The organism is Scleromatobacter humisilvae (assembly GCF_023231945.1).
Lineage (GTDB): Bacteria > Pseudomonadota > Gammaproteobacteria > Burkholderiales > Burkholderiaceae_C > Scleromatobacter > Scleromatobacter humisilvae.
On sequence record NZ_JAJLJH010000007.1, the window covers coordinates 56,241 to 260,248 of the forward strand.

Consider the following 204,008-nt stretch of genomic DNA (forward strand, 5'->3'; position numbering starts at 1 on the left):
CAGGCCGACCTGGCGCGCGGAGGCGCCGATGTCGGCGCCCAGCTCGCCCAGCATCGGCTGGCTGTAGTAGAGCGCCGCGACCGACAGGCCGGCGCCGGCCGCCAGCAGTCCGACCAGCGGCAGGGTCAGCGGGTGGCTCGCCGGAGTGTCTTGCATATGCGCGGTATGAATGGTGGACATGAGGAAGGTGTTCGTCGAATCGGGGAATGCCTGGATTCTGGCGACGCATCGCCCACGCGGGTAGACGCGCAAGGGGAACAATTGATATACGCTCGACGCATGACCAAGCCCAGCGCCACCGCCGACCGCTTCGAGCTGATGGAGACCTTCGTGCGCATCGTCGATGCCGGCAACCTGTCGGCCGCCGCCACGCAGCTGGGCACCACGCAGCCCACCGTCAGCCGCCGCCTGCAGGCGCTCGAGCGCTCGCTGGGCGTGCGCCTGCTGCGCCGGTCGACCCACTCGATGACGCTCACCGAGGATGGCCAGCGCTGCCTCGAGCGCGCTCGCGAGCTGATCGCCAACTGGCACGCGTTCGAGGCCGACCTGCGCGGCGCCGGCGACGAGCCCGAGGGCACGCTGCGTGTCATCGCGCCGCACGCGTTCGGCCAGCAGCAGCTGGTGGGGCCGCTGGCCGACTATCTCGCGCGCCATCCGCGCGTCAATGTCGAGTGGCTGCTGCACGACCGCCGGCCCGACTTCATCGCCGAAGGCATCGACTGCGCGATCCAGGTCGGCGACATCGACGACCAGTCCGTCGTGGCCATCCGTCTCGCCGAGGTGCCGCGCATCGTCGTCGCCGCGCCCGCGCTGGCCGCACGATTGCCCGCGACGCAGGCGCCGGACGACCTCGCCCGGCTGCCGTGGCTGGCGATGCGGCCGTACTACCGCACCGAGGTCGCGCTGTCGGCCATCGACGGCGGCGCGCAGGCGCGCTTCCCGATCGCGCCGCGCATGAGCACCGACAGCCTCTACGCGCTGCGCACGGCGGCCGTGACTGGCGTGGGCGTGGCAATCGCCTCGGCGTGGCTCGTCGCCGACGACATCGCGCAGGGCCGGCTGGTGCACCTCGCGCCGCAGTGGCGCGCCGCGCCGCTGCCGGTGTATCTCGTCTATCCGCAGGCGCGCTTCTATCCGGCGCGGCTGCGGCGCTTCCTGGACGTGATACGCGCCGGTGCCGTCGCCGCGTTCACGCCGCAGATGCGGGTGGGCTGACGGTTCGTCGCCCGGATTTGCAGTTGGCGCCGTGGTCGGCGCGACTCGTCGCAACCTGGTTTGCGAGGCGTTGGTGGACTCCTAAAGTTCATTCATCGGATCACGAAAACGCATCCGAGCCAGCGCAACCAGACAACTCAGGAGCCCATCATGACCAAGACCACCCCCCAAGCCGCCGCCCTCGTCCTTTCCGTCCTCATGGCCCTGGCGACCGTCGCCGGCATGAACGGCATCGCGACCAAGCAATATGCGGCCGCGGACAGTCTGGCGATGGCACCCTACGGCCTGACGCACGTTGCCGTGCAGCACGTGACGATCGTCGGGCATCGCGCGAACGCGTAACCCTCCAGCGCGCGGACAGCGCGCCTCCTGCTCCTTCGAAGCCTCGCCTTGTGCGGGGCTTTTTTTGTTCTCCGATCTGGCTTGTGTCTCGTCGCTGTTGGATGCCTGCGGCGCTGTGGCCAGCCGCTTGGCGCGGCTGGCGTTCCTTGGGGGGCGTGTCGCGGGCGGCAGGGCGGGCAGGGGCGGGGCTCGCGGCCACATGCGACGCTGAATCCGCGCCTGGACGGCGGGATTCGGCGGGCGTGCGCCAAAAATTGCCCTTGTAGGACGCCAGGGAGGTTCACTCGGAGCGCGCCACGCAACGCGCACATGCCCGCCACGCCGTGCAACGGGCCGCGCGCCCCGCCCCTGCCCACCCCGCCGCTGCTGCTTTGTTTTTTTGGGAACGATAAGCATGCCTCGGCCCATCGAGGGCCTCGGCAGCCCCGGCGCCACTCGAACGCTGCGGATTCGACGCTCACTTGCCAGCACGCGGCCGCTGCGCGTCCGCGAAGGCAACCACCGCCACGCGCGAAGCGCTGTTCGCGCGCCAAGCTGCACTTCGCAGAGTTCGGCCGGCACGAGGTGGTCGAGCCCCTCGATGGGGCGAGACCCGCTTTCTCCCCCCATCCGCCCTGCCGCCAGCGACGATGCCCCCACCCGCCGGCCGCGCAGCGGACGGCAAGCGCCGCAGGCAAACACAGCATCCGCTCCAACGATGCAAGTCGAACCCACCAACGGTCCATCGCGCAAATTTGCGTTCCGCACCGCCATCGTCGCGCCCCATTGCAACCCGCTTTGAAGCGAAGACACAAGCTCCGATAGTGAACACATCGGAACACGAACCGCGCTTCCGAAAAGATCAACCACCAGACACCTCCAGGAGCCCATCATGACCAAGACCACGACCCAAGCCGCCGCCCTCGCCCTCGCCGCCTTCATGACCCTGGCCACCGTCGCCGGCATGAACGGCATCGCGACGAAGCAGTACGCGGCCGCGGACAGTCTGGCGATGGCGCCCTACGGCCTGACGCACGTTGCCGTGCAGCACGTGACCATCGTCGGCCATCGCGCCAACGCCTGAACGCCGGCGCGCCACCAGCGCGCCCTCCGCTCCTTCGAAGCTCCGCCCCGGCGGGGCTTTTTTTGTTTCCGGACGACATGCCACCGGGGGCGAAAGGTCGACGCCAGGACGCGTCCGCACCGACGCTGGCATCATGGCGGCATGAAGAAAATCCTGCTGTCCCTCGCCCTCTCGCTGTCCGCCGGCCTGGCCGTCGCGGCCGATCGTCCGTACGACGAGCAAGCCGACGCCAAGGCCCAGATCGCGACCGCGCTGCACGACGCCGCGGCCGCCAAGGAGCCGGTGCTGCTGATCTTCGGCGCGAACTGGTGCCCCGACTGCCGCGCCCTCGACCACTCGCTCAAGACCGGCCGCAACGCCGAGCTGATGGGCAAGTTCAAGGTCGTGAAGGTGGACGTCGGCCACTTCGACCACAACGTCGACGTGAGCACGGCCTACGGCAACGCGACGAAGAAGGGCATCCCGTCGGCGGTGATCGTGTCGCCCGACAACAAGATCCTGTTCATGACCAAGGCCGGCGAACTCGCCGACGCGCGCAGCATGAGCGACGACGGGATCTACGAGTTCTTCACCAAGGCCGAGGCCGCGTCGCGGCAGCAGTGAGACCTACCCGGCCTTCCAGCGCCGCAGCGTCAACGCATTCGCAACGACGCTGACGCTGCTGAACGCCATTGCCGCGCCCGCGACCATCGGGCTCAGCAGCCCCGCGGCGGCCAGGCCGATGCCCGCGACGTTGTACGCGAAGGCCCAGAACAGGTTCTGGCGGATCTTGGCGACGCAGCGGCGCGAGATGTCGAGCGCGTCGGCCACCAAGCGCGGGTCGCTGCGCATCAGCGTGATGCCGGCGGCCTCCATCGCGACGTCGGTGCCCGACGCCATCGCGATGCCCACGTCGGCCGCGGCGAGGGCGGGCGCATCGTTGAGGCCGTCGCCGACCATCGCGACGCGCACGGCCCGCTTCCTCGCACGCGGGCCATCGGCCGACGACAGCGAACGCAGCGACGCCAGCAGCGAGGCCTTCTCGCCCGGCAGCACCTCGGCGTGCACCTCGGCGATGCCCAGCAGGTGCGCGACGCCTTCGGCACTGGCGCGGCCGTCGCCGCTGATCATCACCGTGCGCACGCCTTCGGCGCGCAGGCGCTGCACGGCGTCGATCGCGCCGTCGCGCAGGCGATCGCCGAACGCGACCAGGCCCAGCAGCTCGGGCGTGGCGTGGGTGACGTCGGCCAGCCACGACACCGTCCGACCCAGCGCCTGCAGCTCGGCGGCGCGCGCGGCCAGCGGCTCGAGGTCGACGCCCAGCTCCACCATCCAGCGGGCGCTGCCCAGGCGCAGCTCGCGCTCCTGCGCGGCGAGGTCGGTCTCGTGCTCGGCGTCGAGCGCAAAGCCCGTGCCGGGCGACAGCCCCGCGCTTTGGCGCGCGCTCATGATCGCGCTGGCAGCGATCGCCTCGGCCAGGCGCGCCTCGGCGGTCGAGCGCGGATCGGCGGTCGAGCGCGGATCGGCGGGCACGCGCACGAGCGCCGACACGCCCTTGCCCGGCACCGCGCGATGCGCGCTCGCCGCGGGCACGCGCGCGTTGGTGCCGTGCGCCATGTCGAGCACGGCCCGCGCGAGCGGGTGGTTGCTGCCGCCCTGCACCGCCGCGGTCAGCGCCAGCAGGCGCGCGGCATCGCCGTCCGCGGCCACGCAGGCGACCAGCATCGGCCGGCCTTCGGTGAGGGTGCCGGTCTTGTCGAACGCGACCACCGAGACGTCGTGCGCGATCTCCAGCGCCTCGGCGTCCTTGATCAGGATGCCGTGGCGCGCGGCGACGCCGGTGCCGGCCATCAACGCGGTCGGCGTGGCCAGGCCGAGCGCGCAGGGGCAGGCGATGACGAGCACGGCGACGGCGTCGAGCAGCGCGCGCTGCCAGTCGCCGCTGCCCAGGCCCCAGCCGAGCAGCGTCAACAACGCGACGCCGCACACGACCGGCACGAACACCGCGCTGACCCGATCGACCAGCCGCTGGATCGGCGCCTTCTTCTCCTGGGCGGATTCGACGAGCCGCACGATGCGCGCGAGCGTCGACTCCGCGCCAACGGCCGTGACCCGCACCAGCAGCAGCCCTTCGCCGTTGATCGCGCCACCGGTGACGCGCTCGCCCGGCCCGCGCGCGACGGGCAGGCTCTCGCCGGTGACCAGCGACTCGTCGACGTGGCTGTCGCCCTCCACGACCAGGCCATCGGCGGCGAAGCGCTCGCCGGGGCGCACCACCAGCAGGTCGCCGGCGCGCAGCTGGGCGACCGCGATGTCGCTGTCGACGCCGTCGCGGCGCACGCGCGCGGTGGGCGGCTGCAACGCCTGCAGCGCGCGCAGCGCCTGGGTCGTCTGGCGCTTGGCGCGCGACTCGAGCTGCTTGCCCAGCAGCACCAGCGTGATGACGACCGCGCCGGCTTCGAAATAGAGGTGGCCGGTGGCCATGCCGGGCATGCGGGCCGCCGCCCACCATTCGTAGAGGCTCAGGCCGTAGGCGGCCGAGGTGCCGAGTGCGACCAGCACGTCCATGTTGGCGCCGCCGCCGCGCAGCGCGCGCCACGCGCCGGCGTAGAAGCGCGCGCCGAACCAGAACTGCACCGGCGTCGCGAGCAGGAACTGCAGCCACGCCGGCCAGGCCCAGTCCAGCCCGACGAGCGCGCCGGCCATCGGCAACAGCAAGGGCACGGACAACGCGGCGGCGACGATCACCGGCCGCCACGCCTGCGCCTCGGAGGGCGGCGGCGGCGCGGGCTGCTCGGGCGCGCGCGCCGCGTAGCCTGCCTTGCGCACGGCCGCCTCGAGGCCGTCGAACGCCAGCGGCGCCTCGGCACGCACGCTGGCGATCTCGGTGGCCATGTTGACGCTGGCCTCGGCGACGCCCGGCACCGCGCGCAACGCCCGCTCCACGCGGCCGGCGCAGGCCGCGCAACTCATCCCGTCGACCGGAAAGGACCAGTCGCTGCGGGCGGCAAGGGCGGGCGAGGCGGGCAGGCGGGACATCAGCAAGGATTGAATCCGAAGAAGCAGGCAGTGTCGACGGTCTGCCTGTAACGATCTGCGCGGATTGAAAAAGCCCCACGCAAATGGGCATATGCGGGCGGATCCAGGTTCTGCAAACCCGCACGCGACCTGGGGCCGCGGGCGCTCGCTTCGCCGCACCGGCGCCAGCCGCGCGACACTGTGGCTTCACCCGTTTCCAGGAGAACACCATGACCGAATTCCTCGTCGAAGGCATGAGCTGCGGACACTGCGTCAACATGGTCACCGAGGCGATCCATACGCTCGATCCGGCTGCCACCGTCGACGTGAATCTGGGCACCAAGCTCGTGCGCGTGGTCTCCGACGTCGACCGCTTCCTGCTGTCGCAAGCCCTGATCGACGCCGGCTACGACCCCGTGCCGGTCGGCCTGCAACTGCCCGACCACATCTGACGGAGTGCCCACATGCCCCTGGTGACGCTCACCGTCCGGCGCGGCAAGGATGCCGCCTTCAAGTCGGCCGTGCTCAACGCCGTGCACAACGCGCTGGTCGCTTCCGGCGTGCCGCAGGCCGACCGCTTCCACCGCGTGCTCGAACTCTCGCCCGACGACTTCCGCTTCGACGCCAGCTATCCCGATCTCGCCAACCCGCGCACCGAAGACTTCGTGCTGATCGAGGTGCTGCTGTCGACCGGCCGCAGCGTGAAGGTCAAGCGCAAGATCGTCGCCGACCTAATCGACGCGCTGCGCCAGTCGCCCGGGCTCGACCCGGACAACGTGATGCTGGTCTTCAAGGAGACCTTGTGGGAGAACTGGTCGTTCGCGGGCGGCCGCTTCATCCACGTGTAACCGCACGAACGACAGCGCCCGGACATGCACTGGATGTCCGGGCGCTGGCGTCCGTCTTCAGAGTTGATGCGACCGACGAATCGATCGCGAGAACCGGGCTGGCGAAGTCGCGCCGCACTGGGGCGCGGGCTCCGATGGAGCGTGCCGACCGCCTGGGTCAGCGATCGATCGCCTTCTTGATCGCGTTGCCGACGTTGTTCTTCACGTCGCCGACCGTCGACTGCACCTTGCCCGCGGCCTGGTCGGCCTGGCCTTCGGCGGTCAGGCGCTCGTTGCCGACGAGCTTGCCCGCAGCCTCCTTGACGTTGCCCTTGACGGTTTCGGCGCGGCCGTTGACTTGGTCCTTGTTCATGGTCGTTCTCCGTTGAGTGATGGGGGCTGAACGCCGTCGGATGTTGTTCGAGTTCTGCGTCCGATGGCGTTCGGCATGGAGAAACTATCCCACCGCCGCGGGCCGCGCCGTGTCGGAGCGCGGTCGCAAGTCGTGTAGGACAAGCGACGTCCCGCATGACGGCGCCGTCTGGCCTTTCAGCGTTCCTTCGCGATGCCCCGGTAGAGCAGGAAGGTCGCGACAAGGCCGCAGGCCGCGGCCCCGCTCATCCACCAGCCCGGCGCCGCGTGGTCGCCCGTCGCCTTGATGAGCCACGTCGACACCAGCGGCGTGAAGCCGCCGAAGATGGCCGTCGCGAGCGCGTACGCGAGCGAGAAGCCGACCGTGCGCACGTGCGGCGGCATCACCTCGGTGAGCGCGACCACCGCCGCGCCGTTGTAGCTCGCGTAGAGCACCGACAGCCACAGCTCGGTCACCAGCATGTGGCTGAACGACGGCGCCGCCACCAGCCAGGCCAGCACCGGGTAGGCGGTCAGCAGCGTCAGCACCGTGAACGTCACCAGCAGCGGCCAGCGGCCGACGCGGTCGGACAGCGCGCCCATCACCGGCAGCAGGATGAAGTTTGACAGGCCGACGCAGAACGTGACGATGAGCGCATCGGTGGCGTCGAGCTTGAGCACCGACTTGCCGAAGGTCGGCGTGTAGACGGTGATCAGGTAGAACGACACCGTCGTCATCACCACCATCATCATCCCGGCGCCGATCAGCGGCCAGTTGCGCGCGATCGCGTGCAGGCTCTCGCGGAAGGTCGGCCGCACCTTGCGTGCGAGGAATTCCTCGGTCTCGAGCAGCGAGCGCCGGATGTAGAACACGAACGGCAGGATCATGCAGCCGACGAAGAACGGGATGCGCCAGCCCCAGTCGTCCACCACCGAGGGCGCGAGCCACGCGTTGACCGCATAGCCCAGCGCCGCGGCCATCATGATCGCGGCCTGCTGGCTGGCGGACTGCCAGCTGACATAGAAGCCCTTGTGGCCCGGCGTCGACATCTCGGCCAGGTAGACCGACACGCCGCCCAGCTCGACGCCCGCCGAGAAGCCCTGGATCAGCCGGCCGATGACGACGAGCACCGGCGCCAGCAGCCCGATCGTCGCGTAGCTCGGCACGCAGGCGATCAGCACCGTGCCGCAGGCCATCAGCCCGAGCGTGAGGATCAGCCCGCGCCGGCGGCCGATGCGGTCGATGTAGGCGCCCAGCACGATCGCGCCCAGCGGCCGCATCAGGAAGCCGGCGCCGAACGTGAGGAAGGTCAGCAGCAGCGACACGTAGCCGCTCTTGACCGGGAAGAACGCCTTCGAGATGTCGCTGGCGTAGATGCCGTACAGGAAGAAGTCGAACATCTCCAGGAAGTTGCCGCTGGTCACGCGCAGCACCGTGGCGATCTTCGAGGGTGCGGTGCTGGCGTGGCTCATCGGGATTCCTGGTTCAGAGGAACAGCACGTTGCTGCCCGGCTCGGGATCGGCGGCCTTGTCGGCGAAGCCGTTGAAGAAGAACACGATGTCGTCGCCCTCGTCGCCCGTCAGCCGGCCGACGACCTTGCTCCAGGTCATCAGCGCGACGTGGGCCGCCGGCTCGCCGACCACGAGGATGGGCTGCTCGCCCTCCTCGTGCCAGAAGTACTCGCCGCCGAACGCGCGCCGCCCGACCTCCAGCACGTAGCAACCGAGCTGCTGCACGAGTCCGGTGACGACGGCCTCGTCGAGATCGGCGACATAGGCCGACACCTCCACCAGCATCTCGTCGACGGCCGCGAGGCTGGCGACGGAGAAGTCCAGCCGGCCTCCGGCGCGCGACTGCAGCGAGGCGACGGCGCGCCCGGCGGCGGAGGTGACTTCGTCGAGGATGGCGTTCATGGCGCCCTGCCGGTTCATGCGAGCACCGGCCCGGCCGCGTCCGCGGTGCAGCCGCGCATGAGGGTCGCGTTGCGCACACGCAGGGAAATGAATTTCATGGGGTCTCGGGCAAGTGATGCGGGCATTCTGCAACGTCGACGCGGTGCGGGTGGTTCAAGGGGTTTGAGACGACTGGCAGACCAGTTGCTCGTTCAGCTCGCAATTCAGGTCCACATGCGGCGGCGCGGGCCGCCAATAGCCTCGGTACCAGACCCGTTCCCCTCCGCCCGCCTGCACGCCGAGAATCTCGTAGGTCGCCGAATCCATGATCAGGAAAAGGCTGACGCGGCCATGGCGCTCGAAATGGAAGCGCCCCTGGGCGTCCGTCGTCGTCGACGCGACCTGGTCGCAGCGGCGCGGCGAGAACGCGCGGCCGTATTCCGGCAGTCCCTGGCACGCCGTGATCATCACGCCCGCGCGAGGAGTGCCTGCCGTGGCGAGGACACCATCGACCTCCGGCTGCGTGAGTTCGTAATGCGGGAAAGGCACGCAGCCCGCAAGACCTGCGGCCAGCATCAGCAGCAGAAAAGTTGCGGCGCGCATCCATCACTCCAGGATGAAGCGCCGCAGCTCGGCGAACGCCGCATCGGCATCGTCGCGCCACGCGCCGTGGCCCACGTTCGGGAACGCGCGGTACTGCATCCACTGCGGCGGCAGCGCGGCGGCGATGTCGCGCGCGTCGGCCACCGGGCACACGGGGTCGGCCTCGCCCACCATCACCAGCACCGGGCAGCGCGCGTTGGCGAGGCCGGGCAGCAGGTTCATCGTGCGCTGCTCGCCGGAGGCCGACGCGAACAGGATGTCGAAGTTGTGGATCGTGCGCGCGGCGCCGTGCGGATCCTGCGGCGTCGTGTTGTAGAGATGGCGGCAGTGCACGCCGTAGTCGTCCCAGGTCTCGGCATTCGGATCGCTCCAGAAGCGCTTGCTGGACTCGCCCGCCGCCGGGCCGCCGAGCTGCGCGAACATCGCGTCCTTGCGCTCGCGCATCATGTGCGGCGAGGTGCTGGACAGGATCACCTTGGACGGATGATCGGGATGCCGCGCGAGGTAGCGCTGCGCCACGAAGCCGCCGAAGGACTGGCCGAGCACGATGGGCTTGACGATGCCCAGCGCGTCGCACAGGCGCACGACGTCGTCGGCGAAGGTGTCCAGCGTCCACTCCTCGGGTGGCCGGCGGTCGCTGCGGCCGTGGCCGCGGTGGTCGTAGTAGATGACCTGCGCGAGGTCGGCGAGGCGGCCGAAGAACGGGCGGAACGCGGAGTGGTCGAAGCCGGGGCCGCCGTGCAGCAGCAGCAGCGTCGGCTTCTCGCGCAGCGCCGGGCCGTCGGGCACGAACTGGGTGCCCTCGACGTCGAAGTAGAGGCGGACACCCGGTTCGATCTCGACGCGCATGCTGCGATTCCTTTGGCGAATCTGCAAGCATAGCCCGCCGAGGCCGCGCTACCGTTCAGGCATTCGCCTCGAGCCAGTCGCACGCGATGTGCGCCAGCGAGCGCACGCCCAGCACGAGGGCCCGCTCGTCGGCGAAGAAGCGCGGCGAGTGGTTCGAGTACGCGTCCTTCGGGTCGACCTCCGGCGGCGTGACGCCGACGAAGTAGAACAGGCCCGGGATGAGGCGCTGGAAGAACGAGAAGTCCTCCGCGCCCGTCACCTTCGGGATGAGCTCCAGCCGGCCCGCGCCGGCGACGCGCGCGAGCGTCGGCGCCATCGCCTCGGTCAGCGCCGGGTCGTTGATGGTCACCGGGTAGTTCTTGTTGATGCACACCGTGCAGCCCGCGCGCGAGCCACGCGACACCGCCTCGGCCAGCGTCGTGACGCGCTCGTGGATCTCGTCGCGCATCTCCTCGTCGAACGCGCGGATCGTGCCGCGCATCTCGACGCTGTCCGGGATGATGTTCTCGCGCACGCCGCCGCGGATCATGCCGATGGTGACGACCGCGGGCTCGCGCGCGATGTCGGTGCCGCGGCTGATCACCGTCTGCAGGCCCAGCACCACCTGAGCGGCCGTCACGATCGGGTCGACGCCCAGCCAGGGCGCGGCGCCGTGCGTCTGCTTGCCGTGCACGCTGATCTTCAACTTGTCCGAGCTCGCCATCGTCGGGCCGGGCCGGTAGCCGATCGTGCCGAGCGCCAGGCGCGAGGTCACGTGCAGCCCGAAGATCGCGCGCGGCACCGGGTTCTCGAGCGCGCCCTCGGCGATCATCAGCTCGGCGCCGCCCTGCTCGCCTTCGGGCGGCATCTCCTCGGCCGGCTGGAAGATGAACTTGACACTGCCGCGCAGCGTCGAGCGCAGTCCCGCCAGCACCGTGGCGACGCCCAGCAGGATCGCGACGTGGCAGTCGTGGCCGCAGGCGTGCATCACGCCGACTTCGTCGCCGTTCCACGTCGCGCGCACCTTCGACGCGAACGGGACGTCGACCTCCTCGGTCACCGGCAAGGCGTCCATGTCGGCGCGCAGCGCGACGACCGGCCCGGGCAGCGCGCCCTTCAGCAGCCCGACGACGCCCGTGTGGGCCACGCCCGCGCGCACTGCGTCGAAGCCGAGCGACTCGAGATGCGCCGCCACGAGGCCCGCCGTGCGGAACTCGCGGTTGCCCAGCTCGGGATTCGCGTGCAGGTCGCGCCGCCAGGCGATGACCTGCGACTCGACGGCCGCGGCCGCGCGGTCGATCTCGGCGGCAAGCGAACTGGAACTGACCTGGGCATCCGGCATCTGCGTCTCCATGCGGTGGGTGCCGCGATCGTAAGGCTAGTCGTCGCCGTCCATGTCGCCGTGGCCGTGGCCGTGCGTGGTCACGGGCATCGCGCCGCCGTCGACGCCGTCGAAGAAGAACGGCGCGCGCGGACGGTTGCGCGGCGCGATCTCGTCCATCCGCGGCAGCGAGTACAGGCGGCCGTTCTGCATCACGTCGACGATGCGGTCGGACTGGCGGATGTCGGTGGTCGGGTCGCCGTCGATGACGACGAGGTCGGCCAGCTTGCCCACCTCCAGCGAGCCGATGTCCTTGTCCATGCCGAGATAGTGCGCGCCGTTGATCGTCGAATTGCGCAGCGCCTCCATCGGCGTCATGCCACCCTTGACCTGCATCCACATGTCCCAGTGCGCGCCGAGGCCCTCGCGCTGGCCGTGCGCGCCCAGGTTCTCGCGCACGCCGGCGTGCAGCAGCTCGGTGGCGGTCTTCGCGACGCGGATGACGTTGTAGTCCTCCTCGGGCGCGATCTCGCGGCGCACCGAACGCTCCTCGAGCACCGTGCGCGGCACGAAGTTCCTGAGGATCGGATGCTTCCAGACCTCGGTCATCGCGTAGTAGTAGTGCTCGCCGTCGAGGCCGCCGTAGGCCACGTTGTAGGTCGGCGTGTAGCCCACCTCGGTCTGGCCCCAGAGCTGCTTGACGTCGTCGTACGCGTTCTCGACCGGGATCGCGTGCTCGACGCCGGTGTGGCCGTCGACCACCATCGTCATGTTCAGCTCGAACAGCGAACCGCCCTCGGGCACCACCATCATGCCCGTCTCGCGCGCGGCCTCGAGCACTTCCTGGCGCTGGTCGCGGCGCGGCTGGTTGTAGCTCTTGACGCTGATCGCGCCCAGCGCCTTCTGGCGCTTGAGCGCGTTGAGCGCGTCGGCCAGGCTGTCGATGGGCTGAGTGATCGGCGCCTTCGCGCCGTACAGGATCGTGCCGGTCGAGAAGATGCGCGGGCCGGTGACGATGCCCGCGCGCTGCATCTCGGACGCGCTGAAGACCTCGGCCGAATCGTTGGACGGGTCGTGCAGCGTCGTCACGCCGAAGGCCAGCGAGCCGTAGTTGATCCAGCTGGTCTGCGGGATGATGCCGTCGACGCCCATGCCGCCGTGCCAGTGCACGTCGACGATGCCGGGGATGATGGTCTTGCCGTGCGCATCGATGTGCTTCGCCCCCGCGGGCACCAGCACGCTCGCGCTGGGGCCGACCGCCGCGATGCGGTTGCCGTCGACGACGATGGTGCCGTCGGCGATGACCTCGTCGCCCTTCATCGTGACGATGCGCGCGCCGCTGATCGCGATGATGCCCGACGGGGTATCCGACGGCTCGCTGAAGCCGACGCGCACGCCGTCGGCATCGGCCTTGGGCAGCTCCTTGGGCGCGCCGGGCACGAACGCGAACGCGTTGCGCAGCTCGCTGGTGAACAGGCGGTCGCCGAGGCCGAAGTGAATCTTGGAGCTGTCGCCCGACCAGCTCAGGTACAGGCCGGCGTCGACATCGAGCTGGCGCACCGGCAGCGCATCCATCTTCGCGCCGACGGCGATCGGCTTCGACGCCATCGGCATCGGCGTGACGTAGGCGTGGTTGCGCTCCTGGAACGCGAGCCAGTGGCCGTCCGGCGAGATGGCGTAGCCGCTGACGAACTCGCTGGTGGCGACCTCGGTCTCCTTGCGCGTGTCGAGATCGATGCGCACCAGCTTGCTGAACCAGTCGACTTCCTTGGCCACGTTGGCGCGCGTGACATAGACGGCGTCGCCGGTCGCGCCGAACTGCGGCGCCGCGCCGTCCTTGGCCAGGCGCTCGGGCTTGCCCTTGCCGTCGGCCGCGACGCGGTAGACGCCGGTCTCGATGCCGTGCCACGGCGAGGTCAGGTAGCCGCCGCGGCCCTTGACGTAGACCACGGTGCGGCCATCGGGCGAGAACTGCGGCTCGGTGTATTGGCCGGGCTCGGGCGTCAGCGTGGTCTCGGCGCCGCCGGTGGCCGCGATGCGGCGCACCGAGCCGAGGTCCTTGTCGCTCCAGGTCGTGAAGACGATCTCGCGGCCGTCGCGCGAGAAGCGCGGATAGAACTCGAAGTGCTGCGTCTGCGACGTCAGGCGATGCGGCTTGCCGTCGGGCAGGTCCTTCACGTAGAGATAGCCGAGCGCCGAGTAGACGACGCGATCGCCCTTGGGCGACACGTTCATCCAGCGCAGCTGCTTCACGTCGAACGAGGCCGGCGCGACGGCCGTGGGCACGCGCTGCGCGGTGCGGATCTCGCGCGTGTCCTTCACATGGAACGGGATCTCCACTGCGTCGCGCCTGGCCGGATCGACGCGCCACAGCTTGCCCTGCGCCCACACGACGATGGACTTGCTGTCCGGCGTCCACGCGAAGCCCGGATAGACGCCCTGCACCGACCACGACTCCTGCATGTCGCGCTCGAGATGGCCCCACACGGGCGTCTCGACGCCGGTGGCCAGGTCCTTCAGGAACAGCGTGCTCTGGTTGCGCACGCGGCGCACGAAGGCCAGTTGCCTGCCGTCGGGCGACGGCTGCGGCCGCACCGCGCCGCCCTGGCCGGTGACGAAGGGCTCGATGCTGCCGTCATGCAGGTCGATGCGCTGGATGTCGAAGATCTCCTTGTTGGAGTCCTTGTTGTATTCGAACGAGCTGCCGCGCGTGGTGTCCTGCGAGAAGTAGACGTAGCGGCCGTCGGGCGAGAATGCCGGCTCGCCGAGGTCCTTCTGCCAGTTCGGCTTCTCGTTGAGCTGCACGCCCTTGCCGGCGCCGCTCGCGTGGTACAGCCAGATCTCGCCGGCACCGAGCGAGCGCGTGCCGGTGAAGTGCTTGCGCGCCGCGATGTACTGGCCGTCGGGCGACCAGGTCGGCGTGTACAGCAGGCGGAAGTCTTCCCGGGTGACGGCCTTGGCGTCGCTGCCGTCGGCGTTCATCACCCAGACGTTGTCGCCGCCGCCCGCGTCGCTGATGTAGGCGATGCGCTTGCCGTCCGGCGACCAGCGCGCCTGCATCTCCCACGCGATCGAGTGCGTCAGTGGCGTCGCCTCGCCGCCGGCGATCGGCAGCGTGTAGAGGTCGCCCAGCAGGTCGAACACGAGGCGCTGGCCGTCGGGGCTGACGTCCACCGACATCCACGTGCCGGTGCGGGTGTCGATGCTGACCGTGGCCGGCGTGCCGGGCGGATGGTTGACGTCCCACTTGGGCTTGGGCGGCGCCGAGGCGGCGTCCGCCGGGGCGTCGGCCGCAGCCGCGTTGAGGGAAACGAGGGCGGCGGCGGCCAGCAGCGACAGGCTGCGGCGCGAAACGGGAGAGTGCATCGGATGAGCGGCGGGGTTCGGGTGCCCGCGAGCATAGCCGGGCTGCCAAACCCCAGGACGTCGGTCAATCCCTTTGAACCGTCGCTCGTCGCATCCGGTTCAGTGCTTGAACCGGCACGGACGGTTCCAGAGCTGCTCGCAGTGGTGCGTGCGGCAGAAGACGCTGTGCGTGATCGCGCCGCGTGCGCAGCCGGGCCTGCGACAGGGCACCTCGTCCCGTTCTGCGCCCAGCGAATCGTAGAAGGCTCGCTCGGAGCGCTCCGTGGCCGCGTCGGCCTCGGCCGCGCGGGCAGCAACGATCTCGGGCGGAAACGCGCCCGCGGCCCAGGACTGGTTCGCCACCCCGTCCCGTCCCTCGGCGGCGAACGCGAGCCACAGCGCCAGGCCCTGCTCCCGCGTCACGCCCGGCAAATGGAACACGTTCTCGAACTCGGGATCGCTGAGGCGCGCGAAGCCGTCCTCGTCGAGCGCCAGCGTCCAGCCCGAGGCCTCGTGCGTCATCCAGGCGTCCGGGTGCTCCGCGTCCCGCTCGTCCAGCTCCGCGATGATCTCGCGCAGGCGGTCGACCGTCGGCTCGACGTCGTCGCCGCCCCAGCGCGTCACGACGACGCAGCCAAGCACGCGCGGCGCCTCCTCCGTCCGGCCAAGCAGGCGGCCCATGAAGCGGCCGAACGCGCCGTCGCTCATGGCCGGCCTCAGGCCGTCAGCAGATTGCCCTGCCGCAACGCCTCGCGCCCAGCCACGCGCAGCACGCTGGTGCCCGCGGGCACGAAGCGGCGCGTCTCGCGGGCGTAGAACACGCCGTCGACCGGGCTCAGCAGCGGCGTGACCTGGCCCGTCATCGGCTCGACGAGATCGGCCAGCCGCTCGCCCGCCGCCACGCTCGCGCCGACGTCGCGCAGGTAGACGACCACCCCGCCGTGCGGCGCGCTCACCGGCATCGAGCCGGCCAGCGGCGTCGCCGCGCAGCGCGCCGGCGGCAGTTCGGCCGGGGCGCCGGCGATCACGCCCTGCCAGGCGAGGTAGTCGATCAGGGCCTGGGCGTCGCGCCCGGCGGACTCGTGCGAGACGTCCGCCTCGCCGCGCAGTTCGACGGTGACGGCCACGCAGGCGCTCGGGATCGGCGTGTCGCTGCCGAAGCGCGCGGCCAGGCGCGGCCAGATCGTCGAGCAGGCCTCGTCGAACGGATGGTCGCCCGACACCTCGGCCAGCAGCGCCGTCTCGCAGCCGAGGAAGCGCGCCAGCGGCTCGACCTGCGGCCACACCGACGTCTCGGTGTACAGGTGCATCACGGCCTCGCTGTCGCAGTGCAGGTCGAGGACGATGTCGGCGTCGATGCTGAGCGACAGCAGCGTGCGGCGCAGGCTCTCCAGCGCGCTGCGTTCTGGCAGCGCGGCGGCGGCCTCGCGCAGCGCATCGCGGATCAGCGCGACGTTGTGCGTGGCGTCGAACGTGAGCTGGCCGTCGACCTGCTTGACGACCGCGTCGAACAGGTCGGCGTAGTGGCGGTTGAAGTTCTCGCCGCTGGCCAGGTCGAAGCGGCCCTCGACCGCCTGCAGCAGGCGCTGCGTCAGGCCGATCGGGTTGGCCACCGGCACCAGCACGACCTCGCCGAGGATGCGGCCCTCGGCCTCCAGCGCGGCCAGCCGCGCGCGCAGGTGGTGCGCGACCAGCAGGCCGGGGATCTCGTCGGCGTGCAGCGCGGCCTGCAGCGTGGCCTTCGGGCCCTTGCCCGGCGTGCCGAAATGCAGGCTCTGCAGCTCGATCGAGACGCCGGGCGTGTTGCGCGTCAGCGCGTGGTGGACGGTCTTCATGATGCTCGCCGGTTCGTTCGTTCCGGCGAGGTTACCTCACGCCCGCACCGGCTCGGTCTGGTTGACCAGGCGCAGCAGCGTGATCTCCGACGGCGCGAAGAAGCGCTTGGGCGGCCCCCAGTAGCCGGTGCCGCGGCTGACGTAGACCAGCATGTCCTTGACGCGGTGAAGGCCGTGCGTGAACGGCTGCTGGAAGCGCACGAAGAAGTTCCAGGGCAGGAACTGGCCGCCGTGGGTGTGGCCGGAGATCTGCAGGTCGAAGCCCGCGGACACCGCCGCCGTCGCGCTGCGCGGCTGGTGCGCGAGCAGCACCTTGACGGCCGCGCGCGGCGCGCCGGTGACGGCCAATGCGACGTCGCTGCGGTGGCTGGTGTCGTAGCTGGCCGCGGAGAAGTCGGTGACGCCGGCCAGCACGATGGGCGCGTGGCGATGCAGCAGGATCACGTGCTCGTTGATCAGCACGCGCACGCCCAGCGTGGGCAGGTATTTGAGCCAGGGCTGGACGCCCGAGTAGTACTCGTGGTTGCCGGTGACGAAGAAGGTGCCGTGGCGCGAACGCAGGCCCGCCAGCGGCGCGACGTGACGCGACAGCTCGTAGACGTTGCCGTCGACCAGGTCGCCGGTGATGGCGACGACGTCGACGTCGAGCTTGTTGATCGTGGCGACCACGTACTTCATCGCCGGACGCTTGATGGTCGGGCCGATGTGCATGTCCGAGATCTGCGCGATCTTGAAGCCGTGCAGCGCGGCGGGCAGGTCCTTCAGGGGCACGTCCACCGTCTTGACCCGCGGCGGCTTGCGCGCGTTGTAGAGGCCGACCAGCGTGAGCAGCGAGGCCAGCGCCAGCACGCCCACGGCGCTCAGATCCAGCCAGTGCCCGGGCACCCGCGGCAGGCCGACGAGGCCGGCCAGCAGCAGCGCCAGCTCGACCGCGTCGCGCATCACGGTCAGCACGAACAGGGACGAGAACAGCCCCATCGTCGTCAGGCTGGCCCAGGCGAGCAGGTCGCTGCGGCGCACTTCCTGCGGCGTGCGCTTGCCCTTGCGGCGGCGCAGCCCCAGCGGCACCAGGCCGGCCGACACCGCCAGCAGCACGCCGAGAAGCCACGCCGACGGCGCGCCGGCCGACGCCACGACGCCCGGAAGCAGGCGCAGCGCCACGTAGGCGTGCACCACGACCGACAGTACCCACAACCCGTTCATCAATCCCTCGACAGCACCCGCGGCGCCGGAAAGCCAATCGTCCCACATCGGGACGACGGTTCCGTTCGCAAGCCGCATGCCCGACGGTAACGAGTCTTTACCTGGGCATGTCGACCGCGGTCAGGTTGTCGTCGGAGTTGCGGTCGATGCGCTTGTTGTAGGGATCGACGCCGGCCCACATCGGCCGCGAGTCGACCTCGACCGTGATCGGCGTGCCGGGCGCGCGCGTCGCGAGGTGGTCGCTCCAGAACGGCGAGATCCAGCGGTGCGTGCCCGCGTCCACGGCCTGGCCCGCCTCCGCGGGCAGCACGCCGTGCCGGATCGGCACCTGGATCAGCCGCAGCTCGTTGGACGCATCGAAGCCCCGGCTGCCCGGCTTGGCCGAGAACACGCCGATCTCGACGTTCTCGTCCATCGGCACCTCGCTCTCCTTGCCGACGCCGTCGACCTGGAACTTGCGCGCCTCGACGTTGAACTTCAGCTCGTACTTGCCGCTGGGCAGCTTCGTGGCCGTGGCGTCGCTGGCCTTGAGGTCTAGCAGCGTGATCTTCTCGAACAGGTCGCCGATGGTCTGCTCGCCGGCCGGGCCGGCCTCGGCGCGCAGCACGCGCAGGAAGTCGGTGGTGTTCGGGTACGGCGCGCCCTTGAACGCGACCTGCGCCAGCAGCTTGCGCATCGCGCGGTTGACGACGTCCTCGCCGAGCGCCTCCTTGGCCCAGTACATCGCCACCGAGCCCTTGCGGTAGTAGATGTAGTCCTGGTCCTCGACGCGGTCCAGCGGCAGCTCCTCGATCGGCTGGCCGCCGCGCGAGCGCAGGTAGCGATCGAGCTCGTACTTCAGGAAGCGGCGCACCTGCTCCTTGCCGTAGTGCTGCTCCATCACGAGCAGCGCGGAGTACTGCGCGAAGGTCTCCGACAGCATCGCGGCGCCTTGCTGGTTGGCCGGCAGCAGCTGGTGGCCCCACCACTGGTGGCCGATCTCGTGCGCGGTGACGTAGGTGGCGACGTCGATCCGGGTCGGATCCGTCCAGTGCTGGATGAAGCCGATGTCCTCGGAGAACGGGATCGTGTTGGCGAACGATTCGGCGAACGCCGCGTAGGCCGGGAACTCGATGATGCGCGCCTGCCGGAACTGGTACGGCGAGAACTGCTGGCTGAACAGCGCCAGCGACTCGCTCATCGCCTTGAGCATGCGGTCGACGTTGAACTCGTGGCCCGGCGCGTAGTACACGGCCAGCGCGACGTCGTGCGCGGGCTGGCCGGCCTGCGCCGGCGCGCGCCAGGTGGCCGACTTGACGGCATAGCGGCCCGACTGGATCGAGAACAGCTGGTTGATCGGCGCATCGCTCCTGAAGCGCACCGTCCGGCGCGCGTGCGGATCGGCGACGAGGCCGGTGTCGCTGATCGTCTGGCCCGGCGCGATCGGGGTCTGGTCGCCGTCGGTGGTGATCGTGATGTCGGAGTTGACCCAGTCGCTGTCGTGCGCGATCACGTTGAACTGCCGCGCCGAGTCGTCCTCCAGCTTGGGCGGGCGCAGCTCGGGCGGCAGGCCGTAGTTGCGGCGCTTGGCGCGATCCTGCAGCAGGCCCACGCGCACGAAGCCGATGGCCGGCGCGATCTCGAGGTTGCTGACGAACGTGCCGTTGGGCACCACCGACGTCAGCGGCCGGCCGTTGGTGAAGCCGCGCTGCTCCAGCGTGGTCGTGAAGCCGAGGGTGCGCGTCTCGCCGGGCTGCAGCGGCGTGGCGAGCTTGTAGATGCGGTAGTGCAGGCGCGGGTAGTCCGTCTGCACCGTGGCGCCGGGCATGTCGATCGAGTCCAGCCGCAGGTTCTGCGCCCACTGCAGGTGCAGCACGGGGACCGCCTGCGGGCTGCGGTTGACCAGCGTGTAGGTGCCGTGCGTGACGGCGCGCGCCTCGCGCGGGAACAGGTCGACGGCGAGCGTCACGTCGGCCACGCGCGGCTGCACCACGTTCTCGAACGGCAGCAGCGTCTTCTCGACGTCGGCCGCCAGCTTGTCCTGCTCGGGCTGGGTGACGTACTCGTTGAGGACGTTGGTGTTGTAGAAGATCCAGGCGCCGGAGCCGATCCAGACCGCCGCCGCGCCCGCGAGCGTGACGCCCGCGCGCCCGCGCAGGTGGTGGCGCGCCTGGCGCAGGCGCGGACGCAGCGCCACCGTCACGCCACGGCGCCACAGCGCGTGGGCGATCACCAGCAGCATCGCGGCGAACGCGGCCCAGTAGACCTGCAGCCACGCCTGGCCGATCCAGAACCGGCCCATGCCGTTCATGTCGGACAGCGGCACCGGCGGCGTGCCGGCGTACGAGTACAGGTTGTGCTCGAAGCCGAACGTGGACAGCACGCTGGCGGCCACGATGTAGACCAGCATCACCCCCCAGCCGATGTACTTGTGCGGCACCAGCACCTGGATGAAGACGGCCAGCACCGCCAGCATCACCGCGACGACCGACGCCGGCCACACGAACCACGCCAGGTAGCCGCCGATCTCGAAGCGGAAATAGCCGTGCAGCGCCTGGAACACGATGGCCGCCAGCGTGGCGATCAGCACGCTCGACACCAGCACCGCCACGATGGCCACGATCTTGGGCAGCAGGTGCGTCCAGTCGGGCGCGGCGGTGGCGTCGATGATCTCGTGCATGCGGCGGTCGCGGTCGCGCCAGACCAGCTCGCCCGCGTAGAAGATCGCCAGGATGATGGGCAGCAGCGAGAACGTGTTGAGCAGCGTCTGGGCCATCAGCCGCGTGACGGGATACGACGGGCTGCCCAGGATCTCGCCGCCGAAGAACAGGTTGATGCCGGTCAGCAGCAGGCCGATCGCGATCAGCACGTAGTAGGCCGGGCTGCGGAAGACGAAGGCCATGTCCACCCTGGCCAGCTCCAGCAGCTGCGTGCAGGCGGTGGCGCGCGTGGCCGCCGGGATCTCCGGCAACGCGGCGGCGCTCTTGCGGCTGGCGGCCGCGAGCAGCTCGCGCACGCCCGCCGGGTTGTTCTCGCCGAGCGCGGCCAGTTCGTCCTGGTGCCTCAGCGCGGCCCGCTGCGCGCGCGACAGCTTCGCCGGCCTGGCGGGCTGGGCCGCGTCGGCGACGTCGGCGGCGGGCTGCTCGAAGCGCGTCTCGAAGCCGAAGCGGCGGTAGGCGACGGCGAACACGACGGCCGCCAGCGTGGCCCACAGCAGCCGGTTCGTCAGCAGCACGCCGGCGAGCGGCGGCAGGAAAGTGTTGCGCTCGTAGGTGTTCCAGTACTTGGTCGCGTACAGCAGCGTGGTGTAGCCGAACGGATCGAGGATGGCCGCCACGTGTTCCCAGACCGGGTCGTTGCGCCCCGCGCCGCGCACCGCGAAGAACAGCCCGCACAGCGCCACCGCGCAGACGCTGCTCCACAACATCGAGCGCGTCGCCGTGGCGATCGCGAAGAAGATGGCCGCCGTGATCAGCAGCATCGGCAACTGCACGGCGAACAGCGAATAGAGATAGTCGCCGGGATGCACCGGCCCGAACTTCTCGAAGTCGACCCAGGGCGCGAGCGATCCCAGCAACGCGCCCAGCGGCATCATCGCGATCACCAGGAACGCCGCGCCGCACGCGCCGGCGAAGCGGCCGACAAGGTAGTCCGCCTTGCTGACGGAGGTCGAGCGGATGATGGGCGCGAAGCCCGTCTCGTCGTCGCGCACGACCACGTTGGCCACGATCGCCACCGTCGCGAAGACCGAGAACGCGCCCATGAACGCCAGCAGGTGCAGCACGGCGAACGGCGCGTTCTTGTGCACGTTGCCGATGCTGCCGAACTGCACGCTGTCGCTGGCCACGGCACAGAACGCCAGCAGGAACAGGATCACCGAAGCCACCCAGAAGACCGGGCTCCTGACCTGGTAGCGCCATTCGAAGGCGGCGATTTTTCCGAACATGGGCAGCGGGTCTACGAGTCGTTCAGTGCGCGGCGACGTCGCGCGACGCCTCGTTGGTGGATTGGCCGCCGGCCTTGCGGCGCGCGTGCAGCGTCGCGAAATAGACCTCCGCGAGGCCGGCGCTCACCGGCTCGAAGCGCGGGTCGGGCGCCGCGTCCGACAGCACGTGGATCACCGTGCGGCCGCCGCGCAGGCGCGTCGCGATCAGCGCGAACTGCTTGCGCAGGCCGGGCAGCTCGTCGGGCTCGACGGCGCGCGTCCAGACCTTGCCCTTCAGCCCGTCGATCAGCGCGCCCGGCGTGCCGGCGCTGACGATGCGGCCGTCCACGAGGATAGCCATGCGCGAGCACAGGTCGGCGACGTCCTCGACGATGTGCGTCGACAGGATCACGACCTTGGTCTCGCCGACCTCGGCCAGCAGGTTGTTGAAGCGGTTGCGCTCCTCGGGGTCGAGGCCGGCGGTGGGCTCGTCGACGATCATCAGCGTCGGGTTGCCGATCATGGCCTGCGCGATGCCGAAGCGCTGGCGCATGCCGCCCGAGAAGCCGGCGATGGCCTTCTTGCGCACGTCCCACAGGTTGACCTGGTTGAGCAGCGCCTCCACCGTCTCGCGGCGCGGCCCGGCGGCGACCAGTCCCTTGAGCACGGCGAGGTGGTCGAGCATCTCGTAGGCCGACACCCGCGGGTAGACGCCGAAGTCCTGCGGCAGGTAGCCCAGCTTCGCGCGCAGCCGCTGCGGCTCGGCCAGCACGTCGATGTCGGCGAAGCGGATCGCCCCCGAGGTCGGCACCTGCAGCGTCGCCAGGCAGCGCATCAGCGTCGACTTGCCGGCGCCGTTGGGCCCGAGCAGGCCGTAGAGCCCCGGCGGGATCTCCAGCGACACGCCGTCGAGCGCGCGGGTGCCGTTCGGGTAGACGTGGGTGAGCGAGGCGATCGACAGCATGACGGGGGCTCCGTGCGGAATTCGGCAGTATCCAGGCTTGCACTCTAACGGCAGGCCGTCGCCGGCCCCAGCGCCGTGCGACGAACCGGCGCTTCGCGGGGACAGGCCGTCAGGACCGGCGTCAGCGCGACGGAGCCAGCAGCGCGGCGATCTCGCCGTTGCCGCCCGCCTGCGCGGCCGCGCGCGGGGTCAGGCCGGCCGAATCGGCGTGTGCGGGATCGGCGCCGGCGGCGACCAGGATCCGGACGGCGCCGACCTGCTGCGCCAGCACCGCGTGCAGCAGCGCGGTGCGGCCGGAGGCGTCGGGCGCGTCGACGCGCGCGGCCGGTTCCGCCAGCAGCGCCTTCAACGCGTCGACGTCGCCGCGGTCGGCGGCCGCGTGCAAGGTCGACGCCGACGGCGCCATGACGCGCTTCATCGTCGAGCCGACGATCTCCGCGCGCTGCGCGCCTGCGTCCGCCGCGGCGACGCGCGCCTCGTCCACGGGCGCCGCCTTGGCGAGCGATCCCACCGGGACGCGGCGCGGCACCACCGACGGCGGCATCGGCGGCATCGTGGCCAGCGGCGGCGGCGCGGCGGCGGCGGTGATCGTCACGGTCGACGGGGCCTTCGTGGGAGGCGCCTCGGGCGCCGTCGCCACCGGCGCGGCCGGTGCCGCGTTCGGCGCGACGTCCCGCGGCGGCGAGACGGCGGCAGGGGCCGGCGTCCGGCGCGCGTCGGCACGGGCCTCGGGGGCCGGCGCCTCTCGCGACGATCGATAGGACGGGGCCGCCTGCGCGACGACCAGGTCACGATCCCTCTCGCGCGCCGCCGGCTTCGCGCTCGCGGCCTGCGCGACCCGCGTCGCGTCGACGGGGTCTTCGACGACCGGTGGCGGCATGTACGGCACCGACGCGGCGGCCAGCGCCGGCACAGGGAGCTCCCTGGGCGGCGTCGAGGTTGGCGGCGCCGCGAGTTCGAGCGCGGCGGTCGCGACCTGCACCCCACCGTCGACGTGGCGGTTGGCGTCGAAGCGCCACACGCCCAGCACCACGAGCAGCGCGGCGCAGACGGCCGCGCCGGAGCGGATGCGCCACGACGACAGGTTGACGGCCATCGCGCGCCCGCGGGCGACCGCGGCCACGGGCGGCGCGACCGGCGTCAGCGCGACCTCGTCGATGGCGGTGCGCGTCCGCGCCTGCGCCGCCACTTCGCGCGCGGCCGCCAGCACGTTGGCGCGCACCGACGCCGACGGGCCGCGGCCGTCGTTGGCGAGCGCGTGCGCCCGCGCGTAGGCCGCGTCGAGGTCGTCGTCCATGTCGGGGCGGTCCGGAATGTCGGCGCTCATGTCGGCCTCCAGCCGGCCAGCAGCGTGCGCAGCTTCGCCTTGGCATAGCGCAGCCGCGTCTTGGCCGTCTCGGCGCCGACGCCGGTGGCGCTCGCCACTTCGTCGACGCTCAGTCCGCCCTCGGCCTGCAGCACGAAGGCCTCGCGCTGCGGCTCGGGCAGCTGGGCCAGCGCGTCGAGGAAGGCCTGGGCCTGCTCGCGCGACTCGATGCGCGCCAGCGGCCCGTCGGACGCGTCGGCCGCGACGCGGTCGACCCAGCGTTCGCCGTCGTCCTCGGCCTCGGTACCGGCCAGCGGCGCGTCGATCGACAGCATCGCGTTGGACTGCGCGCGCAGGTGGTCGATGACGCGGCTGCGGGCCACGGTGAACAGCCAGGTGGTGAAGCGCGCGGTGGCGACGTAGCGCGGCGCAGCGCGCGCGACGCTGATCCAGGTCTCCTGCAGCACGTCGTCGGCCGCCCCCTCGTGCTGCGCGCCGAGGCGATGGCGGATGAAGCGCCAGGTGGCCCGCTCGTGGCGGTCGTAAAGGCGGGTGAAGGCGGCGGCGTCGCCGCCGGCGAAGGCATGCATCAGGAATTCGTCGCTGTCGGCGGCCGGCAAGACGGCATCGGCCGGCACCCGCTCGTCGCCCGCCTCGCGTGCGAACGCGAGGGTAGTGTCGGGATGGGGTTGGGCCTGCACGGGCCACGATGCTAACCCGTGTGTGTCGATGCCAGGCCAGCGGATCGGCGCCAGCTCCAAGAGCGTCAGCGCCGCGGCGGATCCGGCACGTAGCCGGGCGACGGATCGGCCGGGAACGGGCGCGGCGACGTCGTGGCCACGTGCGGCGGCGGCACGATGCCGGCGGCCACGAGGTTGTCGAGGCTGTCGTAGCGGATCGCCACGGTCTGCTCGGGCTGCGCGGTCGCGCGATCGAAGGTGGTCGTGCGCGCCACCGAGGTCTCGCGCTCGCCGTGACCCGTGCCCAGCCGCTCCGAGGGCTGCGGCGCCGCGCGCATGGCGGGCGCGGCCGAGCGGGCGACCTCGCCGGCCGCGTCGCGCGCGTCGCCCGGCTCCTGCGCGGCCTTGGCCATGCCGTCGATGCGCGGCCGCGGCATGACCGGCGGCGCCGCCGACAGCGCGACCTGCGGCGCCTCGCGGAACACGGCCACGCCGATCACGCCGACGTCGTTCGGGCGGCCGGTGCGGGCGGCGTAGGAGTCCGGCAGCGCCGTGAACTCGAAGGCCGCGACCTCGCTGTCGCTCTTGCGCCAGCCGGTGATCTCGGCGCGTTGCCACGGCTCCAGCACGTAGCCGCGCTGGCCGACGCCGGCGGTCTCGCCGGAGATCACGTTGACGCCGTCGATCGCCACCACCGCCAGCACGCGCTGGCCGGTGGTGTTGGCCAGGCGCACCGCGTAGCGCGCGCCGGGCCGGCCGGCGACGACCGGGCGGCCATGGTCGCGCCAGACGTGCAGCACCTGGCCATCGTCGCGATCGACGACGTCGACCTGCACGAGACGCGAGTCGGCGCAGGCCGGCAGGCCCACCGTGGCGAGCAGGGCGGCGAGCGCACCGCTGGCCAGCAGGCCGCGGCGCCGGAGGGGAAGGTTCGTGGTCGAGTTCATCGCCGGTTCCTTTTCGAGGAGGATGGCGGTTGAACGGACGCAGCGCGAAAACGGGGTGAGTCTCCTTCAGCGCCGACGACGGGGCGCGGGCGGATCCGGCAGCTGGAGCAGGCCCGCGACCATGCGCCGCACCAGCGCGCCGGCGTCCAGGCGGGCGAGCCGGCGGGCGTCCGCGGCCGGGACCGGCAGGCCGCCGAACGCACCGTCGATCGCGAGGTTGGCCGCGCCGTGCGACAGGCTCCAGCCGGCCAGCGCGAGCTCGAGCCCGCGCTCGGGCGCGTGGCGCGTGGCGGCGTCCAGCAGCACCGTGAACGCCCGCTCGGCCGCGCGCTGCAGCCCGGGATGCGCGGCCTTGCGCGCAAGCATCGGCCCGAACATCAGGCGGAACTGGGCCGGATGGGCGAGCGCCTCGCGGACGTAGGCCTCGCCGATGTCCAGCAGCGCCCGTGCAGCGTCCCGGCCGCCGCCGGCGGCGGCGAGCGCGTCGCCGAGGCGGTCGAAGGCGAGCTCGGCGACGCCGGCCATCAGCTCGTCGCGATTGGCGAAGTGGTGGTACGGCGCCGCGTGCGAGACGTCCGCCGCGCGCGCGAGCTCGCGCAGCGTCAGCGTCTCGGCGCCCTGCTCGTCCAGCCAGCGCGCGGCGGCCGCGAGCAGCGAGGCGCGCAGGTCGCCGTGGTGGTACGGCTTCGGTTCGGGCTTGCGGGAACGCGGCTTGGCGATGGCGGGCATGGCACATCTTGACACGAGCAGGATCGAGTCGCACGATGCGTCAATCTTGACACTGTCAAGTTAAAGTCCCGGGAGCCCGTCATGTACCACGCCATCGTCCGCCGCAAGCTGCGCCGCGCCTTCGCCGACATCAACGCCGGCCGCTACGACGGCATCGTCGCGCAGTTCGCGCCGCAGCATCGCCACGCGATGCCGGGCCGGCACGCGCTGGCCGGCGAGCGGCACGGCGTGGCGTCGACCGCGCTCTGGTACGCGCGGCTGCAGCGGCTGCTGCCCGGCCTCGCGTTCGACGTGCGCAGCATCGTCGTCGGCGGCATGCCGTGGCGGACGACGGCGGCGGTCGCCTGGGACGACCGCTTCGCGCTGCCGGACGGCACGACCGGCTCCAACACCGGCGTGCACGAGTTCGAGCTGCGCTGGGGCCGCGTCCATTCGCTGGTGATCCACTGCGACTCGCAGCGCCTGCAGCACTATTGCGACCGTCTCGTCGAGTGCGGCGTGGCCGAGGCCGGCGCCGAGCCCATCACCGACGTGCGCTAGCGCGCGAAGGCTTGCTGCCTAGGCGCGAAGGGTCACTGTCCGAGGGTTTCCATGTGGTTACGGAACGCTGGCAAGATTCCTTCCCCCGGCAGATCGCCGGGCCGAAGGAGACTCCATGGAAAAGAACACCGCCGCCCTGTCGCCCGCCGAAGAGGCGCTGCGCGACGCCGCCCTCGAGTACCACCGCAGCCCGGTGCGCGGCAAGATCGCGGTCACGCCGACCAAGCCCCTGTCCAACCAGCGCGACCTGTCGCTGGCCTACTCGCCCGGCGTCGCCTATGCCTGCCTGGCCATCGAGCAGGATCCGGCGCTGGCGCACGACTTCACCGCGCGCGGCAACCTGGTCGGCGTGGTCACCAACGGAACGGCCGTCCTGGGCCTGGGCGACATCGGCCCGCTGGCCGGCAAGCCGGTGATGGAGGGCAAGGGCTGCCTGTTCCAGAAGTTCGCCGGCATCGACGTGTTCGACATCGAGCTGGCCGAGCGCGACCCCGACAAGCTGGTCGACATCATCGCCGCGCTGGAGCCGACGCTGGGCGGCGTGAACCTCGAGGACATCAAGGCGCCCGAGTGCTTCTACATCGAGAAGAAGCTGCGCGAGCGCATGAACATCCCCGTCTTCCACGACGACCAGCACGGCACGGCCATCATCTCGACCTCGGCGCTGATCAACGGCCTGGAGCTGGTGGGCAAGAAGATCGGCGAGGTCAAGATCGCGGTGTCGGGCGCCGGCGCCGCGGCCATCGCCTGCCTGGACCTGATGGTGCAGCTGGGCGTCACCGCTGCCAACATCACCGTCTGCGACTCCAAGGGCGTGATCCACGACCGCCGCGAGGACAAGCTCGACGAGTCGAAGAAGCGCTACCAGAAGGTCACCGCGATGCGCACGCTGGCCGACGCCATGGAAGGCGCGGACGTCGTGCTCGGGTGCTCGGCGGCCGGCGCGATCAGTGCCGACATGGTCAAGTCGATGGCGGCCAGGCCCATCATCCTGGCGCTGGCCAACCCCGAGCCGGAGATCCGGCCCGAGCTCGCGAAGTCGGTGCGGCCGGACTGCATCATCGCCACCGGACGCTCGGACTATCCGAACCAGGTCAACAACGTCCTGTGCTTCCCGTACATCTTCCGCGGCGCGCTGGATTGCGGCGCCACGCGCATCACGGAGGCGATGAAGGTCGCCTGCGTGCAGGAGATCGCCGACCTCGCGAAGGCCGAGATCTCGGGCGAGGTCGCCGCCGCATATCCGGGCCGCGAGCTGCGCTTCGGGCCCGACTACCTGATCCCGACGCCGTTCGACTCGCGGCTGATCCTGCGCATCGCGCCGGCGGTGGCGAAGGCCGCCGAGGCCTCCGGCGTCGCGACGCGCCCGATCAAGGACATCGACGCCTACGTGCAGTCGCTGGACCGCTTCGTCTCGCACACCGGCATGCTGATGCGGCCGCTGTTCAGCGCGGCCCGCCAGGCGCCCAAGCGCGTCGTCTACGCCGAGGGCGAGGACGAGCGCGTGCTGCGCGCGGTGCAGATCGCGCTCGACGAGCGGCTCGTCAAGCCCATCCTCGTCGGCCGCCCGGCGGTCATCGCGAGCCGCATCGAGCGCGCCGGCCTGCGCCTGCAGGCGGGCCGGGACTTCGAGATCGTCAACCCCGAGGACGACACGCGCTTCCGCCAGTACTGGGAGACCTATCACCGCCTCAACGCGCGCGACGGCGTCACGCCCGACATGGCCAAGGCGACCGTGCGGCGCTCCAACACGACGATCGCGGCGCTGATGGTGCACCTGGGCGACGCCGATTCCATGCTGTGCGGCCTGGTCGGGCGCTTCGACCGCCACTTCGGGCACCTGCGCGAGGTCGTCAGCCAGCGCCCGGGCACGCACTGCTTCGCCACCGTCAACGCGCTGCTGCTGGACAAGCACACGCTGTTCATCGCCGACACCTCCGTCAACGACGACCCGAGCGCGGAGCAGCTCGCCGACATCGCGGCGATGACGGTCGAACAGGTGCGCAGCTTCGGCCTCGTGCCGCAGGTGGCCTTCCTGTCGCACTCGATGTTCGGCAGCAGCACGCGGCCGTCGGCGAAGAAGATGCGCGCCGCGCGCGACCTGTTCGTGGCGCGCATGCCGGACGTGTCGGCCGACGGCGAGCTGCAGGGCGACGCGGCCTTCAGCGAGGAGCTGCGCGAGGCGCTGCTGCCCGACTCCACGCTCAAGGGCGCGGCCAACGTGCTGATCTGCCCGAACCTGGACGCCGCGAACATCCTGTTCAACGTGCTGAAGATGACCGGCGGCCACGGCGTCACGATCGGCCCGATCCTGCTCGGCGCCGACGCGCCGGTGCACGTGCTGACGCCATCGTCGACGGTCCGCCGCATCGTCAACATGACGGCGCTGGCGGTGGCCCACGCGGGCGATCGCGCGGGCACCGCCAACGCCTGACATTCTATTTCCGCGATATACCCTGAACAGGGTATTGCGGCACCTTCAATACCCCGAATTGGGTATGTGCGCGGCCTCCGGGCCGCGTTTTTCGTTGTACCGCTCCAGGTTATTTGCTTATTTGGATTCGGGAACCTCGTCTAATCCCGGACAGGGCTTTCCCGAACCCCATTACTGAATTGATTTAATGCTGAAGCAATTGCGGAGCAGGGCTCGAATTAATCGAATGTTAATCGCCCTGGTAACAATTCGCGAGCTCTGGAAACAAGTCCGCCGCACGACCCAGCCACGAGGAAGAGTACGCGCCAACTTCCCATTGGCGCACGGTCGAGGTGCGGGATATGCACCGTTTTCCCCCTCGGGGTTCCCCCCGATACCGCCGATATTGCGCGGGAACAGAATCAGCGCCTGCATCGACGACCTCCCCCCGAACTGGATAACCCCAATCGGTGATCGCGATGCTTCCACGAGCGTCACCGACAAAATCGTATTGCCGCTCACATAGCAAAAATTCACGTCAACGAATTGCGTGAACTGACCCATCGATTAGGAGAAGAGTTCCATGAAGAATCAAGGACAAGCTTCGAGTCGGCAGGCGCCTCCGGGCGGAGCCGACAAGATGAAGGTGCTTTCGGCCCTGATGGCCAGCGTCTTCGCCCTCTCGGCTCACGCCGCGACGTCCGAAGCGTGGGTCGCCACGAGCACCAAGGCCCACGATCCCCGCGCCGCCGTGCACGTCGCCCCGCTGCGCGCCGGCGAGCAAGTCCCCGTCGTCGTTTCCCTGAAGCTGCGCAACAAGGCCGACCTGGACGCTTTCACCGCCAAGCTGATGGCCGGCGCCCCCGGCGTCCGCCCGCTGACCTCGGCCGAGTTCATGGCCAAGTACGCCCCGACCGCCGCGCAAGCGCAAGCCGTCGTCGCCTACCTGCGTGCCCAGGGCTTCAGCAACATCGAAGTCGCCCCGAACAACCTGCTGGTCAGCGCCACCGCCACGGCCGGCGCGCTCCGCACGGCGTTCAAGGCCGACCTGCACGAGTACAACGTCAATGGCCGTCGCGCCTACGCCAACGTCACCGACGCGCTGGTTCCGGAAAGCCTGTCGAGCACGGTCAACGCCGTGGTCGGCCTGCAGACCGTGCACACGATGCACACGCACGCCCAGCGCAAGCTGTCGACGGACGCCGTGACCCCGCAAGCCGTCAGCGGCGTCAGCATCCCGAACTTCGCGTCCATCTACGGCGCGTCGTCGCTGCCGAGCGCCACCACCGGCACCATCGGCATCATCACCGCCGGCTCGCTGACGCAGACCATCACCGACCTGAAGAGCTTCGCGTCCAGCGCCGGCTACCCGGTTCCCAACGTCACGAAGACGGTCGTCGGCACCGCCGGCACCAGCACGTCGGGCACCGACGAATGGAACATGGACTCGCAGAGCTCGCTCGCCGCCGCCGGCGGCACGATCTCGTCGATGATCCTGTACAACGTCACCGACCTGAACGACTCCAGCCTGACCAACGGCTACAACAAGGCCGTCACGGACAACAAGGCCCGCGCGATCAACGTCTCGCTGGGCGGTTGCGAGAACGACGAAGGCTCGGTCGAGTCGACGCAGGACGCGATCTTCCAGTCCGCCGTGGCCCAGGGCCAGATGTTCTCGGTCTCGTCCGGCGACTCCGGCGCCTACGAATGCGGCGCGACCGGCGGCAAGGCACAGAGCTACCCCGCCGTCTCGCCGTATGTCATGGCCATCGGCGGCACCACGCTGTCGAGCTCGGGCGGCACCTGGCAAAGCGAAACGGTGTGGTCCTGCACCAGCGCCTCCAGCTGCCAGCAGTCGTCCTCCGGCGGCGCCGGCGGCGGCCCCTCGCTGACGGAAAAGGCGCCCAGCTGGCAGACCGCCGCTGGCGTGCTCGGCACCTCCACGATGCGCGGCGTGCCCGACATCTCGTTCGACGCCTCGCCCAACTCCGGCGCGCTGGTGCTGATCAACGGCTCGCAGACCCAGATCGGCGGCACCTCGCTGGCCGCTCCGCTGTGGGCCGGCTTCTGGACGCGCATCCAGGCCGCGCACGGCAACACGCTGCCCTTCCCGGCGCAGACGCTGTACCAGGGCGCCGCGACGCATCCGACCTGGTTCCACGACGTGACCTCGGGCAACCAGGGCTACGCCGCCGCCACGGGCTGGGACTACGCGTCGGGCTACGGCTCGGTGCAGATCGCCAACTTCTCGAGCGCCTTCAGCACGACGCCGCCCCCGCCCCCGCCGCCGCCGCCGAGCGGCCCGGCCGCCAACTTCACCGACACGGTCTCCGGCCTGACGGTGTCGTTCGTGGACACGTCGACCGACAGCAGCGGCACGATCACGTCGCGCAGCTGGAACTTCGGTGACGGCTCGACGTCGACCGCACAGAACCCGTCGCACACGTACGCGTCCGCCAACTCGTACACCGTGACCGAAACCGTGACGGACAGCAACAGCCAGTCGAACGCGCACTCGGCGACGGTCACCGTCACGACGACGCCCCCGCCCCCGCCGCCGCCGCCGCCGAGCGTCGTCGTCAACGGCGGCTTCGAAGGCTCCGCGTCCCCGTGGACGGTGAGCTCGGGTGTCTGGTGCACGAACTCCACGTGCTCCGGCGAGACGGCGCACGCCGGCACGGGCTTCCTGTGGCTGGACGGCTACGGCTCGACCCACACCGACACCGCGTCGCAGTCGATCACGATCCCTGCCGGCAAGACGTCCGCCACGCTGACGTTCTACCTGCACATCGACACGGCCGAGACGACCAAGACGACGGCGTACGACACGCTGACCGTTGGCGTGACCAGCGGCAGCACGACGACGACGGTGGGGACGTACTCGAACCTCAACGCCGCCACCGGCTACGTGCAGAAGACGATCAGCCTGAATGCCTACATCGGCAAGACGGTGACGCTGAAGTTCACGGGCAAGGAAGACAGCTCGGCGCAGACCTCGTTCGTCATCGACGACGTGGCCGTGACGACGAACTGACCACTCCGGAAAGCCGGACGCGATCTTCGGGGTCGCATCCGGCACGCCACAGGGCCGATCGGGCAACCGATCGGCCCTTTTTGCTTGTCGCGCCTCGTCGGAAGAGGCGCGTTCGCGGCGATCCGCGCGACTTGGCTAGACAAGGCTAGGCACCGCGACCGGCTTGCCTAGACAGGCCTGGCCCGCATCGGCACTGTTTCGGCGGCTCGAGACGCGCCGCAGTCGCGCAAGACCCTCGGCCGATCCCGGGTTCATGGACGACATTGGTGCGCATCGGTCACGCTGCGTTGGCTGCGTGGGTCGCACGCGACACCGTTCGCGCGACATGGGCACGCCGATGCGTTGGCAGGCGCTCACTCCATGCGCGCCGGAAAGCCACGGTCGACGGGATTACCCGGCGGGACGTCCGTCAATCCGCATGCCCGCCGCCACGCCGCGGGATCGCGTCTGTAACAGGCCGGCCGTCAGCCGGCGCGCCGCACGTTGGACGCGATGCCTTGCGAGATGCGGGCCAGCAGCGGCTGCGGCAGGTCGTGGCCCATGCCTTCGATGAAGTCGCCCAGCGCGCCGGGGATGCGCCGCACCAGGTCGTGGCCGTTCTCCACCGGCACCAGCGGGTCGAGGATCCCGTGGATCACCTGGGTCGGCGCCTGGATGCGGCCCAGCATGGGCGTGCGGTCGCCGTCGGCGGCGATAGCCAGCAACTGGCGCGCGGAGCCCTGCGGACGCTGCGCGCGGGCGATGCTGGCGGCGACGCGCTCGCGCATGTCCGCCGGCGAGAGCCGGTAGTCGGGGCTGCCGATCGCGGTGAAGACCTTGATCGAATGCGCGATCAGCGTCTCGTGCTCGCGATTGGCCGGCTGCGACAGCAGCGCGCGGCGCGCCGCGCCCGTCGGGCCGGGCAGGCGGCGCGACCCGCTGGTGGTCATGATCAGCGCGACGCTGGCGACGCGCCCGGGCCAGGCCGCCGCGATGTGCTGGCAGATCATGCCGCCCAGCGACGCGCCGACGATGTGGGCGCGCGCGACACCGAGTGCGTCCAGCACGCCGACGGCATCGGCGGCCATGTCCTTGAGCGCGTACGGCGAGCGCACCGGCAGGCGCAGGAAGTGGCGCAGCGCGTTCAGCGGGATGCTGGGCACGCCGACGTGGTCGAAGCCTTCGCTCAGGCCGGCGTCGCGGTTGTCGAAGCGCACGACGCGAAAGCCTTGCGCCAGCAGCAGCGCGACGAGCTCGTCGGGCCAGCCCGTGAGCTGCATGCCGAGCCCCATCACCAGCAGCACCACCGGCGCGTCGCGCGGACCTTGGTCGTCCACCTCGATCATCAGGCCGTTGGCGCGGACCTTCATGTCTTCAGCAGCCGGTCTTGAAGAAGAAGCGACGCAGGCCGCTCGTGTCGAACGGGCGCCAACGCTTCGGGTCCTGCGCGAGGCGGTCGGCGATGGCCATCATCGAGAGCGGGTTCAGGCCCAGGCCGATGTGGCTGGCATGCACCTCGATGTTCTCCGCCAGCGCGCCCGGCGGGTTCAGGCTGCATTGCCAGGCGACGATGCCGTCGGTACGGGAGTAGATCGACGTCGTGGGCACGGGCGGCGCCAGGCGCAGCGCGGCCTGCATCGCGGCGTCAGGCTCGGGATGGCCGCTCACTTTCTCGAACAGCCACCACGCGTTGGTGGCCTGCGGCGGCCCCGCGAACGGCGAGCCGAGCGTGATCACGCAGCGGACCATCTCGGGCATCTCCTTGGCGAGCTCGCGCGCATAGACGCCGCCGAGGCTCCAGCCGACCAGGCTGATCTTCTTGCCATCGAGCTCGAACAGCGAGCGCACGCGCGCGCGCAACGCGTCGAGCACGCCCGCGCGCGGCCCCAGGTTGAGGCCCTGCTCCCACGGCGACGCCTGGTAGCCGCGATCCTTCAGGAAGGTGCGCATCGGCAGCGTGGTGAGGTCGTTGGCGGCCAGGCCCGGCAGCACCAGCACGCGATGGCCGTCGCCGGCCGGCAGCTTGCGCAGCCACGGCGTGCCCAGGATGCTGGCGGCGAATTCCCAGGGCGCGCGGCCTTCGAGCGCGAGCAGCAGCGCGCCCGGCGCGGAGATCCCGGCGGACACGCTGTCGGCCGGCGGCTTGACCTCGGGCATGTCGACGTCGATCACGACATCGGAACGGGAACGGCGGGACGCGGAACGCGGAGGCATGTGGGAAGTCGTCGAGATCATCGGTAGCGTCAATGGTAGCGGGGCAAGGTCAGGCGGCGTGCCACCAGTCGATCACGCCCTGGCCGGCGGCGCGCCCGGTGGCCAGGCAGGCGGTGAGCAGGTAGCCGCCCGTGGGCGCCTCCCAGTCGAGCATCTCGCCGGCAACAAACAGGCCCGGCTGCGCGCGGACCATCAGGCGCGCATCCAGCGCCTCGAAGCGGACGCCGCCGGCGCTGGAGATGGCCTCGTCGATCGGACGCGGCGCGGCGAGCAGCAGCGGTAGCGCCTTGATGAAGCCGGCCAGCACGTCGGGGTCGTTCAGCTGCGCGGGCGACAGCAGTTCGTGCAGCAGGCCCATCTTCACGCCCTGCAGGTGCAGCCGGCTCTTCAGGTGCGTCGACAGGCTGCGCGTGCCGCGCGGGCGCCGCGTCTCGGCGCGCACCTGGTCAAGCGTGTGCTGCGGCAGCAGGTCCAGCGTCAACGTCGCGTGGCCCTGCGCGGCGATGGCGTCGCGCAGGCCGGCCGAGAACGCGTAGACCAGGCTGCCCTCGATGCCGGTCTGCGTGACGACGAACTCGCCCTGCTGCCGATGCACCACGCCTTGCGAATCGGCCGCCGTGATCGCGACCGGCTTGACCGGCTCGCCGGCGAAGCGCTCGCGCAGGTGCGCGCTCCAGCCGGCGCGATCCGGGCCGGTGGGCGCGACATCGAAGCCGCAGTTGCTCGCGCGCAGCGGCGCGATGTCGACGCCGCGCGCCGCGAGCAGCGGCACCCAGGCGCCGTCGGAGCCGAGGCGCGACCAGCTCGCGCCGCCGAGCGCGAGCACCGTGGCGTCCGCTGCAAACGCCAGTTCGCCGTCGGCGTGCTCGAAGCGCAGCGTCGTGCCGTCGCCGGCCCAGCCCAGCCAGCGGTGGCGCATGTGGAACTGCACCGGCGGCCGGCCATCGGCGCCAACGCGCAGGCGATGCAGCCAGGCGCGCAGCAGCGGCGCGGCCTTCATGTCGGTGGGGAACACGCGGCCCGAGGTGCCGACGAACGTCTTGATGCCGAGCGCAAGCGCCCATGCCCGCACGGCGTCGGGGCCGAAGGCGTCGAGGTGCGGCGCCAGCGCGGGCGCGCGCTGCGCGTAGCGCGCGAGGAAGCCGGGCATCGCCTCGGAGTGCGTCAGGTTCAGGCCACCGATGCCGGCCAGCAGGAACTTGCGGCCCACCGACGGCATCGCGTCGAACACCTGCACCTGCGCGCCGTGCGACTGCAGCACGTCGGCCGCCATCAGGCCGGCCGGGCCCGCGCCGATCACCGCGACCGTCCTCGTCATGCCTGCGCCACCAGGAAGCGCCGTTCCCACGCGCCGATCTCGGCGAGCCAGCTCTCGTGCTCGACATCCTTGACCGCCGCATAGGCGCGCACGAAACGCTCGCCGAACAACCTGCGCGCGACATCGTCCCCCGTGAAGGCTTGCAGCGCGGCGGGCAAGGTCCTCGGCAACGTGTGCGCGGACTCGTACGCGCTGTCGTTCATCGCATCGGTGGGCGGCAGCGCGCGCTCGATGCCGTCGAGGCCGGCGGCCAGCGTCGCGGCGATCACGAGATACGGATTGGCGTCGGCGCCGGCCACGCGGTTCTCGACGCGGCGCGCGGCCGCGCCGCTGCGCGGAATGCGCAGGCCCGCGGTGCGGTTGTCGTAGCCCCAGTGGAAGTTGACCGGCGCCTGGCTGCCCTTGACGAAGCGCCGATAGGAATTCACGAACGGCGCGAACAGCAGCATCAGGCTCGGCAGGTTGGCCTGCAGGCCCGCGATGTACTGGCGGAACAGGGCGCTCTCGCCGCCGTCGGCGTTGCTGAACACGTTGCGGCCGTCGGCGTCGACCAGGCTCTGGTGCAGGTGCATCGAGCTGCCCGGCTGGTGCGCGATGGGCTTGGCCATGAAGACGGCGTTCATGCCGTGCTTCAACGCGATCTCCTTGGCCGCGACCTTGAAGAGGAAGGCCTGGTCGGCGACGACCAGCGGGTCGTCGTGCAGCAGGTTGATCTCGAACTGCGTCAGGCCGACCTCGTGGATCCACGTGTCGGCGCGGATGCCGAGGGCCTGCAGCGCGGCGCGGAACTCGTCCCAGAACGCGGCATGCTCGTTGAGGGTGTCGAGGCTGAAGGCCGACTGGCCGGCCTCGACGCGGCCGCCGCGCATCGGCGGCGCGCGCAGCGGCTGCGAAGGATCGTCGCAAGGCGCGGTCAGGTAGAACTCGATCTCGGGCGCGACGACAGGGCGCAGCCCGTGGCGCTCGTAGCGCGCCATCACGTCGCGCAGGATGGTGCGCGGCGCGAACTGGCACAACTCGCCGGTGAGCTCGTGGCAGTCGTGGATGGCCAGCGCGCGCGGCACGCTGGCCCAGGGCACGGCCCGGACCGTGGCGTAGTCGGGCACCAGCAGGACGTCCGGGTCCTGGTCGGGAAAGATCGGGTCGTACGAGTAGTCGCCCGTCACGCACTGCATCGGGATCGCCTGCGCGATGCGCAGTTCGGCGCCGCGCGCGAACGCGTCGGCGGGCATCAGCTTGCCGCGCGGGTGGCCGGACACGTCGGGGAAGACGCATTCGACGTCCGAGACGCCCTGGGCGGCGAAATCGGCCGCCAGGTGCGCGGGAGGGGTGTGGCTCATGCCGCCATTAGATCAGGCCCGACCCGCGAATGCCCGCCTTCAGCGCGCCGCAACACGAACCCGATAAGCTGCGGGATCCGACACGCGCTGGAGTGCCATGCCGCTGACCCGTCCCCCGTTCGACACCATCGCCCTCGTGCTGCAAGGCGGCGGCGCGCTCGGCGCCTACCAGGCCGGCGTGATGGAGGGCCTGGCCACGGCCGGCATCGAGCCCGACTGGGTGGCCGGCATCTCGATCGGCGCGATCAACGCGGCGATCATCGCCGGCAACGAGCCCGCGGACCGCGTCGCGAAGCTGCGCGATTTCTGGAACACGGTGTCGCGTCCGGCCGCCTATCCGGACGCGATGGCCTTCATGGACGCGCTCGTGGAGCCAGTGGACGACTGGCGGCGCGAGATCTGGAACAGCTGGAACGCGTGGCGCGCGCTCACGGAGGGCCAGCGCGGCTTCTTCACGCCGCGCCCCACGACCGCGTTCCTCGGGCCGCAGCCGCCGAACGCCGCCAGCTTCTACGACACCGCCCCGCTGAAGGCGACGCTGGAGCGCCTGGTCGACTTCGACCGCATCAACGCGGGCGTCACGCGGCTGACGGTGTCGGCGGTCAACGTCGAGACCGGCAACTTCGAGGCGTTCGACAACCAGCACGGCCGCTGGCGCAAGCGCATCCGCGCCGAGCACATCATGGCCTCGGGCGCGCTGCCGCCCGGCTTTCCCGCGGTCGCCATCGAGGAGCCGGGGCCGATCGAGGCCTCGCGCGCAAGCGGCGCGCCGCGCCCCGTGCATTACTACTGGGACGGCGGGCTGGTCTCCAACACGCCGCTCACGCAGGTGCTGGACGACCATCCTCGGCGCGACACGCTGGCCTTCCAGATCGACCTGTGGAGCGCGCGCGGCAAGGTGCCCACCAACGTGATCGACGCGCAGGAGCGCGTCAAGGACATCCAGTTCTCGAGCCGCACGCGCGCCATCACCAACATGCAGGCGCAGGAACAGCGCCAGCGCCGCATGCTGCGCGAGCTGCTCGAGCAGATCCCGCAGGAAGTCCGCGAGAAGAGCCCGGCCTGCCGCGCCGCCGCGCACCAGGCCACGGCGCGCAGCGTCAGCGTGATCCAGCTGATCTACCAGGACAAGGAGTGGGACGGCCTGTCCAAGGACTACGAATTCGGCGCCGTCACGATGCGCAGCCACTGGGAAAGCGGCCTGACGGACATCAACGCCACGCTCGAACATCCGCACTGGCTCGAGCGGCCGGAGGGCGACGACCCGTTCGTCACGCACGACATCCACCGCCAGCGCCGCCGCCAGGACTAACATCGGCGCCATCTTGTTGAAGGAGTGACCCGCATGAGCTCGATCAAGATCCTCGTCGCGCAAGGCGGCGGCCCGACCGCCGTCATCAACCAGTCGCTGGTGGGCGTGGTGCTCGAGGCGCGGCGCTTCGCGCAGGTCGAGCGCGTCTACGGCGCGTTGCACGGCGTGCGCGGCATCGTCGACGAGGAACTGGTCGACCTGACGCAGGAGACGCTGCACAACCTCGAGCAGGTGGCGCGCACGCCCGCGTCCGCGCTCGGCTCGACGCGCGACAAGCCCGACCTCGCGTACTGCCAGCGCATCCTGGCCGTGCTGCAGGCGCACGGGATCGGCCATTTCTTCTACATCGGCGGCAACGACTCGTCGGACACCGTGCGCATCGTCGCCGACGAGGCGCGCAAGGCCGGCCATCCGCTGCGCTGCGTGCACATCCCCAAGACGATCGACAACGACCTCGTCGGCAACGACCACACCCCCGGCTACCCGTCGGCCGCGCGCTTCGTCGCGCAGGCCTTCGCGGGCGCCAACCTCGACAACGCCGCGCTGCCGGGCGTCTACCTCGGCGTGGTGATGGGCCGCCACGCCGGCTTCCTCACCGCGGCCGCCGCGCTGGCGCGCCGCTTTCCGGGCGACGGCCCGCATCTCGTCTACCTGCCCGAGCGCACGTTCTCGATCGAGCGCTTCCTCGCCGACGTCAAGGCGACGTACGAGAAGCACGGCCGCTGCGTGATCGCCGTCTCCGAAGGCATCCACGACGAGAGCGGCGCGACCATCGCCGAGAAGCTCGCGAAGAGCGTCGAGCGCGACGCGCATGGCAACGTGCAGCTCTCGGGCACCGGCGCGCTGGCCGACCTGCTGTGCGACGAGATCAAGGACAAGCTCAAGATCAAACGCGTGCGCGGCGACACCTTCGGCTACCTGCAGCGCTCGTTCCTCGGCTGCGTCTCCGGCGTCGACCAGCACGAGGCGCGCGAGGTCGGCGAGAAGGCCGTGCAATACGCGATGTGGGGCGACGTCGACGGCTCCGTCGCGATCCGCCGCAGCGGCGACTACGCGATCGACATCGTGCTGCAGCCGCTCGAGGCCGTCGCCGGAAAGACGCGCACGATGGAAGATGAGCTGATCGCGCCCGCCGGCAACGACGTCACGCCGGCGTTCTTCGACTACCTGCGCCCGCTGCTGGGCACCGACATGCCCGAGGCCGGACGCCTGCGCGCGCCGGCGGTGGCCAAGGTGCTCAAGCGTTGACAGTCAGCGACGAGCGGATCGTCGCGACGATCTTCGAGCTGCTGGACCGGCGCGCGGCCGGCGCCACGATCTGCCCGTCCGACGCGGCGCGCGCGCTCGCGAGCGACGAATCGCAGTGGCGCGCGCTGATGCCCGAGGTGCGCCGCGTGGCAGCGTCGCTCGTCGCCGCCGGGTCGCTGCGTGTCAGCGCGCATGGCGAGGACGTGGACGCGCTTCAGGCGCGCGGGCCGATCCGCCTCGGCAGGCCTCTCAGTCGAGGTTGAACCGCATGAACGCGCTCGGCGGCCCCTCGGCGCCGGGCAGGTAGGCCCACAGCGCGCGCAGCAGGTCGCCCTCGCCCGCCGGCTTGGAGACGAAGCCGTTCATGCCCGCCGCGTGCGCCTGCGCGCGCTCGGCGTCGAGCACCGCGGCCGTCAGCGCGATGATGGGCAGGTGGGCCGTGTGCGGCTGCGCGCGCAGCTGGCGTGTCGCCTCGATGCCGTCGACCTCGGGCATGTGCAGGTCCATCAGGATCGCGTGCACGCTCGTGGACTCGCGCGACGCGTGCTCGATGGCCTCGCTGCCGTTGGTGGCCTCGATGACCTCGGCGCCGAGCCGCGTGAGCATCGCGCCGACGATGAGCCGGTTGACCGGATTGTCCTCGGCCAGCAGCACGCGCATGCCGTGCAGCGGCTGCTGCGGCGTGTCGTCCAGCGGGCTCGCGATGGTGCTGAAGTCCTCCTCGTCGGCGGTGATCAGCGGCAGCTCGACCCAGGCGCAGCTGCCGGTGCGGCCGTCGCTGTCGAGGCCGACGTTGCCGCCCATCAGCGTGGCGAGCTCGCGGCAGATCGACAGGCCCAGGCCGCTGCCGCCGAAGCGCCGCGTGGTGGAGCTGTCGGCCTGCGTGAACGGCTGGAACAGCGTGGCGCGCAGCTCGGGGCTGACGCCGATGCCGGTGTCGCTGATCTCGATGCGCGCGATCTCCGGCGTGCGCCGGAACAGGTGCACGTGGATGCGGCCGCGGTCGGTGAACTTCAGCGCGTTGGACAGGTAGTTCGACAGGATCTGCCGCACCCGCACCGGGTCGCCCATCACCTCGCGCGGCGTGTCGAGCGCCACGTGGCAGCTCATCTCGAGCCCGCGCTCCTGGCCGATCGGCGAGAACGTGCGGAACGCGCTCCAGACGACCGCGTGCAGGTCGTACGGGATCTGCTCGACCTGCAGGTGGCCGGCCTCGATCTTGGACAGGTCCAGCACGTCCGAGACGATGCCGTTGAGCAGCTCCGCCGCGTCAACCAGGTGGGCGAGGTAGGCGTTGCGGCGCGGCGTCGGCAGCGACGCGTCCTGCAGCAGCCGCGCCAGGCCCAGCACGCCGCTGAGCGGCGTGCGGATCTCGTGGCTCATCGTCGCGAGGAAGCTGCTCTTGGCGCGGCTGGCGGCCTCGGCGTCGCGCTGCGCGTCGGCCAGCTCCAGCTCCGCGCGGCGGCGGTCGGTGATGTCCTCGACGACCCAGATGGTGCCGGTCTCCTGGCGCCGCTTCGGATCGACCGCGCGGCCGCGCATGCGCAGCAGCAGCTTGGTGCCGTCGGCGCGCGGGACGCGGCGCTCGATGTCGATCGTGTCGCCGGCCACCTGCGAGGATTCGTACGTGGCCACGAACTCCTTGAACTTGTCGCGGTCGCGGAACAGCACTTCGGTGGGCTTGCCCACCAGCGAGCCCAGCGGCAGGCCCAGCATGCGCTCGAGCTGCGGGTTGACGCGCTCGAGTCGGTGGTTGCGCACCAGGCACACGCCGACGACCGCGTTGTCGAGGATGGCGTCGCCCTCCTGCTTCGCGCGCTCGGTCTCGGTGACGTCGCGCGTGGTCATCACGGTCACCGGCTCGCCGTCCCAGTCGAACGTGGCCGCGGTGATCAGCACGAAATGCTGCGCGCCGTCGGCCGACCAGGCCACCGAGCGGAAATCGCGCACCCAGCCCTGCGCCGCGAGTGCGCGCCCGAGTGCCAGCATCGGCTCCTCGTCGCGCCAGAAGCCCAGCTCGTAGCCGTTGCGGCCCATGACCTTTGCTTCGTCGAGGCCGACGAACGCCAGGAACGCCGGATTGGCGAGCAGCACGCGGCCGTCGCGCATGCTGGCCACGCAGACGGCGTCGGGGCTGAGGCGGAACAGGCGATCGAGCATCGTCTGCGAGCGCTGCAGCTCGCGCTGCGCGAGCACCTCGGCCGTCGCGTTGCGGCTGACGCCCCACCAGCCCAGGTGGCGGCCGGTGGGGTCGAAGATCGGCTCGCCGCTGCCGCTGATGAACAGCTCCTTGCCGTCGGCGGTGACGAAATGGATGACGCGGTCGCGATAGGGCCGGCGTGCCTTCAGGTCCGCCAGCAGCAGCTCGGACTGCGCATCCTTGACGAAGGTCGGGCCACCGGGCTTGGCCAGCTGCATGAACTCCGCGACCTTGTGCGGCGTGTGCATCTCGAAGGACGGCGACAGGTAGGTCATGTGGCCGCGGTGGTCCATCTCCCACGTGAAGTCGCTGCCCAGGCCCAGCAGCCGGCTCATGCGGCGCTCCTGGTCGCGCGCGCGCAGCACGGTGGCCAGGAGCTGGCGCCGCACGATCCACGCGGTGACCAGCGCGGCCACGATCAGCACCGCGAACGACAGCGCGCGCGACTCCTGGTGCAGCTGCGCGTCGGCCGCGGCCGCGGAAATGAGGCCGCGGTTCTCGGCGATCTCGAGACCGGCGATCAGCAACGCGGTGGCCACGCCCATCGCGGCGGCCGTCGCCATGTTGACGAGGATGCCGGCGATCGCCACCAGCAGCACGGCGCCGCCCAGCACGATGGCATGCGTGCCGAGCCCGGAATACCATGCGTGGAACATGAGCGCCGCGAGCGCCAGGGCCAGCGACAGCGTGGCGGAGGCCCGGTTCCAGCCTGCGCGCGACAACGCCAGGGCGCCGAGGCCGCTGGCGACCAGGCCGCTTCCGAGCAAGGCCCGCGACGTCCCGAGCAGGCCCAACGGCCCATAGAGGCGCAGCACCAGCACCTGCGACAGCAACAGGACACCCGCAAGCAGGATCAGGATGCTCAACGCCCGCACCGACAGTGCGGCGTGCGGATCCTCCTGCTGGCGCCCGACGGCCAGCGACTCCTCGTGAACGCGCGCGGGCGATAGCGCCGGCGCGGCCGCCTGGGCAGGTGGCGTGGCGCCAGATGTCCCCAGCTTCATCTTCTTCTCGTTTCCCCTCGGATCGAAGACAGAGGATTGCAGCGAGGCGGGGGCGTGTCAATGCCGCGCCGATCGGATCTGGCTATTTTAGGCGGCGCGGTCTCGTAACAGAGCCGAAACCGGCGCGTGAAGCGCGCTCAGGTCGCGGCGGGAACGCTCTCGGGCAGGTCCGCAGACGCCGGTTCGCCCGGCGCACCAAGAACAAGCGGCGGATTCGCGGCGCGCGCGGCGACGGCCCAGGCGTGGAAGTCGTCGGCGCCCAGCGGACGGCTGAACAGGTAGCCCTGCGCGCCGTCGCAGCCCAGGGTCTTGAGCTGGGCTGCCACCGATTCCGTCTCGACGCCCTCGGCGACCACCTTCAGGCCCATGTGGTGGGCCATGCCGATCGTCGAACGAACGATGTTGAGGTCGTTGTCGTCGAGATCGAGGTTCATCACGAACGAGCGGTCGATCTTGAGCTCCTGCACCGGCAGCTTCTTCAGGTAGGCCAGCGACGAATAGCCGGTGCCGAAGTCGTCGATCGACAGCTGCACGCCCATCTCGTGCAGCGCGTTCAGCGACGCCAGCGCATGCGCCGGATCTTCCATGATCGCGCTCTCGGTGACCTCGAGGCACAGGTGGCGCGCGGCCACGCCTTCTGCGAGCAGTTGCGCGCGCACGAGGGCGGGGAGATCCTGCTGCACGAGGTCGCGCGTCGACACGTTGATGTTGAGCGACATCTCCAGCCCGGCGGCGCGCCACGCCGCGAGCTGCGCCAGCCCGCGCGCGAGCACCCAGCGCGTGATGGACTTGATGCAGCCAGTCTGTTCCGCGAACGGGATGAACTGGTCGGGCGGCACGAAGCCGCGCGTCGGATGGCGCCAGCGGATCAGCACCTCGGCCGACAGGCAGCTGCGGTCGGCGAGCGAGATCTTGGGCTGGTACTGCAGGTAGAACTGGTTCTCGTCGACGGCGCGGCGCAGGTCGGACAGCAGGCTCAGGCCGTGCTCGGTGGTGCGCACCATCTTCTGCGTGAAGGCCGCATAGCCGGAGCTGGTCTGCTTGGCGACGTACATCGCCGAGTCGGCATGCGCCATCAGCTCGGTCGGGTTGGCGCCGTCGTCCGGGAAGGTGGCGATGCCGATCGAGCCGCTGACGTCCACCGTCTGGCCTTCGATCGTCACCGGCGTGTCGAGCGCCGTCAGCAGCTGGCGCGCGAGCAGCGCGGCGCCTTCGCGGCCCTGGGCCGGCAGCAGGACGGCGAATTCGTCGCCGCCGATGCGGGCGACGGTGTCGGTGGTGCGGCGCAGCTCGCGCGTCAGGCGGCCGGCGACCTGGTTCAGCAGCTCGTCGCCCACCGGGTGGCCCAGCACGTCGTTGACGTTCTTGAAGCGGTCGAGGTCGATCAGCAGCACGGACATCGCATGCCCCGTGCGGGTCGCCGTGCCGACGGCCTGGTCGAGGCGGTCGTTGAACAGCGTGCGGTTGGCCAGGCCCGTCAGCGGATCGCGGAAGGCGAGGTCGACGATGCGCGCCTCGCGTTGCGCCAGGCTGTTGCGCATCTCGCCGAGCGCGGTGATCAGGCGCCCGACCTCGTCGCGGCCGGCCGCGGGCATCGGGCTGTCGAGCTTGCCGTCCGCGATCTCGCGCGCCAGCGCCACGGTCAGCGCGAGCGGCCGGGTGATCGAGCGCGTGATCATCACCGCGCACATCAGCGCAACGACGACCGCCAGGCCCGACAGCTCCAGCACGTATTCGCGGCTGCGCGCCTGCTGCATGCGGATGCTGGAGATCGTGGCGTTGGCCTGCGCCGACTTGACGGCCACCAGCGCGTCGAGCGCGTTGAGCATGTCGTTGAGCGCGGGCAGCGTCTCCTTGATCATGATCGGGCGCGCGGCGCCCATGTCGAGCTCGACTTCCTCGACGGTGTGCTGGAACGCGGCCTCGAAGCGGCCGCGCGTGGAGATCAGGCGCTCGACGACGACGGCGTCCTCGACCGCGTGCGCATCGGCCAGCAGTTGCGACAGCGCGTTCTTCTGCTCGGCGAATTCGGTGTCGATCAGCGCGTAGACCGGGACGCGGTCGGAGCGGGCGTCCAGCAGGAACAGCGTGTGCAGGTGCTGCGCGCCGGCCTGCGCGGCCTTCTCGGCCTGGCGCGCCAGCAGCACCTGGCGCAGGCTGGATTCGGCCACGACGCGGCTGGATTCGCCCACCAGCTCCGCCTGCTTGAGCACCAGCGCCACCACCCCCGCCAGCAGCGCGAGCAGCAGGCCGAACGCGAGCGCGAGCCGCACCGCGATCGGAGCGCTGCGGGCGATCCGGTTCGGCGTGTTCGACAGGTCGTCGGCAATGGCCATGGAGGTGGAAGTGACTGGTTGTCAGGGAGGCGTCAGGAGGTTATCGACCGCCGGGCCCGCGAAATTGAGGCATGGCCGAGCTTCCCGACCGCGACACTTCTCACGATCCGCGGACTTCAGGTGGCCGGCCCGCACGCCGATAGACCCCGGATGGACGCCCAGCTCGATCTCCTGCACGCCGGCGCCGCCAACGACACGGGCGACGGCACGCCGTCCGGATTCGGTGGGAGCCGCCTCGCGCCCGCCCCGCGCGCGCCCGCGCCGTCCGCGGCCGGCGGTCCGCGCCTGGGCGAGCTGCTCGGTTCGCTGAGCCACGCCCTCGACCTGACGGAGGGCCAGCCCGCCGGACACTGCATGCGCAGCTGCTGGATCGGCCAGCAGCTCGGCCGCGCGATCGGCCTGAACACCGTCCAGATGCGCGAGCTCTACTATGCGACGCTCTTGAAGGATTCCGGCTGCAGCAGCAACGCCGCACGCCTGTGCCAGCTGTTCCTCACCGATGACCTGTCGTTCAAACGCGATCGCAAGACGGCCGGCCTGGGCCTGCCCGGCCTGATGAACTTCGTCATCCGGCACACCGGCGTCAAGGCCGGCCTCGCCGAACGCTTGCGCGCCATCGCCCACGCGGTGCAGAACGGCGGCGACATCGAACGAGAACTCGTCGAGACGCGCTGCTCTCGCGGCGCGCAGATCGCCCGCCAGCTTCGCTTCAGCGAGGACGTGGCCGACGCCATCCAGGGCCTGGACGAGCACTGGGAGGGCAGCGGCCAGCCGCAGGGGCTGCAGGGCGAGGAGATCCCGCTGTACTCGCGCATCGCGCTGCTGGCGCAGGTGGTGGACGTGTTCCACGCCAGCGTGGGCCCGCAGCGCACGCGCGAGCAGGTGGCGCGCCGCAGCGGCCGCTGGTTCGACCCGCGCATCGCCGACGCCTTCGCCGTGCTCGCGCGCGACCCGGCGTTCTGGCGCCAGCTGGCCTCCGACGACCTCGAGCAGCGCGTGCTCGAGATGGAGCCGGCGCAGGAGCCGCAGCCGGTGGGCGACGACTATCTCGACGACATCGCATTGGCCTTCGGCCAGATCGTCGACGCCAAGAGCCCGTTCACGGCCGGCCACAGCGCGCGCGTCGCGCTGATCACCAACCAGCTCGCCGAGCAGCTCGGATTCGGCGCGCCCGAACGCCGCTGGCTGCGCCGCGGGGCGCTGCTGCACGACGTCGGCAAGCTGGGCGTGAGCAACCAGATCCTCGACAAGCCTGGCCAGCTCGATCCCCGGGAGTGGGCCGCGGTGCAGCGCCACGCGGTCCACACCGAGCAGATCCTCGGGCGCATCGGCGCGTTCGGCGTGCTCGCGCGCGTCGCGGGCGCGCACCACGAGAAGCTGGACGGCAGCGGCTACCCGCGCGGCCTCGACGCGCGCCACATCCGCCTCGAGACGCGCATCATCACGGCGGCCGACATCTTCGACGCCCTCACCGCCGACCGCCCGTACCGCCCCGCGATGGCCACCGCGCAGGCGCTGCAGGTGATGCGCGACGGCATCGGCACCTCCATCGACGCCGACTGCTTCGCGGCGCTCGAGCGCTCGCTCGCCACGTTGGGCGAGTTCAGCGCGTTCGATGGCCTCTGAGGCCCAGCAACGCTAGCGGCCGACGGTCCCGACTTGCGGCACGGCGTCGGTGCCGCTCCTGCGCGCCGGCTGCAGCGTGTCGAACCGATCCGCCTGGCTGCCTTGCATCAGGCGGGCCGCCTCGTCGACCTGGCCGGCCGCGAGGCCGCGGTCGGCGTCCATCGGCACGGCGTCTGTTGCGGTGGCTGCGAGCGTCGGTGCCATCGGCAGCGACGCCCGCGCCGCCGGCACGCCCTCCTCGTGCGCGGCGGCCCTGACGACCGCCGCCGAACCCCCGCCCGACTGGCCCAGCAACCAGCCCGTGGCGCCGAACGCCACGGCAGTCGTGGCCGTCCAGATCCACTGTCGAATCGTCGTCTTGCCCATGCGCGCACCCCTCATCCATCCGTTGGGATGAAGGTTACGCAGCGGATCGCGCCGTTCCATCCCCCAAAGGGACGGAGCTCCCACATTTCAAACGACCGCTGACTTTCTAACAGTCGCTTGAGTCGGACACCGGCGAATGCGAGCCCGCGGCGCACCGCCCCAGGCCCGGGAATGCGAGTCGCGAAGCAAGGCGCCGTCGACTAGAGTGCGGCATTCCTTCATCGAAGCACCTCGCATGCCATCCCTCTTCCGCACCGTCCTCGCCGCCACCGCCCTTGTCGCCCTGCTTGCCGGCTGCGACAGCATGGGCCCGTCGCTCAAGGACAGCGCCTACGCGATGGAACGCTCGCGCGCGGGCCTGGTGCGCAAGGAGATCTCGCTGCCTGACGGCACGCACGTCGTCTACCTCGAGGGCGGCAGCGGCGCGCCGCTGGTGCTGGTGCACGGCTTCGGCGCCGACAAGGACAACTTCACGCGCGTCGCGCGCTACCTGACGCCGCACTACCGCGTGATCGTGCCGGACCTCGTCGGCTTCGGCGAGTCGTCGCACCGTACCGACATCGACTACCACTACGCCGCGCAGGCCCAGCGCCTGCACGACTTCACGCAGGCGCTCGGCTTGTCGCGCTTCGACCTCGGCGGCAACTCGATGGGCGGCGGCATCTCGATGAGCCTGGCCGCGCAGCATCCGCAGGAGGTGGCCAGCCTGTGGCTGCTCGATTGCGCCGGCATCGCCGCGGCGCCGCCCAGCGAGCTCGCGAAGATCGTCACGACGACCGACACCAACCCGCTGTTCATCACCAGGGAGAGCGATTTCCCCGCGTTCCTGAAGTTCGTCATGAGCGATCCTCCGTACATCCCCGGCTCGGTGATGAACGTGATGGCGCGCGAGCGCATGGCCAACCAGCCGCTCGAGCGCCAGGTGTTCGCGCAGATCGCCACCGACTCGGTCGACGCGTCCGTCAAGGGCCTGGCCACGCCCACGCTGATCGTGTGGGGCGACGAGGATCGCGCGCTGTCGGTCGGAACGGTGCCCGTGCTGAAGACGCTGCTGCCGAACGCGCAGGCCGTCGTCATGCCGCACGTCGGCCACGCGCCGATGATCGAGCGGCCGCAGCTGGCCGCGGAAGACTACCTGCACTTCCGCGGCCAGCTCGCCACCCGCTAGGGTCTGTTCACAGGTGGCGCGTCGCGTCGAGCGCCGCGGCGAGCTTCCAGGCCTCCATCAGGCGCTCGCGTTCGCCCAGGTGCGGCGGGGCACCGATGTCCTTCAGCGTCGCCTCGTCGAGGTGGCCCAGCCCGGTGTCGATCCAGGCCTGGTCGACCAGCTCGCGCGTGACCACGGAGCGGCTGAAGAAGCGGACGAATGCCTCCAGGAAACGGCTCGCGGCCGGGGTGCTGACGGTCGGGGTGATGGTGCAGGTGGTCATGGTTCTTCTCCTTGTCGACTTCGGTGTTGGTCAGAATAGGAGCACTCCGCTTGCTCGTCCATCGACTATTCCTGGCGAATTTGGTAAGCTAATCTGACCATGTCGCGCATCCCGCTCAACTTCCTGCCGACCTTCGTCGCCGTCGCCAGGCTGCCGACGCTGCGCGCCGCCGCCGAGTCGCTGCACCTGACGCACAGCGCGGTCAGCCAGCAACTCGGCGAACTGGAGAGCCGCCTGGGCTTTCCGCTGTTCGACCGCCGCGGCCGCCGCGTGCACCTGAACGCCGCGGGCCAGGCGCTGCTGCGCCAGGTCGAGCCGGCGCTCGCGCAGGTCGACGACGGCGTCCAGGCGGCCGCGGCCGCGGCCAAGGGCGCCGCGCAGGGAGTCCGCTTGACGATGCTGCCGTCGTTCGCGCAGCGCTGGTTCCTGCCGCGACTGGGGCTGTGGCGCGAGCGCCATCCCGGCATCCCGCTCGAGATCGAGGCCTCCGCCAACATCATCGACTTGCAGCGCGACGGCTTCCATGCGGCGATCCGCACCGGTCCCGGGCCATGGCCGGGACTGGTCGTCGAGCGCCTGTACGAGACGCCGACGCCGTTCATCGCGGTCGCGGCCATGCAGGTCGCGCTCCGTCTGCGCGCGGGCAAGCCGGCGGATCTGGCGCGCGAGCCGCTGCTGGGCGACAGCGAGGTGTGGGAGAAGTGGTTCGCCGGCGCGGGCGTGCGCACGCGCGTGACGCCCGTGGCGTCGTTCAACGACGTCGGCCTGATGCTGCAGGCCACCGAGCAGGGCCTGGGCCTGGCCGTGGTGCGCGAGCTGCTGGCCGCCGACGCGCTGCGCGACGGCCGCCTGGCGCGGCTGTTCGATGTGTCGGTGGTGCTGGAGGGCGTGCAGCCCTACAGCCTCGTCTACCCGACGGCGCTGGCGGACTGGCCGCCGCTGATCGCGCTACGCGACTGGGTGCGCCACGAGTTCGACCACTCGCTGGCGCTGCTGCGCACTATCGAGCGCTGACGTTGACGCGCCGCGTGGCGACGGTGGTGTCGGGCTTGGGTTCGGCGAACATCGCCTGCACCGGACCGTCTTCCGGCAGCACGTAGACGGTGCCGCGGACGTTGCCGAGCGTCGGCAGCACGACCGACCAGAAGAAGGTCTCCGGCACGACCACGCAGCCCAGTGACAGCCGCTTGTTGTTCGGATCCTCGGTAGCAAGGCTGGCATCGCGCTTCTCCTGCGAGATGCCGGGACGCACGCGGTGGATCGCGATGCCGGTGTCGTAGTCGACCCAGACCACCGGTTCGCCGTGCAGGTTCCTGCCGGGGACCGATTCGAAGCGGCCGGCCGGCGTCTTGCGCTCGTCCGGCAGCAGGCGCGACGGATCCTTCGCGCCGGCACCGGGCACCGGGATGTCACCGCGCGACTGGCCGAGGAGGGTGGACGATGCGCCCAGGAGCTTGCCGCCGGCGCCGAACACGAAGATGCGCGCCGCCTTCTTGTCAACGATCACGAAAGGGCGTCCGTGGTCGTCCCCCTTCTCGTGGATCCAGTGCTCGACGTAGCGCGCGTCGTCGGACGCCTCGACCGTCTGCAGCGCGGACAGGGACTCGCCTTGGCGAGTGGTCGGGTCGGTGAGCGCGAATGCCGTGGAGGAGATCCACGCGACCGATGCGGCGACTGCCAGCTTGCCCCAGAAATTCATCGTGACGTTCCCGATTCTCACTTTGACGGACACAGCGAAAAGTGCTGCGCTCGGGCACGATTTCGAGCCCTTGTCCTACATTCTGAGGGCGAATCTTAAGGGCAATATGAAGGGTTTGCGGCAACAAAGACCGGCATTTACACGGATCTACTCGGCCGCAAATGACCGGATCTCGCAGCAATTCGACGGCAACTTCCCGCCGCCGTCGAGCAGCAAAGGCGCATGGACGCGCGCTTTCAGAGCTCCGTGCGGAGCGCCCAGACTTCCGGAAACAGCACCGTGTCGAGCATCTTGCGCAGGTAGCTGACGCCACCCGTGCCGCCGGTGCCGCGCTTGAAGCCGATGATGCGTTGCACCGTCGTCACGTGGCGGAACCGCCAGAGGCGGAAGGTGTCCTCCAGGTCGGTCAGCTCCTCGCCGAGCTGGTAAAGATCCCAGTGATGGTTCGGATCGCGGTAGACGACCAGCCAGGCATCGCGCACGGCGTCGCTCTCGGCGTAGGGCTGCGTCCAGTCGCGCTCCAGGTGCGACGCCGGGATGGGGATGCCGCGGCGCGCCAGCAGGCGCAGGCTCTCGTCATACAGCGAGGGCGCTCGCCAGGCCTGCTCCACCTGGGCGAGCAGGTCGGGCCGGTGCGCGTGCGGCTTGAGCATCGCCGCGTTCTTGTTGCCCATCGTGAACTCGATGCAACGGTACTGGTAGCTCTGGAAGCCGCTGCTGGCCGACAGGTACGGGCGGATCGCCGAGTACTCGGGCGGCGTCATCGTGGCCAGCACGTCCCACGCGTGCACCAGCTGCTCCATGATGCGGCTGACTCGGGCCAGCATCTTGAACGCGCTGCCCAGCTCGTCGCCGGCGATGGCCGCGACGGCCGCGCGCAGTTCGTGCAGCATCAGCTTCATCCACAGCTCGGATGTCTGGTGCTGCACGATGAACAGCATCTCGTTGTGGTCGGGCGACAGCGGATGCTGCGCGGTGAGCACCTGGTCGAGATGGAGGTAGTCGCCGTAGCTCATGTCCGACTTGAAGTCGAGCTGCGCGCCCTCCTCGGCGACGACGCGTTCGCCGCGCGCCTCGGGTTGCGCGGGCGCGGCGGCGGCGCCGTGGCCCATCGGGCAGCCGCCCGCGGCGGTGTCTTCGTTCTGGCTCATGGCTCGATTGTCCGACGTCAGGTCACGGCGGAACGCTTGTTGAAGCGGGCCTCGCGATATTCCTCGCGCTGCATCACCTGCACCAGGTGGTCGACGGCGTCGAAGACGTCGACGAAGCGCAGGTACAGCGGCGTGAAGCCGAAGCGCAGGATGTCGGGCAGCGCCGGGCCGTGGGCGTCGGCGGCGGTGCCGGCGCGGAAGTCGCCGATCACGCCGCGCGCGATCAGCGCCTGCATGATCGCGTAGCCGTGGCTTGCGCCGTCGGCGCTCGCGTGGGTCAGGCTGACCTGGCTCCCGCGCACGCGCGCGTCACGCGGGCTCGCGCAGGCAAAGCCGATCGGCGCGCAGCGTTCGTCGACCAGCGCGACGAACAACTCCGTCAACGCGATCGACTTGTCGCGGATCGCCGCCATGCCGCCGAGCGCGTCGGCGGCGCGCAGCGTGTCGACGCCGCATTCGAGCGCCGTCAGCGACAGCACCGCCGGCGTGCCGCACAGGAAGCGGGCGATGCCGGCCGCCGGCTCGTAGTGCGGCCGGAACGTGAACGGCGCGGCATGGCCCATCCAGCCGGACAGCGGTTGCCAGAATCGGCCGGCGTGCCGCGGATGCGCCCACACGAAGGCCGGCGCGCCGGGGCCGCCGTTGAGGAACTTGTAGCCGCAGCCGATCGCGAAGTCGGCGCCCGCGCCATTCAGGTCGACCGGCAAGGCGCCGGCGCTGTGCGCGAGATCCCACACCGTCAACGCGCCCGCGGCGTGCGCCAGCGCGGTCATCGAGGCCATGTCGTGCAGCGCGCCGGTGCGGTAGTTGACCTGGGTCAGCATCATGATCGCGACGTCGCCGCCGCGTCCGCCGGACAACCGCTCGATGAGAGCCGGCGGCTCCAGCAGCTCCAGCGTCCAGCCGAGATCGCGGCACAGGCCCTCGGCGATGTAGAGGTCGGTTGGGAAGTTCTGGCGCTCGCTGACGATGACCCGTCGCGCGGACGAATCCGCCTTGACGATGCGCGAGGCCGCGCTGAGCACCTTGAACAGGTTGACCGAGGTCGAATCCGCCGCGACGCACTCGCCCGGCTTCGCGCCGACCAACGCGCCGATGCGGTCGCCGACGCGCTGCGGCAGCGTGATCCAGCCGGCGTCGTTCCAGCTGCGGATCAGGCCGTCGCCCCACTCCTGACGCACCGCGTCGGCCACGCGCGCGGGCGTCGCGCGGGGCAGCGCGCCCAGCGAGTTGCCGTCGACATAGATCACGCCTTCTGGCAGCATGAACTGGTCGCGCAGCGGCGCCAGCGCGTCCGCGGCGTCGCGCCGCGCGCAGTCGTCTCTCGAGATCATGGGGTCACTCCTGAAGGCGCGTCTTGCGGCATGGGAAGCAATTAGTTTAGTATTAAACTATTTACACCTCAAGCAATTTCCGCCACACTGCGCGGAACGCATTCCAGGATAGCCGAGGACAGCATGCGCATCGTCTGCATCGGCGGCGGCCCCGCCGGCCTCACGTTCGCCCTCCTGATGAAGAAGCTCGATCCGGGCCACGACATCACGGTGGTCGAGCGCAACCGCCCGTACGACACCTTCGGCTGGGGCGTCGTGTTCTCCGACGCCACGATGGCGCACCTGCGCCGCTGGGACGAGGAGACGGCCGGCGCGATCGAGGCCGCGTTCGCGCACTGGGACGACATCGTCCTCGAGTTCAAGGGCCGATCCATCCGCTCCGGCGGACACGGCTTCGTCGGCATCGGCCGCAAGCGGCTGCTCAACATCCTGCAGTCGCGCTGCGAGTCGCTGGGCGTCAAGCTGGAGTTCGACCGCGAGGTGCGCGACGACGCGGAGTTCCCCGACGCCGACCTGGTCGTCGCCAGCGACGGCATCAACTCGGTGGTGCGCCAGAAATACGCGGACGTCTTCAAGCCCGACATCGTGACCCGCCCGAACCGTTTCATCTGGCTCGGCACGAAGAAGCTCTACGACGCGTTCACCTTCGTCTTCGAACGCACGGAACACGGCTGGTTCCAGGCACACGTCTACAAGTTCGACGCGGAGACCTCGACCTTCATCGTCGAGTGCCCGGAGCACGTGTGGCTCGCGCACGGCCTGGACAAGCTCGACGCCGACGCCTCGGTCGCTTTCTGCGAGCAGGTGTTCGCGCGCCACCTGCAGGGCGCCAGGCTGATGACGAACGCGCGCCACCTGCGCGGCTCGGCCTGGCTCAACTTCCAGCGCATCAAGTGCGAACAGTGGTGGGTCGGCGCCGACCAACGCGAGAGCGGCCACGCGCCGATCGTGCTGATGGGCGACGCCGTGCACACCGCGCACTTCGCGATCGGCTCCGGCACCAAGCTCGCGCTCGAGGACGCGATCGAGCTCGCAAACCAGTTCAGGCTGGCCGGCGATACGTCGCCGTCGGCGCTGCCCGCGCTGCTGGATCGCTATCAGGCCATCCGCGCCGTCGAGGTGCTGCGGCTCCAGAACGCGGCGTGGAACGCGATGGAATGGTTCGAAGTCTGCGGCACGCGCTACTGCGATCCGCTGCCGCCCGAGCAGTTCATGTATTCGTTGCTGACGCGCAGCCAGCGCATCAGCCACGAGAACCTGCGCCTGCGCGACGCCGGCTGGCTGGAGGGCTACGAGCGCTGGTTCGCCAGGCACGACGCGGCCACACCGCCGATGTTCACGCCCTACACGCTGCGCTCCATCACGCTGAAGAATCGGGTGATCGTCTCGCCGATGGCGCAGTACTCGGCCATCGACGGCGTCGTCGGCGACTACCACCTGGTGCACCTGGGCGCCCGCGCGATGGGCGGCGCGGCGCTGGTGATGGCCGAGATGACCTGCGTCAGCGCCGATGCCCGCATCACCAAGGGCTGCCCAGGCCTCTACACCGACGCGCAGGGCGACGCGTGGGCGCGCATCGTCGACTGGGTGCACACGCACAGCGACGCGCACATCGGCATGCAGTTGGGGCACGCCGGCGCGAAAGGCGCGACGCACCTCGGCTGGGAGGGCATCGACCAGCCGCTGGACTCCGGCGGCTGGCCGCTGGTCTCGGCGTCGGCGCAGCAATACCTGCCCGGCGTCAGCGACTGGTCGCGCGCGATGACGCGCGCCGACATGGATCGCACGCTGCACGACTTCGTCGCCTGCACGCGCCGCGCGGCCAACGCAGGGTTCGATTGGTTGGAGCTGCACTGCGCGCACGGCTACCTGCTGTCGTCGTTCATCTCGCCACTCACGAACCATCGCGAGGACGCCTACGGGGGCTCGCTGGAGAACCGGTTGCGCTATCCGCTCGAGGTCTTTGCGGCGGTGCGCGCGGCCTGGCCGTCGCAGCTGCCGATGTCGGTGCGCATCTCGACGCACGACTGGGTCGAGGGCGGCATCACGCCGGCCGACGCGGTGGAGATCGCGCGTGCGTTCAAGGCTGCGGGCGCCGACATGATCGATTGCTCGTCCGGCCAGGTCAGCAAGGACGAGAAGCCGATCTACGGCCGCATGTTCCAGACGCCGTTCGCCGACCGCGTGCGCAACGAGGCCGGCATCGCGACGATCGCCGTCGGCGCGATCAGCGAGGCCGACCACGTCAACAGCATCATCGCGGCCGGCCGCGCCGACCTGTGCGCCGTCGCGCGACCGCATCTCGCGAACCCGGCATGGACGCTGACCGAGGCCGCGCGCATCGGCTGGAAGCAGGTCGACTGGCCGGCACCTTACCGCTCGGCCAAGCCACAGCTCGAGGCGGCGTTCGATCGCGCACGGGCGACGGGGAGCAACGCATGAGCAACGAGATCCGCAATGGCGACCAGAGCGAGGCCGTCGCCGCGATCGGCGCCATCGAGCTGCCGGCCAAGGCCGTCGAACTCGGCCCCGGCCCGCTGCCCAATGCCTCGGTGCCGCTCTCGCTGCGCCCGACGCCGCGCCGCGTGCTGGTGACCGGCGCGACGCGCGGCATCGGCGCGGCCATCGCGCAGGCCCTCGCGGGCGCGGGCTGGCACGTCACGCTCGCGGGACGCGCGCGCGCGGCACTCGAGGAAGTGCGCGTGACCTTGCCGATCGCCGAGGGCGTCACGCACGACTGCGTCGAGCTCGACGTCACCGACGCCGCCAGCGTCACGCGCGCGTTCGCCGAGGTGCACGCGAAGGGCGGCGCGCTGCAGGCGCTGGTCAACAACGCCGGCGCGGTCGAGACGGGCCCGCTGTCGCGCCTGCCGTTCGATACCTGGAACCGCATGCTGTCGGTCAACCTCACCGGCGTGTTCCTGTGCACGCAGGCCGCGCTGGCGCCGATGATCGCGGCGCGCGCAGGCCGCATCGTCAACATCGCGAGCACCGCCGGCCAGAAGGGCTACGCCTACTGCACGGCGTATGCCGCGGCCAAGCATGGCGTGCTCGGTCTGACGCGCTCGCTGGCACTCGAGGTCGCGCCGCAGGGCATCGCCGTCAACGCCGTGTGCCCGGGCTACACCGACACCGCCATCGTGCGCGACGGCGTCGCCCGCATCGTGGCGGCCACCGGCCGCGACGAGGCCGACGCGATGGCGACGTTCTCGAACGCGAGTCCGCTGCAGCGGCTGGTCGAGCCCGCCGAGGTCGCCGCCACCGTGCTGTGGCTGTGCGCCGATGCGCCGGCCGCGCTCACCGGCCAGGCGATGTCGGTCAGCGGCGGCGAGGTGATGAATTGAAAGGCAAGTCCATGAAGGCGGACACCCGCGACCCGCGCAGCACCAACCGGCTCGACGAGCTGCTGGGCGACTCCGAGATCGGCCACGAGGGCCGCGCCGCGACGACCAACCACGCCGCCGTCAAGACCTGGCTGCGGCTGCTGTCGTGCACCACGCAGATCGAGACCGAGATCCGCCGCCGGCTGCGCACGCACTTCGACATGACGCTGCCGCGCTTCGACTACCTCGCGCAACTGCACCGCTTCCACAAGGAGCAGCCCGAGGGCCTGCGCATGAACGCGCTGTCGCGCTACCTGATGGTGACCGGCGGCAACGTCACGAGCCTGACCGACGAGCTCGAGAAGAGCGGCTACGTCACGCGCCAGGTCGATGCGGAAGACCGGCGCTCGTTCCGCATCGCGCTGACGCTGCGCGGCCGGCGCGCCTTCGAGCGCGTCGCGGAGGAACACGAGCGCTGGGTCATCGAGCTGCTCGAAGGCCTGGACACCGACGAAGGCGCGCAGCTGCACGCGCTGCTGGGGCACCTGCGGCTGTCGCTGACGCGGCGGCTGCAGGACGACAAGACCCGCTGAAGGAACGAGACATGGCACCCGACACCACTCCCACGATCAACGCCGCGCTGATGGCCGGCAACCGCCGCCCGTTGGCCGGCTACCGCGCGACGCATTTCCTGTGGGCGTGCAGCGACGGCGTCGCGCGCATCACGCTAAACCGGCCCGAGCGCAAGAATCCGCTGAGCTTCGAGAGCTACGCCGAGCTGCGCGACCTGTTCGTCGCGCTGCGCCACGCGCACGACGTGCGCGCCATCGTCATCGCCGGCGCGGGCGGCAACTTCTGCTCCGGCGGCGACGTGCACGAGATCATCGGCCCGCTGATCGCCCTGCCGGCGCCCGAGCTGCTGATGTTCACGCGCATGACGGGCGACCTCGTCAAGGCGATGCGCCATTGCCCGCAGCCCATCGTCGCGGCGGTCGACGGCGTGTGCGCCGGCGCCGGCGCGATCCTCGCGATGGCCAGCGACCTGCGCTACGGCACCGCGCGCTCGAAGACGGCTTTCCTGTTTGCGCGCGTCGGCCTGGCCGGCTGCGACATGGGCGCCTGCGCGATGCTGCCGCGCATCGTCGGCCAGGGCCGCGCCGCCGAGTGGATCTACTCGGGCCGCTCGGTCGAGGGCGCCGAGGCCGAGCGCTGGGGTTTCTTCAACCGCCTCGTCGAGCCCGACGCGCTGGTTGCCGAGGCCACCGCGTTCGCGCGCCAGCTCGCCGACGGGCCGGCCTTCGCGCACTCGCTGACGAAATCGATGCTGCATCAGGAGTGGGCGATGGACATCGACACCGCGATCGAGGCCGAAGCCCAGGCGCAGGCGCTGTGCATGCTCACCGAGGACTTCGGCCACGCGTACCGCGCGTTCGCGGCGAAGACGAAGCCGGTGTTCGAGGGCCGCTGACATGAGCGCCATCGCCGAAGCCCTGGAGTGGCCGTTCTTCGATGACGGCCACCGCGACCTGCACGCGCGACTGGCCGCGGACCTCGCCGCCGGCGGCTTCCCGCACGAGCTGTCGCCGCAGGCGTCGCGCGACGAGGTCGATGCCCACTGCCGCGCCTGGGTTCGCGCGCTGGGCGAACGCGGGTGGCTCAGGCTCGCGGTCGGCGGCACGGCCCATGGCGGCGCGAGCGACGCGCTGGACACGCGCACGCTGTGCATCCTGCGCGAGACGCTCGCCGCGCACGACGGCCTGGCCGACTTCGCGTTCGCGATGCAGGGCCTGGGCAGCGGCGCGATCACGCTGGACGGCACGCCCGAACTGAAGCAGCACTACCTGCCGAGCGTGGCCCGCGGCGAGGCGATCGCGGCCTTCGCGCTGTCGGAGCCCGAGGCCGGCTCGGACGTCGCGGCGATGTCGACCACCGCGCGCCGCGATGGCGCCCACTGGGTGCTGGACGGCGAGAAGACGTGGATCTCGAACGGCGGCATCGCCGACTTCTACGTCGTGTTCGCGCGCCAGGTCGAGCCTGGCTCGGTGCCCGAGGCGCGCGGCACGAAGTCCATCGCCGCGTTCGTCGTCGACGCCGACGCGCCGGGCCTGCGCATCGCCGAGCGCCTCGACGTGATGGCGCCGCACCCGCTGGCACGCCTCGCGTTCGAGGGCTGCCGCATCCCCGCGTCGCACTGCCTGGCCGAGGCCGGCGCCGGCTTCAAGCTGGCGATGCGCACGCTGGACGTGTTCCGCACCTCGGTGGCCGCCGCCGCGCTCGGCTTCGCGCGCCGCGCCCTGGCCGAAGGCCTCGCGCGCGCGACGACGCGCTCGATGTTCGGCCAGAAGCTCGTCGACCTGCAACTGACGCAGGCGAAGCTGGCGGACATGGCGCTGACCGTCGACGCCGCCGCGCTGCTCACCTACCGCGCCGCCTGGCGCCGCGACCAGGGCCACGTCGTCACGCGCGAGGCCGCGATGGCCAAGCTCGCGGCCACCGAGGGCGCGCAGCGCGTCATCGACGCCGCGCTTCAGCTGTGGGGCGGCGCGGGCGTGCAGAGCGGCCAGGTCGTCGAGCGCCTGTACCGCGACATCCGCGCGCTGCGCATCTACGAAGGCGCGAGCGAGGTGCAACAACTCATCATCGCCCGGGAGCTGCTGAAGTGACCATCCCTTCGCGCGGCCGCACGGCCCATGTCGACACCTTCACGCGCGACCACCTGCCGCCGCTCGCGCAGCAGCCGGTCTACCTGTTCGACCTCCCCGAGCTGCAGTTCCCGCCGCAGCTCAACTGCGCGGTCGAACTGCTGGACAAGGCGATCGACCGCGGCTGGGGCGAGCGTCCCTGCATCCTCGGCCCGGACCTGCGCTGGACTTACGCCGAGCTGCAGCGCAAGGCCGACGCGATCGCGCACGTGCTGGCCGACGAGATGGGCGTGCGGCCCGGCCAGCGCGTGCTGCTGCGCGCGCCCAACAACGCGATGCTGGCGGCATGCTGGTTCGGCGTGATGAAGACCGGCGCGGTGGCCGTGGCGACGATGCCGCTGCTGCGCGCGAAGGAGTTGAAGCAGGTCGTGGCGAAGGCGCAGGTCACGCACGCGCTGTGCGACCTGTCGCTCGCCGAGGAACTGCAGCTGGCGCAGCCGCACTGTCCGACGCTGACGCAGGTTCGCCTGTTCAACGACGCGTCGCCGGACGGCCTCGAGGCCGCGATGGCGCGTCACACGCGGCCATTCATGGCGGTCGACACCGCGGCCGACGACACCTGCCTGCTCGCCTTCACGTCCGGCACCACCGGCGAGCCGAAGGCGACGATGCACTTCCACCAGGACGTGATGGCGATCTGCCTGTGCTGGCCGAAGCACGTGCTGCGCGCCAACGCCGACGACGTCTTCATCGGCAGCCCGCCGCTGGGCTTCACGTTCGGGCTCGGCGGGCTGCTGCTGTTTCCGCTGTCCATCGGCGCGAGCACGGTGCTGCTGGAGAAGGCGACGCCGCCGGTGCTGCTCGAGGCAATCCCGCAATACCGGGCCACCGTCCTGTTCACGGCGCCCACGACGTACCGCGCGATCGCCGAGCAGGCGCGCGAGCGCAGGCTGTCGGTCGCGCTCGGCGGCACGCTGCGCAAGTGCGTGTCGGCCGGCGAGGCGCTGCCCGCGGCCACGCGCGTGCAATGGAAGGACGCGACGGGCATCGAGGCGATCGACGGCATCGGCTCCACCGAGATGCTGCACATCTTCATCTCGGCCGACGAGACGCACGCGCGCGCCGGCGCCACCGGCACGCCGGTGCCCGGCTACCAGGCCTGCATCCTCGACCCCGACGGCCACCCGCTGCCGCGCGGCGCCGTCGGGCGGCTGGCGGTGCGCGGCCCGACCGGCTGCCGCTACCTCGACGACCCGCGCCAGGCGCAGTACGTGCACGACGGCTGGAACGTCACGGGCGATGCCTATTGCGTCGACGAGGACGGCTACTACCGCTACCAGGCGCGCACCGACGACATGATCATCTCGGCCGGCTACAACATCGCCGCGCCCGAAGTCGAGACCGTGCTGCTGGAACACGCGGCCGTCGCCGAGTGCGCGGTCATCGGCGTGCCCGACGACGAGCGCGGCCAGATCGTCAAGGCCTTCGTCGTGCTGCGCGCCGGCCACGCGCCCGACGCGGCCACCGTCAATCTGCTGCAGGACTACGTCAAGCGCGCGGTGGCGCCGTACAAGTACCCGCGGGCGATCGAGTTCGTCGCCGACCTGCCGCGCACGGCCACCGGCAAGCTGCAGCGCTTCCGCCTGAAGACGGCGCCATGATGGCCGACAACGAAACAGGGAGCCCGCAATGAAGTCCGTCCTCCAACCCGAAGGCTGGCCGCGCCCGCGCGGCTACGCGAATGGCGTTTCCGCCCAGGGCCGCCAGGTGTTCGTGGCCGGCATGGTCGGCTGGAACGCCGCGTCCGAGTTCGACAGCGACGACCTGGTCGACCAGGTGCGCCAGGCGCTGGCCAACGTCAAGGCCGTGCTGGCCGAGGCGGGCGCGCGACCCGAGCACATGGTGCGCATGACCTGGTACGTCGTCGACCGCGCCGACTACCTCGCGCGCGGCCGCGACATCGGCGCCGCCTACCGCGAGGTGATGGGCCAGCACTACGACGTCGCGATGAGCGCGGTCGAGGTCAGCGCGCTGATGGAGGCGCGCGCGAAGGTCGAGATCGAGGTGACGGCGGTGGTGCCGCAGGCGCTTTGACGCGCCGTCGACATCGCGGGCGGTAGGCGGCACGAGCTGGAAAGTCCCCCTGGGAGCGCTCCCAGGTAGGAATCGACCCAGGATGCCACGGCGCGCGCCGAGTGGCATCGTCGCAGCTGGCAACCACCACACAGGGAGTCCAGCATGACGCTCACCGTCGACCAGGCCGCCGGCAAGATCCACCAGCTCGTCGGCGACGAGGGCTTCCTCGGCACGAGCCGCAACGACAACATGCAGTCAGTGCGCAAGCTGCTCGGGCAGTTCGGCCCCGCCGACGAGGACAAGATCGTCGCCAAGCTGAGCGACGCCGACCTGAAGAAGCTCGCCGGCAACGTCAACCACGGCGGCATCTTCGGCGCCCAGGGCCTGGATGGCGGCGAGAAGAAGGATCTGTTCAACGGCCTCGCACGAGGTCTCGACGGCAAGCAGCTGGGTCGCGTCGCGGCAGCGTTCTCCGACCGCTCGGACGTCACGGCCCTCGGCGACTCCGTCGCCAGCTTCGCATCGTCGCAGGCCAAGATCGATTTTGTGAAGTCGCTGGCACCGGCCGCCACCAGCGGCGACACGAAGTTCGACACGAGCTGGGGCACGTCCTCGATCCAGACCGGCGACAAGGAGGCCATCGCGATCTCCCACGTGCTGTCCAGCATGAAGAACGACCCGGCCGGCTTCGCGACCGCGGTGAAGTCGCTCGACGCCGATCAGTTGCAGGCCGTCGTCAAGGCGGGCGAGGGGCAGACTGTCATCACCACGTCCTCGATGACGGACGGCGGCCTCGGCGCGGCCAGCGCGACGACGACGTCCACCTTCGACACCGCGGGCCTGCAGTCGCTCCTCGGCGCGGCGTCGGCGTGCAACGACCCGATCGCCAAGGCGCGCGTGTTCGAAGCGGGCACGAAGGCGCTCGACGACATCCACGGCGCCGACACCCTGCTCACGCCCAGCCCCGGCGCGAAGGACTCAGCGAAGGCGGTCGCGGGCGGCCTCACGAAGCTGATGAACTCCGACACGCGCGGCATCGTGAACCGCCTGGACACCGACGACCCGTTCGGCCATGCGCTCACGACCTACCTGAAGCAGCAACTCGGCGACGACCCCAAGGCGAGCAACCCGGCGATCGGGCGGCAGGTCGCGATGCTGCAGGGCGCAGGCACCGGCAAGACCGCCGACCAGTTCTACAACACGGCCGAAGTCGGCTCCAACGGCGACCACTTCTACCGCAACGCGCAGAACCTCGGCTACTATGCCGGCGCCATGCAAGCTGCGATCGGAAAGCTCAAGGCCGATGCGAAGACCCAGGGGGACATCCTCTCGAACGTCTTCAGCACCGCCATTTCCGTGGGCACCGCTGCGATGCCGGGGCTGTCGGTGGCCGCCAAGGTCGGCGCGCAGGCCTTCAGCGGACTGACCAAGGAAGCGGTGCGCGAGATCGTCGGTGGCGTCTCCGCCGACGACGGCAGCCTGTCGAACGCGCTGATGGACCTGGCCGTGCCGCACGCGCCCGGCCAGCTCGACCGCACGCGCGGCCCGGCCGATCCGTTCTTCCTGAGCGCATCCAACGCGGTGTCGGGAGCCAACCCCTGATGCGTCGCGCGGCGGCGTGCTCGTTCCTGCTGCTCGCGCTCGCGGCGTGCGCGCGCGGCGACACGCCCGCGCTGCGCGGCATCGCCCCCGCGGGCGCCGAGCGCCTCGAGGAGCGCGGCAGCTGGGACGTCGCCGTCTCCCAGATCAGCATCGGGCTGGTCGCCGACCTGCGCCGCCAGCCGCACGACGACATCGACAGCCAGCGCTGGAAGATGCCGGCGAGCGTCGGCTTCGATCAGGCCTGCGCCGACCTGCAGCGCGCGCTGGGTGCCAGCTGGCGGCCGCTCGAGCCGGCGAGGCTGCCGCAGCGCGGCGTCGACGCACGCCGCTGCGGCTGGCGCGAGCCGGCGCTGTTCGGACACGACCGCGTCTTCGTGCTGGCCTGGGACGAAGTCCCGGTGCGACTCGCGGCGAACGCCGATCCGGTGCGCCTGGCGGTGACCGTCTTCACGCGCGGCGACTGACCGGCTGGTCGTCCGCCGGCGACTCCTGCGCTCAGGACGCCGGCGCGTACTGCGCGTACTGCGCCGCGTAGGGCACGCGCTCCTGCTTGCCGATCGTCGCGGTGCCGCAACCCGTCTCGGGCGCCACGCCGCCCACCGTCGCCACGCGCTGGATCGCGGTGACCTTGGCGAACAGGCCCGGCGTGCCGGTGCTGTGCGTCTCCAGCATCAGCCACGGGATGGCGTGCGGGTTGGGCGCGTCGGCCTTGGCCTTGACCGCGCCAACCACCTTGCTGCCGTCGTTCGCCTCCCAGGTGGGGCCGGCGTAGTGATGGCCCAGCAGCGTGCCGTTCGAGTCCTTCAGCGTGGCCTCCGGCGCGACGAACACCCACGCCGGGAAGCTCGCGTCGGCCGTCTTGCGGCATTCGTAGATCTGGACGCCGTCGGCCCACAGCGTGCGCACCAGCACCTGCTTGCCGGGCACGTCCAGGCTGCCGGGAATCACCACCGTGGGCGGCGTCGGCTTCGGGGCGGAAGCGGCACAGGCGGCCAGCAGCGCGGCGGCGGCGAACGGGGCGAGGCGGAAGGCGCGGGTCATCATCATGCGGGGCTCTTTCGGGAAGGGATCAGAACGAGATCTCGTAGCGCTGGCCACGGAAGTTCAGGACGGCGGACTTGAGGCGGATCTGCTCGAGCACGGTGTCGGCCGCGGGCTTGTCGCCCTCGTGGAAGACCTGGCCGTTGAGGATCACCATGCGCGCGGACGGCGTCTCGGAGTAGATCGCGCCGCCGACCGCCAGGTGCGGCAACTGCGCGCGAACGTCGGGCGGCAGCGTGTTGATGTTGGCGACCGCTGTGTTCTTCGCGGCGGCCGGCGCGGGGTCGACGGCGGCGCCGTAGTGCTCCACCGGCGGCTGAGTGGGCATCGGCGAAGTCGTTGGCGCGACGGCCGACTGGCGCTGGTCGGCGCGCGGCTGCAGTGTGGCGACGCGGCCGGCGGCGGCGCGCTCGGCCAGTGTGTCGCGCGCGTCACGCGTCTGCGCGCGCGCCGTGGCCGGCGGCGGATAGGCCGCGGGCGGTCGCACGTCGGCCGCGGGCGGCGCGGGATTGCCTCGGCCCAACGGCGGCTCGATCGGACGCGCGCCCGGATCGATCGCGCCCGGCTGCGCCGGCGCGAGTTCGCCTTGTGCCGGCTGCACGGGCGCGTTGTCGCGCGACGCCAGCGCCATCTCGGGCGCCGGCATCAGGCGCGCATCGGGCGCCGGCTTCGCGTTCCAGGGCGCCCACAGCAGCACCGCCACGCCGCCTGCCAGCAGCACGCCGGCGATGCCCGCGGCCCAGGCCAGCGGCGCGTAGTTGCGCGCGGCCGGTTCGGCGTCGGCGGGCACGCCCTGCGCGTGCAGGCCCGGCACCACGCCGCGGGAGCGCTCGGCATCGGCTCGTCGAAGCGCATCGAGGATGTAGGACATGCGCGATTACTTTCGTTGGGCAAGGGCAGGCGACGAGGCCGCTGACACCGCGGGCGGCGTGCCGGCGAGCCAGGGTTCGGCGACGCCGCTGGCGCGGTTGATCTGCATCAGCGTCGTCGGGCCGGCGACGCCGTCGGGCGTCAGGCCCTGCGCCTGCTGGAACGCGGCGACGCGTGCGCGCAGCGCGTTGTCGAAGACGTGGTCGGGCGCCGGCGCCGAGGCGCCCTGCTGTTCGGCAAGCTGCGCGCCCACGGCGTCGACGAGCGCGCCCTGCGAGCCCATCGACAGCGGCACCGAATAGCCGGGCGGCACGCGCCAGAACGTGATGAAGTCGCCGCGCCACGCGGTGGTCAGCAGCGACAGCGGCACCTGCAGCGGCGCCTTGCCCACCACCAGCGTGGCGTCGTCGTGGCCCAGGCCGGCCAGGACGACGTAGACCTGGCGATCCTGGCCGTCGCGCAGCGCGAGCACGCTGGGACGCGCCAGCAGGCGCAGCAGCGCGAGGCCGCCGTGCGCGCGGAAGCAGCGCACCTCCTGCTCCGCGGCGAGCGCGCACGGGTCGCCGTCGCCCAGCTGCAGCGCCCACTCGGGCGCGAGCGTGCGCAGCGCGTCGTGCTCGTCGTGCGGCGCGCGCGCGAGCAGCGCCTCGAGGTCCTCGATGGAGCGCAGGCGCGGCGTCACCGCGGCGGCGGCGGAGGCCGTCGGCAACGTCGAGGCCACGGCCGTCGGCGGCTTCGGATGCGCGGCGGATGCGGCGCTGGCCGCCGACGCCGCCACGCGTGCCGGGGCCTTGTCGTGGCTGCCCCACTGCACCGCGGCCATCGCCGCCGCGGCGCCCACCAGCACGCCGCCGGCCACGGCCAGCGGCCACCAGCGCGCCCGCGTGGATTTCGGCTTCTCGCCGCCGGGGCCGAACACTTCCAGCGCGGCCTTGTCGACGATCGCACGGTCGACGCGCGCCTTGCCCGACGCGTACGCGCCCAGCAGCGTGCGGTCGCACAGCAGGTTGATGCGACGCGGCACGCCGCGCGTGAGCTGGTGGATGCGGCGCAACGCGGCGCCGTCGAACGGCAGCGCCGCCTTCAGGCCGGCCACCGCGAGGCGGTGCGCGATGTACTGCGCAGTCTCCTTCTCGGACAGCGCATCGAGGTGGTAGCGCGCGATCACCCGCTGCGCGAGCTGCTCGAGCTCGGGGCGCGCCAGCATGCCGCGCAGCTCCGGCTGGCCGATCAGCACGATCTGCAGCAGCTTGCGCTCGCTGGTCTCGAGGTTGGTCAGCAGCCGCAACTGCTCCAGCACGTCGGACGACAGGTTCTGCGCCTCGTCGATGATCAGCACGTTGTTCTGGCCGACCGCGTGCGTGCGAAGCAGGTATTCGTTCAGGCCGTCGACGTAGTCCTTGACCGTCGGCGGCGTGCCGGCCGCCGTCAACGCCGGAAACTTGATGCCGAACTCGTGGCACACGGTGGTCAGCAACTCCAGCGCCGACAGCTTCGGATTGAAGATGTAGGCAACGTTGCAGCGTGCCGGGATCTGTTCGAGGAAGCAGCGGCAAACGGTCGTCTTGCCCGCGCCGATCTCGCCCGTGAGCAGCACGAAGCCGCCGCCGCCCTGCACGCCGTACAACAGATGCGCCAGCGCCTCCCGATGGCGCTCGCTCATGAAGAGGTAGCGCGGATCGGGCGCGATCGAGAAGGGCTTCTGCTTGAGGCCGAAGAAGGGCACGTACATGGGGCGCAAGCATACTTCGGCGCGGTGAAGCTGCCGCGCAGGCGCGGTGCAGGCTTTCCCCACGGGGGCTCAGGGACCGATCGAGGCGCGCCATCCCGGCGCGGCGGTGGCTCAGCGGTGGCCTGGCTCCGCCTCGGACAGCGCCGGCTCGGCGACCGCCGACGGCGCACCGACATCAAGCGCGGCGATCCGGCGTTCGATCTCGGCGAACCAGGCCTCGTCCATGTCGCGGTCGCCGTAGACGCTCGCCAGCAAGCGATCCGCCAGCCGCACGCGGTCGTCGCGCGACAGCTTCATCGCTTCGGCTTCGAGGTCGGTCAGGGGCAGGGACATGGCAGGCATCCGGGCAGTCGGTCCCACAAGACTAGCGCCGGAGCGGGCGCAGCGCGAAACGCCGATGCCCGCATTCCGGCAGGAATTGGCACGCCGCGTGAATCAGTTCGAGGTGCGGAACCGACCGACCGCCTCGACCAGCCGCGACGACTGGTCGCTCAGCGACGTCGCCGCCGCCGAGGCCTCTTCCACCAGCGCCGCGTTCTGCGACGTCATCTGGTCGATCTGGTTGACGGCGTTGTTGACCTCGCCGATGCCGCCGGTCTGCTGTTGCGTGGCCTCGACGATGCGCGCCATCAGCGAGCTCACCGAGCGCACCGACTCGACGACCTGCGAGATCGTGCGGCCGGCGTCGTCGACGCGGTGGGCGCCGGTCTCGACGTCCTCGGTGGACTTCTGGATCAGCTGGCGGATGTCGCGCGCGGCCTCGCTGCTGCGCTGCGCCAGCGTGCGTACCTCGCTCGCCACCACCGCGAAGCCGCGGCCCTGCTCGCCCGCGCGGGCGGCCTCGACCGCCGCGTTCAGCGCGAGGATGTTGGTCTGGAACGCAATCGAGTCGATCACGCCGATGATCTCGCCGATGCGCTTGCTCGAGGCCGTGATGCCGCCCATGGTCTCGATGACCTCGTGCACCTTGTTGCCGCCCTCGGCGGCCAGCGCGGCCGCCTCCTGGGCGATGCGGTTGGCCTCGCGCGCCGATTCGGCGTTGGCCATCGTCGACGAATGCAGCTGCTGGATCGAGCTGGCCGATTGCTGGATCGAGCTGGCCTGGCTCTCGGTGCGCGACGACAGGTCGGCATTGCCGGTGGCGATCTCCTGCGCGGCCGTCTTGACTTCCGAGCTGGCCTGCTTGACCTCCTGGATGATGCCGCGCAGCGACTCGGTGAAGTCGTTGAACGCGCGGGCGATCTGGCCGACCTCGTCGTTGTGGGCAACCGCGATGCGCGTGGTCAGGTCGCCGCTGCCGCTGGCCACGCTGACCATCGCGTTGCGCACCTTGCGCAGCGGCTCGAACCAGCTGCGCAGCACGGTCGTGAAGATCAGGCCGGCCACGATCACGATCAACAGCGCCGCGCCGCCGATCGACGTCATCAGCGTGCCGAGGCCCGCCATCGCGGCCGACTTGTCGTACGCGACGGCGAGGCGCCAGTCGGTGCCGGGGATCGCCTCGGCGCGCACCAGCATGTCGCGCGTGCCGTCGTTGGCCTCGACGATCGCGTTGTCGGGCGCGGATGCCACCGCCGCCATGCCCGGCTGGGCCTCGCCCAGCGTCTTCAGCGAAAGATCGGCGTTGGGGTGGATCAGCACGCGGCCCTGCTTGTCGAGCACGAACGTGTACGAGTTCTCGCTGGGCTTGACGGCGTTGACCATCCTGGCGACTTCGTCCAGCGGCTTGTTGGCGCCGATCACGCCCAGCAGCTTGCCGTCGACATTGACGGGGATCGCGAAGGTGACGGTCATCTCGTTGGACGACGCGTTGCGATAGGGCTCCGTGACGACGGGCTTGCCGCTCGCGGCCGCGGCCTTGTACCAGGGACGGCTGGTCGGATCGTAGCCATCGGGCATCTTCTGCTGCGGCACCTGCACGAAGCGCTTGTCGGCGTCGTAGCCCATGTAGACGGTGCGGAAGCCACCGCTGGCCAGCGCTTGCGCGAGCGCGGTGCGCAGGGCCTGGTCGTCGGCCGCGGGCGCCGGCGCGGAGGCCGCGTCGGACGGCGCCGGGGCGGCTTCGGCGGCGGGCGCGGGTGCGGGCGTCGGCGTGGGCGCGGCCTTCGCAACGGCCTCGACCTTGGCGGGTGCCGGCGCGGCCGGCTTCTTGTTGATGGCGGCCATCGCGGCGGCGGCCGCAGCGGCGGCGCCCCCGTTGGCGGCCGGGGCAGGCGCGGCGGCGGGCGCCGGTGCCGGCGCGGGCGCCGCGTGGGTCAGGGCAGCCATCGCGGCCATCGCCGCGGCGGCGGCGGCGTCGGGCTTGGGATCGTCCTTGGCGGGGCCGGCGCGGGTGGGTGTCTTCATCGCGAGGCTGATGACGTCGGCGCCACGCGTCGCCGGCGTCGCGGCCGGGAAGCGACGCTTCTTGGCGAAGCCCGCGTGCGTGGCCTCGCCCATCGCCTTGGTGATTGCATCGGGTGCGGCCGCCGCGGTCACGCTGGCGCCGGTGCGCAGATTGGCGGCCACCCATTCGCCGATGCGCATCGAGGCGGCGTCGCCGACGACGGCCAGCTTCTCCTGCGCCTGCGCCTGCAGCGACTGGCGCGCGAGCAGCGTCGCGACCGTGCCGAGCACGCCCGCGCTGACGAGGACGGCCACGACGCCGGTGACGGCGAGGCGGTTGACGAGGCTGACGGGCGGGGTCTGCGGAGAATGCATGGGGCGGACTTTCGGCGTGATGGACGAGCGTGCGCGGACGGGCACGTCGAGTCGGGATATCTTGATTCCCAGTTCCGCCGGCCAAGCGCGGAAAAGAGCCCGATTTCCCGCGATTCCTGGCTCAGCCGCGCGAAACGGCCCGAAATGGGCCGATGTGGCGCGCCCGCCGCCACGACGGCCGGGCTTGGTGTCAAATCGCCGCTTTGGTTCCCGCCCCACGCGCACCGCCCATGGACCTCGATCCCCTCGAAATGGTCGCCGAGCCCTCCGGCTTCGGCGACGACGACCCCACGCCGCCGGCGGAGCACAGGAAGCGCGCCCGCCTGAACGCCGCGGTCGCGATCACCGTCGCCCTGCTGGCCACGTTCATGGGCATCTGCAAGATCAAGGACGACAACATCTGCCAGGCGATGCAGCAGGCCCAGGCCGACAAGATCGACCACTGGGGCTACTACCAGGCTCGCAACCTGCGTCAGGAAGTCGCCGAGGCCCAGGCCACGCAGCTGCGGCTGCAGCAACCCTCGGCGCCCACCGCGGCGCAGGAGGGCTATGCGCAGGCCATCGCGAAGTACGACGCGATGGCCAAGGATCAGGCGCAGAAGAAGCAGGACGTGATGGCGCAGGCCAACGCCGACCAGAAGAACTACGACGCGCTGAACTACCGCGACGACCAGTTCGACCTGTCGGACGCGCTGCTGGCGATCGCGATCTCGATGCTGGCCGTCTCGTCGCTGACGCAGCTGCTGTGGCTGTACCTGCTGAGCCTGGTGCCGGCCGGATTCGGCGTGCTGATGGGCGTGGCGGGGCTGGTCGGACTGCACATCCATCCGGACAGGCTGTCGGCGCTGCTGAGCTGATGGACAAGACCGCGAGGCCTGCGGGCAAAGCTTGCGATGGCATCATCGTCGCAAGCTCCAAAGGACTCGCATGAAACTGTTTCGCTACGGCCCGCGGGGCCACGAACGGCCCGGACTGGTCGACCCCGACGGCGCGCTGCGGGACCTGAGCGCGCAGATCGGCGACATCTGCGCCGCCGATCTCGCGCCGTCGCGGCTGGATCGCCTGCGCTCGATCGAGATCGACACGCTGCCCGTCATCGCGCCGGGCACGCGGCTGTCCGTGCCCTGGCATGGCATGTCCAAGTTCGTCTGCGTCGGCCTCAACTACAAGGATCATGCGGCCGAAGCGAAGATGGCGCTGCCCACGGAGCCCATCCTGTTCATGAAGACGGCCAACGCCCTGACCGGGCCGAACGACCCGGTCGTGCTGCCGCGGGATTCCGTCAAGGGCGACTGGGAGGTCGAGCTGGGCGTCGTGATCGGCACCCGCGCGCGCTACGTGTCGGAGGCCGACGCGCTGTCGCACGTGGCGGGCTACTGCGTCGTCAACGACGTCTCCGAGCGCGCCTTCCAGCTGGAGCGCGGCGGCACCTGGGACAAGGGCAAGTGCTGCGACACCTTCGGCCCGGTCGGCCCGTGGCTGGTCACGGCCGACGAGGTGCCCGACCCGCAGAAGCTGGGGCTGTGGCTCGAGGTCGGTGGCGAGCGCATGCAGGACGGCAGGACATCCGACATGGTGTTCGGCGTCGCGCAGCTGGTGAGCTACGTCAGCCGCTTCATGACGCTGGAGCCGGGCGACCTCATCGCCACCGGCACGCCGGCGGGCGTCGGCATGGGCCGCGGCCGCTTCCTCAAGCCGGGCGACACGATGCGGCTGGGCATCACGGGGCTGGGCGAGCAGTCGACCACGGTGCACGCGTGGGACGCGGCGTTGATCGACCACGCCCACGGTGCCCACGCGGCGCATTGATAGACTGGCGCCATGCGACGTTTCCTGCGGCTGTTGACGCTCTGGCTGATCGCGCTGGCGCTGCCCATCCAGGGCGCGGCGGCGGCGGCCGCCATGCCGGGCCACGCAAACGCGCCGCACACGATGACGATGCCCGATGGCACGACGATGGACGCGGCCGACATGCCGTGCCACGCCCACGCCATCGACAAGGCCGGCTGCGGCGCGTGCTGCGGGCCGATCGTCACGCAGCAGGCGATGCTCGCGGTCGCGCCCGTCGCCACGCGCTGGGCCGTCGTCCATCGCGACGCGGCCGACGCCGCCTCGCCGCTGTTCCTCACCGGCGGCACCGAGCGGCCGCCCCGATTCTTCCTCGCCTGACCGACGCGACCGCGTCGCGCGCCCGCGCGTGACGCGAGCGCCCGCGCCTTCGCGCGCGGGCCGCTTCCAGGACGAGGATCCCATGACATCGACAAGACCCATTGCCCGCGTGGCGCTGGCCACCGCCGCGCTCGCGCTCGCCGGCTGTGCCGCGACGAAGATCGACGACAACATCGCCGCAGCACATGCCGAAGTGACCGCCCGCGGCGGCCCCGACTTCGCGTGGCTCACGACCGACGCCGCACAAGCCCAGGCCCGCGACGACGTCGCCCACGCGTTGACCCGGCCGCTGTCCGAAGACGCCGCCGTGCGCATCGCGCTGTCGCACAGCCCCGCGCTGCAGGCGCTGCTGTTCGACCGCGCCGCGGCATCGGCCGACGCCACGCAGTCGGCGCGGCTGCCCAACCCGGTGTTCGCGTTCGAGCGCCTTGCCAGCGGCGGCTCGCCGAACCAGATCGAGCTGACGCGCGCGCTGAGCGTGTCCTTGCTCGACGTGCTGCTGCTGCCGGCGCGCGCCGCCCGGGCCGACGATGCGCAGCGGCGCCTGCGGCTGCAGCTGGCCGTCGACGTGCTGCGCGCGGCCGACGCGGCGCGCCGGGCCTGGGTCGACGCCGTCGCCGCGGACGAGGCCATGCGCTACGCCGAACAGGTGGGCGACACCGCGCAGGCCGCGGGCGAGCTCGCGCGCCGAATGGAGTCGGCGGGCAACTTCAGCGCGCTGCAACGCGCCCGCGAAGAGGCCTTCCTCGGGAGCGCGCTGGTCGATCTCGCGCAGGCCCGGCGCGCGCAACGCGGCGCGCGCGAGACGCTCGTGCGCGCGCTGGGGCTGGATTCGAACGAGGCCGCCGCGCTCAGGCTGCCCGAGCACCTGCCGGATCTGCCGGCGGCGCTGCCGTCCGGCGACGCGGCGGATCAAGCGGCGCTCAATGGCCGCCTCGACCTGCGCCTCGCGCGAGCGCGTCTCGACGAACTCGCCCATGCGCAAGGCCTGGCCCGCGTCGCCGGCACGGTCAACGGCCTGGACGTCGGCGCCGAGCGCCGCGAGCGGACCGGCCTGCCGCGCGAGCACGGCCTCACGCTGTCGGTGCCGCTGCCGCTGTTCGACACCGGCGACGCGGGCCGCGCCGCCGCGAACGCACGCTACGACGCGGCGCTCGCGCGCGCGTCGGCGCTCGCCGTCGCCGCGGCCTCGCAACTGCGCGCGGCCGACGCCGAGCGGCGCGACGCCCACGCGCTCGCGCTGCAGTTCCGCGACCGCCTCGTGCCGCTGCAAGCCACCATCGTCGGCGAGAACCTGCTGCGCTACAACGGCATGCTCGCGAGCACCTTCGACCTGCTCGCCGACGCGCGCGAGCAGGCCCGCGTCGTGCAGCAGGCGATCGCCGCGCAGCGCGACTTCTGGCTGGCCGACGCCGCGTTCCAGGCCGCGGCGCTGGGCCTGTCCGACACCCCCATCGACATCGCGGAGGCGCGATGACTGCCGCCAACCGCCGCGGCTTCCTGCTGCGCTCCGCCGGCGTCACGCTGGCCGCCACCGCCGTCTCGCGCGCCGCGCTCGCCGGCCTGCCCGAGCTCGCGTCGCACGACTCCGCCGACACCGCCCCGCCGCTCGCGCCGGCCAGCGGACCGCACTACAACCCGGTCGTCACGCTCAACGGCTGGACGCTGCCCTGGCGCATGAACGGCGGCGTGAAGGAATTCCACCTCGTCGCCGAGCCCGTCGTGCGCGAGATGGCGCCCGGCTTCACCGCGCACCTGTGGGGCTACAACGGCCAGTCGCCGGGGCCGACGATCGAGGTCGTCGAAGGCGACAAGGTGCGCCTGTTCGTCACGAACCGGCTGCCCGAGCGCACCGGCATGCACTGGCACGGCCAGCGCCTGCCCAATGGCATGGACGGGGTCACCGGCCTCACGCAGGCCGCCATCGAGCCGGGCAAAACCTTCGTCTACGAGTTCGTCGCGCGCCGGCCCGGCACGTTCATGTACCACCCGCATGCCGACGAGATGGTGCAGATGGCCATGGGCATGATGGGCTTCTGGGTGACGCATCCCCGTCTTCACGATTCCTCGCCGCATCCGGCCATCGCGCAAGTCGATCGCGACTACGTCTTCCTGCTCAACTCGTACGACGTCACGCCCGGCGCCAGCGTGCCCAAGACGTCGACGATGACCGACTTCAACCTGTGGTCGTGGAACAGCCGCATCTTCCCGGGCATCGCGCCGCTGGTCGCGCGCCAGCACGAGCGCGTGCGCATCCGCGTGGGCAATCTCTCGATGACCAACCACCCGATCCACCTGCATGGCCACGAGATGCAGGTCACCGGCACCGACGGCGGCCCGACGCCGCCGGCCTCGCGCTGGCCCGAGGTGACGGTGGACATCGCGGTCGGCCAGATGCGGCAGATGGAGTTCGTCGCCGATGCCGAGGGCGACTGGTCGTTGCACTGCCACAAGGCGCACCACACGATGAACGCGATGGGCCACGACCTGCCCAACATGATCGGCGTCGACCAGCGCGACGTCGTCGACCGCATCCGCGCGCTGGTGCCCGGCTACATGGCCATGGGCGGCAACGGCATGGGCGACATGTCCGGCATGGCGATGATGCCGCGTCCGCCCAACACCGCGCCGATGATGGGCGGCGACGGCCCGTTCGGGTCGCTCGAGATGGGCGGCATGTTCAGCGTCGTCAAGGTGCGGCGCGACCAGCCGGCCGGCGACTACCGCGACCCGGGCTGGTTCCAGCATCCGCCGGGCACGTCGGCCTACGAGTGGACGGGCGAACCGCCGCCTGCCGCGTCGCATGCCGCCCACAATCCCGTGAATGATGTCGAGGTGCATGCGAAGAAGCCGGACATGGGCGGCATGCCCATGGAACACTGATGCCGGATCGACAACGACTGCTTCCAGGAGCCTTCATGAACACCCCGCTGCGCCTCGCGCTCGCGACCCTCGCCGCCACGCTCAGCCCGCTCGCCTCCGCGCACGCCACGATGGTCGACTCGTTTCCCGCCAAGGGCCAGGTGCTGACGGCCTCGCCGTCGGAGATCCACATCACGTTCAACGAGCACGTCGAGGCGCGCTACTGCCGCATCAAGCTGCGCAGCGGCGACGGCAAGAACTTCGATGCCGATCGCCCCGCCGCGGACAAGACCAACCCGAACGCGATCATCGCGGCGGTGCCGGTGCTCAAGCCCGGCACCTACCGCACCGTGTGGACGGCCGTGGGCAGCGACGGCCACAAGACGCACGGCGACTTCTCGTTCACGATCTCCAGATAGGCGCCGCGCATGGATGACGCGACGCTCGCCGCGCTGCGCACGGCCGCGAGCGCGCTTTTCGACATCGGCTTCGCCGCGATGGCCGGTGCGCTGGCGACGCCCGCGCTGCTGCGCGACGCGTCGTCGGCCTGGGCCACGCGCTGCTCGTGGCGTTGCCGCACGCTGTTCGCCGCGGGCGGCACGGTGGCCCTGGCGGCCAGCCTGGCCTGGATGTGGGTCGAGGCGATCTCGATGGCCGAGTCGCCGCCGCTGGCGGCCCTGATGGACATCGGCGGCATCGTAGCCGGCACCGGCTTCGGCCGCGCCTGGGCCGTCGCCACGGTCGGACTGGCGGCCAGCCTCGCGTTGACAAGCGCGTGTCGCTTGCGGGCGATGCCGTTGCGCACGCTGGCGCTGGTGCTGGTCGTCGTGGCCGTGGCGCATGCGAGCGCGGGGCACGCCGGCGCCAACGGCATCGGCTGGCTCGTGCCGGCGACGACGGTGCACCTGCTGGCCACCGGCCTGTGGGCCGGCAGCGTCTTCGCCGCGGCGCTGGTGGTGCTGCGCGGGCGGCCCGACGCGATCGACGTGGTTCGCCACGCCCGGGGCCTGTCGTCGACGGCCACCGCGGCGCTCGCGGGCGTCGCGGCCACTGGCGTCGCCATCGCCTGGCACGGCCTCGACGGCTCGGCCGCCGCGCTGGCGCCGGCGAGCGGGTCGTCCTGGGGCTTCGCGCTCGACGTGAAGCTCGCGCTCGTCGCAATCGCCGCGGCGCTCGGCGCCTTCAATCGATTCGCGGTGATGCCGGCGCTGCCCGCGTCGTGGCCGCGCTTCGCGCACGTTCTGCGCGTCGAGGCCGGGGTGCTGCTGGCCGCGCTCGTGGCGGCCGCGGTGCTGGCCAACGGCGAGCCGCCGGTGGTCTGATCAGGCCGCGTCGTCGCCCGCCGGCTGCGTCACGGCGCGCTTGAGTTCGTCGACGGTATAGCCCTGCTTCAGCAAGGCGTCGCGCAGCCAGGCCGGGTGTTCGCCCTGGCCGTCCCAGGTCTCGCCGCTGACCGGATGGCGATAGCGGATCGGCAGCGCGCCGGGCGCCGGCGCCGGCGGGGCCGGCGGCAGCGGGCCGCGCAGTTCCTGCGGGCTGATGTTCCAGAATTCGACGAGCTTGCGCACGGTGCGCAGCGCCGCGAGCTTCTCGGGGGGATAGTCGTCGTCGTCGAGTTTCATCGGCCGGAGGCTGCAAGCCCTGGAATGCGGCGACCCGGCTTCGCGCGCAGCGCGGCCGGTCGCCGAGAGGCAATGGTAGCGCCCCTGCGTGACGACGACCCCGACGCAACGGCGCCGGCCCATGCCGATCGTGAAATAGACTGCGGGGTCGCACTCTCGCGGCGCCTCGCCGCCGTCCCGCATGAGACAAGCCGCCGTCCGCTCCTCGATCGCGCTGGCCGCCATGGCGACGGCCAGCCTCGTCGCCCTGGCCGCGACGCCCGCGCCGCCCCGCGCCGCGACATCGGCTGCGCCCGCTGCGTCGGCCGCTTCGGCGGCCGCCGTGGCGCCGCTGGCGGACGCCTGCCCCGCGCAGCTGGCGGTCAAGCAGACGGTGTCGGACGCGATCGCCGGCTGGACGCCGCTGAACCAGCAGGCCAGCTATCCGTTCGTGCGCGTGGCGTTCTACCCCGGGCCGCCCGCCGACAGCACGCTCATCGTGCCGACGCAGGAATACAAGGGCCAGGCCGGCCTGCACGACAGCTGGGACCTGCCGCACCGCGCCGGCGGCTACTGGATGACCTGCTCGTACGGCAACACCACGGCCAGCGTGGCGCGCAAGCTGCCGGACGACACCGACTACTGCCGCGCCGACTACGACGGCCGCTTCATCACGCTGGTCGTCAAGCACTGGGCGTGCGGCGTCAAGCGCACGATGGCGCCGCCCGCGTGGGTGCGGCCGCCGGTTCGCAGCAATGCGAAGCCGGCGCCGAAGCCGGCGATCAAACGCGTCGAGTGAACGCCAGCGCCAGGGCCTGGTCGCGGCCGATGGGTGCGAGCTCGGGCAGCGGCACGCGGCCGACCTCGCCCAGCATCTCCTTGAGCTCGGCGCCCTGCAGCACCTCGCAGGTGAGCAGCGCCTGCGCCATCGCGTCGAGGCGGGCGCGCTGCGCCGTCAGCAGCGTGCGGCACGTCGCCTGCGCCTGTTCGAGCAGCACGCGCGCCTCGCGCAGCACGGCGGCCTGGATGTCCGGCCCGAGCAGTTCCTTCGGGATGCCGCCGACGCTGAGCAGGCCGAAGGTCTCCGAGAAGCCGAGCGAGCCCACCATCTCGATGGCCAGCTCGGACGCGCGCTTCAGGTCGTCGGAGGCGCCGCTGGAAACGCTGTCGAGCACCAGCAGCTCGGCCTCGCGGCCGCCCAGCATCATCGCGAGCCGGCTCACCAGCTCGTTCTGCTTGTAGAGCGGATCCTCGGTGTCGCGCGTCATGTAGGTGACGCCCAGCGCCTGGCCGCGCGGCTCGATGGTGACGCGCTCGACCAGGCCCGCGCCGGTCCAGTGGCCAATCATCGCGTGGCCGGCCTCGTGGTAGGCGAGGCGCACGCGCGTGCCTTCGGTCAGCAGGTCCTTGACCGGCGAGATCTCGCCGCCCAGCAGCTGCGTCTCGATGGCGCGCAGCACGTGATCGGAGGTGACCGTCGCGGCGCCCTTCTCGGCGGCGCTGGAGGCGGCCTTGTTGACGATGTTGGCGATGTCGGCCGGGGTCAGTCCGGGCGTCATGCGCGCGAGCGCGGCGGTGTCGGCCGAGCCGTCGGAGGTCACCTTGTTCAGGTAGAGGTCGAACAGCTTCGCGCGCTCGGGCAGCGTGGGCTTGGCCAGGCGCACCAGCATGTCGAAGCGGCCGGGGCGGCGCATCGCCTCGTCGATGTTGTTCTCGTGGTTGGTGGCGGCGACGACGACGACGTTGTCCATCGCCTCGAAGCCGTCCATCTCCACCAGCACGCGGTTGATGATGCGGTTCATCTCGGACTCGGCGCCGCCGCCCTCGTTGCCGCGCGAGCGCTTGCCGATGCCGTCGACCTCGTCGATGAACAGCACGCAGGGCGCGTTCTTGCGCGCCAGCTTGAACAGCGCCTTGACCTTGGCGACGCCCGCGCCGTAGAACGTGGCGGTGAAGTACGAGCCGTCGACGGCGATGAAGTTGGCCTTGCTCTCGCCGGCCAGCGCCTTGGCGAGCAGCGTCTTGCCGGTGCCCGGCGGGCCCACGAGCAGCACGCCGCGCGGCGCCGCGGCGCCCAGCTTCACATACGACGACGGGTCGGTCATGAAGGCCTTGACGCGGTTGAGCGCGGCCTTGGCCTCGTCGTTGCCGATGGCGTCGTCGAACTTGATCTCGGGTCGCTCCGACAGCGTCGACGCCGAGCCGCCCGCGCCGGTCTGCAGGCGCATCAGCACGAAGAAGCCGATGCCCATGGTGGCGATGATGATCAGCGGCGAGACGATGGTGCCCAGCAGGTCCAGCAGGTGCTGGCTCTTGGTGCGCGGGTCGACGTCCACGCCCACCAGCGCGAAGCCCTGCGCGGCGCCGCGTTCGGCGAGCTTGTCCAGCGCGGTACCGGCGCAGCCAAGCACGGTGCAGCCCGGCACCGCGACGCTGGCCTTCGCGCCGTTCTTGAGCGTGTAGAGCACCAGGCCGGGATGGCCGTTGGCCAGCGCGACGGTGGCGACCTGGCCGGCGTCGACCGACTTGATGAGCTCGGACACGTTGCGCTGGTTCGATAGCCAGGCGTCGGGCTCCTTCTCGAACTGCAGCATCTCGGGGCTCTTGCGCGCATCGGTCTCGCGCGCCGCCTCCTGCGCCAGCAGCGTGAAGCCGACGGCGACCAGGATCACCGAGAGCACGGCGACGGGGACTCGGGAGTTGGCGCGCAGGCGCTTGAACAGTTTCTTCAGGGCGGTCATGTGGCAGGCCTTGCGGCAAAAGCGATCCGCGACATCGTCGATGCCGTGCCTCCATTGGAGCGCGGGTCGCTTCAAAGTTCCAGTGAAAAAGCGCCTGCACGACCCCTCAGATCGATGTGGAAAACCACGCGTGGAAGTTTCTACTGGACAACGCCTGCGCCAACGTTTCGCCGGTTTGCCGGGTTGATGGACGGGGTGCGACGAAAAGTCACACGCAACCGGCCCGTCGGGACTACATTCGTCGGCAACGTCCACGCAGGACGCCCCACACACGACACAGGAGAGCGCCATGGGATTGCTGGATTCAATCGTCGGACAGGTCTCGGGCGCGCTGGAAGGCAGCGTCCCGGGCGGGCAGGTGCATCCGGGGCTGATGGACGTCGTGTCCCAGCTGATGACGCAGGGCGGCGGCATGCAGGGGCTCGTCAACCAGTTCGAGCAGCAGGGCCTCGGCCATGTCGTCGCGTCGTGGATCGGCAATGGCGAGAACCTGGCGATCACGCCGGACCAGGTGCAGTCGGTGCTCGGCGAGCCGCACATCGCGGCCGTCGCCGCCAAGCTGGGCCTGTCGCCCGCGGACGTCACCAACCAGCTCGCCGGCCTGCTGCCGCACGCGGTGGACTCGGTGACGCCGGCCGGCGCGGTGCCGCAGGGCAACCTGCTCAGCGAAGCGCTCGACGCGTTCACCGCGCTGCGCCGCTAGCCTCGCGTCAGCCGAACTTCGCCGCGAGGTCGACGCTGTCGCGCCGGCCCACGGCGTCGGCATGGCGCGCGAGCCAGCGGGTCGCGGCCTCGCGCCCGAGCAGGTGCAGCGTCTCGAAGAACTTGGCGCTGACGGCCAGCCGCGTCTCGCCGGCCAGGTTTTCGAGCGCCGGCCCCGCCTCGACCAGGTGGAAGCGGTGCTCGGGCGGATCGCCGCCCAGGGTCCGCGGCAGCCAGCGGTGCCAGGCACGATGCACGCGCGGCACGCGTTCCGCGCGCTCGTGCGCGAGGGCCTGCATCTCGCGCCGGAAGGCCGCGGTGAACGCGATCTCGGCGACGCGCGCATGCAGCGCGCGCGCGGTGTCGGTGGGCTGCGCCGGCGGCCATTCGAGCGGCGACAGCAGCACCAGCAGCGTGTCGGCCGCGCGGCCGCCGCGCAGCAACGGGAACACGGCGGGATTGCCGGCGTAGCCGCCGTCCCAGTAGGTCTGGCCGTCGATGCGCGGCGCGTGGAACACGGTGGGCAGGCAGCCCGAGGCCAGCAGCGCGTCGATGCTCAGCTCGCGGGCATCGAACATCCGCAGGCGCCCCGAATCGGCGTGCGTCGCGGCGACGAACAGGCGGAACGGGCAGCCGCGGCGCAGGCGCTCGAAGTCGACCTGCTCGGCCAGCAGCGTGCGCAGCGGATTGACGTCCAGCGGATTGAACTGCGCCGGCGTGACGTAGTGCGCCCAGGCCATCCACATCTTGACCATCGGCGTCAGGTGCACGCCACCGTCGACGTCCTGGCGCGTGACACCGGGCGGCATCGTGTCGCCGAGCGCCGTCCAGAACCGGCGCAGCGCGGCTCGCGCGCCGTCGCGGCCGCCGTCCATCCAGCCTTGCGCCATCACCACGGCGTTCATCGCGCCGGCGCTGGTGCCGCTGAGGCCGTCGAAGGCGAAGCGGCCGTCCTCCAGCAACGCATCGAGCACGCCCCAGGTGAAGGCGCCGTGCGCGCCGCCGCCTTGCAGCGCGAGATTCAGGCGCGGTGCGGACATCGTCGGCGATCTTGTTTGTGCATTGCAGCATCTTCGTCGAACGCCGCGTGCCCGCGGTTTTGTTCGGGTATTTGCGTGACTTGTGCCGCGAACGCCGCGTTGCGCAACACTTCGCTGGAGAACCCTGAATGGAAAACCCTTATAACTGAGCCCGATTCTTGCTGGGGTCTTACATCTGATACGCTGCGCCCCGCGTTGGTGCAATCAAAACAATGGGAACGTCGATGTTCGTCTCCTTCGTCCGGAACGCTCTTGGTCCGGCGATCGTCACCAGTCTGGCCGCGGCCAGCGTGCATGCTCAACCCGGCGGAGCGCCCGCAACCCAGGTGATGGGATGGGTGCCGGCCTACGGCATCGACGCCTCGATCAAGGCGATCACCGCGACGCCCGCCATCGGCCAGGCGATGACGCGCATCGGCCTGCAGTTCTGGAATCCGAGCGCGGACGGCCGCAGCGTCGTCCTCGCGCCGGTCGACGCCACCGGCAAGCCGGTCAACGCCGCCAGCGTGCACCAGCTCACGCACTGGGCGCGCAGCCACGGCGTGCAGCCGCTGCTGACGGTCTACAACAACTCGCAGGTGATCAACCGCTGGGACTGGCAGTGGGCGCATCGCGCGTTCGCGGAGCATCCCGAGGAATTCACCGCGGCGCTCGTCGCGGCTGTCGACAAGTGGGAGCTCGATGGCGTCGACCTCGACCTCGAAGGCGAAGGCGACCTCGCCGCCGACCGCGCCGCCTACGCGGCCTTCGTGCACCAGCTGTCCGCGGCGCTCAGGGCCAAGGGCAAGCTGCTGACCGTCGACAGCTTCCACAGCCCGTGCGACAACGCGCCCAACATGCGCTGGTGGAGCGACTGGGTGGGCGACGTCGCCACCATCCACAGCATGGGCTACGCGGACCTGTACGAAGGCAGCAAGGCGACCTTCACGCCCGAGGGGCGACCGGTCTGCGAGAACGGCGCCGCGTTGTTCCGCTACAGCTGGCAGCTCGATTACGGCATCAAGGCCGGCTACCGGCGCGACCAGATCGTTCTGGGCATGCCCACCTGGGTCGACGGCTGGGGCTCGGGCGGCTTCGGCCCGGGCGTCGTCGACCACCTGCGCGAGGTGCGCGCGCTGGGCGGCGGCGTCGGGCTGTGGGACATGCAACTCGCCGCGGCCGCCTGGGCGCGGCCGGCCACGTGGGACGCGGTGCAGGCCCTGCGCCGGCCCGGCACCGCGCTGGCGCATCGCCTGCCCGTCGGCGAGCGCGGCGCGCCGCGGTCGATGGGCTCGGCCACGATGACCGTGTCCGAACGCGGCGAGACGCGCTTCCGCACGACGCCTGCGCTGGCGCGCTGAGCCCGCGCCGAAAACGACGACGGCGCCCCGCGAGGCGCCGTCTTCGTTTCAGCCGGAAGCCGGATCAGCGACGATCGTGGTCGTGGCCGTGGTCGTCGTGGCGATCGTCATGACGGTCGTCGTGGCGGTCGTCGTGGCGGTCGTCGTGGCGGTCGTCATGACGCTCGTCGCGGCGCTCCTCATGGCGCTCCATGTGGCGGTCGTAGTCATGCTCATGGCCACGCTCCCAGCCGCCGTGCTCGCGATCCCAGTGGTCGAAGCGGTGGTCGTGGGGGTAGTGCTGCACGTAGCGGTCGTGCACCCATTGCTCCTTGACGAAGTACACCGGCTGGCCGCAGGCGCCGTAGGCACCGCAGTGATGGCGCCAGTCGCGCTGGTAGGCCTCGGGCACGTACAGGTAGATCGGGCGCTGCTGGACGGCGTACGCCGACGGCGCGATCACCACGGGCTGCTCGTAGACCACCGGGGGCGGCACGAAGGCCGGGCCCGGGGCGCCGATGTCGACGCGGCCGTAGACGCCCGGCACGTTGATGTTGAGGCCGACGCCCACGGAAACCTGGGCCTGGGCGGCGCCGGCGGCGATGGCCACCAGGGCGGCAACGGCGATGTGGATCTTCTTCATGATTTGTCTTCCTGTGTCGGCTCGGGAGTGAGGATCAACTGCTGCAGCCACCTGAACGGGCGCTGAAGCGCGAGCTTGCCACTAGAACGGCATGCGCGGCCGGGCCGTTGACGGTGACAAGGTAATCGATCTTTACAAAGCGCTCGCGACGAACGGCGCAGCCAGAGGACGAGCGCGTCGCCGGCGCCCTGGAAACGGACGTATTTGGCGGGCGCTCCAAGGCCGGAGTTGGTCATTTCGCGGGTTTGTGGGAGAATGCCGGGTTCGACCCCTCACAGCTTTAAAGACCGGATCCAATCATGGGCAACAAGATCGTTACCGAAGCCGACCGCAAGGCCACCCCGCGTCCGGCGCTGCCGATCGGCGTGACCGCCACCACCGGCAAGGGCCAGAAGCGCAGCCTCGAGCGCGGCGCCCACACCCGCAGCAAGAAGAATCCGGGCAAGCGCGCCCGCCAAGGCTGATCGGTCGCCGGCTTCGTGCCGGCTGCCATTCGGCATTCGCGCCCTGCGCGCGTGCCCGCCCCACTTCGCCGCACCGGCGTGACCAGGAGCCTTCGGGCTCCTTTGTTCGTTCCGCCGCACCATGCTTCGCATCACTGAACTGCGCCTGCCGCTCGATCATCGCGAGGACGCCTTGCATCCGGCGATCCTCGCGCGCCTGGGCCTGCGTGATGCGGAGCTGGCGTCGTTCAGCATCTTCAAGCGCAGCTACGACGCGCGCAAGAAGACGGCCATCGTGCTGATCTACACCGTCGACTGCGAACTCGCGGTCGACGAATCGGCCGTGCTCGCGCGCTTCGCGGGCGACGCACACGTGCGCGCGACGCCGGACACCAACTACAAGTTCGTCGGCCGTGCCGCCGACGGCTTCTTCGAAGGCGCGAGCGCGCGCCAGCGCCCGGTCGTCGTCGGCTTCGGGCCCTGCGGCATCTTCGCGGCGCTGATCCTCGCGCAGATGGGCCTGCGTCCCATCGTGCTCGAACGCGGCAAGCCCGTGCGCGAACGCACCAAGGACACCTGGGGCCTGTGGCGCCAGGGCAAGCTCGATCCGGAGTCGAACGTGCAGTTCGGCGAGGGCGGCGCCGGCACCTTCTCGGACGGCAAGCTGTGGAGCCAGATCAGCGACCCGCGCCACCTCACGCGCAAGGTGCTGGCGGAGTTCGTCAAGGCCGGCGCGCCCGACGAAATCCTCTACGTCGCCAAGCCGCACATCGGCACCTTCCGCCTGGTCAGCATGGTGGAGAAGATGCGGGCGGACATCGTGGCCCTCGGCGGCGAGATCCGCTTCGAGCAACGCGTCGTCGACGTGCTCATCGACGGCAAGGGCGACCAGAAGCAGGTCCGCGGCCTGACGCTCGCGTCCGGCGAGCAACTGCGCAGCGACCACGTCGTGCTTGCGCTCGGCCACAGCGCGCGCGACACCTTCGCGATGCTGCACGAGCGCGGCGTGCGCATGGACGCCAAGCCCTTCTCGATCGGCTACCGCATCGAGCACCCGCAGGGCCTGATCGACCGCGCGCGCTTCGGCCCCAACGCAGGCAACGAGATCCTGGGCGCGGCCGACTACAAGCTGGTGCACCACGCGAGCAACGGCCGCTCGGTCTACAGCTTCTGCATGTGCCCGGGCGGCACCGTCGTCGCCGCGACGTCGGAAGAGAACCGCGTCGTCACCAACGGCATGAGCCAGTACTCGCGAAACGAGCGCAACGCCAACGCCGGCATCGTCGTGGGCATCGACCCGCAGGACTATCGCCAGGACGGCAAGCGCGACGGCATCGTCAACCCGCTGGACGGCATCGCGTTCCAGCGCTTCTGGGAATCGCGCGCCTACGAGCTGGGCGGCGGCGGCTACCTGGCGCCCGGCGCGCTGGTGGGCGACTTCGTCAAGCGCCAGCGCTCGAGCGCCTTCGGCGACGTGCAGCCCTCGTACAAGCCCGGCGTGCACCTGACCGACCTGCAGGAAAAGGGCCGCGGCAGCCTGCCCGAATACGCGCTGGATGCGATCCGGGAAGCGCTGCCGGCCTTCGAGCGCCAGATCAAGGGCTTCTCGCTGCCCGACGCGGTGCTCACCGGCGTCGAGACGCGCACGTCGTCGCCGCTGCGCATCCCGCGCGGCAAGGACTACCAGAGCCTCAACGTGCGCGGCCTGTACCCGGCCGGCGAAGGCGCGGGCTACGCCGGCGGCATCATGTCGGCCGGCGTCGACGGCATCGAAGTGGCCGAGGCGCTGGGCGCCGCAATCCTGGCGTCCTGACCCGGCTGCGTCGGTCACCACGACGGTGACCTTCAGCGAACACGTGCCCTTCACGGCGCCGGCCCAGGCCAGCGCGCCCGTCCTGCCCGGCGTCATGCCGCCCGGCTGGCCCCACATCGCACCGCCACCGCGCTCGGCCCATGGCCTTCCTGCGCGACCGCGCGAACCCGCACGCTACGTCGGCGCCGCGCAAACGGATGCATGCCAGCGCCCGTCGAACGGTTAACGACGCGTCTGCATCCGGAAGCATTTCGCGCCACGTAACGACTCCTGCCAGCACGCGCTTTCGAGATCGCATCCGCCGACTCGACCACGGTGCTCAGCAACACGGTCTTCATCACAAGCACCAGGAGAGACGACATGCGATCTGTTAGCCCCCATCTGCCGCGCGCCACGCCCATCGTGGCCGCCGCCCTGCTCGCCATCGCCGGCAGCGCGTTCGCGTCGAGCCACCGCGAGGCGCCGTTCATCTCGACGTCGCCCAAGGTCGACGCGTCCGACTTCTACATGTTCAACAGCTACGAGACGGGCCGCAGCGGCTTCGTCACGCTGGTGGCGAACTACCAGCCGATGCAGGACGGCTTCGACGGCCCGAACTACCACGCGATGGACGCGAACGCGCTGTACGAGATCCACATCGACAACGTCGGCGACGCCAAGGAACACCTGACGTTCCAGTTCCGCTTCCAGAACAACTTCACCGCGCTGAACCAGACCGTCGGCGGCACCGCCGTCGACCAGGCGCCGCTGCAGAACGGCGCGGTCAGCGTCCCGCACGACCCGCACCTGCAGGTCAACGAGACCTACACGCTGACGATGGTCACCGGCGACCGCCGCACCGGCACCGTCGCCGCGATCAAGAACGCGGACACCAACGCGACGACCTTCGACAAGCCGGTCGACAACATCGGCGAGAAGACGATCGCCGACTACGCGGCCTACGCCGCGGCGCACGTCTACAACATCGCGATCCCGGGCTGCGCGACGAACGGCAAGGTCTTCGTCGGCGCGCGCCAGGATCCGTTCGCGGTCAACCTCGGCGTGATCTTCGACATGGTCGACGCGCCCGTCGCGGTGCTGACCAACGCCGCCGACTACAACGCGACCCCGCGCGGCTCGCTGTACTACAAGAACGTCACGGCCCTCGAGCTCGAGATCCCCGCGACCTGCCTCGGCGCGACGACCGCGGCGCCGGTGATCGGCGGCTGGACGACGGCCTCGCTGCGCCAGACGCGCGTGCTCGACCCGAACCCGAAGGCCGGCTACCAGACGACCGACCGCAACGGCGGCGCGTGGACGCAGGTGTCGCGCCTGGGCATGCCGCTCGTCAACGAGCTGATCGTCGGCTTGAAGGACAAGGATGCCTGGAACAGCTCGAAGCCGAGCGGCGACGCGTACTTCCTGAACTACGTCACCAACCCGTCCTATCCGAAGCTGCTCGAGAGCTACCTCGGCGCGCCGGGCATCTCGCCGACCAACATCCCGCGCAACGACCTGGTCACGACCTTCCTGACCGGCATCCAGGGCGTCAACCAGCTCGCCACGGTCACGCCGTCGGAGATGCTGCGCCTGAACACGGCCATCGCGGCCGTGCCGTTCGCGTCGCAGAACCGCCTGGGCATCGTCGGCAACATCCTGGCCGGCGGCAGCGACAACGCGGGCTACCCGAACGGCCGCCGCCCGAAGGACGACGTCGTCGACATCACGCTGGTCGCGGCGATGGGCGGACTGTGCGTGGCCAACGGCACCGGCGACACGTACCACTTCGGCAGCGCCTGCAACCCGTCGGCGGTCCCGCTCGGCTCGACGGTGTTCAACCTCAACGACACCGTCGACCAGGCCGCGCAACCCTTCCTGCCGGGCTTTCCGTACCTCAACACGCCGATCCCGGGCACGGGCGCGCGCGCCGAAGCCATCCCGGCGCCGACCGCCGCCGCGGCCGCCGCCAGGCACGGCGACGGCTCGAAGTAAGCAACGAGGCAAACGACATGACCATCTCCACTTGCCCACCGCCGGAAGGCGGTTCGTCGGCGGGCCGCACGGCCACGCTGATCGGCGTCAGCGCGCTGGCCAGCCTGTTCCTCGCCGCTTGCGGCGGCGACGACAACAGCCCGCCCCCGCCGCCACCGCCGCCGCCCGCGGCGATCACCCAGGTGCCGGCCTCGGCCGCGGCCAACGACGCGGCGCTCGAGTCGTTCGCGTTCAACCTGCCGCAGACCGACAACACCGAGCCGCTGACGCTGGACCTCGTGCCGACGCTGCCGACCAGCGAGACCGAGTCCCCCATCGCGACCCCGTGATGACCCGCGCCACCGCCCCGCTGCTCGCCCTGGCGTTGTCGCTGGGCGCGGTGGCGCCCTCCTTCGCGGCCGAGGAATCGGCCCTCCAATTCCCGATGCAGGACGGCGCCATCGTCGAACACCTGCCGACCCACGTGGGCGACGCGGCGCAGCGCCGCGCCGCGATCGCCGCCGAGCGCGCGCAGCGCGCCCAGCTTCAGGAACATCCCAACGAACTGGGCCTCGCGCTGAAGGCCGCCGACGACGCCCTGGCGCGCGGCCGCCTGCACGGCGACCCGCGCGAGCTGGGCGTGGCCCAGGCCGCGCTGGCGCCGTGGTGGGGCCGTGCCGACGCGCCGCCGCAGGTGCGGCTCGTCCAGGCCACCGTCCTGCAGAGCCAGCACTTCTTCAAGGACGCGCTGGTCGAACTCGACGCCGTCCTCGCGACACCCGGCGTCTCGCTGCCCGTGCGTGCCCAGGCCGAACTGACGCGCGCCGGCGTGCACCAGGTGCTGGGCCACTTTGCCGAGGCCGAGGCCGGCTGCCGCCGCCTGGCCGGCGCCGACTACTTCGCACTCGGCTCGGGCATCCGCCTCAACGCGCTCGCATGCATCGCCGAGCTCTCGAGCCTGCAGGGGCACGCGGACGCCGCCGCCGCGACGCTCGCGCGCCTCGCGGGCGCGCCCGACCCCGGCAGCGCCTCCACCGTCGCGGGCGATCCCGCGCCCGGATGGCTGAACCTGATGCGCGCCGAGCTCGCGCAGCGGCGCGGCGATCCGGCGGCCGGCCCGCTGTTCGCGGCGGCGCTCAAGGCCAATCCCGATGTCTACACGCAGTGCGCCTACGCCGACTGGCTGCTCGACCAGCATCGCCCGGCCGAGGTCGTCGCACTGCTGAAGGACAACACGGCCGCCGACCCGGTGCTGCTGCGCATCGCGCTCGCCTACAAGCAGCTGCACGGCAAGAACAGTCCGCTGGCGCGCGACGCCGCCGCCCTGCTGGGCGAGCGCTACGACGCGGCCCTGCTGCGCGGCGACAAGAGCCACGGCCGCGAACAGTCGCGCTACGAGCTCGAGCTGCGCGGCGACACGCGGGCCGCGCTAGTCTTCGCGAAGTCCAACTGGATGGTGCAGCACGAGCCGGCCGACGAGGTCGTGCTCGCCCGCGCCGCCCATGCCTCGCATCGCGACGATGCCGCGGCGCCGCTGTGGCAGTTCCTGCGCGACACCGGCGGGCGCGACGCGCGCCTCGCGGCCGGCGGCCCCGCCGCCGCGCCCTTCCTGCCGGCGACGACCCAGACCGTGTCCCGGAGCGACCAATGAAAAGCGCCTGCCTCGCCGCACTGCTCGTCGCCCTCGCGCCGTTCGCGCAGGCCCACAAGGCCAGCGATGCCTACGTCACGCTGCACGTGGACGGCGCGACCGTCGCCGCCCGCATCGACATCGCGCTGCGCGACCTCGACCGCGACCTCGACCTCGACACCAACGCCGACGACCAGCTCAGCTGGAAGGAGGTGCGCACCCGCTGGGCCGACATCGCCGCGCTGGCGCGCAACGACATCCGCCTGAGCGCCGACGGCGCGCGCTGCACGCCCGACGCGGCGTCGACACCCGTCACCGACGCCAACACGCCCGCGCTGACCGAGCACAGCGACGGCACCTACGCCGTGCTGCGCACGCAGTGGCATTGCGCGGCGCCGGTGCAGGCGCTGAGCGTCGAGTACGAGCTGTTCGCGAAGACGGACCCGACGCATCGCGGGATCGCGCGCGTGTCGCGCGCGGACGCGGACGCAGGGACGCCGCAGCTGGCGGTGCTGAGCCCGGGCAACGGCTGGCATCGCTTCAAGCTGCCGCCGCTGCCCACGGCGCCGGCCGCGTCCGGCACCAGCGCCGATTTCGTCGAGACACCCGCGCCCGTGCCTGTGCCGGCCGCCGCGCCGAAGGCACAGCCGGACGCCAACGCCGACACGGCATCCGCCGACGATGCGCCCGCCTCGTCGTTCTTCGGCTTCGTCCGCGAGGGCGTCCACCACATCCTGATCGGCTACGACCACATCCTGTTCCTGCTGTCGCTGCTGCTGCCGGCGGTGTGGATCCGCAGCGCGGTGACCGACCCGCGCACGGGCGTGACGCGCACGCGCTGGGTGCCGTCCGCCAACCTGCGGCTGGCGCTGGCCAATGTGCTCAAGGTCGTCACCGCGTTCACGGTGGCGCACTCGATCACGCTCGCGCTGTCGGTGCTCGATGTCGTCGATCCGCCATCGCGCTGGGTCGAATCCATCATCGCCGCGAGCGTCGTGCTGGCCGCGCTGAACAACATCTGGCCGCTGATCAGCGAGGCGCGCTGGAAGCTGACCTTCGTGTTCGGCCTCGTGCATGGCTTCGGCTTCGCATCCGCGCTGAAGGACGCCGGCCTCGCCAAGGGCGCGCTCGCCGGGCCGCTGGTCGGCTTCAACGTGGGCGTCGAGATCGGCCAGCTGTGCATCGTGGCGCTCGTGCTGCCGGTCGCGTGGTCGCTGCGCGGCACGCGCACCTACCGCGGCGCGTTCGCGGGCGGCTCGCTCCTGATCGCCGGCGTCGCGGGCCTGTGGCTGGTGCAGCGCGCGTTCGACCTGAGCCTCATCGCGGGATAGGATCGCGGCTCCGTCTGGCACATCGCGCCCGCGAGCGCGACAGGAGCTTCGCATGTATACCTTGTTCGGATTCAAGGGCTCGGGATCGGCCGCGGTCGAGTGCGCACTCGAGATGACCGGCGCGGACTACCGCATCGTCGAGGCCGCGTCGTGGGAGCACAACGACGCCCTCGCCGAGCTGGAGCGCGTCAACCCGCTCAAGCAGATCCCGACGCTGCTGCTGGAGGATGGCACGGTGCTGACCGAAAGCGCCGCGATCCTGATGCACCTGGGCTTCGCGTTCCCGCAATCGGGCCTGCTCAGCGAGACGCCGGGCGAGCGCGACCTCGTGCTGCGCGGGCTCGTCTACATCGCGGCGAACTGCTACTCGTGCATCAGCGTGATCGACTACCCGGAGCGCTATACGAGCGCGACCGACGACGCCGCGCGCCAGGCCGTCAAGGCCGGCGCGACCGATCGCCTGCACCAGCACTGGGACATCTTCGCCGACCTCTACCCGGTGGCCGACGAGCGCTTCATCGCCGGCGAGCAGCCCGGCGCGCTGGACCTGCTGGCGGCGGTCGTGTCGAAGTGGTCGGGCACGCGCAAGCACGTGAAGACCTCGCGGCCGGCCTTCTCGGCGCTGCTGGAGCGCATCGAGTCGCACCCGGCGGTGGCGCTGGTCTTCGGGCGGCACTGGCAGACGCTGGCGCAGATGCCCACGGGCGCCTGACATCCCATTGCAGCGGAATGCGGCGAGAATGCCGCATCGCCACTCGGACATGCCGGCCTCATGAGATTTCTCCTCGCACTGGGCCTGATGCTGGCCTGTCCGCTCGCCAGCCTCGCGGCGGCCAACGCCGCTACCGACCCGTCGACGCCGGTGCGCCGCCTCCAGGCCTTGATGGGCCTCGACGCCACCGGCTGGACGCTGACCCAGGAGACCCCGACGGCGCTCGCGTGGGCGACGCCCGACCACCTGATCGTGCAGCTGGGCGCCAGCGATCGCGACCTGGTGCGCGATGCCTACTTCACCGAGCAAGTCGCGGCGCAGGATCACTACCGGAGCTGGATCGCGAAGCACCATGGCGGCCTGGTGGAGATGCAGCTCCACAACGAAAGCGCCACGCCGTACGACATCGCGACGATCAAGTACAAGGTGGGCGACGCCGATCCGCATACCGCGGGCATCGCCAACATCTACATGATCCACACGTCGGTGCTGCTGCCGAAGAACGTCGGCTTGCTCGCCATCGCCGCGCGCGAGAGCGAGCCGGTCGGGACGCGCGAGGCCGCCGTCGCCGGCGCCCTCGCGAAGGAAGGCCGAGGCCAGCCCCAGCCGATGGGGCTGCACGATCCGTACGATGCCCGCTTCGACGCGACCGCGACCTACCTCGATTCGGATGCCCGCCGCTGGGACAGCCTCGCACCCACGCACGTGCTGTCGCGAGAACGCGCGCTGATGACGCAGTTGCTGGCGAAGTCGAAGCTGCCGGGGATCTCGCTATCGGTCGCCGCCGACCTGCCGGCGGCCAACGCGATCGCCGCGGCGCACTGAGCTCGACGTCCGGCAGGCACCGGACAGCGCAATCAGGCCAGCAGGCCCATCTCGACGCCCGGCGCCAGGTGCAGGCGGCTGGCAAGGCCAGCGCGCAGCTCGAGCACGGTGCGGGCCTCGGGACAGCTCGACATGCGCCAGGGCTTCATGCCGGCGACGATCTTGGTGACGACGCCGTCGGCGCTGAGGAACACGACGTCGACCGGCTGGTCGAAGCCGAAGGTGTTGACCGAGCTGCAGCGCTTGACCCACACGCCGCACGACTTCTTCAGTTCGCGCGCGCCCGCCAGGCCGAGGAACCGGCTGCGCCACTGACCCGTCGTGCGCACGGGAACGCGGGACCGCGTGCCGGGTACCTTGAGGTCGATGGTTTCTGACATGGCTGCTGCTTCCTCTGCGACTTTCTTATGCGGGACCGGCTTCGCGGCGTGAACCGGACCCGTCCTTGAAAGCCGTAGCTTACCTGTCGAGCGTGGAAAAAATCACGTCGCCTGGGGTAAACGACGAGACCGGAGACACACCGTTACGTGTGCGCAGTGACAAGGTGCATCGGCGTTTGACAACAGGTAATCTTTGAGCGGATTCGGTGCATGAACGCCCCCTTGGCAACACCAGGAACCCCGGCATGGCCCTGCAGCTCTTCTTCCACCCGTTCTCGTCGTATTCGCAGAAGGCGCTGATCGCGCTGCACGAGAACGGCACCGCGTTCGCGCCGCGCGTGTTGTCGCCGGACGATCCCGCGACGGGCGCCGACTTCGCAGCGCGCTCGCCGTTCGGGCGCTTTCCGATCCTGGTCGACGGCGAGCGCACGATCCTCGAGGCGACGGCGATCATCGAGTACCTGGAGGCGATGCATCCGGGCGCGGTGCGGCTGATCCCGTCCGATCCGCTGGCGGCGATCGACGTCCGGATGATGGATCGCATGTTCGACAACTACGTGTCGACGCCCCAGCAGCGCGTGGTCTACGACGCGCTGCGCGCACCCGAGGCGCGCGACGCGCAAGGCGTGGCCGAAGCGCGCGGGATGCTGGAGACGGCCTACGCGTGGCTCGACAAGCGGATGGCCGATCGCGAATGGGCCGCGGCCGACACCTTCAGCCTGGCCGACTGCGCCGCCGCGCCGTCGCTGTTCTACGCCGACTGGACGCATCCGATCGATGCGCGCTTCGAGAACCTGACCGCGTATCGCCGGCGCCTGCTGGCGCGGCCATCGTTCGCGCGCGCGGTCGACGCGGCACGGCCGTTCAGGCCGTATTTCCCGCTCGGCGCGCCCGACAAGGACTAGCCGATCCCGGGGCCGCGACAAGGCCCCGCCTGCCGCACTTCCAGTGTATCGCGGCCCCGGGGGCTTGCGGCAAGCCCCGTCCCTCGCCGTAGCATCGCGGCCGCCGTCGAGGTCGATGGCGAGATCGGGAGAACGACAGGATGGAACATGCGGTGGTGATCGCCGGCGCCGGTCCAACGGGACTGATGCTGGCCGGCGAGCTGGCGTTGGCGGGCGTCGACGTCGCGGTCGTCGAGCGGCGCGTCGACCAGCAACTGGCGGGCACGCGCGCCCGCGGCCTGCATGCGCGCAGCATCGAGCTGCTGGACCAGCGCGGCCTTGCCGAACGCTTCATCGCGCAGGGCCGCATGGCGCCGCGCGCGCAGTTCGGCGGCATGCCGCTGCACATCGGCGACCTGCCGACCCGCCATGCCTGCGTGCTGGCGCTGGAGCAGCAGCACGTCGAGCGCCTCCTCGCCGACTGGATCGCCGGGCTGGGCGTGCCCGTTCTCCGCGGCCGCGAGGTGACGGGATTCGCGCAGGACGATGACGGCGTCGACATCCACCTGGCGGCAGGCGGCCCGCTGCGGGCCCGCTATCTCGTCGGCTGCGACGGCGGCCGCAGCCGGGTCCGCAAGGCCGCCGGCATCGAGTTTCCGGGATGGGACGCGACGACCAGCAGCCTGATCGCCGAAGCGGCGATGGCCGGCGAGCCGCCCTGGGGCATCCGCCGCGACGCGATCGGCCTGCACGCCATCAGCCGGATCGAGGGCAGCGGACGGGTGCAGGTCATGGTGGCCGAACAGTGCGCCGACGCCACCGGCGAGCCCACGCTGCGCGAGCTCGCCGACGCGCTCGTGGCCGCCTACGGCACCGACTTCGGCATCCACGCGCCGTCCTCGATCTCGCGCTTCGGCGACACGACCCGTCAGGCCGCGACCTATCGCGACCGCCGCGTGCTGCTGGCCGGCGACGCCGCGCACGTGCATGCGCCCGACGGCGGCCAGGGCCTCGACCTCGGGTTGCAGGACGCGGTCAACCTGGGCTGGAAACTGGCGCAGGTCGTCCTCGGAACATCGCCGGAAAGCCTGCTCGACACCTACCACGCCGAGCGCCATCCGGCCGGCGCGCGCATGCTGCGCAAGACGATGGCGCTGGTCGCGCTGCGCCGGCCCGACGATCGCAGCGCCGCGCTGCGCGAGGCCTTCGCCGAACTGCTGGCCAACGACGACGCGCGCCGCGGATTCGCGGCCTCGATGTGCGGGCTCGACATCCGCCACGACCTCGGCGACGGCCATCCGCTGCTCGGCCGCCGCATGCCGGATCGCGACCTCGTCACGGCCGACGGCCCCACCCGCGTGTTCCAGCTGCTGCACGCCGCTCGCCCCGTGTTGCTGAACTTCGGGCCACCCGGCAGCCTGCCCATCGCCGGCCAGAGCGACCGCGTGCGTCGTGTCGACGCGACTTCGGCAGGCCCCTGGGAACTGCCGTCGATCGGAACGGTGGACGCGCCCGGCGGGGTGCTGATCCGGCCCGACGGCCACGCGGCCTGGGTCGGCGGCGCGGATCTTCGCGGACTCGACGACGCGCTGGCGACGTGGTGCGGCGCGCGCTAGTCGCGCTCGCGTTCCCAGAACACGCCGTCCTCGGTGATCATCGCGTCCAGCGGCATGTCGTGCGGCTCGGCCTCCAGCCACGGCACATACCCGTGGCTGTATCCGATGCCCACCGTGTACGGACGCGGCGTCAGCGCCGCCAGCGTGCGGTCGTAGAAGCCGCCGCCGTAGCCCAGACGCACGCCGTCGTCGCCGAAGCCCACGCAGGGCACCAACAGCAGCTCGGGCTCGAACTTGTCGGTGCCCTTGGGCTTGGGGATGCCGTAGGCGTCGTCCTCCATCGGGCAGCCGGGGTACCAGACGTGGAAGTCGAGCTGCTTGGTGTCGCGGTCGATCACGGGCAGGCCGATCAGCCGATAGGGCTCGCCCTCGGTCCAGCGGAACAGCGCGGGCATGGCGTCGAACTCGCCCTTGATCGGCCAGTACGCGCCGATGGACGTCTCCGGCCGCGTGACCAGCCACACGCGCAGCACCTCCTGCATGTGCACCGAGCGCTGGTGGCGGTCGGTCATCGCGAGCCGCTCGGCCTTCAACTGGCGGCGCAGCGTGGGCTTGTCGCGGGCGGGCTCGAGCGAGAACTTCCAGGGCGGCGTTGTCATGGGTCGATTGTGGAGGCCGGCGTGGCATCGTGCAAATCCGCCCCTTAAACTGCGGCCCATGAACGATTCGGGATTCGTCAGCCACTGCCTGGAGCTGCTGTCGCCGCTGGGGCGCACGTCGTCGCGCCGCATGTTCGGCGGCCATGCGCTCTACATCGACGACCTGTGCATGGCGTTGATCATCCAGGACACGCTCTACCTGAAGACGGACGACGCGAGCCGCCCGCTGTTCGAGCGCGCCGGCTGCCGGCCGTTCACCTACGCGGGCAAGCGCGACGAGGTGCACGTGATGAGCTACTACACGGCGCCGGAGGAGGCGATGGAGTCGCCGGCCGAGATGACGCCGTGGGCGCGCCGCGCGCTGGGCGCCGCGGTGGCGGCGCGCGCGAAGGCGCCGAAGAAGAAGGCCGCGGCCGCGAAGGCGCCCGCCAGCAAGGTCGCGGCGAAGAAGGTCGTCGCCAGGAAGGCGCCGGCCAGGAAGGCCGTGGCCAGCAAGCCGGCGGCGAAGAAGACTGCCAAGCCATGAACCTCGGCCGCCAGCGCCCGCTGGTCCTCGACCACCTGCGCAGCTTCGAGGCGGTGGCGCGGCGCGCCGGCTTCGGCGCCGCGGCCGAGGAGCTGCACGTCACGCAGTCGGCCGTCAGCCGCCAGATCAAGAGCCTGGAGGACGAGCTCGGCGCGCCGCTGTTCACGCGCGGCACGCGCCGCGTCGAGCTGACGCAGGCCGGCCAGCTGCTGCTGCGCGCGATCACGCCCGCGCTCGGCCGCATCGACAGCGCCGTGCGCCAGATCCGCCAGCTGCGCGGCCGCGCGCAGGTGAGCCTGTCGACGTTCCCGTCGTTCGCGTCGCTGTGGCTGCTGCCGCGCCTGCCCACCTTCGAGAAGGGCCAGCCCGCCATCGACATCCGCATCTCCGCCACCGACCGCCTGCTCGAGCTGGACGACCCCGACCACGACCTGGTGCTGCGCCAGATCCGCCCCGAGGACGCCCCGCCCGGCGCGATCCGCCTGTTCGGGGAAGTCTGCACGCCGGTGATCGGCGCCAGCCTGGCCGACGCGATCGCGCGCGGGGCCGCGCCCCCGCTGAAGTCGCCGAAGGATCTCGTCGACTGCACGCTGATCGAGATGGACGACGACCGCGCCAGCTCGGACGTGCTGGGCTGGCCGTTCTGGCTGCAGCAGCGCGGCCTGTCGCAGCTGGAACCGCGGCGCTGGATCAGCGTCAACTTCACGCACCAGCAGGTGCAGACGGCCCTCGCCGGCCAGGGCGTCGCCCTCGCCCGCCTGCCCCTGATCCACGAGGCGCTCGAACGCGGCGACCTGATCGAGCCCTTCGGCCGCGAGGGCCGCATGACCTCGCCATGGGCCTACTGGCAGATCAGCCTCAACAGCGCGCGGCCGCGGCCGGAGCTCGAGAGCTTCGTCGCGTGGCTGCACGAGGCGGCGCATGAGACGCGGGTGGCGATCGGGGAAGAAGGCTGAGCCTTTCGGGTGCGCGCTGCGCGCTTGCCCGTTCGCGATCCGTCGAAGCCTTCGAGATCGTCGGCCGAGGCCTTCGAAGCACGCCAATTGCGCGGCGAACCGGCGACAACGGGTCGCCGAAAGGGCAATTCCCCGATCGTCCAGGCGACGCCGAGTCGCCAAGAGGCTTCGATGCCTCGCGAACAGGCAATCTTCCCGTCCGGACACGGAATTTTCTCCCTCGCCGCAGCAATGGGGTCTGCGAGTGCGGGATCGATGCCGCTTCGGGCGGCAACTTGCCTGCTCCGGGGAGGAATTGGGCGTCCCGCAGTGTCAACTTCGGGGCGCAGGACGGCGCGCGGGAGCGCCAGCCAGGCAACACCGCGTCACGACCGCGCATCCCGTCGCATCGGCGAGGGGCTGATGGGCGGATGTCGACCCATCTGTGACATTCGAAGTGCGAATCTCGACGCCCGAAGGCGGTCGCTCAACCGCCGCTGAACCGCTTCTCGTACGCAGCGAGGTGCGCCGGAAATAGTTCGCTGTACACCAGGTAGGGTATGCCCAGTACCGTTGCCTCGACGTAGGGCTCATCACCCGGGTCTGCGTGATCTGAGTCGTCCAAGACACCGACCCCGGCGCAAGGTATCCACTCGCCGGCCGGAGTCTTCACCTTCAAAGCGAGCGCCGACTGGTCCGCGTGATTCGTCCGACACTCATGCCGGATCAGTTGATAGCCTTCGGTCGGGATGAACTTGCCAAACGCGACGCCCATGGGTGGATCGCCGAGTTCTAGTTCGGAATGCCCGACAAGGGTGTCGCCTGCGAAAACCGCAAAACTCATAACCACCTCGAACATGGGAAGCATTCAGCTAGGTATCCCGTCCGGCTGGAAGCTGTCGTTCCCCAAGGCCCGCTCATGGCCGATCTCGGTCCATCACGACGCCGCGCGCGAGTCGCTCTATTTCGACAAGACGACGTGCATCGCCCGCGCCGACGCGACATGCTCCGTGCACTTGAAGCCCAGCGCCGTCAGGTCGATGCCCGCCAGCAAGGCCTCGCCCTGTCCGAGCAGCGTGGGCGACAGCGCGAGGTGCAGTTCGTCGACCAGCCCGGCCTGCAGGTATTGACGCACGGTCTGCACGCCGCCGCCGATGCGGACGTCGCGGTCGCCGGCAGCCTTCTTCGCGGCGTCCAGCGCGGCATGGATGCCCTCGGTGACGAAGTGGAAGGTCGTGCCGCCCTGCATCTCGATGGGGCCACGCGCGTGGTGCGTCAGCACGAAGGTTGGCACGCGGTACGGCGGCTCGTCGCCCCACCAGCCCTTCCACGAGTCGTCGGGCCAGGGGCCGCGGACGGGGCCGAACATGTTGCGTCCGAGGATCCACGCGCCGACGTTGGCGAAGCTCCGCACCGCGAAGTCGTCGTCGATGCCGGTCTCCCCGTCGCCGCCGCCGTGCATCTGCTGGAAGGTGCGCGTCGGGAAGAACCAGTTCATCAGCGACGGGCCGCCGACGCCCAGCGGGTCGTCGATGCTTTGCCGCGGGCCGGCGCTGAAGCCGTCGATGGACAGGCCCAGGCAGGCCACCTTGACTTTGGACATGAGGCGTCTCCGTTCAGGTCGAGTCGGGATGATGCCTCGTGATGCGGCATCCCGCATCGGAACCGTCACCGACGGTTCGCGCCGAGCTCAGGTGAGCAGGCCCAACGCCATCTCGATCTGCTCGGTCGGGCTGCGCTTGAAGCCCGAGCGCGTGAAGCGCTGCAGGCGGCCGACGGCCAGCGCGGTCAGCGCGGAGGCGCGGCCGTTGGCGTCGACGGTGGGCGTCTGCGAGCCCGCGTGCTCGGCGGCGGCGCGCAGGCACTGGCGCAGCTGCGACTCGATCTTGTCGAAGAACTGGTTCATGCGCGCGGACAGGCGCTCGTTCTCGAACACCAGCGCGTCGCCGACCATCACGCGCGCCATGCCGGGGTTCTTCTCGCCGAACTGCAGCAGCATGAAGACGATGCGGCGGGCCTGCAGCGCCGGATCGGCGTCGCGTTCGGTGATCTGGTTGATCAGCGTGAAGATGCTCTGCTCGATGAACTCGATGAGCCCCTCGAACATCTGCGCCTTGCTGGCGAAATGGCGGTACAGCGCGGCCTCGCTGACCGACAGCTTGGCGGCCAGCGCGGCGGTGGTGATGCGGTCGGCGCCCGGCTCTTCGAGCATGGCGGCCAGCGTCTGCAGGATCTGCACGCGGCGTTCGCCGGGCTTCGGGCGCTTGCGCGCGGGCGCGGCGCCGTCAGGGGCGTTGGCGGATTCGGAGGCCGCGTCGGCACGGGCCTCGGGGGCCTCGTCCTCGTCGTTGACGTCCCGACCTGCTTGCGGTGATTGCATCGTGATCTCGGGCGCCGAGGCGCCGGAACCGGCAACGGCAGAAAAGGCGGTGGGAAGGTCTGGCATTGCTGTCAGCTGCCGAAGTGAGCAGGTCTGAACCTATTTTTGCACAGCACTGCCGCGCTGCCGCGTGCAGGTAAACACCAAGCAAAGTTTCCGTGAAGACCGCACACGGCGACGCCCGGATCGCCCGTGACAGGCGTGTGTCATTCGGGTTTGCACCAAGCCCGGCGGCCGGGCTCCCGGTGCGGCTCAGCCCAGGCTGCGCAAGGACTGGACGATGCGCACGCCGCTCGGATGCACGCTCCAGCGCCGCACCCGCGGACCGGCGTGCGCGCCGCGGCGGGCGAAGCGCTGCATCCACACCGGCTGCATGCCGACGCGGCGGGCGGCCAGCACGTTGTCCAGCGAGTCCTCCACCAGCACGCAGCGCGACGGATGCACGCCCAGACGCGCGGCGACCTGGCGCAGCATGCGGCGGTCGGGCTTGGGGCGCCAGTGGCCGAACATGCGCATGTCCTCGATGGACAGCACCTCGTCGAACAGCTGCACGATGCCGAGTGCACCCAGCACGCGCATCGCGTAGGCGCGCGGGGCGTTGGTGAGCACGATGCGGCGCCCGCGCAGGCGCGCGATCGCGGCCAGGTCGTGGCGGTGGCCGGTCACGCGCTGCTCCAGGCCGGGGAAGCGGTGCGTCTCGTGCAGGAAGTGCGCGGGGCTGACGTCGTGGTGGCGCACCAGGCCCAGCATCGTCGAGCCGTAGCGGCGCCAGTAGCGGTCCCGCAGCAGGTCGGCCTCGGCGGGCGTGACGCCCAGCGTGTCGACGACGTAGCTGCGCATCGTGTCGTTCATCTGCGCGAAGACCCAGGCGCCGGCGTCGTGCAGCGTGTTGTCGAGGTCGAACAGCCAGACGCGTCGAGTCACGAGGCTGCCCTCCGCCGGACGGCGGCGGTCCGGGCTGCCTTCGGAGCGGCCGGGCGTCCGCTCACGACGCCTCCCCTTTCGACAGGCCCCAGATGCCGCCCATCAACAGCAGCGCGCCCAGCCATTGCGCGGCGTGCAGGTGCTCGCCGAGGAAGGCCGCGGCGAGCAGCACCGCCGTCAACGGCTCGACCAGCGTGGCCACCGTCAGCGCCGTCGGGCTCAGCCGCGCGGCGCCCCAGCTGAAGGCGAGCAAGGCCAGCGCCGCGGTCACCATGCCGAGATACAGCAGCCAGGCCTCGGGCGTGGCCTCGTGCGGCAGCTGCAGCGGCCAGACCAGTCCGGACAGGCCCATCACCGCGGTGGCCGCGAGCGTCAGTGCGGTCGTCGCGGTGCCCGCGCCCCACTTCCGCGAGATCGCGGGACTCACCAGCGTGAAGCCCGCATACAGCAGCGCCGATCCGACCGACGCCGCGACGCCCCAGACCCAGTCGTCGACCGTCGCCCCCGGCCGCGCGCCGCCTTCCGCGCCGCCCCCGACGATCAGCAGCACCGTGCCCGCCAACGAGGCCGCGAGGATCGCCAGCAACGCGAGGCTCGCGCGCTGGCGCCCGCGCGCGAGCGCCCAGGCCGTCACGAACACCGGCGGCAGGCACAGCGCGATCAGCGTCGGGATGGCCGCGCCGATGTGGGCGATGCCGATGAACCACAGCAGCACGTATGACGCCATCACCGCGCCGGCGCCCAGCAGCGGCGCGCCCTCGCGCGCCAGCCGGCGCCACGGCATCGAACGACCGAACACGAGCAGCAGCGAGGCCGCGCCCAGCACGAAGCGCCAGAACGAGATGCTTTGCGGGTGGTAGCCGTGGCGCGCGACGAGCAGGTTCACGACCAGCGAGCCGGTGCCCCACAGGAACGCCGCGCCGCAAGCGGCGCCGAGACGCGCCCTTGTTGCTGTGTTGATCGAAGTGACCACGCGGGCCGTGCGACGGGCCGCTCCCTAGGAGGCCCGCGCTCCCCTCGGGGGAGTGGACGGCGTAGCCGCCGGACGAGGGGCCGTCATCTCGCGCGGATCATCGTCCCGTAGGCTTGATCCGTCAGGATTTCAAGCAGCATCGCGTGCGGCACGCGGCCGTCGATGATGTGCACGGCGTTGACGCCCGAGCGCGCGGCGTCGAGTGCGGACGCGATCTTGGGCAGCATGCCGCCGGAGATCGTGCCGTCGGCGAACAGATCGTCGATCTGGCGCGCGCTGAGGTCGGTCAGCAGCTTGCCCTGCTTGTCCAGCACGCCGGGCGTGTTGGTGAGCAGCACCAGCTTCTCGGCACCCAGCACCTCGGCCAGCTTGCCGGCGACGACGTCGGCGTTGATGTTGTAGCTGACGTTGCCCTCGCCGAAGCCGATGGGGCTGACGACCGGGATGAACTGGTCGTCCTGCAGCGCCTTGACCACCGCCGGGTCGATCGAGACGATGTCGCCCACCTGGCCGACGTCGTGCTCGATCTCGGGGTTGTCCTTGTCCTGCATCTTGAGCTTGCGCGCGCGGATCATGCCGCCGTCGAAGCCGGTGAGGCCGACGGCCTTGCCGCCGGCGGAGTTGATCAGGCCCACGATGTCCTGCTGCACCTCGCCGCCCAGCACCCACTCGACGACGTCCATCGTCTCCTGGTCGGTGACGCGCATGCCCTGGATGAACGTGCCCTTCTTGCCGAGCTTGGACAGCGCCGAGTCGATCTGCGGGCCGCCGCCGTGCACCACCACCGGGTTCAGGCCGACCAGCTTGAGCAGCACGACGTCTTCCGCGAAGTCCTGCTGCAGCGCCGGCTCGGTCATCGCGTTGCCGCCGTACTTGATGATGATCGTCTTGCCGTGGAACTTGCGGATGTAGGGCAGCGCCTGCGACAGGATCTCGGCCTTGTCGCGCGGCGCGATGTGCGAGAGATCGACCGGCGCGTGCGTCGGGTCGGCGGAGCTGGAGGCGGTGGGCGTGGTCATGGCCCGATTCTAGGGACCTTGCGCGACGGATGCATGTCGCCGAATGGTCGATTTTCGGCGGGTCCGCCGCGTGCCCGACAGCAAGGCGCTGTATTCCGGCAACCCGGCCTGCGCGTTATAGGGATACCAAGGACAATCGCCATCATGAAACGCCTCCTCGCCACCGTCGCCCTGCTCGCCGTCTCGCTCGCCGCTTCCGCCCAGGCCCTGGTGGCGGGCGAAGTCAAGAAGATCGACAAGCCGGCCGGCCGCATCACGCTCAAGCACGCCGAGATCAAGGTCTACGACATGCCCGGCATGACCGGCGCGTACAAGGTGCAGGATCCCGCCATGCTGGACAAGGTGCAGGTGGGCGATCGGGTGCAGTTCAGCCTCGATCGCATCAACTCGGTCTACACCATCACGAAAATAGAGCCCCTCGGTCGCTAGCGCTCCCTGCCCCCGAGGGGTCGTCCGCGAGCGGCCCGGCAGAGCCGGATCCGCCGCTCCCTTGACCTTCGGGCCACCGCTCGAGCGGCAGCGCCGGGAACGTTCGGCGCCGATCAATCAGAAGTGGATGCCCTTCATCATCTGCTGCATCGCCACCGCCTCGGCCGACAGCTTGGGCTTGCCGCCCTTGTCGCCGGACGCGGCCGACGAGTCGGGGAACATGCGGAATGTCGTGTTGCTGACGATCTGCGCGACGCGCGGCACGAACGCGTGCAGCACCTCGCCGAACACCCCCAGGCGCGTGGCGATGCGCACCGGCTTCTCGACGCAGGCCGACGCGATCATGTCGGCGGCCTCCTCGGGCGACAGCGTGGGCACGTTGTTGTAGATCTTGGTCGGCGCGATCATCGGCGTGCGCACCAGCGGCATGTTGATCGTCGTGAACGTGATGCCCACGTCGGCGAACTCACTCGACGCGCAGCGCGTCCACGCGTCCAGCGCGGCCTTGCTGGCGACGTAGGCCGAGAAGCGCGGCGCGTTGGTGAGCACGCCGATCGAGCTGATGTTGACGACGTGGCCCTTCTTCTTGGCCACCATGCCGGGCAGCAGGCCCATCGTCACGCGGATGCAGCCGAAGTAGTTCAGCTGCATCGTGCGCTCGAAGTCGTGGAAGCGGTCGTAGCTGGCCTCGATGGCGCGGCGGATCGAGCGGCCGGCATTGTTGATCAGGAAGTCGACGCCGCCCAGCGTCTCGTTGAGCCAGCCGATGAAGGCCTGCGTGGGCGCGTCGTCGGCGATGTCGACGGCGTAGGTGTGCACCTGCGCGTCGGCGCGGCCGCCGTTCTTCGCGAACTCGAGGATCTCCTTCTTCGCCTCGGCGAGCTTGTCCTCGTCGCGCGCGCAGATCACCGTGATCGCGCCCGCTTCGGCGAACTTGCACGCCGCGGCCAGGCCGATGCCCGATGAGCCGCCGGTGACCAGCACCACCTTGCCGGCGACCGTGCCCTTGAGGCTGTGGTCGATCTTGAGCGCCGGGTCGAGGTGGCGTTCCCAGTAGTCCCACAGCCGCCACGCGTAGTCCTTCAGCGGCGGGCAGGCGATGCCCGAGCCCTTGAGCGCCTTCTGCGCGTCGCGGTCGTCGAAGCGCGTCGGGTAGTTGACGAAGGTGAGCATGTCCTCGGGCAGGCCGAGATCCTTCATCACCGCGTTGCGAACGCGGCGCACGGGGGCGAGCGCCATCATGCTCTTCTTCACGCCGCGCGGGATGAAGCCCAGCAGCGCCGCGTTGACGAACACGTTCATCTTCGGCGCGTGCGCGGCCTTGGAGAAGATGGCCAGCACGTCGCCCACGCGCAGGCCTTCCGGGTCGACCAGGTGGAAGCACTGGCCGCTGCCCTCGAGCCTGGAGTGGCTGATGTGGTCGAGCGCGGCGACGACGAAGTCGACCGGCACGATGTTGATGCGTCCGCCCTCCAGCCCGATGGACGGCATCCACGGCGGCAGGATCTGGCGCATGCGCTGGATCAGCTTGAAGAAGTAGTACGGGCCATCGATCTTGTCCATCTCGCCGGTGGTCGAATCGCCGACGACCATCGCCGGGCGGTAGACCGTCCACGGCACCTTGCACTCGGTGCGCACGATCTTCTCCGACTCGTGCTTGGTGGCGAAGTACGGATGGTCGAGGTTCTCTGCCTCGTCGAACATGTCCTCGCGGAACACGCCTTCGTACAGGCCGGCGGCGGCGATCGACGACACGTGGTTGAAGCGCCCGGCGTCGATCGCCTTGGCGAATTCGACGGCGTTGCGCGTGCCCTCGACGTTGACCGCGACCTGCGATTCCTCGTCGGCCGACAGGTCGTAGACCGCGGCCAGGTGGTACATCTGGTCGATGGTGCCCTTGAGCGCCTTGACCTGGTCGGCCGCGACGCCCAGCTTCTTGCCGGTGAGGTCGCCCATCACCGGAATCGCGCGGCCCTTGGGCGCGCCCCAGTACGCGAGCAGGTCGGGCACCTTGGACTCGGAGCCGGGCCGCAGCAGGAAGTACACCGTCGAACCGCGGCGGGCCAGCAGGGCCTTGACGAGTCGCTTGCCGATGAAGCCGGTGGCCCCGGTCACGAAATACTGCATTCGGTGTCTCCTCTGATTTGGAACGGCTTCCAGCCGATTGGACGGCGTCTCGCGCCGATTGTGGGACATGGCCGAGCAGCGGCGCACGCGTGTTTGTCCGATGCAACGGCCGGCTCGGGCCGGGGCTTGACGCGGATAGAGCGGCTACCCTACGCAATTAGGTTTCGCGCTCCAGCGGCTGTCTCTATATTCCAGTCTCGACCACGTGGTGGTCATCTGCACGAACCTCCATTCAGGCAACAACAAGGATCACGTCATGGTCAAGAAGCTCTCCAAGATCGCCGCCAAGAAGGCCGCCTCCCCCGCCGGCCTGCTGGACAGCCAGCTCGCCAACTCCGTCAAGGATTCCGCCCAGCAGATCTGGCTGGCCGGCATGGGCGCGTTCGCCAAGGCCCAGGCCGAAGGCGGCAAGGTGTTCGACGCGCTGGTCAAGGAAGGCGTCAGCCTGCAGCGCAAGACGCAGGCCGTGGCCGAAGAGAAGCTGGGCGACGTCACCGGCAAGATGAGCTCGATGGCCTCCGAAGTCACCAGCAAGGCCGGCGCCTCGTGGGACAAGCTCGAGAACATCTTCGAGGAACGCACCGCCAAGGCCCTCGGCAAGCTGGGCGTGCCCACCGCCAAGGACGTGGCCGAGCTGCAGCGCCAGGTCGCCGAGCTGAGCGCCGCCGTCGCCAAGCTGGCGAAGTCGCCCAAGGCCGCGCCGGTCAAGGCCGCCGCCAAGGTGCCGGCCAGGAAGGCCGCTGCCAAGCCGGCCGCCAAGGCCCCGGCGAAGAAGGCCGCCGCCAAGCGCGCCCCGGCCAGGAAGGCCGCAGCGGACGCCACGACCACGGCCTGAGCGCCCGCCATCGCCGGCCGCGGCTCGTCCGCGGCCTCTGCGTCTTCTCGAAGGCGCCAGCGTCGCCGCTGGCGCCTTTGTCATTTGTGCAGCGACTTCGCCGGCGTTAACATCCCGCCGCAAGACGGGAGGGGACGGCGATGAACATCCTGCTGTGGGGGCTGCAGGCGCTCGGTGCGTTGATGTACGGCGCGTCGGGCTTGATGAAGGTCTTCATGTTCGACAAGGTCAGCGCGGACGTCCGATCCTTCGGCGCGCTGCCGCGCGACGTCTGGATGGCGCTGGGCGTGCTCGAACTGTTCTGCACGATCGGCCTGATCGTGCCGGGCGCGCTGCACTGGCAGCCCGCGCTCACGATCGTCGCCGCCGCGGCCCTGGCGCTCGAGAGCCTCGTGTTCATCTGGGTGCACCAGCAGTATCGCGAGGTCGGGCCGACCATCATGAGCAGCGCGCTGGGCGTCGTGATGGGGTTCGTCGCGGCCGGACGGGTGGCGCTGGAGCCGATCGTCTGAGCGGATCGGCGCCAGGCCAGCACCTGCGCCCTGGCCTTCAGCCCAGGTAGCGCTTCTCGAGGTGCGCCTTGAAGTGCGCCGGATTCAGCGTCTCGCCCGACGCCCGCACGGCGAGCTCGTCGGTCGTCCAGCGGCTGCCCTGCAGCCAGATGTTCTCGCGCAGCCAGTCGAAGACCGGCGCGAGGTTGCCGGCGGAGATCTGCGCATCGAGATCGGGCATCTGGCGGCGCATCGTGGCGAACCACTGCGCCGCGTACATCGCGCCCAGCGAATAGCACGCGAAGTAGCCGAACAGGCCCTCGGGCCAGTGGACGTCCTGCATCGGGCCGTCGCGGAAGTTGCCGCGCGTGTCGACGCCCAGCAGCGTCATCATCTGCTCGTCCCACAGCGCGGGGATGTCGTCGACCTCGTAGCGGCCCTCGATCAGGCCGCGCTCGATCTCGTAGCGCATGATGACGTGCGCCGGATAGGTGACCTCGTCGGCGTCGACGCGGATGAAGCCGGGCTGCACGCGCGTGAGCAGGCGCTGCAGGTTGGCGGTGGCCAGCGCCGGCTGGTCGCCGAAGGCGTCGCGGATCAGCGGCGCGATGTTGCCCAGGAAGCCGGGGTGGCAGCCCACCTGCATCTCGAACGCCAGGCTCTGGCTCTCGTGAAGGGCCATCGAGCGCGCCTCGGCCACCGGCTGGCCCAGCAGCTCGCGCGGCAGGTTCTGCTCGTAGCGACCGTGGCCCGTCTCGTGGATGGTGCCCATCAGGCTCTGCACGAACTCGTCGTCGCGGAAGCGCGTGGTCAGGCGCACGTCCTCGGGCACGCCGCCCGAGAACGGGTGCGAGCTGACGTCCAGCCGGCCGCCGTCGAAGTCGAACTGCAGCACGCGCATCACGCGCTCGCACAGCGCGCGCTGCGCGGCGCGGTCGAACGGGCCCTGGGGCGCGAGCGTGGTCTCGCTCGCCTGCCTGGCCGTGATGCGCGAGATCATTCCCGGCAGCCACTGCTTGACCTCGCCGAAGATGCGGTCGATCGTCGCGCCGCGCATGCCGGGCTCGAAGCGGTCGATCAGCGCGTCGTACGGCGACAGGCCGCTCCTGTCGGCGAGATGGCGCGCCTCCTCGCGGCCGACCTCCAGCACCGACTTCAGGTTGGCCGCGAAGCCGGCCCAGTCGTTGGCCTTGCGCTGCGTGCGCCACGCGTACTCGCAGCGCGATGTGGCGAGCGCGCGGCGCTCCACCAGTTCGGCGGGCAGCGCGTTGGCGGCGAACCAGTTGCGCTCGATCTCGCGCAGGTTGGCGCGCTGCGCGTCGCTGAGCGCCTCGTCCTTCGCGCGCGCCAGGTGATCCTTCAGCGCCGGATCGGTGCGCATGCCGTGCGTCAGCATCGCGATCTCGGCGAGCGCCTGGCCGCGCGCGGTGTTGCCCTTGGGCGGCATGTTGGCGGCCTGGTCCCAGCTCGCCATGCTTTGCAGGTGCCCGAGGCGATAAAGGCGCAGCCAGGTGGCGGTGAGCGCGTCGTAGGACGGCGTGGCGGTCGTTGTCATTCTCGTTCCCTGAGGTCGAAAGCCGATGCTTGCTGCGGACATTCTCGCCGCGGTCAGGATGCTCGCCGCCTCCCCATTTGCCCGGTATCCCCCTCACGGGTGACGGCTCAGGCGGGGACGTGGATGCCGTGCCGTTCGAGCCACGGCCGCAGCACCGGCGCGAACCACAGCAGCGCGGTCGTGTAGACCAGGTAGCGCAGGAACTTGCCGATCGCCATGTAGCCGACGCAGGGCCAGAACGGCAGTTGCAGCCAGCCGGCGACGGCGCACAGCGGATCGCCGACCACCGGCAGCCAGCTGAGCAGGCAGGCGCGCGTGCCGTAGCGCTCGAGCAGCGAGCGCGCGCGCCGGCTGGCCGGGCCGGGTGGTTTTCTGTGGGCGAGGCCCTCGTAGGCGCGCTCGGCGCCGTAACCGGTGGCCCAGCTGATCGCGCCGCCGATGGTGTTGCCGATGGTCGCGACGAGGATGGCCCACCACATCAGCGACGGATTGAGCAGCACCAGCCCGGCCAGCGCGGGCTCGGAGCCGAGCGGCAGCAGCGTGGCCGACACCAGCGACACGACGAACAGCGTCAGCAGTCCGTACTGCGGCAGCGAGAGCCAGGCGATGACGCCGGCGAACCATTGATCCATGCGATCGCATTGTGCGCGAGCGCCGTCCGCCGGCCGCCCGGGCGTGCGGATTCGCACGCGCCCGGCGTGTCCACGCGACGGACGCGCGGGCGCGATCCCGGTATACTTCTGCCTCGTTTTGCAGCACCCGTGCCGTGCCCGACGCCGCTCGACAGCAGGCCCGCTGCCCCACCGCTTCCCCCGACACCCACCCCATGCACATTGGCGCGATCGAGCTGCCGAATGCCTTGTTCGTCGCCCCCATGGCCGGGGTGACGGATCGGCCATTCCGCATGTTGTGCAAGCGGCTGGGCGCGGGCTACGCAGTCAGCGAGATGGTGACGTCGCGCAAGGATCTCTGGCACACGCTCAAGACGTCGCGCCGCGCCAACCACGACGGCGAGACGGCGCCGATCTCGGTGCAGATCGCCGGCACCGACGCGCAGATGATGGCCGACGCCGCGCGCTACAACATCGACCGCGGCGCCCAGATCATCGACATCAACATGGGCTGCCCGGCCAAGAAGGTCTGCAACAAGTGGGCCGGCTCGGCGCTGATGCAGGACGAGCCGCTGGCGCTCGAGATCGTCGAGGCCGTGGTCGCCGCGTGCGCGCCGGCCGACGTGCCCGTCACGCTGAAGATGCGCACCGGCTGGTGCGACACCGAGCGCAACGCGCTGCGCATCGCGCGCGCGGCCGAGAGCGCCGGCGTCGCGATGGTCACCGTGCACGGCCGCACGCGCGAGCAGGGCTACAAGGGCTTCGCCGAGTACGACACCATCGCCGCCGTCAAGGCCGCGCTGCGCATCCCGGTCGTGGCCAACGGGGACATCGACTCGCCCGCCAAGGCCGCCGCGGTGCTGGCGCACACCAGGGCCGATGCGCTGATGGTCGGACGCGCGGCGCAGGGTCGTCCGTGGATCTTCCGCGAGATCGATCACTATCTGGCGACGGGCGAGCTGCTCGCGCCGCCGGCCACGCGCGACGTCGCGCGCTGGCTCACCGAACATCTGCACGACCACTACGGCCTCTACGGCGAGGAGCTGGGCGTGCGGACGGCCCGCAAGCACATTGGCTGGGCCGTCCACGCGCTACCGGGGGGTTCCGAGTTCCGCGCGGTGATGAACACGCATGCCGACTGCAGGACGCAGATGGCCGGCGTGATGGACTACTTCGACCAGTTGGCCGATCGCTACAAGCTGTGGCCCGCTGCGAACGAAGAGCTGCTTGAACAAGAAGCGTAGAAAAAGACTGCCAAGAGCATGAGCAAAAAACAGATCGAAGCCTGCGTCCGGGAGACGCTGGAACAGTATTTCAAGGACCTGCACGGCGTCGAGCCCCACTCGATGCACGAGATGTTCCTCAGCACGGTGGAAAAGCCGTTGCTCGACGTCGTGCTTCGTCACGCCGACGGCAACCAGAGCAAGGCCGCCGAGTGGCTGGGCATCAACCGCAACACCTTGCGCCGCAAGCTGCTCGAGCACAAGCTCGTCGACCAGTGACCGCGCGCTGACGCCCGCCGCCCCTCAAGAATTTATTTTTCCAAGAACGCACCATGTCCCTCACCGCCCTGCTCTCCGTGTCCGACAAGACCGGCATCGTCGACTTCGCACGCACGCTGCATGAAAGCGGCGTCAAGCTGCTGTCCACCGGCGGCACGGCCAAGCTGCTGGCCGAGAATGGGCTGCCCGTGACCGAGGTCTCGGAGATCACCGGCTTTCCCGAGATGCTCGACGGCCGCGTGAAGACGCTGCACCCGCGCGTGCACGGCGGCCTGCTGGCGCGCCGCGACGTGCCCGAGCACATGGCCGCGCTCAAGGAACACGGCATCGGCACGATCGACCTGCTGATCATCAACCTGTACCCGTTCGCCAAGGCCACCGCGAATCCGAATTGCACGCTGGAGGACGCGATCGAGAACATCGACATCGGCGGCCCCGCGATGCTGCGCGCCGCGGCCAAGAACTGGCAGGACGTCGCCGTCGTCATCGATCCGTCCGACTACCCGCAGGTCATCGCCGAACTGAAGTCTGCAGACGGCCTGCAGAAGAAGACCAAGTTCGCGCTCGCCAAGAAGGTGTTCGCGCACACGGCTGCCTACGACGGCATGATCACCAACTACCTGACGGCGCTGGAAGACGGCGCCGAGGGCCACGGCCACGCCGTGCCCAGGCGCGGCGACTGGCCCGCCACCTTCACGCTCCAGCTCACCAAGGTGCAGGACATGCGCTACGGCGAGAACCCGCACCAGGGCGCCGCGTTCTACCGCGACGCGCAGCCCGCGCCGGGCACGCTGGCCGGCTGGCACCAGCTGCAGGGCAAGGAGCTGTCGTTCAACAACATCGCCGACTCCGACGCCGCGTGGGAGTGCGTCAAGACCTTCGACGTGCCGGCCTGCGTGATCGTCAAGCACGCCAACCCGTGCGGCGTGGCGATCGGCGCGACCGTCGCCGAGGCCTACGGCAAGGCCTTCAAGACCGACCCGACCTCGGCCTTCGGCGGCATCATCGCCTTCAACCGCACGCTGGACGGCGCGGCCGCCGAGGCCGTCGTGCGCCAGTTCGTCGAGGTCGTGATCGCGCCGTCGGTCACGCCCGAGGCGCGCACCATCTTCGCGGCCAAGCAGAACGTGCGGGTGCTCGAGGTCGCGCTGCCGGAAGGCGCGCACGCGATGAACGCGGTCGACATGAAGCGCGTCGGCGGCGGCGTGCTGCTGCAGTCCTCGGACGCGCGCAACGTCGCGCCGTCGGAGCTGAAGATCGTCACCAAGGTGCAGCCGACGGCGCAGCAGATGACCGACCTGATGTTCGCGTGGAAGGTCGCCAAGTTCGTCAAGAGCAACGCCATCGTGTTCTGCGCCAACGGCATGACGATGGGCGTGGGCGCGGGCCAGATGAGCCGCATCGACTCGGCGCGCATCGCCGGCATCAAGGCGGGCAACGCCGGTCTCACGCTCAAGGGCACGGCCGTCGCCAGCGACGCCTTCTTCCCGTTCCGCGACGGCCTGGACGTCGTCTGCGACGCCGGCGCCACCTGCGTCATCCAGCCGGGCGGCTCCATGCGCGACGAGGAAGTGATCCACGCCGCCGACGAACGCGGCATCGCGATGGTGCTGACGGGCACGCGCCACTTCCGCCACTGATCGCGACCGACCCGCGACGACAGGCCCGCCACGCGCGGGCCTTTTTCATGGCGGCTACTGGAACGTCTTGAAGAAGTCGCGCGCAGCGACGCCACAGGCCGCCTGCGCCAGGAAGTGGTAGTTGTCGGTGCTCGACGGATCGCCGCCGGCGGCGATCACGGCGTTGCGCGCCGAGACGAAGGCTGCCTTGGCGGCCGTCCACGGGTCGCCCGCGGTGGCTGCGCTGTCGACGTCCAGCGGCGCGAGCAGGCTCGAGCCCGCGCCGTGGTTCTGGAAGTAGGCGTAGGTGAGGGTCGTGTTCGCGAAATCCACTTCGGTGTCGCCGTGGCCGCCGCACATCAGCAGCGGCACGGTGGGGGCGAAGGTGCGCAGGTCGTTCCTGTGCCAGGCCTTGCGCACCGGGTTGGCCGGCGTGCAGGCCAGCGGTTCGGTGGTCGACGTGGCCGGGCAGGGATTGGCGGCGGCGTCGGCGATCGCCGCCTGCAGGAACGAGGTCTTGATCAGGCTCTGGTCCGGCGCCCCGAACAAGGCCTGCCGGGCCGGGCTCAGCGCCGCGACGCCGGGCTCGTCGTTGGCCAGCAGGAAGGCCGGCAACCTGCCTTGCGCGACCAGCGTCGCGGCGGGCGTGTCGTTGGGCCCGATGGTCTCCATGGTCGGTGCGTAGCCGGCCGGATAGATCTCCGTCGGCGATTGGTAGAGATCGCCGTCGGCCTTCTGCCAGGCGGTGAACTGCATCGCGTACTTGAGGATGTCGTCGGGGACGACGTCGCTGATGCTCAGGAGTGCGCCCGGCGTGCCGACCAGGGCCTCGTAGCCCATGCTCTCGGCGTAGTTGCCGCTGCTCGGCGCCGCCGCCGTCACCGCGATGCCGGCCTGCTGCATCGCGCGCAGCGTGGCCATCGTGACGTAGCCGCCCTCGGAATGTCCCGTGAGGAACAGCTTGCCGTTGTCCGTCACCGGATGCTGCAGCTTGGCGAACGACTTGCGGGCCGCGGCCAGCGCGTCGATCATGTCCTTGGACTCCTGGTCGGCGATGTGGTGCGAGTGGTAGTTCAGCGTGGAGGTGTCGTAGCCGGCGTAGTTCGGCGCGATCACGATCCAGCCCTGCGCCACGAACAGCGCCGCGATCTCGATGCTCGTGACGCCGTAGGGCGCCTGCGGCGTGAGGGCGGTCATGTCGACGCCGTGGACCTCCGAGCTGCCGTGCGCGTACATCATGAGCGGCCGGCTGCCGGTGCACGCGGGGTCGCTGCCCGTGGGCACCATCAGCGCGCCCGACGCGGTCGTCTTCTCGCCCGCGGCGCCCACCGTCGCGTACTCGAAGTGGTGCACGTCGATGCCGCACCTGGGCGCGCCGGCGACACCGGCCAGCTGCGTGCCGAGGACGCCGAACGTCGCCACCTGGGCGGTCACGCCGGACGTGTCGAGCGAGAGCACGCGCGGTGGCGGGTTGACGATCAGCGAGCCGCGCACGCCGGAGTTGTCCGTCACCGGCGGCGCGGCCGAGGCGGTGGACGACGAGTCGCCGCCGCATCCACTCAGGTTGGTGGTCAGGAGCGCCGCGACGATCGCGGTCAGGGCACGTGTCAGGGTCATGGTCTTCCAGCGGGTCAGGGTCGCGCCAATCGCGACGTCGGCCGATTCTGGAAGTCGGCCCTGCTGGCCGCATGTGCCGAAAGATAGACGGCTATTCGTACAGCGTGCCGATCGCCATCGGCGGCGTGCGCGGGATCAGCTGGCCCTTCGCGGGCAGGTCGGCGAAGCGATAGACGACGACGCTGTAGAGACCCATCGAGCCGTCCTCGAACGGCGTGAGCTCGGCCGGCAGCAGCGCGCGGGTCGAACCATCGGCGCCATGGAAGTCGACCGCCGCCGCCGCGTCGCCGCGCGGATAGACGAACTTCACGCCGGCGCACTTCTTGAAGAACAGGCGCGCGCGATAGCCCGAGGCGCGCTGCGCGTCGATCAGCTGCTCGCAGGCCTCGCGCAAGGTCGCGGCCTCGTAGACGCCATCGGCGCGCGGCTTGATCGTGTAGCGGCCGGCGAAGTAATAAAGTCCCTTGGGACGGTTCAGGCGGATCACCGCGTCCTCGTCGTAGGCCTCCTTGAGCTGCGGGATGTCGGCCAGGCCCATCGCGTCGACGGGGATCTCCAGCCGCGTCTTCGCGCCGGAGATGCTGAGCCGCAGCCCCGACAGCGGCGCATCGGGCGCGACCGGGCGCACCTGCATCTGCGCCTGGATCAGCGGACGCGTGCGCGTGAAGCGCTCGAAGAACGCGGCGGCACCGTACGCGCGGCGATAGCTGCCCCACTCGGGATCGAGCGCGCCCTGGACCTGCACCTCCTGCGACGCCGCGGCCTCGGGCGCCGGGGCAGCCGCCTGCAACGGCGGCAGTCCGGCCAGCGCCAGCGCGGCACCCGCCATCAGCTTCCCGACTGTGTTCGATCCCATGCCTGGCGCGTGTCCCGTTCGATTGGCGTGGCGGCGATTCTAGGGACGGCCCGGAAGCGCGCCAGCGGCTTTGTACCCATGACTTCCGGCACATCCGTCACGCAAGACCGCGCCCCTACAATCGCCTGCCCGCAACGGGATCCACCAGCAACGAGGCGCATGCCGAACCGGTTCCGCAACAATCCCATCGCCTCGATCGGTCTCGCCTGCTGCGCGGTGCTGAGCGTGTTCACGATCCTGGTGCTCTGGATGAACGGGCCCACCGGCGACGAGATGAACGCGCCGATCGGCGTGGCGATCGCGGCCGTCGCGCGGCATTTCACCGCGGCGCCGTCGTTCCAGAACGCCGGCTCGGATCGCGCGGATCTCGTCGCCACGCTGCACCTCGCCGTCGACATCCCGCTGCTGCTCGCGTTCGTCGCGCTGTTCTGGCGCGCCACCTTCAGCCCGGCGCGGCTCTCGCGCCCCGCGCTCGCGGCGCTGCTGCTCGCGCAGCTCGCGATCGGCGTCCTCGTCGATTCGACCTTCCTGTTCCTGCTGGCCGCCGAACTCGCGCTCGTCGTGCCGCTGCGCAGCGCGTTGAAATGGCTCGCGCTGCAGATCGCGCTGACGCTGCTGGTGCGCCTGTTCACCGGCTGGTTCGAGGGCGAGCACGACTCCGAGATCGTGCGCCGCATGCTGGGCCTGGGCGTGGAGATCGGCTTCTACTTCCTGGCCTTCGGCATGGCCTGCATCGCCGTGCTCGAGCAGCGCGCGCGCACGCGGCTGTCAGCCGCCAACGCCGAATTGAACGCGATGCAGGCCATGCTCGGCGACACGGTGCGCGCCTCGGAGCGCCTGCGCATCGCGCGCGACCTGCACGACCACGTCGGCCATCACCTGACCGCGCTCAACCTGCACCTCGACCTCGCGCAGCGCCAGGCCGACGGCCGCGTGCGCGAGCTGGTGGACATCTCGCGCGAGTTGTCGCAGGCGCTGCTGGCCGAAGTGCGGCGCGTGGTCGTGCACGAGCGCGACGACCGCCCCATCGCGCTGGCACAGGCGCTCGCCACGCTGTGCGCGGGCGTGCCGCGCCCGGCGGTGCGGCTGACGCTCGAGGAGCCGCTGGCCATCGCGTCGCCGTCGACCGCGCACACGATCTTCCGCTGCGTGCAGGAGGGCCTGAGCAACGCGATCCGGCACGCCGATGCGACGCTGGTCGAGGTCTCGGTGCAATGCGGTGTCGACGAGATCGTGGTGCGCGTCAGCGACGACGGCAGCGGCCTGCGCGGCCGGCCCGAGGGCAGCGGACTGCGCGGCATGCGCGAGCGGCTCGCGTCGGCCAACGGCACGCTCGTCGCGGCCGACCGCTCGCCGCGCGGCTTCGCGCTCGAGGCGCGGCTGCCATCGGCCGGAGCGGCGCGATGATCCGCGTCGTGCTGGTCGACGACCAGACCCTCGTGCGCAGCGGCATCCGCGGACTGCTCGACCTGACGCCCGACATCCGCGTCGTCGCCGAGGCCGCCGACGGCGTCGAGGCCGTGGCCGCGATCGCGCAGTCGCAACCCGACGCCGTGCTGCTGGACGTGCGCATGCCCACCTGCTCGGGCGTCGACCTGCTGCGCCGCCACGGCGCCACGCTGCCGCCCACGATCATGCTGACGACCTTCGACGACGACGAGGCCCTGTTCGACTGCATGCGGCTCGGCGCGCGCGGCTTCCTGCTGAAGGACATCTCGCTGGAGCGCCTGGCCGACGGCCTCCGCCGCGTCGTCGCGGGCCAGACGCTGTTCCGCCCCGGGCTCACGGAGCGCACGCGCTCGTCGTTCGAACACGCCGCGCCCGCCGACCGCGCGCCCGACGCGCACGAGCTGCTGACGGCACGCGAGACCGAGGTGCTCGCGCTCATCGCGGGCGGCTTCAACAACGCCGAGATCGCGCTCGCGCTGGGCCCCAGCGAAGGCACGATCAAGAACCACGTCTCCAGCATCCTGTCCAAGCTGGGGGTACGCGACCGCGTCAAGGCGGTGCTGCGCGGGCTCGAGCTGGGGTGCATCTGACGATGCGTTTCCGCGCCGCGCCGGTCGCCCTCGCGTTGCTCGTCGCGGCCGCGTCCGTGCGGGCCCAGAGCACCATGATGATGATGCCCGAAGGGTCGAAGGACCTCTACGTCGGCGTCGTGCTGGCCGATGTCGCGGCCAGCGAGGGCAGCAGCGCGCGCCGCCTGGTCGCGGTGCCGACCGCGTCGGGCCTGTGGAGCAACGGCGTGTTCGCGCGCATCGGCGCGGTCGGCTGGGACGCCACCGACGACCCGACGATGGACTACGGCCCGATCGTCACCTACGGCATCCGCTCGAAGCGTTCGGACGATGCCGGGCACGAGAGCAGCCTGGACATCGAGGGCGGCGGGTTCTGGAACTTCATGTTCACGCGTGAAGTCCAGTTCGGCTCGCAGCTGCTGTACGGCGGCGGCGCCGACGGCCAGGGGCTGCAGCTCAGGCTGGGCGCCGACGTCTCGTACCGGCTGGGCTCGCACGACTCGCTGACGCTGAGCCCCGGCGTCACGCTGGCCGACGGCAGCTTCATGCGCTCGACCTACGGCATCACCGCGGCGCAGGCGAAGCTCGACGGCGTGCCGGCCTACGACGCGAAGGCCGGCGTGCGCAACGTGCACCTGGACATCGACTGGAACTCCGAGCTGAGCACCAAGTTCACGCTCGACACCGGCGTCTCGCTCAGCCGGCTGGCGGGTAGTGCGGCGCACAGCCCGCTCATCGCGCGGCGCGACGACGCCACGCTGTTCCTCGCGCTGACCTACCACCTCTGAGCGCGGGAATGCACCGGATTGCACGCGACGTGCATCCGCGTGACGATGCGCCCCATGACGTCCCTTCGCCTCGTGCTGTGTGCCGCGCTCGCGTGGCCGGCGATCCTGCCCGCGGCCGACGCCGACTGGCACGCGCTCAACCACCAGGCCGCGCTGCAGGCCAAGGCGCATGACTACGCCGGCCTGCACGACACGTTGACCCAGCTCGCGCCGGCGATGCCCGGCAGCCCGACCGTCGTCTACAACCTGGCGGCCAGCGCCGCCAGGCTGGGCCAGGCCGACGAGTCGCTCGCGGCTCTGGCGCGGCTGGCCGATGCGGGGCTGTCGTACGACGTCGCGGCCGACGACGACTTCGCGGCACTCGCCGACCGCGCCGAATTCGGCGCGCTGCGCGAGCGCTTCGCGCACAACCGGCAGGCGATCGGCACATCCACGCGGCTGCTGGCGCTGGCCGGCGCCGACACGCTGCCCGAGTCGCTCGCGTGGGACGCGCGGACGAAGCGTCTGTTCGTCAGCGACGTGCGGCATTGCGAGATCCGCGTCGTCGGCGATCCGGCGCACGCGCCGTCGCCAGATCGCCGCTTCGCGCGGCTGCCGGCCTCGGTGTTCGCGCTGGGCATCGACGCGAAGCGCCAGCGCCTGTGGGCCAGCATCGCGACGGTGGCGCAGGCCGCCGGCTGCGGCGAAGGCTCGCCCGCCGCGGAGCGCACCGCGCTTCTGGCGCTGGACCTGCGCACGGGCCGCATGCTGCAACGCGTCGAGGCCGGCCTGCCCGGCGTGCTGGGCGACATGCTGGTGGCCGACGACGGCACGGTCTACATCACCGAGAGCGTGCACGGCGCCGTGCTGCGGCTGAGCCCCGGCGCGCGCGCGTTCGAGCGCCTGGACGTGCCCGGCGACTTCGTCTCGCCGCAGACGCCCGCGCTGTCCGCCGACGGCCGCACGCTGCTCGTGCCCGACTACGCGCGCGGCCTCGCGACGCTCGCGCTCGACGGCTGCCCGTGCGCGGCGCGCTGGCCCGCGAACGGCGCGGGCGTGTTCACGGCGGGCATCGACGGCCTGGTGCGCGACGGCACGACGCTCATCGCGGTGCAGAACGGCACGCTGCCGCCGCGCATCGTCCGCCTCTCCGACGACCTGCAGCGCCAGCAAGTGCTCGAGTCGGGCACGCCCGGGTTCGGCGAGCCGACGCACGCCCTCGTCGTCGGACGCTCGCTGTGGTTCATCGCCGACGTCGGCTGGGATCGCTTCGAGGAGTCCGGCAAGCGCAAGGCGGACGCGCCGCCGTCGCATGCCGAGCTGCGCGCGATCGCGCTGCCCTGATTGCCGACGTCAATTGCGTTCAAGACCGCCGCCGGGCGCCGCGCTACGCTGAGGACTTCGCATGAACGACCCCGCCGCCATCCACCTGCGCACCGTCGCGCCCGGCCTCGAACGCCTGGAGCGCGCGGGCTGGCTGCCGCGCCATCGCCATCGCGACGCCTATGCGCTGATCGCGGTCGACGGCGTCTTCGAGCAGGTGAGCTACGCGGGCCGCGTGCTCGCGCGACCCGGCGACCTGCTGGTGCAACCGACGCTCGACTGCCACGCGAACCGCAGCCTGAGCGCGCACGTGCGCGTGCTGCGCCTGCCCTGGCGCTTCGAGCCGGGCACGGGCGGCGTGCATGCGTTGCGCGACCTCGACGCCGTGGTGCGCGCGGCGCAGCGCGGTCCGGACGAGGCGCTCGCCTTGATCGAACGCGAGCTTGCAGGCCGGGCACCGCGTGCCGCGCGCCACGACGATTGGGAAGACGAGCTCGCCCGACAGATCGTCGACGGCCGCGTCAGCGAGTTGCGCGATTGGGCGCGGGCGAACGCGCTCGCGCCGGAGACCGTGTCGCGCGGCTTCGGCCGCCGCTTCGGCGTGACGCCATCGCGCTTCCGCCTCGAATGGCGCACGCGCGCCGCCTGCCTGCGCCTCGCGTCACGCGCGGGCGCGCTGCGCGACATCGCCGCCGAGACCGGCTTCGCCGACCAGGCGCACATGTCGCGCTGCGTGCTGGAGATGACCGGCGCGACGCCCGGCCGCTGGCGCGCCGCCTCGCGAGGACATCCATGATCCGACCCATCGCGCTGGCCTTGCTGGCCTGCCTGTCGACGCCCGTCGCCGCCGCGGAAAGCGCCGCCGAGACCGAGCAGGCGCTCAAGGCCGCCACGCAGCAACTGCTGGACGCGATCGCGCCCGGCGAGGTCGCGGTGTGGGATCGCTGGCTCGATCCGGCCGTGCTGCAGGTCGACGAGAACGACGTCGTGCGCGGCAAGGCCGAGATCCTGAAGGAGCTGCAGCCGCTGCCCAAGGGCCTTGTCGGCCACCTGAAGATCGCCGAGTTCCGCCTGGCGCTGGCCGGCGATGTGGCCGTCGTCACGCACGAGGACGCCGAGGACCTGGACTACTTCGGCCAGATGCTGCTCAGCCGCTTCCGCATGACCGATACCTGGCACCGTACCTCGCAAGGCTGGCGCCTGCTCGGCTCGCAGGTGTTGGCGGTGCACCAGGATCCGCCGGCGGCGCCGCTGGACGCCGCGACGCTGTGCGGCTACGCCGGACGCTACGTGCTGACGCCGGAGATCTCGGTGGCCGCGCGCTGCGAAGGCGACCATCTCGTGTTCGTGCGCGCGGGCCGCCCCGATCGCGTCTTCCGCCCGGAGTTGAAGGACCAGTTCTTCGAGCCGGGCCAGCCGCGCACGCGCCGCCTGTTCCAGCGCGACGCCGGCGGCGCGATCACGGGCTTTGTCGATCGGCGAGAAGAGCGCGATATCCGCTGGACGCGGGCGCCCTGACCGGCGTCGCCGCCTTCGGCGCGAGGCCGAACAGCGGCCGCATCCAGCCCACGCGGCGCACGATCTCGAAGCTCGCGAAGCAGATCGCCACCGTCGCGGCGACCAGCAGCGGGCCTTCGACCAGCGGACGCAACCCGAGCGGCTTCATGAAGTGCGCGAGCAGCACGATGGCCGTCTGGTGCACGATGTAGAACGGAAAGATCGCCTCGGTCAGGTAGCGCCGCGCGCGCGAGTCGGCCGGGTTCCACTGGCGCGCGAAGCCGAGCGCGGCCACGATGGCGCACCACTGGTCGAGCGAATAGAAGACGCGCTGGGCCTGGCGCAGCCAGTCCAGCGACTGGAGTTCGTCGTAGCGGACGTTCCAGGTCTCGACGACGGCATAGCCGGCCAGCGCCAGCGCGAGCGCGATCCAGCGCTGGCGGCGGATCTCCTCCCACACGCCGGTCTCGCGCGCCAGCAGCAGGCCCAGCGCGAAGACGCTGAAGTACTGGGCGTGCATGTACCAGTCGTCGACCAGCATGTGGGTGTCGGGGAAGCGCGCCACCAGCGCGATGCGCAGGGCCGCGAGCCACGCCACCGGCAGCGCGATCAGCCAGGGCCCGCGCAGGCGCTTCGCGACGGCCGCGCCCAGGCGGTCGATGTGGCGCTGCGGGATCGCCCACCAGGCGAGGGCCGCCGCCATCGTGTAGCACCACAGGTAGGCGACGAACCACAGGTGGTTGTACGTCGGGATGCGCAGGCAGTCCTCGCGGCAGAAGCCGCCGTAGCCGCTCGCGTACAGCGACATGAAGTGCAGATACCCGTCGTGGTACCCGACCGCCTCGGTCACCTCGGCCCAGGATTGCGGCGGCACGATCAGCCACACGCCGACCGCCAGCGGGATCAGCAGGCGTTGGGTGCGCGAGCGAACGAAGCCGGTCGACGACTTCGCGTGCAGGAACGCGGTCGCACAGCCGGAGACGAAGAACAGCAGGCTCAGCCGCCATGGCGAGCTGAGCATCATCAGCGGCTCGATCGTGTGCGAGGCGAACGGCGACTTCACGTGCCAGCCCCAGGTTACGTAGTACATGCCCACGTGGAAGAAGATCAGAACGCCGAAGGCGAGGATGCGCACCCAGTCGAGGTCGATGCGGCGGTCGGAGGAAGCCATGATGCGCGTCGCGAAGTGGAGATGCGGCCATCGTGTCCGCGGCCGGCGCGGCGCGCGAGCGGTTTGGGGCGAGCCGCACCTCGCGCGGGGCGAGCGGCGCGCTTCAGCGCTTCAGCGCCGCGAGCCACTCGTCGCGATAGCGGCGCGACAGCCGGATCGTCCGTCCCGACGCGAGCCGCAGCTGCGCGTCGCCGCTGCCCAACGGCTCCAGCGCGAGCACGCGCGCAGGCTGGACGGCGCACGAGCGATGCACGCGCACGAAGCGGCGGGCCGCGGGGTGCGCGAGGAAGGCCGCGAGCGTGGTGCGATCGAGCCAGGTGGCCGTCGCGGACTGCAGCTCGATGTAGTTGTCGGCCGCGCTGACGCATTCGATGTCGGCCAGCGGCACCCGCCGCATCTCGCCGCGGTCGGCGACAAGCCAGTGGTCGGCGACCGGCTGCAGCGTGTGCAGGGCGGTCGTCAGGCGCTGGCGTTGTTGCGCGCGCTCGGGCGGCGCGAGGCGCTCGCGCAGGCGTGCGACGCACGCGGCCAGGCGCTCGCGCGTGAACGGCTTGAGGAGATAGTCGACGGCGTTCAGCTCGAAAGCCTGCACGGCGTACTCGTCGTAGGCGGTCGTGAATGCGACGAGCACGTGCGGCGGCAGCGCGGCGGCGACCTCCAGGCCGCTGCGTCCGGGCATCTGGATGTCCAGCAGCACCGCGTCGACGGCCTCGGGCTGCGCCTGCACGACCGCCAGCGCCGCGGCGCCGTCGGCGGCCTCGGCGACGATGCGCACGCCGGCATCGTCGGCCAGGAAGCGGCGCAGCTTGGAGAGCGCCGGGGCCTCGTCGTCGACCAGCAGCAGGTTCATGCGGGCGCCCTCGCGCGCGCGGGCAGCGTGACGCGCACGCGCGTGCGGCCGTCCTCGCGTTGCAGCGCGATACCCGCGGCGTCGCCGTGCAGCGTCGCGAGGCGGGCGCGGGCGTTGGCCAGGCCGGTGCCGCCGGATTGCTCGGTCAGCGGAGCGTCGCCGGTGTCGACGATGTCGATGCGCAACTGGCCGTCGACCACGTCGGCCGAGACCGCCACGTCCGCACCCGCCGTGCTGCGCGCCACGCCGTGCTTGACGGCGTTCTCGACCGGCGCCATCAGCAGCAGCGTCGGGACGATGCAGCGCGCGGCGGCCTCGGAGATCTCGATGCGCGAGCGCAGCCGCTCGCCGAAGCGCTGCCGCATGATCGACAGGAACGGTTCGACCCAGCGCATCTCCTGCGCCAGCGTGTGCTCGGCGACGTTGGCCGCGCTGATGGACTGGCGCAGCAGGTCGGCCAGCTCGGCGAGGATGCGGTCGGCGCGCTCGACGTCCTCGTGCATCACCGACGAGATCAGGTTGAGCGTGTTGAACAGGAAGTGCGGCTGGATCTGCTCCTGCAGCCGCGCGAGCCGCGCCTCCGCCAGGTGCGCGTTGAGGCGCTCGACCTCCGCGGCCTGGCGCTGCTCGCGCCGGAACGATCGCCAGCCCATCGACAGGCCCAGCACCAGCGTGTACGTGACGACGTCCTTGGCGCTCTCGTAGCCGAGCACCGAATCGAGGCTGCCGGGGTCGTAGTGGAGGCCGGCCAGCGCATAGACCGCATACCGGATGCCGTACATGAGCGCCGAGTGCGCCGCCGAGAACACCACCAACCCGGCGAGGTAGGCCGCGATGCGTGCGGCCATGCCCACGTGCCGCGAGAGCAGGGCGTCGTTGAGGCGGTAGACCGCGAGCGCGAGGATGCCGGCGGTCACGCTGCCCGATATCTCCCAGAGGAAGGGCTCCCACGGATACGGGCCGCCGCCGCGCACGTAGTGCTGCCACTCCGCGAGCGAGAAGAACAGGCCGACGCCCAGCCAGAAGGCGGCGTAGGCCAGCCAGGGCAGCAGGCGCGAGGCGGATCTCATGCCCGTATTTGACGACGGAATCGGCCCGCGCAGTCCATCTACACTGGCGCCCATGAACAAAGCCGACGCAATGGGCTTCGTGCTGGCGGCCGTCGCGCGGCTGATCACCGGCGCGCAAGGCCACTGGAAGGGCGTCCCGCCGAAGGCGGAACAGCGCATCTATTTCGCCAACCACCAGAGCCATCTCGACTGGGTGCTCGTCTGGGCCACGCTTCCCGCCGACCTGCGCGCGCAGACCCGCCCGATCGCCGCCGCCGACTACTGGACGAAGACGCCCCTGAAGCACTGGATCACGCGCGAGGTGTTCCGCGCGGTGTACGTGGATCGCGAGCGCAAGGAGGGCGGCGGCGATCCGCTCGCGCCGCTGATCGCCGCGCTCGAACAGGGCGACTCGCTGGTGATCTTCCCGGAAGGCACGCGCGGCAACACCGGGATGCCGCAGGACTTCAAGAGCGGCATCTTCCGGCTCGCGCGGCAGTTCCCCGGCGTGCAGCTGATCCCGTGCTGGATCGACAACGTGCAGCGCGTGATGCCCAAGGGCGAAGTGGTGCCGGTGCCCATCCTGTGCACCGTCACGTTCGGCGCGCCGTGCAACCTCGCGGCCGACGAACCGAAGGCCACGTTCCTGAAGCGCGCGCGCGACGCCGTGATCGCGCTGAAGCCGGGCGGTGCCGCATGAGCGACGCACGGCCGCCCGAAGGCGATCGCCCCGCAGCCGCAAGGCGGAGGGCATTCCGATGAAGTACCTGCAATCGCTCACCGCGACTCAGCAGATCGGCCTGCTGTTCCTGATCCTGTTCGGCGGGCTGCTGCTGGTGTCCGCCGGCGCGGTCTTCGTCGCGATGCGCGACAAGTCCGAGCAGAACGACCACGGCCTGACGAAGTTCGCCGCCGACCTGCGCGCCACGTGGGTCGGCGCGCTCGTGTTCTGGCTCGCATGGGTGTCGGGCGCGGCCGGCGCGACGATCCTGTTCGCGCTGTTCTCGTTCCTGGCACTGCGCGAATTCGTCACGCTCATGCAGACACGACGCGCCGACCACCGCAGCCTGCTGCTGGCGTTCTTCGTCGTGCTGCCGGTGCAGTACGTGCTCGCGGGCAGCCGCAGTTTCGACCTGTTCACGGTGTTCATCCCGGTCTACGTGTTCCTCGCGATTCCCGTGCTGAGCGCGCTCGGCGGCGATCCGCTGCGCTTCCTGGAGCGCAACGCGAAGATCCAGTGGGGCGTGATGGTGTGCGTGTTCGGCCTGTCGCACGCGCCGGCGCTGCTGCTGCTGGACTTCCCGCGCGCGCACGACCGCGGCGCGTTCCTCGTGTTCTTCCTGGTCGTCGTCACGGTGGCTGCGCAGATGCTGGAGCGCTTCATCAGCGAACACATGCGGCGGCGTCCGGTGGCGAGGCACATCGACCGCGACTTCGGCCTGCGCGCCTGGGCGCTCGCGTGCCTGGGCGCGGCCGTCGTCGGCGGGCTGCTGTTCTGGATCACGCCGTTCAAGCTGCCCCAGGCGATGGTGATGGCGCTGATCGCCGCCGCCGCGGGCACGCTGGGCGAGTTCGTGATGACGGCCCTCAAGCGCGACGCGGGCGTCAACTACTGGGGCAACTCGGGCCAGGTGACGGGCGCGGTCGGGCTGCTCGACCGCGTCGCGCCGCTGTGCTTCGCGGCGCCCGTCTTCTTCCATTCGGTGCGCTGGTACTTCCAGCTCAGGTCATGATCCGCATCCTTGGCATCGACCCCGGACTGCGCACGACGGGCTTCGGCGTGATCGAGTGCGACGGCCCGAAGCTGCACTACGTCGCCAGCGGCACGATCAGCACGACGAAGCACGAGCTCGGCGACCTGCCGGGCCGCATCAAGGTGCTGTTCGAGGGCGTGCGCGAGGTCGTGCAGCGCTACGCGCCGCAGCAGGCCGCGATGGAGATCGTGTTCGTCAACGTCAACCCGCAGAGCACGCTGCTGCTGGGCCAGGCGCGCGGCGCGGCGATGGCGGCGCTCGTGTCGGCCGACCTGCCCGTGTCGGAATACACCGCCGTGCAGATGAAGAAGGGCGTCGTCGGCCACGGCCAGGCGAAGAAGGAACAGGTGCAGGAGATGGTTGCGCGCCTGCTCGCGCTGCCGGGCCTGCCGGGCAAGGACGCCGCCGACGCGCTCGGGCTGGCGATCATGCACGCCCACGCGGGCCACACCATGGCCGCGCTGGCCGCCGCCACCCCCCTGTCTCGCAGGCAGCACGCGCAATACCGCGGCGGTCGTACATACTGACGCCCGGACCCCTTTTTCCCCGAGACCCCATGGCCGACGCAACTCCCTACTTCGGAATCGCCCCCTTCGTGCTGGGCATGAGCCGCGACCTCGTGCGCGCCGCCGCCGGCAAGCCCGACTCGGTCGAGACGTCCAGCGACGACGACGGCGGCGCCGTCGAGACCTGGTTCTACCAGGGCGGTGAGATCGAGCTCGAGTTCGAGGCCGTCCCCGACTCCAAGCTCGAGTCGATCACCGCCTGGTCGGCCGACACCACCGTCAACGGCGTGGCCATCATCGGCTGCGAACTCGCCGACCTCCCGCGCCTGGCGCGAGAGGCCGACATCCACGACCTCGAGTTCACCGACGACTTCGCCGAGTCCGGCCAGTGCTTCCAGAGCGAGCAGCACGGGCTCATGTTCTGGGTCGCCAAGGGCAAGGTCGTCAACCTGACGATCTTCCCGCGCTTCGACGACAGCGGCGAGGAGCCGCAGTGGCCCGCGGGCGACGAATGAGGGCGCTCGCGCTGGCCGCGGCCATCGGCGCGGCGCTCGCCGGATGCACCTTGTGGCCGGTCGCGCCGCCGCAGCTGCCCGCGCCGGTGGCCGTGCACGTCAGCCAGCGAGGCAGCACCGCGGAGCGCGACTTCGCAGCCGACAGCGAAGAGGCACGCCGCCTGAAGGCCTGGGTCGACGCCAATCACGACGGCTGGATGCCGCTGCTGTACACGCCGATGATGGGTGACGCGCTGCATGTCGACGCGGGCAGCCTCCATCTGGAGTTCTACGGCAACACCGTGCTGCTGTCGTTGCCTGAAGGCGGCTTCAACACGAAGTCGGTCGCGCCGTCGGACTACGCGTTCCTGCGCCCCTAGGTGCGTTCCTGCAAGCGCGATCGCGGCCGCATGCATTAAGCTCGCCCGCGATGTCGCATCCACCCGCCCGCACCGATCTCGCCTGCCGCAACTGCGGCGCGCAGGCCCCGTCGAAGTTCTGCCCCGACTGCGGGCAGGAGACGACGCTGCATCCGCCCACGCTGGGCGAGTTCCTGCACGAGTTCGTCGGCCACTACGTGGCGCTCGAGGGCGAGCTGTGGCGCACGCTATGGGTGCTGCTGCGCCGGCCGGGCCGGCTCACGCGCGAATACCTCGACGGCCGCCGCCGCCGCTACGTGCTGCCGCTGCGGCTGTATCTGACGGCCAGCTTCCTGTTCTTCCTCGTCCTCAAGCTGACGGCCGGCAGCCTCGCGCCCGATACGCACGTGCTGGTCGGCCAGCGCCAGGTGACGCTGGCGCAGTTCAAGGCGGAGGCCGCGGCCGAGGCGGCAGCCAAGGCCTCCGGCGCCACGCCGGCCACCCACCATGGTCCGATGGAGCGCGCGCATCCGAACTGCGGCGGCGCCAGCCAGCCGGCCTGCGGCCGCATCGTCGGCATCCTCGATCGCGGCCTCGCGGAATTGCAGGAGCATCCGCAGGAGTCGATGGAGCACATGCGCACCCACTTCCTCGGCTGGGCGCCGTACGCGATCTTCGTGCTGCTGCCGGCCTTCGCGGGCCTCATGCAGCTGGCCTATCTCGGCCGCCGCATGACCTATGGCGAGCACTTCGTGTTCAGCCTGCACCTGCACGCGTTCTGGTTCCTCGCGTTGCTGGTGATCGCGCTGCTGCCCGACAGCGTGTCCGGGATCGTGTGGCTCGCCGTGCCGGCCTACGGCACCTGGGCGATGCGGGAGACCTACGGCGGGCGCTGGCTGCCCACCGTGCTGCGGGCCGTGCTGGTCAGCGTGATCTACGGCGTCGTCCTGGGCGTTGCGCTGCTGGCGCTGGGCACGGCACTGCTCGCGTCCGCCTGAGCCTTCCCTCGGCAATCGCGCATCGGCGCTGATACGTCTTGCTTTCGTTTCACCTGTCAGATATTATTGACACGTGAAATCGAAGAACGCGATTCCTGACGGCGACCGGCTGCTGGCGATGCTGGCGGCGCTCTCCAGTCCGCACCGCCTGCGCATCGTCGCGGCGCTGCAGGCGGGCGGGCGCAACTACGTGAGCCAGATGGCGCGCGAGCTGGGCATCAGCCGGCCGCTGCTGCACCTGCACCTGCAGAAGCTGGAGGACGCCGGCCTCGTCACCAGCCAGCTGGAACTCTCGGCGGACGGCAAGGCGCTCAACTACTTCGAGGTCGTCGATTTCACGATCGAACTCTCGCCGGCCGCCATCGCGCAGGCCGCCGCGTCCCTGACGAACCCCACCGACAACTAGAGGTGTGCCCATGTCCGAAAGCGTCTACTTCCTCACCCTCTGCCTGCCGCTGGGCACGATCCTGATCGTCTTCGGCATGCGCTACTTCGCGCTCGTGCAGCAGGCGCGCGCGCAGGCCGCCGGCAACGTCGACGGCAACGCGGCGCTGCAGACGATCTCCGCGTCGCTGGCCGACATCCAGGCGCGCCTGTCCGCCATCGAGAAGATCCTGAAGGCGGTGGAATGATGCGCGCCGCAACGCCCCTGGCGCCGCACGACGTGCCGACCTGGCGCCTGCACGCGCTGCGCGCGATGTATCTGCTGATCGTCGTCGGGCTGGGCTGCGTCGTCTGGCCCGGCTTCTTCAACCGCACGCATCCGTGGGTGCTGATGAACGGCGTCGTCTCGTGCATGCTGGTGGCGTTCTCGCTGCTGGCGCTGGTGGGCCTGCGACATCCGTTGCGCATGCTGCCGATCCTGCTGTGGGAGCTGACGTGGAAGACCGTGTGGCTGGCCGTCATCGCCGCGCCGCTGGCGCTGCAGGGCCGGATGGACGAGGCGACGATGGGGACGGTCGTCGAGTGTTCGCTGGTGGTGCTGGTCGCGCTGGTCATCCCCTGGCGCCACGTCTTCGAGCACTACGTGCGCGGGCGCGGCGAGCGCTGGAACGGCGCGCGATGAGCGACAACAAGCGCCAGGCGCGCATCGCCGGCCTGCTGTACCTGCTCGTGGCGGTCACCGCGCCCGTCGGGCTGATGGTCGTGCCGGCAAAGCTGGTCATTGCCGGCGACGCCGCGGCCACCGCCGCGCTGATCCACGGCCACGACGCGCTGCTGCGCCTGGGCATGGCCAGCGAGCTGTTCCACCAGGCCGTCGAGGTCTTCATGGTGCTGGTGCTCTACAACCTGTTCAAGCCCGTCAGCAAGGTGCTGGCGCAGCAGATGCTGGTGCTCGGGCTGATCCCGATCCCGATGGTGTTCCTCAACGTGCTGGGCGACGTCGCGGCCGCCACGTTCGCGAGCCCGCCCGCGTACCTCGCGGTGCTGGGCAAGCCGCAGCTCGACGCGCTGGCGCTGCTGCTCATGCACCTGCACGCGCAGGGGCTGCAGCTGGCCGCCGTCTTCTGGGGCCTGTGGCTGCTGCCGTTCGGCCTGCTGGCGATCCGCTGCGGCTTCATCCCGAAGGTGTTCGGCGGGCTGGTGATCGCCTCCGGCCTGGGCTACCTGCTGGGCTCCTTCACCGCACTGATCGCGCCGCAGCTCGCCGACAGCCTGGCCACGCCCGTCTTCGTGCTCGAGCTCGGCGAGCCGATGATGATCCTGTGGCTCGCGCTGGCCGGGGCCACGCGCGGGCAGGCGCCCGCGCGCGCGGGGACGCCGGCGCGCGCGGCGGCGTGACCGCGGCTGTGCCGCCCTGACGGCACGAGCCCCCCAATTCGAAGTCCCCTGCGCGCCGAAATATCGCGCTGTCGCGTTGAACCAAGTCCGCCGCACGCCCACATTCACATGCGGACGGACCCGGCCAGGAACCTCCTTGCGCGGTCGTATCCCGACGGGCCACAGCGTGCGTCCACGCGTATTCCAAACAGGAGATTCCATGAGAACCAATCCAGTCTCGCTCAGTGCCATCGTCCTCGCGATGGGGATGGCCGGGGCCGCCATGCCGGGCCATGCGGTGGAAGTGTCGGTCCGCAACCTGGTGACGGACGACCAGGCCGCCAATCCCGCCCAGATCACCGACCCCGGCCTGGTCAACGCCTGGGGCATCTCGTATTCGTCGACCAGCCCGTTCTGGGTCTCGTCGAACGGCGGCGGCACGTCGACGCTCTACAGGGTCGACCCGGCGACCCAGGCCACCACGAAGGTCGCGCTGACGGTGACGATCCCCGGCGCCGGCAACGTCACCGGCCAGGTCTTCAACGGCGGCGGCGCCAGCCAGTTCAACGGCGACAACTTCCTGTTCGTCAGCGAGGACGGCACCGTCTCCGGCTGGCGCGGCAGTCTCGGCACGACCGCCGAGACGCTCGCCACCACGGCCGGCATCCTGAAGGGCGCGGCGATCGCGTCCGTGGGCGGCAACAACTACCTCTACGCCGCCGACTTCGGAAGGGGTTCGATCGACGTCATCCGGGGCAACGCCGGCGCGGCGCCCCTGACGGGCTCGTTCACCGATGCCGCGCTGCCGTCGGGCTACTCGCCGTTCAACATCCAGGCGCTCGGCGGTTCGCTGTTCGTGACGTATGCAGAGCGTGTGGGCAGCGACACCGACGAGACCGCCGGCGCCGGGCTCGGCGTGGTCGACCGCTACGATCTCCAGGGCAACCTGATCGGACGCGTCGCCACCGGCGGCGCGCTGAACGCGCCGTGGGGCCTGGCGATCGCGCCCAGCTCGTTCGGCGCGCTGGCGGGTTCGCTGCTGGTCGGCAACTTCGGCGACGGCCGCATCAGCGCGTACAACCTGACGACCGATTCGTTCATGGGCCAGCTGGACGGCAGCGACGGCAATCCGCTGTCCATCGACGGGCTCTGGGGCCTGAGCGTGGGCAACGACGGCGGCGCCGGCAGCAGCCAGTCGCTGTATTTCACGGCCGGGCCCAGCGACGAATCGCACGGCCTGTTCGGCGTGATGCAGGCCGTGCCCGAGCCCGGCAGCCTCGCGATGCTCGTCAGCGGCCTGCTGCTGCTGGGACGGGGCTTGACGAGGCGCGCGGGTCGGGCCTGACAGGCCGGCGCGGCGGTCAGGACGCGGGCGCCGCCGCCTCCGTCCAGCCGCCGCCGAGTGCGCGGTAGACGGCGATGCGGTTCTGCAGCAACGCCAGCTTGGCCTGCACCAGCAGCTGCTGCGACGTGAACAGCGAGCGCTGCGCGTCGAGCAGGTCCAGCGAGCTGGCCACGCCGTTGGTGTAGAGCAGGTTGGACAGCTTGAAGCGCTCGGCCTCGGCGTCGGTCTCGGCCTGCTGCGCGGCGAGCTGGTCGACCAGCGTGGCGCGGCCGGCGAGCGCGTCGGCGACGTCGCGGAATGCCGACTGCACGGCCTTCTCGTACTGCGCCGTCGCGATGTCGCGCTGCGCCTCGCTCACGCGCAGGTTGTTGCGGTTGCGGCCGGCGTCGAAGATCGGCAGCGTGACCTGCGGGATGAACGTCCACGCCGAGTGGTCGAACAGGCCGCTCAGCTTCGTGCTGGCCGTGCCGTAGCTGCCGGTGAGCGTGATCGTCGGGAAGAACGCGGCGCGCGCGGCGCCGATGTCGGCATTGGCGGCGATCAGCTGCTGCTCGGCCTGCAGCACGTCGGGCCGCTTGAGCAGCACGTCGGACGACAGGTCGGTGGGCACGTCGGGCAGCGCCATCTTGTCCCACGCCGGCGCGGCCGGCAGCTGCGCCGGCAAGGGCTGGCCGATCAGCAGCACCAGCGCGTCCTCGTCGAGCGCGCGCTGGCGCTTCGCGCTGACATACGCGACGCGGGCCGTCTCGACCAGCGACTTGTTCAGCTGCAGGTCGATGCTGGAGGCGACGCCGTTGTCGAAGCGCAGCTGGTAGAGCTTGAGCGTGTCGGTGCGCGTCCTGAGCGTCTGCTCCGCCACCTCCAGCAGCGCCTGGTCGCCGGCCATCGCGTAGTAGGCGTTGGCCACCGAGGCGATCAGCGAGATCTGCGCCGCCTTGCGCGCCTCGGTCGTGGCCGACAGCTGCGCCAGCGCGGCGTCGGTCAGCGAGCGCACGCGGCCCCACAGGTCGAGCTCGTAGCCGGCGACGGCCAGGCCGACGGTGTCGATGGTCTGGATGCCGGTCTCGCGCGTGTGCGTGCCCTGCACGTTGACGGTGGGGAACTCGCTCGCGCGCGTCAGGCCCACCTGGGCGCGCGCGACCTCGATGTTGAGGACGGAGACGCGCAGGTCGCGGTTGTTGGCCAGCGCGGTCGCGATCAGCTGCGCCAGTCGCGCGTCCTGGAAGTAGGCCTGCCACGGCTGCGCCGCGGGCGCGACGCCGGTGGTGGGCGCCGCCGCCGAGGCGGCCGCGGACGGGAAAGACGCCGCCACGGGCGCGGCGGGGCGCTCGTAGTGCGGGGCCATGGTGCTGCAGGCCGCCAGCAGGCAGGCCGCCGCGGCGATGGCGATCGGTTTGAGCAGGAGAGTCTTCATCGCATCAATGCTTGAACGAGCGCGAGTGCGCGACGTCGAAGTCGTGCTGCCGCTTGCTGCCCTTGAAGAAGCTGCGTACGAGCACGAAGAACAGCGGCACGAACACCACGCCGACGATGGTGGCCGTGGCCATGCCGCCCATCACGCCGGTACCGATCGCGCGCTGGCTGGCCGAGCCGGCGCCGGTCGAGATCGCCAGCGGCAGCACACCCAGCATGAAGGCGAGCGAGGTCATGATGATGGGGCGGAAGCGCAACCGGATCGCCTCGAGCGCCGCCTCAACGACCGGCTTGCCGGTGGCCTGCAGGTCCTTGGCGAACTCGATGATCAGCACCGCGTTCTTCGCCGACAGGCCGATGATGGTGATCAGGCCGACCTTGAAGTAGACGTCGTTGGCGAAGCCGCGCGACCACGCGCCCAGCAGCGCGCCCAGCACGCCGATGGGCACGACCAGCAGCACGGCCATCGGGATCGACCAGCTCTCGTACAGCGCGGCCAGGCACAGGAACACGGCCAGCAGCGAGAATGCGAGCAGGATCGGCGCAGTCGAGCCCGAGAGCTTCTCCTCGCGCGACTGGCCCGTCCACTCGTAGCCGATGCCCGCAGGCAGCTGCGCGGCGAGCTTCTCCATCTCGTCCATCGCCTCGCCGGTGCTGTGGCCGGGCGAGGCGTCGCCGGCGATCCGCATCGCGGGATAGCCGTTGTAGCGGATGCTCTGCACCGGCCCGGTGACCCAGCGCACGCTGGCGAAGGCCGACATCGGCACCGCCTGGCCGTTGGTGTTGATCACGTTGACGCGCAGCAGCTCTTCCGGCTGCATGCGCGATTCCTGGTCGGCCTGCACCACCACGCGCTGCAGGCGGCCGGCGTTGGGGAAGTCGTTGACGTAGTTGGAGCCGAAGCCGGTCGAGATCGCCGAGTTGATGGCGGCGAAGCTCACGCCCTGGCTGGCGGCCTTCTCGCGGTCGATGCTCAGCTCGAGCTGCGACGCGTCCTCGAGGCCGTCGGGCCGGATGCCCGCCAGCAGCGGATCCTTGGACGCCATGCCCAGCAGCTGGTTGCGCGCGGCCAGCAGCGCGTCGTGGCCCAGGCCACCGCGATCCTGCAGGCGGAAGCTGAAGCCGGACGCCGTGCCAAGCTCGGGAATCGGCGGCGGACTGAGCGGGAAGATGAACGCGTCGCGCACCTTGGAGAGCGCGCCGAACGCGCGGCCCGCCAGGGCCTGCGCCGAATGCTGGGCGCCCTTGCGGTCGTCCCAGGGCTTGAGCGGCACGAAGGCCAGCGCCGCGTTCTGCCCCGAGCCCGAGAAGCTGAAGCCCAGCACGGTGACCATGTCCTGCACTTCCGGCTGCGCGAGCATGTAGCCTTCGACCTGCTTCATGACCTCGAGCGTGCGGTTGCGCGTCGCGCCCGGCGGCAGCTGGATGTTGACGATCAGGTAGCCCTGGTCCTCGCCCGGCAGGAACGACGCCGGCAGCTTGAAGAAGAACAGCACCACCGCGCCGACGATGGCCGCGAACGCCACCAGCATCACGCGGCGCCCGACGCGGCTCAGCGCGCGCGTGACCATGTTCTCGTAGCCGTGCGAGACCTTGTCGAAGTTGCGGTTGAACAGGCCGAAGAAGCCGCCCTTGGCGTGATGGTGGCCGGCCTCGACGGGCCTGAGCAGCATGCCGCACAGCGCCGGCGTCAGCGACAGCGCCATGAAGGCCGAGAAGCCGATCGACGCGACCATCACCGACGAGAACTGGCGATAGATGTTGCCCACCGAGCCGGCGAAGAACGCGAGCGGCACGAAGACGGACACCAGCACCACCGTCACGCCGACGATCGCGCCCTGGATCTGGCTCATCGCCTTGCGCGTGGCCTCCAGCGGCGGCAGGCCCTCGGTGCTCATGATGCGCTCGACGTTCTCGACGACCACGATCGCGTCGTCCACCACGATGCCGATCACCAGCACCATGCCGAACATCGTCAGCACGTTGATCGAGTAGCCGAGCGCCAGCAGCACCGCGAACGTGCCCAGCAGCGCGACGGGCACGACGATGGTCGGGATCAGCGTGTAGCGCCAGTCCTGCAGGAACACGAACATCACGATGAACACGAGCACCACGGCCTCGACCAGCGTCTCGACGACCTGGCGGATCGAGATCTTGATGAAGCGCGAGCTGTCGTACGGGATGCTGTACTTCATGCCCTCGGGGAAGTACTTCGACAGCTGCCCCATCCGCACCTTGATCGCCTCGGCCGTGGCCAGCGCATTGCCGGTGGGCGACAGCTGCACGCCGATGCCGGTCGACGGATGGCCGTTCAGGCGCGCCGAGGTCGCATAGGTCTGCGCGCCGAGCTCGAGGCGCGCGACGTCGCGCAGCCGCACCGACGAGCCGTCCGGATTGGCGCGCAGCACGATCGCGCCGAACTGCTCGATGGACGTCAGCTGGCCCTGCACGACCACCGTGGCGGTGATGCCCTGCTGCAGCACGTTGGGGATGTCGCCGAGCGAACCCGCCGAGACCTGGGCGTTCTGCTGCGCGATGGCCGTGTTGACCGTGTCCATCGACATCTTGTAGCCGACCAGCTTGGCCGGATCGACCCACACGCGCATCGCGCGTTCGGTGCCGAACAGCTGCGCCTGGCCGACGCCCGGGATGCGCTGGATTTCCGGCAGCACGTTGCGCGACGCGTAGTCGCCGAGCGCGATCGGGTCGTAGGCCGGGTTGTCGGAGGACAGGATCGTGAACAGCAGGAAGTTCGAGCGCGCCTTGTCGACGCGCACGCCCTGCTGCGTCACCGCCGACGGCAGCCGCGGCGCGGCGCGCGACAGGCGGTTCTGCACGTCGACCTGCGCGAGGTCGGGGCTCGTGCCCGGCTCGAAGCTGATCGTGATGGTGCCGGTGCCGTTGGACTGGCTGACCGACTCCATGTAGATCATGCCCGGCGAGCCGTTCATTTCCTGCTCGATGACGCTGATGACCGCCTCGTCCATCGTCTTGGCCGACGCGCCCGGGTAGGTGGCGGTCAGGACGATGGTGGGCGGGGCGACCGGCGGGTACTGCGCGATCGGCAGCTGCGTGATCGCCACCGCGCCGAAGACGAGGAAGAACAGCGCGAGGACGATCGCGAAGATCGGACGTTCGATGAAGAACTTGGCCATGGAATGCGTCCGGTCAGCGGCTGGCCGCCGAAGCGGCGACCGGCGCGGCCGTCGTCGGCGCGCTCGGGGTCCACGGCACCGGCTTGACGCTGCCGCCCGGGCGGATCTTCTGGAAGCCGTCGACCACCACCAGTTCGCCCGGCTTCAGGCCGTCCAGCACGATCCAGTTGCCGTTCTCGGTGCCGCCGAGCTTGACGACGCGCACGGACGGCTTGCCGTCGGCGCCGACCACCAGCACGGTGTCGTTCTGCGTCGTGCGCTGCACGGCCTGCTGCGGCAGCAGCACGGCCGACGAGACCTGCTGCTGCGCGATGCGGCCGCGCACGTACATGCCGGGCATCAGCGCGCCGTCGGGATTGGGCACCTTGGCGCGCACGTTGACCTGGCCCGAGGTCTGGTCGACGCTGAGGTCGGAGAACAGCAGCTTGCCGGCCTGCGGCATCTCGGTGCCGTCGTCGAGCGCGATGCGCACGGGAATCGTCACGCCGAGCGCCTTGGCCGAGCCGCTGGCAAACGCCTTGCGCAGCTTGACGATGTCCGAGACCGGCTGCGCGAAGTTCACGTAGACCTGGTCGACCTGCTGGATCAGCGCCATCTGCGTGGCCTCGGTGGACGTGACCAGCGCGCCCTCGGTGACCAGCGCCTGGCCGATGCGGCCGCTGATGGGCGCGGTGACGGTGGCGTAGTCGAGGTTCAGCTGCGCCGTCTGCACCGCGGCCTTGGCGGAGGCGACGTCGGCCGAGGCCTGCGCGGCCGACGACGTCGCGTTGACGAAGTCCTGCTGGCTGATGGCGTTGGCCTCGCGCAGCGGCTTGTAGCGATTGAGCAGGCCGGTGGCCTGCAGCTCGTTGGCCTGGGCCTTGGCGAGCGCGGCCCTGGCGCTGTCGATGGCGGCCTTGTAGGGCGCCGGGTCGATCTGGAACAGCACCTGGCCTTCCTTGACGTCGGTGCCCTCGACGAACAGGCGCTTCTGCACGATGCCGGTCACGCGCGCGCGCACCTGCGCGACGCGCAGGGCCTCGACGCGGCCGGGCAGCTCGGTGGGCACGTCCAGCGTCTTTGGCGCCACGGTGACGACGCCCACTTCCGGCGCCGGCGGCGGGCCGGACGGCGGCGCCTTGTCGCCGCACGCCGCCAGCGTGAGCGCGGCGGCGAGGACGGCGGCGGCGTGAGGCAGGCGCGAGGCGCGGTGGGCCAGGAAATGAGGCATGCGGCTTTTCTCTTCGAAGCGTTGGGCGGCGGGAGCCCGCCAGTGAATGCGGATGGCGCGGAGGCCGCGGCGCACGCGAGGCGTGGTGCGGGCAGGTCGGCGCGCGAGTGGCGGCGCGACTCGGGCAGGCGGCATCCGGGCGCACGGGTGCCGCTCGCGATCCCGAGCGGCAAAATGATAAGCTAGTTTACGTTATCCCGCGGCGTGCTCGGGATTGCGCGCGGTTCAGAAGCGCTTGAACGCGCGCAGCGCCGTTCGGTACAGCGCGAAGTGCCAGCCCCGCAGCCAGGCGTCCAGCCTCGCCCGCATCGGCGCCTCGACACGCTCGCTGGCCTCGAGCACCTCGTGCCAGCGCCCCGCGCGCCGCAGCTCGACCGCGCGCTTCGGCCCGGGGATCGCGGCGCGGCCGGCCACGCCGATGCGCTCGGCACAGATGGCGCGCAGCACGCCCGACAGCGTCGCGAAGCCGGTGGTGTGGCACGGCGCGGCGGCGCTGTCGCCGGTGCGCGGGAAGTGGATCAGCGCGAAAGCCCGGCGGTCGACGACCAGGTAGCCGGCGTCCAGCCGCACCGCCGGCTCGACGTGCGCGCGCGCATCGACCACCAGCGGCAGGTTCACCACGCGCAGGCCGGTGGCCTTCAGGCAGGACTGCAGACAGCGGCGGACGATGAAGGAGCGCAGGGACATGGCGCCGGGCGGCGTGGCGACGGAAGCCCGATTCTCGCCTGCGGCCGGCCGCGGCCGGTCTCCGCTTGTTACCAGGCCGGCGCGAGCTCCGCGAAACCGGCCGGCGCCTTGCGCTCGTCGTCGAAGGTGACCGTCTCGTAGGCGGTCGGATCGGCCAGCAGCGTGCGCAGCAGCTGGTTGTTCAACGCGTGGCCGCTCTTGTAGGCGGTGTAGCTCGCCAGCAGCGGGTGGCCGACGACGAACAGGTCGCCGATGGCGTCGAGGATCTTGTGCTTGACGAACTCGTCGTCGTAGCGCAGCCCGTCGGCGTTGAGCACGCGCGAGTCGTCGACGACGATCGCGTTGTCCATGCTGCCGCCCATCGTCAGGCCGCGCGAGCGCATCAGGTCGAGGTCCTTCGTGAAGCCGAAGGTGCGGGCACGCGCGATGTCGCTCTTGTACTTGCCGCTGCCCATCTCGAAGCTCACCTGCTGGCCGGTCGCGTCGACCGCCGGGTGGTTGAACTCGATCTCGAAGGTGAGCTTGTAGCCGTGGTACGGCTCCAGCCGCGCCCACGCCAGCGAGGCGCCCTCGCCGCGGCGCACCTCGACGGGCTTGAGCACCTTCAGGAAGCGCTTGGGCGCGTCCTGCAGCACGATGCCCGCGCTCTGCAGCAGGAACACGAAGCTGGCCGACGAGCCGTCGAGGATGGGCACCTCGTCGGCGGTCATGTCGATGACGAGGTTGTCGATGCCCAGGCCGGCGCAGGCCGACATCAGGTGCTCGATCGTCTGCACCTTCGGGCCGCCCGGGTCGCCGCCGGACGAGATGGTCGAGTTCATCCGCGTGTCGGACACCGAGCCCGCGTTGGCGGGGATGTCCACCGGCTGCGGCAGGTCGACGCGGCGGAACACGATGCCGGTGTCGGGCGCCGCGGGACGCAGCGTCATCTCCACCTTCTGGCCGCTGTGCAGGCCCACGCCGACGGCGCGGGTGATGGACTTGAGCGTGCGTTGCTGGAGCATCGGGCGATTGTAAGGACTGCGATGCGCCCCTTCGGCGCGATGGGCCAACAGTCCGTTCATCGCGGCCATGCAGAAAATCAATCGGAGCCGCGCGAACCGCCGCGGCATGACTTCCGGCACATGCGCCGGCCGGGCCGCGCCCGCACCATGGGACCGTCCCACCAGCGCCGCGAGGCCCGGATCCCCATGATGCCTTCACGCCGCAGTCTCCCGTCCATCGTCGCAGCCGGTCTCCTCGCCCTGTTGGCGGCCTGCGGCGGCAACGACAACGACGGGGTCAACATCGGCCCCGGGGCCAGGACCGAGGTGACGCCCGACCCGAACGACCAGTGGACGCTCGTGGCACCGGCCAGCGTCGGCATGGACGCCGCCACGCTCATGCACGGGCCGGCATCGGTCCCCGCGAACAGCGGCGTCTCCTCGATGCTGGTGATGCGCCATGGCCAGCCGGTCTTCGAGCAGTACTGGAACGGCTTCGACAAGGACACGCTGCACGACCTGCGCTCCGCCACCAAGAGCATCACCTCGCTGCTGGTGGGCATCGCGATCGACCAGCACGATCTCGGCGGCGTCGACGACACGATCTCCCGCTGGCTCGGCGCCGACTACCCCGGCGCGCCCGTGCTCTCGCGCGGCCTCGTGCTCGAGAACCTGCTGACGATGCGCAGCGGCCTGGCCTGCAACGACTGGGACGGCAACTCGCCCGGCTTCGAGAACACCATGTACGCGCACCAGGACTGGGTCGCGTTCTGGCTGGGCCTGCCGTCCACGAGCCCGCCCGACGCCGTCACCAGCTACTGCACCGGCAACCCGGTGGCGCTGGGCCACATCCTCGCCAACGCGACGCACCAGCCGGTCACCGCCTTCGCGCAGGCCCGGCTGCTCGGCCCGCTGGGCATCACCAGCGCCGTCTGGAACACGTACGACAACGACACGCAGACCGACACCGGCGGCCACATGCACATGCGACCGCGCGACATGGCAAAGATCGGCCAGCTCGCGCTGCAGCGCGGCCAGTGGAACGGCGTGCAGCTGGTGTCCAGCGCCTGGATGGACGTCTCGACGAGCAACATCACCCAGTTCGACAGCGAACCGAACGATGGCTACGGCTACCTGTGGTGGCACGGCAGCGAGTCGTGGCGGGGGCAGACGCTGGACATGTTCTATGCCGACGGCTCCGGCGGCCAATACATCTTCGTGGTGCCGCAACTCGATCTCGTGGCGGTGTTCACGGGCGAGAACTACGCCAACGACGGCCCGCAGCTGCTGCCGTTCACCATTTTGCAGAGCGACATCGTCGCCGCCGTCACCGCGCCTTGATCACGGCGGCCCGAACAACACCTTCAGGCGCGAGCGCGCGCCGCGCGCCGCGAGGAAGGCGCGGCCCATCGCGATCCATTCGTTGAACGCGATGCGGATCGGGTTGTTGCTCAGCACCGGCCTGGTCAGGCCGTAGCGGATCTCGATGTCCGGCCGCAGCGCGACGAAGGTGCCGAACAGGCGGTCGAACACGATCAGCGAGCTGCCGTAGTTGCAGTCCAGGTATTCCGGATTGCTCGCGTGGTGCACGCGGTGGTGCGTCGGCGTGTTGAGCACCCACTCGAGCGGGCCGAGGCGCGGCAGCCAGTCCGCGTGGATCCAGAACTGGTAGAACAGCCCCGCCGCCACCAAGCCGTACACGGCCTGCGGCGCGAAGCCCAGCCACACCAGCGGCGCGAAGAACGCGACCGCGCCGCCGAGGCGCCCGGTCCAGCCCAGGCGGATGGCCGAGGCCAGCATCAGCTGGTTGGACGAGTGGTGCACCGAGTGCGTGGCCCAGAACCAGCGCACGCGGTGCGTGAGCCTGTGGTGCCAGTAGTAGGCGAACTCGACGAGCAGGTACAGGCCCAGCCAGGCCGCGGCGGAATCCATGCGGATGGTCGCGAGCCGGTGCGTCCAGGCGAGCGCCGGCAGCGGCGCCGCGAGCGTCAGCCCCAGCAGGTCGACGCCGCGCCGCACGACGGCGTCGCCCAGCGACGCGGCCACGCCGCGGAAGTCCGTCGGCCGATGCCAGACGTAGCGGCGCAGCAGCGCCTCCGCGATGACGACGAGCAGCAACATCAGTGTCAGGATGCCGAGGGTGCGGCCCAGGTGGTGCGGGCCGGCGAAGAGGAAGTCGGGCATGGCGGCGGCGCGCGGCGGGCGATCAGTGCGTCACGACGATCGTGCCGGTCTGGCCCTGCGGGCCGGTCACCGTGGTGGTCGAGCCGGTGGGCGTGCGCTGGGTGTCGCGCGTGGTCGTCGTTCCGTTGACGTGCGTGATCGTGGCGTCGGCCTGCCCGGGCGTGCGGTTGACCTGGCGCACGCGGGTGCCGCCGTTCGGGCCGGTGGTGGTGTCGGTGACGTGGCCGTCGCCCCGCTGCACGGTGCGCGTGGCGCTGGCGCCGTCGGGGCCGGTGATCGTGGCGTGGCGCGTTCCGGCCTGGGCGGCGCCGGCGGCGAGGACGAGGGCGGCGAGGGCGATGAGGCTTCGGTTCATGGCGGACTCCTTGGAGGTTGACGTCGAGGATGTGCCTTGCAGTGGCCTCCATTCAACGATCGTGCGACCGCGCCGCCGCCCACGCGCCGCGACGAAATGCGACAGCGCTGAAACATCTCGCGCGCGTGCGTGACGCGCCCCTACACTTCGTTCGATGACTTCGAAGCCGCTGATCCTGATCGTCGACGACGATGCCGAGCTCTCGGGCATGGTCGTCGAGCTGCTCCAGCGCGAGGGCTGGGCCACGCATGCGGTGTTGACCGGCGGCGACGGCGAGCGCGACCTCGCCGCCCTGCACCCCGAGCTCGTGCTGCTGGACGTGATGCTGCCCGACGCCAACGGCTACGACCTGTGCCGGCGCTGGCGCGCGCTGCATCCGGGCCTGGGCATCGTGATGCTGACCGCGCGCGGCGACCCGCTCGATCGCGTGCTGGGGCTGGAGATCGGCGCGGACGACTACCTGCCCAAGCCCTTCGAGTCGCGCGAGCTGGTGGCCCGCGTGCGTGCGCTGCTGCGCCGCGCCGCGCCCGGCCGCGCCGAGTCGCCGCTGCTGCGGTTCGAGGGCCTCGTCATCGACCTGCTGCGGCGCGAGGTGCGCGTGGGCGAGCAGGCGCTGGCCTTGACCAGCGTGGAGTTCAAGCTGCTCGTCGCCCTGGCGCGCGCGCCCGGGACGGCGCTCTCGCGCGAGGCGCTCAGCGACGCGGTGCAGGCGGGCAGCTACCGGCCGCAGGACCGCACCGTCGACGTGCAGGTCGCGCGCCTGCGCCGCAAGCTGCAGGAGGTGCGACCGGGCGCCGACTGGATCGACACGGTGCGCGGCGAGGGCTACGTCTTCGTCCCGCGCTGACCGTGGCCGCGCCCACCCTCTTTCGCCGCCTGGTCGTCGCGCAGACGATCGGCTCGCTCGCGCTCGTGCTGGTGTTCGGCGCCGCGTTCTACGCCGAGCGCAATCGCACCGTCGCGCGGCTCACCGCGGAACGCTGGGCGCCCGCGTTGCGCGCGGCGGCGGGCTTCGGCGGCAGCGTGCCGGCGACGCCGACGCCGCTCGAGGTGCGCGTCAGCGAGACCCGCCCCGCCGGCGCCGTCCCGTCGAGCCGCTGGGCGCCGCGCATCGTCACGCTGCGTGCGACGCTGCGCGAGGACGGCGTGCCCGCCGGCGACGTCGTGTTCACGCACGGCGTGCCGCACCCGGTGACCTGGATCGAGGTGGCGGGCCCGGACGGCCGCACGCGCTGGCTGGGCCTGCAGGACGACGTCGTCGAGTCCTACGTCTTCCGGCGATTGTTCATCGCGCTGGCGCTGGGCCTGGCCGTGGTGAGCGCCGCGAGCTGGGCGCTGGCGCGTCGCCTCACGCGGCCGCTCGAGGCCTTGCGGCGCCGCATCGAGTCGCATGACGCCAAGGCCGCGCCAACCATCTCCGCCGACGGCGCGCCCACGCTGGAGATCGCCGCCATCGAGACCGCCTGGGTCGCGCTCGCCGACCGGCTCGCGCGCCAGGAGAGCGAGCGCGCGTTGCTGCTGGGCGGCGTGTCGCACGACCTGCGCAGCCCGCTCTCGCGCATCCGCATGGCCGCGGAGCTGCTGCCCGACACTGCCGAAGTCGCCACGCGCCGCGCCGCCATCGTGCGCAACGTCGACGTGGCCGACCGCCTCATCGCGAGCTTCCTCGACTACGTGCGCGCCACCGAGCTGCCGCTGGCGGCGACGGTGGACATCGCGGCCGTCGCGCGCCAGCTGCTCGAGACGCGCGGCGAGCCCGCGGCCACGCTCGCGCTGGCCGCGCCCGCGCGGCTGGACGTGCCGCGCACGCACGAGCTGCTGCTCGAGCGCCTGCTCGCCAACCTGGTCGACAACGCGATGCGCCATGGCCAGCCGCCGGTGTTGATCCGCCTCGCCGGCGATGGCCGTGACGTCGTCGTCGATGTCGAGGACCACGGCCCCGGCATCGCCCCTGAGGCCCAGGCACGGATGACGCAGGCGTTCGCGCGCGGCGACGCCAGCCGCGCCACGCCGGGCACCGGCCTGGGGCTGGCGATCGTGCAACAGATCGTACGGCGCATGGGCGGCACGCTGTCGTTCGAGCGCGTCGAGGGGGCGCCGTGCGTGCGCGTGCGGCTGCCCGCGCGCTGAGGCGCCGCGCCGATACAGCCTGTTTCAGCGGCATGACAGGCTTGTCGCATAACTTCATGCGCCGTCGGCCGCGGACGGCTCGCCTGGCCCCAGACTGCGCCCAGGGGTCGAAGCCTTCGCCCCGGCCCATTCTTCGAGGACATCGCCCATGACCACGCCATCGCAGACTCCCCGCTTCCCGCTGCAACGCCTCGCCGTGGCCTCCGCCCTCGCCTGCGGCGCGCTGCTGGCCGCCTGCGGCGGCGGCGGCGACACCCCGCCAACGTCGACGCCGACCGGCCTGTCGCAGCCCGACGCCACCGCCGATTCGGCCAACGCCACGTCCACCGGCGAGGGCACGGCGTCGGCGCTCGACTCGGTCATCGACACGACGTCGTCGCTCGCGGCGGCGGTCCAGCAGCCGGCCGCCACGACGACATCGGCGCGGATGCAGGTGCTGTCCGCCAGGCCGTCTTCGAACCCGTCCGATCCGCCATTCACCAACGTCACGGTCGACTGCGCCGGCGGCGGCACGGCCACGCTGAGCATCACCGGCGGCACGCTGGCCAGCGAGGCCAACGGCCAGCTCGACGCGGGCGAGCACTACAGCGTGACGTACGCGCAATGCACGGGCCACGCCGGCTGGGCGCAATTGAACGGCAGCGTCGAGATGGACGTCACCGCGGCCGACCACACGACCTCGCCCGCGACGCTGGCCGTCGGCATCACGGTCACCAACCTCGCGCTGAGCCTGCCGTCCGGCAACGCCACGCTCAACGGCACCGCCACCGCGTCGCGCAGCGTCGCCACCAGCAACGGCACGACCACGACGACCTCGCACGTGACGGTGCCGAGCGCGACGCTGGCCACCGCGTTCAACGCGCGCAGCGGCACGTTCACGCTGTCGGACCTCGATGCGACGCGCACGCTGACCTCCGTGGCGGGCGTCACGAGCGCGTCGACCTACAGCGGCCACCACACGCTGTCGGGCACCGCCAACGGCCGCACGTTCTCGCTCAACGTCTCGACCACCGGCAACGTCAACTACGACGCCACCGGCGCGCTGGTCTCCGGCGCCTGGACGGTGGTCCGGCCCAACGCCACCATCGCGACGACGGTGGCCAACGGCGTCGTGATCATGACCGTGGACGACGGCAACGACGGCACGATCGACCACACGTGGACGTTCAGCGCCGCGCAGCTGAACGCCGCCGCGGGCTAGTTCACAGCCCGAGCATGTCGCGCCGGATGAAGTGGATGCAGCGGTCGACGCGCGCGGCCAGCTCGGTCTTGATCAGCATCGCGTTCTGGTCGGTGAAGTCGGCGTAGGCGGTGCTCTCGTGCTCGCTGCCGTCGGGCGCCTGCAGGCAGCCGCCCTCGGCGATCACCGCCTGCGTCCTCGCGTCGATCAGCCGCGCCCGCGCGACGTAGGTCACCGAGTAGGCGGCGCCGCGCACCGGTACCCGACCCAGGCCCCAGGACACGGTCGCCACCGTCAGCACGTAGCGCGATCCGGCGGGCGCCGCGGCCACGATGGCCTCCGGCTCGTCGTGCGGCGTCGCGCCGCGTGCCGGCAGGATGCTGGCGCCGTGGCGGCCGGCCAGCAGGTCGGCCAGCGTCGTGGCGATGTCGCCGGCCGGGTCGCCGATGTTCGCGGCCTTGCGCAGGTGCTCGCCCTGTGCGGCCATCAGCGGGATGCCCACCGGCCCGAGCGGGACGTCGCGCTCGCGCATCACGCCGAACGTCGAGGGGCCCTGGATCACGATGCCGACCTCCTGGCCGCGCAGGGTCGCGGCCAGCGTGTCGGGCAGCCGGGCAGGCTCGATGGTGGTGCAGCCGGCCAGCAGCGAAGCCAGCACCGCGACGCAGGCGCGCAGGGTCTTCATGGACGATTCCTCGGGATCAGACGTCGCCCGACTCCGTCTGCCGCGTGTCGTAGCGGCTGACGCCGCTCAGCTCGCGCTGCACGTCGTTGACCATGTACGCGAGGAAGGCGATCAGGCCCACATACAGCAGGCCGTATTCCCAGCGCACGCGCGGGCTGACCTCGAAGTAGCGCTGGTTGTCGGGATGGTTCTTGTCGAAGCGCAGCGCGGCCATCACGTGCGGGAAGGCCAGGATCGCGACGAGCAGCAGGATCATGCTGAAGTGGAACCATAGCAGCGCGCCGATGATGGGCACGCCCAGCAGCCAGATGCGCGGCGACAGCACCGCCGTGATGCGTCCGCCGTCCAGCGGCGGCAGCGGGATCATGTTGATCAGGTTGAGCAGGAACCCGGTGTACGACACCGCCAGCAGCCAGTTGGGGCCGTCGTTGCGCCCCAGGAAGTACGCGCCGATCGCGGCCACGGTGCCGATCATCGGGCCGGCCAGCGCGATGTAGGCATCGGTCTCGGCGTCGTGGGGCCGATCCTTCAGCTCGGTCCAGGCGCCGACGAAGGGAATGAACGTCGGCAGGCCGACGGCAAGGCCGCGCTGGCGCGCCGCCATGAAGTGCCCCATCTCGTGAACGAACAGCATCGCCACGATGCCCACCGCATAGCGCCAGCCGAACACGATCGCGTACACGCCGACCGCGATCAGCATCGTGCCGACGGTGCCGAAGAGCTTGCCGAACTTCAGGCCGGCGAGCAGCAGGAGAAAGATGCGGGACATCGTCGCAATCGGAATGAGGATCAGGCCGGGCGGCGGCCCGTGTCGGCGGACGCGGCGTCGTCGCCGAGGTCGACGTCGACCGCGGGGCGCGCGCTGCCGGGCGCGTCGGCCACGGTGTGGACGAAGGGCGGCACGGGCGTGCGGCGCTGCTTGCGACGCCAGAAGATGAAGGCGACCGCCGCCAGCAGGACCACGGCCAGCAAGATGGCCTTCATCGACTGCGCCGCGAAGGCCTGCGCCGCCGGGATGAAGCCCAGGCGCGGCTGCGTGATGCCCACGATCAGCGTCGAGAGCCCGTAGGCGGCCGTGCGATCGGTCTTCGCGTCGAAGTCCGCGTAGCGCTTGCCGGCGTTGAATTCCAGCGCCGCGAGCTGTTGTTCCGCGACGGGCTTCAACGCGGGCAGGTCCGACAGCGCCGTGACCAGGTTCATCATGAGATAGCCGTCACGGCCGAGCGCGTACGTGTTGTAGTTGACGAGCCGCGGTGCGTCGTCCTTCGCGCCCGCGACGCGCGAGCTCAGCGCCCACGCGAGGCGATGCGTCGCGCCGTCGTAGCGTGGCGGCTCGCTCCAGCCCGTCACCTCCATCGCCGGCACGCCGGCCTTCTCGCGCTCGCGGTTCTGCTCGTCGGTGCCGGTCTCGAGGCTGCGCAGCATCTCGTCGGCGTTCCAGGTGCGGGCGTCGTCGTCCTTGATGTAGCCGGTGGCCTGGAAGCGCACCGGCATGAACCAGCTCGCCTTCGGGTCGCGCGGCAGGATCAGGCCGGGCATGTCGGGGTTGCTGCCCGGGTTGCCGAACAGATCCAGCAGCCGGTCGGCCTGCGGCTGCGGCACGAAAATCTCGCCCGCCGGGACGTGCAGCACGGCCTGGTCGAGCAGCGCGACGTCCGCCGGGCCCTTCACGGCCACACGGCCGACCTCGTCCCACAGGCGCGCCTGCTCCGCCTGCGTCGGCACTGCGACGGCCGCGCCGACCGCGCAGGCCAGCCCCATCGCCGCGAGGGTCCGCGCGATCATGTCATCCCACTGCCGCATTCCGGCCTCCTGCCTGCGTCGAGTCGACGCACCTCCGCCGCCCACGCGTCGATGCGCGTTCGGGCGGTGTGTGCGAACCGTCCGGCGCCACCACGGCGCCGGCTGGTCCAAGACTCCCTCAATCCGCCTGCTTGCGCAAGAAGGCCGGAATCTCGATTTCATCCATGCCGTGCGAGCTCAGCGCCTCGACCTTGGCCGCGGCATGCTGGCGATGGCGCCAGACGCTGGGCGTGCCCAGGTGGCCGTAGTCCGGATTGGTCGGCATCGCCGGCGCGGGCTGGCCGGCATGCGCCTGCGCCGCGCCCATCATCGGCGCGTTGTTCATGGTCTGCGGCATCTGCGGCATCTGGTTGCCCATGATCGGCAGGTTGTCGGTGCCGGTGCGCAGCGCCTGCGTGGTCTGGATCACCGTCAGCGGCGCCTGGGCGCGGCGCGACTGCGACAGGCCCGTGGCGATCACCGTGACGCGCAGCTGGTCGCCCAGCGTCTCGTCGTAGGCGGTGCCGAAGATCACGTGCGCTTCTTCCGCGGCGTAGCGGCGGATGGTGTTCATCGCCAGCTTGCTCTCCGACAGCTTGAACGTCGAACGAGACGCCGCGATCAGCACCAGCACGCCCTTGGCGCCGGACAGGTCGATGCCTTCGAGCAGCGGGCAGGCCACGGCCGCGTCGGCGGCCTTGGTCGCGCGATCCGGGCCGGTGGCGATGGCGGTGCCCATCATCGCCTTGCCGGGCTCGCTCATCACGGTCTTGACGTCCTCGAAGTCGACGTTGACGAGGCCCGGGATGTGGATGATGTCCGAGATGCCGCCGACGGCGTTCTTCAGCACGTCGTTGGCGTACGCGAAGGCCTGGTCCTGCGTGACGTCGTCGCCCAGCACTTCCAGCAGCTTCTCGTTGAGCACCACGATCAGCGAGTCGACGTTCGCTTCCAGTTCCTGCACGCCGGCGTCGGCCGACTTCATGCGGCGATTGCCCTCGAACTCGAACGGCTTGGTGACGACGCCCACGGTCAGGATGCCCATCTCCTTGGCCACGCGCGCGATCACCGGCGCGGCGCCGGTGCCCGTGCCGCCGCCCATGCCGGCCGTGATGAACAGCATGTTGGCGCCCGAGATCGCGGCCTTGATCTCCTCCACCGCTTCCTCGGCCGCGGCGCGGCCGACTTCGGGCTTGCCGCCCGCGCCCAGGCCCTTGCCACCCAGCTGGATGATCTGGGTCGCACCCGAACGGTTCAGCGCCTGCGCGTCCGTGTTCGCGCAGACGAACTCGACGCCCTGGACGCCCTCGTTGAGCATGTGTTCGACGGCGTTGCCGCCACCGCCACCGACGCCAATCACCTTGATCTGCGTGCCCTGATCAAACGGTTCGATCATCTCGATTGCCATGATGTGCCTTCCTTCCTATTAACCTGTTGCAGTTGCCTGTGCTTCAAACCCGTACCTCTAGACCCAAAGAGCTGCGACTCGATCGCGTCGTGCGCGCCGGGCCTTATGCGGATGACGCCTCTTCGGCGAGCGCCGGGCCGCCCCAAGCTCGCCGGCCCCCCTCGGGGGGAGGGCCGGGCGCAGCCCGGACCAGGGGGCTCACCATCTCTCGTCATCTCAGAAATTCCCCATGAACCAGTCCTTCGCCTTGCCGAAGAACGTCTGCATCGATCCCGCCTGCGCCGCGGCCTTGTGCCCGCGGCTGTGCGCGACGCGCGCTTCCTCCAGCAGGCCCATGACGGTCGCCGAACGCGGGTTGGCGACCATGTCGAACAGCGCGCCCGAATAGGTCGGCAGACCCTTGCGGACGGGCTTGAGGAAGATGTCCTCGCCGAGTTCCACCATGCCCGGCATCACCGCGGTGCCGCCGGTCAGGACGATGCCGGAGGACAGCAGCTCCTCGCAGCCCGACTCGCGAATGACCTGGTGCACCAGCGAGAAGATCTCCTCGACGCGCGGCTCGATCACGCCCGCCAGCGCCTGCCGCGAGAGCATGCGGGGTGCCCGGTCGCCGAGGCCCGGCACTTCCACCTGCTCGGTGGCGTCGGCGAGCAGTTGCTTGGCGACGCCGTATTCGACCTTGATCTCCTCGGCGTCCTTCGTGGGCGTGCGCAGCGCCATCGCGATGTCGCTCGTGATCAGGTCGCCGGCGATCGGGATCACCGCGGTGTGGCGGATCGAGCCGCCCGTGAAGATCGCGACGTCGGTGGTGCCGGCGCCGATGTCCACCAGCGCGACGCCGAGATCCATCTCGTCCTGCGTCAGCACCGCCTGGCTCGACGCGCTCGGGTTCAGCACGAGCTGGTCGACCTCGAGCCCACAGCGGCGCACGCACTTGACGATGTTCTCGGCCGCGCTCTGCGCGCCGGTGACGATGTGCACGCGCACCTCGAGCCGGCTGCCGCTCATGCCGATCGGCTCCTTGACCTCGTGACCGTCGATCACGAATTCCTGCGGCTCGACCAGCAGCACGCGCTGGTCGTTGGGGATGTTGATCGCCTTGGCCGTCTCCACGACGCGGGCCATGTCGGTGGGCGTGACCTCGCGGTTGTCGCGCACGATCACCATGCCCGTCGAATTCTGGCCGCGGATGTGGCTGCCGGTGATGCCGGTGTAGACGCGCGAGATCTTGCAGTCGGCCATCATCTCGGCCTCCTTCAAGGCCTGCTGGATGGACTGCACCGTGGCGTCGATGTTGACCACGACCCCGCGCTTCAGGCCATGCGTCGGCGCGACGCCCAGGCCCGCGAGCCGCAGCTCGCCGCCCGGCAGTATCTCGGCGACGACGGCCATCACTTTCGCGGTGCCGATGTCCAGGCCGACGACGAGATCCTTGTATTCCTTGGCCATTGCTGTGTCGATTCCTATTGCTTGCCAGAGGCCTGTTGCGGCTGCTTCGCGTCAGCGTTCACCGACAGTCCCTTCAACTTCACGGCGTAACCTTCTGCATGCCGCAGATCCGCGCTCTCCAGCGGCGCGTTGAACTTGTGAAGCAGCTGCGGCAGCGTGCGGATGAAGCGCGTCGTGCGCTCCACCACCTCGTCGGGCGTGCCGCGACCGAGCTCGATCGCCGCGCCGTCGTCGAGCTCCACCTTCCAGCTGCCGCGGCCCGACAGCCGCAGCGTCGTCACTTCGGTGTCCATGCTGGCGAACATCGGCTGCAGGCGGCGGTACATGTCCAGCACCTGCGCCGACGTGCCGTCGGGGCCCGCGAACTGCGGCAGGCTGTCGTCCTCGACGTCGCCGACGTTGGCCTCGAAGACCTCGCCGTGGCTGTTGACCATCTTGTCGCTGCTCTCGTCGCCTTCCCACAGCGCGACGGGCTGGTGCTCCTCGAGCGAGACGACCAGCTGGTTCGGCCACACGCGTCGCACCACGGCGTGGCGCACCCACGGCACCTGCTCGAAGGCCGCGCGCGTGTGCGCCAGGTCCATCGTGAAGAAGTTGCCCGCGAGGTGCGGCATCGCGTTGGCGCGCACGGTGGTCACGCTGTTGCGCTGCAGGTCGCCCTCGAGGCGCACGTCGGCGAACTGGAACTGCGGCCGGCGCGCCGCCCAGCCGAGCGCCGCGGCCACCAGCGCCACCAGCGCCAGCGTGAAGACGATCGCGGCGATCGCATTCATCAGGCGCACGTCCACCGGCAGCGCGCTGGCGGGCGCGGCGGTGGCGGTGGCGGGTTGGCGCAGCAGCATGGTCCTACGCCGTCGGTTGTTCGTTCTTCGCGGGCTTGCCGCCGCGGCCGACCGGGTCGAGCGCGGCGGTGGCGATCAGGTGTGCGCACAGCGCCTCGTACGACAGTCCCACCGCGCGCGCGGCCATCGGCACCAGCGAGTGGCTGGTCATGCCCGGCGAGGTGTTCATCTCGATGAGGAAGGGCTTGCGGTCGTGGCCGCGGATGATCAGGTCGGCGCGGCTCCAGCTGCGGCAGCCGAGCGCGCGATAGGCCGCGACGGCCAGACGCTGCACGGCCTTCTCCTCGGCCTCGGGCAGGCCGCTCGGGCAGTGGTACTTCACGACGTCGGTGAAGTACTTGTTCTGCAGGTCGTACTTGCCTTCTGGCGCGACGATGCGAACGACCGGCAGCGCCATCGTGTCCCAGCCCTCGCCGACGACGGCCACCGTCACCTCGTCGCCGTCGATGAACTCCTCGCACAGCACATCGACGTCGTAGCCCGCGGCCAGGTCGACGGCCTCCTGCATCTGCGACCAGCTGCGCACCTTGGTCACGCCCACCGACGAGCCCTCGTGCGGCGGCTTGACGATCAGCGGCAGCCCGAGTTCGTCGGGCACCTTGCTGATGTACTTGTCGACCTGCTCCTCGCGGCTCAGCACGCGGCCGCGCGGCGTGGGCAGCACTTCGGCGCGCCAGACCCGCTTGGTCATGACCTTGTCCATCGCGATCGCGCAGGCCATCGGCCCCGGGCCCGTGTACGGGATGCCCATCAGCTCCAGCGCGCCCTGCACGCAGCCGTCCTCGCCGAGGCGGCCGTGCAGCGCGATGAAGCACCGCGCGAAGCCCTCGCGCTTGAGGTCGTCCAGCGGGCGCTCGGCCGGGTCGAACGCGTGCGCGTCGAAGCCTTGCGACTTCAACGCCGCCAGCACGCCCGTGCCCGACAGCAGCGAGATCTCGCGTTCGGCCGACGTGCCGCCCATCAGCACGGCGACCTTGCCGAGCCTGCTCGCTTCGTTGGGGGTCAATGACATGAAGTTCATTGCGCGCCTCCGTTCAGTGGCTGTGCCTTGATGTCGACGACGCGTTGCGGCACCGCCGCGATCGAGCCGGCGCCCATCGAGATGACGACGTCGCCGTCGCGCGCATGGTCGACGATGGCCGCCGCGAGATCGCCGACGTCGTCGACGAACACCGGATCGACCTTGCCCGCCACGCGCAACGCGCGCGCCAGCGAGCGGCCGTCCGCCGCGACGATCGGCGCCTCGCCGGCCGAATACACCTCGGTCAGCAGGATCGAGTCGGCCTGGCCCATCACCTTGACGAAGTCCTCGAAGCAGTCGCGCGTGCGCGTGAAGCGGTGCGGCTGGAACGCGAGCACCAGGCGACGGCGCGGGAATGCGCCGCGCGCGGCGGCAATGACCGCGGCCATCTCGACCGGATGGTGCCCGTAGTCGTCGATCAGCATGAAGGTGCCGCCGCCCTTGTCGGCATCGACCGGCTGCTGGCCGTAGCTCTGGAAGCGCCGGCCGACGCCGGTGAAGCTCTCGAGCGCGCGCGCGATCGCGGCGTCGGGCAGCTCCAGCTCGGTGGCCACGGCGATGGTGGCCAGCGCGTTGCGCACGTTGTGCTCGCCCGGCAGGTTCAGCGTGATCTCGAGGTCGGGCATCTGCACGCCGTTGCGGCGCTGGCACGTGAAGCGCATCTGGCCGCCCTCCAGTGCCTGCACGTTGACGGCGCGCACCTGCACGTCCTCGTTCATGCCGTAGGTGATCACCGGACGCGAGATCATCGGGATGATGGAGCGCACGCCGGGATCGTCGCCGCAGACCACCGCCGAGCCATAGAACGGCATGCGGTGCAGGAACTCGACGAACGCGGCCTTCAGGCGCGCGAAGTCGTGGCCGTAGGTGTCCATGTGGTCGGCGTCGATGTTCGTCACCACCGACAGGATCGGCATCAGGTTCAGGAACGACGCGTCGGACTCGTCGGCCTCGACCACGATGTACTCGCCCGAGCCGAGGCGCGAGTTGGCGCCGGCGCTGTTGAGGCGACCGCCGATGACGAAGGTCGGATCGACGCCGGCCTCGGCGAGCACGCTGGTGACCAGCGACGTCGTCGTCGTCTTGCCGTGCGTGCCCGCGATCGCGATGCCCTTCTTCAGGCGCATCAGCTCGGCCAGCATCACCGCGCGCGGCACCACCGGGATGCGGCGCGAACGCGCAGCGATCACCTCGGGGTTGTCGCCCTTGACCGCGGTCGACGTGACCACCGCCTGCGCGTCGGCGATGTTGGCCGCGTCGTGGCCGACGTGGATGCGGATGCCGAGATCGGCCAGGCGGCGCGAGGTCGCGCTGTCGGACTGGTCGGAGCCGGACACGGCGTAGCCGAGGTTGTGCAGGATCTCGGCGATGCCCGACATGCCCGCGCCACCGACGCCGACGAAGTGGATCTTCTTGACTGCGTGTTTCATGCCACGAGCCTTTCTAGTTCGTCGGCGACGCGAGCCGCCGCCTGCGGGCGCGCCAGCGCGCGCGCGCGTTCGGCCATCGCGAGCAGGTTCGTGCGCGTCGCGCCGCGCAGTTCCGCGGCCAGCCGTTCGGGCGTCAGCTCGGTCTGCGCAAGGTGCCGCGCGGCGCCGCGCTCGGCCATGTACTCGGCGTTGTCGCGTTGATGGGAGGTCGTGCTGATCACCAGCGGCACCAGGATGCTGGCGACGCCGGCCGCGCACAGCTCGCTGACCGTGATCGCGCCGGCGCGGCAGACGATCAGGTCGCACTCGGCAAGGCGGCGCGCCATGTCGTCGATGAACGGAATGACTTCCGCCTCGATGCCGCGCGCGTGGTACTCGGCCTGCACCGACGCCCAGTTCCTCTCGCCCGTCTGGTGCGTGACGCGCGGACGCTCGTTCTTCGGGATCAGCTTCAGCGCCAGCGGCAGCGTCTCGTTGAGCACCTTGGCGCCCAGGCTGCCGCCGACCAGCAGCACGCGCAGCGGCCCGGCGCGGTTGGCGAAGCGCTCGGCCGGCGGCGCGATCGCCTCGATCTCGGCGCGCACCGGATTGCCCGTGACCAGCGCCTTGGGCGTCTTGCGCGCGTCGTCGCCGTCGAAGCCGAACGCGATGCGGTCGCACGAAGACAGCAGCGACTTGTTGGACAGCAGCAGCGCCGCGTCGGCGTTGACCAGCACCAGCGGCTTCTTCAAGCGGCGCGCGACCTTGCCGCCCGGCACGCAGACATAGCCGCCCATGCCCAGCACCGCCGACGCGTTGCGCGTGCGCAGGATGTGCTTGCAGGCGCCGAACGCCGACACCAGCTGCCACAGGCCCTTGAAGGTGCCGAGCAGGCCCTTGCCGCGCACGCCGGCGAAGTTGATCGTGTCCAGCGGGATGCCGGACGGCGGCACGAGGCGGTTCTCCATGCCCGTTCGGGTCCCGAGCCAGCTGACCGTCCAGCCGCGCGCCAGCACCTCGCGGGCGACCGCGAGTCCCGGCATCACGTGGCCGCCGGTGCCCGCGGCCATCACGACGAGATGGCGTGGCGCGCGCGTGGCGAGTTCGCCGCTCATGTGCGCCCTCCCCGCATCAGCGCGCGGCTTTCCATGTCGACGCGCAGCACCAGCGCCAGCGCGACGAGGTTGAGCACCACGCCCGAGCCGCCGTAGCTCAGCAGCGGCAGCGTCAGGCCCTTGGTGGGCAGCACGCCCAGGTTGACGCCGAAGTTGATGAACGACTGCGCGCCCATCCACAGGCCCACGCCCTGGCACATCAGGCCCGCGAACACGCGATCGAGCGCGATGGCTTGGCGGCCGATGATGAACAGGCGCCGCGTCAGCCAGAAGAACGCCGTGACGACGATGAACACGCCGACAAAGCCCAGTTCCTCGCCGATCACCGCCAGCAGGAAGTCGGTGTGCGCCTCGGGCAGGTAGTGCAGCTTCTCGATCGAGTTGCCCAGGCCCTGGCCGAAGATCTCGCCATGGCCGAAGGCGATCAGCGAGTGCGTCAGCTGGTAGGCCTTGCCCTGGGCGTAGGTCGGGTTCCACGGATCGAGGTACGCGAAGATGCGCTGGCGGCGGAACTCGCTGAACACGATCATCAGCGTGAACGCGCCCAGCAGCACCGCCACGCTGAGCAGGAACATGCGGCCGTTGACGCCGCCGAGGAACAGCACGCCCAGCGCGATGGCGGCGATGACCATGAACGCGCCCATGTCCGGCTCGGCCAGCAGCAGCACGCCGATCAGGCCCAGCGCGACGGCCATCGGCCACACCGCCTTGACGAAGTTCTCCTTGACGTCCATCTTGCGGACCATGTAGCTGGCGGCGTACATGCACATGGCCAGCTTGGCGATCTCGCTGGGCTGGAAGCCGACGCCCGCCGTCGCGATCCAGCGCCGCGAGCCGTTGACGACCTTGCCCACGTGCGGCACGAGCACCAGCGCCAGGAACACCATCGCGAGCGCGAACAGCCACGGCGCCCACTTCTCCCACACCGAGATGGGGATCTGCGTGGTGGCGAACGCGAAGACGAGCCCGATGGCGATGAACACCGCTTGCCGGCTGAGGAAGTGCGTCGGCGAATACAGCGCGAAGCGCGGGCTGTCCGGCAACGCGACCGACGCCGAATAGACCATCACGAGCCCGAAGGCCAGCAGCGCGCACGTCACCCAGATCAACGCGGAATCGACGCCCATCACGCGCGCCGGCCGGCCCGCGTCGACCCAGTCGCGGATCGGCACGCGCTCGTCGCCCGACGCGGCCTCGCGGCGCTTGCGGAACCACTCGGCCGGACGGAAGCCCGGCCACTCGGGCACGTGCTGCTTGATGGCGGCGAAGACACTCATGCGAGCACCTCGCCGGCGTCATCCGCGATCGCGCGTACCGCCGCGACGAACACGTCCGCGCGATGCTTGTAGTCGCGGAACATGTCCAGGCTCGCGCAGGCCGGGCTCAGCAGCACGGCGTCGGAACCCTCGGCCTGCTTGTGCGCCCAGCGCGTGGCCTCTTCGAGCGTCGCGTGGCGTTCGAAGCGCACGCCGGCCGCCTGCAGCACGGCCTCGAGGCCTTCGGCGTCCTTGCCGATCGTCGCGGCCGCGCGCGCGTGGCGGCGCAGCGGCTCGGCCAGCGGCGCGAAGTCCTGGCCCTTGCCGTCGCCGCCGAGGATGACGACGAGCTTGCTCGGCGCGCGATCCTGCCCGAGGCCGTTCAGCGCGGCGACGGTCGCGCCGACGTTGGTGCCCTTCGAGTCGTCGAAGAACTCGACCGCGCCGATCATGCCGATCGGCTCGACGCGGTGCGGCTCGCCGCGGTACTCGCGCAGCCCGTGCAGCATCGGCGCGAGCGGGATGCCCACCGACGACGCGAGCGCCAGCGACGCCAGCGCATTGGACGCGTTGTGGCGGCCGCGGATGCGCAGCGCGTCGGCCGGCATCAGGCGCTGGATCACGAGGTCGTCCTCGTCGCCGGCCTTGCGCTTGATCGTCGGATCGAGCTCCATCGCGCGCACCAGCCACGCCATGCCGCCCTCGTCGACCAGGCCGAAGTCGCCCGGCGCGCGCGGCGCGTCGAGGCCGAAGCGCACGACGCGGCGCGACACCAGCTTCGCGCGCTCGCCGCGGCGCGTCGGCTTGATCGTGACCGGCGGCGGGATCATCGCCTCGACCGCGGCGTCGTCGCGGTTGATCACCATGACGGTGTCGGGCATCGCGTCGGTGCCGAAGATGCGCGCCTTCGCCGCGGCATACGCGGCCATCGTGCCGTGCCAGTCGAGATGGTCCTGCGTGACGTTGAGGACGGTCGCGGCGCTCGGGTTGAAGTCCTGCACCTCGTCCAGCTGGAAGCTCGAGAGCTCCAGCACCCACACCTGCGGCAGGTGGCTGAAGACCGGATCGGCCGGCGGCGGCGGGATCAGCGCGATGGCGGGCGCATCGTCGTCGGGCAGCCTGGCGGCCTCCTGGACTTCGGCGACCTCGTCGGCGAGCTGCTCGTCGGCGTGCCGTTCGTCGACGTCGTCGGCCAGTTGCGCCGGCACGTCGCTGCCATCGAGCGCCGAGAGTTCGCGCAGCTCGTCGGCGTCGTCGGTCTCGACGAGCTCGGCGTCGATCGCGTCCTCGGGCTCGACGGGCATCTCCAGCGCGGCGTCCGGATTCGCCTTGGCCGCCGCCTTCGCGGCCTTGGCCTCGGCACGCGCAGCCTTCGCGGCGGCGGCGTCCGCCTTGGCCTGGGCCTTCGCCTGCGCCTCGGCCTCCTTCGCGGCCGCGGCGGCGGCCAGCTCGGCGTCGAGCCGGGCCTGCTTCTCGGCGGCCACGCGCGCGGCCTCCTGGTCGATCGCGTCCTGCGCAGCCTTCGCGGCGGCCTCCTCGGCGTCGATCAACGCCTGCGCGGCGGCCTGCTCCGCGGCCTCGACGTCGGCCACCGCCTGCGCGGCGATCGCGGCGGCGAGGGTGTCCAGCATCGTCGGGCCGATGTTGCCGGCCACGGCCACGCTGCGGCCGGCGCGCTCGACGAGCTGGCCGGTCAGCGACGTCGTCGTCGTCTTGCCGTTGGTGCCGGTGATCGCGAGGATCTTCGGCACGTAGCCGCGCTCGGCCTTCAGCTGCGCGAGCGCCTGCGAAAAGAGGTCGAGCTCGCCGCGCACCGGCACGTTGGCCAGCTTGGCGGCCTGCAGCAGCGGCGCGAGGCGCGCGTCGCTCGGGCTCAGGCCCGGGCTCTTGTAGACGCGGGCGATGCCGTCCAGCGATCCGGCGGACAGCTCGCCCGAGAACAACGCGCTGCCCGCCACCTCGGCCGCCAGCGCCGCGGCCTGCGGCGGATTCTCACGCGAGTCCCACACGCGAACGCGCGCGCCCTGGCCCGCGCACCAGCGCGCCATGGCCAGACCCGAGGCACCCAGCCCCAGGATCAGCACGTTCTTTTCGGAGAGATCGCTCACTTGTCTTTCACTCGAATCAACGCAGCTTCAAACTCGCCAGCCCCACCAGGCACAGCAGCATCGTGACGATCCAGAAGCGGATCACGACCTGCGTCTCGGTCCAGCCGGACTTCTCGAAATGGTGGTGCAGCGGCGCCATCTTCAGGATGCGGCGGCCTTCGCCGTACTTGCGCTTCGTGTACTTGAACCAGCTCACCTGCGCCATCACCGACAGCGCCTCGGCGACGAACACGCCGCCCATGATCCCGAGCACGATCTCCTGGCGCGTGATCACGGCGATCGTGCCGAGCGCGCCGCCCAGCGACAGCGCGCCGACGTCACCCATGAACACCTGCGCCGGATGCGCGTTGAACCAAAGGAACGCGAGCCCCGCGCCCGCGATCGCGGAGCAGAAGATCAGCAGCTCGCCCGCGCCCGGGATGTACGGGAACAGCAGGTACTTGGAGTACACCGCGTTGCCGACCACGTACGCGAACAGACCCAGCGCGCCGGCGACGAGCACCACCGGCATGATGGCCAGGCCGTCGAGCCCGTCGGTCAGGTTGACCGCGTTGCTGGCGCCGACGATCACGAAGTAGGTCATCGCGATGAAGCCGAATACCCCGAGGGGGTAGCTCACCGTCTTGAAGAACGGCAGCATCAGGTCGGCCTTGGGCGGCAGGTCGTTGGCGAAGCCGCTCTGCACCCAGCGCACGAACAGCTCCAGCACGCGCAGGTTGGATGTCTCCGACACGCTGAAGGCCAGGTACAGCGCGGCGACCAGGCCGATCAGGGACTGCCAGACGAACTTCTCGCGCGACGGCATGCCTTCGGGATTCTTCTTCACGACCTTGCGCCAGTCATCCGACCAGCCGATCGCCCCGAAGCCGAAGGTCACCAGCATCACGATCCAGACGAAGCGGTTGCTCCAGTCGCTCCACAGCAGCGTGGCGATGGCGATGCCGATCAGCACCAGCACGCCACCCATCGTCGGCGTGCCGCGCTTGACCATGTGCGACTGCACGCCGTACTCGCGGATCGGTTGCCCGATCTTCAATTCCGTCAGACGGCGGATGACCCACGGGCCGAAGAACAGCCCGATCAGCAGCGCCGTCATCGCGGCCATCACCGCGCGGAACGTGTGGTACTGGAACACGCGCAGGAAGCCGAAGCTCTGCGGGTAGTGCTCCTGCAGCCAGGAGGCGAGGCTAAGCAGCATGGTCGGCCCCCTTGTCGTCGTGCGCGATCAGCAGCGCGACCACGCGCTCCATGCCCATGAAGCGCGAGCCCTTGGCGAGCACCGACGCGAACGCCGGCTCGGCGGCGGACGAATCGCCGAGGGCCGCGAGCAGCGCGGGGGTATCCGCGAAGTGGCGTGCGCCCGCGCCGTAGGCCTGCGCGGCATGCGTGCACAGCGTGCCGGCGCACCAGAAGTTGTCGATGCCGCGCTGCGCAGCAAAGGCACCGATCTCCTCGTGGAACGCCGGCCCCTGGTCGCCAACCTCGCCCATGTCGCCCAGCAGCAGCCAGCGCGGCGCGGGCAGCCCGGCGAGGACGTCGATGGCGGCGCGCACCGAGTCCGGGTTCGCGTTGTAGGTGTCGTCGACCAGCGGGATCGTCTTGCCACCGCGACGCAGCGACTTCAGCTGCGAGCGGCCCTTGACCGGCGCGAAGGCCTCGAGGCCGCGCACGACGTCGGCCAGCGCGATGCCCGCGCCCAGCGTCGCGGCGGTCGCGGCCAGCGCGTTGCGCACGTTGTGGCGGCCGGCCACGCGCAGCACCAGGCGCACCTGGCCCTCGGGCGTGGTCATCTCCACGTGCCACTCGGTGTCGACCCAGCGCGCGCGGGCCGAGATCTCGCAGCGGGGCCACGCACCGTCCGACTCGTCGGCGAGCGAGAAGCGCAGGCAGCGGCGGCCGGCGGCCTGCGCCTGCCAGACGTCGGCGTAGTCGTCGTCGCACGGGAACACGGCGACGCCATCGGCGGGCAGCGCCTCGATCGCCGCGCCGTTCTCGCGCGCCACGGCCTCGACCGTGCCCATGAACTCCTGGTGCTCGCGCTGCGCGTTGTTGACGAGCGCGACCGTCGGCTGCGCGATCGCGGCTAGCACGGCGATCTCGCCCGGGTGGTTCATGCCCAGCTCGATGACCGCGGCGCGGTGCGCCGCACGCAGCTGCAACACCGTCAACGGCACGCCGATGTGGTTGTTGAGATTGCCCGCGGTCGCATGCGCGGCGTCGCCGTGCGCGGCGCGCAGGATGGACGCGATCATCTGCGTCACGGTGGTCTTGCCGTTGCTGCCCGTGACCGCGATCACCGGGCCGTCGAAACGCCGGCGCCAGCCCGTCGCGAGCTGCTGCAGCGCGAGCAGCGAGTCGGTCACGACGAGTCCGTCGAGCCCCGCCTCCGCGACGCCATGCGTGCCGATCGCCGCGACCGCGCCCGCGGCGCGCGCCTGCGGCAGGAAGTCGTGCGCGTCGAAGCGCTCGCCCTTCAGCGCGACGAACAGGTCGCCCGCGCGCAGCGTGCGCGTGTCCGTGTGCACGCGCTCGAACGCGCGCGCGCCGTCGCCGACGAGTGCCGCCCCGGGCACCAACGCGACCGCGTCCGCGAGCGTCATGAAGGTCGTCATGCGGCAAGGCCCCGCTTCTTCAGGCCGGCCAGCGCCTCGTCGACATCCGAGAACGGATGGCGCACGCCCAGGACCTCTTGATAGTCCTCGTGGCCCTTGCCCGCGATCAGCACGACGTCGCTCGCGCCCGCATCGGCGAGCACCTTCGCGATGGCCTCGCGGCGGTCGACGATCTTGACGACCGGGTTGCCGTCGAACGCGCCGGCCGCGATCTGGTCGACGATCTTCTGCGGATCCTCGCCGCGCGGGTTGTCGCTGGTGACGACGGCCTGGTCGGCCAGGCGCGCGGCGATCTCGCCCATCAGCGGACGCTTGGTCGCGTCGCGGTCGCCGCCGCAGCCGAACACGCAGACCAGCTTGCCGCCGCGCGCGTCGGCGAGCGGCCGCAGCGCGGCGATGACCTTCTCGAGCGCATCGGGCGTGTGCGCGTAGTCGACCACCACTTCCGGCTGGCCGACCGCGCCCGCCGCGACGCGCTGCATGCGCCCCGGCACCGGCGTGACGAGCCCGGCCACGCGCGCGGCATCGACCATCATCACGCCCTGCGCACGCAGTCCGCCGATCACGGCCAGCAGGTTGTGCACGTTGTAGTCGCCGATCAGCGTGGTCGTGACCGGCTCGCGGCGCGCACGGCCACCGACGGCCACGTCCTCCACCAGCGTGAAGGCCAGGCCGCCATCGCGATAGCCGATCTCGTCGGCGATCAGGCGCGCGCCCGAGTCGGCGCGCGTCGAATACGTCCACGAGTCGATCTGGCCGCGGCGCAGCTCGTCGGCCAGCAGCGCGCCGGCGTCGTCGTCGATGTTGATCACCGCGGACTTCAGGCCCACCCAGCCGAACAACAGGCGCTTGGCGGCCCAGTAGTTGTCCATGCTGCCGTGGTAGTCGAGGTGGTCGCGCGTGAAGTTCGTGAACAGCGCCACTTCGATGCGCGTGCCGGCGAGGCGCTGTTCGACGATGCCGATCGAGCTGGCCTCGATCGCGCACGCGGCGAAGCCGTCGTCGGCCATGCGGCGGAACGCGGCCTGCAGCAGGACGGGGTCGGGCGTCGTCAGGCCGGTGGCCTTGATGGTCCAGTCCTGCGTCGAATCGCCCGTCGCGACAGGCATCGGCAGCGGCGGCACGCCCACGCCCAGCGTGCCGATGAAGCCCGCCCGCTTGCCCAGCAGGTTCAGCGTCTGCGCCGTCCACCACGCGGTCGACGTCTTGCCGTTGGTGCCGGTCGTGGCCACGACCTTGAGCACCTGGCTGGGCTCGTCGAAGAACGCCGCGGCGATCTGGCCGGTGGCGGCCTTCATGTTCTTCAGCGTCGCGATGCGCGCGTCCTCGAAGCCGAACGGGTCGACTTCCTTCTCCTCGACGAGGCACGTGGACGCGCCCGCCGCGAGCGCGCTCGCGACGAACGCGCGGCCGTCGTTGGCGTAGCCCGGCCAGGCGATGAAGCCGTCGTCGGGCTGGATGGCGCGGCTGTCGGTGCGCAGCGTGCCGGTGACCCAGGACTTGAGCCAGCGGGCCGCGGCGGCGGGGGATTTCAGGCGCGTGAGTGGCATGTCAGCGCCGCCCGGCCGCCCGAAGGCGCTGAGCGCCCCCGCGGGGGGCAGCGAATGGAGTGAGCGTGGGGGTCATCAATTTTCCGGTGTCTGGACGACGTTGGCCTGCGTGATCTGCGTGCGCACGTCGAGGTCGGGGGCGACGCCCAGCAGCGGCAGCGTCTGCGACACCACCTGGCTGAACACCGGCGCGGCGACGTCGCCGCCGAAGTGCAGGCCGGCCCCGGGCTCGTCGATCATCACGGCGACGACGATGCGCGGGTGCGAGATCGGCGCCAGGCCGACGAACCACGGGCGGTACTTGTTCTGCGCGTAGCCGTGGCCCTCGGCCTTGTACGCGGTGCCGGACTTGCCGCCCACGCTGTAGCCCATCGTGCGCGCCTTGGGCGCGGTGCCGCCCGGCGACGTCACCATCGACAGCATGGTCAGCAGTTCCTTGACCGTCTCCGGCTTGAACACGCGCGGGCCCGGGCCGGGCGCGGCCTGGCGCAGCATCGACACGTTCTCCAGCACGCCGTCGTTGGCGAACACCGTGTAGGCGCGCGCCAGCTGGAACAGCGAGGCCGACAGCCCGTAGCCGTAGGCCATCGTCGCCTGCTCGATCGGGCGCCAGGTCTTGTACGGACGCAGGCGGCCGGTGACGACGCCGGGGAAGTTGATCTGCGGCTTCTGGCCCAGGCCGATCGACGAGAACTTCTCCCACTGCTCCTTGGGCGTGAGCTTCATCGCCAGCCGCGCGGCGCCGATGTTGCTGGACTTCTGGATCACCTGCTGCACGGTGAGGATGCCGTTGGGCTCGGCATCCTTGGGCGCGAAGCCGCCGACCACCAGCGAGCCGGGCGTCGCGTCGACCAGCGAGAACGGCGTGACCAGGCCCTTCTCGAGCGCCGTGCCGATGATGAACGGCTTCATCGTCGAGCCGGGCTCGAAGACGTCGGTCAGCGCGCGGTTGCGCAGCTGCGCGCCCGACAGGTGATGCCGGTCGCCCGGGTTGTAGCTCGGGTAGTTCGCGAGCGCGAGCACCTCGCCGGTCTGCGTGTCGATGACGACGACGCTGCCGCCCTTGGCCTTCTGCGCGATGACCTGGTCGCGCACGCGCTGGTACGCGAAGAACTGCACCTTCGAATCGATCGCGAGCTCGATGTCCTCGCCGTTGATCGGGCGCTGCGGGTCGCCGATGTTCTCGACGATGTTGCCCAGGCGATCCTTGACCACCTCGCGCGAGCCGTCGCGGCCCTGCAGCTGCTGCTGGTACGCGAGCTCGATGCCTTCCTGGCCCTTGTCCTCGTCGCCGGTGAAGCCCACCACGTGCGCCGCGGCCTCGCCTTCCGGATAGCGGCGGCGGAACTCGCTGACCTGGTGGATGCCCTTCAGGTCCAGCTGCTTGACGGCCGCGCCGACGCCGTCGTCGACCTGGCGCTTGAGCCACACGAAGTTCGGGTTGCCATCGAGGCGGTCGTTGAGCTCGCCGACCGTCATGCCCAGCGCCTGCGCGAGCTGCTTCTTCTCGCCGGCGTCGGCGTCGACGTCCTTGGGGATCGCCCAGATCGACGGCGTCGGCACGCTCGTGGCCAGCAGCAGGCCGTTGCGGTCGACGATGCGCCCGCGGCTCGCGGGCATCTCGAGCGTGTGCGCGTAGCGCGCCTCGCCCTGCTTCAGGTAGAAGTTGGTGGCGATGATCTGGATGTAGGCGGCGCGGCCGATCAGGATCAGCGAGCCCACGCCCACGAGCACGACCAGGAAGCGGCTGCGCCACAGCGGCGTCTTCGACGCCAGCAGCGGGCTGTTGGCGTACGTGACGTTGCTCACCGCGCGGGCGCGCGACGGCTGCTGCGTCTTCCGGTTCGGCTTGTTCGGCTTGTTCATCGCGACGCTCCCGAATCGGGGGCGCTGGCCGGGGTCGGCGGCATCGTGAGCGGCGCCGACATCGGCGCCGCCGCGAGGCCGGCATCGACCACGTACTGCGTGTTGGCCGGCGTCGCGGCGCGCATGCCGAGCTTGGTGCGCGCGGTGCTCTCGACGCGCAGGTGCGTCGCCTGCGCCTGGCGCTCGGCCTCGAGGCGGCGGCGGTCGGACTCGAGCTGGCGCTCCGCGCCGTGCGCGTTCTCGATCTCGGCGAACAGGCGGCGCGATTCGTAGCTGATGCGCACGAGATAGAGCCCGCTGACGATCAGCGCGATCGCGAGCAGGACGTTGAGGCGCACCATGAGCGAGTTGCTAGACATGGAATGCCTCCGCGCTTCGCGCTGCGGTGCGCGCGTCTTCGGGCGGCCGGGCGACGCGCATCACAACCTCTCCGCCACGCGCAGGATCGCCGAGCGCGCGCGACCGTTGGTCAGCACTTCGGTCGGGCCCGGCTTGATGCGCCCCAACGCGGCCAATCGCAGCGAGGAGGACGGCGGCGCCATCGGCGCGCGCCGATCGATCTCGTCCTTGCTTTCGCGGGCGATGAAGGTCTTGACGATGCGGTCTTCCAGCGAATGGAAGCTGATCACGCACAGGCGGCCACCGGCGTCGAGCAGGTCGAGCGAACTCTTCAGAACCTGTTCGAGCTCCTCGAGTTCGGCATTGACGAAAATCCGAAGAGCCTGAAAGGTGCGTGTGGCGGGATCCTGGTTCGGCTCGCGGGTCTTGACCGTACGAGCCACGACGGCGGACAGCTCGCGAGTGGTTCGCACGGGAGCGCCGCTTTCGCGGACAGCAACAAGCGCCTTTGCAATCGACACAGCAAACCGTTCTTCCCCGTAGTCACGAATCACCTCTGCAATGTGACGCTCGTCGGCGCGAGCGAGAAAGTCGGCCGCGGTCTCGCCGCGGGTCGTGTCCATGCGCATGTCCAGCGGGCCGTCGAAACGGAAGCTGAAGCCGCGCTCGGGGGTGTCGATCTGCGGCGACGAGACGCCCAGATCCAGCAGCAGGCCGGCGATCTTGCCGATGCCGCGCTCGGCGAGCGCCGCGGGCAGCTGCGCGAAGCTCGCGTGCACGATCTCGAAGCGCGGGTCGGCGATGGCATCCGGCCCCGTCTTCGCAGCCTCGACGGCCACCGGGTCGCGATCGATGCCGATCACGCGCGCACCGGCCCCGAGCCGCGACAGCAGCTCGCGCGTGTGCCCGCCGCGGCCGAAGGTGCCGTCGACATAGATGCCGTCCGGGTTCGTCACGAGCGCGTCGATCGCTTCGTGGAGCAGGACGGTGGTGTGCAACCCCGAGTGTTCCACGATGATCAGAAGGTAAGGAGCTCGTCCAGCGCGCCCGTCGCCTGCTGCTCTTGCACCAGACGTGCTTCGTTGGCGGCGTAGACCGGCGTGTTCCAGAGTTCGAAGTGACTGCCCATGCCCAGCAGCGTCACATCCTTGTCGAGTCCGGCCCACGTGCGAAGTTCCGGACGGACCAGGAAGCGGAAGGTGGCATCCCACTCGACGTCGTCGGCATGGCCGAGGAACACGCGCTTGATGCCGACCTGCGAGAACGGCAGCTGGGCGACTTTCTCGCGAAAGGTTTCCCAGTTCGGGCGCGGAAACACCATGAGGCACCCGTGCGGATGCTTGGTGACGGTGAGGCGGCCGGCACACAATGTCTGGAGGTCGTCGCGATAACGCGCCGGCATGGAGACTCGCCCCTTGCCATCCAGCGTCAGCGCCGACGGACCTTCAAAAATCAGAGATGCCACAACCCACCACAAAAGTGCACTTTGATGCACTTTAACGAATCACTCAGGGTGGGTCAACGCGTCGCGCGCCGAAAAAATCAATCAAATCAAGCACTTAGACCACGTTCTGCAAGCGAATGTCGTTCTAAATGAAGGACTTGCGCGTGGCTATGAAAGTGAAGTGTTAGCTGACTTCACCGGGCCTAGTTCGTGGGGGATTTCCCTCATTGCGGCCATGGCCGAGCAAAATTCGGCGAAATGTCGCTGAGGCCGAGTTGGATGGGGCAACTCGCCAGAGCCCGATTCTGGGTTGGCACTAGCTCACCAAGTGAGCCTGCCGGGCCAAAGAAAACGCCCCGGCTGCCGCACCGACAGTCGCCCTCGCGATCACCCGCGCCGTGCCACTGCACGTGACGCGGGCTGTCGACACTGCTGTCCAGTAGCAAAACAATCCCACGAGCAAGGGGCCGGCGCGGCGGAAGCCCCGCTTGCGCTGTCGAGCTCACCCTGCCAGATTTGTAACGCCCGTTACAAGAAGGAGGCGCGCCGGACAGGTCCGGCACAGGGAGAGGACAGTCTCGAAGCATTCGCCCCGCCGAGATCGGCCGAGTCGCCGGCTTTCCGCAGGGGTGGAACAACCATCACTCAACACTGCGGAATCAACATGGCTCAAAAGATGATCAAGGCTGCGGCGCTCGCTGGATTCGCGCTGGCCGCCGCCAGTACGGCCTTTGCCACCCCCATCAGCTACACGGAGGTCGGCGACGCCGGCGACATCGTCACCGGCACGGTGCAGACGGTCACCGGCGCCGCCGGCAGCACGGTCACGTCCATCAACGGCGCCCTGACCGCGAACGGGGGGGGCATCACCGATGGGGATGCCTACAAGATCTACATCAGCTCGCCGTCCGCCTTCTCGGCCTCGACGACCGGCTTCACGCCGGGCGTGAACTCCTTCGATTCGGAGCTGTTCCTCTTCAACCTGAACGGCACCGGCATCGTCATGAACGACGACGACCCGGGCGGCAGCGGCTCGCAATCCTCGATCACGGCCGGCAACGCCTTCACTGCCGGGCTCTCCGCCGGCTACTACTACCTGCTGATCACCGGCTCGGGCATGGACCCGAGCAGCGCCGGCAGCCTGATCTTCCCGAGCTGGACGGATGGCTCCGATGCGACCGGCGTGTACGGGCCCAAGGCCGGCGCAGGGGCGATCACCGGCTTTGGCGGAAGCAGCAACGAAGGCGGCGCCTATTCGATCGCGCTGAAAGGCGTGGGCATCGCCCCGGCCGTCGGCACCGTGCCCGAGCCCGGCACGCTGTGGCTGGGCCTGACGGCCGGCCTGACCTTGCTCGCCGCGGTCCGCCGCCGTGCCGGCAAGCCCGACGCGCAGTGAATTTGCGAATGCTCAGAGTTCAACCGGAGATCGCCACATGACTTCCAAGAAACTTCTCGTCCTGACCCCGCTGGCCGCCGCGCTGGCCGCCGCTGCCGTGTCCGCGCAGGCCCTCGGCGCGCCGGCCGCCGCCATCTCGGCCCCGAAGGCCCTTCCAGAGAACATGGCCTTCGGCCTGCGCGACCTCGTGGAGGCCTATCAGGCGCCGACCCAGAACGCCGCCACCGCCGAGGCGAGGGCGACCACGCCGCACGCCAGCTTCCGCGCGAAGGCGGCCGACATGAAGCGCGCGCGCGTCGATGACGCCGATCGCGTCCTCGTGGACGTCTACCTCGACGGCTCGGTCACGATCGACCAGGCGGTCAAGGACTACCAGGCGCTGGGCGCCACCGTCGTCGCCCGGCTGGACTGGTATCACCAGGGCGCGCTGTCGCTGTGGGTGCCGGTGAGCCAGGCCTCCACCCTCGCCGCCAAGCGCGGCGTCGGGTCCGTGCAGCTGAGCGTCAAGCCCCGCCATCACATCGGCGTTGCAACCTCGCAAGGCGCGGTCGTGCTGAAGACGGAGGGCCTCAACGCGAGCGGCTACCTGGGCGCGGGCATCACGGTCGGTGCGATTTCCGACAGCTTCGACAAGCTCAAGACCACCGGGACGGGCACCAGCAACGCGCCGCTGTTCCCCAACGTCAAGTACGCCCAGGACCAGGTCAGCGGCGACCTGCCGGGGCCGAACAATCCGAACGGCTACACGACCCCCGTCAACGTCATCAAGGACTACACGAGCAGCACCGGCGTCGAGGACGAGGGCCGCGCGATGCTGCAGATCGTGCACGACCTGGTGCCGGCGGCGCACCTCGCGTTCTACACGGCCGACGTGTCCGAGGTCGACTTCGCGGCGGGCATCGTCGCGCTGCAGGCGGCCGGCTGCCAGGTCATCGTCGACGACGTGGGCTACTACGACGAGCCGATGTTCTCCGACGGCCCGGTCGCCAAGGCCGTCGACAAGGTCAACGCGCTGGGCGCGAACTATTTCTCCTCGGCCGGCAACGACGACAGCTCCGGCTACACGGCCACCTACAACCCGGTGGCCAACAGCGCCACGTCACAAGCCACCCTCCTCGCGCAGGGCGTGAACTACAGCGGCCTGACCGCGGCGGAGAAGGGCGCCATCGTCTCGTTCCACAGCTTCGGCACCAACCCGGACGGCACGCCGATCCTGGTGCAGAACATCCGCATCCCGGGCACCAACGCGGACGCCACCGGCGTCCTCGCGTTCCAGTGGGACGATCCGTACAACCTCACCGTCGGCGGCGTCAAGCAGGTCACCACGGACTACGACATCCTCGTCTTCAGCGCCGCGGGGGCCATCCAGTCCTCCCGCAGCGGCCAGACCAACAACATCAGCACGAACACGCCGATCGAGCTGCCGGGCACTGCGCTGAATCCCGCCACGTCGTACAAGATCGTCATCGCCAAGACCAACCGGTCCTCGGGCGTCGGCGCCGGCGTGACGCCGGACCTCGCAACGCACATCCGCTACACGATCGAGACGGACGACACGCCGGCGCGCGGCGACTTCCTCACGATCAGCAACCCCGAAACCCACGGCCACCCCGACGCCGCGGGCGCCACCGGCGTGGCGGCCTATCGCTACGACGTCTCGCCGGTCGCGGACATCCACGATCCGACGCACAAGATCTATCCGGTCGTCGAGCAGTTCTCCTCGAACGGCCCGGTCGTCAAGTACTTCGACACGAACGACCAGCGCCTGGCCGTTCCCATCACGCGCAAGCAGCCGCTGCTGGCGGCCGTCAACGGCACGGACACGACCTTCTTCCCGCCGGTGGGCGTGACCGGCAACACGCCGCCTGCCGCGCCTGGCCCGGGCAACCCGAGCCCGAACGACTTCGACGGCAACGGCTGGCCGAACTTCTTCGGAACCAGCGCCGCGGCGCCGCACGCCGCCGGCGTGGCCGCCCTGCTGCTGAGCGCCGCCCAGGCCAACGGCATCACGCTGGCGCCGGCCGACGTGCGCAATCTGCTGACCAGCACCACGCAGGGCAACTCGGACCAGACGCCCAACTACACGTCGGCCACGGCCGGTCCCGTCGTGGTGGGCGCCAGCGGCTGGGCGCGCACGGACAACAACTTCTTCCGCGTGGCCTACAACGGCGCGGCCGGTTCGACGCTCAACACGCTGACGATCGACCTGTCCAACGTCGGCATCCACTTCGACCAGACCACGGCGATCCCGACCGACACGACGACCACGGCCACGGCCACGGGCGTCGTCGTCAGCGCGTTCAACGGCGCGACCGCACCGCCCGCGGGCGGCCTCAAGCCCAGCGTCACGAGCTTCACGGTGACCAACGGCGCCAGCGGCACCTCGTCGGTCCTGACGGTCAACTTCGCGAACTTCCTGCCAGGCGCCACGCTGGACTTCGGCATCGGCCGACGCAACGACGGCACCAACATCTTCGGCCAGCTTGCCGATCCGATCGGCGGAAGCCCGCAGATCGGGACGACCGGCGCGACGATCTCTGCGACGACGAGCGCCAGCACGTACAACGGCAGCTTCGTCAACACGTTCGGCAAGAAGTGGAACTACAAGACCGGCTACGGCCTGATCGACGCGCAGGCCGCGCTGAACCTGCTGCTGGGCCACTGAGCCCCACACGGCGACCGCGGCCGCAAGCCGCGGTTCGCCGGGCAAAGAAATGGGGGCGGCTCCCACCGCCCCCCAAGGACAATCTCGCAACGACGCCGGCAGGCGGGCGCAACGAGAAAGGCAAGGCTCACAGCTTGGCGCTGAATTCGATCTGGAACCTGCGCGGATCGGTGACCGACGCCGTGTAGGGCACGCCGACGGCCGCGGACAGGTTGCTCAGGCCCGTCACGTAGCGCTTGTCGAACAGGTTGTTGACGATCAGCGCGACGCCCCATCGGTCGGCCGGCGCCGACCAGCCCAGGCGCGTGTCGACGCGGTCGTGCGCCTCGCCGACGCGGTACGTGGGCGTCGACAGGCAGCTGCCCTGCGTCGCCGAATCGGCGTTGCAGCGGGTGGCGCCGATGTGGCTGCCCTGCAGCGTCCAGTCGGCCTTTCCGCCGGCGAGCGCCAGCGTCACGTCGAGGCCCGCGGCCAGCGACAGCATCGGCGTGCCGTAGGGCTGGCCCGTCAGGTCGTTGCCGACCGGGTTGGTCTGGCCCTTGTACTTCTGGTCGATCCACTCGCCGTTGGCGAACAGGCGCAGCGGCGCGGCGACCTGCCAGTTCAGCTCGCCGTCCACGCCCGTGGCCTCGACGTTGCTGACCGTGATCTCGTAGTGGCCCACGCCGCCATCGGTGGGCTGCACGAAGGTGATGGCCTGCAGGTTCTTGAACAGGTAGTGGAACAGCGAGGCGCTGTAGGTGATGCCGGCTTCCGCGACGCGGCCCTTGGCGCCCAGCTCGTAGCTGGTGATCGTCTCCGGATCGAAGCGGCCGTTGTTGGCCTGCGTGCTGACCGAGTTGAAGCCGCCTGCCTGGTAGCCGCGCGTCACCGAGCCGTAGACCATGGTGTCGGGCGTGAGCTGGTGATCGATCACGAGGCGCGGGCTGGTGTTGTGCCAGGTCTTGCTCGAGTACACCGGCGCCGCCATCCACTCGGGATTGGTGAACTCGATGTTGGTGCCCTGCAGGCCCTGCACCAGACCGCTCAGGCCGTCGGCCGTGGGCTGGTCGATCGCGCCGGCGGCGACGAGCGCGTTGAAGAAGTCGGGCGACAGCACGCCCAGCTGCGCATCCAGGCCCGGCGCCGAGCGCAGCGGGCTGTACCAGCTGAACTTCTTCGTGTCCTGCGTGAAGCGCACGCCGGTGGTCACGTTCGTGCGGTCGCCGACGTGCCAGATCACGTCGGCCATCAGCGCCTCGGAGTGCGCGGCCAGCGTGTTGTGCATGCCTTCCTCCCAGCTCTGGCCCAGCAGGTCGAAGCCGGGCACACCGGCCTCCGCGGCGATGCCGTTCAGCAGGCCCAGCGGCGGCCCGGGCAACGGCGACTGGCCGGCCGCGATCAATTGCTGGTCGACCAGTTGCTCCAGCACCGGATCGAGCGTCGTGGTGTTGGTGTTGACCCGGCTCAGCTGCGCCGAGTGCTCGGTCGAGAAACTCGCGCCGACGAGCCAGTCGGCCATCCTGCTCTTGCCGTTGAGGCGGAACTCCTGCTCGAAGGTCGAGCTCTTCTCGAAGTTGCCCGTCGACAGATACGTGGCGGGGTTGTCGGTGCCGTCGTTGTCCTCCACGTTGACCGAGTTGAAGTGGCGCCAGCCGGTGGTCGACGTGAACGTCATCCTGTCGCCGAGCTCGTGCTCGATGCGAAGGTTCAGGCCGTTGAACAGGCGCGACTCGACGCCGCCGATGGCATCGTTGCGCAGCTGCTCGTGGCGCGGATCGATGTAGGTGATGACCGAGCGATCCTCGTTGAACGAGCCGGCGGCCCAGATCGGGCGCGGGCGCTCGTTCAGGTCCTCGTGCTCCCAGGTCAGGACGACGCTGGTGTCGTCGGACGGCGACCAGCGCGCGCCCATGCGCGTGCCCCACGTGTGCGCCTGGGGGTTCTTGCGGCCGTCGGTGGCGTTGGTGGCCCAGCCATCGCTCTTCTCGCCGACCGCCGAGATGCGCAGGTCGAAGTCCTCGCTCAGCGCGCGGTTCAACACGCCCTCGGCGTGCACGGTGCCGTAGTTGCCGGCGCGCACGAGGCCCGAGGCCAGGTTCTGGCCGTCCGGGTCGTTGGTGACGATGGAGATCGCGCCGCCCGCGCTGTTGCGGCCGAACAGCGTGCCCTGCGGGCCCTTGAGCACCTCGACGCGCTTGACGTCGTTGAAGTTCAGCAGCGCGCCGCCGGTCTTGCCGGTGTAGACGCCGTTGACGTAGACGCCAACCGGCGCGTCGGTGCCGATGCCGAAGTCGCCGTTGCCCAGGCCGCGCAGCGAGTAGCTGGGCTGCGTGGGTTGGCTGGCGTCGATCGCCAGGCCCGGCACGAAGTCGGCGACCTGCGCAAGGTTGACGGCGCCGACCTTGGCGATCTGTTCCGGCCCGAGCAGCTGGATCGCAATGGGCACCTTCTGGACTTCCTGCTTGCGGCCTTGCGCGGTGACGGTGACCGTCTGGACGTCGTCGGCCGGCGCCGACGCCGCGGCGTCGGGCGCGGCCGCCTGCGCGTGCGCGCCCGCGCTCGCGAGCGCGGTGATGGCCAGGGCGATGGAGCTCAGGTGGCGGACGGGAAGTCGTTGCATGTCAGTCCTTCAGGGGAACGTCGTTCTGGCAATGTCCGGGCATCGCGGCGATCCAGTCGCGGATCAGCTGCACGCCTTCCTGGTGCACGGTGCTGCGGCCCAGCTCGGGCATCATCACGCCGCCTTCCGTGCTCGCGAGCCGGAACGGCAGGATGGAGTCGTCGGGCTTGCCCGGCACGATGTCGTGGATACGGTCACCCGTACCCTTGCCGGCGGCCACCGAGGGCTTGCAGAGGCCGAGAGACCAATCGGCGGGGCCGAGCGCGTCGAGCCGCAGCGAGGTGTTGCTCGCGGTGCCGCCCGTCTGGTGGCAGTGCGCGCAGTTGACGTCGAGGTAGCTGCGCGCGCGGTCGGCGAGCGGCGCCTGCGCGTCGTGCCAGTCGGCCGCACGCGGCAGGTCGCCCGCGGGCACCCCCGTGAGGAAGCCGGCGCGCACCCATCGCGCTATCTGGTTCTGCGGGCCGTCCGCGTAGGCCAGCGTGCGGTTCAGGTTGCGCGCCTTCGGCCCCAGCGGCGTGAACGCGCCGTTCCTGAGGTTGGTGACGTGGCACGAGGCGCACTGGTTCTCGTTGGGAACGACGTAGGTGAACTTCTCGCCGTGGCCCTGCGCGTCGACCAGCTCCAGCGCCTTCTCGTCGCCGGTGCGCTGCAGCTGGGCCTCGCTCTGCTCGGCGTTCCACACGTAGGGCAGCACCGTCCAGCCGTCGGCGCGCCGCACCAGCAGGCGCGTCTCGACCAGCCGCACGCGCGACAGATCCAGCCCCGCGGCGGGCGCACCCGGTTCGGCGTCGTAGGTCCTGAGGACGGCGTCGCCGGAGGCGCGCGGATAGTAGAAGGTCTTGGACAGGATGGTGCCGACCGGGAAGTCGAAGGCCTGCTCCGCGCTGTATGTCGCCGGTACCCCTGCCGGCATCCACACGGTGCGCAGCTTGTGCGCGTAGTCGCTGAACAGCGGCGTGACGAGGTCGTACGGCAGCACGCCGGCGTTGGGCGCGAGGCGGCCGCCGGACACGTTGAGCACGTGCCAGTCGGACAGGTGCTCGGGCCGGCCGTCCGCGATGAAGCTCACCGGCGCCGGCGCGCGCGAGCAAGCCGCGAGCGCGGCGAGCATGACGGCGACGAGGGCGAGGCGCAGGCGCATCGGACGGGATCAGGCTGCGGCGGCGGAAGCGGCCACGCCGACCGGCGGCACCAGCGTGACCGGCGACAGCGGCGTCAGCTTGCAACGCAGCGCGTCGGTCACCACCTTCGGATCCTTGTACTTGTGCGGCCCGTCGGCGTTGAGCACGCCCGAGGCGGTCGCGTCGACGCACAGGCGCTCCTCGGCGACGTCGGCGCGCGCGGGGTCGACGTAGCCGTCCCACAGCACGTCGGGGAAGTGCCCGTTGAGGCCGAACATCGCCGTCTTCAGCACCTTCAGGTCCATGCCGTCGGGCGAGTCGCCGCCGCCAGCGAAGCGGTTGTCGTGCACGGCGATGCCGCGCGGGTACGGGTCGTAGCCCGGCTGGACGCCCTTCGTCGTGGCATACCCGGTGGAGTAGTAGCTGGAGATGATGACGTTGGCCGTCGCGTTGTTGGTGACGTCGTTGTCGAAGATCTCCACCAGCGAGTTCGAGTTGACGACCACGCCCGAGCCGGCCGGCACGCTGGCGACCGCCGTGCCCTTGGCGCCGAAGTTGCCGGTGTTGTTGGCGTCGACCTTGTTGTGGAACACGCGCGTGCTGTGCCCCGGCTGCGACAGGTTGGGCATGTTGAAGACGAGGATGCCGCCGGTGTTGCCGGTGGCCACGTTGTCGTGCACGTCGGCGTCTATCGTGTTCTCGATCTCGATGCCCGCCACGTTCTGCTCGGCGCGGCATCCGCGCACGACGACGTTCCGCGATTGCCCGACGTAGATGCCGGCGTCGGCGGCGCCGAACGACTGCGAGTTCTCGATCAGCACGTTCTTCGTCTTGACCGGATACAGGCCGTAGGCGCCGTTGCTGGTCTTGGGGCCGTCCGTCCAGCGCACGCGCACGTCGCGGATCGTGATGTTCTCGCCGCTGTTGATCTTGAGCGCGTCGCCCTTGGTGTCCTCGATCGTCAGGCCCTCGATGCGGAAGTCGCTCGCCTGCGCCAGCAGGCCTTCGGGCCCGGCGACCTGGTTGCGGAACGACAGGATGGTCTTGTCCATGCCCGCGCCGTGGATCGTGACGCCGTTGACGCGCAGCGACAGCCCGCGGTCGAGATGCCAGCGGCCCGCCGGGATCTCGACGACCGTGCCCGGCTTGGCGTCCAGCAGCTGGCCCTGCAGCTTCTTGCCGAAGTCGACGTCCACCGGCAGGTCGCCGGCGCGCGTGTTCGGGTCCGACGCGGGTTTGCTGCAGGCGGCCAGCGCGCCGGCAACGGCGACGACGAGAGCGAGCAGGCGATGGGACGTGCGGAGCGGATGCATGGCGAGGCCTCGCTGATGCGACAGGTCAAAAGATAGCAATGGCTACCGTTGATGGCGTTGGTGCTTTCCCTGTACTGGAGAAAGCAAACCGGGAACACCATAGTCATGGCTACTGTATTGGCCGCCCGTGCCATTGCCTACACGGTGGATACACTGCCCCCCGCCCGACCCACCCTCGACCCCTTCATGCCGCGCAAATCCAAGGCCTCCGACGACGCGCCGCCACCCGCAGCCAGCGGCGTGGAGCTGGACCGCAAGCGCGACCCGACGCAGACGCGCGCGCTGGAGACCTGCGAGCGCATCCTCGACGCCGCAGCCAACCTGCTGGGCGAGGTCGGCATCGAGCGGCTGTCCACCAACCTGATCTGCGAGCGCGCCGGCCTGTCGCCGCCGGCGCTCTACCGCTACTACCCGAACAAGTACGCGGTGCTCGCGGAGCTCGGCGTGCGCCTCATGATGAGCCAGAACGAGCTGCTCGAGAAATGGGCGACGCCGGCAACGATGCGGCTTCCGGCCGCGAAGTTCGAGCAGCGCATCCGGGAGCTGTTCCTCGACACGCTGGCGATGACGCGCCAGGCGATCGCCGGCGAGTGGATCACGCGCGCACTGCGCGCGGTGCCGTCGCTGGCGCCGGTGCGCATCGAGTCGCACGAGCACGTCACCGGCCTGGTGGTGGCCGCGTTCGCGTCCGCGTATCCCGGCGTGCCGGAGGCGCGCGTGCGTCTCGTGTCGCGGCTCGGGATCGAGGTGATGTATTCGGCGCAGGAGCTGCTGGTCGACGACGCGACGCTGGACGCCGACGAGGTCGCCGCCGTGATGTCGCACATGGTGGCGACCCAGGTGCTGCAGCTGCGCAAGGAACGCTAGCCGACCAGCATGGCCTCGTAGGCGCGTTCGAGCGCCGCGCAGCAGGCCGGCGTGTCGAACAGCGGCGCGGTCGTGCGCGCGCGGGCGAGACGCTCGCGCACGTGCGCGAGGCGCGCCTGGTCGCGCGCGAGCTCGATGGCGCGCGACTCGAACGCGGCGACGTCGTCCACCAGCAGTTCGTCGGCCACGCCCAGCGCGTGCAGCAGGCTCGCGCCGACGCGGCCCGGGAAGCTCGTGCCGCGGCACGACAGCACCGGCAGCCCGGCCCACAGCGCGTCGCTGGCGGTGGTGTGCGCGTTGTAGGGCAGTGTGTCGAGGAACAGGTCGGCGCAGGCGTGGCGGGCGAGGTGGTCATCGAGACGGATGCGCGGCGCGAAATGAAGCCGCCCGGCCGCGATGCCGTGCGACGACGCGGCCTCGCGCAGGTTGCGCGTGGCCGCGTCGTTGTCCTGCAGCAGCCACAGCACGCTGCCGTCGACCGCGGCGAGGATGCGCATCCACGACGCGAAGGTCTCGGGCGTGATCTTGTACGTGTTGTTGAAGCACGCGAACACGACGGCGTCGTCGGGCAGCCCCTGCTCGGCGCGCGTGGTCGGCGCGCCGATCGCCCGCTGGCGGTCGTTGGGCTGGTAGCTGTGGGGCAGGCGGACCACGCGCTCGACGTAGGCGCCCTCCTCGCCGGCCGGGATCGTCTGCGCATCGGCGACGATGACGTCCAGGTACGGCGCGCCCAGCGTGCCCGGAAAACCGAGGTAGTTGACCTGCACCGGCGCCGGCCGGCGCGCGAACACGCCGGTGCGGCCGAGGCCGAACCAGCCGTTGAGGTTGACCAGGATGTCGATGCGGCGATCGGCGACGGCGCGCGCGGCCTCGTCGTCGGGCAGCGCCGCGATGCTGACGACCTCGTCGAACGCAGAGTTCATGCGGCGGCGCACGGTGCTGCCGTCGTCCCAGCCGTTGTCGAACGCGACGATCTCGAAGCGCTGGCGGTCGTGCAACTCGAACAGCTCCACCGCGAGGATGGACGTGGCCTGGTTGCGGAACTCACCGGCGAGGTAGCCGACCCGGATCCTCGCGTTGCCCAGGCGCTGTCCCGGCGCGACGAGCGCGGCCTGCGGCGGGAACTGGTCGGCCGCGAACAGCTCCGCGCAGCGTCGAAGCCACATCGGATCGGCGGCGATGGCCTGGTAGGCGAAGGGCTCGATCACGGCCCGGCCGTGTTCGACGCCGGCGTGCACCTGCGCGACGAGCGCGTCGAGGCCGCGCCAGTCGCAGGCCATCATCTGCGCGTGGACGCGCTTGCCGAGCGCATACGGATACGCGGTATCGAGCGCCAGCACGCGCTCGAACGCGAGCGCGGCCTCGTCGTAGCGCTTCAACGCCAGCAGCGCGTTGCCGCGATTGCAGGCGACGCCGGCGACGCCGGGCGTCGCGGCCAGCACGGTGTCGAAGTCGGCGATGGCGTCCTCGTGGCGGCGCAGTTCGTGCAAGGCGTTGCCGCGCTGCAGGCGTGCGTCCAGCCGCGTCGGGGCGATCTCGAGGCAGCGCGTGAACGCCGGCACCGCGTCGCCCCAGCGGCGCAGCGCGAACAGCGCGCCGCCGCGGCCCTCGTGCGCGCTGGCGTGTTGCGGATCGATGCGAAGCGCCGCATCGAAATCGGCCAGCGCCGCGGCCGCATCCTTCAACGCGAGGCGCGCGGTGCCCCGGCCGGCGATGGCCTGCGCGTAGGTCGGCGCGAGCGCGACGGCGCGCTCGTAGGCGGCCAGCGCCTCGTCCTGGCGCCCGAGATCCTGCAGCACGCGGGCGCGGTTGTTGTGCGCCTGGGCAATGTCGGCGCGGGCGGCGATCACCGCGTCGTAGGCGGCCAGCGCCTGCACGAGCCGGCCGGCCGCGTGCAGCGCGTTGCCGCGGTTGTAGGCGGCCTCGACGTAATCGGGCCTCACGCTCAGCGCACGGTCGAACGACGCGATGGCCTCCTCGTGCCGGCCCAGCGCACTGAGCGTGTTGCCGCGGTTGTTCAGCGCCTCGAGCATGCCGGGCCGCAGTGCCAGCGCGCGTTCCAGGCTCTGCAGCGCCTCGTCGTGGCGGCCCAGCACGTGCAGCACGTAGCCGAGGTTGCCGTGCACGACGGCATCGTGCGGGTCGACGGCGAGCGCCTGGCCGATCAGGTCGGCGGCGATCTGGGGATGGCCCACCTGGAACGCCAGCATGCCCAGCGAGTGCAGCGCGTCGACATGCCGCGGCTCGCGGCGCAGCACCTCGCGGTAGACGCGCTCGGCCTCGCCGGCGCGGCCGGCGTGCTGGAGCGCCTGCGCCTGCGCCATCAGGTGATCCAGCGCGGGCACCGCGCCGAAGGCGGGCGGCCGCAGGAAGACGGGCGGGCTGACGGGTTTCTTGGCCATGCCGCATTGTGGCCGGCCGCGCCGGCGCGCGGCCTCAGCGCGGCTTCAGGGCCGTCGCCAGGTCGCCGACGGCGTCGAGCACGCCCTGCACGCCGTGCATCGCCTTCGCATCCTTCAACGCGCCGGCCTCGTCGAACGCCTCGCCCGCCTTGCCGAGCGCGAACTGCTGCGGCACGACGATCATCTGGAACGCGCCGCCGAGGTATTGGCGCAGCAGGTTCATCGAGCGGAGGCCGCCGAGCGGGCCGGGCGAGGCCGACAGCAGCGCGGCCGCCTTGTTGGCCGTGGCCTCCTTGCCGCCGCCGCCCGGCGCGCTCGCCGAGATGCGCGACAACCAGTCGAAGGCGTTGAGCACCAGCGGCGTCGGGAAGGCGTTGTATTCGGGCGTGACGAGCAGCAGGGCATCGTGCGCGAGCAGCGCGTCGCGCAGCTGCAGCGCGGCCGGCGGCACGCCCGGGCCGTATTCGATGTCGCCGTCGTAGATCGGCAGCGCGAGCGCGCGCAGGTCGAGCTCGGTGACCTCGCAGCCGTCGCGCCGCGCGGCGGCCGCCGCCACACGGGCGAGGCTGCGGTTGTAGGAGCCGGCGCGCTCGCTGCCGGCGATGATCAACAGGCGGATCGGTTTCATGAGGGCGAGGATACCCCTCGCGCGCTCAGTTCGACTCCTTGATCAGCCGCCCGTCGGCCTGCTGGATCGGCCGCGCGTTCATCGGGTACAGCCGCGAGAAGATCGCGACCTGGTCCATCGAGATCGACACGGGCTGCTTCATCACCATCCACAGGACGCCCTCGCTGCACGGCGGCGTCGTCAGCGAACCCATGTAGGTGTAGTAGCGCTTGTCGTCGGGGAGCAGTTGCGAGACGTCGATGCGCGTGCCCGCGCGCACCTCGTCGCCCTTTTCCAGCGGCAGGTTGTTCCACACCGTCTGCACGATGGACTGCGCGCTGCCGCGATCGAGCAGCACGGCGACGACCGCGATGTGGCCGTCGACGTCCTTGTGCACCAGGTGCGCGACCATGTCGTACTGGCGGCCGTTGATGCGCTCCTCGGACGGACGATGGAAGTGGAACTGCACCAGCTCGTAGCGCTTGCCGGTGATCGTGATCGAGTTGCCGGGCTCGACGTTGACCTGCACCGTGTGGCCGTTGTCGATCACGGAGAACCCGCTGGGTCGGTAGTCGAACTTGATCGGCTCGAGGTCGACGGCAATGCCGCCGCGGATGTCGATCGGGCTCTGGCGCTGGCCGGTCGCGCACTTGCTGAACTCGGGGCGCATCCTGCCCCAGGCGTCGGGGCCCTGGTCGCCGCCGTAGTCCCAGTGCGTGGGCAGCAGCGACTGGCCGGCGTTGGCGGCGATGTCGAGGTTGGCGTCGCCGGCGACGGCCGACGCCGCGCGCCTGGGCTTGCGCGCGGCCGCGACGGCGGTCGCGCTGGGGCGCACCGCGGTGACGACGTTCTCGCCGCTCTCGCCGCGGTTGGACACCTGCATCGCGAACTTGCCGCCGGCCGCCTGCCGCGCGCCCAGCTTGGCCGCGAGCTTCTCGCGCAGGATGTCCATGTCGCTGAGGCCGGACGCGCTCGCCCCCGCCTTCGCGACCTCGGCCTTGCCCGGCCTGGCCTCGGCGGCCTTGTCCTCGCCCTTCTTGCCCGCGGCCTTTTCCTCGGCATCCTTCTGCGCCGACGGATGCGACGCGCTGCCGCGCCACTCGGCGCCGTTGGCCGCGCCCGGCTTCTTCTCGATCGGCCGGCCGCCGATGGCGGTCGCCTCGGGCGCGCCCGTCTCGCCGCGGCCCACGTCCATCTTGAAGCCGGGCGAGGTCGGGCCGAGCTGGGCGACGACCAGGCCGGCCACCGGCTCGGCGGCCAGCGCCGGGCCGGCCGCGGCGGCTTGCAGGACGGCGGCGGCGACGAGGGATTGCAGGAAACGAGGCGACATGAGGGCTCCGCACGGACGGTGTGCCCCCTTGAGATCGGCCGGATCCGCCGAAAATTGAGCGGAGCTTGCGTGACAGCGCGCGCTGTTACGCCTGTTCGCCGGCCAGGACGCCCTTGCGCACGAAGAACCACGCCACGATGCCGATGCACGACATCAGCAGCGACGCCAGCGCCAGGTGCAGCGTGGAATGCATCACGAGCGGCGAGATCACGCCGGCGACGAACGCGTTGGCGACGCTGCCGATGCAGGCCTGCAGCGACGACGCCATGCCGCGCCGCAGGGGCGCCTGGTCCAGCACCAGCAGCGTGACCACGGGCACCATCAGCGCCCAGCCGAACGAGAACACGCCGATCGGCGGGATCGCCCACCAGGCCTGCGCCGTGAACAGCGCGTTCAGCAGCAGGTTGATCGTCGCGATCGTGAACATGATCGTGAAGCCGATGCGGATCTGCCGCCCCTTGGTCATCTTGCCGGCCAGCTTGCCCGACAGGAACGCGCCGCCCATGATCCCGCCGATCGTGAACAGGAACAGGAAGAAGAAGTGCGTGGGCGGCAGGTGCAGCAGGTCGCCGAGGAAGACGGGCGCCGACAGGATGTACAGGAACATGCCGTTGAACGGCACGCCCGAGGCCAGCGCCAGCGCGAGGAACCGCGGGCTCGAGACCATCTCCCAGTAACCCTTGAGCAGGTGCGCCGGATGGAAGGGCTGCGCCTGCGTGGCGTGCAGCGTCTCGGGCAACAGGCGCCAGCTGAGTGTCCACATCACGACGCCGACGAAGGTCAGGAAGACGAATACCGAGTGCCAGCCGAAGTGCACCAGCAGCAGGCCGCCGACGATGGGCGCGACGGCCGGCGCGACGCCGAAGTAGATCGTCACCTGCGACATCACGCGCTGCGCCTCGTCGGGCGGGAACATGTCGCGGATGATCGCGCGCCCCACCACCATGCTGGCGCCCGAGCTCATGCCCTGCACGAGCCGGAAGAAGATCAGGTGGCCCACCGTCTGCGACAGCGCGCAGCCCAGCGACGACAACGTGAAGACGGCGATGCCCCACAGCACCACGGGCCGGCGGCCGAAGCTGTCGGCCAGCGCGCCGTGGAAAAGGTTCATCACGGCAAAGCCGAACAGGTAGGCCGACAGCGTCTGCTGCATCTGCACGGGCGTCGCGTCGAGCGAGCGCGCGATGCCCGAGAACGCCGGGATGTACGTGTCGATGGAGAACGCGCCCAGCATGCCCAGGCAGGCGAGCAGCGCCGCGAGCGCCGAGCGGGGTCGGCGCCAGAGCGTGGCGGCGTCAGGATTCATGGATCAGGATGCGGCTCGTTGGCGGCCCGCCGTCGAGAGCGTGCCGCGCTGGAATTAATGTGAGGCGAGCCGATAGGCCGGATTCTGTGCGTCGCACGAGCCCTTGCGAGCCTGTGCGCCGTGACCGCCATTCGTCTGGGCCGGCTGTCGCCAGCACGGCTCGATGCCATCTACCCGCGGACTCCCCGGGCCAGGTCGACGTCCGCCTACTTGATGTTGCTGCGCGCAGAGATTGCCCGTTTCACCCGAACTGAATCGGCTCGTCTCTGTTGCTCTGATCCTCGCCTTCGCGCCTTTCGGCCCTCGGCGGGCAGCCGTTAGCTGCTGCGTTGCCCTGTGCAGTCCGGACCTTCCTCCAGTACAGCCTTTCGGCCGGTGTACCAGCGGCGGTCTGGCTCGCCTCACGGCTCGATTGTCCCATGCGGCGCGTCGCCGAGCGGCACGCGGGGGCAAGCGGGCCGCTCGAAGTGGTTGTCCCACTCGGTGCGATCCACGAGCGCGAAGCCGCGACGTTCGTAGAAGCGGTTGGCCGCGCTTTCGCGCAGCGCCGTCACGCGCACGCGCAGGCCGCGCGCGTCGGCGTCGGCGAGCACGTCGGCCATCACCTCCGCGCCGACGCCGCGCCCCTGGGCCGCCGGCGCGACGTAGAGATGATCGAGCAGCAGGCCGTCGCCCTGCGGCCGCACGACGACGAAGCCCACACGCTGGCCGTCGACCACGATGTGACGCGTCCAGGCCGCGTCGAAACCCGCCACGAAGCGGCCGCGTGCACGTTGCGGATCGAAGCGGCCGAGCCGCTCCAGGCTTTCGCGCATCGCGGCGATGCGCATCGCGACCAGCGCCTCGGCGTCGTCCGCGACCGCCGGCTCGAAGGCGACGGCGACGGCGCTCAAGCCTGCTTCCAGCCCAGCGTCTCGCCACCGCGCAGCGGCTTGAGCAGCGCGTCGCCGAACGGCACGCTGGCGGGCAGCTCGTAGCTCTCGCGACGCAGCGTCACGGTGCCGGTGTTGCGCGGCAGGCCGTAGAAGTCGGGGCCATGGTGGCTCGCGAAGCCCTCGAGCTTGTCGAGCGCGCCGGCGGCGTCGAAGGCCTCGGCGTAGAGTTCCAGCGCGGACAGCGCCGTGAAGCAGCCAGCGCCGCACACCGAGGCCTCCTTCATCACCGACGCGTGCGGCGCGCTGTCGGTGCCGAGGAAGAACTTGTCGCTGCCCGACGTCGCCGCGGCCACCAGCGCCTGGCGATGCACCTCGCGCTTGAGCACGGGCAGGCAGTAGTAGTGCGGACGCAGCCCGCCCATGAAGATCGCGTTGCGGTTATAGAGCAGGTGGTGCGCGGTGATGGTCGCCGCGGTGAACGCGTTGGACTCGGCGACGTACTGCGCGGCTTCCTTGGTGGTGATGTGCTCGAACACCACCTTCAGCTCGGGCAGGTCGCGCCGCAGCGGCTCGAACACGTCGTCGATGAACACGGCCTCGCGGTCGAACAGGTCGATGTCGGGGCTGGTGACCTCGCCGTGCACCAGCAGCTTGATGCCTTCGCGCTGCATCGCCTCCAGCGTCCTGTAGGTCTTGCGCAGGTCGGTGACGCCGGCGTCGGAGTTGGTCGTCGCGCCTGCGGGATAGAGCTTGACGGCGACGATGCCGGCGTCCTTCGCGCGCTTGATCTCGTCGGGCGGCAGGTTGTCGGTCAGGTACAGCGTCATCAGCGGCTCGAACGTGCTGCCCTCGGGCAGCGCGGCCAGGATGCGTTCGCGATACGCCACGGCCTGTGCGGTCGTCGTGATTGGCGGGCGCAGGTTGGGCATGATGATCGCGCGGCCGAACTGGCGCGCCGTGTAGGGCACCACGGCCGCCATCGCGGCGCCGTCGCGGATGTGGAGGTGCCAGTCGTCGGGCGTCTGGATGGAGAGTTCGTTGAGCGTCGTCATGGCGACGATTTTCGCACCGTCCACTGTTCGGGCAATATGCCGGGATGAGCATCCCGACCTTCCGCATCGCCGACCCCGTGGCCGACCGGGCCGCGCTGATCGAGCTCAACGTCGCGCACGTCGCCTGGGTCTTCTCCGAGATCCAGAAGCAGTGGGGCCTGACGGCGCGCGACATCCTGGGCGCCGAGCCCGCCGACTACGTGCCCACCATCATCGACAAGGTCTGCGGCGACTCCCCGCCGCGCGGCGTGTTCTACCTCGTCGAACGGGACGGACAGGCGCTGGCCATGGGCGGCCTGCGGCACAGCGAGGACGGCATCGCCGAGCTGAAGCGCGTCTTCGTGCGCCCGTCGGGCCGCGGCCGCCGCCTGGGCGAGGCGATCACCCTGCGCCTGATCGCCGACGCGCGCGCCTTCGGCTATCGCCACGTGCGGCTGGACACCCTGCCCTTCATGCACACCGCGCAGGCGCTCTACGAATCGCTGGGTTTCGTCGACTGCGCGCCCTACCCGATCGAGATGCCGGAGGCGTTCCGGTCGCACATCCGCTACATGGCCCTGGCGCTTTGAAACGTGGGGGACGTCGCTTGAATCCGGCGTGAATCCGGGCGCGTAATCGGGACGCCGGCGTGCGCCAAATCCGCCGGGCAACTCGAAGGAGACATCCATGAACGACGCGCTCACCTTGATCCAGACCGCCTACGGCTGCTTCGGCCGCGGCGACATCCCTGCCCTGCTCGCGCTGACGACGCCCGACGTCGACTGGCAGTTCCACGGCGACCACGACGCCGGCTACACCGGCCGCGTCAGCGGGCACGCGCAGGTGGGCGAGTGGTTCGGCGAGGTCGCGCGCCTGGACGACATCCAGGCCTTCGAGCCGCGCGAGTTCCTCGCCGGCGCCGACCACGTCACCGTCATCGGCCACGAACGCACGATCGCGCGCGCCACCGGCCGCGTGTTCGAGACGCCGTGGGTGCACGTCTGGCAACTGCGCGACGGCCGCATCGCGCGCTTCACCGGCTTCTTCGACACCCAGGCCGCCGCCGAGGCCCGGCGATGAGCCGCCGCTTCGTCCACGTCACGCCCTGGAAACCCGAGGGTGCGATGCGCAGCGGCGGCGAGGGACTGGCGCGCCACCCGGCGACATTGCCGGCGCGACTCGCGCCCGCACACTGAAACGCCGGACGTTTCCGGCGCTGGCGTTCGGCTGTCTCGAGCGAAGCTCAAGGGAGCGGTCGATCCGGCTCTGCCGGTCGACTCGCGGCCGGCCCCCTCGGGGGCAGGGAGCGCCAGCGACCGTGGGGGTTCAATGTTGAAGGATCTTCGAGAGGAATTCCTTGGCCCGCGGCGAGCGCGCCTCGGGCTTGCCGAAGAAGTCGGCGCTGGAGCAGTCCTCGACGATCTTGCCGGCATCCATGAAGATCACCTTGTTGCTGACGCGCTTGGCGAAGCCCATCTCGTGCGTCACGCACATCATGGTCATGCCTTCGTGAGCCAGGCCCACCATCACGTCCAGCACCTCGCCGACCATCTCGGGGTCGAGCGCGGACGTCGGCTCGTCGAACAGCATCACGATCGGATCCATCGACAGCGCGCGGGCGATCGCCACGCGCTGCTGCTGGCCGCCGGACAGCTGGCCGGGGAACTTGTCCTTGTGCGCGGACAGGCCCACGCGATCGAGCATCTTCATGCCGCGCTTGAGCGACTCGTCCTTGCTGCGACCCAGCACCTTGATCTGCGCCAGCGTCAGGTTGTCGGTGATCGACAGGTGCGGGAACAGCTCGAAATGCTGGAACACCATGCCCACGCGCGAGCGCAGCTTGGGCAGGTTGGTCTTCTTGTCGGTGATGGACGTGCCGTCGACGACGATGTCGCCCTGCTGGATCGGCTCGAGCGCGTTGACCGTCTTGATCAGCGTCGACTTGCCCGAGCCCGACGGGCCGCAGACGACGACGACGTCGCCCTTGTTGATCGTCGTCGTGCAGTCCGTCAGCACCTGGAAGCTGCCGTACCACTTGGAGATGTTCTTGATGTCGATCATGGGGTCGCTCTCAACGGATGATCTGGATCTTTGCCTGCAGGCGACGCACCAGCATCGACAGGCTGAAGGAGATGACGAAGTAGCCCACCGCGGCCAGCAGGTACATCTCGGCCGGGCGGTTGAACAGGTTGCCGACCGTCTGGAAGCCCTTGAGCCAGTCGGACGCGCCGATGGCGTAGACCAGCGAGGTGTCCTGGAACAGCACCACGGTCTGCGTGAGCAGCACGGGCAGCATGTTGCGGAAGGCCTGTGGCAGCACGACCAGGCGCATGCACTGCGCATAGGTCATGCCCACCGCGTAGCCGGCATAGCTCTGGCCGCGCGGCACCGACTGGATGCCGGCGCGCATGATCTCCGAATAGTAGGCCGCCTCGAAGAACGTGAAGGTGATGACCGCCGCGAACTCCGGCCGATGGTTCTCGCCGAAGCTGCCCGCGATCATCGAATAGAAGGACTGCGGGATCAGCAGGTAGAACCACAGGATCACCATCACCAGCGGGATCGACCGCAGCAGGTCGACATAGACCGTGGCGACGCGCTGCATCCAGCGCACCGACGACAGCCGCATCAGCGCGATCAGCGTGCCCAGCGCCGTGCCGCCGATTGCCGCGACGGCCGTCAGCTGCACCGAGTACTCGAACGTCGAGAGCAGGTTGGACCGGATGACGTCCGACGTGAGGAACGAGAAATCGAGATTGAGCGCCACTTACTTGCCCCCCATCGCGGTGCTGAGGCGGGTGCGCCGCTCGATGAAGACCGCCAGGCGATTGATCGCGAGCGCGGAGATCACGTAGAAGACGGTCGCCACGAAATACATCGTCCCGTGGGCGGAGGTCTGCTCGCCGGCCTGGATCGAGGTCCAGATCAGCTCGGGCACGCTGATGGCGTAGGCAACCGACGAGTTCTTGATGATGTTCATCGACTCCGACGTCAGCGTCGGCAGCACCACCCGCAGGCCGACCGGCAACAGCACGTAGCGGTAGGTCTGCGCCAGCGTCAGGCCCATCGCGAGGCCGGCGTAGCGCTGGCCCTTCGGAATGGTGGCGATGCCCGCCTTGACCTGCTGCGCGACGCGCGCCGAGGTAAACAGGCCCAGCCCGACGCAGGCGAGCGTCGCGTACGACACCGCCTTCAACGACGGGAAGATCTCGGGCAGGACGAAGGCCCAGATGAACAGCTGCACCAGCACCGGCACGTTGCGGAACAGCTCCGTCCACGCCTCGCCGAACAGCACGGCGGCCCTGTTCGGCAGCGTGCGCATGACGCCGATCACCAGCCCGACCGCGAGCGCGATCACCAGCGCCACCAGCGCCACGAGGAGCGTCCAGCCCCAGCCGTGGATCATCCACTGCAGGTAGGTCATGTCGCCCTTGCCCGGGGCGAAGCAGGACGGGTAGACCGTCGGCTCGTCGATGCTCGTGCACATCAACGTCGCGCTGTCCTTGATCTGAGCCAGCAAGTTGCTCACCCTCGACTCCTCGTTGGCCGGACTCGCTTCGATGCGGCCCCGCTGCGGCCGGACTGGGTCCGGCCCTCTGAATTGTGCAGCGTGCGGGCCCGTCGCCGGGTCCGCACGCGATCATGCTCTCGAACGCGGCCGCCGCGCGCGTCACGCGCGCGTGGCGGCCGGCGCCATCACTTCTTGGCGGCCAGTTGCTCGGTGGTCATGTTGTTCGGATTGGCCCAGGCGGCCTTGGTGTACTCCGACGCCGGCAGGCCGACCTTGGTGTTGGTCGGCGGGATCGCCTGCATGAACCACTTGTCGTACAGCTTGGCCATCTCGCCGGACTTCTCCATGCCGTCGATGGTCTTGTTGACCGCGGCCAGGAAGGCCGGGTCGTCCTTGCGCACCATGATCGCGATCGGCTCGACCGACAGGGCCGGGCCGACGGTGTGGTAGTCGGCCGGGGTCTTGGACTTGGAGGCCAGGCCCATGACGATCTGGCCGTCCATCACGAACGCGTCGGCGCGGCCGCTCTCGAGCAGTTGGAAGCTGTCGGCGTGGTCCTTGCCGAACACTTCCTTGAAGTCGAGGCCGGTGGCGCGCTCGTTCTTGCGCAGCAGCTGCACGGAGGTGGTGCCGGTGGTGGTGGCCACGCTCTTGCCGTTCAGGTCCTTGATGTCCTTGATGCCCGAGTTGACCTTGGTCAGGATGCGCACTTCCTCGACATAGGCGGTGTGCGCGAAGGCGACGTCCTTGGCACGCTGCTCGTTGTTGGTGGTGGAGCCGCACTCGATGTCGACGGTGCCGTTCTGCACCAGCGGGATGCGGTTGGCCGAGGTCACTTCGGTGTACTTGACTTCGATCTTCTTGCCCATCGACTTGCCGATGTCGTCGATCACGCGCTGGCACAGCTCGACGTGGAAGCCCGTGTACTTGCCCTCGCCGAGGGTGTACGACAGCGCGCCGGACGAACCGCGCACGCCCATCACCACGGCGCCCGTGTCCTTGATCTTCTTCAGCGTGTCGGTGGTCTGCGCCTGGGCGGCAACGGCCGCGGCAAGCAGCGTGGCGACCAAAAGGGACTTCTTCATGTGAGCTCCTGGATTATTCGAAAGAGACGGGTTGCAGGTCGTTGGCGCGCGGCCAATCATGGAAAAGGGGCCCGTGACGTGCAAGGGTCGACCTTGCGCCGGGCTTAACCGAGTCTAGGTTCTCTGGGCGGGCGGCACCGTTCGTGAAAGCACGTACCGGGCCACACCATTGTGGTGCTACTAGTTCGCCACGGCGTCCGAAGGATACTTCCACGAATCGCGCAGCAGGTAGCTCATGGGCAGGTTCATCGTCACGTTCCTGGGCGGGATCGGCGCCATGAACCAGCGGTTGTAGATCTTCTCGCCCTCGCCGGAGCGGATCAGGTGGCGCATCTCGTCGTCGACCACCTTCTTGAAGGCCGCGTCGTCCTTGCTCAGCATGATGGCCAGCGGCTCGATCGTGATGAACTTGCCCACCACCTTGAACTGCGACGGCACCGGCGACTCGGCGATCAGGCCGTAGAGCTGGACGTCGTCCATCGCGAAGCCGTCGGCGCTCTTGTTGGCGAGCATCGCCATCGCCTCGGCGTTGTCCTTCACCGGCTTGACGTCGATGCCCAGCAGCCGGTCCTTGTTGGCCTGGTCGACCGACTTGAACGGCGTGGAGCCGGCCGTCGACACCAGCACGTGGTGCTCGAACTGGTTCAGTTCGGCAATGGGGCTGTCGGCGCGCACCGCGAAACGCGTGCCGGTGATGTAGTGCGGGATCGTGAACGCGACCTTCTGGCGGCGTTCCGCATTGTTGGTCGTGGCGCCGCATTCCAGGTCGGCCTTGCCGCTGGCGATGGTGTCGATGCGGTTGGCCGTCGTGATCGGCACGTAGGCGATCTCGATGGTCTTCAGGCCCAGGTGCTTGCGCACGGCCTCGGCGACATCCTTGCACAGGTCGATCGCGTAGCCGACCGGCTTCTTGTTGGCGTCGTAGTACGAGAACGGCACCGAGGACTCGCGATGCGCAAGCACGATCTTTCCGGTGCTGCGGATGCGGTCGAGGACGGGGTGCGGCTCCGCGTCGACCGCCTGCGAGGCGGACGCGGCGGCGGCGTCGGCCCTGGACTTCGCCTGCGCCGGCGACGCGACGACCAGCGCCGCGGCCAGCGCGGGGATCAGCAGGACGGCAGCGGCTTCAGGGATCGCGCGGGAGGCGCTGTTGTGCAAGAAAAGATGCATGGTCGCGGACTTTATGCGGCACCGTCGAGCGGTGCCAATGCCTTTTGAGGGCCGCATCATGCATCATTTGCATCACCCCATAAGGGTTATTACTAGAAATTTGCGCTAGCGGCGTGAACTCCAGCATGCGACGACCGTCGCCGTGCCGCAAGTCCCTTCCGCCACGGTTTCAACCCTGGCGCAGGAATTCCCACAGCGCCTGCGCGCCGGCCTTCGGATGGCGCGCCAGCTCGGGCCGCTCGCGGTAGATCCGCACCTCCATCGTGACGTCGTACGGATGGTTGCTGTCGTCGTGCAACGGCGCGGCCGACACGAGCCGGCGCGCCCGCAGCTCCTTCTTGACCGAGCTGGAGGGCAGGAACGCGATGCCGTGGCCTTCCAGCGCCATCGCCTTCAGGCCCTCGGCCATGTCGGTCTCGTAGACGGTGTCGAGATGCGGCAGCACCGGCGTGGACTTCAGGATCTGGTCGACCAGGCGCGCCATGTAGGCGCCCGACGCGTAGCCGAGGAAGGGGATGCGCGCGGTGCCGGTCGTCGCGAGACGGAACAGCGGCTGGCCGTCCGCGCCGGCCTTCGCGTAGGGCGCCAGCGTCTCCTGGCCCAGGCTCAGCATCTCGTAGCGGTCGGGGCTCAGCTGCAGCGGCTGCGACGCGTGGTGGTAGGCCACCAGCAGGTCGCAGCTGCCCTCGGTCAGGCGCATGACGGCGTCGTGCACGTTGAGCGCGATCAGCCGGCTCTTCATCTCGCCGAAGCGCTTGCGCAGGTCCATCACCCAGGCCGGGAAGAACGTGAACGCCAGCGTGTGCGGCACGGCGAACTCGATCATGTCGGCGCCGCCGGCCTGCAGCCCGCGCATCATGTTGCGCGTGGCCTGCAGGCTACCCAGCACCTCGAGCGCCTGGCCGTGGAAGGTCTCGCCCGCGGGCGTCAGCCGCGTCGGGTAGGACGAGCGATCGACGAGGTCGAGCCCGGCCCAGGCCTCCAGCGCCTGGATGCGGCGCGAGAACGCCGGCTGCGTGACGTGGCGCAGCTGCGCGGAACGCGAGAAGCTGCGCGTCTCGGCCAGGCTGACGAAGTCTTCAAGCCACTTGGTTTCCACGAACCTAGTTTAGCGCCGGCTCGAACGCGGAGTCGCCCAGCGTGGGCGAGTCCGGCGCGTCGGTCGCGGCCGCGGTGTCGCCGTGCGTCTGCTGCAGGCGCCACATGTGCGCGTAGCGGCCGTCGAGTGCCAGCAACTCGGGGTGCGTGCCGCGCTCGACGACGCGGCCCTCGGCCATCACGAGGATCTGCGCGGCGTTGACCACCGTCGACAGCCGGTGCGCGATGACCAGCGTCGTGCGCCCCTGCGCGGCCTGCGCGAGCTCGCCCTGGATCGCGCGCTCGTTGGCCGAGTCGAGCGCGGACGTCGCCTCGTCGAAGATCATCAGCGGCGGATTCTTCAGCAGCGTGCGCGCGATCGCCACGCGCTGCTTCTCGCCACCCGACAGCTTGAGCCCGCGTTCGCCCACCATCGTCTCGTAGCCCTTGGGCGTCGCGGCGATGAAGTCGTGGATGTGCGCCGCGCGGGCCGCGCCTTCGACCTCGGCCTGCGACGCGCCCGGCCGGCCGTAGGCGATGTTGTAGGCCACGGTGTCGTTGAACAGCACGGTGTCCTGCGGCACGATGCCGATCGCCTTGCGCAGGCTGTTCTGCGTCAGCTGCCGCAGGTCCTGGCCGTCGATGGTGATCGCGCCGCCGGTGACGTCGTAGAAGCGATAGAGCAGCCGCGCCAGCGTGCTCTTGCCCGCGCCGCTGGGGCCGACGACGGCCACCGTCTTGCCGGCCGGGATCTCGAAGCTGACGTCGTGCAGGATCGGCCGCGCCGCGTCATACGCGAAGCTCACGTGCTCGAAGCGCACCGCGCCGCCGGCCACGTGCAGCACCGTCGCATCCGGCGCGTCGGCGATCTCGCGGTCCTTCTCGAGCAGCGCGAACATGCGCTCCAGGTCGGTCAGGCCCTGCTTGACCTCGCGATACAGCACGCCCAGGAAGTTCAGCGGCACGTACAGCTGGATCAGCAGCGCATTGACCATCACGAAGTCGCCGAGCGTCATCGAGTGCGAGATGACGCCGCCGGTGGCGCGCCACAGCAGCGCCACGAGGCTGCCGGCGATGATCAGCTGCTGGCCGGTGTTGAGCATCGACAGCGTCGCCTGCGACTTCATCTGCGCCGCGCGGAACGCCTCGAGGCCCGTCTCGTAGCGCGCCGACTCGAACTGCTCGTTGTTGAAGTACTTGACCGTCTCGAAGTTGATCAGCGCGTCGATCGCCTTCGTGTTGGCCTTCGAGTCGAGCTCGTTGACGGCCTTGCGGTACTTGGTGCGCCACTCCGTGATCGAGATCGTGAACGTGCCGTACAGCAGCAGCGCGGCCAGCGTGATCCACACGTAGCCGAGATTGAACTTGTGGCCCAGCAGCACCAGCACGAACGTGAGCTCGACCAGCGTCGGGATGATCGTGTAGAGCGAGTACGACACCAGTGTCTGCACGGCCCTCGTGCCGCGTTCGATGTCGCGCGTCAGGCCGCCGGTCTGGCGCTCGAGGTGGAAGCGCAGCGACAGCGCGTTGAGGTGCTCGAAGGTCTCCAGCGCGACGCGCTTGGACGCGCCGAAGGTGGCGCGCGCGAAGACGATCTCGCGCAGCTCGGTGAACAGCGTCATCGCCAGGCGCAGGCCGGCGTAGGCCAGCAGCAGCCCGAGCGGCACGACCAGCAGCGCGCGCGGGTCGGTGGTGGTGATGTTGAGCGCGTCGACCAGGCGCTTGAGCAGCAGCGGCACGCTGACGCTGGCCACCTTGGCGCCGATCAGGAATGCCAGCGCGATCGCCATGCGCACGCGGTATTCCCAGAAGTACGGCATCAGCCGCTTCAGGGTCTGCCAGTCGCTGCGCGGCTCGGTGGCGGGCGCGGCGTCGCGGGCGGCGGAAGGCGGATTCGGGTGCATGGGACGACGCAGATGGGGACGACCGACACGATAACAAGCAACGCGCGGGCGGCAAGACGAACGGCGGGCCCAGCCAGAACACAGGGTAAACCCTTTCAAGCACAATCGAGGTCGAGCACGAACGACGAAAGATGCCCCCATGACCCATGCCGAGATGCAAGCCGCCACGCAGGCGCCCGCCACGCTGCCCTCCGACAAGGAGCTGGTCATGCGCGTGATGCCGATGCCGGCGGACTCGAACATGAACGGCGACATCTTCGGCGGCTGGATCATGGCGCAGGTCGACATCGCCGGCTCCGTGCTCCCCGCGCGCCTGTCGCGCGGCCGCGTGACCACCGTCGCGGTCAACCAGTTCATCTTCAAGCAGCCGGTGTCCATCGGCGACCTGCTGAGCTTCTACGCGACGGTCGAGCGCATCGGCAACACGTCGATCACGGTGCGCGTGGAGGTCTACGCCGAACGCAACCCGGCCGACGTGCAGGTGGTCAAGGTGACCGAGGCCAACCTGACCTACGTCGCGATCGACCGCGACGGCAAGCCGCGGCAGATTCCGCGCTGACCCTTCAACCAATGGCCTCGGCCACCTGCCGGCCCCACTGCCGGTAGCCCAGCAGGCCCGGATGGAAGCCGTCGCGCGCCATCCAGCCTTCGGCCGTCAGGTCGTCCTTGCCAGTGGTGCGCGGCGCTTCGGGCAGCGGCAGGTGCAGGCGGGCCGCCTGGCCCTCGAGATGGCGCACCAGCGCCTGGTCGAGGTGCGCGGCGTCGCGACCCAGCACCCAGCGCAGCGGCTGCGGCAACAGCGGGAAGCGGCCCATCGGCGGCAGGCCGCAGTGCCAGGTGTGCGTGACCTGCGCCCGCGTGGCGGCGAGCGCGTGGATCTCGTCGAGCGCCGCCAGGAACCGCACCGGCCGCGTCTGGCCGACGACGTCGTTGACGCCGAGCGCCGTGACCAGCAGGTCGGCCCGCGCGAGCGTCGCGCCCGCGAGCGCGCGCGCCGCGTCGCCCGCCGTGTGGCCGCTCGTGGCCACCAGTTGCCAGCCGACCGCCGCGCCGGTGCGCTCGGCCAGCGCCTGCGCCAGCTGGCCGGCGAAAGCCTCGTCCTGCGTGCCGACGCCCACGCCGGCGGCCGACGAGTCGCCGACGATCAGCACGCGCAACGCGACCTGCCCGGCGCCCGCCACGCCATGCCGTTCGCCGGCGGCCTCGGGCAACTTGAGCGCGGAGGCGCGCACGCTCCGGCCTTGCGCGATCAGCAGCGGCAGCAGCGCGAGCTTGGCCGCGAGCGTCGCGGGCCGGAACGGCACGGCCAGCGGCGCGGCGATGACCTCGTCGTCCTCGGGCTCGAGCGTCAGTTCCGAGGTCATCGCACCGCAGCGGTCAGAACTTGGAGAAGTCCGGCTTGCGCTTCTGGAAGAAGGCCTGGAACGCCTCCATCGCCTCGGGGCTGCGCAGCCGCTTGCCGAAGATCTCGCCCTCGACTTCGATCGTCTCCTTGACCAGCGCCCGCTGTCCGCGGCGCATCAGCGCCTTGCTCTCGCGCACCGCGCCGGGCGGCAGCGCGTTGAAGCGCTCGGCCATGCGGCGCGCGTGGTTGACGACCTCGGCGGCCGGCAGCACCGCGTTGGCGATGCCCAGTTCCACCGCGGTCTCGCCGTTGAAGGGCTCGCCCAGCAGCAGCAGTTCGGTGGCCTTCGCGTGGCCCACGCGTTGCGGGATCAGCAGGCTGGACGCGTACTCCGGCACCAGGCCCAGCGTGACGAACGGCATCGCGAGACGCGCCTCGTCGCTGACGTAGACGAGGTCGCAGTGCAGCAGCATCGTCGTGCCGATGCCGATCGCCCCGCCGGTGACGGCCGCGACCACCGGCTTGCCGCATTCGGACAGCGTCTTCATGAACTGGAACACCGGCGAGTCCTCGCCCGCGGGCGGACGCTGCATGAAGTCCTCGAGGTCGTTGCCCGAGGTGAAGATGCCCGGCTGGCCGGTGATCAGGATCGCGCGGATGGAGGCGTCGGCCTCGGCCGCGACGATGGCCTCGGACATCGCCGTGTACATCGCCTGCGTCAGCGCGTTCTTCTTCTCGGGGCGCGCGATCTCGATCACGGCGACGCCGTTCGTGTTGACGGTGCGGATGGTCATGACTGAACCTCTTTCGATCTGGTCTGGATTGTCCGCCAATGCAGGGCGCGGACGTGAAAACGGCGGCAGGGCCGACGAACCGCGGGGTGCGATCCGGTGACTTCCTGCCGCCGTCGGTGAGCCGTCGATCAGACGCGCTCGAAAATTCCGGCTGCGCCCTGGCCGGTGCCGACGCACATGGTGACCATGCCGTACTTCAGGTTGTTGCGGCGCAGGGCATGGACGACGGTGGCCGAGCGGATGGCGCCGGTCGCGCCCAGCGGGTGGCCGAGGGCGATCGCGCCGCCCATCGGGTTCACCTTGGTGGCGTCGAGGCCGACGGTGTTGATCACGGCCAGCGCCTGCGCGGCGAAGGCCTCGTTCAGCTCGATCCAGTCCAGCTGCGAGATGTTCAGCCCGGCGGACTTGAGCGCGGCCGGGATCGCCTCGATCGGGCCGATGCCCATGATCTCGGGCGGCACGCCCTTGGACGCGAAGCTCACGAAGCGCGCCAGCGGCGTCAGGCCGAACTGCTTGAGCGCCTTCTCGCTGCACAGGATCAGGCAGCCGGCGCCGTCGCTGGTCTGCGAGCTGTTGCCGGCGGTGACGCTGCCCTTGTTCGCGAACACGGGCTTGAGCTTGGCCAGGCCTTCGATCGACGTGTCGGGGCGCGGCCCCTCGTCGGTATCGACCATGCGGCTGGTGACCGCGATCTCGCCCGTGGCCAGGTCCGGCGTGCGGGTGAAGACCTCGACCGGCGTGATCTCGTCCTTGAACTGGCCGTCGGCGATCGCCTTGATCGCCTTCTGGTGCGAGGCCAGCGCGAACGCGTCCTGGTCCTCGCGCGACACCTTCCACTGGTTGGCGACCTTCTCCGCTGTCAGGCCCATGCCGTAGGCGATGCCGATGTTCTCGTCCTTGTCGAACACGTGCGGGTTGAACGAGGGCTTGTTGCCGCTCATCGGCACCATGCTCATGCTCTCGGCGCCGGCGGCGATCATCACGTCGGCCTCGCCGACGCGGATGCGGTCGGCCGCCATCTGCACCGCCGACAGGCCGGACGCGCAGAAGCGGTTGACGGTGATACCGCCGACCGTATTGGGCAGGCCGGCCAGCAGCACGCTGGTGCGCGCGAAGTTCAGGCCTTGCTCGCCCTCGGGCATCGCGCAGCCGACGATCGCGTCCTCGATCGCCTTCGGGTCGAGCGTCGGCACCTGGGCCAGCGCGGCCTGGATGACGGCGACCAGCAGGTCGTCGGGACGCGTGTTGCGGAACATCCCGCGGCCGGACTTGCCGATCGGCGCGCGGGTGGCGGCGACGATGTAGGCGTCGGAGATTTGCTTGCTCATGTTGGTCTTTCCTGAATTCGGTGGCTGAAGCGCCGGCGGTTACGGGCGCAATCCAAGCGGCCGCCGCGGAACCGGCTTTGCCGGGCCGCTGGGGGCGACCCCCGGGGGGAGGCGCCGCAGGCGCTTCGGGGGGAGCATTAGTTCCGAACCGGCTTGCCGGTCTGGAGCATGCCCATGATTCGCTCCTGGGTCTTCGGGTTCTCGAGCAGGCCGCAGAAGTGCTTGCGCTCGAGCGCCATCAGGTATTCCTCGGTCACCAGCGTGCCGGCGTCGACTTCGCCGCCGCAGCAGACGTCGGCGATCAGGCTGCCGATGTAGAAGTCGTGCTGGCTGATGAAGCCGCCGTCGCGCATCGCGACCAGCGAGGCCTTGATCGTGGCGATTCCCGAACGGCCGGCCACCGGGATCAGGCGCTTGACCGGCGGGCGATACCCCGTCTCGTACATCGCCTTGGCCTGCGCCGAGGCCACGTACAGCAGTTCGTCCTTGTGCGGGACGACGATGTCGGAGTCCAGCAGGTAGCCGATCTTGCGCGACTCGAGCGCGCTGGTGCCCACCGTGGCCGAGGCCGCGGCGACGACGCCGTCCTTCAGGAAGGCCAGCAGGTCGGTGCCCGGCGCCTTCGCGGCGGCTTCGGCCGCGCGACGCGCGACGTAGGTCAGGCCGCCTCCGCCCGGGATCAGGCCGACGCCGACTTCGACGAGGCCCATGTAGCTTTCCATCGCGGCGACGCGCGCCGACGAATACACGGCCAGCTCGCAGCCGCCGCCGAGCGCGATGCCGCGGATCGCCGAGACGACCGGCACGGTCGAATAGCGCAGGCGCAGCATCATGTCCTGCAGCTTCTTCTCTTCCGGCGCGATGCCCTTGGCGCCCATCTTCATGAACACGGGCATCAGCGCCTCGAGGTTGGCGCCGGCGGAGAACATCTCGTCCGGCGACCATATCACCAGGCCCTTGTACTTCTGCTCGGCGATCTCGACGGCCTTCAGCAGGCCCTCGGTGACCGTCGGCGAGATCAGGTGCAGCTTGGCAGTGATGCTGGCGATCAGCACGTCGCCGTCCAGCGTCCAGACGCGGACTTCGTCGTTCTTGAATTCCTCGGTGCCCGACTTCAGCGCGCTCGCGCCGCCGGCGCCCAGCACGGTTTCGGGGAAGGGCTGGCGCTTGTAGACGTCCAGCGTCGACACCGGCAGGTACTTGGCTTGCGCGGCGCTCCACGAGCCTTCCGGCGTGTGCACGCCTTCGCGGCCGTCGAACACCCAGTCGGGCAGCGCCACCGGCGAGAGCGTCTTGCCCGCGGCGATGTCTTCCTTGATCCACTCGGCGACCTGCTTCCAGCCGGCGTCCTGCCACAGCTCGAACGGGCCCTGCTTGGAACCGAAGCCCCAGCGCATCGCGAAGTCGATCTCGCGCGCGGAGTCGGCGATGTCCTTCAGGTGCACGGCGGCGTAGTGGAACGAGTCGCGCAGGATCGCCCACAGGAACTGCGCCTGCGGATTGGTCGATTCGCGCAGCAGCTTCAGGCGCTCGGCCGCGGGCTTCTTCAGGATGCGGTCGACGATGGAGTCGGCCTTGGCGCCGCCGGCGACGTAGGTGCCGCTCGCGGGATCGAGGCGCTGGATCTCCTTGCCGACCTTCTTGTAGAAACCGGCGCCGGTCTTCTGGCCCAGCGCGCCCTGCTCGATCAGGCGGCCGACGACGGCCGGCGTCGCGTAGCTCGAATAGAACGGATCGTCCTTGAGGTTGTCCTGCAGCGTCTTGATGACATGGGCCATCGTGTCGAGGCCGACGACGTCCGCGGTGCGGAAGGTGCCCGAGCTCGCGCGGCCCAGCTTCTTGCCGGTCAGGTCGTCGACGAGGTCGTACGACAGGCCGAACTTCTCGGCCTCGATGATCGTGGCCAGCATGCCGGCGATGCCGACGCGGTTGGCGACGAAGTTGGGCGTGTCCTTCGCGCGCACGATGCCCTTGCCGAGCGCCGTGGTGACGAAGCTTTCCAGCTGGTCGAGGATCTGCGGCTGCGTCGTCGGCGTGGGGATCAGCTCCACCAGGCTCATGTAGCGCGGCGGGTTGAAGAAGTGGATGCCGCAGAAGCGCGGCTTGATCTCCTCGGGCAGCACTTCGGACAGCTTGGTGATCGACAGGCCGGACGTGTTGGACGCGACGATCGCGTGCGGCGCGATGAACGGCGCGACCTTGGTGTAGAGGTCCAGCTTCCAGTCCATGCGCTCGGCGATGGCCTCGATGATCAGGTCGCAGTCGCGCAGCAGCTCGAGGTTGTCCTCGTAATTGGCCTGCTGGATCAGCGCGGCGTCGTCAGCCACGCCCAGCGGCGCGGGCTTCAACTTCTTGAGGCCGTCGACGGCCTTCGTGACGATCCCGTTCTTGGGGCCGGACTTGGCGGGCAGGTCGAACAGCACGACCGGCACCTTGACGTTGACCAGATGGGCGGCGATCTGCGCGCCCATCACGCCGGCGCCGAGCACGGCCACCTTGCGAACTTGGAATCGACTCACTTTGTTTCTCTCCAGGGGTGAACGGGGCGACCGGCAGCGCACCCGCTGCCCGGCCCCGGTTGCTGCTTGCGCTTATTCGGCGCGGATCCAGGTCTGCGTGCGACCGAACATCGGCGAGCCGATGTAGCCGCGCACGTCCAACTTCTTGCCGCCGTCGGTGGGCTTGAGGATCAGCTTGTAGCTGCTGCCCTTGGCCGGATCGAGGATCATGCCGCCGGTCCACTTCTCGGGCTCTTCCGCGTCCTGCTTCGCGCCGCTGATGATGACCATGCCGACGATCGGCTTGTCCTTGCGGTCGTCGTCGCACTTCGAGCAGACCTCGTTGGCCTTGGCGGGATCGGTGATGTGCTCGACCTTGCCGGTCAGCACGCCGCCGACGCTGGTGATGCGGACCGTCGACTTCTCGGTCTTGCCGTCGTCGTCGATCGTCCGCCACAGGCCCACCGGCGTGTTCTGCGCCATCGCGAGGACGCTGGCGGTGGCGAGAACGAATGCAACTGCTGCTTTTTTCAAGGGGGTCTCCTAGGTTTGTTGAAACGGCCGGGGCCGTGGACCAATGATCGCTCTGAACGTGGCGATTTCGTGTCCGACAGGCGACGGAGCCGCCTGCGGGATGTACCTAGTCCTGGGACGCGATCAGAACAGCGCCTCGTCCATCTCCATCAGCGGCTTCAGGCCGGCGCGGCAGGTGCGGATCAGGCCGGCCGTCTCGGGCAGCAGCTTGGCGAAGTAGAAGCGCGCGGTCGTCAGCTTGGCCTTGTAGAAGGCGTCGCCGGTGTTCTGCTTCTCGAGCGCGACCTTGGCCATGCGCGCGAAGAAGTAGGCGAACACGAGGTGGCCGCAGACACGCAGGTAGTCCACCGCGGCGGCGCCGACTTCGTCCGGGTTCTGGAAGGCCTTCATGCCGATCTCGGTCGTCAGCTTCGTGACCTTGTCGCCGAGCTCCGCCAGCGGGTTCACGAATTCCTGCATCGCCTCGCTGATGCCCTCTTCCTCGACGAACTCGGCGATCTTCTTGCCGAAGCGCTTGAGCTTGGCGCCGTTGTCGCCCAGCACCTTGCGGCCCAGCAGGTCCAGCGACTGGATCGTGTTGGTGCCTTCGTAGATCATGTTGATGCGCGCGTCGCGCACGTACTGCTCCATGCCCCACTCATGGATGAAGCCGTGGCCGCCGTAGACCTGCATGCAGTGCGACGTCGCGATCCAGCCGTTGTCGGTCATGAAGGCCTTGACGATGGGCGTGAGCAGCGCGACTTCGTCGGCGCATTCCTTGCGGACGTCGGCGTCGGGGTGGTGCAGTTCCTTGTCGATCAGCAGCGCCGTGTGGATGGCCAGCGCGCGGCCGCCTTCGGCGTAGGCGCGAGCGGTCATCAGCATCTTGCGGACGTCGGGGTGCACGATGATCGGGTCGGCCGGCTTGTCCGGCGCCTTCGGGCCCGACAGCGCGCGCATCTGCAGGCGATCCTTGGCGTAGGCAACGGCGTTCTGGTACGCGACCTCGGTCAGGCCCAGCGACTGCATGCCCACGCCCAGGCGCGCCGCGTTCATCATCACGAACATCGCGTTGAGGCCCTTGTTGGGCTCGCCCACCATCGTGCCGACGGCGCCCTCGAGCACCATCTGGCAGGTCGAGTTGGCGTGGATGCCCATCTTGTGCTCGAGGCCGGCGCAGAAGATCGGGTTGCGCTCGGCGAGCGAGCCGTCGGCGTTGACCTTGTACTTCGGCACGACGAACAGCGAGATGCCCTTGGAGCCTGCGGGCGCATCCGGCAGGCGCGCGAGCACCAGGTGCAGGATGTTGGAGACCATGTCGTGCTCGCCGGCCGAGATGAAGATCTTGGCGCCGGTGATCCTGTAGGTGCCGTCGGCCTGCGGCTCGGCCTTGGTGCGCAGCAGGCCGAGGTCCGTGCCGCAGTGCGGCTCGGTCAGGCACATCGTGCCCGTCCACTCGCCCGACGTCAGCTTGGGCAGGAACATCTTCTTCTGCTCGGGCGTGCCGTGCGCGTGCAGCGCCTCGTACGCGCCGTGCGACAGGCCGGGATACATCGTCCACGCCTGGTTGCCGCTGTTGAGCATCTCGTAGAAGCACTGGTTCAGCGAGATCGGCAGGCCCTGGCCGCCGTATTCCGGATCGGCCGACAGCGAGGGCCAGCCGCCTTCGACGTAGGTCTTGTACGCCTCCTTGAAGCCCTTGGGCGGCGTCACCTCGTGCGTCGTCTTGTCCAGCGTGCAGCCCTCGGCGTCGCCGCTCAGGTTGATCGGGAAGATCACTTCCGACGCGAACTTCCCGCCTTCCTCCAGCACCGCGTTGAAGGTGTCGACGTCGATGTCCGCGTGCTGCGGCATGACCTTCAGCTCGTCGACGACGTTCAGCACTTCATGCAACACGAATTGCATGTCGCGAAGCGGCGGGTTGTATTGAGGCATGTCGGAGCTCCTGGAACGGGTCGGAATGGAAAGCGAAAGGGGAACGATCAGCGGCGCGGCGGGCGCGCTTCCTTCGATCGGGACGGGCCGGCGTCCGACGCGGGGTCGGGCGCGGAAAGCGAATGGGCGAGCAGGCGCTCGAAGCCGAGGCGCGCGCGCTCGACGCTGCCGGGGTTTCGCAGGAAGCGCGCGTCGTGGTGCAGTGCGAGGATCAGCCCGTGGATCTCGAACATCAGCTGCTCGGGCGAGGTGCCGTCGGTGAGGTGGCCCTCGTCGATGGCCAGCTGGATCGAGCGCGTGAGCGCGTCCTGCCAAGTCTGCACCATGGTGGCCAGCGCGTCGCGCACCGGGCCGGGCCTGTCGTCGAACTCGACGGCGCCGCTGATGTAGATGCAGCCCGAGTCGATCTCGAACGAGACGCGGCGCACCCAGCGCTCGAACATCGCGCGCAGGCGCGGCAGGCCGCGCGGCTCGCGGATGGCGGGAAGAAAGACCTCTTCCTCGAACTTGACGTGATAGTCTCGAATGACCGAGATCTGCAGTTCCTCGCGCGAGCCGAAGTGGGCGAAGACGCCCGACTTGCTCATGCCCGTCACCTCGGCCAGCAGGCCGATGGACAGGCCCTCGAGCCCCTTATTGGCGGCCAGGCCCAGCGCCGCCTCGATGATCGTGGCGCGCGTCTGCAGGCCCTTTTGCAAGGGGCGAGGCGGGCGGCGAAGAGCGGTAGCGTCGTTCACGGGGATCTGCCGGGTCGAACCGGAGTGCGTTGAGTGCCTGCCGAACTCTTCGACATCCGGGGTCGCCGGCTGAACGAAGAAATCGAACGGTCGTGCTATTTTGCATAGGACCGGCCCCCGCGCCAATGCCGTCACACACTTTTTTTAGTGTCCGAATCCTAGAAAGACCGGGCGCCGGTCACGAAATGGACACCGATTAGCACGATCGTTCGATTTCCATAGTGGTTAACGCTGAAGCGATGACATCCGCGTGACGCGAACGGCGCCGGATGGCGCCTCCGCAACGCTGTGGCTCCGCCCAGGTTGAGGTTTCATCCAGTAGTTGTATGCTCCGGGTTGAAGGAGCGCCGTGGAAATGGATGTTCTGCAGCTGGACGTGTCGGGAAGGCCGCAAGCCTGGATGACGGTCAAGGAGGCCGCGATCCTCTATGCCTGCGACGCCGTCGCCTGGACGCTGGGCGATCCCTTCCACACGATGCGCGGCGGCGTGCAGCGCTCCACCGGCCGGCAGTCGCGCATCGAGGTGCATTCCATCATCGCCGTGCGGGGCTCGATCCCGTCGCGCGCCTGGCGCCAGACGCCCGCGCTCACCAACGGCAAGCTGTTCGCGCGCGACCGCCATGTCTGCGCGTACTGCGGCGGCTGCTTCGCCGGCGACGAGCTCACGCGCGAGCACATCATCCCGGTGTCGCGGCGCGGCCTCGACACCTGGATGAACTGCATCACCGCCTGCCGCTCGTGCAACGGCCGCAAGGGCAACCGCATGCCCGAGGAGGCGCACATGACCCTGATGTACCTGCCCTACGTGCCCAGCCTGCACGAGGACATGATCCTGCGCGGGCGCCGCATCCTGGCCGACCAGATGGAGTTCCTGCTGGCCAGCGTGCCCCGCAGCAGCCGGCTGCACGCGTGAGGGTCTGAACGCGCCCTGTCGGGCTCACATTTCTTTACTCATTGTCGCCACCTCGGGCAATTGGATTGCTGCAGAGTGGAGGCACATGACGAGTGTCAACGGCCGGCGATTGGCCGGCGTTGGTCCGACGTCTCCTGGAGAAAGATCATGTTCAAGCAATTCGCCCTCGTTGCGACCGTCGCCGGCGCTGTGTCGCTCACCGGTTGCGCGGTGGCTCCGGCCAACTCTGTCAGCGCCTATGACGCGCAGCGCATGTCGACCGTCGTCGACGCCACGGTGCTGTCGGTGACCCCTGTGACGATCCAGGGGCGCGACACCGGCGTGGGCACCGTCAGCGGCGCGGTCATCGGCGGGATTGCCGGCTCCAATGTCGGCGGCCCGCGCACGGGCGGCATCGTCGGCATCGCCGGCGCGGTCGTCGGCGGACTGGTCGGCAACGCCGTCGAGCGCGACGCCTCGCAACGCCAGGGCGTCCAGATCCTCGTCCAGCTGAAGAACGGCGACCGCCGCTCCGTGGTGCAGGCGGCCGGCCCCGAGGTCTTCGCCGCGGGCGAGCCCGTGATCATGGTGACGACGGGCGGGCGCACGCGCGTGATGCCGGCTCCGCCGGTCACCACCGGCAGCACCGCGCCGACGGCGTACCCGACGGCGTATCCGGTGCCTGCGCAGCAGTAAGCGCCGGCGTGCGCGAGGCGTCTTCGACGGCGCCTCACGCCATGAGCCACTGACTCTCCAAGATGCGGGCACCGGCTCGCATTTTCTTTTGGCAGTCCCGAAAGACGCGAGGCCCGCGGGAGATGAAAAGTGCCTCACAAGATCGTCGTGACGCTGCACGGGATCCGCACGCGCGGACAGTGGCAGAAGCAGATCACGCCCTACCTCGCCCGCCACGGGCTCATTCCGTACCACCTCGACTACGGCTTCTTCGGCGTGCTGTCGTTCATGCTGCCGTGGACGCGCGCGAACCGCGTGCAGTGGCTGCGCGGCGAGCTGCGCGACCTGATGGACCGCACCGGGGCCCGGCGCGTCAGCCTGATCGCCCACAGCTTCGGCACCTGGCTCGCGCTGGAGGTGCTCGAGGCCGAGAACGGCAACATCCGCTTCGACCGCGTCGTGCTGACCGGCAGCATCGTGCGGCGCGATTTCCCGTGGGGTTCGACGCTCCTGCGCAAGCGCTGGATCCAGGCGCTGCGCAACGAGCGCGCCACCGGCGACTGGGTGGTGCGCGCCGCGGAGCTGTTCTCGCGCCTGGCCGGCCAGGTCGCGCCGCGCGCGGGCGCGAGCGGCGCCCTCGGCTTCAACACCGCGTGCCCCGGCGTGCACGACCGCCACATCGCCGGCGGCCACAGCGAGGTGCTCAACATCGCCAACTACGACAAATGGGCGCGCTTCATCGCCTACCCGCGCCTGCCCGACGACCACCTGCGCCGCGTGCGCATGCTGGTGCAGCAGATCCGCGCGCTGGCGGCGTCGCGGCTCGGCGTCGACGTCGACCTGGTGCGCGCGAACATCTTCGTGCCCAACGCCAGCGCGCTGCGCATGATCCCGGGCGCGTGGGACAACATGACGTGGGCGCCCGAGCACGACATCGAGCTCGAGCTCGATCACGGGAGCACCGGGCGCGCGTTCACCGACGGCACGCCGTTCTCGATCCGCCGCCTCGGCGCGAGCTGGACGGCCGGCGTGCTGCCCGGCGCGGAGCAGGCCAAGCTCAACCCGCGGCTGCAGTGGGTGCTGTCGCTGCCGATCGGCCGGCTCGTCACGCGCAAGGACCTCACGGTGGCGCAGGACGTCATCGGCGTGCTCAACCTCGACGGCCTCGACAGCGTCCCGCCCTTGCTGCAGACTCCGGGCGATCCGACGCTGAAGACCCTCGTCTTCACGCTGTGGGCCTCGACGGAGAAAATCCGCGAATCGCTGGCCCTGGCCAACACCGGAGAACCGCTGCATGACGATTGAGCGCCACGCGACCCTTCCCGCCACCACCGAGCGGCACGACGAGATCGTGCAGTTCGTGTTCCGCTCGGCCGTGCAGACCGGCCTGCTGCAGCGCGCCCGCGCGATGCTGGACGCGGCGCCCAAGGAGCTTGCCGAGTCCTTCGAGCAGGCGGTGCGCGCGGCGGGGCTCGCATCCTGAGCGCCGCGCCCGTCACCGCGGCCGACCTGGCCGATCTCGTGGAACGCGCCCGCGCGGTGCTGCCCAACGCGCACGCGCCCTACTCCGACTTCCGCGTCGCCGCGGCCGTGCTCGACGACGAGGGCCGCGTGCACCTGGGCGTCAACGTCGAGAACGCGTCGTACGGGCTGACCAATTGCGCCGAGCGCGTCGCGATCGGCGTCGCGATCGCGGCCGGCGCGAAACGCATCCGCGCCGTCGCCGTCACGGCCGCGAAGCTGCATCCGATCGCACCGTGCGGCGCCTGCCGCCAGGTGATCCGCGAGTTCGCCGACGCCGACGCGCCCGTGGCCAGCGACGCGCTCGATGGCAGCCTGGTCGTCACGACCGCCGGCGAACTGCTGCCCGGCGCGTTCCTGAGCCTCGTGCAGGGCGAGCAGCGATAGCTAGGGCCTGTTCACACTAATAACGTGCCCGCGCCGGTGTCCTGCGAGGCGCCAGGCTAGGCGGAGGCGACGCGGCGGGCTGGGCGCCCGCAAGGAGATCCATCAGAAAGCCCGCCTTCGGCGTTGCGAACGCTTGGAGTGGGCCCACCACGCCTGCGCGTTCGCGCCTTGAAGGCGGGCTTTCTGATGGTCACGCGGGCACGTTATTAGTGTGAACAGGCCCTAGAGCTTTTCCGCGAGTTGCCTGACCAGCCGGGCGGCCGGGATCGCGCGGCAGCCGCTCACGTCCTGGCCTGCCCACATCGACGAGAAGTCGCCGCGACCGGCCTGCTCGGCGGCCGCGCGCAGCGGGGCGAGTGCGTTGACGGCGGTCGGGAACGCCGGCGCCAGCGCGCTGATCGGGCCGAGCTCGCGCATCAGCCGGTTGACGATGCCGCGCGCCGGGCGGCCGGTGAACAGGTTGGTCAGCGCGGTGTCGCGCGCCGCATCGCTCTGCAACGCGGCGCGGTGCACGGCGCTGGTCGTGGCCTCGTCGCACAGCAGGAAGGCCGTGCCGACCTGTGCCGCGCTCGCGCCCATGCGCAGCGCCATGGCGACGCCGTCGGCGTCGACGATGCCGCCGGCGGCGATCACCGGCACGCGCACCGCCTCCAGGATGCCCGTCAGCAGCGGCAGCATCCGCAGTTGCCCGCTCAGGTCGACGGGCTGGCCTTCCGGCAGGAACACGCCGCGATGGCCGCCGGCCTCGACGCCCTGCGCGATGATCGCGTCGACCCCGTGCGCCGCCAGCCAGCGCGCCTCGGCCACCGTCGTCGCCGACGACCACACCTGCGCGCCCGCGCGCCGCACGCGCTCGAGCAGCGGCGCGGGCGGCAGGCCGAAGTGGAAGCTGACGACGGCGGGCCGCAGCTCCTCGACGACCGCGGCGGCCGCATCGTCGAACGGCAGCCGGCCCGGGCCGTTCTGGATCGCCGAGGGCGAGACGCCCAGCTCGTCGAAGTACGGCCGCAGCGCCTCGCGCCACGCGGCCTCGCGCGCGGGGTCGGGCTTCGGCACCGCGTGGCAGAAGAAGTTGAGGTTGACCGGCATCCCGCCGAGCTTGCGCATCTCGCCGACGGCGTCGCGCAGCGCCTGGGGCGTCATGGCCGCGCCCGGCAGCGACCCCAGGGCGCCCGCGCCGGAGACGGCCGCGGCCATCGCGCCGCCCTGCACGCCGGCCATCGGCGCCTGGATGAGTGGCAGCTCGAGGCCCAGGCGAGCGGTGAACGAACGGGCGGCGTCGGTCATGGTCATGGGCGCATGTTGTCACTCATCGACTGTCCCGTTCTGCTGTCGGGGCATGGTCGTTGCCGTGCAAGACCCACCTCGCCGCTGCAAGACGGCGGATATCGATCAACAACTTTCGGAGTCCCCATGAAATCCAGATCGCTGACCCTGCTCTCCACCGCCACGCTCGCGCTCGCCATGTCCCTCGGGGCGCACGCCGCCGACGCCGGCAAGCTGTCCGGCCAAGACAAGTCCTTCCTGAAGGACGCCGCCGAGGGCGGCAACGCCGAGGTCGAGGGCAGCAAGGTCGCGCTCGACAAGTCGGGCAGTGCCGACGTCAAGACCTTCGCGCAGATGATGGTGGACGACCACGGCAAGGCCGGCACCGAGCTCAAGGGCCTGGCCGACCAGAAGGGCGTGAAGGTGTCCGACACGCCGTCGATGACCAAGAAGACCGAGATCAAGCTGCTGTCCGAGCGCAAGGGCTCGAGCTTCGACCAGCACTACGCCGACTCGATCGGCGTCAAGGCGCACCAGGACACGATCAAGCTGTTCCAGAAGGAAGTCGACAAGGGCAGCGACGCCGACGTCAAGGCCTGGGCCTCGAAGACGCTGCCGACGCTGCAGCACCACCTCGAAGCCGCGCAGGCGCTGAAGGCCAAGACGGACGCCGAGCCGAAGTCCTGATCCCCAGGCCGGGCCCGCTCGCGGGCTCGGCGCTTGCTGGTTCGAATCAACGCTTCAGACCCTCGGGACACGACCATGAGACAGATCGTCGTCGGCACCTTCGACCAGCAGGACTCCGCACGCGCCGCCATCGCCGCGCTCGCCAACGATCGCTTCGATCCGCGGCGCGTGCATGCCATCGAGACGCGCACGCCCGCGCTCGACGACGAACCCGAGCCGCCGCCGCCCATCGTCGACGACAGCGTCGTCGACCACCTGCGCAACTTCTTCGCCGGCCTGTTCGGGGTCGGCCACGACGTGACGGCCTACGCCGCGGCGATGCGCCGCGGAGGCGCCGTGGTGCGCGTCGACGTCGACGACCAGCCGCAGGCCGTGCGCGCGGAGCTGGCGTTCGTCAAGGCAGGCGCCATCGACATCACGCGGCGCACCAGCCACTAGGTGTGAACCGTCAACAGGTGGTCCCTCAAAGTGCTGAGCCTGGAGATGGGCGGCACGCCGCCGATGCCGCTATGAGGACGATGGCAGTTGTAGTGGTGCTGCCAGCTGGCGA

At 70.4% G+C, this 204,008-nt stretch carries 189 protein-coding genes, 1 other RNA gene and 1 pseudogene (1 of these 191 only partly in view); 86 read left to right on the plus strand and 105 right to left on the minus strand.

From position 1 onward, the window contains the following. Positions 1 to 156 carry the 5' end (the start) of an MFS transporter gene (locus tag LPC04_RS20350; protein WP_275684114.1) on the minus strand. Its footprint begins 1,041 nt before the window's first position, so 156 of the gene's 1,197 nt are visible here — the first part of the coding sequence; it begins with the start codon at positions 154 to 156; the stop codon falls past the left edge of the window. A 123-nt stretch (positions 157 to 279) separates the two neighbouring features. On the opposite strand from LPC04_RS20350, the gene LPC04_RS20355 reads away from it, so the two are divergent. From LPC04_RS20355 to LPC04_RS20370, 4 genes are all read left to right on the plus strand, one after another. Next, complete coding sequence (locus LPC04_RS20355) at positions 280 to 1,215, plus strand: LysR family transcriptional regulator (protein ID WP_275684115.1); 936 nt, start codon at positions 280 to 282, stop codon at positions 1,213 to 1,215. A gap of 150 nt (positions 1,216 to 1,365) precedes the next feature. Then, complete coding sequence (locus LPC04_RS20360; protein WP_275684116.1) at positions 1,366 to 1,557, plus strand: hypothetical protein; 192 nt, start codon at positions 1,366 to 1,368, stop codon at positions 1,555 to 1,557. A gap of 871 nt (positions 1,558 to 2,428) precedes the next feature. Further along, a complete protein-coding gene (locus tag LPC04_RS20365) occupies positions 2,429 to 2,620 on the plus strand; it encodes a hypothetical protein (protein ID WP_275684117.1) in 192 nt (63 codons plus the stop codon). Positions 2,621 to 2,761: 141 nt separating this feature from the next. Next, on the plus strand, positions 2,762 to 3,223 hold the full coding sequence (locus LPC04_RS20370; protein ID WP_275684118.1) for a thioredoxin family protein: 462 nt from the start codon (positions 2,762 to 2,764) through the stop codon (positions 3,221 to 3,223). Between the two features lie 3 nt (positions 3,224 to 3,226). Here the strand turns inward: LPC04_RS20370 and LPC04_RS20375 are convergent, their stop codons facing one another. After that, positions 3,227 to 5,638 (minus strand): heavy metal translocating P-type ATPase, encoded by a 2,412-nt coding sequence (locus LPC04_RS20375; RefSeq protein WP_275684294.1) that lies wholly within the window; start codon positions 5,636 to 5,638, stop codon positions 3,227 to 3,229. Positions 5,639 to 5,847: 209 nt separating this feature from the next. Between LPC04_RS20375 and LPC04_RS20380 the strand changes: the two genes are divergently transcribed. Next, a complete protein-coding gene (locus LPC04_RS20380) occupies positions 5,848 to 6,069 on the plus strand; it encodes a heavy-metal-associated domain-containing protein (protein WP_275684119.1) in 222 nt (73 codons plus the stop codon). Positions 6,070 to 6,081: 12 nt separating this feature from the next. Next, positions 6,082 to 6,465, plus strand: a complete 384-nt coding sequence (locus LPC04_RS20385; RefSeq protein ID WP_275684120.1) for a tautomerase family protein — start codon at positions 6,082 to 6,084, stop codon at positions 6,463 to 6,465. Positions 6,466 to 6,622: 157 nt separating this feature from the next. Here LPC04_RS20385 and LPC04_RS20390 read toward each other — a convergent pair whose 3' ends face one another. From LPC04_RS20390 to LPC04_RS20465, 16 genes are all read right to left on the minus strand, one after another. Next, a complete protein-coding gene (locus tag LPC04_RS20390; RefSeq protein WP_275684121.1) occupies positions 6,623 to 6,817 on the minus strand; it encodes a CsbD family protein in 195 nt (64 codons plus the stop codon). Positions 6,818 to 6,993: 176 nt separating this feature from the next. Next, positions 6,994 to 8,268, minus strand: coding sequence for an MFS transporter (gene tcuC, locus LPC04_RS20395; protein ID WP_275684122.1), 1,275 nt, complete (start codon positions 8,266 to 8,268; stop codon positions 6,994 to 6,996). Positions 8,269 to 8,281: 13 nt separating this feature from the next. Continuing rightward, positions 8,282 to 8,710, minus strand: a complete 429-nt coding sequence (locus LPC04_RS20400; protein ID WP_275684123.1) for a hypothetical protein — start codon at positions 8,708 to 8,710, stop codon at positions 8,282 to 8,284. A gap of 153 nt (positions 8,711 to 8,863) precedes the next feature. Continuing rightward, positions 8,864 to 9,292, minus strand: coding sequence for a transthyretin-like family protein (locus tag LPC04_RS20405; protein ID WP_275684124.1), 429 nt, complete (start codon positions 9,290 to 9,292; stop codon positions 8,864 to 8,866). 3 nt (positions 9,293 to 9,295) lie between these two features. Further along, positions 9,296 to 10,141, minus strand: coding sequence for an alpha/beta fold hydrolase (locus tag LPC04_RS20410; RefSeq protein ID WP_275684125.1), 846 nt, complete (start codon positions 10,139 to 10,141; stop codon positions 9,296 to 9,298). A gap of 55 nt (positions 10,142 to 10,196) precedes the next feature. Then, positions 10,197 to 11,462, minus strand: coding sequence for an amidohydrolase (locus LPC04_RS20415; RefSeq protein WP_275684126.1), 1,266 nt, complete (start codon positions 11,460 to 11,462; stop codon positions 10,197 to 10,199). Positions 11,463 to 11,498: 36 nt separating this feature from the next. Next, a complete protein-coding gene (locus LPC04_RS20420; protein WP_275684127.1) occupies positions 11,499 to 14,807 on the minus strand; it encodes an amidohydrolase family protein in 3,309 nt (1,102 codons plus the stop codon). A gap of 99 nt (positions 14,808 to 14,906) precedes the next feature. Continuing rightward, a complete protein-coding gene (locus LPC04_RS20425) occupies positions 14,907 to 15,494 on the minus strand; it encodes a hypothetical protein (protein ID WP_275684128.1) in 588 nt (195 codons plus the stop codon). 8 nt (positions 15,495 to 15,502) lie between these two features. Continuing rightward, positions 15,503 to 16,621 carry a succinylglutamate desuccinylase/aspartoacylase family protein gene (locus LPC04_RS20430; RefSeq protein WP_275684129.1) on the minus strand — a complete coding sequence of 373 codons (1,119 nt, stop codon included), beginning with the start codon at positions 16,619 to 16,621 and terminating at the stop codon, positions 15,503 to 15,505. Positions 16,622 to 16,657: 36 nt separating this feature from the next. After that, the gene (locus tag LPC04_RS20435) at positions 16,658 to 17,824 is read right to left on the minus strand and encodes a metallophosphoesterase (RefSeq protein WP_275684130.1); all 1,167 of its coding nucleotides are present in this window, start codon (positions 17,822 to 17,824) and stop codon (positions 16,658 to 16,660) included. A gap of 97 nt (positions 17,825 to 17,921) precedes the next feature. Then, a complete protein-coding gene (locus LPC04_RS20440; protein ID WP_275684131.1) occupies positions 17,922 to 21,749 on the minus strand; it encodes an ABC transporter permease/M1 family aminopeptidase in 3,828 nt (1,275 codons plus the stop codon). A gap of 22 nt (positions 21,750 to 21,771) precedes the next feature. Continuing rightward, on the minus strand, positions 21,772 to 22,692 hold the full coding sequence (locus LPC04_RS20445; RefSeq protein WP_275684132.1) for an ABC transporter ATP-binding protein: 921 nt from the start codon (positions 22,690 to 22,692) through the stop codon (positions 21,772 to 21,774). A gap of 121 nt (positions 22,693 to 22,813) precedes the next feature. Continuing rightward, positions 22,814 to 24,019 carry an ankyrin repeat domain-containing protein gene (locus LPC04_RS20450; protein WP_275684133.1) on the minus strand — a complete coding sequence of 402 codons (1,206 nt, stop codon included), beginning with the start codon at positions 24,017 to 24,019 and terminating at the stop codon, positions 22,814 to 22,816. Next, positions 24,016 to 24,699, minus strand: a complete 684-nt coding sequence (locus LPC04_RS20455) for a sigma-70 family RNA polymerase sigma factor (RefSeq protein WP_275684134.1) — start codon at positions 24,697 to 24,699, stop codon at positions 24,016 to 24,018. The genes LPC04_RS20450 and LPC04_RS20455 overlap by 4 nt, the downstream gene beginning before the upstream one ends. A gap of 65 nt (positions 24,700 to 24,764) precedes the next feature. Continuing rightward, a complete protein-coding gene (locus LPC04_RS20460) occupies positions 24,765 to 25,625 on the minus strand; it encodes a hypothetical protein (RefSeq protein ID WP_275684135.1) in 861 nt (286 codons plus the stop codon). Between the two features lie 66 nt (positions 25,626 to 25,691). Then, positions 25,692 to 26,354, minus strand: a complete 663-nt coding sequence (locus LPC04_RS20465; RefSeq protein WP_275684136.1) for a TetR/AcrR family transcriptional regulator — start codon at positions 26,352 to 26,354, stop codon at positions 25,692 to 25,694. Positions 26,355 to 26,435: 81 nt separating this feature from the next. Here LPC04_RS20465 and LPC04_RS20470 point away from each other — a divergent pair, with 81 nt between their 5' ends. The 3 genes from LPC04_RS20470 to LPC04_RS20480 all read left to right on the plus strand — a co-directional run bounded on the left by LPC04_RS20470 (position 26,436) and on the right by LPC04_RS20480 (position 32,341). Then, positions 26,436 to 26,894, plus strand: a complete 459-nt coding sequence (locus LPC04_RS20470; RefSeq protein WP_275684137.1) for a nuclear transport factor 2 family protein — start codon at positions 26,436 to 26,438, stop codon at positions 26,892 to 26,894. Between the two features lie 115 nt (positions 26,895 to 27,009). Continuing rightward, the gene (locus LPC04_RS20475) at positions 27,010 to 29,328 is read left to right on the plus strand and encodes an NADP-dependent malic enzyme (RefSeq protein WP_275684138.1); all 2,319 of its coding nucleotides are present in this window, start codon (positions 27,010 to 27,012) and stop codon (positions 29,326 to 29,328) included. Between the two features lie 619 nt (positions 29,329 to 29,947). Further along, the gene (locus tag LPC04_RS20480) at positions 29,948 to 32,341 is read left to right on the plus strand and encodes a protease pro-enzyme activation domain-containing protein (protein WP_275684139.1); all 2,394 of its coding nucleotides are present in this window, start codon (positions 29,948 to 29,950) and stop codon (positions 32,339 to 32,341) included. 464 nt (positions 32,342 to 32,805) lie between these two features. Here LPC04_RS20480 and LPC04_RS20485 read toward each other — a convergent pair whose 3' ends face one another. The 4 genes from LPC04_RS20485 to LPC04_RS20500 are packed head-to-tail and all read right to left on the minus strand — an operon-like array spanning position 32,806 to position 37,192. Then, positions 32,806 to 33,690, minus strand: a complete 885-nt coding sequence (locus LPC04_RS20485) for an alpha/beta fold hydrolase (RefSeq protein WP_275684140.1) — start codon at positions 33,688 to 33,690, stop codon at positions 32,806 to 32,808. A gap of 4 nt (positions 33,691 to 33,694) precedes the next feature. Next, positions 33,695 to 34,534, minus strand: coding sequence for an alpha/beta fold hydrolase (locus LPC04_RS20490; RefSeq protein ID WP_275684141.1), 840 nt, complete (start codon positions 34,532 to 34,534; stop codon positions 33,695 to 33,697). Positions 34,535 to 34,583: 49 nt separating this feature from the next. Further along, entirely contained in the window at positions 34,584 to 35,852 is a 1,269-nt protein-coding gene (locus LPC04_RS20495; RefSeq protein ID WP_275684142.1) for a TIGR03862 family flavoprotein, read from the minus strand. Beyond that, positions 35,849 to 37,192 carry a glutamine synthetase family protein gene (locus LPC04_RS20500; RefSeq protein ID WP_275684143.1) on the minus strand — a complete coding sequence of 448 codons (1,344 nt, stop codon included), beginning with the start codon at positions 37,190 to 37,192 and terminating at the stop codon, positions 35,849 to 35,851. Before LPC04_RS20500 ends, LPC04_RS20495 begins: the two co-directional genes overlap by 4 nt. Before the next feature lie 97 nt (positions 37,193 to 37,289). Between LPC04_RS20500 and LPC04_RS20505 the strand changes: the two genes are divergently transcribed. Genes LPC04_RS20505 through LPC04_RS20515 form a run of 3 tightly spaced genes read left to right on the plus strand, consistent with a single transcriptional unit; the run spans position 37,290 to position 40,015 of the window. Further along, on the plus strand, positions 37,290 to 38,504 hold the full coding sequence (locus LPC04_RS20505) for a DUF3734 domain-containing protein (protein ID WP_275684144.1): 1,215 nt from the start codon (positions 37,290 to 37,292) through the stop codon (positions 38,502 to 38,504). Positions 38,505 to 38,537: 33 nt separating this feature from the next. Beyond that, on the plus strand, positions 38,538 to 39,752 hold the full coding sequence (locus tag LPC04_RS20510; protein WP_275684145.1) for a 6-phosphofructokinase: 1,215 nt from the start codon (positions 38,538 to 38,540) through the stop codon (positions 39,750 to 39,752). Beyond that, positions 39,749 to 40,015 carry a DUF3253 domain-containing protein gene (locus LPC04_RS20515; RefSeq protein ID WP_275684146.1) on the plus strand — a complete coding sequence of 89 codons (267 nt, stop codon included), beginning with the start codon at positions 39,749 to 39,751 and terminating at the stop codon, positions 40,013 to 40,015. Before LPC04_RS20510 ends, LPC04_RS20515 begins: the two co-directional genes overlap by 4 nt. Here the strand turns inward: LPC04_RS20515 and LPC04_RS20520 are convergent. Both LPC04_RS20520 and LPC04_RS20525 read right to left on the minus strand, forming a co-directional pair. Next, positions 40,002 to 42,956 carry a PAS domain-containing hybrid sensor histidine kinase/response regulator gene (locus tag LPC04_RS20520; RefSeq protein ID WP_275684147.1) on the minus strand — a complete coding sequence of 985 codons (2,955 nt, stop codon included), beginning with the start codon at positions 42,954 to 42,956 and terminating at the stop codon, positions 40,002 to 40,004. The two genes, LPC04_RS20515 and LPC04_RS20520, sit on opposite strands and share 14 nt — an antisense overlap. A gap of 137 nt (positions 42,957 to 43,093) precedes the next feature. Next, positions 43,094 to 45,292, minus strand: a complete 2,199-nt coding sequence (locus LPC04_RS20525; RefSeq protein ID WP_275684148.1) for a putative bifunctional diguanylate cyclase/phosphodiesterase — start codon at positions 45,290 to 45,292, stop codon at positions 43,094 to 43,096. Between the two features lie 150 nt (positions 45,293 to 45,442). On the opposite strand from LPC04_RS20525, the gene LPC04_RS20530 reads away from it, so the two are divergent. After that, positions 45,443 to 46,918, plus strand: coding sequence for an HD-GYP domain-containing protein (locus tag LPC04_RS20530; protein ID WP_275684149.1), 1,476 nt, complete (start codon positions 45,443 to 45,445; stop codon positions 46,916 to 46,918). Between the two features lie 12 nt (positions 46,919 to 46,930). Here the strand turns inward: LPC04_RS20530 and LPC04_RS20535 are convergent, their stop codons facing one another. Beyond that, a complete protein-coding gene (locus LPC04_RS20535; protein ID WP_275684150.1) occupies positions 46,931 to 47,284 on the minus strand; it encodes a hypothetical protein in 354 nt (117 codons plus the stop codon). A gap of 235 nt (positions 47,285 to 47,519) precedes the next feature. Between LPC04_RS20535 and LPC04_RS20540 the strand changes: the two genes are divergently transcribed. Then, positions 47,520 to 48,452, plus strand: coding sequence for an alpha/beta fold hydrolase (locus LPC04_RS20540; protein WP_275684151.1), 933 nt, complete (start codon positions 47,520 to 47,522; stop codon positions 48,450 to 48,452). 7 nt (positions 48,453 to 48,459) lie between these two features. Here the strand turns inward: LPC04_RS20540 and LPC04_RS20545 are convergent, their stop codons facing one another. Next, the gene (locus LPC04_RS20545) at positions 48,460 to 48,714 is read right to left on the minus strand and encodes a hypothetical protein (protein ID WP_275684152.1); all 255 of its coding nucleotides are present in this window, start codon (positions 48,712 to 48,714) and stop codon (positions 48,460 to 48,462) included. A gap of 99 nt (positions 48,715 to 48,813) precedes the next feature. On the opposite strand from LPC04_RS20545, the gene LPC04_RS20550 reads away from it, so the two are divergent. Then, positions 48,814 to 49,728: a LysR substrate-binding domain-containing protein gene (locus LPC04_RS20550; RefSeq protein WP_275684153.1), complete on the plus strand. Its 915-nt coding sequence runs from the start codon at positions 48,814 to 48,816 to the stop codon at positions 49,726 to 49,728. On the opposite strand, the gene LPC04_RS20555 is transcribed toward LPC04_RS20550, so the two are convergent. From LPC04_RS20555 to kynU, 3 genes are all read right to left on the minus strand, one after another. Next, positions 49,715 to 50,413: a hypothetical protein gene (locus LPC04_RS20555; RefSeq protein ID WP_275684154.1), complete on the minus strand. Its 699-nt coding sequence runs from the start codon at positions 50,411 to 50,413 to the stop codon at positions 49,715 to 49,717. The two genes, LPC04_RS20550 and LPC04_RS20555, sit on opposite strands and share 14 nt — an antisense overlap. 236 nt (positions 50,414 to 50,649) lie before the next feature. Beyond that, entirely contained in the window at positions 50,650 to 51,525 is an 876-nt protein-coding gene (kynA, locus tag LPC04_RS20560) for a tryptophan 2,3-dioxygenase (protein WP_275684295.1), read from the minus strand. A 56-nt stretch (positions 51,526 to 51,581) separates the two neighbouring features. Beyond that, positions 51,582 to 52,898 (minus strand): kynureninase, encoded by a 1,317-nt coding sequence (gene kynU, locus LPC04_RS20565; RefSeq protein ID WP_275684155.1) that lies wholly within the window; start codon positions 52,896 to 52,898, stop codon positions 51,582 to 51,584. Positions 52,899 to 53,021: 123 nt separating this feature from the next. On the opposite strand from kynU, the gene LPC04_RS20570 reads away from it, so the two are divergent. The 9 genes from LPC04_RS20570 to LPC04_RS20610 all read left to right on the plus strand — a co-directional run bounded on the left by LPC04_RS20570 (position 53,022) and on the right by LPC04_RS20610 (position 63,005). Beyond that, complete coding sequence (locus tag LPC04_RS20570; protein WP_275684156.1) at positions 53,022 to 55,340, plus strand: bifunctional salicylyl-CoA 5-hydroxylase/oxidoreductase; 2,319 nt, start codon at positions 53,022 to 53,024, stop codon at positions 55,338 to 55,340. Beyond that, positions 55,337 to 56,242 (plus strand): SDR family NAD(P)-dependent oxidoreductase, encoded by a 906-nt coding sequence (locus tag LPC04_RS20575; protein WP_275684157.1) that lies wholly within the window; start codon positions 55,337 to 55,339, stop codon positions 56,240 to 56,242. The genes LPC04_RS20570 and LPC04_RS20575 overlap by 4 nt, the downstream gene beginning before the upstream one ends. Positions 56,243 to 56,253: 11 nt before the next feature. Beyond that, entirely contained in the window at positions 56,254 to 56,814 is a 561-nt protein-coding gene (locus LPC04_RS20580) for a MarR family winged helix-turn-helix transcriptional regulator (protein WP_275684158.1), read from the plus strand. An 11-nt stretch (positions 56,815 to 56,825) separates the two neighbouring features. After that, on the plus strand, positions 56,826 to 57,689 hold the full coding sequence (locus tag LPC04_RS20585) for an enoyl-CoA hydratase family protein (RefSeq protein ID WP_275684159.1): 864 nt from the start codon (positions 56,826 to 56,828) through the stop codon (positions 57,687 to 57,689). 1 nt (position 57,690) lies between these two features. After that, on the plus strand, positions 57,691 to 58,884 hold the full coding sequence (locus tag LPC04_RS20590) for an acyl-CoA dehydrogenase family protein (protein WP_275684160.1): 1,194 nt from the start codon (positions 57,691 to 57,693) through the stop codon (positions 58,882 to 58,884). Beyond that, the gene (locus tag LPC04_RS20595) at positions 58,881 to 60,524 is read left to right on the plus strand and encodes an AMP-binding protein (RefSeq protein WP_275684161.1); all 1,644 of its coding nucleotides are present in this window, start codon (positions 58,881 to 58,883) and stop codon (positions 60,522 to 60,524) included. The genes LPC04_RS20590 and LPC04_RS20595 overlap by 4 nt, the downstream gene beginning before the upstream one ends. Before the next feature lie 28 nt (positions 60,525 to 60,552). Further along, positions 60,553 to 60,957 carry a RidA family protein gene (locus tag LPC04_RS20600; RefSeq protein WP_275684162.1) on the plus strand — a complete coding sequence of 135 codons (405 nt, stop codon included), beginning with the start codon at positions 60,553 to 60,555 and terminating at the stop codon, positions 60,955 to 60,957. 144 nt (positions 60,958 to 61,101) lie between these two features. Next, positions 61,102 to 62,541 carry a hypothetical protein gene (locus LPC04_RS20605; RefSeq protein ID WP_275684163.1) on the plus strand — a complete coding sequence of 480 codons (1,440 nt, stop codon included), beginning with the start codon at positions 61,102 to 61,104 and terminating at the stop codon, positions 62,539 to 62,541. Next, positions 62,541 to 63,005 (plus strand): hypothetical protein, encoded by a 465-nt coding sequence (locus LPC04_RS20610; RefSeq protein ID WP_275684164.1) that lies wholly within the window; start codon positions 62,541 to 62,543, stop codon positions 63,003 to 63,005. The genes LPC04_RS20605 and LPC04_RS20610 overlap by 1 nt, the downstream gene beginning before the upstream one ends. A gap of 31 nt (positions 63,006 to 63,036) precedes the next feature. Here the strand turns inward: LPC04_RS20610 and LPC04_RS20615 are convergent, their stop codons facing one another. From LPC04_RS20615 to LPC04_RS20635, 5 genes are all read right to left on the minus strand, one after another. Further along, the gene (locus LPC04_RS20615; protein ID WP_275684165.1) at positions 63,037 to 63,588 is read right to left on the minus strand and encodes a DUF3455 domain-containing protein; all 552 of its coding nucleotides are present in this window, start codon (positions 63,586 to 63,588) and stop codon (positions 63,037 to 63,039) included. 22 nt (positions 63,589 to 63,610) lie between these two features. Continuing rightward, complete coding sequence (locus LPC04_RS20620) at positions 63,611 to 64,453, minus strand: general secretion pathway protein GspB (protein ID WP_275684166.1); 843 nt, start codon at positions 64,451 to 64,453, stop codon at positions 63,611 to 63,613. A gap of 6 nt (positions 64,454 to 64,459) precedes the next feature. Further along, positions 64,460 to 66,184, minus strand: a complete 1,725-nt coding sequence (locus LPC04_RS20625; RefSeq protein WP_275684167.1) for an ExeA family protein — start codon at positions 66,182 to 66,184, stop codon at positions 64,460 to 64,462. 111 nt (positions 66,185 to 66,295) lie between these two features. Further along, positions 66,296 to 66,517 (minus strand): addiction module protein, encoded by a 222-nt coding sequence (locus LPC04_RS20630; RefSeq protein ID WP_275684168.1) that lies wholly within the window; start codon positions 66,515 to 66,517, stop codon positions 66,296 to 66,298. A gap of 102 nt (positions 66,518 to 66,619) precedes the next feature. Beyond that, complete coding sequence (locus tag LPC04_RS20635; RefSeq protein WP_275684169.1) at positions 66,620 to 68,884, minus strand: methyl-accepting chemotaxis protein; 2,265 nt, start codon at positions 68,882 to 68,884, stop codon at positions 66,620 to 66,622. 230 nt (positions 68,885 to 69,114) lie between these two features. On the opposite strand from LPC04_RS20635, the gene LPC04_RS20640 reads away from it, so the two are divergent. The 7 genes from LPC04_RS20640 to LPC04_RS20670 all read left to right on the plus strand — a co-directional run bounded on the left by LPC04_RS20640 (position 69,115) and on the right by LPC04_RS20670 (position 75,237). Next, on the plus strand, positions 69,115 to 69,741 hold the full coding sequence (locus LPC04_RS20640; RefSeq protein ID WP_275684170.1) for a DUF4337 domain-containing protein: 627 nt from the start codon (positions 69,115 to 69,117) through the stop codon (positions 69,739 to 69,741). A 70-nt stretch (positions 69,742 to 69,811) separates the two neighbouring features. Further along, positions 69,812 to 70,693: a fumarylacetoacetate hydrolase family protein gene (locus tag LPC04_RS20645; RefSeq protein WP_275684171.1), complete on the plus strand. Its 882-nt coding sequence runs from the start codon at positions 69,812 to 69,814 to the stop codon at positions 70,691 to 70,693. 12 nt (positions 70,694 to 70,705) lie between these two features. Continuing rightward, positions 70,706 to 71,053 carry a hypothetical protein gene (locus tag LPC04_RS20650; protein ID WP_275684172.1) on the plus strand — a complete coding sequence of 116 codons (348 nt, stop codon included), beginning with the start codon at positions 70,706 to 70,708 and terminating at the stop codon, positions 71,051 to 71,053. 82 nt (positions 71,054 to 71,135) lie between these two features. Further along, positions 71,136 to 72,530 carry a TolC family protein gene (locus LPC04_RS20655; protein WP_275684173.1) on the plus strand — a complete coding sequence of 465 codons (1,395 nt, stop codon included), beginning with the start codon at positions 71,136 to 71,138 and terminating at the stop codon, positions 72,528 to 72,530. Continuing rightward, positions 72,527 to 73,936, plus strand: coding sequence for a multicopper oxidase family protein (locus LPC04_RS20660; protein ID WP_275684174.1), 1,410 nt, complete (start codon positions 72,527 to 72,529; stop codon positions 73,934 to 73,936). The genes LPC04_RS20655 and LPC04_RS20660 overlap by 4 nt, the downstream gene beginning before the upstream one ends. A gap of 35 nt (positions 73,937 to 73,971) precedes the next feature. Further along, complete coding sequence (locus LPC04_RS20665; RefSeq protein WP_275684175.1) at positions 73,972 to 74,334, plus strand: copper resistance CopC family protein; 363 nt, start codon at positions 73,972 to 73,974, stop codon at positions 74,332 to 74,334. 9 nt (positions 74,335 to 74,343) lie between these two features. Further along, positions 74,344 to 75,237 (plus strand): CopD family protein, encoded by an 894-nt coding sequence (locus LPC04_RS20670; protein WP_275684176.1) that lies wholly within the window; start codon positions 74,344 to 74,346, stop codon positions 75,235 to 75,237. On the opposite strand, the gene LPC04_RS20675 is transcribed toward LPC04_RS20670, so the two are convergent. Continuing rightward, positions 75,238 to 75,537 carry an H-NS family nucleoid-associated regulatory protein gene (locus tag LPC04_RS20675; protein ID WP_275684177.1) on the minus strand — a complete coding sequence of 100 codons (300 nt, stop codon included), beginning with the start codon at positions 75,535 to 75,537 and terminating at the stop codon, positions 75,238 to 75,240. 181 nt (positions 75,538 to 75,718) lie between these two features. Between LPC04_RS20675 and LPC04_RS20680 the strand changes: the two genes are divergently transcribed. Continuing rightward, a complete protein-coding gene (locus tag LPC04_RS20680) occupies positions 75,719 to 76,315 on the plus strand; it encodes an STY0301 family protein (protein WP_275684178.1) in 597 nt (198 codons plus the stop codon). Here LPC04_RS20680 and LPC04_RS20685 read toward each other — a convergent pair. Then, positions 76,299 to 78,257, minus strand: coding sequence for an AAA family ATPase (locus tag LPC04_RS20685; protein WP_275684179.1), 1,959 nt, complete (start codon positions 78,255 to 78,257; stop codon positions 76,299 to 76,301). The genes LPC04_RS20680 and LPC04_RS20685 overlap by 17 nt on opposite strands. A gap of 265 nt (positions 78,258 to 78,522) precedes the next feature. Here LPC04_RS20685 and LPC04_RS20690 point away from each other — a divergent pair. Next, a pseudogene (locus LPC04_RS20690) lies at positions 78,523 to 78,960 on the plus strand (YidB family protein); the annotation flags it as partial. Between the two features lie 7 nt (positions 78,961 to 78,967). Here the strand turns inward: LPC04_RS20690 and LPC04_RS20695 are convergent. Next, complete coding sequence (locus LPC04_RS20695) at positions 78,968 to 79,999, minus strand: patatin-like phospholipase family protein (protein ID WP_275684181.1); 1,032 nt, start codon at positions 79,997 to 79,999, stop codon at positions 78,968 to 78,970. Between the two features lie 224 nt (positions 80,000 to 80,223). Between LPC04_RS20695 and LPC04_RS20700 the strand changes: the two genes are divergently transcribed. After that, positions 80,224 to 81,339, plus strand: coding sequence for a glycosyl hydrolase family 18 protein (locus LPC04_RS20700; RefSeq protein ID WP_275684182.1), 1,116 nt, complete (start codon positions 80,224 to 80,226; stop codon positions 81,337 to 81,339). A 64-nt stretch (positions 81,340 to 81,403) separates the two neighbouring features. Here the strand turns inward: LPC04_RS20700 and LPC04_RS20705 are convergent, their stop codons facing one another. Next, positions 81,404 to 81,961 (minus strand): hypothetical protein, encoded by a 558-nt coding sequence (locus LPC04_RS20705; protein ID WP_275684183.1) that lies wholly within the window; start codon positions 81,959 to 81,961, stop codon positions 81,404 to 81,406. A 299-nt stretch (positions 81,962 to 82,260) separates the two neighbouring features. On the opposite strand from LPC04_RS20705, the gene LPC04_RS20710 reads away from it, so the two are divergent. From LPC04_RS20710 to LPC04_RS20745, 8 genes are all read left to right on the plus strand, one after another. Then, entirely contained in the window at positions 82,261 to 82,425 is a 165-nt protein-coding gene (locus LPC04_RS20710; protein WP_275684184.1) for a hypothetical protein, read from the plus strand. 121 nt (positions 82,426 to 82,546) lie between these two features. Further along, a complete protein-coding gene (locus tag LPC04_RS20715; RefSeq protein WP_275684185.1) occupies positions 82,547 to 84,217 on the plus strand; it encodes an NAD(P)/FAD-dependent oxidoreductase in 1,671 nt (556 codons plus the stop codon). 360 nt (positions 84,218 to 84,577) lie between these two features. Next, positions 84,578 to 86,188, plus strand: coding sequence for a DUF4331 domain-containing protein (locus LPC04_RS20720; RefSeq protein WP_275684186.1), 1,611 nt, complete (start codon positions 84,578 to 84,580; stop codon positions 86,186 to 86,188). Positions 86,189 to 86,205: 17 nt separating this feature from the next. Beyond that, positions 86,206 to 86,517: a hypothetical protein gene (locus LPC04_RS20725; protein WP_275684187.1), complete on the plus strand. Its 312-nt coding sequence runs from the start codon at positions 86,206 to 86,208 to the stop codon at positions 86,515 to 86,517. Then, positions 86,517 to 87,818, plus strand: coding sequence for a hypothetical protein (locus LPC04_RS20730; protein ID WP_275684188.1), 1,302 nt, complete (start codon positions 86,517 to 86,519; stop codon positions 87,816 to 87,818). Before LPC04_RS20725 ends, LPC04_RS20730 begins: the two co-directional genes overlap by 1 nt. Then, positions 87,815 to 89,128 (plus strand): HupE/UreJ family protein, encoded by a 1,314-nt coding sequence (locus LPC04_RS20735; protein ID WP_275684189.1) that lies wholly within the window; start codon positions 87,815 to 87,817, stop codon positions 89,126 to 89,128. The genes LPC04_RS20730 and LPC04_RS20735 overlap by 4 nt, the downstream gene beginning before the upstream one ends. Positions 89,129 to 89,180: 52 nt before the next feature. Beyond that, positions 89,181 to 89,840, plus strand: a complete 660-nt coding sequence (locus LPC04_RS20740; protein WP_275684190.1) for a glutathione S-transferase family protein — start codon at positions 89,181 to 89,183, stop codon at positions 89,838 to 89,840. 60 nt (positions 89,841 to 89,900) lie between these two features. Continuing rightward, complete coding sequence (locus LPC04_RS20745; protein ID WP_275684191.1) at positions 89,901 to 90,665, plus strand: hypothetical protein; 765 nt, start codon at positions 89,901 to 89,903, stop codon at positions 90,663 to 90,665. A 32-nt stretch (positions 90,666 to 90,697) separates the two neighbouring features. On the opposite strand, the gene LPC04_RS20750 is transcribed toward LPC04_RS20745, so the two are convergent. After that, on the minus strand, positions 90,698 to 91,045 hold the full coding sequence (locus LPC04_RS20750; RefSeq protein WP_275684192.1) for a DUF192 domain-containing protein: 348 nt from the start codon (positions 91,043 to 91,045) through the stop codon (positions 90,698 to 90,700). A gap of 245 nt (positions 91,046 to 91,290) precedes the next feature. On the opposite strand from LPC04_RS20750, the gene LPC04_RS20755 reads away from it, so the two are divergent. Then, positions 91,291 to 91,950 carry a glutathione S-transferase family protein gene (locus LPC04_RS20755; protein ID WP_275684193.1) on the plus strand — a complete coding sequence of 220 codons (660 nt, stop codon included), beginning with the start codon at positions 91,291 to 91,293 and terminating at the stop codon, positions 91,948 to 91,950. 140 nt (positions 91,951 to 92,090) lie between these two features. Further along, entirely contained in the window at positions 92,091 to 93,545 is a 1,455-nt protein-coding gene (locus tag LPC04_RS20760; RefSeq protein WP_275684194.1) for an FAD-dependent monooxygenase, read from the plus strand. On the opposite strand, the gene LPC04_RS20765 is transcribed toward LPC04_RS20760, so the two are convergent. Then, positions 93,542 to 94,144: a 5-formyltetrahydrofolate cyclo-ligase gene (locus LPC04_RS20765; protein WP_275684195.1), complete on the minus strand. Its 603-nt coding sequence runs from the start codon at positions 94,142 to 94,144 to the stop codon at positions 93,542 to 93,544. The two genes, LPC04_RS20760 and LPC04_RS20765, sit on opposite strands and share 4 nt — an antisense overlap. A gap of 58 nt (positions 94,145 to 94,202) precedes the next feature. Here LPC04_RS20765 and LPC04_RS20770 point away from each other — a divergent pair, with 58 nt between their 5' ends. Next, entirely contained in the window at positions 94,203 to 94,670 is a 468-nt protein-coding gene (locus tag LPC04_RS20770; protein WP_275684196.1) for a TfoX/Sxy family protein, read from the plus strand. Then, positions 94,667 to 95,626 (plus strand): LysR family transcriptional regulator, encoded by a 960-nt coding sequence (locus tag LPC04_RS20775; protein ID WP_275684197.1) that lies wholly within the window; start codon positions 94,667 to 94,669, stop codon positions 95,624 to 95,626. Before LPC04_RS20770 ends, LPC04_RS20775 begins: the two co-directional genes overlap by 4 nt. Before the next feature lie 466 nt (positions 95,627 to 96,092). Here LPC04_RS20775 and LPC04_RS20780 read toward each other — a convergent pair whose 3' ends face one another. The 6 genes from LPC04_RS20780 to argB all read right to left on the minus strand — a co-directional run bounded on the left by LPC04_RS20780 (position 96,093) and on the right by argB (position 100,901). Further along, positions 96,093 to 96,464 (minus strand): hypothetical protein, encoded by a 372-nt coding sequence (locus LPC04_RS20780; RefSeq protein ID WP_275684198.1) that lies wholly within the window; start codon positions 96,462 to 96,464, stop codon positions 96,093 to 96,095. Between the two features lie 102 nt (positions 96,465 to 96,566). Then, positions 96,567 to 97,208, minus strand: coding sequence for a dihydrofolate reductase family protein (locus LPC04_RS20785; protein ID WP_275684199.1), 642 nt, complete (start codon positions 97,206 to 97,208; stop codon positions 96,567 to 96,569). 87 nt (positions 97,209 to 97,295) lie between these two features. After that, positions 97,296 to 97,985, minus strand: coding sequence for a nucleoid occlusion factor SlmA (gene slmA, locus LPC04_RS20790; RefSeq protein WP_275684200.1), 690 nt, complete (start codon positions 97,983 to 97,985; stop codon positions 97,296 to 97,298). 252 nt (positions 97,986 to 98,237) lie between these two features. Continuing rightward, positions 98,238 to 98,909: a pyrimidine 5'-nucleotidase gene (locus tag LPC04_RS20795; protein WP_275684201.1), complete on the minus strand. Its 672-nt coding sequence runs from the start codon at positions 98,907 to 98,909 to the stop codon at positions 98,238 to 98,240. A 61-nt stretch (positions 98,910 to 98,970) separates the two neighbouring features. Next, positions 98,971 to 99,882 (minus strand): DMT family transporter, encoded by a 912-nt coding sequence (locus LPC04_RS20800; RefSeq protein ID WP_275684202.1) that lies wholly within the window; start codon positions 99,880 to 99,882, stop codon positions 98,971 to 98,973. 83 nt (positions 99,883 to 99,965) lie between these two features. Further along, a complete protein-coding gene (gene argB, locus LPC04_RS20805; protein ID WP_275684203.1) occupies positions 99,966 to 100,901 on the minus strand; it encodes an acetylglutamate kinase in 936 nt (311 codons plus the stop codon). Positions 100,902 to 101,045: 144 nt separating this feature from the next. Between argB and LPC04_RS20810 the strand changes: the two genes are divergently transcribed. Beyond that, the gene (locus LPC04_RS20810) at positions 101,046 to 101,330 is read left to right on the plus strand and encodes a copper-binding protein (protein WP_275684204.1); all 285 of its coding nucleotides are present in this window, start codon (positions 101,046 to 101,048) and stop codon (positions 101,328 to 101,330) included. A gap of 117 nt (positions 101,331 to 101,447) precedes the next feature. Here LPC04_RS20810 and LPC04_RS20815 read toward each other — a convergent pair whose 3' ends face one another. After that, positions 101,448 to 103,457: an SDR family oxidoreductase gene (locus LPC04_RS20815; RefSeq protein WP_275684205.1), complete on the minus strand. Its 2,010-nt coding sequence runs from the start codon at positions 103,455 to 103,457 to the stop codon at positions 101,448 to 101,450. A gap of 256 nt (positions 103,458 to 103,713) precedes the next feature. Here LPC04_RS20815 and LPC04_RS20820 point away from each other — a divergent pair, with 256 nt between their 5' ends. Both LPC04_RS20820 and LPC04_RS20825 read left to right on the plus strand, forming a co-directional pair. Continuing rightward, the gene (locus LPC04_RS20820) at positions 103,714 to 104,292 is read left to right on the plus strand and encodes a phasin family protein (protein ID WP_275684206.1); all 579 of its coding nucleotides are present in this window, start codon (positions 103,714 to 103,716) and stop codon (positions 104,290 to 104,292) included. Between the two features lie 140 nt (positions 104,293 to 104,432). Continuing rightward, a complete protein-coding gene (locus LPC04_RS20825; RefSeq protein WP_275684207.1) occupies positions 104,433 to 104,804 on the plus strand; it encodes a DoxX family protein in 372 nt (123 codons plus the stop codon). A 37-nt stretch (positions 104,805 to 104,841) separates the two neighbouring features. On the opposite strand, the gene LPC04_RS20830 is transcribed toward LPC04_RS20825, so the two are convergent. Then, on the minus strand, positions 104,842 to 106,338 hold the full coding sequence (locus LPC04_RS20830; RefSeq protein WP_275684208.1) for a carboxypeptidase M32: 1,497 nt from the start codon (positions 106,336 to 106,338) through the stop codon (positions 104,842 to 104,844). Positions 106,339 to 106,445: 107 nt separating this feature from the next. Continuing rightward, positions 106,446 to 106,970: a YqaA family protein gene (locus LPC04_RS20835; protein WP_275684209.1), complete on the minus strand. Its 525-nt coding sequence runs from the start codon at positions 106,968 to 106,970 to the stop codon at positions 106,446 to 106,448. A 194-nt stretch (positions 106,971 to 107,164) separates the two neighbouring features. Between LPC04_RS20835 and dusB the strand changes: the two genes are divergently transcribed. The 3 genes from dusB to purH are packed head-to-tail and all read left to right on the plus strand — an operon-like array spanning position 107,165 to position 110,091. Then, a complete protein-coding gene (dusB, locus tag LPC04_RS20840; protein WP_275684210.1) occupies positions 107,165 to 108,193 on the plus strand; it encodes a tRNA dihydrouridine synthase DusB in 1,029 nt (342 codons plus the stop codon). Between the two features lie 18 nt (positions 108,194 to 108,211). Then, a complete protein-coding gene (locus tag LPC04_RS20845; protein WP_275684211.1) occupies positions 108,212 to 108,451 on the plus strand; it encodes a helix-turn-helix domain-containing protein in 240 nt (79 codons plus the stop codon). Positions 108,452 to 108,504: 53 nt separating this feature from the next. After that, complete coding sequence (gene purH, locus LPC04_RS20850; RefSeq protein WP_275684212.1) at positions 108,505 to 110,091, plus strand: bifunctional phosphoribosylaminoimidazolecarboxamide formyltransferase/IMP cyclohydrolase; 1,587 nt, start codon at positions 108,505 to 108,507, stop codon at positions 110,089 to 110,091. A 54-nt stretch (positions 110,092 to 110,145) separates the two neighbouring features. Here purH and LPC04_RS20855 read toward each other — a convergent pair whose 3' ends face one another. Both LPC04_RS20855 and LPC04_RS20860 read right to left on the minus strand, forming a co-directional pair. After that, positions 110,146 to 111,687, minus strand: coding sequence for an alpha/beta hydrolase family protein (locus LPC04_RS20855; protein ID WP_275684213.1), 1,542 nt, complete (start codon positions 111,685 to 111,687; stop codon positions 110,146 to 110,148). 91 nt (positions 111,688 to 111,778) lie between these two features. Next, positions 111,779 to 112,543: a hypothetical protein gene (locus LPC04_RS20860; RefSeq protein ID WP_275684214.1), complete on the minus strand. Its 765-nt coding sequence runs from the start codon at positions 112,541 to 112,543 to the stop codon at positions 111,779 to 111,781. Between the two features lie 159 nt (positions 112,544 to 112,702). Between LPC04_RS20860 and LPC04_RS20865 the strand changes: the two genes are divergently transcribed. From LPC04_RS20865 to LPC04_RS20890, 6 genes are all read left to right on the plus strand, one after another. After that, positions 112,703 to 113,950 carry a sensor histidine kinase gene (locus LPC04_RS20865; protein ID WP_275684215.1) on the plus strand — a complete coding sequence of 416 codons (1,248 nt, stop codon included), beginning with the start codon at positions 112,703 to 112,705 and terminating at the stop codon, positions 113,948 to 113,950. Next, complete coding sequence (locus LPC04_RS20870; RefSeq protein WP_275684216.1) at positions 113,947 to 114,582, plus strand: response regulator; 636 nt, start codon at positions 113,947 to 113,949, stop codon at positions 114,580 to 114,582. The genes LPC04_RS20865 and LPC04_RS20870 overlap by 4 nt, the downstream gene beginning before the upstream one ends. Positions 114,583 to 114,584: 2 nt before the next feature. Next, the gene (locus LPC04_RS20875; protein ID WP_275684217.1) at positions 114,585 to 115,349 is read left to right on the plus strand and encodes a MipA/OmpV family protein; all 765 of its coding nucleotides are present in this window, start codon (positions 114,585 to 114,587) and stop codon (positions 115,347 to 115,349) included. A gap of 54 nt (positions 115,350 to 115,403) precedes the next feature. Beyond that, on the plus strand, positions 115,404 to 116,672 hold the full coding sequence (locus tag LPC04_RS20880) for an SMP-30/gluconolactonase/LRE family protein (protein ID WP_275684218.1): 1,269 nt from the start codon (positions 115,404 to 115,406) through the stop codon (positions 116,670 to 116,672). A 61-nt stretch (positions 116,673 to 116,733) separates the two neighbouring features. Continuing rightward, the gene (locus LPC04_RS20885; RefSeq protein ID WP_275684219.1) at positions 116,734 to 117,447 is read left to right on the plus strand and encodes a helix-turn-helix domain-containing protein; all 714 of its coding nucleotides are present in this window, start codon (positions 116,734 to 116,736) and stop codon (positions 117,445 to 117,447) included. Next, entirely contained in the window at positions 117,444 to 118,169 is a 726-nt protein-coding gene (locus tag LPC04_RS20890; protein ID WP_275684220.1) for a nuclear transport factor 2 family protein, read from the plus strand. The genes LPC04_RS20885 and LPC04_RS20890 overlap by 4 nt, the downstream gene beginning before the upstream one ends. On the opposite strand, the gene LPC04_RS20895 is transcribed toward LPC04_RS20890, so the two are convergent. The 3 genes from LPC04_RS20895 to LPC04_RS20905 form a co-directional block, all read right to left on the minus strand. Further along, positions 118,111 to 119,319: an acyltransferase family protein gene (locus LPC04_RS20895; protein WP_275684221.1), complete on the minus strand. Its 1,209-nt coding sequence runs from the start codon at positions 119,317 to 119,319 to the stop codon at positions 118,111 to 118,113. The two genes, LPC04_RS20890 and LPC04_RS20895, sit on opposite strands and share 59 nt — an antisense overlap. A 103-nt stretch (positions 119,320 to 119,422) precedes the next feature. Further along, complete coding sequence (locus tag LPC04_RS20900) at positions 119,423 to 120,169, minus strand: LytR/AlgR family response regulator transcription factor (RefSeq protein ID WP_275684222.1); 747 nt, start codon at positions 120,167 to 120,169, stop codon at positions 119,423 to 119,425. Beyond that, positions 120,166 to 121,239 (minus strand): sensor histidine kinase, encoded by a 1,074-nt coding sequence (locus tag LPC04_RS20905; protein ID WP_275684223.1) that lies wholly within the window; start codon positions 121,237 to 121,239, stop codon positions 120,166 to 120,168. Before LPC04_RS20905 ends, LPC04_RS20900 begins: the two co-directional genes overlap by 4 nt. Positions 121,240 to 121,291: 52 nt before the next feature. On the opposite strand from LPC04_RS20905, the gene LPC04_RS20910 reads away from it, so the two are divergent. The 11 genes from LPC04_RS20910 (at position 121,292) to LPC04_RS20960 (ending at position 128,435) form a co-directional block, all read left to right on the plus strand. Next, positions 121,292 to 121,918, plus strand: coding sequence for a lysophospholipid acyltransferase family protein (locus tag LPC04_RS20910; protein WP_275684224.1), 627 nt, complete (start codon positions 121,292 to 121,294; stop codon positions 121,916 to 121,918). Between the two features lie 58 nt (positions 121,919 to 121,976). Then, on the plus strand, positions 121,977 to 122,951 hold the full coding sequence (locus LPC04_RS20915) for a phosphatidate cytidylyltransferase (RefSeq protein ID WP_275684225.1): 975 nt from the start codon (positions 121,977 to 121,979) through the stop codon (positions 122,949 to 122,951). Continuing rightward, a complete protein-coding gene (gene ruvC / locus LPC04_RS20920; protein ID WP_275684296.1) occupies positions 122,951 to 123,499 on the plus strand; it encodes a crossover junction endodeoxyribonuclease RuvC in 549 nt (182 codons plus the stop codon). The genes LPC04_RS20915 and ruvC overlap by 1 nt, the downstream gene beginning before the upstream one ends. Positions 123,500 to 123,528: 29 nt before the next feature. After that, positions 123,529 to 123,993: a hypothetical protein gene (locus LPC04_RS20925; protein ID WP_275684226.1), complete on the plus strand. Its 465-nt coding sequence runs from the start codon at positions 123,529 to 123,531 to the stop codon at positions 123,991 to 123,993. Continuing rightward, a complete protein-coding gene (locus LPC04_RS20930; RefSeq protein WP_275684227.1) occupies positions 123,990 to 124,352 on the plus strand; it encodes a hypothetical protein in 363 nt (120 codons plus the stop codon). Before LPC04_RS20925 ends, LPC04_RS20930 begins: the two co-directional genes overlap by 4 nt. Before the next feature lie 50 nt (positions 124,353 to 124,402). Continuing rightward, complete coding sequence (locus LPC04_RS20935; RefSeq protein ID WP_275684228.1) at positions 124,403 to 125,329, plus strand: DUF3667 domain-containing protein; 927 nt, start codon at positions 124,403 to 124,405, stop codon at positions 125,327 to 125,329. Positions 125,330 to 125,402: 73 nt separating this feature from the next. Beyond that, positions 125,403 to 125,735, plus strand: a complete 333-nt coding sequence (locus tag LPC04_RS20940; protein ID WP_275684229.1) for an ArsR/SmtB family transcription factor — start codon at positions 125,403 to 125,405, stop codon at positions 125,733 to 125,735. A gap of 10 nt (positions 125,736 to 125,745) precedes the next feature. After that, positions 125,746 to 125,961, plus strand: coding sequence for a hypothetical protein (locus LPC04_RS20945; protein ID WP_275684230.1), 216 nt, complete (start codon positions 125,746 to 125,748; stop codon positions 125,959 to 125,961). Beyond that, positions 125,958 to 126,395, plus strand: a complete 438-nt coding sequence (locus LPC04_RS20950; RefSeq protein WP_275684231.1) for a hypothetical protein — start codon at positions 125,958 to 125,960, stop codon at positions 126,393 to 126,395. The genes LPC04_RS20945 and LPC04_RS20950 overlap by 4 nt, the downstream gene beginning before the upstream one ends. Then, positions 126,392 to 127,111, plus strand: coding sequence for a DUF4386 domain-containing protein (locus LPC04_RS20955; RefSeq protein WP_275684232.1), 720 nt, complete (start codon positions 126,392 to 126,394; stop codon positions 127,109 to 127,111). The genes LPC04_RS20950 and LPC04_RS20955 overlap by 4 nt, the downstream gene beginning before the upstream one ends. A gap of 199 nt (positions 127,112 to 127,310) precedes the next feature. Next, positions 127,311 to 128,435 (plus strand): TIGR03118 family protein, encoded by a 1,125-nt coding sequence (locus tag LPC04_RS20960; protein ID WP_275684233.1) that lies wholly within the window; start codon positions 127,311 to 127,313, stop codon positions 128,433 to 128,435. Positions 128,436 to 128,451: 16 nt separating this feature from the next. Here the strand turns inward: LPC04_RS20960 and LPC04_RS20965 are convergent, their stop codons facing one another. The 5 genes from LPC04_RS20965 to lpxC form a co-directional block, all read right to left on the minus strand. Continuing rightward, positions 128,452 to 129,849: an efflux transporter outer membrane subunit gene (locus LPC04_RS20965; protein ID WP_275684234.1), complete on the minus strand. Its 1,398-nt coding sequence runs from the start codon at positions 129,847 to 129,849 to the stop codon at positions 128,452 to 128,454. Positions 129,850 to 129,853: 4 nt separating this feature from the next. Next, positions 129,854 to 133,003, minus strand: coding sequence for an efflux RND transporter permease subunit (locus LPC04_RS20970; protein ID WP_275684235.1), 3,150 nt, complete (start codon positions 133,001 to 133,003; stop codon positions 129,854 to 129,856). A 13-nt stretch (positions 133,004 to 133,016) separates the two neighbouring features. Continuing rightward, positions 133,017 to 134,213: an efflux RND transporter periplasmic adaptor subunit gene (locus LPC04_RS20975; RefSeq protein WP_275684236.1), complete on the minus strand. Its 1,197-nt coding sequence runs from the start codon at positions 134,211 to 134,213 to the stop codon at positions 133,017 to 133,019. A 225-nt stretch (positions 134,214 to 134,438) separates the two neighbouring features. After that, positions 134,439 to 134,900, minus strand: coding sequence for a hypothetical protein (locus LPC04_RS20980; protein ID WP_275684237.1), 462 nt, complete (start codon positions 134,898 to 134,900; stop codon positions 134,439 to 134,441). 68 nt (positions 134,901 to 134,968) lie between these two features. Beyond that, positions 134,969 to 135,904, minus strand: a complete 936-nt coding sequence (lpxC, locus tag LPC04_RS20985; protein ID WP_275684238.1) for a UDP-3-O-acyl-N-acetylglucosamine deacetylase — start codon at positions 135,902 to 135,904, stop codon at positions 134,969 to 134,971. Between the two features lie 189 nt (positions 135,905 to 136,093). On the opposite strand from lpxC, the gene LPC04_RS20990 reads away from it, so the two are divergent. Beyond that, on the plus strand, positions 136,094 to 137,224 hold the full coding sequence (locus LPC04_RS20990) for a serine hydrolase domain-containing protein (RefSeq protein ID WP_275684239.1): 1,131 nt from the start codon (positions 136,094 to 136,096) through the stop codon (positions 137,222 to 137,224). On the opposite strand, the gene LPC04_RS20995 is transcribed toward LPC04_RS20990, so the two are convergent. After that, on the minus strand, positions 137,225 to 138,067 hold the full coding sequence (locus LPC04_RS20995) for a sterol desaturase family protein (RefSeq protein WP_275684240.1): 843 nt from the start codon (positions 138,065 to 138,067) through the stop codon (positions 137,225 to 137,227). 22 nt (positions 138,068 to 138,089) lie between these two features. Continuing rightward, positions 138,090 to 138,422 (minus strand): hypothetical protein, encoded by a 333-nt coding sequence (locus LPC04_RS21000; protein ID WP_275684241.1) that lies wholly within the window; start codon positions 138,420 to 138,422, stop codon positions 138,090 to 138,092. A gap of 154 nt (positions 138,423 to 138,576) precedes the next feature. On the opposite strand from LPC04_RS21000, the gene LPC04_RS21005 reads away from it, so the two are divergent. The 3 genes from LPC04_RS21005 to LPC04_RS21015 all read left to right on the plus strand — a co-directional run bounded on the left by LPC04_RS21005 (position 138,577) and on the right by LPC04_RS21015 (position 141,753). Beyond that, positions 138,577 to 139,269 (plus strand): response regulator transcription factor, encoded by a 693-nt coding sequence (locus LPC04_RS21005; protein ID WP_275684242.1) that lies wholly within the window; start codon positions 138,577 to 138,579, stop codon positions 139,267 to 139,269. Positions 139,270 to 139,271: 2 nt separating this feature from the next. Beyond that, a complete protein-coding gene (locus tag LPC04_RS21010) occupies positions 139,272 to 140,552 on the plus strand; it encodes an ATP-binding protein (protein WP_275684243.1) in 1,281 nt (426 codons plus the stop codon). Positions 140,553 to 140,700: 148 nt separating this feature from the next. After that, positions 140,701 to 141,753: a hypothetical protein gene (locus LPC04_RS21015; protein ID WP_275684244.1), complete on the plus strand. Its 1,053-nt coding sequence runs from the start codon at positions 140,701 to 140,703 to the stop codon at positions 141,751 to 141,753. 1 nt (position 141,754) lies between these two features. On the opposite strand, the gene LPC04_RS21020 is transcribed toward LPC04_RS21015, so the two are convergent. The 18 genes from LPC04_RS21020 to LPC04_RS21105 all read right to left on the minus strand — a co-directional run bounded on the left by LPC04_RS21020 (position 141,755) and on the right by LPC04_RS21105 (position 162,627). Further along, entirely contained in the window at positions 141,755 to 142,417 is a 663-nt protein-coding gene (locus LPC04_RS21020) for a hypothetical protein (protein ID WP_275684245.1), read from the minus strand. A gap of 16 nt (positions 142,418 to 142,433) precedes the next feature. Then, positions 142,434 to 143,186: a site-2 protease family protein gene (locus tag LPC04_RS21025; RefSeq protein WP_275684246.1), complete on the minus strand. Its 753-nt coding sequence runs from the start codon at positions 143,184 to 143,186 to the stop codon at positions 142,434 to 142,436. Between the two features lie 20 nt (positions 143,187 to 143,206). Beyond that, entirely contained in the window at positions 143,207 to 144,220 is a 1,014-nt protein-coding gene (locus LPC04_RS21030; protein WP_275684247.1) for a DUF2167 domain-containing protein, read from the minus strand. A 118-nt stretch (positions 144,221 to 144,338) separates the two neighbouring features. After that, positions 144,339 to 145,607 carry a cell division protein FtsZ gene (ftsZ, locus tag LPC04_RS21035; RefSeq protein WP_275684248.1) on the minus strand — a complete coding sequence of 423 codons (1,269 nt, stop codon included), beginning with the start codon at positions 145,605 to 145,607 and terminating at the stop codon, positions 144,339 to 144,341. 216 nt (positions 145,608 to 145,823) lie between these two features. After that, positions 145,824 to 147,056: a cell division protein FtsA gene (gene ftsA, locus LPC04_RS21040; protein ID WP_275684249.1), complete on the minus strand. Its 1,233-nt coding sequence runs from the start codon at positions 147,054 to 147,056 to the stop codon at positions 145,824 to 145,826. Positions 147,057 to 147,070: 14 nt separating this feature from the next. Continuing rightward, on the minus strand, positions 147,071 to 147,898 hold the full coding sequence (locus LPC04_RS21045; protein WP_275684250.1) for a cell division protein FtsQ/DivIB: 828 nt from the start codon (positions 147,896 to 147,898) through the stop codon (positions 147,071 to 147,073). 4 nt (positions 147,899 to 147,902) lie between these two features. Further along, complete coding sequence (locus LPC04_RS21050) at positions 147,903 to 148,910, minus strand: D-alanine--D-alanine ligase (RefSeq protein ID WP_275684297.1); 1,008 nt, start codon at positions 148,908 to 148,910, stop codon at positions 147,903 to 147,905. Positions 148,911 to 148,915: 5 nt separating this feature from the next. Next, positions 148,916 to 150,349, minus strand: coding sequence for a UDP-N-acetylmuramate--L-alanine ligase (gene murC, locus LPC04_RS21055; protein WP_275684251.1), 1,434 nt, complete (start codon positions 150,347 to 150,349; stop codon positions 148,916 to 148,918). Continuing rightward, entirely contained in the window at positions 150,346 to 151,443 is a 1,098-nt protein-coding gene (gene murG / locus LPC04_RS21060; protein WP_275684252.1) for an undecaprenyldiphospho-muramoylpentapeptide beta-N-acetylglucosaminyltransferase, read from the minus strand. Before murG ends, murC begins: the two co-directional genes overlap by 4 nt. Further along, positions 151,440 to 152,720 carry a putative lipid II flippase FtsW gene (gene ftsW / locus LPC04_RS21065; protein ID WP_275684253.1) on the minus strand — a complete coding sequence of 427 codons (1,281 nt, stop codon included), beginning with the start codon at positions 152,718 to 152,720 and terminating at the stop codon, positions 151,440 to 151,442. The genes murG and ftsW overlap by 4 nt, the downstream gene beginning before the upstream one ends. After that, the gene (murD, locus tag LPC04_RS21070; RefSeq protein WP_338055456.1) at positions 152,717 to 154,807 is read right to left on the minus strand and encodes a UDP-N-acetylmuramoyl-L-alanine--D-glutamate ligase; all 2,091 of its coding nucleotides are present in this window, start codon (positions 154,805 to 154,807) and stop codon (positions 152,717 to 152,719) included. The genes ftsW and murD overlap by 4 nt, the downstream gene beginning before the upstream one ends. Before the next feature lie 16 nt (positions 154,808 to 154,823). Then, the gene (gene mraY / locus LPC04_RS21075) at positions 154,824 to 156,005 is read right to left on the minus strand and encodes a phospho-N-acetylmuramoyl-pentapeptide-transferase (RefSeq protein WP_275684254.1); all 1,182 of its coding nucleotides are present in this window, start codon (positions 156,003 to 156,005) and stop codon (positions 154,824 to 154,826) included. Further along, a complete protein-coding gene (locus LPC04_RS21080; RefSeq protein WP_275684255.1) occupies positions 155,995 to 157,419 on the minus strand; it encodes a UDP-N-acetylmuramoyl-tripeptide--D-alanyl-D-alanine ligase in 1,425 nt (474 codons plus the stop codon). Before LPC04_RS21080 ends, mraY begins: the two co-directional genes overlap by 11 nt. Beyond that, positions 157,416 to 158,969 (minus strand): UDP-N-acetylmuramoyl-L-alanyl-D-glutamate--2,6-diaminopimelate ligase, encoded by a 1,554-nt coding sequence (locus LPC04_RS21085; RefSeq protein ID WP_275684256.1) that lies wholly within the window; start codon positions 158,967 to 158,969, stop codon positions 157,416 to 157,418. Before LPC04_RS21085 ends, LPC04_RS21080 begins: the two co-directional genes overlap by 4 nt. Before the next feature lie 75 nt (positions 158,970 to 159,044). Further along, positions 159,045 to 160,835: a peptidoglycan D,D-transpeptidase FtsI family protein gene (locus LPC04_RS21090; protein ID WP_275684257.1), complete on the minus strand. Its 1,791-nt coding sequence runs from the start codon at positions 160,833 to 160,835 to the stop codon at positions 159,045 to 159,047. Then, positions 160,832 to 161,194 (minus strand): cell division protein FtsL, encoded by a 363-nt coding sequence (gene ftsL / locus LPC04_RS21095; RefSeq protein WP_275684258.1) that lies wholly within the window; start codon positions 161,192 to 161,194, stop codon positions 160,832 to 160,834. Before ftsL ends, LPC04_RS21090 begins: the two co-directional genes overlap by 4 nt. Before the next feature lie 60 nt (positions 161,195 to 161,254). Further along, positions 161,255 to 162,172, minus strand: coding sequence for a 16S rRNA (cytosine(1402)-N(4))-methyltransferase RsmH (gene rsmH, locus LPC04_RS21100; RefSeq protein WP_275684259.1), 918 nt, complete (start codon positions 162,170 to 162,172; stop codon positions 161,255 to 161,257). Between the two features lie 20 nt (positions 162,173 to 162,192). Next, positions 162,193 to 162,627 carry a division/cell wall cluster transcriptional repressor MraZ gene (locus tag LPC04_RS21105; protein ID WP_275684299.1) on the minus strand — a complete coding sequence of 145 codons (435 nt, stop codon included), beginning with the start codon at positions 162,625 to 162,627 and terminating at the stop codon, positions 162,193 to 162,195. Positions 162,628 to 163,282: 655 nt separating this feature from the next. On the opposite strand from LPC04_RS21105, the gene LPC04_RS21110 reads away from it, so the two are divergent. Both LPC04_RS21110 and LPC04_RS21115 read left to right on the plus strand, forming a co-directional pair. Further along, positions 163,283 to 164,014, plus strand: coding sequence for a hypothetical protein (locus tag LPC04_RS21110; protein ID WP_275684260.1), 732 nt, complete (start codon positions 163,283 to 163,285; stop codon positions 164,012 to 164,014). Positions 164,015 to 164,051: 37 nt separating this feature from the next. Further along, on the plus strand, positions 164,052 to 166,679 hold the full coding sequence (locus LPC04_RS21115) for a S8 family serine peptidase (RefSeq protein WP_275684261.1): 2,628 nt from the start codon (positions 164,052 to 164,054) through the stop codon (positions 166,677 to 166,679). A gap of 127 nt (positions 166,680 to 166,806) precedes the next feature. On the opposite strand, the gene LPC04_RS21120 is transcribed toward LPC04_RS21115, so the two are convergent. The 3 genes from LPC04_RS21120 to LPC04_RS21130 are packed head-to-tail and all read right to left on the minus strand — an operon-like array spanning position 166,807 to position 171,715. Beyond that, positions 166,807 to 169,281: a TonB-dependent receptor gene (locus LPC04_RS21120; RefSeq protein WP_275684262.1), complete on the minus strand. Its 2,475-nt coding sequence runs from the start codon at positions 169,279 to 169,281 to the stop codon at positions 166,807 to 166,809. A gap of 1 nt (position 169,282) precedes the next feature. Beyond that, on the minus strand, positions 169,283 to 170,422 hold the full coding sequence (locus LPC04_RS21125; RefSeq protein WP_275684263.1) for an SO2930 family diheme c-type cytochrome: 1,140 nt from the start codon (positions 170,420 to 170,422) through the stop codon (positions 169,283 to 169,285). Between the two features lie 9 nt (positions 170,423 to 170,431). Continuing rightward, positions 170,432 to 171,715, minus strand: coding sequence for a parallel beta-helix domain-containing protein (locus LPC04_RS21130; RefSeq protein WP_275684264.1), 1,284 nt, complete (start codon positions 171,713 to 171,715; stop codon positions 170,432 to 170,434). Positions 171,716 to 171,901: 186 nt separating this feature from the next. Here LPC04_RS21130 and LPC04_RS21135 point away from each other — a divergent pair, with 186 nt between their 5' ends. Beyond that, positions 171,902 to 172,582: a TetR/AcrR family transcriptional regulator gene (locus tag LPC04_RS21135; protein ID WP_275684265.1), complete on the plus strand. Its 681-nt coding sequence runs from the start codon at positions 171,902 to 171,904 to the stop codon at positions 172,580 to 172,582. Here the strand turns inward: LPC04_RS21135 and LPC04_RS21140 are convergent. The 7 genes from LPC04_RS21140 to pyrC all read right to left on the minus strand — a co-directional run bounded on the left by LPC04_RS21140 (position 172,579) and on the right by pyrC (position 180,154). After that, positions 172,579 to 174,984, minus strand: coding sequence for a tetratricopeptide repeat protein (locus LPC04_RS21140; RefSeq protein WP_275684266.1), 2,406 nt, complete (start codon positions 174,982 to 174,984; stop codon positions 172,579 to 172,581). The two genes, LPC04_RS21135 and LPC04_RS21140, sit on opposite strands and share 4 nt — an antisense overlap. 34 nt (positions 174,985 to 175,018) lie before the next feature. Beyond that, the gene (locus LPC04_RS21145; RefSeq protein ID WP_275684267.1) at positions 175,019 to 175,612 is read right to left on the minus strand and encodes an NADPH-dependent FMN reductase; all 594 of its coding nucleotides are present in this window, start codon (positions 175,610 to 175,612) and stop codon (positions 175,019 to 175,021) included. 25 nt (positions 175,613 to 175,637) lie between these two features. Further along, the gene (locus LPC04_RS21150) at positions 175,638 to 176,921 is read right to left on the minus strand and encodes a carbonic anhydrase (protein ID WP_275684268.1); all 1,284 of its coding nucleotides are present in this window, start codon (positions 176,919 to 176,921) and stop codon (positions 175,638 to 175,640) included. Positions 176,922 to 177,006: 85 nt separating this feature from the next. Then, positions 177,007 to 178,227 carry a multidrug effflux MFS transporter gene (locus LPC04_RS21155; protein ID WP_275684269.1) on the minus strand — a complete coding sequence of 407 codons (1,221 nt, stop codon included), beginning with the start codon at positions 178,225 to 178,227 and terminating at the stop codon, positions 177,007 to 177,009. A 57-nt stretch (positions 178,228 to 178,284) separates the two neighbouring features. Then, positions 178,285 to 178,630, minus strand: an RNA gene (gene rnpB / locus LPC04_RS21160) — RNase P RNA component class A. Further along, a complete protein-coding gene (locus tag LPC04_RS21165) occupies positions 178,629 to 179,057 on the minus strand; it encodes a GNAT family N-acetyltransferase (RefSeq protein WP_275684300.1) in 429 nt (142 codons plus the stop codon). Before LPC04_RS21165 ends, rnpB begins: the two co-directional genes overlap by 2 nt. Positions 179,058 to 179,116: 59 nt before the next feature. Continuing rightward, positions 179,117 to 180,154 (minus strand): dihydroorotase, encoded by a 1,038-nt coding sequence (gene pyrC, locus LPC04_RS21170; protein ID WP_275684270.1) that lies wholly within the window; start codon positions 180,152 to 180,154, stop codon positions 179,117 to 179,119. A gap of 44 nt (positions 180,155 to 180,198) precedes the next feature. On the opposite strand from pyrC, the gene LPC04_RS21175 reads away from it, so the two are divergent. Both LPC04_RS21175 and LPC04_RS21180 read left to right on the plus strand, forming a co-directional pair. Then, a complete protein-coding gene (locus LPC04_RS21175) occupies positions 180,199 to 180,723 on the plus strand; it encodes a GNAT family N-acetyltransferase (RefSeq protein ID WP_275684271.1) in 525 nt (174 codons plus the stop codon). 97 nt (positions 180,724 to 180,820) lie between these two features. Then, positions 180,821 to 181,213: a nuclear transport factor 2 family protein gene (locus LPC04_RS21180; RefSeq protein ID WP_275684272.1), complete on the plus strand. Its 393-nt coding sequence runs from the start codon at positions 180,821 to 180,823 to the stop codon at positions 181,211 to 181,213. 246 nt (positions 181,214 to 181,459) lie between these two features. On the opposite strand, the gene LPC04_RS21185 is transcribed toward LPC04_RS21180, so the two are convergent. The 7 genes from LPC04_RS21185 to LPC04_RS21215 form a co-directional block, all read right to left on the minus strand. Further along, positions 181,460 to 182,194, minus strand: a complete 735-nt coding sequence (locus LPC04_RS21185; protein ID WP_275684273.1) for an amino acid ABC transporter ATP-binding protein — start codon at positions 182,192 to 182,194, stop codon at positions 181,460 to 181,462. 10 nt (positions 182,195 to 182,204) lie between these two features. Continuing rightward, the gene (locus LPC04_RS21190) at positions 182,205 to 182,900 is read right to left on the minus strand and encodes an amino acid ABC transporter permease (protein WP_275684274.1); all 696 of its coding nucleotides are present in this window, start codon (positions 182,898 to 182,900) and stop codon (positions 182,205 to 182,207) included. After that, positions 182,901 to 183,620 carry an amino acid ABC transporter permease gene (locus LPC04_RS21195; RefSeq protein WP_275684301.1) on the minus strand — a complete coding sequence of 240 codons (720 nt, stop codon included), beginning with the start codon at positions 183,618 to 183,620 and terminating at the stop codon, positions 182,901 to 182,903. A gap of 209 nt (positions 183,621 to 183,829) precedes the next feature. Then, positions 183,830 to 184,729: an amino acid ABC transporter substrate-binding protein gene (locus LPC04_RS21200; protein WP_275684275.1), complete on the minus strand. Its 900-nt coding sequence runs from the start codon at positions 184,727 to 184,729 to the stop codon at positions 183,830 to 183,832. Positions 184,730 to 184,909: 180 nt separating this feature from the next. Next, the gene (locus LPC04_RS21205; RefSeq protein ID WP_275684276.1) at positions 184,910 to 185,899 is read right to left on the minus strand and encodes an amino acid ABC transporter substrate-binding protein; all 990 of its coding nucleotides are present in this window, start codon (positions 185,897 to 185,899) and stop codon (positions 184,910 to 184,912) included. A gap of 169 nt (positions 185,900 to 186,068) precedes the next feature. Then, positions 186,069 to 186,998: a LysR substrate-binding domain-containing protein gene (locus tag LPC04_RS21210; RefSeq protein ID WP_275684277.1), complete on the minus strand. Its 930-nt coding sequence runs from the start codon at positions 186,996 to 186,998 to the stop codon at positions 186,069 to 186,071. Positions 186,999 to 187,002: 4 nt separating this feature from the next. Further along, positions 187,003 to 188,880: an ABCB family ABC transporter ATP-binding protein/permease gene (locus LPC04_RS21215; protein WP_275684278.1), complete on the minus strand. Its 1,878-nt coding sequence runs from the start codon at positions 188,878 to 188,880 to the stop codon at positions 187,003 to 187,005. A gap of 139 nt (positions 188,881 to 189,019) precedes the next feature. Here LPC04_RS21215 and LPC04_RS21220 point away from each other — a divergent pair, with 139 nt between their 5' ends. Beyond that, a complete protein-coding gene (locus tag LPC04_RS21220; RefSeq protein ID WP_275684279.1) occupies positions 189,020 to 189,439 on the plus strand; it encodes an acyl-CoA thioesterase in 420 nt (139 codons plus the stop codon). Between the two features lie 4 nt (positions 189,440 to 189,443). On the opposite strand, the gene LPC04_RS21225 is transcribed toward LPC04_RS21220, so the two are convergent. The 7 genes from LPC04_RS21225 to LPC04_RS21255 form a co-directional block, all read right to left on the minus strand. Next, positions 189,444 to 190,244, minus strand: a complete 801-nt coding sequence (locus LPC04_RS21225; RefSeq protein WP_275684280.1) for an SGNH/GDSL hydrolase family protein — start codon at positions 190,242 to 190,244, stop codon at positions 189,444 to 189,446. A 13-nt stretch (positions 190,245 to 190,257) separates the two neighbouring features. Then, complete coding sequence (locus LPC04_RS21230) at positions 190,258 to 191,019, minus strand: enoyl-CoA hydratase (protein WP_275684281.1); 762 nt, start codon at positions 191,017 to 191,019, stop codon at positions 190,258 to 190,260. A gap of 128 nt (positions 191,020 to 191,147) precedes the next feature. Further along, entirely contained in the window at positions 191,148 to 192,347 is a 1,200-nt protein-coding gene (locus LPC04_RS21235) for an acetyl-CoA C-acyltransferase (RefSeq protein ID WP_275684282.1), read from the minus strand. 137 nt (positions 192,348 to 192,484) lie between these two features. Next, a complete protein-coding gene (locus tag LPC04_RS21240; RefSeq protein ID WP_275684283.1) occupies positions 192,485 to 194,866 on the minus strand; it encodes a 3-hydroxyacyl-CoA dehydrogenase/enoyl-CoA hydratase family protein in 2,382 nt (793 codons plus the stop codon). Positions 194,867 to 194,938: 72 nt separating this feature from the next. Then, positions 194,939 to 195,379 carry a DUF2147 domain-containing protein gene (locus LPC04_RS21245; RefSeq protein ID WP_275684284.1) on the minus strand — a complete coding sequence of 147 codons (441 nt, stop codon included), beginning with the start codon at positions 195,377 to 195,379 and terminating at the stop codon, positions 194,939 to 194,941. Positions 195,380 to 195,502: 123 nt separating this feature from the next. Continuing rightward, positions 195,503 to 197,293 (minus strand): acyl-CoA dehydrogenase C-terminal domain-containing protein, encoded by a 1,791-nt coding sequence (locus LPC04_RS21250; RefSeq protein ID WP_275684285.1) that lies wholly within the window; start codon positions 197,291 to 197,293, stop codon positions 195,503 to 195,505. A 47-nt stretch (positions 197,294 to 197,340) separates the two neighbouring features. After that, positions 197,341 to 197,991, minus strand: coding sequence for a TetR/AcrR family transcriptional regulator (locus tag LPC04_RS21255; protein ID WP_420854750.1), 651 nt, complete (start codon positions 197,989 to 197,991; stop codon positions 197,341 to 197,343). A gap of 394 nt (positions 197,992 to 198,385) precedes the next feature. On the opposite strand from LPC04_RS21255, the gene LPC04_RS21260 reads away from it, so the two are divergent. The 5 genes from LPC04_RS21260 (at position 198,386) to LPC04_RS21280 (ending at position 201,505) form a co-directional block, all read left to right on the plus strand. Beyond that, complete coding sequence (locus LPC04_RS21260; protein ID WP_275684302.1) at positions 198,386 to 198,943, plus strand: HNH endonuclease; 558 nt, start codon at positions 198,386 to 198,388, stop codon at positions 198,941 to 198,943. Positions 198,944 to 199,090: 147 nt separating this feature from the next. Further along, positions 199,091 to 199,618 (plus strand): outer membrane lipoprotein, encoded by a 528-nt coding sequence (locus tag LPC04_RS21265; protein WP_275684287.1) that lies wholly within the window; start codon positions 199,091 to 199,093, stop codon positions 199,616 to 199,618. A gap of 129 nt (positions 199,619 to 199,747) precedes the next feature. Further along, positions 199,748 to 200,902 (plus strand): esterase/lipase family protein, encoded by a 1,155-nt coding sequence (locus LPC04_RS21270; RefSeq protein WP_275684288.1) that lies wholly within the window; start codon positions 199,748 to 199,750, stop codon positions 200,900 to 200,902. After that, positions 200,892 to 201,080: a hypothetical protein gene (locus LPC04_RS21275; RefSeq protein WP_275684289.1), complete on the plus strand. Its 189-nt coding sequence runs from the start codon at positions 200,892 to 200,894 to the stop codon at positions 201,078 to 201,080. The genes LPC04_RS21270 and LPC04_RS21275 overlap by 11 nt, the downstream gene beginning before the upstream one ends. Before the next feature lie 26 nt (positions 201,081 to 201,106). Further along, positions 201,107 to 201,505, plus strand: coding sequence for a cytidine deaminase (locus LPC04_RS21280; protein ID WP_275684303.1), 399 nt, complete (start codon positions 201,107 to 201,109; stop codon positions 201,503 to 201,505). Between the two features lie 222 nt (positions 201,506 to 201,727). Here the strand turns inward: LPC04_RS21280 and LPC04_RS21285 are convergent, their stop codons facing one another. Next, positions 201,728 to 202,792 carry an NAD(P)H-dependent flavin oxidoreductase gene (locus LPC04_RS21285; RefSeq protein WP_275684304.1) on the minus strand — a complete coding sequence of 355 codons (1,065 nt, stop codon included), beginning with the start codon at positions 202,790 to 202,792 and terminating at the stop codon, positions 201,728 to 201,730. 126 nt (positions 202,793 to 202,918) lie between these two features. On the opposite strand from LPC04_RS21285, the gene LPC04_RS21290 reads away from it, so the two are divergent. Both LPC04_RS21290 and LPC04_RS21295 read left to right on the plus strand, forming a co-directional pair. Continuing rightward, positions 202,919 to 203,458, plus strand: a complete 540-nt coding sequence (locus LPC04_RS21290) for a DUF4142 domain-containing protein (protein WP_275684290.1) — start codon at positions 202,919 to 202,921, stop codon at positions 203,456 to 203,458. A 75-nt stretch (positions 203,459 to 203,533) separates the two neighbouring features. Then, positions 203,534 to 203,896, plus strand: a complete 363-nt coding sequence (locus tag LPC04_RS21295; protein ID WP_275684291.1) for a hypothetical protein — start codon at positions 203,534 to 203,536, stop codon at positions 203,894 to 203,896. Here the strand turns inward: LPC04_RS21295 and LPC04_RS21300 are convergent. Further along, positions 203,893 to 204,008, minus strand: a 116-nt coding sequence (locus tag LPC04_RS21300) for an integrase core domain-containing protein (RefSeq protein WP_275684305.1), incomplete at its 5' end; no start/stop codon positions are given. The genes LPC04_RS21295 and LPC04_RS21300 overlap by 4 nt on opposite strands.

Coding starts and splice junctions, on each gene's coding strand:
- LPC04_RS20480 (WP_275684139.1), top strand. CDS start 29,948: ATGAAGGTGCTTTCGGCCCTGATGGCCAGCGTCTTCGCCCTCTCGGCT.
- LPC04_RS20710 (WP_275684184.1), top strand. CDS start 82,261: ATGGGCAACAAGATCGTTACCGAAGCCGACCGCAAGGCCACCCCGCGT.
- kynA (WP_275684295.1), bottom strand. CDS start 51,525: ATGGGCCACGGCGCCGCCGCCGCGCCCGCGCAACCCGAGGCGCGCGGC.
- LPC04_RS20475 (WP_275684138.1), top strand. CDS start 27,010: ATGGAAAAGAACACCGCCGCCCTGTCGCCCGCCGAAGAGGCGCTGCGC.
- LPC04_RS21030 (WP_275684247.1), bottom strand. CDS start 144,220: ATGCGGCAGTGGGATGACATGATCGCGCGGACCCTCGCGGCGATGGGG.
- LPC04_RS20835 (WP_275684209.1), bottom strand. CDS start 106,970: ATGGATCAATGGTTCGCCGGCGTCATCGCCTGGCTCTCGCTGCCGCAG.
- pyrC (WP_275684270.1), bottom strand. CDS start 180,154: ATGACGACGCTCAACGAACTCTCCATCCAGACGCCCGACGACTGGCAC.
- LPC04_RS21140 (WP_275684266.1), bottom strand. CDS start 174,984: ATGGCCAAGAAACCCGTCAGCCCGCCCGTCTTCCTGCGGCCGCCCGCC.
- LPC04_RS21215 (WP_275684278.1), bottom strand. CDS start 188,880: ATGCACCCGAATCCGCCTTCCGCCGCCCGCGACGCCGCGCCCGCCACC.
- LPC04_RS20490 (WP_275684141.1), bottom strand. CDS start 34,534: ATGCCTCCGCGTTCCGCGTCCCGCCGTTCCCGTTCCGATGTCGTGATC.
- LPC04_RS21220 (WP_275684279.1), top strand. CDS start 189,020: ATGACCCATGCCGAGATGCAAGCCGCCACGCAGGCGCCCGCCACGCTG.
- kynU (WP_275684155.1), bottom strand. CDS start 52,898: ATGATCTCGAGAGACGACTGCGCGCGGCGCGACGCCGCGGACGCGCTG.
- ftsW (WP_275684253.1), bottom strand. CDS start 152,720: ATGAGTGTCTTCGCCGCCATCAAGCAGCACGTGCCCGAGTGGCCGGGC.
- LPC04_RS20760 (WP_275684194.1), top strand. CDS start 92,091: ATGGAACATGCGGTGGTGATCGCCGGCGCCGGTCCAACGGGACTGATG.
- tcuC (WP_275684122.1), bottom strand. CDS start 8,268: ATGAGCCACGCCAGCACCGCACCCTCGAAGATCGCCACGGTGCTGCGC.
- LPC04_RS20750 (WP_275684192.1), bottom strand. CDS start 91,045: ATGTCAGAAACCATCGACCTCAAGGTACCCGGCACGCGGTCCCGCGTT.
- ftsL (WP_275684258.1), bottom strand. CDS start 161,194: ATGTCTAGCAACTCGCTCATGGTGCGCCTCAACGTCCTGCTCGCGATC.
- LPC04_RS21185 (WP_275684273.1), bottom strand. CDS start 182,194: ATGATCGACATCAAGAACATCTCCAAGTGGTACGGCAGCTTCCAGGTG.
- LPC04_RS20520 (WP_275684147.1), bottom strand. CDS start 42,956: ATGAAGCTGGGGACATCTGGCGCCACGCCACCTGCCCAGGCGGCCGCG.
- LPC04_RS20570 (WP_275684156.1), top strand. CDS start 53,022: ATGCGCATCGTCTGCATCGGCGGCGGCCCCGCCGGCCTCACGTTCGCC.
- LPC04_RS20890 (WP_275684220.1), top strand. CDS start 117,444: ATGATCCGACCCATCGCGCTGGCCTTGCTGGCCTGCCTGTCGACGCCC.
- LPC04_RS20670 (WP_275684176.1), top strand. CDS start 74,344: ATGGATGACGCGACGCTCGCCGCGCTGCGCACGGCCGCGAGCGCGCTT.
- LPC04_RS20375 (WP_275684294.1), bottom strand. CDS start 5,638: ATGTCCCGCCTGCCCGCCTCGCCCGCCCTTGCCGCCCGCAGCGACTGG.
- LPC04_RS20945 (WP_275684230.1), top strand. CDS start 125,746: ATGTCCGAAAGCGTCTACTTCCTCACCCTCTGCCTGCCGCTGGGCACG.
- LPC04_RS20650 (WP_275684172.1), top strand. CDS start 70,706: ATGCGACGTTTCCTGCGGCTGTTGACGCTCTGGCTGATCGCGCTGGCG.
- LPC04_RS20950 (WP_275684231.1), top strand. CDS start 125,958: ATGATGCGCGCCGCAACGCCCCTGGCGCCGCACGACGTGCCGACCTGG.
- LPC04_RS20895 (WP_275684221.1), bottom strand. CDS start 119,319: ATGGCTTCCTCCGACCGCCGCATCGACCTCGACTGGGTGCGCATCCTC.
- LPC04_RS20625 (WP_275684167.1), bottom strand. CDS start 66,184: ATGTACGTGCCCTTCTTCGGCCTCAAGCAGAAGCCCTTCTCGATCGCG.
- LPC04_RS20770 (WP_275684196.1), top strand. CDS start 94,203: ATGAACGATTCGGGATTCGTCAGCCACTGCCTGGAGCTGCTGTCGCCG.
- LPC04_RS21175 (WP_275684271.1), top strand. CDS start 180,199: ATGAGCATCCCGACCTTCCGCATCGCCGACCCCGTGGCCGACCGGGCC.
- LPC04_RS20815 (WP_275684205.1), bottom strand. CDS start 103,457: ATGCAGTATTTCGTGACCGGGGCCACCGGCTTCATCGGCAAGCGACTC.
- LPC04_RS20755 (WP_275684193.1), top strand. CDS start 91,291: ATGGCCCTGCAGCTCTTCTTCCACCCGTTCTCGTCGTATTCGCAGAAG.
- LPC04_RS20915 (WP_275684225.1), top strand. CDS start 121,977: ATGAAGTACCTGCAATCGCTCACCGCGACTCAGCAGATCGGCCTGCTG.
- LPC04_RS20715 (WP_275684185.1), top strand. CDS start 82,547: ATGCTTCGCATCACTGAACTGCGCCTGCCGCTCGATCATCGCGAGGAC.
- LPC04_RS20600 (WP_275684162.1), top strand. CDS start 60,553: ATGAAGTCCGTCCTCCAACCCGAAGGCTGGCCGCGCCCGCGCGGCTAC.
- LPC04_RS21000 (WP_275684241.1), bottom strand. CDS start 138,422: ATGAACCGAAGCCTCATCGCCCTCGCCGCCCTCGTCCTCGCCGCCGGC.
- LPC04_RS20880 (WP_275684218.1), top strand. CDS start 115,404: ATGACGTCCCTTCGCCTCGTGCTGTGTGCCGCGCTCGCGTGGCCGGCG.
- LPC04_RS20430 (WP_275684129.1), bottom strand. CDS start 16,621: ATGAAGACCGTCCACCACGCGCTGACGCGCAACACGCCCGGCGTCTCG.
- LPC04_RS21195 (WP_275684301.1), bottom strand. CDS start 183,620: ATGTGCACGAGCATCGACGAGCCGACGGTCTACCCGTCCTGCTTCGCC.
- LPC04_RS20500 (WP_275684143.1), bottom strand. CDS start 37,192: ATGAGCCACACCCCTCCCGCGCACCTGGCGGCCGATTTCGCCGCCCAG.
- LPC04_RS20745 (WP_275684191.1), top strand. CDS start 89,901: ATGAGATTTCTCCTCGCACTGGGCCTGATGCTGGCCTGTCCGCTCGCC.
- LPC04_RS20730 (WP_275684188.1), top strand. CDS start 86,517: ATGACCCGCGCCACCGCCCCGCTGCTCGCCCTGGCGTTGTCGCTGGGC.
- LPC04_RS21120 (WP_275684262.1), bottom strand. CDS start 169,281: ATGCAACGACTTCCCGTCCGCCACCTGAGCTCCATCGCCCTGGCCATC.
- LPC04_RS20855 (WP_275684213.1), bottom strand. CDS start 111,687: ATGACCCTGACACGTGCCCTGACCGCGATCGTCGCGGCGCTCCTGACC.
- LPC04_RS20555 (WP_275684154.1), bottom strand. CDS start 50,413: ATGAATTTCTGGGGCAAGCTGGCAGTCGCCGCATCGGTCGCGTGGATC.
- murC (WP_275684251.1), bottom strand. CDS start 150,349: ATGAAACACGCAGTCAAGAAGATCCACTTCGTCGGCGTCGGTGGCGCG.
- LPC04_RS21200 (WP_275684275.1), bottom strand. CDS start 184,729: ATGAAGAAGTCCCTTTTGGTCGCCACGCTGCTTGCCGCGGCCGTTGCC.
- LPC04_RS21225 (WP_275684280.1), bottom strand. CDS start 190,244: ATGACCTCGGAACTGACGCTCGAGCCCGAGGACGACGAGGTCATCGCC.
- LPC04_RS20695 (WP_275684181.1), bottom strand. CDS start 79,999: ATGTCCGCACCGCGCCTGAATCTCGCGCTGCAAGGCGGCGGCGCGCAC.
- LPC04_RS20960 (WP_275684233.1), top strand. CDS start 127,311: ATGAGAACCAATCCAGTCTCGCTCAGTGCCATCGTCCTCGCGATGGGG.
- LPC04_RS20735 (WP_275684189.1), top strand. CDS start 87,815: ATGAAAAGCGCCTGCCTCGCCGCACTGCTCGTCGCCCTCGCGCCGTTC.
- LPC04_RS20540 (WP_275684151.1), top strand. CDS start 47,520: ATGCCATCCCTCTTCCGCACCGTCCTCGCCGCCACCGCCCTTGTCGCC.
- lpxC (WP_275684238.1), bottom strand. CDS start 135,904: ATGCTCCAGCAACGCACGCTCAAGTCCATCACCCGCGCCGTCGGCGTG.
- LPC04_RS21115 (WP_275684261.1), top strand. CDS start 164,052: ATGACTTCCAAGAAACTTCTCGTCCTGACCCCGCTGGCCGCCGCGCTG.
- LPC04_RS20385 (WP_275684120.1), top strand. CDS start 6,082: ATGCCCCTGGTGACGCTCACCGTCCGGCGCGGCAAGGATGCCGCCTTC.
- LPC04_RS21045 (WP_275684250.1), bottom strand. CDS start 147,898: ATGCTGCTGCGCCAACCCGCCACCGCCACCGCCGCGCCCGCCAGCGCG.
- LPC04_RS21180 (WP_275684272.1), top strand. CDS start 180,821: ATGAACGACGCGCTCACCTTGATCCAGACCGCCTACGGCTGCTTCGGC.
- LPC04_RS20825 (WP_275684207.1), top strand. CDS start 104,433: ATGAACATCCTGCTGTGGGGGCTGCAGGCGCTCGGTGCGTTGATGTAC.
- LPC04_RS21110 (WP_275684260.1), top strand. CDS start 163,283: ATGGCTCAAAAGATGATCAAGGCTGCGGCGCTCGCTGGATTCGCGCTG.
- LPC04_RS20485 (WP_275684140.1), bottom strand. CDS start 33,690: ATGAAGGTCCGCGCCAACGGCCTGATGATCGAGGTGGACGACCAAGGT.
- LPC04_RS21295 (WP_275684291.1), top strand. CDS start 203,534: ATGAGACAGATCGTCGTCGGCACCTTCGACCAGCAGGACTCCGCACGC.
- LPC04_RS21155 (WP_275684269.1), bottom strand. CDS start 178,227: ATGAATCCTGACGCCGCCACGCTCTGGCGCCGACCCCGCTCGGCGCTC.
- LPC04_RS20660 (WP_275684174.1), top strand. CDS start 72,527: ATGACTGCCGCCAACCGCCGCGGCTTCCTGCTGCGCTCCGCCGGCGTC.
- LPC04_RS20655 (WP_275684173.1), top strand. CDS start 71,136: ATGACATCGACAAGACCCATTGCCCGCGTGGCGCTGGCCACCGCCGCG.
- mraY (WP_275684254.1), bottom strand. CDS start 156,005: ATGCTGCTTAGCCTCGCCTCCTGGCTGCAGGAGCACTACCCGCAGAGC.
- LPC04_RS20780 (WP_275684198.1), bottom strand. CDS start 96,464: ATGTTCGAGGTGGTTATGAGTTTTGCGGTTTTCGCAGGCGACACCCTT.
- dusB (WP_275684210.1), top strand. CDS start 107,165: ATGCACATTGGCGCGATCGAGCTGCCGAATGCCTTGTTCGTCGCCCCC.
- LPC04_RS20830 (WP_275684208.1), bottom strand. CDS start 106,338: ATGACAACGACCGCCACGCCGTCCTACGACGCGCTCACCGCCACCTGG.
- LPC04_RS20525 (WP_275684148.1), bottom strand. CDS start 45,292: ATGGCCATTGCCGACGACCTGTCGAACACGCCGAACCGGATCGCCCGC.
- LPC04_RS21005 (WP_275684242.1), top strand. CDS start 138,577: ATGACTTCGAAGCCGCTGATCCTGATCGTCGACGACGATGCCGAGCTC.
- LPC04_RS20990 (WP_275684239.1), top strand. CDS start 136,094: ATGCCTTCACGCCGCAGTCTCCCGTCCATCGTCGCAGCCGGTCTCCTC.
- LPC04_RS20845 (WP_275684211.1), top strand. CDS start 108,212: ATGAGCAAAAAACAGATCGAAGCCTGCGTCCGGGAGACGCTGGAACAG.
- LPC04_RS21090 (WP_275684257.1), bottom strand. CDS start 160,835: ATGAACAAGCCGAACAAGCCGAACCGGAAGACGCAGCAGCCGTCGCGC.
- ftsZ (WP_275684248.1), bottom strand. CDS start 145,607: ATGGCAATCGAGATGATCGAACCGTTTGATCAGGGCACGCAGATCAAG.
- LPC04_RS20645 (WP_275684171.1), top strand. CDS start 69,812: ATGAAACTGTTTCGCTACGGCCCGCGGGGCCACGAACGGCCCGGACTG.
- LPC04_RS20955 (WP_275684232.1), top strand. CDS start 126,392: ATGAGCGACAACAAGCGCCAGGCGCGCATCGCCGGCCTGCTGTACCTG.
- LPC04_RS20585 (WP_275684159.1), top strand. CDS start 56,826: ATGGCACCCGACACCACTCCCACGATCAACGCCGCGCTGATGGCCGGC.
- LPC04_RS20620 (WP_275684166.1), bottom strand. CDS start 64,453: ATGTCCTACATCCTCGATGCGCTTCGACGAGCCGATGCCGAGCGCTCC.
- LPC04_RS20590 (WP_275684160.1), top strand. CDS start 57,691: ATGAGCGCCATCGCCGAAGCCCTGGAGTGGCCGTTCTTCGATGACGGC.
- LPC04_RS20900 (WP_275684222.1), bottom strand. CDS start 120,169: ATGAACCTGCTGCTGGTCGACGACGAGGCCCCGGCGCTCTCCAAGCTG.
- LPC04_RS21250 (WP_275684285.1), bottom strand. CDS start 197,293: ATGCCTCAATACAACCCGCCGCTTCGCGACATGCAATTCGTGTTGCAT.
- LPC04_RS21235 (WP_275684282.1), bottom strand. CDS start 192,347: ATGAGCAAGCAAATCTCCGACGCCTACATCGTCGCCGCCACCCGCGCG.
- LPC04_RS20530 (WP_275684149.1), top strand. CDS start 45,443: ATGGACGCCCAGCTCGATCTCCTGCACGCCGGCGCCGCCAACGACACG.
- LPC04_RS20725 (WP_275684187.1), top strand. CDS start 86,206: ATGACCATCTCCACTTGCCCACCGCCGGAAGGCGGTTCGTCGGCGGGC.
- LPC04_RS21135 (WP_275684265.1), top strand. CDS start 171,902: ATGCCGCGCAAATCCAAGGCCTCCGACGACGCGCCGCCACCCGCAGCC.
- LPC04_RS20410 (WP_275684125.1), bottom strand. CDS start 10,141: ATGCGCGTCGAGATCGAACCGGGTGTCCGCCTCTACTTCGACGTCGAG.
- LPC04_RS20865 (WP_275684215.1), top strand. CDS start 112,703: ATGCCGAACCGGTTCCGCAACAATCCCATCGCCTCGATCGGTCTCGCC.
- LPC04_RS20820 (WP_275684206.1), top strand. CDS start 103,714: ATGGTCAAGAAGCTCTCCAAGATCGCCGCCAAGAAGGCCGCCTCCCCC.
- purH (WP_275684212.1), top strand. CDS start 108,505: ATGTCCCTCACCGCCCTGCTCTCCGTGTCCGACAAGACCGGCATCGTC.
- LPC04_RS21230 (WP_275684281.1), bottom strand. CDS start 191,019: ATGACCATCCGCACCGTCAACACGAACGGCGTCGCCGTGATCGAGATC.
- LPC04_RS20405 (WP_275684124.1), bottom strand. CDS start 9,292: ATGCGCGCCGCAACTTTTCTGCTGCTGATGCTGGCCGCAGGTCTTGCG.
- LPC04_RS21145 (WP_275684267.1), bottom strand. CDS start 175,612: ATGAAACCGATCCGCCTGTTGATCATCGCCGGCAGCGAGCGCGCCGGC.
- LPC04_RS21050 (WP_275684297.1), bottom strand. CDS start 148,910: ATGTCATTGACCCCCAACGAAGCGAGCAGGCTCGGCAAGGTCGCCGTG.
- LPC04_RS20995 (WP_275684240.1), bottom strand. CDS start 138,067: ATGCCCGACTTCCTCTTCGCCGGCCCGCACCACCTGGGCCGCACCCTC.
- LPC04_RS20610 (WP_275684164.1), top strand. CDS start 62,541: ATGCGTCGCGCGGCGGCGTGCTCGTTCCTGCTGCTCGCGCTCGCGGCG.
- LPC04_RS20935 (WP_275684228.1), top strand. CDS start 124,403: ATGTCGCATCCACCCGCCCGCACCGATCTCGCCTGCCGCAACTGCGGC.
- LPC04_RS20450 (WP_275684133.1), bottom strand. CDS start 24,019: ATGAGCGCCGACATTCCGGACCGCCCCGACATGGACGACGACCTCGAC.
- LPC04_RS20465 (WP_275684136.1), bottom strand. CDS start 26,354: ATGCCCGCCATCGCCAAGCCGCGTTCCCGCAAGCCCGAACCGAAGCCG.
- LPC04_RS20580 (WP_275684158.1), top strand. CDS start 56,254: ATGAAGGCGGACACCCGCGACCCGCGCAGCACCAACCGGCTCGACGAG.
- LPC04_RS20680 (WP_275684178.1), top strand. CDS start 75,719: ATGAGACAAGCCGCCGTCCGCTCCTCGATCGCGCTGGCCGCCATGGCG.
- LPC04_RS20885 (WP_275684219.1), top strand. CDS start 116,734: ATGAACGACCCCGCCGCCATCCACCTGCGCACCGTCGCGCCCGGCCTC.
- LPC04_RS20380 (WP_275684119.1), top strand. CDS start 5,848: ATGACCGAATTCCTCGTCGAAGGCATGAGCTGCGGACACTGCGTCAAC.
- LPC04_RS20905 (WP_275684223.1), bottom strand. CDS start 121,239: ATGAGATCCGCCTCGCGCCTGCTGCCCTGGCTGGCCTACGCCGCCTTC.
- LPC04_RS20360 (WP_275684116.1), top strand. CDS start 1,366: ATGACCAAGACCACCCCCCAAGCCGCCGCCCTCGTCCTTTCCGTCCTC.
- LPC04_RS20635 (WP_275684169.1), bottom strand. CDS start 68,884: ATGCATTCTCCGCAGACCCCGCCCGTCAGCCTCGTCAACCGCCTCGCC.
- LPC04_RS21165 (WP_275684300.1), bottom strand. CDS start 179,057: ATGCGCATCGCCGCGATGCGCGAAAGCCTGGAGCGGCTCGGCCGCTTC.
- LPC04_RS20720 (WP_275684186.1), top strand. CDS start 84,578: ATGCGATCTGTTAGCCCCCATCTGCCGCGCGCCACGCCCATCGTGGCC.
- LPC04_RS21085 (WP_275684256.1), bottom strand. CDS start 158,969: ATGCCACTCACGCGCCTGAAATCCCCCGCCGCCGCGGCCCGCTGGCTC.
- LPC04_RS20910 (WP_275684224.1), top strand. CDS start 121,292: ATGAACAAAGCCGACGCAATGGGCTTCGTGCTGGCGGCCGTCGCGCGG.
- LPC04_RS20630 (WP_275684168.1), bottom strand. CDS start 66,517: ATGTCCCTGCCCCTGACCGACCTCGAAGCCGAAGCGATGAAGCTGTCG.
- LPC04_RS20415 (WP_275684126.1), bottom strand. CDS start 11,462: ATGCCGGATGCCCAGGTCAGTTCCAGTTCGCTTGCCGCCGAGATCGAC.
- LPC04_RS20875 (WP_275684217.1), top strand. CDS start 114,585: ATGCGTTTCCGCGCCGCGCCGGTCGCCCTCGCGTTGCTCGTCGCGGCC.
- LPC04_RS20870 (WP_275684216.1), top strand. CDS start 113,947: ATGATCCGCGTCGTGCTGGTCGACGACCAGACCCTCGTGCGCAGCGGC.
- LPC04_RS20575 (WP_275684157.1), top strand. CDS start 55,337: ATGAGCAACGAGATCCGCAATGGCGACCAGAGCGAGGCCGTCGCCGCG.
- LPC04_RS20535 (WP_275684150.1), bottom strand. CDS start 47,284: ATGGGCAAGACGACGATTCGACAGTGGATCTGGACGGCCACGACTGCC.
- LPC04_RS20775 (WP_275684197.1), top strand. CDS start 94,667: ATGAACCTCGGCCGCCAGCGCCCGCTGGTCCTCGACCACCTGCGCAGC.
- LPC04_RS20355 (WP_275684115.1), top strand. CDS start 280: ATGACCAAGCCCAGCGCCACCGCCGACCGCTTCGAGCTGATGGAGACC.
- ftsA (WP_275684249.1), bottom strand. CDS start 147,056: ATGGCCAAGGAATACAAGGATCTCGTCGTCGGCCTGGACATCGGCACC.
- LPC04_RS21260 (WP_275684302.1), top strand. CDS start 198,386: ATGGATGTTCTGCAGCTGGACGTGTCGGGAAGGCCGCAAGCCTGGATG.
- LPC04_RS20640 (WP_275684170.1), top strand. CDS start 69,115: ATGGACCTCGATCCCCTCGAAATGGTCGCCGAGCCCTCCGGCTTCGGC.
- LPC04_RS21290 (WP_275684290.1), top strand. CDS start 202,919: ATGAAATCCAGATCGCTGACCCTGCTCTCCACCGCCACGCTCGCGCTC.
- LPC04_RS21015 (WP_275684244.1), top strand. CDS start 140,701: ATGACCACGCCATCGCAGACTCCCCGCTTCCCGCTGCAACGCCTCGCC.
- slmA (WP_275684200.1), bottom strand. CDS start 97,985: ATGCAATCACCGCAAGCAGGTCGGGACGTCAACGACGAGGACGAGGCC.
- LPC04_RS20980 (WP_275684237.1), bottom strand. CDS start 134,900: ATGTCCCTGCGCTCCTTCATCGTCCGCCGCTGTCTGCAGTCCTGCCTG.
- LPC04_RS20425 (WP_275684128.1), bottom strand. CDS start 15,494: ATGAGCGACGGCGCGTTCGGCCGCTTCATGGGCCGCCTGCTTGGCCGG.
- LPC04_RS20605 (WP_275684163.1), top strand. CDS start 61,102: ATGACGCTCACCGTCGACCAGGCCGCCGGCAAGATCCACCAGCTCGTC.
- LPC04_RS20685 (WP_275684179.1), bottom strand. CDS start 78,257: ATGACCGCCCTGAAGAAACTGTTCAAGCGCCTGCGCGCCAACTCCCGA.
- LPC04_RS21020 (WP_275684245.1), bottom strand. CDS start 142,417: ATGAAGACCCTGCGCGCCTGCGTCGCGGTGCTGGCTTCGCTGCTGGCC.
- LPC04_RS21130 (WP_275684264.1), bottom strand. CDS start 171,715: ATGCATCCGCTCCGCACGTCCCATCGCCTGCTCGCTCTCGTCGTCGCC.
- LPC04_RS20615 (WP_275684165.1), bottom strand. CDS start 63,588: ATGATGATGACCCGCGCCTTCCGCCTCGCCCCGTTCGCCGCCGCCGCG.
- LPC04_RS20975 (WP_275684236.1), bottom strand. CDS start 134,213: ATGCCTCATTTCCTGGCCCACCGCGCCTCGCGCCTGCCTCACGCCGCC.
- LPC04_RS20700 (WP_275684182.1), top strand. CDS start 80,224: ATGTTCGTCTCCTTCGTCCGGAACGCTCTTGGTCCGGCGATCGTCACC.
- LPC04_RS21205 (WP_275684276.1), bottom strand. CDS start 185,899: ATGCATCTTTTCTTGCACAACAGCGCCTCCCGCGCGATCCCTGAAGCC.
- LPC04_RS20435 (WP_275684130.1), bottom strand. CDS start 17,824: ATGAACGGGTTGTGGGTACTGTCGGTCGTGGTGCACGCCTACGTGGCG.
- LPC04_RS20925 (WP_275684226.1), top strand. CDS start 123,529: ATGGCCGACGCAACTCCCTACTTCGGAATCGCCCCCTTCGTGCTGGGC.
- argB (WP_275684203.1), bottom strand. CDS start 100,901: ATGACCACGCCCACCGCCTCCAGCTCCGCCGACCCGACGCACGCGCCG.
- LPC04_RS20785 (WP_275684199.1), bottom strand. CDS start 97,208: ATGTCCAAAGTCAAGGTGGCCTGCCTGGGCCTGTCCATCGACGGCTTC.
- LPC04_RS21080 (WP_275684255.1), bottom strand. CDS start 157,419: ATGACGACCTTCATGACGCTCGCGGACGCGGTCGCGTTGGTGCCCGGG.
- LPC04_RS21025 (WP_275684246.1), bottom strand. CDS start 143,186: ATGTCCCGCATCTTTCTCCTGCTGCTCGCCGGCCTGAAGTTCGGCAAG.
- LPC04_RS20365 (WP_275684117.1), top strand. CDS start 2,429: ATGACCAAGACCACGACCCAAGCCGCCGCCCTCGCCCTCGCCGCCTTC.
- LPC04_RS20420 (WP_275684127.1), bottom strand. CDS start 14,807: ATGCACTCTCCCGTTTCGCGCCGCAGCCTGTCGCTGCTGGCCGCCGCC.
- LPC04_RS21275 (WP_275684289.1), top strand. CDS start 200,892: ATGACGATTGAGCGCCACGCGACCCTTCCCGCCACCACCGAGCGGCAC.
- LPC04_RS21265 (WP_275684287.1), top strand. CDS start 199,091: ATGTTCAAGCAATTCGCCCTCGTTGCGACCGTCGCCGGCGCTGTGTCG.
- LPC04_RS20810 (WP_275684204.1), top strand. CDS start 101,046: ATGAAACGCCTCCTCGCCACCGTCGCCCTGCTCGCCGTCTCGCTCGCC.
- LPC04_RS20765 (WP_275684195.1), bottom strand. CDS start 94,144: ATGACAACGCCGCCCTGGAAGTTCTCGCTCGAGCCCGCCCGCGACAAG.
- LPC04_RS20545 (WP_275684152.1), bottom strand. CDS start 48,714: ATGACCACCTGCACCATCACCCCGACCGTCAGCACCCCGGCCGCGAGC.
- LPC04_RS20550 (WP_275684153.1), top strand. CDS start 48,814: ATGTCGCGCATCCCGCTCAACTTCCTGCCGACCTTCGTCGCCGTCGCC.
- LPC04_RS21285 (WP_275684304.1), bottom strand. CDS start 202,792: ATGACCGACGCCGCCCGTTCGTTCACCGCTCGCCTGGGCCTCGAGCTG.
- LPC04_RS20930 (WP_275684227.1), top strand. CDS start 123,990: ATGAGGGCGCTCGCGCTGGCCGCGGCCATCGGCGCGGCGCTCGCCGGA.
- LPC04_RS20440 (WP_275684131.1), bottom strand. CDS start 21,749: ATGTTCGGAAAAATCGCCGCCTTCGAATGGCGCTACCAGGTCAGGAGC.
- LPC04_RS20390 (WP_275684121.1), bottom strand. CDS start 6,817: ATGAACAAGGACCAAGTCAACGGCCGCGCCGAAACCGTCAAGGGCAAC.
- LPC04_RS20460 (WP_275684135.1), bottom strand. CDS start 25,625: ATGAACTCGACCACGAACCTTCCCCTCCGGCGCCGCGGCCTGCTGGCC.
- LPC04_RS21125 (WP_275684263.1), bottom strand. CDS start 170,422: ATGCGCCTGCGCCTCGCCCTCGTCGCCGTCATGCTCGCCGCGCTCGCG.
- LPC04_RS20965 (WP_275684234.1), bottom strand. CDS start 129,849: ATGAAGACTCTCCTGCTCAAACCGATCGCCATCGCCGCGGCGGCCTGC.
- murG (WP_275684252.1), bottom strand. CDS start 151,443: ATGAGCGGCGAACTCGCCACGCGCGCGCCACGCCATCTCGTCGTGATG.
- LPC04_RS20370 (WP_275684118.1), top strand. CDS start 2,762: ATGAAGAAAATCCTGCTGTCCCTCGCCCTCTCGCTGTCCGCCGGCCTG.
- LPC04_RS20400 (WP_275684123.1), bottom strand. CDS start 8,710: ATGAACGCCATCCTCGACGAAGTCACCTCCGCCGCCGGGCGCGCCGTC.
- LPC04_RS20445 (WP_275684132.1), bottom strand. CDS start 22,692: ATGCTGTCGATCGCCTCGCTCACCCACGTCTACCCGAACGGCACCCGC.
- LPC04_RS20665 (WP_275684175.1), top strand. CDS start 73,972: ATGAACACCCCGCTGCGCCTCGCGCTCGCGACCCTCGCCGCCACGCTC.
- LPC04_RS20705 (WP_275684183.1), bottom strand. CDS start 81,961: ATGAAGAAGATCCACATCGCCGTTGCCGCCCTGGTGGCCATCGCCGCC.
- LPC04_RS20495 (WP_275684142.1), bottom strand. CDS start 35,852: ATGACGAGGACGGTCGCGGTGATCGGCGCGGGCCCGGCCGGCCTGATG.
- LPC04_RS20675 (WP_275684177.1), bottom strand. CDS start 75,537: ATGAAACTCGACGACGACGACTATCCCCCCGAGAAGCTCGCGGCGCTG.
- LPC04_RS20970 (WP_275684235.1), bottom strand. CDS start 133,003: ATGGCCAAGTTCTTCATCGAACGTCCGATCTTCGCGATCGTCCTCGCG.
- LPC04_RS20510 (WP_275684145.1), top strand. CDS start 38,538: ATGAGCTCGATCAAGATCCTCGTCGCGCAAGGCGGCGGCCCGACCGCC.
- LPC04_RS20740 (WP_275684190.1), top strand. CDS start 89,181: ATGTATACCTTGTTCGGATTCAAGGGCTCGGGATCGGCCGCGGTCGAG.
- LPC04_RS20470 (WP_275684137.1), top strand. CDS start 26,436: ATGTACCACGCCATCGTCCGCCGCAAGCTGCGCCGCGCCTTCGCCGAC.
- LPC04_RS21150 (WP_275684268.1), bottom strand. CDS start 176,921: ATGTCGCCTCGTTTCCTGCAATCCCTCGTCGCCGCCGCCGTCCTGCAA.
- LPC04_RS20505 (WP_275684144.1), top strand. CDS start 37,290: ATGCCGCTGACCCGTCCCCCGTTCGACACCATCGCCCTCGTGCTGCAA.
- LPC04_RS20860 (WP_275684214.1), bottom strand. CDS start 112,543: ATGGGATCGAACACAGTCGGGAAGCTGATGGCGGGTGCCGCGCTGGCG.